Origin of the sequence: Mycobacterium szulgai, from assembly GCF_002116635.1 — a bacterium.
Classification (GTDB): domain Bacteria; phylum Actinomycetota; class Actinomycetes; order Mycobacteriales; family Mycobacteriaceae; genus Mycobacterium; species Mycobacterium szulgai.
On record NZ_LQPW01000031.1, the window covers coordinates 56,328 to 287,013 of the forward strand.

Consider the following 230,686-nt stretch of genomic DNA (forward strand, 5'->3'; position numbering starts at 1 on the left):
GCCGCGACCTTGCTGTTGGCTTGGTTGCGGGCGTAGAGCTCGGCGCCGATCAATCCGGCGAGCACGAGCGCAAACACGATGATGAGGACCAGGAAGATGGACAGCGGGTCGCGCCGCCGGCGCCGTTTTTTCTTCGCCTCCTCCGGCTCTTCCTGCGGCGTGGCCAGCGATGTCGTACGGTCAGCGGGCGGGCTGGGCGGCGGCGCCGCGGCGGCCCGGTGGGCGTCGGCGTTGGCGGCGGTCAGGGGCTGGGTCTCTTGTGGCACCTGGCTGGCCATCGTGGGATCTTGACCAGGGGCGGGGCCAGCTGACGGCTGATTCTGATGCAGTCGGCCGCCGGGGGCTTCGCCGGGTGCGGGGGGCCGGCCGAGAGGCCCTTGATTGCCAGGACGCCCCCATGTCGACGGATCGTTCGGTGGTCCTTGCGGATTCGTCACTCTCGCGATTCTGCCCTATCAACCTGAGCAAAGTTTGTGTGGTTCCGCAGCACCGCGATGTTGTCACGAGCCGTGGAGACGTTGTTCACGTCGATGTCGGCGACCAGAAGTTGCGGCTCGGCGCCGGCCGATGTGATGACCTCTCCCAATGGCGAAGCGACCAGGCTGCCGCCCACTCCGGTAGGCGCTCCTGCGCTGGAGAACGCGCCGCCGGGGTCTGCCTGACCAGCCGCGGCGATATAGCTCATCGAGTCCAGCGCCCTGGCCCGGGCCAGCAGTGTCCATTGCTCGAGTTTGCCGGGACCGGAGCCCCAGGACGCGCAGACCACGATCAGCTGGGCGCCGCGGCGGGCCAGCTCGGTGTAGAGCGCCGGAAATCGGATGTCGTAGCAAACGGTGAGCCCAACGGCGACGCCGTCGACGGAGATCACCACCGGGTCATGACCCGCTGCGACCGTGCGCGACTCTCTGAAGCCGAACGCGTCGTACAGATGAATCTTGTGGTAGTGGGCGTCGGGCTGGTTGGGAGTGCCCGGCCCGACGGCGACCAGCGTGTTCGTCACCCGTCCGTCGCCCGCGGGGGTGAACATGCCGGCGATCACGGTGATCGCGGTGTCGGTGGCGATCCGGCGGACACCATCGGCCCAGGGGCCGTCGACGGGCTCGGCGATCGGTTCCAGGGGGACGCCGAACCGGCACATGGTCGCCTCCGGGAAGACCACCAGCTTCGCCCCCGCGGCAGCGGCCCGTTCGGCGTATTCGCGCACCTGCAGCAGATTCGCGGCCGGGTCGGTACCGCTGAGAATCTGTGCCAACGCGATGCGCATGACCGCCAGCCTAGAAGCAACGCTCAGACGTTGTCGGCGATCCACAGCGTGGTGAAGCGCTGTTCTATGGCCACCAACTCGCGCAATTGGGTGCCGATCAGCCGCTCCAGCTTGCCGCCGATGATGGGGATCCGGACCTGGATGGTGAGCTGCGCCGACATCCGGGAGCCGCCGGATTCCTCCTTCGGCGAAAGCACGCCGGTGCCCCACAGGTTCACCGGCGCACCGACTATCGATCCGGCAATGGACACCGTCGCAATGCCGTCGTTAATCGGCGTCCAGATCTCCTCGCGCCGCACGGACAGATCGCCCCGATGCAATTGGGTGACCAGGGCGGGCAGGTTGTGGCTGCACACCGTCTGCACGGTGATCACCTCGATGCTGCCGTCGGCTCCGGACGCGCCACCCAGCCGCATCGACTCAATGGTGGCGATGTCCACCGGGGTTTCGGCCAGCCTGGCCGTCCAGTAATCCGCTTCGTAGAAAGCCCGATGAACGTCTTCGACGCTGCCTTCGTAATCGGCCGACATGTCGAATGAACGCGGCATAGCTGGTGAGGCTACCGTTACGGGCCGTGGTCGGTTCGTACTTTGCCGGTGCTCGCGTCAGCGAGTCGGTGCCGCTGGCCCCGTTGACCACGTTGCGGGTCGGACCGGTGGCGCGGCGCGTAATTACCTGCGACAGCACCGATCAGGCGATCGCCGTGTTGCGGGAGCTGGACGAGCGGGCCCGCGGCGGGGACCAAGGTCCGGTGTTGGTGTTTGCTGGCGGGTCCAATCTGGTGATCGGTGACGCCGTTGGTGAGCTGACCGTGGTGCGGCTGGCCAACAACGCGATCACCTTCGACGGCCACCTGGTCCGCGCGGAGGCCGGCGCGGTGTGGGACGACGTGGTCGTCAGATCCATCGAGCGCCGCCTGGGCGGGCTGGAATGCCTGTCCGGGATCCCGGGCTCGGCCGGGGCCACGCCGGTGCAGAACGTGGGAGCCTATGGCGCCGAAGTGTCCGACACCATCACCCGGGTGCGGCTGTTGGATCGCGCCAGCGGGTCGGTGCGCTGGGTGCCCGCGGCCGAGTTGCGCTTCGGCTATCGCACCAGCGTGCTGAAGAACGCTGACGGCCTCCACACGCCCGCTGTGGTCCTGGAAGTGGAGTTCGCGCTGGATCCGTCCGGACGCAGTGCGCCGTTGCGCTACGGGGAGCTGACGGCTGCGCTGGGGGCCACTGCGGACGACCGCGCCGACCCGAAGGCCGTGCGACAGGCGGTGCTGACGCTGCGCGGCCGCAAGGGCATGGTGCTCGACGCGACCGACCACGACACCTGGAGCGTGGGTTCGTTCTTCACCAACCCGGTGGTCGCGCCGGAGGTCTACGAGAGGCTGGCAAGTCGCATGGACGGGCCGGTGCCGAACTATCCGGCGCCGGGCGGGATCAAGCTGGCCGCCGGCTGGCTGGTCGAGCGGGCCGGTTTCGGTAAGGGGTATCCAGACGACCAGAACGCGCCCTGCCGACTGTCTACAAAACACGCGCTGGCCTTGACGAATCGCGGCGGTGCCACCGCTGATGACGTGATGCGGTTGGCGCGCACTGTTAGAGATGGGGTTTGTGATGTGTTTGGTATCACACTGCAACCCGAACCTGTCCTGGTCGGGTGTGTGTTGTAGCTGCTAGTTTCGTGCTCTAGAAACGTAGAAGGACCTCCGCCGCGCCGCTTTGCGGTGGGGGAGTGGGTGTTTCGCCGGGTATCTTTGACTCTCGTGAGCACCTCCAGCACCCCCAAAAGCCAGGGGCCGATCAATCGGCGCCTGGCGTTGACGGCCCTCGGGGTCGGGGTGTTGGCGCCCAACGTTTTGGCCGCTTGCGCCGGCAAAGTCATGAAGCAGGCCGAGAAGAGACCGCCACCGGCGGCACGCTTGACTTATCGGCCGAACAACGCCGCCGAAGACGTGGTGCCGATTTCGCCGATCAGCGTCGAGGTGGCCGACGGCTGGTTCCAGCGGGTCGCGCTGACCAATACGTCCGGCAAGGTGGTGGCCGGCAACTACAGCCAGGACCGAACCGTCTACACGATCACCGAGCCGCTGGGCTACGACTCGACGTACAGCTGGAGCGGTTCTGCGGTCGGCCACGACGGGAAGGCCATTCCCCTCGCGGGCAAGTTCACCACAGTGACTCCCCGGAAGAAGATCGACGGCGGATTCCAGCTGTCCGACGGCCAGACGGTCGGAATCGCTGCGCCGATCATCATCCAGTTCGATGCCCCGATCAGTGACAAAGCCGCCGTCGAGCGGGCGCTGACCGTGACCACCAACCCGCCCGTCGAGGGCAGCTGGGCCTGGCTGCCGGACGAGGCTGCGGGCGCCCGTATCCACTACCGTCCCCGCGAGTACTACCCGGCGGGTACCACCGTGGCGGTCGACGCCAAGTTGTACGGGCTGCCCTTCGGCGACGGTGCGTACGGCCTACAAGACATGTCGTTGAACATCCAGATCGGCCGGCGCCAGGTGGTCAAGGCCGAGGTCTCGTCGCACCGCATCCAGGTCGTCACCGACGCCGGGGTCATCATGGACTTTCCCTGCAGCTACGGCGAGGCCGACAAGGCGCGCAACGTCACCCGAAACGGTATCCACGTCGTCACCGAGAAATACGCCGACTTCTACATGTCCAACCCGGCCGCGGGGTACAGCAACGTGCACGAACGGTGGGCGGTGCGCATCTCCAACAACGGCGAGTTCATCCACGCGAACCCGATGAGTGCCGGTGCGCAGGGGAACTCCAACGTCACCAACGGCTGCATCAATCTGTCGACGGAAAATGCGGCGGAGTACTTCCCGACCGCGATGTACGGTGACCCGGTCGAGGTGACCGGCAGCTCGATCCAGCTGTCCTACTCCGACGGCGACATCTGGGACTGGGCCGTGGACTGGGATACCTGGGTGTCGATGTCGGCGCTGCCACGCCCGACCGGCCGGACGCCGGGAACTCAGATTCCTATCACCGCGCCCGCCACACCGTCGACGGCTCCTACCTTGTCCGGTACGCCCACGACGGCACCGGCTACGCCAGGTGGTTAGCCCTACGGGTAGCTGAGGCCTGGTCACGCGGCCGGATGATGATTTGATCCAGGTTGACGTGCGAAGGCCGGGAGGCCACGAACCCGATCACTTCCGCGACGTCTGCGGCAACCAGCGGCGTCATGCCGGCGTAGACGGCATCGGCGCGTTGCTGGTCCCCGTCGAAACGAACCAGTGAAAACTCGGTCTCGACGGCGCCCGGGGCGATTTCGGTGAGCCGGACCGGCTTGCCCAGCAATTCACCGCGCAGGGTGCGGTGCAGCGCGCCCTGGGCATGCTTGGCGGCCGTGTAGCCGGCGCCGCCGTCGTAGATCTCCAGCGCGGCGATCGAGGTGATGGTGACCACCAGTCCGTCACCGGATGCGATCAGCTTGGGCAGCAGCGCGCGGGTCACCCGCAGGGTGCCCAGCACGTTGGTCTCCCACATCCAGCGCCAATGCTCGAGATCGGCATCGGCGACCGATTCCAGTCCGCGTGCGCCGCCGGCGTTGTTCACCAGCACATCGACCCGGCCCAATGCGTCGGCCAGCGCGTCGACCGCTGCGGCATCGGTGATGTCGGTCACAACCGCCGTGCCGCCGATCTCGTCGGCCAGTGCGCTGATCCGGTCCGCCCGGCGCGCTACGGCGACTACGTGAAACCCCTGGGCCGCAAGGGTTTTGGCGGTCGCCTCGCCGATTCCGGAACTGGCGCCGGTGATTACCGCAACACGTTGGGACGCGTCGGCTGTCGTCATCGGACCAACTCTAATAAACGTGCTAAATTTTGCGTGTGCACCTCAGCGCCTTGTTCAACACGACCACCGCGTGTCTTTTCGCGGCGGGTGCGTGTTGTTGCCGCGCACTTTGCCGCGCCTGACCCCGAAACGTCAGCAGGTGTGGCCAAGGACCGGCCAATGAACTAGGACATAAGGACACCCGTGCACTCACCTACTCTCACCCCTCATTCCCCTAACCGGCCTCCTAGTCGGCGGGGTCAGCAACCGCGGTCACACCGTCAGGTCTTGCCTCCTTCGTTGCATCTGTCGGATTCCGCGGCGGCGGCGGTTTTCCGCGCCGTGCGGCTGCGCGGGCCGGTCGGCCGCGACGTCATCGCCAAGGTCACGTCGCTGAGCATCGCGACGGTGAACCGCCAAGTGATCGCGCTGCTGGAGGCGGGTCTGCTGCGGGAGCGCGCTGACTTGGCGGTCTCCGGTGCCATCGGGCGCCCCCGCGTTCCGGTGGAGGTCAACCACGAACCGTTTGTGACGCTGGGCATCCACATCGGTGCGCGGACGACGAGCATCGTGGCGACCGACTTGTTCGGCCGCACGCTCGACACGGTCGAAACGCCCACGCCGCTCAATGCCGCGGGGTCGGCCCTGACGTCGCTGGCCGACAGCGCCGGCCGGTACCTGCGGCGCTGGCATCGGCGCCGCCCATTATGGGTCGGCGTGTCGATCGGTGGCGTGGTCGACGGCACCACCGGACATGTCGACCATCCACGGCTGGGCTGGCGACAGGCGCCGGTGGGGCCCGTGCTGGCCGACGTGCTGGGCCTGCCGGTGTCGGTGGCATCCCACGTCGACGCCATGGCCGGGGCCGAATTGCTGCTCGGCATGCGGCGGTTCGCGCCCACGTCGCCGACCAGCCTGTACGTCTACGCCCGCGAAACCGTGGGTTATGCGCTGGTGATCGGTGGCCGGGTGCACTGCCCGGCCAGCGGCCCGGGCACCATTGCCGCCCTGCCGGCCCAGTCGGAGCTGCTCGGGGGTTCCGGGCAGCTGGAATCCACGGTCAGCGACGAAGCGGTGCTGGCGGCTGCCCGCCGGCTGCGGATCCTGTCCGGGGCCGCTCAAGGCATCCGCACCGGCGGCTCGACCACCGCGATCACCGACCTGTTGCGCGTGGCGCGATCGGGTAACCAGCAGGCCAGGGAGCTGCTGGCCGAGCGGGCCCGGGTGCTCGGGGAGGCGGTGGCTCTGCTGCGCGACCTGCTCAATCCCGACGAACTGGTGGTCGGCGGGCAGGCGTTCACCGAGTATCCGGAAGGGATGGAGCGGGTTGAGGCGGCTTTCGCCGCGCGCTCGGTGCTGCCGTCGCGCGATATCCGCGTCACCGTGTTCGGCAACCGAGTGCAGGAAGCCGGTGCGGGTCTGGTGTCGCTGGCCGGGCTCTACGCCGATCCGTTGGGCGCCATGCGCCGTTCAGGTGCGCTGGAGACCCGGCTACCCGATACCGAGGCTGTCGCCGAGTAGCGGTGGGCGGGTCGCTGGTGTCCTGTAAACATGGAGTGTGCGGCACGATGACTTGTCAGTAGACGGCCCGCGCCGCATTGCCCTGTTAGCGGTGCACACCTCCCCACTGGCCCAGCCCGGCACCGGCGATGCCGGCGGCATGAACGTCTACGTGCTGCAGAGCGCGCTGCACCTGGCTCGCCGGGACATCGAGGTGGAGATTTTCACCCGCGCCACCGCGTCGGCGGATCCACCGATCGTGCGGGTAGCGCCCGGCGTGCTGGTGCGCAATGTGGTAGCCGGGCCGTTTGAGGGCCTCGACAAAAACGACTTACCCACCCAGCTGTGCGCCTTCGCGGCCGGGGTGCTGCGCGCCGAAGCTTCCCACGAGCCGGGCTACTACGACATCGTGCACTCGCACTACTGGCTGTCAGGTCAGATCGGGTGGCTGGCCCGCGACCGCTGGGCGGTGCCACTGGTGCACACCGCGCACACGCTGGCCGCGGTGAAGAACGCGGCGCTGGCCGCCGGCGACACTCCAGAACCTCCGCTGCGCACCGTCGGCGAACAGCAGGTCGTCGACGAGGCGGATCGGCTCATCGTCAACACCGAAGATGAAGCCCGGCAATTGGTTTCGATTCACCACGCCGATCCGGCGCGGATCGACGTGGTGCACCCCGGGGTCGATCTCGAGGTATTCCGTCCGGGAGACCGGCGGGTAGCCCGGGCGACGCTGGGGCTGGCGCCCGACGAGCCGGTGGTGGCGTTCGTCGGACGCATCCAGCCGCTTAAGGCGCCCGACATCGTGCTGCGCGCCGCCGCGAAATTGCCGGGTGTGCGCGTCGTCGTCGCCGGCGGGCCGTCCGGTAGCGGAATGGCCGCACCCGACGGCCTGATGCGGCTTGCCGACGAACTCGGTATCGCCGCGCGGGTGACGTTCCTGCCGCCGCAGTCCCGCACCAACCTCGCCACGTTGTTCCAGGCTGCCGATTTGGTTGCGGTGCCGAGTTATTCGGAGTCGTTCGGCTTAGTCGCGGTCGAAGCGCAGGCGTGTGGCACACCGGTGGTGGCTGCCGCCGTGGGCGGGTTGCCGGTGGCGGTCCGCGACGGGATTACCGGCACGTTGGTGTCGGGGCACGGTGTCGATCAGTGGGCTGATGCCATCGGCCGGCTGCTGCGGTTACGCCAGGGTCCGCAAGGTTGGGCGATGCGGTACGCGGCTGCCAAGCATGCGGCCACCTTCTCCTGGGAAAACACCACCGACGCGCTGCTCGACAGTTACCGGCGGGCGATCACTGACTTCACCGCGTTGCGGCAGCGCAGGGTGCGCGACCGGGTGGCGGCGCGCAAGCCGCGCCGCTGGACCTCGCGCCGGGGTGTCGGGGCATGACGTCTCGGGTGGAACAAGTCATCGAGGCCGCGCTGCAGTCCAGCCAGCTGGAGTACTCCAAACACGGCGGTGCGCACGGCGGGTTGCCCGGGGTCGTGGTGGCGTTGCCCGGCGAGCGCCGGCTCAAGACCAACACCATCCTGAGCATCGGCGAGCATTCGGTGCGGGTGGAGGCGTTCGTGTGCCGTAAGCCCGACGAGAATCACGAGGGCGTCTACCGGTTTCTGCTGAAGCGCAACCGCCGGCTTTACGGCGTGGCCTACACGCTGGACAACGTCGGCGATATCTACCTGGTGGGCCGGATGTCGCTGGCCTCGGTCGACGCCGACGAAATCGACCGGGTGCTCGGGCAGGTGCTCGAGGCCGTCGATTCGGACTTTAATACCTTGCTGGAGTTGGGTTTTCGTTCCTCGATTCAAAAAGAATGGGAGTGGCGGGTTTCCCGCGGTGAGTCGCTGAAGAACCTGGAGGCCTTCGCGCACTTAATCGACGAGGACGACGCGTGAGAGACTGACCGGCATGGGTGACACTGCCACGCTGGTACTGCTGCGCCACGGCGAGAGCGACTGGAATGCCCTCAACCTATTCACGGGCTGGGTCGACGTCGGCCTGACCGAGAAGGGCCGGGCCGAGGCGGTGCGCAGCGGCGAATTGCTGGCCGAGCAAGCGCTGCTGCCCGACGTGCTTTACACCTCGCTGCTGCGGCGCGCGATTACCACCGCGCATCTGGCCTTGGACAGCGCCGACCGGCTCTGGATTCCGGTGCACCGCAGCTGGAGGCTCAACGAGCGTCACTACGGCGCACTTCAGGGCCTGGACAAGGCCGAGACGAAGGCGCGCTATGGCGAAGAGCAGTTCATGGCCTGGCGGCGCAGCTACGACACCCCGCCACCGCCGATCGAGAAGGGCAGCGAGTTCAGCCAGGACGCCGATCCCCGGTACGCCGACATCGGGGGCGGGCCGCTAACCGAGTGCCTGAAGGACGTGGTGGCCCGCTTTCTCCCGTACTTCACCGACGTGATCGTGCCTGACCTGCGGACCGGTAAGACCGTCCTGATCGTCGCGCACGGCAACTCGCTGCGTGCACTGGTCAAGCACCTGGACGGCATGTCCGACGAAGACGTCGTTGGGCTGAACATCCCCACCGGCATCCCGCTGCGGTACGACCTGGATGCTCAGCTTCGCCCGGTGGTGGAGGGCGGCACCTATCTCGACCCTGAGGCGGCCGCTGCCGGTGCCGCGGCGGTGGCCAGCCAGGGTGCGGCGAAAGCGTGATAGTTGGCGCCAATAGGCCCGTTTGACAAACATCACGTGAACAGCAGCCGAATACCTGTCGCGAAGTATGTGACTTGTCCGAATTTGGCCTTGCTTAGCTAGGGCGGCGTTCACCCAATTTGTAGGATTTGCCCTGTGACTGTGTTCTCGGCACTGTTGCTGGCCGGGGTCTTGTCCGTGCTGGGGCTGGCCGTAGGTATTGCGGCCGGGGCCCGGCTGTCGTCCAGGATCGTCGCACGCCGCCGCCGAGCGGCGACCGAGTCGACCGGAATCACGGTCGCGCAAATGCTGCAACGAATCGTTGCGCTGATGCCGCTGGGTGTGGCCGTAGTGGATGCCCATCGCGACGTCGTATATCTCAACGACCGGGCTAAAGAGCTCGGTCTGGTGCGCGACCGCCAACTCGACGACCAGGCCTGGCGGGCCGCAGAGCAGGCGCTGAGCGGTGACGACGTCGAATTCGACCTGCCACCCGGCAAGCGTTCGTCCGGGCGCTCCGGGCTTTCGGTGCACGGGCAAGCCCGGCTACTGAGCGAATCGGATCGCAGGTTCGCCGTCGTTTTCGCCCACGACCAGTCCGACTACGCCCGCATGGAGGCGACCAGGCGTGATTTCGTGGCCAACGTCAGCCACGAACTCAAGACCCCGGTGGGGGCCATGGCTTTGCTCGCCGAGGCGCTGCTGGCTTCGGCCGACGACTCCGAAACCGTTCGGCGGTTCGCCGAGAAGGTGCTCATCGAGGCCAACCGGCTGGGTGACATGGTCGCCGAGCTGATCGAGCTGTCCCGCCTGCAGGGGGCCGAGCGGCTGTCCAACGTCACTGACGTCGAGGTGGACACCGTTGTGTCCGAAGCCATTTCACGGCACAAGGTGGCCGCCGAAAACGCGAATATCGAAGTCCGCACCGATGCCCCCAGCGGTCTACACGTGCTGGGCGATCAGACCCTGCTGGTTACCGCCTTGGCCAATCTGGTGTCCAACGCGATTGCCTATTCACCGCGCGGATCACTGGTCTCGATCAGCCGTCGCCGCCGCGGCGACAATATCGAGATCGCCGTCACCGATCGGGGTATCGGGATCGCTTTGGAAGACCAGGAGCGGGTCTTCGAGCGATTCTTCCGCGGGGACAAGGCCCGGTCGCGGGCCACCGGCGGAAGCGGGTTGGGCCTGGCCATCGTCAAACACGTGGCGGCCAACCACAACGGCAGCATCGGCGTGTGGAGCAAGCCGGGAACCGGATCAACGTTCACGTTGTCGCTCCCGGCGGCAACGCCGTCGGATGAAGACGACGAAGACCATCCTGAGCAATCGCAACGGCGCGACGTGCGACCCAACCGGTCACAACGAGAGGAAGAGCTGAGTCGATGATCCGCGCTAACCATGAAGGGGAGTGGCGCAAATGACACACGCTAACGACGACGCAGAGCGCAGCGATGAGGTGGGGGCACCTCCCGCTTGCGGGGGAGAGTTGCGCAAATGACAGCCGTATTGATCGTCGAGGACGAGGAGTCATTGGCCGACCCGCTGGCGTTTCTGCTGCGCAAGGAGGGCTTTGAGGCCACGGTGGTGACCGATGGCCCGTCGGCGCTGGCCGAGTTCGACCGGGCCGGTGCCGATATCGTGCTGCTCGACCTGATGCTGCCCGGGATGTCTGGAACCGACGTGTGCAAGCAGCTGCGTGCCCGCTCCAGCGTGCCGGTGATCATGGTGACCGCCCGCGACAGCGAGATCGACAAAGTGGTCGGCCTGGAGCTGGGTGCCGACGACTATGTGACAAAGCCCTACTCGGCGCGCGAGTTGATCGCCCGGATCCGCGCGGTGCTGCGCCGTGGCGGCGACGACGACTCGGAAATCAGCGACGGCGTGCTTGAGTCCGGGCCGGTGCGGATGGATGTCGAACGCCACGTCGTCTCGGTCAACGGCGACGCCATCACGCTGCCGCTCAAGGAATTCGACCTGCTCGAATACCTGATGCGCAACAGCGGGAGGGTGCTGACGCGCGGCCAGTTGATCGACCGGGTCTGGGGCGCCGACTACGTCGGTGACACCAAGACGCTCGATGTCCACGTCAAGCGGCTACGATCCAAGATCGAGGCCGACCCGGCCAACCCGGTACACCTGGTGACCGTGCGGGGCCTGGGCTACAAGCTCGAGGGCTGACCCCGCCGCTCGGCCATCTGGTCGGCTACGGCCAGCGCCATCGCCATGATGGACAGCTGCGGATTGACCTCAGGACAGCTGGGCAGGATCGACGCATCGGCCACCCAGACACCGTCGACGCCGCGCAATCGGCCGGTCTCGTCGACGGGACAGAGCTGTTCGTCGGCGCCGGCTGCCGCTGTCCCGGTGGGGTGGAACGCGGCCAGGTGCAGACTGCGCGGGTTGGCCCGCTGTAACACCTGCTGCAGCTCGGGAAATGACGTCACCGTGGTCGCGCCGGGCAGGCCGGTAAGGACCTCCACAGCGCCCGCGGCGAACAGCAGCCGGCCAATGGCCTCCAATGCGACTCGCAGCTTGGCGAGGTCGGATTGGGCGATGTCGTAGCGCACCAGCGTCTCGCCGCGCACCGACCGCACCGAGCCGACGCCTCGATCGGCCACCATCGCACCGAATGTCGCGACCTGGGGTGCCCAGTCGAGCCAGCGCAGCAACTCCGCGCCGTAGCCGGGAAAGAGCATCGAGCCCATGCCAGGCGGTGTGGAGGTTGCTTCGATCAGCACACCGTCGGACTCGTGAAATTCGTGCACCGCGGCGCTCTGCAGCACGCCGCGCCAGGCGTAGACGTCGTCCTCGAACCGGCCCGCGAGCATCGTCGCCGGATGCAGCGCCAGATTCCGTCCCAGCCGCGGATGCCCGCCGAGGCCGCTGCGCCGCAGCAGCCCCGGCGTCTCGGTGGCACCGGCGGCGATGACCACGGTGTCGGCGAGCACGTCGATCGCGGTGCCGTCGGGCCGGCGGGCGCGCACCCCGCGAGCGCGTCCGTTCCGATGCAAGACACGTTCGACGCGCGCCTGGGAGATGATCCGGGCGCCGGCCGCGCACGCCTGCGGCAGCGCGTTGAGGTGTACGCCGTACTTGGCGTTGTGCGGACATCCGATGGCGCACTGGCAACAGCCTTCGCAGCCTGGGGCGTTGCGGGGAATGGGCGCCGCCTGCCAGCCCAGCGACTTGGCCGCATCAAGCAGCAGGTTGCCGTTGCGGCCCATGATGTTCAGCGGGACGGGCGCGACCCGCAGGGTGCGCTCCACCTCGTCGAGGCGAGCGGCGAACTGATCGGGATCGGCCAACCCGAATCCGAACTCGTCGCGCCAGCGTTGCTGTACGGCACGTGGTGGCCGGAAACAGGTGCCGGAGTTGACGACGGTGGTGCCGCCGACCGCACGGCCCACCGGCAGCGCGACCGAAGGGCGGCCGAGCGCAATCGTGGCGGCCGCGCCGCGGTACAACCCGGCGAAGCGGTCGATCGGGTGGGTGGTCCGGAATTCCTCGACCGTCCAGCGCCGTCCCTCTTCGAGCACGACGGCATCAAAGCCTGCGCGGGCCAGCGTGCGCGCGGCCATCGCGCCACCGGCGCCCGAGCCCACGACCACGACGTCTGTGGTGACGACCGACGAGCTTTCGGCCGACGGGGTGACGTTGAGCGCGGCATCCGGTCGTGCCGGGTCGTGCTCGGCGGCGCGGGACAGCAATTCCGGCGCATAGGTATCGGCGCCGTTGACCAGCAGCACCATCGCCTTCATGACATCCACGGCCGCGCCGACGTCGGGGTTGAGCGCAGCGACTCGGCGTAGCACCTGTTCGCGTTCGCCGGGATCGAGCCGCGCCATGGACCGGCCGGTGGTGAGGTAGCTGGCGGCGGCCAGCGAAGCCAGCCCGGCACGCACCGCCAGCCGGGAGGCGGCGGGTATCCGGGTGAGATACCGATCGACGCGCTCGACCAGCTCGGCCGGCGACGGGCCGCCGTATTCCTCGGGCAGCAGGGCGGTGCCGAAGGAAGCGGTCGCGCGATCGGCCAGACGGCTCATTTACCGCGTCCGAGCAGCCGGCCGAGTTTGAGGAAGAACGGGTAGGTGGCGAAGATGCCGCCGGCCGCCGCGTGCAGGGGCCACTCGGCCTGGTCGGTGTTCACGTTGAAGACGCCACTGTTCCACATGAAGTCGCGGCCATTGCGCGAGCGGAACGGCCGCCACAAAAAACCCAGGCCGGGCACGTTGTTGTAAAGGCCGAACGAGCCGGCGAAGAACACGCCGAGGACGGCGGCCTCGATCAGGTCTCGACGCTTCTTGGGGATGCGGCGCTCGATCAGTACTCCCGAGGCAAACAGCAGCGGCGGGTCGAGAGCAAAACTCATCGGGGTGTCCTTTCGTTGACGGCCGGCGCCTCGGCACCGCGCAAGCCGACTTCGGCGTGCCCGGTGCCCAGCACCGACCAATGCCGGTCGTCGATGTCGATGTGGATGTCGGCCTGCTCGGTATTGGTGCAGACCACGGTGCCGCCGTCGGGATCGGTGTAGAGCAGGCTCACGCACCGCTCCGGCGGCTGGTCGACGCGTATCAGCACGTTGCGGCCGCCGATACGCCCCTCCAGCTGCCAGTGCCGCACACCGAGTGTCGTTCGCATCCGCACCGACGGCAGAGCGCTTGTGGGCCAGTCCTTTCCGTCGATGCGCAAGCGCACGAACGCCAGCGGTGCCAGTCGGTTGAGTCCGGGTTTGTGGGAGACGGCCGCTACTGCTTCCACAACGTCGCCGTCTCCCAGATCGGCATGGATCCAACCCCAGCGCTTGGCATTGCCGTGCCCGTAGATGTGGGCGATAGCGCCGCGCCAGCCGTCGACGCAGTGAGCGGTGCCGTCGACCGTCAGCGAGCCGGTGAAATCGGCGGTGGGGGCCAGCACTACCTGGGCGCCGGGCAGCAGTTCGCGCTCCCATGCCACGCGAGGAAAGGTCCACAGCGGCGTCCCGGTGTCCTTCCAGGAGACGTCCCAGGCCAGGGATCCCGCACGACCGGTCAGCTTTTCGGGGCACGCTCGCGCGCCGGCGTGGTCGAACCAGGCTGTGCCCGACGCGGGCTGGGCCGGCACGGGTCCGAAGCGCTCGGTCAGTGGCAGACCCTCGGGGGGAAACCAGGTCGTCCAGCCGTGTGCATACGGAGCGCTGGAGGTGGGTGCGACGATTTCGTAGTGAATCCAGAGTCCGGCCCGGGTCAGCGGGTCCGACAAGGTGGCGTACCAGACTTCCAGTCGTCCGGCCTTACCCCGCCAGCGCGGGGCGACGGCCGATTGCATTTCGTCGTCCACTGCTGTTCCTTCGGAGTCCTAGGAGATGGTGTGGCCAGTCTACAATATTGGTTGAGCCAATGAACCAATCAACCCCCATACCCCCGCCCGATCGTCAGCGCGTGGACGAGCAGATCGCCACGTCCCTCGCCGACGCGATCCTGGACGGCGTTTTCCCGCCCGGCTCGGCGTTGCCTCCGGAACGCGAACTTGCCGAGCAGCTCGGCGTCAACCGCACGTCGCTGCGGCAGGGCCTGGCGCGGCTGCAACAGATGGGGTTGATCGAGGTGCGCCACGGGAGCGGCAGCGTGGTGTGCGACCCCGAAGGTCTCACTCATCCCGCGGTGGTCGAGGCGCTGGTGCGAAAGTTGGGCCCGGACTTCTTGGTCGAATTGTTCGAGATCCGGGCGGCGCTGGGTCCGTTGATCGGCCGCCTGGCGGCTGCCCGCAGCAAGCCTGAGGATGCCGAGGCGTTACGCGCCGCGCTGGCCGCCGTGGGGGAGGCGGACACCGCCGCGGCGCGTCAGGCGGCCGATGTCGCGTACTTCCGGGTGCTCATCCACAGCACCCGCAACCGCGCCCTGGGGTTGTTGTACCGCTGGGTGGAGCATGCGTTCGGCGGCCGCGAGCACGAACTGACCGGCGCATATGCGGACGCTGAGCCGGTGGTGGCAGATCTGCGGGCCATAACTGACGCGGTCCTGGCGCGCGACGCGGACACGGCCGCTGCGACGGTGGAGGCCTACCTGAACGCCAGCGCCCTGCGCATGGTGATGGCCTACACGACCGCCCGTTAGCTACTGGGCTGCCCGCGTCGCCGGGTGTACGGCGATCAGGCCCAATTTGCTGCGGCGCCGGCACATCGCCGCCAATTCGCCGTAGGCCTTCTCGCCGAGCAGCTCGGTGAGTTCGTCGGCAAGACTTTCCCATACCTGCTGGGCGCCGACGTGGGCGGCCGGATCGCCGGTGCAGTACCAATGCAGGTCAGCACCTCCCGAGCCCCAGCCGCGGCGATCGTATTCGGTGAGCGTGGTCTTGAGGATCTCGGTTCCGTCGGGCCGGGTCACCCACTCCTGGCTGCGCCGGATCGGCAACTGCCAGCAGACGTCGGGCTTCATGGTCAGCGGCGGCACGCCCAGCTTGAGGGCCTTGCTGTGCAGCGCGCACCCGACGCCACCGCGGAACCCCGGACGGTTCAGGAAGATGCAGGCGTCCTTGTGCTTGCGGGTGCGGTACTGCGGCTGGTCGTCATGCTCGTCGAGTTCCAGATATCCCTTGCGGCCCAACCCTTTTTCGCGAAATTGCCAGTCGTCGTCGGTCAGCTTCTGCACCGCGTCGTCCAACCGTGCGCGGTCGTCGTCGTCGGACAGAAACGCGCCGTGCGAGCAGCACCCGTCGTGCGGCCGCCCCGCGACGGTGCCCCGGCAGGCCGGCGTGCCGAACACACACGTCCAGTGCGACAGCAACCAGGTGAGGTCGGCCGCGATCAGATGCTCGGGATTGTCCGGGTCGTAGAACTCCACCCACTCGCGGGCGAAATCCAATTCGACTTCCTGGCCTGGCCCCTGGCGCGAATTTGCCACGGACTCAACGTTAGACCAAGATTCGGGCCCTGATCGGCGGGCGACCGCGCGGGTCGTGCAACGCGAGCTACTTGTGCCGGGCTAGTTTGTGTTCGTGCGATTGGGTGTGCTGGACGTGGGGAGCAACACGGTTCATCTACTGGTGGTAGATGCTCACCGTGGCGGGCATCCGACCCCGATGAGCTCAACGAAGGCCACATTGCGGCTTGCCGAGGCAACCGACAGCTCCGGCAGGATCACCAAGCGCGGCGCCGACAAACTGGTCTCCACCATTGACGAGTTCGCCAAGATCGCGGTGAGCTCCGGTTGCGCGGAGCTGATGGCCTTCGCCACCTCCGCAGTCCGCGACGCCGAGAATTCCGACGACGTCCTGGCCCGGGTCCGCAAAGAGGCCGGCGTCGAGTTGCAGGTGCTGCGCGGGGTCGACGAGTCGCGGTTGACGTTTCTGGCGGTGCGACGGTGGTTCGGGTGGAGTGCTGGCCGCATCATCAACCTCGACATCGGCGGCGGCTCGCTGGAGGTGTCCAGCGGTGTCGACGAGGAGCCAGAGGTCGCGTTGTCGCTGCCGCTGGGTGCGGGGCGGTTGGCCCGTGAGTGGCTGCCGGACGATCCGCCCGGGCGGCGACGGGTGGCGATGCTGCGCGATTGGCTTGATGCGGAATTGGCGGACGCCAGCGCGGCCGTCCTGGAAGCCGGTGAACCCGACCTGGCCGTCGCATCGTCGAAGACGTTCCGGTCGTTGGCGCGCCTCACCGGCGCGGCGCCATCGGCCGCCGGTCCGCGAGTGAAACGCACGCTCACGGCAAATGGCCTCAGACAACTCATATCTTTCATCTCTAGGATGACGACCGCTGACCGGGCAGAACTGGAAGGAGTGAGCGCCGAGCGCGCGCCACAGATCGTGGCAGGTGCTCTGGTGGCGGAGGCAAGCATGCGCGCGCTGTCGATAGAAACGGTGGATATCTGCCCGTGGGCGCTACGGGAAGGTCTCATCTTGCGCAAACTCGACAGCGAAGCCGACGGAACCGCTCTTGTGGAGACTTCGGTACGCGATGCTGGAGGTCAGGTAGTTGATCGGAACGCGGCCAACCGATCGAGAGGTAAACCATGACCGGACCACACTCTGAGACTGAGGACACCAAGCAAATCTCCGTGGCCGAGTTGCTGGCCAGGAATGGAACCATCGGTGCCCCGGCTCCTACGCGACGCCGCCGCCGTCGGCGCGGGGATAGCGACGCGGTAACCGTCGCAGAACTCACCGGCGAGATTCCCATCATCCGTGAGCAACCTCACGAGGAAGCCGAACCGGCCGTGCCGACCACTCCGTCGGCGCCGGCGAACGGGCAGCCCGACGTAATCGAGACGGCACCCGAACCCCAGGCGGCACCGCCAGCTGAACCGGAACCGGTCCCTGAAGTCGCGGCCAAGACCGCGTACTGGTCGGAACCCGAACCGCGTTGGCCCAAGTCCGAGCCGGTGGCCCGGCGCCCCTCCGGTCCGGAGCGCAGCGAGTACCCCCGGCCGCTACGGCACACCGAAGCCGAGCAAGCCGGGCAGGAATCCGGTGCCGAGCACATGAGCCCCGATCCGGTGGAGCACTACGGCGACACCTCGGTGGATGTGATGGACACCGAGGTGCGTGAAGCGGACTCAGCGGTCGAGGACTCCGCGTACGTGCGCTCCTACCTGCAGGCTTCGGAAGGGACGTTATTCGGCGGCCAGTCCATCGCCGATGAGGTAGCCCGGCGGCGCGGTGAGCAGGTGCCCACCCTCTTCGACGAGGACCCCGTCGACGTGGCGGCCCAGCCGGCTCGAATGTCGTCCGGCAAGCTGATCGCCTTGTGGCGCGGCACGGTGATCGTGCTCCAGTCGATCCTGGCGGTGGTGTTCGGCGCGGGACTGTTCATCGCGTTCGACCAGCTGTGGCGCTGGAACAGCATTGTGGCACTGGTGCTGTCGGTGCTGGTCATTCTTGGACTGGTCGTCGGGGTGCGGGTGGTGCGCAAGACCGAAGACATTGCCAGTACGTTGATCGCGGTTGCCGTGGGGGCGCTGATCACCCTGGGACCGCTGGCCCTGTTGCAATCGGGCTAGGCGCCGGCAGACTTGCGCCCAGCGATCAAAGTCGGCCTGTCGACGGCCTCCGTGTACCCGTTGCGGGCGGAGGCCGCGTTCGAGTACGCGGCCAGGCTCGGCTACGACGGGGTCGAGCTGATGGTCTGGGGCGAATCGGTAAGCCAGGACATCGCTGCTGTCCGCAAGCTATCGCGGCGTTATCACATGCCGGTGTTATCCGTGCACGCTCCGTGCCTGCTGATCTCGCAGCGGGTGTGGGGTGCCAATCCGATCGTGAAGCTGGACCGCAGTGTGCGCGCCGCCGAAGAGCTGGGGGCGCAGACGGTGGTGGTGCATCCGCCGTTTCGGTGGCAACGGCGTTACGCCGAGGGCTTCAGCGAGCAGGTCGCCGCGCTGGAATCGTCCAGCGACGTGCTGGTGGCCGTGGAGAACATGTTTCCGTTTCGGGCGGATCGGCTCTTCGGGGCCGACCAGTCGCGCCAGCGCATGCGCAAACGTGGTGGTGGACCGGGCGCAGCCATTTCGGCGTTTGCGCCGTCCTACGACCCGCTGGACGGCAACCACGCGCACTACACGCTGGACCTCTCGCACACCGCGACCGCAGGCACCGACGCGCTGGAAATGGCCGGGCGAATGGCCTCGGGTTTGGTCCACCTGCACCTGTGCGACGGCAGCGGACTGCCCGCCGACGAGCACATGGTGCCCGGCCGTGGCACCCAGCCCACCGCCGAGGTGTGCCAGATGCTGGCCGGCGGCGCCTTCGCCGGTCACGTGATCTTGGAGGTGTCCACCTCGAGCGCACGTTCGGCCTACGAGCGCGAATCCATGCTGGCCGAGTCGTTGCAGTTCGCCCGGACGCATCTGCTGCGCTGATGACGGCCCTATTCAGCGCCGCGATGGCGCTACGCGAACTCGAGTCCGGCCCAAACGGCCAGGTCTTTGCCGGCGAGCTGAACAAGCACTGGACCATCGGGCCCAAGGTGCACGGCGGTGCGATGGTGGCGCTGTGTGCCAACGCCGCGCGTATCGCACACGGTGAACACGAGGGAGGTGCGCTGCAGCCCGTCGCGGTCTCGGCGAATTTCCTGTGGGCCCCCGATCCCGGTGGACTGCAGGTGGTGACGTCGATCCGCAAGCGTGGGCGCCGGATCAGCGTGGTCGATGTCGAGCTCAACCAAGGCGATCGCACCGCGGTGCACGCCGTGGTCACGCTGGGCGAGCCGGAACATCAAGGGACACCCCTGCTTTCGGCGAACCCGGTGGTGGATTTGATGGCGCCGGAACCGCCCGAGGGCGTCGAACCGATCGGGCCGGGCCATCGGCTGGCCGGCCTGGTGCATCTGGGCGAAGGCTGCGATGTGCGGCCGTTGCTTACGACCATGGGCCGGGTCACAGACGGGCGCCCGCCCGTGCTGCAGATGTGGGCTCGTCCGCGCGGTGTCGCTCCGGACGCGCTGTTCGCGCTCATGTGCGGGGATTTATCGGCGCCGGTGACCTTTGCGGTGGACCGCACCGGCTGGGCGCCGACGGTTCAACTCACCGCCTTCATCCGCGCCCTGCCCGTCGATGGCTGGTTGCGCGTGGTCTGCACCTGCACGGAGATCGGGCAGGACTGGTTCGACGAGGACCACATCGTTGTCGATCAGTCGGGTCGCATTGTGGCCCAGTCGCGCCAGCTGGCCCTGGTTCCTGCCCAGCGGGGCGGATAGATCGCGGCATCTGCGATGCTTTCGGGCATGGCAAGAATTGCGATCGTCGGTGGCGGCAGCATCGGTGAGGCATTGCTGTCGGGCCTGCTGCGGGCGGGGCGGCAGGTCAAGGACTTAGTCGTGGCCGAACGGATGCCGGATCGGGCCAAGTACATATCCGAAACCTATTCCGTCTTGGTGACGTCGGTGAAAGACGCGGTCGAGAACGCCACGTTCGTAGTCGTCGCCGTCAAGCCCGCCGACGTCGAGGCAGTGGTGGACGACCTTGCCGACGCGGCGGCGGCGGCCGACAACGACAGCGTTGAGCAGGTGTTCGTCACCGTCGCGGCAGGCATCACCATCACATTCTTCGAATCCAAGCTGCCGGCCGGAACGCCGGTGATCCGAGCGATGCCCAACGCGGCGGCACTGGTCGGGGCCGGCGTCACCGCGCTGGCCAAGGGGCGCTTCGTCACCCCGCAGCAGCTCGAGGAGGCTTCGGCGCTTTTCGATGCCGTCGGCGCCGTGCTGACCGTGCCCGAGGCGCAGATGGACGCGGTGACCGCGGTATCCGGTTCAGGCCCGGCATATTTCTTTCTGCTGGTGGAGGCGTTGGTGGATGCCGGTGTCGCGGTCGGTTTGAGCCGGCAGGTGGCCACCGACTTGACCGCACAGACCATGGCCGGATCGGCGGCGATGCTGCTGGAGCGCATGAACCAGGAGCGGCGCACCGCCGATGGCGAGCCGTTGGGTTTGCGCGTGGACTCCTCGCCGGCTGAGCTGCGGGCGTCGGTGACCTCACCTGGCGGCACGACCGCGGCTGCCCTGCGGGAACTGGAACGCGGTGGATTTCGGATAACCGTCGACGCCGCGGTTCAGGCCGCCAAAACACGCTCTGAGCAGCTAAGAATTACATCTGAATAATTCAGGTTTTTTGAACTGATTGTCCCCCACCAGTACCAGTAACCCCACTAGTCCCGCTATTCTCCTCTGTGTATGCACGTGTGGGTGCCAGCGGAGGGGAAGCCGCTGGCATTGCGCGGGCCTGACACGATTGGGTTGCAATGACGTCTACCAACGGGCCGTCGGCACGGGATTCTGCAGGTAAGGGCCGGGACACCGGTTCGGTCGAAGCGCAACAGGGCCGGACGCAATTTCTCACCGTCGCCGAGGTGGCGGCGCTGATGCGGGTCTCCAAGATGACGGTGTACCGACTGGTGCACAACGGCGAACTGCCCGCGGTGCGGGTTGGGCGGTCGTTCCGGGTACATGCCAAGGCCGTCCACGACATGCTGGAGACCTCGTACTTCGACGCTGGCTAGCCCTAATTGCAGCCGTCTGACCCAGCGCCCGGTTTGGTGTTCCATGCGCCACGCCGGGTAAGGTGACCGGGTCATTTCAAGAAGTGGTCACGGGGTAGATAGCGGAGTTCATGGGTTCAGTAATCAAGAAGCGGCGCAAGCGCATGTCGAAGAAGAAGCACCGCAAGCTGCTGCGTCGCACTCGGGTGCAGCGCAGAAAACTTGGCAAGTAAGTCCAAGAGCCCTCGCTCGCGCGGACCGTCACCCTGCTGTAACGCACCCGTTTCTCCGCGCGGCTAGGCTATCGGGGTGGATTCGGCCAACGGTGGGGATGGCGGCGCGATCGGCGGCAGCGACAACGTGCACTACCCGAAGGTGGTGCTGGTCACCGGCGCTTGCCGGTTTCTGGGCGGGTATTTGACGGCGCGGCTGGCGCAGAACCCTCTGATCAACGGGGTCATCGCGGTCGATGCCATCGCGCCCAGCAAGGACATGCTGCGCCGCATGGGCCGCGCCGAATTCGTTCGAGCTGATATCCGTAATCCCTTTATCGCCAAGGTGATTCGCAACGGCGACGTCGACACCGTGGTGCACGCAGCGGCGGCCTCCTACGCGCCGCGGTCCGGCGGCAGCGCGGCGTTGAAGGAAATCAACGTGATGGGCGCGATGCAACTGTTCGCGGCCTGTCAAAAGGCTCCTTCGGTGCGCCGCGTGGTGCTGAAGTCGACGTCTGAGGTCTACGGATCCAGTGCGCACGATCCGGCGATCTTCACCGAGGACAGCAGCAGCCGCCGCCCCTTCCGGGAGGGTTTCGCCAAGGACAGCCTCGACATCGAGGGCTACGTACGCGGCCTCGGCCGGCGCCGGCCCGATATCGCGGTGACCATTCTTCGGCTGGCCAACATGATCGGTCCGGCGATGGACACCACGCTGTCGCGGTATTTGGCCGGGCCGTTCGTGCCGACGATGTTCGGTCGCGATGCACGCTTGCAGCTACTGCATGAGCAGGATGCGCTGGGTGCGCTGGAACGCGCGGCGATGGCCGGCAAGGCCGGTACGTTCAACATCGGAGCCGACGGCATCATCATGCTGTCGCAGGCGATCCGCCGCGCGGGCCGAATTCCGCTGCCGGTACCCGGTTTTGGCGTGTGGGCTCTTGATTCGCTGAGACGAGCTAATCGTTATACCGAAATCACTCGCGATCAATTTGATTATTTAAGTTACGGGCGGGTGATGGATACCACCAGAATGCGTACCGAACTGGGCTATCAGCCCAAGTGGACGACGGCCGAGGCGTTCGACGACTACGTGCGCGGCCGCAGCTTGACTCCCATTATCGACCCACATCGGGTACGCTCCTGGGAAGGTCGCGCGGTAGCCCTAGCACAGCGATGGGGCAGCCGAAATCCAATTCCATGGGGTGGGGTCAGGTAGATATCGTGGCGGGTGAAAACAGAGCGAATGTCATTCCACTGCACACGAATCGGGGTCGGGTAGCAGCGCGCAAACGTGCCGGACAACGGGCTGACGCATCCCGTCAGCACCCGTCGTTACTGTCGGATCCGAATGGCCGGGCGTCGGCCGAACAGATCGCTGCGGTCGTTCGCGAAATCGACGAGCACCGGCGCGCAGCCGGAACGACGTCGGCAGCCGAAGCACCGCTGAGTGATGTCGCGCAGCGCGTTGCTGCGGTTGCCGGATTTCTCCGTCAACGACTCACCGGCGATTACACGGTCGACGAATTCGGGTTCGACCCGCACTTCAATAGCGCCATCATTCGGCCTTTGCTGAGATTTTTCTTCAGGTCATGGTTCCGCGTCGAAGTCAGCGGGATCGAAAACATTCCGAGCGAGGGTGCCGCGCTGGTAGTGGCCAATCACGCTGGGGTCCTGCCGTTCGACGGGTTGATGCTGTCGGTGGCGGTTCACGACGAGCATCCCGCGGAACGGGATCTGCGACTTCTTGCTGCCGACATGGTGTTCGACTTGCCGGTCGTCGGCGAGGCCGCCCGCAAGGCTGGGCACACCATGGCCTGCACGACGGACGCGCACCGATTGCTCGCCTCCGGTGAACTGACCGCGGTGTTCCCTGAGGGCTACAAGGGTCTCGGTAAGCGCTTCGAGGACCGCTACCGGTTGCAGCGGTTCGGGCGCGGCGGATTCGTCTCGGCCGCACTGCGCACCAAGGCGCCGATTGTGCCGTGTTCGATCATCGGCTCCGAAGAGATCTACCCGATGCTGACCGACGTCAAGTTGTTGGCGCGATTGTTCGGCCTGCCGTACTTCCCGGTCACGCCCCTGTTCCCGCTGGCCGGCCCGGCCGGTCTGGTGCCGCTCCCGTCGAAATGGCGCATCGCGTTCGGCGAGCCGATTCAGACCGCGGACTATGCCACCACCGACGCCGAGGACCCGATGGTCACCTTCGAGTTGACCGACCAGGTGCGTGAGACGATCCAGCAGACGCTGTACCGGCTACTGGCCGGGCGTCGCAATATCTTCTTCGGCTGATCCAGGGCTCAGGCGCTCCAGCAAATAACCCCCGGCGGCGCAGCCACCGGGGGTTATCGACGGATCTATTTAACCAGCGTGAACTGGCAAACGTTCGTGTAGCCGTCGCGGAACAGATCCGAGCATCCCCGCAGGTACTTGACGAAGGTGTCATACTCCTGCTGGCCCTTGAGCTCGATGGCCTTTTCCTTGTTTGCTTCCAGGGCATCGGCCCAGGAGTTCAAGGTGGGAACGTAGTTCTTGCCGATGAAGTGGTGGCGCTCGATCTTGAAGCCCGCCTCGGTCGAGTACCGGTCGACCTGCTCGACCTGGGGCAATTTTCCGCCCGGGTAGATCTCCTTGAGGATGAAGCTGATGAAGCGCAGCAGGCTCATCGTGGTCTTCAGGCCCATCGCCTTACCCTCTTCGGCAGTGGGCACCACGATCGAGTGCAGCAACATCCGGCCGTCGTCGGGTAGCAGGCTGTAGTACTTCTTGAAGAAGGTGGCGTAGCGCTCGTATCCGGCGTCGCCCGCCCCGTCGGCGAAGTGCTCGAACGCGCCGAGCGACACGATGCGGTCGACGGGCTCGTCGAACAACTCCCAGCCCTGCAGGCGAACCTCTTTGTGCCGCGGGCTGTCCATCTCGGCAAACTTAGCCTCGCAGTGTGCCAACTGGTTTTCGCTCAGCGTCAAGCCGATGACGTTGACGTCGTAGTGCTCGACGGCGTGACGCATGGTCGAGCCCCAGCCAGAACCGATGTCGAGCAGAGTCATGCCCGGCTCGAGGTTGAGTTTGTCCAGGGCCAGTTTGCGCTTGGCGAACTGCGCCTCTTCGAGTGTTTTGGTCTGCGGCTGATCGATATTGGGATGCTCATCGAAGTAGGCGCAGCTGTAGGTCATTGAGGGATCGAGCCACAGCTTGAAGAACTCGTTTGATCGGTCGTAATGCGACTGCACGTCTTTGACCGGCGGCTTTAGTTGCGTTCCGCCTATTTCACTCGGTGACGTCATTGAGTGGACCCTACTTTCCGGCAGATATGGATGCAATTGCGGCGACGGTTTCTTCAGCGCCAGCGTCTTGGTGCGCGGCCTCACCCAGCATCGTGACGACGCTGGTGACCACGGGGTTGCCCTCAGCATCTGTGACTTCGCTGCGGATTTCAGCGAGCACGGTGCCATGGGACTCGATAACCGAGTCTAGATAAGTGTCAAAGTACAGCTTGTCGTGGGCCACGATCGGCCGGTGGAACTTGAATTTCTGGTCGCGGTGGAAGACCCGGGCGATGTTGATCGGGATGTCGAACTTGGTGAAGATCTCCAGCTGCACGCGCCGGCCCGCAACCGCCAGGAACGTCAACGGCGCCACCAGTTCGGGGTAGCCGGCTTCGGCCGCGTCCACCTCGTTGTAGTGCGACGGATGGTCGTCTTGCACCGCGATCGCGAACTCTCGCACCTTCTCGCGTCCGACCAGGAAGTAGTCCGGCGCCCGGTAGTGGCTACCGATGATTCCTTGGGTGGTTTCGGGAAGTGTCATGCCGCTGCCGCTCTCCGCTCGATTGGTTGCTAGGCGTTACTGCCCGGCTAGCTAACGGCGCAGCCTATCAGCGGGATTGCCGTCGAGACGCCAGAGCCGCCAGCGCCCCACCCGCGGCGCCCAGCGCCAGGGCCGACGGCACTCCGATCCGAGCGGCCTTGCGAGCCGTCCGAAAGTCGCGAATTTCCCATCCTCGTTCGCGCGCCAGACTGCGTAGCCGGGCGTCGGGGTTGATGGCGACAGCGGTACCCACCAGCGAGAGCATGGGCACATCGTTATAGCTGTCGGAATAGGCGGTACAGCGTTTGAGGTTGAGTCCCTCGCGGATGGCCAGCGACCGCACCGCGTGTGCCTTGCCGCTGCCGTGCAGGATCTCGCCGACCAGCCTGCCGGTGAATATCCCGTCGACCGATTCGGCGACGGTGCCCAGTGCGCCGGTCAGACCGAGCCGGCGCGCGATGGTGGCTGCCAGCTCGTAGGGCGTCGCGGTGATGAGCCACACCTGCTGACCGGCATCGAGATGCATTTGAGTGAGCTCGCGAGTGCCGGCCCAAATCTTGTCGGCAATGATCTCGTCGTAGATCTCCTCGCCCAGGGTTATCAACTGCTCGACCGACCGGCCCTCGATGAAGGCCAGCGCCTTGCGCCGGCCGGCCGCAACGTCGTCGCTGTTCTCCTTGCCCAGCAGCTGAAACTTGGCCTGGGCATAGATGAAACCCAGGACGTCGCGATAGGTGAAGTAGTCGCGAGCGGCCAGCCCGCGGCCGAAGTGAACCGCTGAGGATCCCTGTACCAGGGTGTTGTCCACGTCGAAGAACGCCGCGGCGGTCAGGTCAACCGGCGGCTGCCGCCGGTTGTCGTCGTCGGCACGGATGTCGTCCAGCGCCCGTTCGGCGCTGGCACTGCCGGCCAGCGATTCCAGGTCGATGCGGCTGGTGTGGTCGTCGTTGCCGGGGAGCCCCAAGTGATAGGAAGCCATCACACACCTCCCATATCGCTATGCCGGGCCGTGCCCACGCTGCGGCCGCTACCAAACCCTATCCGGCAAGCGCGTTACGGGCAGGAGCCGCGCCTGCCCCGCGGGCACGGTCCGATCTTGAAACCCGGACGGCCTTACGTAGCGAGGCGAGGGCGTAACAAGATGTATTCGAAATTCGAAATGCTTAGCGGTGCTTAGCGCGCCAGCGGTAGCGTCTACGCTGCTAGCTCAACATGACATCGGATGAGTACGCGGATCGGATTTTCTGGGAGGTACGGGTTCGCGCTATGGGCGCTCTAAGCTGCACCTTAGATTGGCCAAGCCAGGGCCGAAACGGGGCACGAGCGTGATTCGAATTACCAGGGCTGTGAAGCGAGGGTGGCTGCTGCTGGCTGTGATCGCGGTGGCGATTGTCGCGGGGTCCACTATCTATCGGCTGCACCGCATTTTCGGCGCTCACGAACTTCCTGTGGTGCGGATGAAGGCCGACGACGATTTCCCTCAGTTCAACCCCAAGCACGTGACGTATGAGGTCTTCGGCCCGGCACCGACGGCAAGAATCACTTACCTGGACCCAGATGCCAAGGTGCAAAAACTGGAGAACATACCGCTTCCGTGGTCCACAACCATTTCGACCACGCTGTCTTCGGTCACCGTCAACCTATTGGCGCAGAGTAACGGCGACGTGATCGGCTGCCGGATCCTTGTTAACGGCACAGTCAAGGACGAGCAGTCTGAGCACGGCCTCAAAGCCCTGACAATCTGCCAGGTATCGGCGGCATGACCAAGCTGGACCCCGCCCCAACTGCACGGCGGCCTCTCCTGCCACGGATGATCCACCGGTTTGCAATAGTGATCGTCCTGTTCTGGCTGGCGCTGACCGGCATCGTCAATCTCACCGTGCCGCAGTTGGAACAGGTCGGAAAAGCGCACTCGGTGTCTATGACCCCGCGCGACGCCGAATCGATTCAGGCAGTAAAGCACATTGGTCAGGTATTCAACGAGTTTGATTCCGATAACACGGTGACGGTTGTGCTGGAAAGCACTAATCCGCTTGGCGACGACGCGCACCGCTTTTATAGCGAGTTGATCAAGCGACTTTCCGCAGATACCCGCCACGTCGCGCACATTCAGGATTTCTGGGGCGATCCTCTGACCGCAGCCGGATCTCAGAGCGCCGACGATAAAGCCGCTTACGTCGTGATCTACCTCGTCGGCAACAACGAAACGGCGGCATACAAGTCAGTAGCGGCCGTGCGGCATATCATCGATACCACACCGGCGCCTCCGGGCCTCAAGGCCTACGTCACCGGTCCGACCGCCCTTAATGCCGACCAATCGGAGGCAGGCGACAAAAGTATCGCCAAGGTCACCTTGATAACCAGCTTGGTGATCGCGGTAATGCTGCTCATCATATACCGCTCTGTCGTCACCATGATTCTTGTCTTGGTCATCGTCGGAATTGACTTGGGTGCAATTCGCGGCGTCATAGCCTTTCTCTCGTACCACAACGTCTTCAACCTCTCCACCTTCGCGACCAACCTGCTCGTGCTCTTGGCTATTGCGGCCAGCACCGACTATGCGATATTCATGCTCGGCCGATATCACGAGGCTCGATACGCCGGCGAAGATCGAGAAACCGCCTTTTACTCAATGTTTCACGGCACGGCCCACGTAATCTTGGGTTCTGGGTTGACCATTGCCGGCGCCATGTATTGCCTGAGTTTTGCCCGTCTGCCCTATTTTCAGACGATCGGCGCTCCGTGCGCGATAGGCATGCTCGTTGCGGTCTTGGCGGCGATCAGCCTCGGTCCCGCCGTACTGGCCCTGGCCAGCTTTTTCAAGCTCCTCGATCCCAAGCACCGGATGAACACGCGGCGGTGGCGCCGCATCGGAACCGCGATTGTGCGTTGGCCCGGCCCGATTTTGGCAATGTCAATCTTGATCGCCCTGATCGGTCTGCTCGCCTTGCCGAGTTACAAGACGACCTACGACTTGCGCAGATTCATGCCGGCCAGTATGCCGTCCAATGTCGGGGATACGGCTGCGGGCCGGCACTTCTCGCAAGCTCGGCTCAACCCCGAGGTGCTCATGATCGAAAGCGATCATGACATGCGCAATGCCGTCGACATGCTGGTACTGGATAAGGTCGCCAAAGGCATCTTCCACACCCCGGGCGTCGCGCAGGTCAAGGCGATCACCCGCCCACTGGGTACCTCCATGAAGCACGCATCGCTACCGTTCGTCATCAGCATGCAGGGCGTCTCCAATAGCGAGAACATGCAATTCATGAGGGCCCGACTGGACGACATGCTGGTCCAGGTCGACGCCATGAATACGACGATTGCCACGATGCACACGATGTACCGGCTCATGGGCGAGATCATCGATACCACGGTGAACATGGATCATCTGACGCACGACATGTCGGATATCACCGACACCCTGCGCGACCGACTTGCTGACTTCGAGGATTTCTTCCGGCCCATTCGTTCCTACTTCTACTGGGAAAAGCACTGTTACGACATCCCGGTGTGTCAGTCGATACGATCAATATTCGATATGTTCGACAGTGTCGATCAATTGAGTGAAAAGCTCGAATACCTCGTCAAGAACCTGGATATCCTGATTACGCTCTTACCGCAGGTGCGGGCGCAGATCCCCATCATGATCGACACGATGACGCTCATGCGCGACCAGTTGATCGTCTGGCACAATACGCTGCAGTCGTTGTATAAGCAGTCGGACACCAGTAGCGCCAAGGACCCCGGTGCGATGGGCCGAGTCTTTGACGCCGCCCAAGTCGACGATTCGTTCTACCTGCCCCAGTCGGCTTTTGAGAATCCAGATTTCAAGCGTGGCCTGAAGATGTTCTTGTCGCCGGACGGCAAGGCTGCGCGTTTCATCATCGCGCTGGACGGTAATCCGGCGTCGCAGACGGGCATCTCTCGTGTCGTCCCGATAAAGCAGGCGGCAGTGGAGGCGATTAAAGGAACTCCTTTGCAAGGCGCTGCCATCTATATGGGTGGCACGGCCTCGACATTCAGGGATATTCAAGAGGGTGCGTTATATGACCTTCTGATCGCCGGCATTGCCGCGATCAGTCTGATTTTGATAATCATGATGATTATCACTCGAAGCATCGTCGCCGCTGCGGTCATCGTTGGAACCGTATTGCTTTCGATGGGTGCCTCTTTCGGGATCTCTGTGTTGGTTTGGGAAGATATTCTCGGCATCCAGTTATACTGGATGGTATTGGCGATGTCGGTAATTCTGCTTTTGGCAGTGGGATCCGACTATAATTTGCTGCTGATCTCTCGGCTCAAAGAAGAAATCGGTGCCGGCTTGAATACGGGAATCATCCGTGCGATGGCCGGCACCGGCGGAGTGGTGACGGCGGCGGGCATGGTTTTCGCGGTCACCATGTCACTTTTTGTGTTCAGCGATTTGCGGATCATCGGCCAGATCGGGACCACGATCGGGTTGGGCTTGCTGTTCGACACGCTGATCGTGCGTTCGTTCATGACGCCGTCCATTGCCGCCTTACTCGGGCGCTGGTTCTGGTGGCCGCAACGGGTCCGTCCGCGCCCGGCCAGCCTGATGCTGCGGTCGTCGGGCCCCCGCCGTTTGGTGCGTGCCCTGTTGCTGCCGCCCCCGAACGGTCACTCGCCGGCTCGGGGCCGGCCACCGGTCGAGGTCGGTTCGCCCGACGGCGGCACTCTCAGGCCATGACCACGAGTCAATAGGCCGCCGCAGACCTTTCATTGCTTTCGCTGGGTGCAACGGTTGGTTCAAAAGCTTCTACTAGACGCCTTGGCGCGTTGCGGGGACGCTTAACTCATGACCACACCCGCGGCCTTTGCGATCGATTCGATGCCCCGCGGCGGCCCAGACTCGTCCTGGCTGGACCGTCGGCTGCAAACCGACGTATTGGAATACACCGATCGCTACGACGTACCTGACGAAACCAAGCAGTTCGTTGTCACCGCGCTGGATGACATGGGCACGCGCAATGGCACACACGAGACGATCGCTGGTTACGTAGTCAATCTTGTCGCCGGGATCGACAAGCCCCGCATCCTCGAACTGGGCGCCGGTCATGGCCGTCTTTCCGAGCAGATTCTGCGATTGCACCCGACCGCTGAGCTCACCATTACCGACTTGGACCCGCATTCCGTGCATAACGTTGCCAGCGGGCCACTGGGTCGCAACCCGCGCGCGCGAACGAAGGTCGTTGACGCCACCAATATCGACGATCCCGACAACAGCTACGACCTGGTCGTATTCGCCTATGCCTTCCATCACCTGCCGCCGTCGGTCGCAGCCAGGGCGATCGCCGAGGCCACTCGCGTCGGCAAGACCTTCCTCATCGTCGACCTCATGCGGTGGCCATCTCTAGGCCTGTTACTGGTGCCGCTTCTTATCCTGCCCATCATCGCGGTGCGGGTGCGACCGCTCGCCGCCGCACGTGCGGTCATGCATGACGCGCTCATCAGCCATCTGCGTGCTTACAGCAAGTCGGCCTTTGCCGCCCTCGGAAAGGCGGCGGACCCACAGATGCGAGTTGAGTTCTTGCCGACGCCCAAGTTCCGCCCGCGCGCCCGGGCACTCATTTTCCGACGGGCGGTCTGACGGCGCGTTATGCGGGATGACAGGCACCCGTGGCCGTGCGGGCCGGGTTGCTCTTTAGTGCCGGGAACGCGCGGTGGTCATTGTGCCGGTGGCGGTGCCGGCATCGGCGAGGGCGAATCCGGCCGCTCGCTGATTCATGGTCATTGCTGCGGAGTCCGTGATGCTCGCGTCCTGCTCGGTGAATGCCGAATTCGCTGTGAACGATTTATGGCGCAGCCGCCTCCCAACTGCTCGGCAGCATCGGCACCGGTGTTGTGCCGCCAAACCCATCGCAACCACCGATCGTGGCCAAGCCGCCAGCTGGCGCCACGCTCCCGTGAGCCTGGGACCCGGCAAAACCTATTAGCCCAGCGGTGCGAACAACAGACACCGCCGACGCCGGCGCTGCGGACGCGCACCCAACCGTCGCCGCTGATGCCGCTGGCGCAACGGCCGCAGTCCCCGCAATCGAACCGGCAGGCGTTGCCGCGAAAGGACTTGCTACGGCCGACGCAGCGCCCAAATTAAGACCGCCACCGAGGATCCATTCAATAACCGCGTCGGCGAACAAGAAGGGATTTATCAAGACCTGGAAAGCCACACTGGCAACCAAATCCCAAAGCATGTAGACAACATGCAGCAATGCAAGTGCATCGGCAAGGTCACCGGACAAGAGTATCAGCAAAGCCTCAACGACAAGGATCGGCGAAAATATGATCGCCACCAATGAGTATCCCACCAATAGAAAAAGGTCTATCGCTTCTTGCAGCAGAAATACTAATAATGCCTGCAAAAATTGCTCAATTGGCGTGAGGGTAGCAGCGGCAGTAATGCTATGGACGATAGCGGCCGTGGATTTGATAATGATAGGTGCCGGGGCGGTATGCGGTGCTGAGGCTAGCGCAGCGGCACTGACGGCCTCATAGGCGCTCATGGTGGCGGCGGCTTGGATCCACATTCGCACGTAGTCGGCTTCATTGAGTGCGATGGGGATGGTGTTGATGCCAAAGAAGTTCGTGCCGACCAGCGCCGCGTGGGTGGCATGGTTGGCCGCCAACTCGCCCAACGTCGGCATCGCCGCGACCGCAGTGACGTAGGCCGTAGCGGCAATGTCGTGAGCGGCAGCAGTAACCGCGCTATCGGCGCCGGCCTGCATCAGCCACGCCAGATACGGCGTGTATGCCGCCTCGCAGATCTCACTGCTTGGTCCTTGCCATGCGTCGGCGGTCATCGCGGCTAGCACCGTGGTGAGTTCCTCGGCCGCCGCCGCATACTCGGCGCTCAGCGACGACCATTCCGCGGCGGCGGCCATCAGCGGTGCCGGGCCCGGACCGGCAGTAAGCAACGCCGAATGCATTTCCGGCGGCGAACCCATCCACATTCCGGCCGTCATTTCGTTTTTCCTACGAGCGCATTCGACAATAGCGCGATGACGGGGGCATGACGGCCGTGGAAAATGCTACACCTCAAATTTCACGTCGATTCCCGGGCAATATCAGATCTCCAGCCCGGAACTGCCGAACGCGTAATCATTGGCGGTGCTGATCGCGGGCATGGCAAGAGTAAGTAGTATGTCCCTACTGCTGCAACTGCTAATCAATTCGAATCTATTGTGAGGCGATAGATGTCAACTATGAACCGAACAATCTAATGCGAACCGTATTTTACGGAGACGAAGATGATGAAATCGATTCGATGGGGGACGGGCGAGTGTGTGCTATGCCGGGATGACAGGCACCCGCAGCCGTGCAGGCCGCTGTGCTCCCCAGTGCAGGGTGCAACGCGCCGGCGGGCCCGGCACGTACAGAGCCGGGAAAGCGCCGTACAGGGGATTGCGTGGGGCGAGCTGTCGGCCCGCAACCAGAAGGCGGATGCGGTCGCCGGCGTGAAAGACAGTGGCGGATGGCCCGAGCGCGACTTCGACGGGAACGATTTCGCCGGGCGAAAGGGGTTGCTGTCGTCGGAAAGTGTGTACTGGCTCGTATTCAGTGGACTGCTGCGTATTGATTTCACGCAAAGACGCGCGTTGCCATCCCGTCGCCACTCGATCGCGCCCGAAGCCATAAGATCCTTCGAACGGAATCCATTGGTCGCCAACCCATTTCTCGACTCCGACAAACAGCGTTACATCGTCGGCGCCTTCGACTGACACCCACAGGGCCAGGCTCATCGGGCCCGTGAGTTCGAGATCCGTCTCCACGGGGAAGGTGAATGCCGCCGCGCGCCGCCGGGTACGAAAGGTGACAGATCCGTCCACCGTCGGTGCCGAGGTGCCAAGGTGCCCATCTTCGGCGAGGTAGAGATCACGCCATTGCGTGCGCGCCAGCGGCCACTCCTGCTCGGTGCGCACCTCGGAAATGACGTCGCCGCGTTCACGCACCTCGAGCCGAACCCGAGGCGGCTCAGGCACATCCCGGTGTTTGAGGTAGCGCTCGAAGAAGGCGAGCTGAGCCAGGCGGGCGTCGTCGCCGTAGAAGGTGGCCCACTTTCCATCACGGTGGGTATAGACGAATTTTTCTGTTGCACCTACCTGTTCGAATGCGCGGAAGGATCCACGACTGTGCAGGTTGTTGTCCGAGAAGCTGGCGCAGACGAGCATCGGGATCTCGATCTTGCCGAGGTCGGGTATCAGCGACTGCCACCACTGGTCGTGAAGCGGGTGCGTCTTGCGTTGCACGCCAAGGTCTTCGGTGGTGCGCATGGTGTGTTTGATAGCGGCCTGCCAGATTCTGGAGAATCCGCTTTCGACGACTCCGCCCGGAGTGAATAGGTCGCGGTAGGCGTCGGTGAGACCTTCCCACGGACAAATCGCCTTCAGGCTAGGTGGGGCCAGCGCGGCCGCCTTGTACTGCGATATGGCCAGGTAGGACACGCCAAGCATGCCGACGCTGCCGCTAGACCACCGCTGAGCGCCGGCCCACTCGACTAGCTCGTAGACATCTTGGGCTTCCTGATCGGATAGGAGGGCTCCGGCGCCCTCCGAGCGGCCGGCGCCGCGCAGATCAGCGTTGACCACCGCGTATCCCTGGGCCAGCCACCAGACCGGATCAGGTGCCTCCCAACTGGTTTGGTCGGAGATGTCGAATGGGGCGGTCTGACGCATGATGCGAAACTGCGGGTTGAGGCTCCATCGGCGCCCCCTGCGTTTGGGACAATTGTCCTTCCCGTATGGGTGGGCCGCGAGGAGGACCGGGAACGGCCCCTCGCCATGAGGCCGATAGACGTTGATCCGCAGCACCACACCGTCGCGCAGGTGGACTGCTACGTCGCGCTCTACCACGAGATCGGCCGGAGCTGCCGCCACCCGCACGGGTGGACGAAGGATCTTGCGAAGACGGGCCGCCGCATACCGAGTGGCGCCGGGACGCTTCCACGGACGGTCGTAGATTGGATACTGCGACGTCATGTTAACTCCTAAATCCGCAGCCGGTTTCAGCCCGCGATGCGACGCGCGGGACCCGTAGCATCGCGTTCCGGCAACCCGCAAGACTCGATCACACTGTCGCGGAAGGCGGCTCCGGATGGAGGCAGATACCTGTTGGCCATCCAGCCGATCGCGATCGGTCGCACCAGTTGCTGATCATCGACCGCTATCTCGACGACGCCGGGAGTCGGCGCGGCTGCTTTGGGCAGCACAGCGACTCCCAGCCGCGCAGCAATCAAGCCGCGCAACGTGGTGAGGTCAGTTCCCTCGAAGGCGATCGTCGGCGTGATCGAATGGCGCATGCAAGCGTCGTCAAAGATCCTGCGTAGCGTGTGACCTCGGTCGAGGGCAACAAACTGTTGTCCAGCAAGTTCTTCGAAGCCGATCACGTCTCGGTGAGCCAGCGGATGCTGCCGGTCGACCACGGCGTAGAGCTGCTGGGTGAACAGGTTGCGCCATTTCACGCCCGGCGCCTCGTCGAACGCCATGGGATAGCTGAGGCAGACGTCGATTACGCCCTTGGTCAGGTCTTCGACAAGTGTGGGTCCGGAGCCTTGCCGCAATATGAAGCGCGACCAGGGATGGTGCTCATGATGACGGCGGATCAAGCGGGGCACGGTCGCAGCGCCGAGTGATACCAAGAATCCCAGTGCCACGGTGCCGCTGTCGACACCGGCAAGCTGGCGGACGTCGGAAACGGCCGTCTCGAGGCTGCGCTGCGCAGTTCGACTTGCCCTCAGGAACGCTTGTCCAAACCGGTTGAGTTCATTGCCCCGCCCGCACCGGGTGAATAGTTCGACCCCGATCTCGGATTCGAGCATGGCGATGGCCCGGCTGACCGTCGACTGGGACACCGCCAGCCGCTCAGCGGCATCACGCAGCGTGCCGACGTCTGCGACCGTCTGGAAATAACGCAGCTGATAAAGCTCCATACCGCCTCCAACCCTCCTTGCGCACTGGATCGGTGCCCGCTCGTCACCCATCGGATAGCTACCGTGCAGCGGTTCCCACATGCGTTTCGCCTGATTACATCGCATTAGAGTAGCACTCTAATCTATTTTAGTTCCACTAAAATCTTTTCGGGTAGGCTAGGCCGGGTGGAGAGCAAGCGGCCTCGCAATACGACCCGGTTGCGCGAAGCCGGGGCCGCCTCACGCGCCGAGACCCGCAGACTGCTACTGGAGGCCGCTGCCGAAGAATTTGCTCGAGTCGGCTATGTCGCGGCCACCGTCAACCGCATCGCCGAACGTGCCGGGGTTACTGTGCAGACGCTCTACCTGGCTTGGGGCAGCAAACGCGCGCTGCTGCGCGCATATCTGTTCAGCACCCTTACCCCAGGTGCGACGCCATCGCCGAAGTACTATGCGGCTCAATTTCATCCAGACACGCCCGCCGGCACCCTGGCTCAGATTGCGACATGGTTCTGCATCATTGCCAAGCGCTCAGCGCTGGCGTGGCAGGCCTATCGCGAAGGAGCTGCCGTCGATAAGGCGATCGCAGAAGAATGGCAGGAGCTACAGGTACTGCGCCGCGGAACATTCCAAGAGCTGCTGTCCACCATCCCCGACGAGGCGCTGCAACTTCCCCGACAACAGGCCGCGGATACCGCATGGGCACTGGCCAGCCCGGTCATCTACGAGCTGATGGTGGGCAGCGCCGGCTACACCCTTGAGCAGTTCGAGTCCTGGCTTGCCGCAAATCTGCAGGGAGCGATTCTACGAAGCGTTCCGGTGCAAGAAGCCTGAGACTTGGTCGAGTGCGTTAAAGGCGCCCGAATCGGACAAACCTAAGTTGCCGAGGCCCGATTGAGCGGCGATAGCCGAGCTGAAATCAAGGCTATAATTGCCGAAACCCGACTGGTTGAAACCCGTGTTCGCGAATCCAGAGCCCCAACGAATTCCGGTCACACCGAGGCCGACGTTACCGAATCCCGAAGATATCGCAGCCGTGTTGTTGAGGCCTGTCAGCGACTGCCCCAAGTTGTGAATTCCGGAGTTCGTAAAGTTGAAAGAGTCGAACATGGGACTTGAGTTTCCAATCCCAGAATTTCCGGTCCCGGAGTTATTGAAGCCCGAATTTCCGATGCCGGTGTTCCCGAACCCCGAGTTGGGATCTGTGCCGTCGCCCAATTTGCCAAAACCGGTGTTCAGGGCCCCTGAGTTGAAGCCGCCTGTGTTGATCTGGCCCGAGTTCCCCAACCCTGTGTTCCCGTAACCGGAATTAGAAAACCCGGTGTTGTAATCGCCTCCGTTCTGGCTGCCGGAGTTGAACAACCCCGAATTGAAGCTGCCCGTGTTGAAGTCGCCGCTGTTGAAGTTGCCTGTGTTGTAGTCCCCAGAATTCGCAAACCCGGTGTTGACGCCTCCGGAGTTTCCGAACCCGGTATTAACGACTTGAGCGTTTCCTAAACCGGTGTTGACCAGACCGGAGTTCCCGATGCCGGTGTTTATGTTGCCTGAATTCCACAGGCCGGTGTTGGTCACGCCTGAGTTCCCCACACCGAAATTGCCGTTGCCAGAGTTGAAGAACCCGACGTTGTTGGTACCCGAGTTGCCGAAGCCGATATTTCCGCTGCCCGAGTTCAGGCCGCCGAAGCCGATCTGATTATCGCCGGTGAGTCCGATGCCGATGTTGCCGTGGCCAGTGTTGCCAAAGCCGAAGTTGCCGTTTCCGGTATTTCCGAACCCGAAGTTGCTGTTGCCGATGTTTCCGAAGCCGATGTTGGCGTCGCCGGTGTTGCCACCACCGAAGTTGTTGTTACCACCGTTGCCAATACCTACGTTCGCGTTGCCAGATGAGGCCTGCAATCCTGCGTTGGGCCCGCCGTTTCCGAGGCCGACGTTCCAGTTGCCGAAGTTGCCGAAGCCGGTGTTGTGGTCGCCGAAGTTGCCGCCACCGAAGTTGGAGTTGCCGAGGTTTCCGCTCCCGACATTGAAGCTGCCCAGGGCGCCGTTGAAGCCGCCGTTTCCGTTGCCGAAGTTGTAATTGCCGGTATTACCGCTGCCCACATTGAAACTTGACGTCTGGCCGTCAACGAAAACGTTTCCGTTTCCGCTGCCCACGTTGCTGCTGCCGTAGTTTCCGTTGCCGATGTTGCTGTTTCCGGTGTTGCCGCTGCCCAGATTCTTGTCGCCGATGTTGCCGATACCCCAATTGACGCTTTGCGTGGCTTGCTGCCAGGCCGCCAGCTGCCCAACCACCGCCGAGGCGCTGGCGTGATATCCCGCCATCGCCGCCGCGTCCTGCGCCCACATTCCTTCGTAAGCGGCTTCAACGGCCGCTATCGCCGGGGCGTTCAGGCCGAATATGTTCGACATTGCCAGCGACACCAGCCGAATGCGGTTGGCGCTCACGGCACCCGGATGCACCATGGCTGACAGCGCTGCCTCGAATACGTTCGCCGCAGCACGCGCCTGTACGGCAGCCAGCTCGGCCTTTGCCCCAGTCGCACTCAGTAATTGTGCGTAGGGTTCGGCCGCGGCAGCCATCGCCACCGACGCGGGACCCTGCCAAACGCCACCGGCCAGACCCGACGTTGTCGACCTGAACGACGCAGCCGCCGCATTCAGTTCTGCAGCCAGCCCGTCCCAGCCTGCTGCCGCAGCAAAAAGCGAGTCCGAGCCCGCGCCGCCGTACATCCGCGCCGAGTTGATTTCCGGCGGCAACAACGAGTAGTTCACGAGATCGTCTTTCTTTGGCTTGGCGCCGGCGCAATTGTGCGTCGGTCAGGAGTACCCCTGAGCTTCGCAGCTGCGGTTTGGGAGATCAATTAGAGAATTTCGTATGTTGCCTTGCATCTCACGGAAGTGTGGGCTTTTCTTGCGCTTGGAAATTTGGTGCAGTTATCGGGTGAGCTGCTGAAATCGCGAGGAGCTCGACCCAGTCCGGGATCTGAAGATGATTCGTACTGGCATTCCATTGGTCAGCTTCGCGTTCAATCACTTAGTGGTGACGGTCTGGACCACCTGCTATATATGGCTTCTGGTTAGGATATGCGTAGGTGAAGGATTTAGGATTGCTCAAACTCATGTTCTGATCAACATGATTGACGCGCGTTACCCATAAGGTGGCGAGCGACTGGATCAGACGACCGATCCGGATCGCTACTTAGCGGAGAGGGGCTGTTTATTAGATCTTCAAGGTTCTACTCGAAAGAGGTCGGTCTTCCGCGCAGAAGCAGCCCAAGAAATACTCACTAGAGTGACAATACAAGCCACTTCACGTTTGCGCACCTTAACGGAGAGCTAGAATATATACAAGCAAATTCTTTATGAAGGCGTCGATTCCACAGCCACAGTGACAACGTAATGCCGGCCGGATACCGTCGCAACGGTACGAGTGTGTCCGCGCTCGGTGAGCGCGGAGCTGGGTCCCGCGCAGCTGCTGCTTTCTCAGAACGGTGGATCACCGGCGCAGGGCGGCCACTCGTTGACGTAGGTGTTACCGGGCAGGAGTGCCCCCGAAAGTCATAAGCACTAATTAGTTAATCAGGCGCTGCTTCGTAGGTGCGTCTTGCCTCAGTTGAAGTCAACGCGTCAGGCGTTATTGCGGTTCGGATTTTCATATTCAGTACCCGAGATGTCGTCCCAAAACTTTGGCGAGATCTCCGTCAGACGGTCTTCGGGGGGTACGGCGTCGACCTTTCTCTGAAAGTCGTCGAAAAGCTTTCGCGCGTGAATTAGTTCTTCTTCCGTCGGCGGTGTGACACCAGCCTCTTCAGGCGTAGAAAAAATCTTTCCAGCGATCCTCTCGCTCACCATAACTCCTATCGCGTTCGAAGAATAGTTAATTTATCTGAGCTAGCGCTCAATCATTTCAATGATTGTTCTGCCCGTCTCCGGATCTAACGTCTTGCTTGCAATATAGAATTGCGTACCTGGCGGAAATAAAATTTCTTGCTCCTCGGGATACATCGATACTGACGAGACGTCTCGTCCTGAGATGGACATAATCCTAAATTCTACGTTACCGGCAAACACTGGTGATGCCGCTACTGCAGGATTTGTTGTGGTGCTTATAAACGTCTCCTCTGTAATAATTCCCCCCGATTGATATCGCGCAAGCACGTCGGCTGGTAAATTTGTTCCTCGCACAACCAGGCCATTGTGGGGTGGCAATTTGTCCAATGCTTTCATCAGGGCACTAATGCGAGTCTGGTGAGATGATTCCAACGCACCGCTCCTCAGCGCTGTGTTTAGTTCCTGGTAACCGGATCCAGTGTAATCAGCAAGTGCGAAGAGATCTTCCGAGGTCAATCTAGTTACTGGCGATGAACATTCGCCGCCGGCGACAGGGAAGTTTGGTTCGCTTCCACCGGCCGGTGCGGCAGTCGCCGGCGGCGCCGATGCTTCGGTTGGATGGCTATTTAGTGTTCCGTTCGCGCCATTGGGTACTGGATCGGGCGGCTCAATGGGCGCGAGCCTCGAAGCCGGAGGCGGCATTTGCGACGCTGAAACTGCGCCTCCAGGCTGCGATGAGTGTGCTCCGGCAGGGGCGGATGCGGCGGGATACTCGTTAGGTGGCGTCAAAGCGGGCGGAGAGACCGTCTCGGAAGTACGGGGGGGCGGCGATGGCAAGTGTTCGTCAGCCGGAGTCCCCAATCCATGCGGCGCTGGATGCGACTCCGGCGGCGCATCCGCTGGTTTGGGCGACACGGCAGTAGGAGCCTTCGCGGCTGCCTGTGGTTTGGATTCGGTTGGGCTGTGCGGCGAAGCAGCCCCGGGTGGCGCGGGCTCCGGCTTACCAGTGGGAGCCGGAACGTCGGATTTCGGCGGTCTGGCCTCGGGCGGTTTTGCCTCGGGTGGTCTTGCCTCGGGTGGTCTTACCTCAGGCGGGCTCTCAACTGGTGGCTTGGGGGGTGCGACACCAACCTTCGGCTCCGGCAGCAGTTCCGATGGCGGCTTCCGCAGGCTTCCGACGAGTCGGCGAGACCTGTCGGCCAGTTTCGACACCGGACCGCCGGGCAGCAGCAGCGTTGCCAGATCGAACTCGGTCTCCCCAAGCGCCTTAAACGGATTGGTCTTCCACTCGTCCCAGTGGGCAACCCCTTTACCCAACTCTTTCCAGGCCTCCGACACACCTGGACCGTGCTCGCCGCCCGCCCCGACTAGCGGCAATAACCCGCTCTCCACCTGCCCCAGCGATTTGAGGTAGCCGACTGGATCGAGAAGCGCCCGCGGCTGGCTGATCTCCGCGAGTCCTTTGACCACCCCGAAGGCCTCCTCGCCGATGCCTTCTAAGCGCTGTCCCAATCCGGTGAATGCAAGGCCCCACCCCTTGGGGGCATACCCGAGCACCCTGCTCGCGGCCATGGCAGCCGCTGGTATCACCGCTGCGATCTGGGCTCGCAGCGCATCGGCCTCGGCGGCGAAGTTCTCGATGACCGTGCAGATGTCGTTGGCGATCCTCCGGATTTCGTCTTCGTCTTCGCCGGTCAGGACGTCCCACACTTCTTTGAACCCGGTCATCGGGTCGCAAATGCGTGCCAATAGATCCAGGACCGCGGCGTGCACGACGTCAAGTCGGTCCGCGTAATTGGTGAGGTGGGTCGCCAGTGTCCGACACTGTTGCACGACCGCGGTGGTGCTTGCGTAAGCGTCGGAAATGGCAGCCTCAATGGCCGGGCCCTCCGGCATCTGCTGGCCGCGAATGACCTGCATCGGAGGGCCCGTGACCTCGATTTCGGCGAGTGCGAACTCGGTGCCCGCCGCAGTCCATGCCGCGGCAGCGGCTCGCAGTCTTCCCGAATTGCCTGTGGGCCAAATCATTCCGATATACCGCGCCACACAACCCCAGCCTGGTGGCGGACCTATGGTCGTACCTACGGATGACGGCGCGTGGCCCGCCGAGAAACCCGTCGTCAGTGGCGGTGCCGCAAGGGGAGCGCCGCGACCGCTGACATCGGAGAGTGCTTCGGCCAGTGAGTAATTGTGCGCCGATACGCGCACGCCATCCCCGAGGCCGCACACTCCGTTGCGAGTCGTGACCATCGCCTCGACGAGCCTCGATGCCGAGAGGTCATAGCTGCGGCCCAACCTCGCGCCGACTGGATCGTCGCCGGCCATGCCCGCACAACCCGCCAGTGCCGCAGTCAAAGCCGAAATTACCGAACCTACACTCTCACCGGCCGAAACCACCGCGGCGCCCGCGCCGTCCAGCGCAGCGGGGTCTACTGTTAGCGGCGCCATCGGGTCATGACCACATAGCCAAATTCGTCGACATCGCGCCGGTGTAGTTGGTGTGCGCGGTCTCACCTGCTGCCCGCAACCGACTCAAAGCCGCGCGCATCATCTCCTCGCCGGCGGCCCAGTGCCGGTGCGCTTCGGCATGGGCCGCTGCGGCTTCACCGGACCACGCCGCGTGCAAATTGCTTATCAGCGAATCGATTTCGGTAATCATGCTCTCGGCGTGACGGGTGAATTCGGCCATCTGCTGCACCGCGTCGGCCAACGCTTGCGGATCTACCCGAAAGGCCTCAGACATCGGCAACTGCCCGCACAGCTTGCCGAGCGGCTGCCTCGTTCTGCTGGTAGCCGTTGCCGGCGCGGGCTAATGCCTCCGCGAGGATGGACAGCCCCAGCTGGACCTCGCCGGCCCCGCGATGCCACAGCTCCCAGGCCGAGGCGTAGGCGCTGCCCGACGCGCCATGCCATCCGGCCAGCACCGCGCTGACGTCACCGTCGAGGTCGGTCAGCCGATTCCGCAGGTCCTCGGCGGCACCGCGCAGCGCATCGGAAAAGCCGTGCATCACTTGCGGATCTACGCGCAACCCAGCAACCACAGCGGCAACGTAATGGTGGCCCAACACCGCCGCAATTCAGTCGGAATGAGAAATGCCACACTGGTGCCCATGAGCCGGCCGCAAGTGGAACTGCTGACGCGCGACGGGTGTGCGATCTGTCAGCGGGTATACGCCCAGCTGGCTGAATTGGCCGCTGAGCTGGGCTTTGACCTGTCGGAGACCGACGTCGACGCGGCAGCGGCGGCCGGCAAACCCGAAATTCGGGCCGAGTTCGGCGACCGCCTTCCCGTGATCCTGCTCAACGGCCGTGAGCACAGCTATTGGGAGGTCGACGAGGTTCGGTTGCGCGCGGATCTGGCCTGAACCGGTATTTGGTAGGCCCGCTGACTACCGTCTACCGTAGATACCAGTTCACTCAACCAAGGGAGCTGGCCAGGTGATGCTGCCGTGAGCATCCTGCTCTTCGGGGTTTCGCACCGTAGTGCGCCGGTCTCCGTCCTGGAACAACTCAGCATCGATGAGTCCGATCAGGTCAAGATCGTCGACCGGGTGCTGCAATCCCCGCTGGTAACCGAGGCCATGGTGTTGTCGACGTGCAACCGGGTCGAGGTGTATGCCGTGGTGGACGCGTTCCACGGCGGGCTGGCGGTCATTGGACAGGTGTTGTCGGAGTACTCCGGTCTGACCATGGGTGACCTGACCCAGCATGCCTACGTCCGCTACAGCGAAGCGGCCGTCGAACATCTGTTCGCGGTAGCCAGCGGTCTGGATTCCGCCGTCGTCGGCGAACAGCAGGTGCTGGGGCAGGTGCGCCGCGCCTACGCGAGCGCCGAGGCCAACCGCACCGTGGGCCGGGTGCTGCACGAGTTGGCACAGCGAGCGCTTTCCGTCGGCAAGCGGGTGCATTCGGAAACCGCCATCGACGCCGCCGGTGCCTCGGTGGTGTCCGTCGCCCTGGCAATGGCCGAGCGCAAGCTGGGCGGCCTGAGCGGTAAAACCGCGGTGATCGTCGGCGCAGGCGCAATGGGGGCCCTCTCGGCGGCACATTTGACCCGGGCCGGCATCGGACACGTCCACGTGCTCAACCGCTCGTTGTCCCGGGCCCAGCGGCTAGCGCGCAAAATCCGCGAATCCGGCACGGCCGCCGAGGCGACCACACTGGACCGCTTGGCCGACGCGTTGGCCGATGCCGATGTGGTGGTCAGCTGTACCGGGGCGGTGAGCCCGGTGGTGTCACTGGCCGACGTGCACCACGCGCTTGCCGCCGCACAGCGCAACGAAGCGATTCGCCCGCTGGTGATCTGCGACCTGGGCATGCCGCGCGACGTCGATCCGGCGGTGGCCGGGCTGCCAGGCGTGCGCGTGATCGATGTCGACCGGGTGCAACACGAACCCTCTGCCCACGCCGCGGCGGCCGACGTGGACGCCGCCCGCCACATCGTGGCCGCCGAAGTTGCTACCTACCTGGCGGGACAGCGGATGGCCGAGGTCACTCCGACTGTGACCGCACTTCGCCAGCGCGCCGCCGACGTGGTCGAAGCGGAATTGCTGCGTCTGGACAACCGGCTGCCCGGGCTGGAGAGTGCCCACCGCGAAGAGGTGGCCCGCACAGTGCGACGGGTGGTCGACAAGCTGCTGCACGCACCCACGGTGCGGATCAAGCAACTCGCCAGTGCCCCCGGCGGCGACAGCTATGCCGAGGCGCTGCGTGAACTATTCGAATTGGACCAAACTGCCATCGACTCCGTAGCCGCCGTCGCCGCCGGCGATTTACCCGTCATAGCAAGCGGATTCGACAGTCCTGAGCAGTCCGCCGAGTAACTGATTGGCCCATGTGATCCGGATAGGCACCCGGGGCAGCCTGCTTGCCACCACCCAGGCCGCGACCGTCAGAGACGCCCTCATCGCCAATGGCCACCCCGCGGAATTGGTGATCATCAGCACAGTGGGCGATCGCTCGTCGGCACCCATCGCCGACCTCGGTGTGGGCGTCTTCACAACCGCCTTGCGCGAGGCCATCGAGGACGGCCGCGTCGACGTGGCTGTGCATTCGCACAAGGATTTGCCAACAGCGGCCGACCCGAGGTTCACCATCGCGGCCATACCGCCGCGCAGCGACCCCCGCGACGCCCTTGTCGCCCGGGATGGGCTGGTACTCGGGGAGTTGCCGGTTGGTTCGCTGGTGGGAACATCCTCGCCGCGGCGGGCCGCACAGCTTAGGGCATTGGGTCTCGGTTTGGAAATCCGCCCCCTACGAGGCAACCTAGATACCAGGTTGAACAGGGTAAGCAGTGGTGATCTTGACGCCATCGTGGTGGCCCGGGCAGGTCTCGCCCGGCTGGGCCGCCTCGCGGACGTCACCGAGACGCTGGAGCCGGTGCAGATGTTGCCAGCACCGGCTCAAGGCGCGCTCGCGGTCGAATGCCGAGCCGGCGATGCCGGCCTGGCGGCAGTGTTGGCGGAGTTGGACGACGCCGACACTCGCGCGGCGGTCACTGCGGAGCGAACCCTGCTCGCCGAACTGGAGGCCGGTTGCTCGGCACCGGTGGGTGCGATCGCTGAAGTGGTCGAGTCCATCGATGAGGAGGGGCGGGTCTTTGAAGAGCTGTCGCTGCGCGGTTGCGTGGCGGCGCTGGACGGATCCGATGTGATTCGCGCGTCCGGTATCGGCACTTCCGGTCGGGCACGGGAGCTAGGGCTCTCCGTCGCCGCGGAACTGTTCGAACTGGGCGCCCGGGAGCTGATGCGGGGATCGCGACAAGACCCCGCTGCAGGAAGTGTCGAGTGAGACGTGGGAGCGACAATGATGACGCGAGGGCGTAAGCCGAGGCCGGGCCACATTACTTTCGTGGGTTCTGGTCCTGGCGACCCCGGTCTACTGACTACCCGGGCCGCCACGGTGCTGGCGAATGCTGCCCTGGTCTTTACCGACCCTGACGTGCCCGAGGCGGTCTTGGCGCTGATCGGCAAGGACCTGCCGCCGGTTTCCGGCCCAGCGCCCGCGGCGCCCCCGGCCGGCAGCGGCGACGCGGCGGCCGGTACACCGTCTGACACGGAGACCGCCTCCGCGGTGGTGTCCGGCGGCCCCGACATCCGTCCGGCGCTGGGCGATCCCGCCGAGGTCGCCAAGACGCTGACCGCTGAGGCCCGTTCCGGCGCTGACGTCGTGCGGCTGGTCGCCGGTGATCCGCTATCGGTCGACGCGGTGATCACCGAGGTGAACGCTGTAGCGCGCAGCCACATGCACATCGAGATCGTGCCCGGACTGGCCGCAACCAGCGCGGTGCCGACCTATGCGGGCTTGCCGCTGGGCTCGTCGCACACCGTTGCCGACGTGCGCGGGGAGGTGGACTGGGAGGCGCTGGCCGCCGCGCCCGGCCCGCTGATCCTGCAGGCCACCGCATCGCATCTGGCCGACGCTGCCCGCACCCTGATCGACCACGAGCTGGCCGAGACCACTCCGTGCGTGGTGACCGCGCAGGGCACTACCTGCCAGCAGCGCTCCGTCGAAACCACGCTGCAGGGACTTACCGACCCCGCCATCCTGACCAGCACCGATCCCACCCGGGAACCCCAGACCGGGTCACTGGTGGTGACCATCGGCAAGACGGTGGCCAGCCGCGCGAAGCTGAACTGGTGGGAGAGCCGGGCGCTGTACGGCTGGACCGTGCTGGTGCCGCGCACCAAGGACCAGGCCGGCGAGATGAGCGACCGGCTGACGTCCTACGGCGCGCTGCCCATCGAGGTGCCGACCATCGCCGTCGAGCCGCCGCGCAGTCCCGCGCAGATGGAACGCGCCGTCAAGGGCTTGGTGGATGGCCGTTTCCAGTGGGTGGTGTTCACCTCGACCAACGCGGTGCGCGCGGTGTGGGAGAAGTTCGGCGAGTTCGGTCTGGACGCGCGGGCCTTCTCCGGGGTGAAGATCGCCTGTGTTGGCGAGTCGACGGCGGACCGGGTCCGCGCCTTCGGGATCAGCCCCGAGCTGGTGCCGTCCGGGGAGCAGTCCTCGATGGGTCTGCTCGACGAATTCCCGCCCTATGACAGCATTTTCGACCCGGTGAACCGAGTCCTGTTGCCGCGGGCCGACATTGCCACCGAGACGCTTGCCGAGGGGTTGCGCGAGCGCGGCTGGGAGATCGAGGACGTCACCGCCTATCGGACCGTGCGGGCCGCCCCGCCGCCGGCGAGCACCCGGGAGATGATCAAGACGGGTGGCTTCGACGCGGTGTGCTTCACCTCCAGCTCCACGGTGCGCAACCTGGTCGGTATCGCCGGCAAGCCGCACGCGCGCACCATCATCGCCTGCATAGGTCCCAAGACCGCCGAAACCGCCGCCGAGTTCGGCTTGCGGGTGGACGTCCAGCCCGAGACCGCGGCGGTGGGTCCGCTGGTTGACGCGCTCGCCGAGCATGCGGCCCGGCTGCGCGCCGAGGGCGCGCTGCCGCCGCCGCGCAAGAAGAGCCGCAGGCGCTAGTGGCCGCCGGACGGGCGAGCGTGCGTGTTTGTCCGCCGACACGCCGTCGGAGCTGCCATTCCGCGCAGGCTCGCGGCGGCGAATGAGTGGGTACCCGCGGCAGCGTCCGCGCCGGCTCCGCTCGACACCTGCGATCCGCCGTTTGGTGGCCCAAACGTCATTGGAGCCAAGGCATTTGGTGCTTCCGATGTTCGTCGCCGACGGCATAGATGAACCGCGGCCAATCGCATCCATGCCGGGCGTGGTGCAACACACCCGGGATTCGTTGCGCGCCGCCGCCGCAGACGCCGTCGCCGCCGGGGTGGGCGGGTTGATGCTCTTCGGCGTGCCGCGTGAACAGGACAAGGATGCATGCGGCTCGGCCGGCACCGACCCCGACGGCATCCTCAACGTCGCCCTGCGCGACCTGGCCAAGGACCTCGGTGATGCGACGGTGCTGATGGCCGACACCTGCCTGGACGAATTCACCGATCACGGGCATTGTGGCGTCGTCGATGTCAAAGGGCGCGTCGACAACGACGCCACCCTGGCCCGGTACGTGGACCTTGCTGTGGCGCAAGCGGAATCCGGCGCACACGTGGTGGGGCCCAGCGGCATGATGGACGGCCAGGTGGGCGCGATCCGCGACGGACTGGACGAGGCCGGTCACCCCGACGTGGTGATCCTGGCCTACGCCGCGAAGTTCGCCTCGGCGTTCTACGGGCCGTTTCGCGAGGCGGTGAGCTCCAGCTTGTCCGGCGACCGGCGTACCTACCAGCAGGAGCCGGGCAATCTTGCCGAAGCACTGCGTGAGGTCGAGCTGGATCTGAACGAAGGTGCCGACATCATCATGGTCAAACCCGCACTGGGATACCTGGATGTGGTTGCTGCCGCAGCAGATATCTCGACGGTGCCGGTAGCCGCCTACCAGGTTTCCGGCGAGTACGCGATGATCTGCGCCGCAGCGGCAAACAACTGGATCGACGAGCGGGCAGCCGCGCTGGAATCATTGACCAGCATCCGGCGCGCCGGCGCCGATATCGTGCTGACCTACTGGGCCGCGGATGCGGCAAGCTGGCTTTCATGACGGAGGCTGCAATCAGAACCGAGCCGTTGTTCTATGAATCCGGCGCCAGCTGGTACTGGGTGCTGGCCGGCCCGCTGTCAGCGGTATCGCTGCTCTTCATCCAAAAGACCAGCGGCGCGCCGATATCGCTGTTGGTCCCGACGATCTTTCTGGTCCTGGTGTCGGCCTTTGTGGGAGTGCAGGTCAAGGCGGCCCGCATCCACACCTCGGTCGAACTGACCGAGGACGCACTGCGCCAGGGCACCGAGACCATCCTGGTGCGCGAAATCGTCCGGGTGTATCCGGAACCGGAGAACAACCTCGCTTCGGGCAAAGAGCTGGCGAGATGGCAATCGGCGCGCGCGCTCGGCGAACTGATCGGAGTGCCGCGCGGACGCGTCGGCATCGGTCTCAAACTCACCGAGGGCCGCACCGCGCAGGCGTGGGCGCGCAAGCATCGGCAATTGCGGGCCGTGCTGACCCCACTGATCGAAGAACGCGTCGGACCCGCGGTGGATGTCGACGATGTCGACGATGACGACGAAAAGGAGTCACCGCTGTGATCGCGCGCTACCGGGGAGTGGTTGAACTCGGCTTGGCCGTCGCCGCGCTGGTGGCCACTGGCTTCAGTTGGTTGCATACGCGTTCCGCCGTGGCCGTCGCGCCGGTAGTCGACGGCCAGCCCGTCACCTGGTCGGTGGTTTATCACCCGCAGCTGCTGGTGCTGACCCTGTTACTGGCAACGATCGCCGGGATATTCGCCGTCGTCGGAATCACCAGGCTGCGCCGGCAGCGCGCTAAGCCGTCTTCCTGATCAGCGGCAGCACCAGTTGACGGCGGCAGACGATCGCGTCGGCCAGGTTGTGCAGCGCCTCGTGCACCGAGCGGGCAATCGGAACGTCGGCCCCGTCCTCGTCACGGCCGTCGCCAAGCACGTCCAGCACGGCCGGGCTGGGAACCAGGGTCCACTGCGCCCCCGCGGCCCAGCAGTCCTCGTCGACCACCCCCAGCAGCGAGATGCCAGCCGGAGAGAAATGGCTTACGCCGGTCAGGTCGAGGACCAGGGGGTCGTTGCCCAGGACGAAACGCCGGACGTACTGGCCGACTCGGTCGACGTTCACGGCGTCGATTTCGCCTCGGATCGTCACAACAGTGGCCAGGTGGCGGTAGTGAGCCCGAATCTGGGCGCCGCTGCAGTCGAACGTGCCCAATCGATTCATCAGGTGCCTCATTCTGACGTTGGGGAGGCCGACTCGACGCCGACCGAAGTCTGCCTTCAACGAAACCGAATAAATCTAAGGAGACCGACAGCCAGGTCTAACTCTTTGCTAAAGAAGTGAAGGTTGGGGCGCTGTAATGGCGCAACCATCCGGCGTGGGGCGGGTTGGCGGCCCGAGCTGTTAGGCTGCCAAAGCTGCCGGGGTTGCCAGTCGGGGGGCTTGAGAACGGCGATATCGCCCGGTCAGCCGGACTGAGCGGCGAATGAAACAGCAGAGTCAGACGGAATGAGTACGGTGCGCACCGCGGAGATCAAGGGTGAGATCAAGGCCTTGACGGGATTGCGCATCCTCGCCGCGCTGTGGGTGGTGCTGTTCCACTTCCGGCCGATGCTGGCCGATGCGTCGCCCGACTTCCGGGAAAACCTCGCGCCGGTCCTCAACTGTGGCGCGCAGGGCGTCGACCTCTTCTTCATCCTCAGTGGCTTCGTGCTGACCTGGAACTACCTCGACCGGATGGGCCGGTACTGGTCGGTGCGCGAACACCTGCACTTTCTCTGGCTGCGGCTGGCCAGGGTGTGGCCGGTGTACCTGGTGACGTTGCACCTGGCCGCTCTGTTGGTGATCTTGACCCTGCACTTCGGTCACACGCCATTGCCCGAGGCGGGCAGGCTCACCGCGATCAGCTATGTGCGCCAGGTCCTGATGGTGCAGCTGTGGTTTCAGCCCTACTTCGACGACTCCAGTTGGGACGGACCGGCCTGGTCGATCAGTGCGGAGTGGTTGGCCTATCTGATGTTCGGCGGCCTCGTGCTGGTGATTTTCCGAATGACCCACGCCACTCGGGCGCGGACCCTGATCTTGCTGGCGTTCGCGGCATCACTGCCGCCGGTGATGATGCTGTTGGCCAGTGGCCAGTTCTACACGCCGTTTAGCTGGCTGCCGCGCATTGTCACCCAGTTCATCGCGGGTGCGCTGGCCGCCGCCGCGGTGCGCAGATTGCGGCCGACCGATCGCGCCCGCCAGGTCGCCGGATATGTGTCGGTGCTGCTGATCGCGGCAATTGTCGGAATCCTCTACTGGTATGACGCGCATCCGATCACCGGAGTCATCGACAGCAGCGGGGTGGTCGACATGCTGTTCGTTCCGGTGGTCCTGACCCTGGCGATCGGCGTGGGCAGCCTGCCGCGGCTGCTGTCCACGCGGGTGATGGTGTACGGCGGGCAGATCTCGTTCTGCCTCTACATGGTCCATGAGCTGGTCCACACGGCCTGGCGGTGGGCGGTGGTCAACTTCCGCCTCGAGCCGTGGCTGCCGGACAACCCGTGGCGATGGAATGTCTTCGGACTGCTCGCGATCGCTGTGGTTTTGTCGATGCTGCTGTATCACTTCGTCGAAGAGCCCGCCCGGCGCTGGATGCGCAGGATGGTCGACATCAGGCCGGTGCAGGCCGAGACCGAACCCGAGGAGTCGGTGGGCGGCAAGCTGCACCAGGTCGACGGCCAACTGGACGGGGTTTCGGCGCGCGCGGTGTGATCGCGTGCGCACTACGCGAATCGTGTTGTGTCCCATGTTCGCTGCGGCTTGCTCGTAAAATTTTGTTGATTGACACACGGCGATGCCCGTTCGCAGTGGAGGTAGTGGTGAGTCGTCTGGCCACGTTCGTCCTTGGCCTCACCGTGCTGGTCGCCGCGGCTCTGGGCAGCCCTGCATACACGCCGCGGAAGCGGGCCTATCACCCGCTGAGCCTGGATTACCGGCTGAACCGGGTCGCGGTGATCGGCGACTCCTACACCACCGGCACCGATGAGGGCGGCCTGGGCCCGAACGCCTGGACCGCGCTCGCGTGGCAGACGCTGGCCGCGCGTGGGGTGCGGATCGCAGCCGACGTGGCGGCCGAGGGCCGGGCCGGTTATGGCGTGCCAGGCGACCATGGCAGCGTCTTCGAGGATCTGACGGCCAGGGCGGTCAAACCCAGCGATGCGCTGGTGGTGTTCTTCGGTTCCCGCAACGATCAGGGCGTGGATCCCGAGCTGCTGGCCGAACGGGTGCACAACACGTTCGGTTTGGCGCGCCGGCTGGCGCCGTCGGCGACGTTTCTGGTGATCGGTCCGCCCTGGCCGACGGCCGATGTGCCCGCTTGGGTGCTGCAAATTCGCGACGTGCTGGGCGCCGGCGCGCGGACGGCCGGGGCTGCCTTCGTCGATCCGATCGTCGACCGGTGGTTTGTCGACCGGCCCGATCTGATCGGCCCGGACGGCGTGCACCCCACCGACGAGGGGCATGAGTACCTGGCGGACAAGATCGCGCCGATAATTCGCACGCAATTATTCAGATGAGGTCAAAGCGCCTGCCGCGCAGGGCATTTCGCGTAGCGCCTCAGTCCTCTGCGTGCCGCTCGTAATCCCAACGTTCAAGGCGCGCTTGTAATTGCATGAAACCAAGCCCGGCGAGTGGCGCGGCCGCCGTGAGGAAGGCCAACATCATCGGACTCATCTCTAACCTCCAAAACTCTTTCATTCCTAACACGTTCGGCGTCGCCCCGCGGTTCATTCGCAAATAAATTCACCTTGAAATCTCCCGGCTCATCCCGCTGACAGAGCGCGATCGGCCAGCGCGCCGATGACGGGTGCCAGCAGTTGCGCATACTCGGTCGTCAGGTGGTTGTCGTCGCGGAACACCAGGGTGTTGCCGACGATGACCGGGCAGCGATCGGTCGTGCAGAACAAGTCGGTCAGGTCCGCGTAGTGGCCCCCGCCGGCAGCGGTCGCGGCTTGCTCGGCGGCGATTCCGTCGCCGTTGACGGCAGCCGCCCGCGCCGGTGTACACGCGCCGGCATCCTCCAAGTGGGCCGACAGACAGGTGGGCACCGATGACTGCGGATCGGCGACCGGCCCCAAAACCAAAACGTTCGAACCCGTGCTGCGCAGCTGGGACACGGTGCGGGTCAGGGTATCCAGCCACGCCGGGTCATATGAGGCGAAGCTGAAGTCGGCGTGGTAGCGACGGCTCATGCTCAGCACCACCAGCTGAGGACGCTCTGCCTGTAACCGGGCCATGACCTGGCCGCGCCACTGCTCGCACTCGGTGTACCGGCGACCCAGATACGGGCTGACGATCGGCAGATCCTGCAGGGGGCAGGTCACCTTGCCCAGCGTCTCGAGGCGCCAGTGCCGCTGCTCGGCGACCTGCTGAAAAGCGGGATCCCACATGGCGGCATGCGAGTCGCCGACCAGGGCCACGGTGAACGGCGACGCGGTATCGGCCTGTGCGCATTCGCTTTGTCCCACGTCGCGCCAGGACCGCAGGCAACCGTTGACGAAGGCGGCCGCCTTGTCGCCCGGTGCGATGGCCAGCGGCGGGTTCAGGTTGGACGGCACCGCACGCAGGCCGACGGATGCGCCCACGGCGGCGCGCGCCTGTGTGAAGGCGTTCTGCACGGCGGCGTCCTGTGGGCTGAGGGCCGTGGGCGGCAGCGCTGAGACATTGGAGATCTTGGCCTCCGGGGCGGCCACACCGTGTCCCACCGGCGCGGGTACCAGCATGAGCAGCAGGACGCAGGCACAGGCGGCCACAGCGCTGGCGGCACCGGCCAAGGTCAGGCTGGCCCGCGCCGATCCCCGCAACGCCGCGGTGAACCGGCCGGGATTTTCGACCAGGTACATGGTGATCACCGCGAGCCCGGCCGAGACCGTCGTCGCCGCCAGCCGGCCCGGCAGGCCCGCTGGATCGCCCAGCAGCGGCGGCAGCAGCAACAGCACCGGCCAATGCCATAGGTACCACGAGTACGAAACCCGACCGATCGCCCGCATCGCCGGTGGGCACAGCACGCGCCCCACTCCCAGACCGCCGGTGACGCACCCGCTGCCGATCACCAGCGCGGTGCCGAGCACGGGCAGCAGCGCAGAGGTTCCGGGGTAGGGGGTGTGTGGACCGAGTTGCGTGCAGGTCAGCAGGATCAGCGCCAGACCGCCCCAGCCGGCGATCGCCGCGGGCAGTAGCGGCAACCGCCGCCATTGCTGGATCGACAGCGCGACCAGACCGCCGGCGCCCAGCTCCCAGGCACGGGTGGGCAGCGAGAAGAAGGCCCATGTGGGGGAGGTGCGGGTCCAGATCATCGCGGCCGTCAGCGACGCGGCGGTGACGACCGTTAGCAGTGCGACATAGGGGGCGGTTCGGGCACTGCGGTTGATGCGGCGCATCAGCCAGGCGGTACCGATGATCAGCGCCGGCCACAACAGATAGAACTGCTCCTCGACGCCCAGCGACCAGTAGTGCTGGAACGGCGACGGCGGCTGGTCGGACATCAGGTAATCGGTGCCCTGGCCGACGAACCGGTAGTTGCCGACATACAGCGCGCTGGCGATGCCGTCCACCAGGACGCGCCGCGCCTGCAGCGGCGGCAGCACCAATGCGGTGGCGATCGCGGTCGCCACGGCGACGGTGGCGGCGGCCGGCAGCAGCCGGCGGGCCCGGGCGGCATAGAAGCGGCCCAGCGCAATGGTGTCGGTGGTGGTCACCTCACGCCAAAGCAGCCCGGTGATGAGGAAGCCGGAGATGACGAAGAATACGTCCACACCGATGTAGCCGCCGCCGACGCCGGGGACGCCCGCGTGGTAGAGGACCACGGCTATCACCGCCACGGCGCGCAAGCCCTCGATGTCCGGGCGGAATGCGCCCCGCGCAACGCGCCGCTCCGCTGGGCGGGGCGGGCTGGCGGCATCCATGGTCAAGAGGCCATCCAGGCCAGTTCGCCGGGCAGTTGTTCGCGCCAGTAATCCACGTCGTGTCCGCCGGGGGAGAAGCTGCCGGCCGGCTTCTTTTTCAGCTGACTTACGAATTGGCTGCTGGAAAAAAAGAACCGGTCGCCGATGCCGCAGTCGACCCGGATCGGAATCGAGTTCAGTACCGGCAGACCGAACACGGTGTTGCGATTCCAGTCGTCGACACTGTCGAACGCGCCGGGCGCGGTGCCGATATAGGTCATATAGAGCGCCGGGCTGATCGCGCAGATCCCGGCGGTACGCGCCGGACCCAGCCGGGCGCCGAGCAGCAGCGCGCCGTATCCGCCCATGGACCAGCCCATGAAACCGACGCGTGAGGTGTCCATGCCCATCGAGGACAGCATCGGCAGCAGCTCTTCGAGCACCATGGTGCCGGAGTCCTCGCCGTTGGAACGACGGTGCCAGTAGCTGCTTGGGCCGCCGTCGACACCTACCACGGCGAACGGCGGTTTGCCCTCGCGGCTCAGTTGGGCCAGCGCGTCCTCGACACCGAGGTCGAGCATCATGTTGGCGTCGCCGTCCTTGCCGTGCAGTGCGATCACCGGACGCAGCATCTTGGTTTGGCCCGGCGGCATGGCGATGACCCAGTTGGTCTTGATGCCGCCGCGCGCCGCGGAGACGAACGATCCGGTCAGCTTGGTAGGCAGGGTTTTACCTGCGGTCGGAGGTTCGAACGGGGCGGGGCTTAGCGGTGCCGGCGTCGCGTGTGGCCTGCCCGGGTTCAGCAGCGCGCTCAGCGCCCACACGCCTGCGGCTCCAACGCTGGCGCCGGCGCCCATCCGGAGCACCTCGCGACGGGTCAGCAGGTCGGCCACGACCGTCAATCATGCCGCGCCGATGGGTGTTTGACGCCCCTGCCACGCCGTATCGCAAGGCACTCGTGATGACGGCGTGATGCGGATCAGTTTCCGAATACTTGCGTTTAGTAGACGCTTGTGTTCCTTGGATGGCCGAGTTAGGCTCGTCTCTTAGTGAACAAATACGTCTATTACCAAGGCAAGGGAGCGGGACGATCATGACTATCGACGCGAGTGTGAATGGTTTCGAGCCGTTGTACGGCGACGCGACGGCCGCCGACGGGCTCATCCCCTGGGACATCGGGGGGCCGCAGCCGGTCGTGCAGCAACTGGTGGCCTACGGCGCGATCCGCGGCGAGGTGCTCGACCCTGGGACGGGCCCGGGGTACCACGCGATTCACTATGCGGCGCACGGATATTCGGCAACCGGCATCGACGGTTCGCCGTCGGCGATCGAGCGGGCTAAGCGCAATGCCGAGCGGGCCGGTGTCCAGGTCGACTTTCAGGTGGCCGACGCCACCAGGCTGGACGGGTTCGAAGGCCGGTTCGACACCGTAGTGGACAGCGCGTTCTACCACGTGTTCCTGGACGACGAAGCCATCCAGACGCGGTATGCACAGGCACTGCACCGCGCCACCAAGCCCGGGGCCCGGCTGTACATGTTCGAGTTCGGCCGGCACAACGTCAACGGCATCCAGTGGCCAGGTATCCCGGCCGACAACTTCGAGCGGGTGCTCGGGGGGAGCGGCTGGCGGGTGGACTACCTGGGCACCACCACCTATCTAGCTCGCTTCCTGCCCGAGACGTTAGAAGCCATGAACAAGGTGGTCGTCTCCGGCGACCAGAATGAGGTGTCGACGCGGATGCAGCCGATGTTCGAGCAGCTCGAGACCATCGGCCCGCTGCTGCAAGACCATCGGGTCCATCTGCCGGTGTGGGCCGTGGTAGCCACGCGTCTGGACTGACGGCTTGGCGGGGCGCCCCAGTGGTGCCCCGCCCGCCGATGTGCTCTCGTTAGCGGCATGAGCGGCACTACGCAGCTGCGCCAAGGACTGTCTCAACGGCAGCTGAACATGATCGCCATCGGCGGGGTGATCGGTGCCGGGCTTTTCGTCGGGTCCGGAGTGGTGATCCACAAGGCCGGGCCCGCAGCGTTTCTCACCTACGCGCTCTGCGGGCTGCTGATCATCCTGGTGATGCGGATGCTCGGCGAAATGGCCGCCGCCAACCCCTCGACCGGATCGTTCGCCGACTATGCGGCCAAGGCCCTCGGCGGGTGGGCGGGGTTCTCGGTCGGCTGGCTCTACTGGTACTTCTGGGTGATCGTGGTGGGTTTCGAGGCCGTCGCCGGCGGCAAGGTGCTCAACTACTGGTTCCCCGCGCCGCTATGGCTCTTGTCGCTGTGCCTGATGCTGCTGATGACCGGGACGAACCTGTTCTCGGTGTCCTCCTTCGGCGAATTCGAATTCTGGTTCGCCGGGATCAAAGTCGCGGCCATCGTGGTCTTCCTTGGCGTGGGCGGGCTTTTCGTGTTCGGCTTGCTGCCGGGCCGCCACCTGGATTTCGGGAACATGCATGCCCACGGCGGGTTCTTCCCGAACGGCGTCGCGGCCGTCTTCGCCGCCATCGTGGTGGTGATCTTCTCCATGGTGGGTGCCGAAGTCGTCACCATCGCCGCCGCCGAGAGCCGCGATCCCGAACGTGCGATCAAGCGGGCGACGCGGTCGGTGGTCGCGCGCATCGTGATCTTCTTCGTCGGTTCGGTGTTCCTGCTCGCAGTGATCATGCCGTGGGATTCAGTGGAACTTGGCGCGTCGCCGTACGTCGCCGCGCTCAAGCGGATGGGTCTTGCGGGTGCGGACCAGATTATGAATGCGGTGGTGCTCACCGCGGTGCTGTCCTGTTTGAACTCGGGCCTTTACACAGCCTCGCGGATGTTGTTCGTGCTGGCGGCGCGAGGCGAGGCGCCGGCCAAGCTGGTCGAACTGAGCCGGCGCGGCGTGCCGTGGTTGGCCATCTTGTCGTCGTCGGCGGTCGGCTTCGGTTGCGTCCTGATGGCCTGGCTGGCCCCCAAAACCGTGTTTCTCTTTCTGCTCAACTCCTCGGGTGCTGTGGTGCTGTTCGTCTACCTGTTGATCGCGCTGTCACAGATCGTGCTGCGCCGGCGGACCCCGGTAGAGCGGCTGCGGATAAAGATGTGGTTCTTCCCGGTGCTGTCGATCCTGACCGTGGCCGGAATCGTCGCCGTACTGGTGCAAATGGCCTTTGACCGGTCGGCCCACACCCAGTTGTGGCTGAGCCTGTTGTCCTGGGCGGTGGTGATCATGTTGTACTTCGCGACCACGCGGTGGCGCGAGCGTGCCACCGCAGCGAAGCAATAGCACCTTTCAGCAAACCCAGCCGCTGCACATCGACCACGTATTTGTCGATCAGCGCCCCGGTGAGGGGCTGGGCGTAGGCGCTCATCAGCGGCAGCAGGGCCGCGCGGCCCATTCAGGCCCATTGCCGTTCGATCGACTTGACCAAGGCGGTCAGCGTCGCGTTCACCGGCGCTTCGACACCGACGCGCGCACCCTGGCGCGGGATCGCCCCGTTGATGACGTCGATCTCGCTGACCCGGTGCGCCTCGTGGTCGAGCAGTGCCGACGGTTTGGCATCGGGCATTGCGGCGCCGAACGTTCGTACATGCGCCACAGGATCGTCTACAGCGACGGCGATGCCGGAGGCCTGCGCCACCGTCCATGCCTCGGTTGCCGCCGCCCGGCTTACCGGGCCCATGTCCGGGTCGTCCATCACTTGGCCGACGGTCAAATGCGTCAGCGCGCACGGCGCGCTGTAGGCGACGTTGCAGATCAATTTCTCCCACTGCATGGCCGCGATGTCGGTTACGGCTGCGGCGTCGAACCCGGCATGTGCCCAGACGGCGGCGATAAATTCGACCGTCTCGTGCGGCAGGGACGCATAGGCGCCGAAGCGCATGGCGCGCATGGCGTTGTGGTGCACGTGGCCGGGCGCGACTTGCGAGGCGCCGAAGCCGCTGGCAATCCCGACCGCGAGCCGGCCCTCGCCGACGATGCCGGCAACCGTATCCGCCGAGCCCAAGCCGTTTTGAATGGTGAGCACGGAAGTGCGTTCGCCCAGCATGGAAAGGGCTTGCCGCGCACCGGTTGCCACATCGGCAGCCTTGACGGCCAGCACGATCAAATCCATCGCCTCCGCCGGCGCGGCGATCTCGGCGCGCAGCGGCACCGTCTGATCGAAGCCGGGGCCGGTGACGTGCAACCCGTGCCGGGCGATCTGCTCGATGCCGGGTCGATAGGTGTCGATGACCAGCACGTCGTTCCGCGCGGCGGCGAGTCTGGCTGCGTATACCGAACCCATTGCCCCGCAACCGATTACCGCGATCTTCATGGGTATGCTCCTAGGCCATCAATTCACTGATCAGCTCGGCCAGCCCGGCCTTCTGCTCGAGCCCGAAGCCAGGTGCGTCGGTCGGCGCGATCCGGCCCCCGCCTATTACGCAGCTCTGGGAATAGCCGCCAAAGGGTGCGAACACACCGGGATAGGATTCACAGCCGCCCAGGCCCAGAGCCGTCGCGATGTGCAGGTTCACCAGGTGGCCGCCGTGTGGGAAGGCGAATCGGCGATCAAAACCATGAGCCTCGAGGACCCCAACCATCCGCGCGTATTCGGTTAATCCGTAGCTGAGGCCGGCGTCCATCTGGAAGATGTCACGACCGGCTCGCATACCGCCATACCGGATCAGGTTGGTCACATCGGGCACCGAGAACAGGTTTTCGCCGGTGGCGAGTGTGCCGTCGTAGCAGTCAGCCACCGCGCGGTTCAGCTCGAAATCCAATGGGTCCCCGGGCTCTTCGTACCAGCGCAGGCCGTACGGCGTTACCGCCGCCGCCCACTGAGTTGCGGTGGCGCGGTCGAACCGGCCGTTTGCATCGACCGCCACTCGCCCGCCGCCGCCCACAACGTCGATGACCGCCTCGATGCGCGCCAGGTCGTCGCCCCGGGCCGCGCCGCCGATTTTCATCTTGACCGCCTCATAGCCCAGATCGAGGTATCCGCGCATCTCGTCGCGCAGGGAGTCGATGCCGCGGTCGGGGTAGTAGTAGCCGCCCGCGGCATATACCGGGACGCTGGGGGTTGGTTGCCGCCCGTAGCGGCGGGCGATCGTCGCGTAGGCGGGTTCGTCGTTGAGTTTGGCGGCCAGGTCCCAGCATGCGAGTTCCAGGGCGGCGGCGGCCCCGGCCCGGTCGCCGTGCCCGCCCGGCTTCTCGTCGCGCAGGGCGCAGTCCAGGACTGCGGCCGGGTCGATCAGCCCCGAGTCGTCCAGCAGGGTGTCGGGTGGCGCGGCGAGCACCCGCGGGATCATCCGGTCGCGCAGGATGCCGGTTTGGGCGAACCGGCCGATCGAGTTGAAGGCCACCCCGGCGACGTGTTTTCCGTTCTGGACGGCGATCAGTGCCACCAAGGAGACGGTGTGGTTGCTGAAGTTGACGACGGCATTGGCCGGGCCGCCATGTAGCCGAACCGGCCGCTGCAGGATTGCGGTGATCCGCATTACGCCTTGGTGAGCAATACTGCCTGCTCGAAGGGCAGCCTCGCGAAGATCGGCCGCAACCCGCGGGCCACGTGCGTTGCCGCTTCGCCCTTGGTCATCACTTGCGGGTCGGTGACGCCGAAGGTTTTGCCGTAGCGCTGCATCCGGCCGCCACCGGCCGCCGTGAGATTCTTCAGCCAGTCGCGGTTCGGGCCGTAGGTCAGCAGGATCGCTACCGCCGGCCGGCCCTCGACCTCGGCCGTGAACACGATCAGCGGCGTGCGGTACGGCTTGCCAGAGCGGCGCCCGACGTGCAACAGAATGCCGTGCAGGGGGATCCAGCCCGCCCACAGCCGCTGGATGGGGTTGGTGACGTACCGGTTGAACCGGGCCAGCCATTGCGGCAGCTGCATGCCCCACTTTTACACCCTGTAGTTGAAGAGGCCGCAGCGGCTGGGACACTGGTCGGCATGGGTAGTACTGACCAGGCGGGCGCCGTGCGGGTCTCGGCGAAGCTGTTCGAGGACGCCTGCACGGTCATTCCCGGCGGGGTGAACTCCCCGGTGCGGGCATTTTCGGCCGTCGGCGGCATCCCGCGCTTCATTACCGAAGCGCAGGGCTGCCGGCTCACCGATGCCGACGGCAACCGCTACGTGGACCTGGTCTGCTCCTGGGGCCCGATGATCCTGGGCCACGCGCACCCGGCCGTCGTCGATGCCGTCGCCAAGGCCGCCGCCAACGGCCTGTCATTCGGCGCGCCGACTCCGGCCGAGACCGAACTGGCCGCCGAGATCGTCAGCCGGGTGGCGCCCGTGGAGCGAATCCGGCTGGTGAACTCCGGCACCGAGGCCACCATGAGCGCGATACGGCTGGCCCGCGGGTTCACCGGCCGGCCCAAGATCGTCAAGTTCTCCGGCTGCTACCACGGGCATGTGGACGCGCTGCTCGCCGATGCCGGTTCGGGCGTGGCCACGCTGGGGCTGCCGTCCTCGCCCGGCGTCACCGGTGCCGTCGCCGCCGACACAATCGTGTTGCCCTACAACGACATTGATGCCGTGCTGCTGACTTTCGACAGGTTCGGCGAGCAGATCGCCGCGGTGATCACCGAGGCCAGCCCCGGCAATATGGGAGTCGTCCCGCCCGCGCCCGGCTACAACGCGGCGCTGCGCGCCATCACCGCCGAGCACGGGTCGCTCCTGATCGTCGACGAGGTGATGACGGGCTTTCGGGTCAGCCGAAGTGGTTGGTATGGAATCGATCCCGTGGCCGCGGATCTGTTCACCTTCGGCAAGGTGATGAGTGGTGGCCTGCCGGCGGCTGCATTCGGCGGACGGGCCGAGGTGATGGAACGGCTGGCGCCGCTGGGGCCGGTGTATCAAGCCGGCACGCTGTCGGGCAATCCGGTGGCCATGGCCGCCGGGCTGGCGACACTGCGCGCCGCAGACGACGCGGTGTACTCCGCTTTGGACGCCAACGCCGACCGGCTGGCCGCTCTGTTCGCCGAGGCGCTCACGAGTGCCGGTGTGCCGCACCAGGTTCCGCGCGCCGGCAATATGCTCAGCGTGTTCTTCGCCGAAGCCCCCGTCGCCGATTTCGCGGCCGCGCGTGCCAGCGAAACCTGGCGCTACCCAGCGTTCTTTCACGCTTTGCTGGATGCGGGTGTGTACCCGCCGTGCAGCGCCTTCGAAGCATGGTTCGTCTCGGCGGCACTGGACGACAGCGCGTTCGAGCGGATCGCAGCGGCGTTACCTGCTGCAGCCGCAGCCGCAGCCCGGGAGGAAAAACCCTGATGGCCGAAGAAACCCGCGTCCACGTGGTGCGCCACGGCGAGGTGCACAACCCCACCGGCATCCTGTACGGGCGACTGTCGGGCTTCCGCTTGTCGGACGCCGGTCAGGCACAGGCGGCGGCCGTCGGCGACTTCCTGGCCGACCGCGACATCGTCGCCGTCATCGCCTCGCCGCTGCAGCGGGCCCAGGAGACCGCTGCGCCCATCGCCGCCCGGCACAACCTGCCGGTCGACACCGACCCCTACCTGATCGAATCGGCCAACTTCTTCGAAGGCCGGCGCGTCAGCCCCGGCGACGGCGCCTGGCGCGACCCACGGGTGTGGTGGCAGCTGCGCAACCCGTTCACCCCGTCCTGGGGCGAGCCCTACAGCCAGATCGCGGAGCGGATGGTGACCGCAGTGGAAAAGGCACGGGCCCGGGCCGCCGGCCACGAGGTGGTGTGCGTCAGCCACCAGCTGCCGGTGTGGACGCTGCGGCTGCACCTGACCGGCAAGCGGCTCTGGCACGACCCGCGCCGGCGTGAGTGCGGCCTGGCCTCGGTGACCTCGTTGGTGTACGACGGCGACCGCCTGATCGACGTGGTCTATTCGCAGCCGGCGCCTTAGCCATGCGCCGACTCCTGATCGCGGCGGTACTGCTGGCAGGGTTGCTCGCGGGCTGCTCCGGGCGCGACGCCGTGGCCCAAGGTGGCACCTTCGAGTTCGTCTCGCCCGGCGGTAAGACCGACATCTTCTACGATCCACCGGCCAGCCGCGGCCACCCCGGCCCCCTCTCCGGGCCGAGCCTGACCGACCCGGCGCGCACGGTGTCGCTGGACGACTTTGCTGGCCGGGTTGTCGTCATCAATGTGTGGGGGCAGTGGTGCGGGCCGTGCCGTGCCGAAATCACCCAGCTGCAGCGGGTGTATGACGCCACCCGTGATTCCGGGGTCTCGTTTCTGGGAATCGACGTCCGCGACAACAGCCGCGACGCGGCCCAGGACTTCGTCAACGACCGCCATGTCACGTTCCCGTCGATCTATGACCCGGCCATGCGCACACTGATCGCGTTCGGCGGCAAGTATCCGACCACCGTCATTCCGTCCACGCTGGTGCTCGACCGCCAGCACCGGGTCGCGGCGATATTTCTGCGTGAGTTGCTGGCCGAGGATCTACAGCCGGTTGTGCAGCGGGTGGCCGCAGAGGGTTCGGGCGCGGCACCGACGCCGCAGGGACGGCAATGACGGGCTTCGCCCAGATCGCAGCCGCGGGACCATTGCTGGCGGCGATCGGGGTGTGCCTGCTGGCCGGGATGGTGTCGTTCGCCTCGCCCTGCGTGGTGCCGCTGGTGCCGGGCTACCTGTCGTATCTGGCCTCCATCGTGGGAGTGGTTGGGGACGAGGAGCACTCGGGCGCCGTTAAAGCCCCGCCGGCCGCGCGATGGCGGGTCGCCGGATCGGCGGTGCTGTTCGTGGCCGGGTTCACCGCGGTGTTCGTCCTGGGCACCGTGGTCGTTCTGGGCATGACCACCACGTTGATCACCAACCAGGTGCTATTGCAGCGGATTGGGGGAGTGCTGACCATCGCCATGGGCCTGGTGTTCGTCGGCCTTGTGCCGGCGTTGCAACGTCAGGTCCGGTTCAGCCCACGGCAATTGACGACGGTTGCGGGGGCGCCGCTGTTGGGTGCGGTGTTCGCGCTGGGCTGGACGCCGTGCCTGGGCCCGACGCTGACCGGGGTGATCACCGTGGCCTCGGCCACCGAAGGTGCCAACGTGGCACGCGGAATCGTGCTGGTGGTCGCCTACTGCCTGGGGCTGGGAATCCCGTTCATCGCGCTGGCGTTCGGTTCGGCGGGTGCGGTGACGGGTCTGGCCTGGCTGCGACGGCATACCCGGGCGATCCAGGTCTTCGGCGGTACTTTGCTGATCGTCGTGGGCGTGGCGCTGGTCACCGGGGTGTGGAATGACTTCGTCTCCTGGCTGCGCGACGCGTTCGTCTCCGACGTGAGGCTGCCGATCTGATGCTGCGTCTGCTCGCGCAGAAGGCGCGCAATACCTGGCGGTCGCTGACGTCGATGGGCACCGCGCTGGTGCTGCTGTTCCTACTGGCGCTCGGCGCGATACCCGGCGCACTGCTGCCGCAGCGCAGCCTCAACGCCGGCAAGGTCGACGAATACCTGAAAGCCCATCCCACGGTCGGCCCCTGGCTCAACGAGCTGCAGGCCTTCGACGTGTTCTCCAGCTTCTGGTTCACCGCCATCTACGTGCTGCTGTTCGTATCGCTGGTCGGGTGCCTGACCCCGCGGATGATCGAGCACGCCCGCAGCCTGCGGGCCAAGCCGGTGGCCGCCCCACGCAATCTGGCCCGGCTGCCCAAGCACACCAGCGCGCAGCTGGCGGCCGAGTCGGCAGAGCTCAACGCGGTGGCTAACAAGATCGCCCGACGGTTGCGCGGCTGGCGCACCGCCATCCGGCACCACGACGAAACCGCCCCCGAAACCGTGGAAGTCGCCGCGGAGAAGGGCTACCTGCGCGAATTCGGCAATATCGTGTTCCACTTCTCGCTGCTGGGACTGCTGGTCGCGGTGGCTGCCGGCAAACTGTTCGGCTACGAGGGCAATGTGATCGTGATCGCCGACGGCGGCCCCGGATTCTGCTCGGCGTCACCTGCTGCGTTCGACTCGTTCCGGGCCGGCAACACCGTCGACGGCACCTCCCTGCACCCAATTTGCATCAAGGTCAACGACTTTCAGGCGCACTACCTGGCCTCGGGACAGGCCACCTCGTTCGCCGCCGACATCGACTATCAGGCCGGTAAAGACCTCGCCGCCAACACCTGGCGGCCCTACCGGCTAGAGGTCAACCACCCGTTGCGGATCGGCGGCGACCGGGTTTACCTGCAGGGTCATGGCTACGCACCCACCTTCACCGTGACCTTCCCGGACGGGCAAACCCGCACCTCCACCGTGCAATGGCGACCCGACAACCCGCAGACCCTGCTCTCCTCGGGCGTGCTGCGCATCGATCCGCCGGCCGGCAGCTATCCCAGCGCCGAGGAGCGTCGCAAACACCAGATCGCGATCCAGGGCCTGCTGGCCCCGACCGAGCAGCTCGACGGCACCCTGTTGTCGTCGCGCTTCCCGGCGCTGGACGCGCCGGCGGTGGCCGTCGACATCTACCGCGGCGACACCGGTCTGGACACCGGACGGCCGCAGTCGCTGTTCACCCTGGACCACCGGCTCATCGAGCAGGGCCGGCTGACCAAGGAGAAGCGGGTCAACCTGCGCGTGGGTGAGCAGGTGCGGATCGACCAGGGGCCCGGGGCCGGCACCGTCATCCGCTTCGATGGCGCCGTGCCCTTCGTCAACCTGCAGGTCTCCCACGACCCCGGCCAGATCTGGGTGCTGGTCTTCGCCATCACGATGATGGCCGGACTGCTGGTATCGCTGCTGGTGCGCCGCCGTCGCGTATGGGTTCGGCTAGCGCCCATGCCCCAAGCTCCAGGTACGGTAAGCGTCGAGCTGGGCGGTCTGGCGCGCACCGACAATTCCGGATGGGGCGACGAGTTCGAGCGGCTGACCGAGCGACTATTGGCCGGGCTTGCCGAAGCAACACAGGCGCCGAGAAGGAGCCCACAGGACGTCAGATGAACACCACACACATCAATATCGGCCTTGCCCGATACTCCGACTGGGCATTCACCTCGGCCGTGGTCGCGCTGGTCGTCGCGCTACTGCTGCTGGCCTTCGAGCTGGCCTACGTGCGCAGCCGCCAGGTCACCGAGCGGGAACTGGTGGCGGCAGGCTCGGTGAGCACCGACAGCTCCAAACCCGGGATCGTGGTGGACGACCCGCAGCGGCCGTTCGACGAACGTGTCGGGCGGGCCGGGCTGGCGGTTCTCTACCTGGGTATCGGCCTGCTGCTGGCCTGCATAGTGCTGCGCGGGCTGGCCACCATGCGGGTGCCGTGGGGCAACATGTACGAATTCATCAACTTGACCTGCATGTCCGGGCTCATCGCCGGAGCGGTCGTACTACGTCGCCCGCAGTACCGTCCGCTGTGGGTCTTCCTGCTGCTGCCGGTGCTGATCCTGCTCACCGTGTCCGGGCGCTGGCTGTACGCCAATGCCGCGCCGGTGATGCCCGCCCTGCAGTCCTACTGGCTGCCCATCCACGTGTCGGTGGTCAGCCTGGGGTCGGGGGTTTTCCTGGTCGCCGGCATTTCCAGCATTCTGTTTCTGCTGCGCACGTCCCGGCTGGGCGAACCAGATGCCGAGGGCACGCTGGCCCGGATGGTGCAGCGCTTCCCCGACGCCCAGACTTTGGACCGGATCGCCTACCGAACCACCATCTTCGCCTTCCCGGTGTTCGGGTTCGGGGTGATTTTCGGTGCCATCTGGGCCGAGGAAGCCTGGGGACGGTACTGGGGCTGGGATCCCAAAGAGACGGTTTCGTTTGTTGCGTGGGTGGTATACGCGGCCTACCTACATGCGCGGTCAACGGCAGGTTGGCGGGACAGAAAGGCGGCGTGGATCAACGTCGCCGGCTTCGTGGCAATGGTCTTCAATCTGTTCTTCGTTAACCTGGTGACCGTGGGCCTGCACTCCTACGCGGGCGTGGGCTGAACAAGGAAGCTTAGGAATCCGACAGCTATTTCCGACAGGGGGAAAGTCGCGTGTCAGAGCACCCAACAGCGGGCGTGGGGGCGCCTCAGCAGAGCGATCCACCCACCGAAGCCGGCGCGGAGGCTCCGACGCACGCCTTCGCCGGCTTCCGCACCGAGCGGCGCACGGCCGAGGCGGCCCCGCCGGCCGAGTTGGCGCACTGGGACCCCGCGCCGGACACCGGACCCTTGACCGGCATTCCGCGGGTGGACCCGACCGCGTACGGCGCCTACTACGCCGACGACAGACCGGCTGAGCGGCCCCAATACCGGCCCGAGCCGTTGCCGCACACGCCCTACCCGGAGTTGTCCAGCAGGATGCTGCTGCGGCCGGTCAAACCGCCACCGTCGGAAGGCTGGCGCCGGTTGCTTTACGTGGCGTCCGGTCAGCTGATCAACGTGGGGGAGGGGCCCCGCGCCACCCGCTACAACAACATGGTCGCGCAGGTGAACCGGCCGCTGCGCGGTTGCTACCGGATCGCGCTGTTGTCGCTGAAGGGCGGTGTGGGCAAGACGACCATCACCGCCACGCTGGGGTCCACTTTCGCCTCGGTGCGCGGCGACCGGGTAATCGCCGTCGACGCCAATCCCGATCGCGGCACGCTGAGCCAGAAGGTGCCATTGGAGACGCCGGCCACGGTGCGCCACCTGCTGCGCGACGCCGAAAGCATCGAACGCTACAGCGACGTCCGCGCCTACACCTCGCAGGGCATCAGTGGGCTGGAGGTGCTGGCCTCCGACAGTGACCCGGCCGTGTCGGACGAGTTCAGCGCCGACGACTACACCCGCACCCTGGACATCCTGGAGAAGTACTACGGCCTGGTGCTCACCGACTGCGGCACTGGGCTGCTGCATTCTGCGATGTCAGCGATCTTGGCCAAGTCCGACGTGCTGATCGTGGTCAGCTCCGGATCCATTGACGGCGCCGTCAGCGCATCGGCGACATTGGACTGGCTGGAGGCACATGGCCACGAAGAGCTGGTACGCAACTCGATCGCGGTGATCAACGGGGTGCGGCCAGGCTCCGGCAAGGTCGACATGAGCAAGGTGGTCGATCACTTCTCCCGGCGTTGCCGAGGGGTACTCCTGGTGCCGTTCGACCCGCATCTGGAAGAAGGTGCGGAGATCTCCCTGGACCGGCTGAAGCGTGAGACGCGCGAAGCGCTCACCGAGTTGGCGGCGATGGTGGCCGACAGCTTTCCCGGGGACCAGCGGCGGTCCAACCCGAACTTCGTCTAGCGATTCAGGCGCGGTTTTTACCGGGGCTTATCGCCGTGGCCCAGTCGACGCAGGAAGTCTGGATCGTCATCGGGTCCGATAACGCGCGTTTTCGGCCGGCTCGTTTGAGCCCGCGCCGCGCGCCAGCCAATGTAGATCAGCGTCCCCAGAACAAGGACGACGAGCAGGTAAAGCACTCGACACCTCCTTTAGGTGAATATACCCGCGCCGTAGGCTCAGCCTGTGTCAGAAGCACCTAGCGACAAGACCACTGGGACCCGCGGCCTGGTGGACGTGCTGCTCTACGCGGTGGCCCGGTTGCTCTTGGTGGCCGTGCTCACTGCAGTCATCTATGGGGTGGCCCACCTGGTCGGCGTGACCGAATTCCCGCTCGTGGTGGCACTGCTTTTTGCTTTGATCATCGCGATGCCATTGGGCATCTGGGTGTTCACCCCGCTGCGCCGGCGCGCGACAACGGCACTGGCCGTCGCCGGTCAGCGCCGGCGCCGCGAACGTGACCAGCTGCGGGCACGGCTGCAAGGTGAGCCCGGCGCGGGCCCGGACGAGTCTTAGCCCGGCGGCATCCGCACGACCTGCGCCGCATAGGTCAGGCCGGCGCCGTAGCCGATCAGCAGCGCCAGATCGCCGGCCTTGGCCGCGCCGGTCGCCAGCAGCTCGTCCATGGCCAGCGGAATGGAGGCCGCCGACGTGTTGCCGGTGTGCTCGATGTCGTTGGCGATGATGGCGTCCGGCCGCAGCTGAAGGTTCTTGGTCAGCAGTTCGTTGATGCGGCTATTGGCCTGATGGGGAATGAATACGTCGATGTCGTCGGGCTGGACGCCGGCCGCATCCAAGGCCTGCTGCCCGACCTTGCCCATCTCGAATGCTGCCCAGCGGAAGACGGCGGTGCCCTCCATCCGCAGGAACGGGCGGGGGCCGTCCGGGTTCTCGGCGTGGGTGATCCAGTCGATGTCCTGGCGGATGGCGGTGGCCTGTTCGCCGTCGCTGCCCCACACCGCCGGTCCAATGCCCTGAACCGGTGTTTCTCCGACTACGACCGCGGCCGCGCCGTCGGCGAAGATGAAGCAGTTGCTGCGGTCGTACATGTCGACCGTGGGAGACAGTTTCTCGGTGCCGATCACCAGTATGGTGCGGGCGCTGCCGCCGCGGATCATGTCGGCGGCGACCCCCACCGCGTACCCGAAGCCGGCGCATCCGGCGGAGATGTCGAAGGCGGGCACACCCTGGGTGCCCAGCCCCGCGGCGACGATCGGGGCGCAGGCCGGGGTCTGCAGAAAGTGGGTGCTGGTGGCGACGATGACACCGTCGATATCGGATGCATCGAGTGCCGCGCGGGCAATCGCCTGGCGGCTCGCCTCGATCGCCATGGAAGCCGCGGATTCCTCGTCGGCGGCGAACCGGCGCGTCTTGATCCCGGTCCGGCTGTAGATCCATTCATCCGACGAATCGATCTTTTCGCAGATCTCGTCGTTGGTGACCACACGGTCGGGGCGATAGGCCCCGACACTGAGCAGTCCGACGCTCTTGGCCCCACTGGTTGTGGCGATCTTGGTCATACCCGTCCTATCTATTCACGTCGAGTGTGCACCCCCAGCGACGACACGTCACGCGGCCAGCGCTGGGGCCAGCGTCAGTGCTGCAGCCACCGCGATAGACCACACCGCCATCGTCAGCCCGGTGTCACGTAACACCGGGATCAGCTCCGGCCCGCCCCGGCGGGCCCGGACGGGTTCCGCGGCGCGCAGCGCCAACGGTGTGGCTAGCAACCCCACGGCGCACCACGGCGTTGCCAACATCAGCACGATAGTCAAAATCCCCGCGCTGGCCAGCAGCAGCTGATAGAGCACCCGCGTTCGAGCGTCGCCCAAGCGCACCGCGAGCGTGATCTTGCCGGATTGCGAGTCGGTCGGGATGTCGCGCAGGTTATTGGCCACCAGTACCGCAGACGACAGCGCGCCGGTCGCAACCGCGAGGACCAGGCCCACCCAGTCCACCCGCAATGCCTGGGTGAACTGCGTCCCGAGCACCGCGATCAGGCCGAAGAAGACGAACACCGCGACCTCGCCGAAGCCCGCGTAGCCATAGGGTTTCCTCCCGCCGGTGTACAGCCAGGCTCCAATGACACAGACGATGCCGACCGCGATCAGCCACGGCGCACTGACCAATGCCAGCACCAGCCCGGCCAGCGAACCGAGGAACAGGCTCACCAGGGCCGCAATCAGCACGGCCCGCGGGGTCGCCACCCGGGAACCCACCAACCGCATCGGACCGGCCCGATCGTCATCGGTGCCGCGGATGCCGTCGGAGTAATCGTTGGCGTAGTTGACGCCGACGATCATCCCGACCGCGACAAGCAGCGCCAGCAGCGCCTTCCACCACACGGCCGCGTGCAGCCAGGCCGCCGCGCCAGTGCCCGCGATGACGGGTGCCACCGCGTTCGGCAGCGTTCGTGGACGGGCACCGGCGATCCACTGCGCGAAACTGGCCACCAACGCATCCTGCCCTATGCACAACAATGGGCTCATGATCGGAGTGATCGGCGGCAGCGGCTTCTACACGTTCCTCGGCTCCGACGAACGGACCGTCAACCCGGACACTCCCTACGGCGAGCCGAGCGCGCCGATCACGATCGGCTTCATGGATCGGCACGAGGTCGCGTTCCTGCCCCGGCACGGAACTAACCACCGCTACTCCGGACACACCGTGCCGTATCGGGCCAACATGTGGGCGCTGCGCGCGCTCGGGGTGCGGCGCGTCTTCGCGCCGTGCGCGGTCGGCAGCCTGAACCCCGGCCTGGGGCCGGGCGCCATCGTGGTGCCCGACCAGCTGGTCGACCGGACCCAGGGCCGGGCCGACACCTATTTCGACACCGGCGGGGTGCACGCCAGCTTCGCTGACCCGTACTGCCCGACGCTGCGCACCGCGGTCACCGGCCTGCCCGACGTGGTCGACGGAGGCACCATGGTGGTGATTCAGGGCCCGCGGTTTTCCACCCGCGCCGAAAGTCAGTGGTACGCCGGCGCCGGGTTCAGTCTGGTCAACATGACCGGCTACCCGGAGGCGATACTCGCCCGCGAACTCGAATTATGCTATGCCACAATAGCTTTGGTGACAGATGTGGACGCTGGAGTGGCTGCGGGCGAAGGTGTCAAAGCCGCGGATGTGTACGCCGGATTCGGGGAGAACATCGAGTTGCTCAAGCAAGTGGTGAGAGCGGCGATCGGCCGGGTCGCCGATGACCGCACCTGTATCCATTGTCGGCACCACGCCGGTGTCCCGCTGCCCTTCGAGCTGCCGTGAGGGTGCTGCTGACCGGCGCGGCCGGCTTCATCGGGTCGCGGGTGGCTGCGGCGCTGCGGGCCGAGGGGCACGAGGTGATCGGTGTTGACGTGTTGCTGCCCGCCGCGCACGGCCCAAACCCATTGCTGCCGGAGGGGTGTCACCGCGTCGACGTCCGCGACGCCGACGCCCTGGCCCCGCTGCTGGCCGGCGTCGACGCGGTGTGTCATCAGGCCGCGATGGTGGGGGCCGGGGTAGATGCCGCTGACGCGCCGCAGTACGGCGCCCACAACGACTTCGCCACGACGGTGTTGCTCGCGCAGATGTTCGCCGCCGGGGTTCGCCGACTGGTGCTGGCGTCATCGATGGTGGTATACGGGCAGGGCCATTACGCCTGCCCCGAACACGGATTGGTCGACCCGCTGCCGCGGCGGCGCGCCGATCTCGACGCCGGGATCTTCGAGCACCGCTGCCCGGCGTGCGGGGAGCCGGTCACCTGGCGGCTGGTCGACGAGGATGCCGCACTGCGGCCGCAAAGCCTCTATGCCGCCAGCAAGACGGCGCAGGAGCACTACGCGCTGGCGTGGTCGGATGCGACGGGCGGCTCGGTGGTCGCGCTGCGCTACCACAACGTCTACGGTCCCGGCATGCCGCGCGACACACCGTATTCCGGAGTGGCGGCCATCTTCCGCTCGTCGATCGAAAGGGGTGAGCCGCCAAGGGTTTTCGAAGACGGAGCGCAGATGCGCGATTTCGTCCACGTCGACGATGTCGCGGCCGCCAACCTGGCCGCCATGACTACGGATCGAGAAGGCTTCACCGCGGCCAACGTCTGCTCCGGGCGGCCGATTTCGATTCTGCAAGTTGCCGCCGCGCTGTGCGATGCCCGCGGCGACTCACTGGTACCGGTAATCACCGGTCAGTACCGCAGCGGCGACGTGCGCCACATCGTCGCCGACCCGGCACGCGCCGCCGAGGTGCTCGGCTTCCGTGCGGCCGTCGAACCGCTGGACGGCCTGCGCGAATTCGCGTTCGCGCCGCTGCGCTAGCCGGCGTTAGGAAGGGCGCCGGAAGATCTTCGGCCGGGACGGGGGCGCGGATTCCCCGGGCCGGAAGATGCGCGGTGACGCGGCCGGCCTGGACAGGTCGGTGGTAGGCGGGTCGTCGTCGTCGACGGCGGTGGCCGTCATCGAGGGTACGGGCGCACCGAACTTGGTCGTCTGCGCCTCGGAGGGAAGCGCTGCGCCGGAATGGATTTGGCCGCCAGCCGGAGCGGGACGCCCCGGGCGGGGCCGGCGCGGGTGCCGCGGTCCCTGCGCGCGCCGGGGCCGGCGGATGCGTCCGGCGACGATGACCGCGGCGACGATGCACAGTGCCATCCCACACAGGACGACGTCGAAGGTGCTGGTGATCTGTTGGGCGAGATTGTTTCCGTAGACCGGGTTGGCGGATCCGCCCGGATTGTCCTGGAACCGCGGCGCCAACATCACCCCGAGGATGACCCGACAGATGGTGAGGCTGAACAACAGTCCGCACAACAACGAGACGAGTCTGGGCCGCAGTGCCTCATTGGTCAGGTTGAAGTAGAGCCACAGCGCCAAAACTGCGGTCGCCAGATCGAACGCGGCCAATGTCATGCTGTCGTAGCGCGAGAACGGGTAATCCAGCACCACCGCGACCAGCAGATCGGTGATCCGCATCAGCACCGAGCTGAACGCCCATATGACGATGAGCAGCAATCCCTTTCGAATCGCCGTGCGCCAAACGTCTTTATCGAAGCGGGTATTCGCGGAGCTGAACAGGGTCAGCGGCGCGAACAGCGCCGCACCGGCCGCCCACGCCAGATACCCCTCGTATCCCACACCGGCCGTCGACGTGTTCTGCGCGATGCCGTGGAAGGCGTCGACCTCGCGGCCGATCGGAAGTAGCCACACAATGACCCCGGCAACCAGGGTCGAGGCTCCGAGCGCCAACGCCGCGAGACGGGAAGGCTTGTCGCCGCGCATAATCCAGCGCGACGCCACCAGGACCGCGGCCAGTGCCACCGCCCCGTACACCACCGCGGTCACCAGGACAGCGATGTTTTGTTTGCCGAAACCAACCGAATTGTCGGAGCCCTGCAGAGCGAACCGCACCCGCCAGCACAGGTTGAAGCCAGAGCTGAGCGCCGCACCGAACATCGACGCGTAGCCGATCAGCCGGGCGCTTCGCAGCCGGCGGTGGGAGTAATCGTCAGCGTCGGCGATCGGCGCAGCGAACACCGGTTGCGCACTCAACAGCGACCCGGCCACACCCAGCCAAGCACCCGGCCCCACGCCACCGGGCACATGGACAGTGCCACCGGACCGGATCGTCTGGAACGCGTCGTAAGCGATGAACGCCCAGATCAGCAATTGATACGGAATGTTGAGCCACAGCCGCAGCCGCCCGGCCGATGCCGGATCTGCGCGCAGCCGCGTCACGACCAATGCCGCCAGCGAGAGCAGCGTGACCACCAGCAGCACCACCCAGATCCCCACGTTGCTGCCGGGTATGCGCAAACCGAAATACAGGTTCCATGGGAACGCCAGCGCCAGCACCAGCAGCACGCCGGCGGTGGCATCGCGAATGCTGTTCTGCTTTCGGATCGGTTCGGGTACCGGACCGGCGGGTGCCTGCCGCGCCTGCGCGCCCGCGATGGGGCCGGTAGGCGTTTCGTCGCTGCTCAGGCTCACGGTGTCCCCCAAGGATTCAAGGTCGGGTACTGCTGGCGCAGATTCGGTCTTGCGGCGAGGGAACCCCCTGCCGGGGCCGCTGCGTTGTTCGGTTGCGAACATATTCTCCATTCGGACGACGCGACAGTGGCTGTGAGCAGGTTATGAACACGCGGTGACTGTTTCCGCTGGTTGGGAATCCAGTTACGCTGCGCTCATAGGGGAGCCTTTGTCGCCCGAATGACGAATATTGCCGACGGTATCGAAGTCTAATGATGCCGGGACATTGCTGGTTGCGGGGTGGCCAGCCGAAGGAGAGCCGTTAATGGACGTCGTGTTGGGGGTGGCGGTCACGGGTCAGGTCGCGCGCCTGGCCCTGCTCGAGCCGGCCGCTCGCGGTGAGGGCGTCATCGACCAGTACTCGGTCGATGTCGGTGACAATCCGGTCGCTGTGCTGACCGAAACCGTGGTGGGCACGCACCGGCTGCTGGACGATGACCACCACCGGCTCGTCGCCACCCGGCTGTGCTGGTCGGATCAGGACCAGGCCTACCGGCTGCAGCAGGCGCTCACCGATTCCGGTGTCCTCAACGTCGAGGTGCTGTCCGAATCGCAGGCTGCGACGGCATTGCTGGGCGCCGGGCGGTCGGGCGCTGCGGTGCTGCTGGTCGGCGACGAGACGGCGAGCCTGTCGATGCTGGGCTCCGATGACGCGCCGCCCACCCTGCTGGCGGCCGCGCCCACCGCGGACGCCGAGGCCACCGGCATGTTCGACACGATGGTGGCCCGGCTCGGCGACCAAGCGGGCGCCTCGGGCGACGTCTTCGTGCTGGGCACCGATTCCGACCACACCACAGCTATAGCCGACCAGGTTCGGGCCGCCTCCACGATGAGCGTGCAGGTTCCCGACGACCCCACATTCGCACTGGCCCAGGGAGCTGCAATGGCCGGCGCGGCGAGCGCGACGATGGCTGCGCCTGCGCTGTCGCCCGATGCGACGATGGCGGCGCCGGCCGTAGGCGCCGACGCGACGATGGCCGTGCCGGTGCCCGGGGACGCGACGATGGTCGCGCCCTATGCCTCCGCCGGCGATGCAGGCCAGCCCGGCGCAGAGGATGACCAGCTGGCCTACTCGCAGTCCGGCGAGCACGACATCCTTCCCGTCGATATGGACGGTTACGACGAATATGGCGAGGGCTACGACGACGAGTTCGAGCCGGAGGAGGATCGTCCGGAGCGGCTGAATCGCCGGGCGTTGCTGATCGGCAACGCTGTCGTGGCGTTCGCGGTCATCGGGTTTGCTTCGCTGGCCGTCGCGGTGGCGGTCGCTGTGCGGCCGACCGCGGCGTCGCAGCCGGTTGAGGGACATCAGAACGCCCAGCCGGGCAAGTTCATGCCGCTGTTGCCGACTCAGCAGCAGGCGCCGGTGCCGCCGCCTCCGATCGATATGCCCACCGCGGGTTTCCAGGGCGGCACCATTCCTCCGGTTGAGGCCGCCGTACCGCGGCAGGTGCCCGCGCAGGTGCCCGTTGCGCCGGCGCCGGTTCCCGGTGTGGTGCCCGCGCCGGTGCCGATCCCGGTCCCGATCATCGTTCCGTATCCGGGCTGGCAGCCGGGCATGCCGACGTACCCGACCTGGTCACCGCCCACCACCACACCGCCGACGACACCGCCCACCACACCGCCGACGACACCGCCCACCACACCGCCCACCACACCGCCCACCACACCGCCCACCACACCGCCGACCACACCACCGACCACAGTGGCGCCGCCGACCACCACCGTCGCCCCGACGACGGTGGCGCCCACCACTGTCGCGCCGACGACGGTGGCTCCGACTACCGTCGCGCCGGAGCCGACCGAGGCACCCACGCAGGCGCCCACCCAGGCACCGACCCAGGCGCCCACCCAGCAGACGGTGGCCCCGGCGCCGACCCAGCAGCAGACCGTGGCTCCTGCGCCGACCCAGCAGCAGACCGTGGCGCCGCAGGCGCCGCAGACCGTGGCTCCGGCCCCGCAGCCGCCGACAGGTGGCGGTAGTAGCGGCGGTAGCGGCGGGAGTAGCGGAGGCAGTGGTGGCAGCAGCGGCGGTGGTAGCGGCGGCGGCCACTCCGGCAGCGGCGGTGGCAGCAGCGGTGGCAGCAGCGGTGGCAGCAGCGGCGGCCACTCCGGCTCGGGCCACTGATTCAGGGGATTCCGATCACGGAGGCGGCTTCACCTAAGGTCGGTTCCCATGGCCGACGACGCGGTGACGGTGGTACTGCCCTGCCTCAACGAGGAGGAGTCGCTACCGGCGGTGCTGGCCGCGATTCCGGCCGGCTATCGAGCGCTGGTGGTGGACAACAACTCCACCGATGACACTGCGGCCGTCGCCACCCGCCATGGCGCGCAGGTGGTTGCCGAACCGCGGCCAGGATACGGCTCGGCGGTACACGCCGGCGTGGTGGCCGCAACCACGCCCATCGTGGCGGTGATCGACGCGGACGGCTCGATGGACGCCGGTGATCTACCCAGGCTGGTGGCTGAACTAGAGCGCGGCGCCGACCTGGTGACCGGCCGGCGGCGACCGGTGCACGGGCTGCACTGGCCCTGGGTCGCGCGGGTGGGCACGGTGGTGATGAGCTGGCGGCTGCGCACCAGGCATGGCCTGCCGGTGCACGACATCGCCCCGATGCGGGTAGCGCGGCGAGCGGCCCTGCTGAAGTTGGGCGTCGCCGATCGGCGGTCGGGATATCCGCTGGAACTGCTGGTGCGTGCCGCGGCCGCGGGCTGGCGGGTGGTCGAACTCGATGTCAGCTACGGTCCCCGGACCGGCGGCAAATCAAAGGTGAGCGGTTCGCTGCGGGGCAGCATCACCGCGATCGTCGACTTCTGGAAAGTGATCTCGTGAACGCGCTGCCAGTCACGGTGTTAGTGGTCGCCAAGGCGCCGGAGCCCGGCCGGGCCAAGACCCGGCTGGCCGCCACGGTGGGCGATCAGGTGGCTGCCGGCATTGCCGCGGCCGCACTGCTCGACACCCTGGATGCGGTGGCTGCCGCACCGGTGGCCAAGCGCGTGGTGGCGCTCACCGGAGACCTCGACAGCGCCGCCGAGGGTAGCCAGATCAGGCAGCGGCTTGACTCCTTCACCGTGATCGGGCAACGCGGCGACGACTTCGCCGAGCGGTTGGCCAACGCGCACGCCGACACCGCGGCTTACGGATACCCCGTGCTGCAGATCGGTATGGACACCCCGCAGGTGAGCGCCGAGCTACTCGCCGATTGCGCACAGCGATTGCTCGACGGGCCTTCGGCGCTGCTCGGGTTTGCCTTCGACGGCGGCTGGTGGTTGCTCGGGCTGCGCACACCAACCGTTGCTGGATGCCTGCGGGCGGTTCCGATGTCGCAGTCCGACACCGGCGAGTTGACGTGGAAGGCGTTGCAACGCAACGGGATAGATGCTGTGGAGGTGCAGCGACTGGCCGACTTCGATGTCGTCGACGACGTCGCGGTGGTTCGCGACGGGTGCGCGGCGGGAAGTCGCTTCGCGCGGGTCACTCGCGCCGCTGGGCTCTGAGGCCCTTTGTAATCGAGTGTGCGGTCTGGGCTTTCGCTGTGCGTCCAGGGCGGTGTAAGCGCCGGATCCCCGCCATGCGTGCACACCCGAAGCCGTCAGTTCACGCTCGATGCGCGCACGGCAATAGCGCGCCCGCCGACCCCGAAAGCAAACACTCCCAGCCCGACTACCACCGATTGCCACGGCAACGTGGCGACCAGGATCAGGCAACCGGCAACTCCGCAGACGTCCCTGATCCGCGAGCCGCGAGGCTGCGCGGGCAGGGTGTACGCGGCGGCGTTGGCGATCGCGTAGTAGATCAACACCCCGAACGACGAGAAACCGATCACCCCGCGCAGGTCCACGGTGGCCACCAGCACACAGACCACGGCCGCAACGGCTATTTCGGCATGGTGGGGTACCTGGTAGCGCGGATGGACGGCGGCCAGCCAGGCGGGAAGATCGCGATGACGCGCCATCGCCAGCACCGTGCGGCCCAGACCGGCGATCAGGGCCAGCAGTGCGCCGACACTGGCCAGCACGCCACCGACCGCTACGACGGGTATCAGCCATGCCACGCCGGCGGCGCGCACCGCCTCGGTCAGTGGCGCGGCGGCATGGGCCAGCCGGTCCGGGCCTGCGGCCAGCAATGCCGCCACCCCGACGACGAGATAGATGCCCACCGCGATGGCCAGCGCGAGCTTGATCGCTTTCGGGATGGTGCGCGCCGGATCACGGACCTCTTCACCCATGGTCGCGATTCGTGCGTAACCGGCGAACGCGAAAAACAGCAGACCGGCTGACTGCAGCACCCCGTACACGGTGAACCCCGACCATGCTCCGGTCAGCGAATGCGACTGCCCGGGATGAGCTGTGGCCAACCCGAGGAAAATCCCGATCACCACCGCCGCCAGCGCAATCACCGTGCAGGCCACCAGTATTCGGGCCAGCATCGCAGTCTTGGTGATGCCGCGGTAATTCAGTGCGGCTAAAGCGATGACGACGGCGACGCCGAGCGCTCGCTGGGCCCACGCCGGTGTCCCCGACGCGCCGAGGGTATAGGCGGCCACCGTCAGCGCCATCGCCGCACACGAGGCCGTCTTGCCGATCACGAATCCCCAGCCGGCCAGAAACCCCCACCACGGGCCCAGGCGTTCCCGTCCGTAGATGTAGGTGCCACCCGAAGTGGGATACACCGCGGCCAGCTGGGCCGACGCGGAGGCGTTGCAGTATGCGATCGCGGCGGCCAGCACCAATCCGATCAACAGACCGAAACCTGCCGCGCGGGCTGCCGGACCGAACGCCGAGAACACTCCGGCGCCAATCATCGAGCCAAGCCCGATCACCACCGCATCGGTGGTACCGAGCCGACGCGCCAACGGAGCCTGTTCTGCCATACCCGCCTACCAGTTCGTGAAGATGATGCTGTTGAGCACCAAGGCTCCGCCGGCGTTGAGGGTCAGGGCAATTCGGTGCCACCGGGGCGGCAGCAATGCCGGCGCCGCGGTCAGCCAGATGGTGAACGGCAGCCAGATGCGTTCGGTCTCGGCCTTGCTCAGCATGCTCAGGTCGGCGCACACGATGGCGGCAACCATGGCCAGCAGCAGCAGGTAGAAGCCGGACCGGTCGCGAATGGCCGCCCGGTCGAATAGTCGGCCGACACCTGCGACGCTGCCCAGGCCGACAGCGCACACCGCGCATGCCAGATTCGCCCAACCCCAATACTGGAACGGGCGGTCCTTGGCCACTCCCTGCCAATATCGTTGCTGCACAAGGGTATACCCATCGAACCAGTAAAACCCGGCAACCGCGAAGGCCACCGCGACCGCCAGCGCGGCCAGCACGGCCGGACCCAGGACCCGCAGCGCGGCCCGCCAGTCGGCAGCGGAAAGCAGCACCGCCAAGGCGGGCAATCCCATCAGCATCAGGCCGTAGTTGACGAACACTCCCCAGCCCAGCAGTAAGCCCGCCGCGGCAGCTATCAGTGCCGGGAAGCTAGCCGGCCGGTGCACGGCCACCGCCAGCAACGCGATGCCCCACGCCGCGACACCCGCGTAGTACCCGTCGGCCGAGACCGCGACCCAGATCGCCGTCGGCGCCACCGCCACGAAGGGTGCGGCGCGCCGGGCAAGCTGCTCATCGGCCAGCGCCCGCGTGGCAATCAGCACGGCCGCTGTCGCACTCGAACCGACCAGCAGACACCACAAGCCGGCCCAGGCGCCACCGTGCAGCCCCAGCCGATCCAGCCACACGAACGTCAGCAGTGCGCCCGGCGGATGCCCGGAGACGTGCGTGACCCAGGAATTGGGCTGGAAGTCGACGATGCGGCTGGCGAACGTCCCCAAAGTGGCTGGGATGTCGGTTACGCCGGGGACCTCCCGTAGATACTCGTCGCTGGTGGTCAACCGGCCGGCGAAGCCGCGCTGCCAGCCGTCGATCATCGCCAGGGAAAACGCCCAGGCGCAGGCCGTGGCCCAGGTTCCCAGTGTCAGCCCACGCCACGAAATCCGTTGTGCCACAGCAGGACCCCACACCACCGCGGCTAAGCCGATCAGGAGTGCGGGCACCGTGCCCCAGCCGACGTGAGCGTCCCAGTAGCCGAAGATCGGTGCGGCCCCGGCATGCCAGTCGAACCGCTCCAAGCCGATGTCCGAACGCGGCTTGACGCCAAAATTCATTCGGGGCAGGACGACTGCCGCCGTCACCAGGGTGACGCCGACGACAAGCGCCCACAGTTCCCGGCGACCGATCCTCACGAGAGACCAGCCTATTGGCTGGGTCCGGCGAACCGGCGCACCAGCGCCGTCCGGTCGAGCTTGCCGATCCCGCGTCGCGGCAGCTCGTCGACGATATGCAGTTCGCGCGGCGCCGCGCTGAGGTCGAGGGTGGCTGCCAGGTGTGCGCGCAGCGCGTCCAGTGTCGGCGCCGGTGACCCGTCGCTGACCACCACCGCAGCGGCCACCCGCTGGCCCAGCCGGTCGTCGGGCACGCCGAAGACAGCGCAGTCGCTTACCGCGGGATGGCCGCCCAGCGCGGCCTCGACGAGCTGCGGCAGCACGGTCAGGCCGCCCGTGCTGATCGCGTCGTCGGTGCGGCCCAGCACGCTCAGCACCCCCGAATCATCGACGGCGCCAATGTCATCGGTGTAAAACCAGCCCGGCTCGGCGAACGGATCGGGCTCGACCGCGTTGCGATAGCCCTTGGCCAGGGTCGCCCCGCCCAGCACGATGCGTCCGTCGGCTTCGAGGCGCAGCCGCACCCCCTCGAGTGGAACACCGTTGTAGACACACCCTCCCGCGGTTTCGCTCATCCCGTAGGTGCGGACCACCGTGATGCCGGCCGCGTTGGCGGCGTCCAGCACCCGCCGCGGCGCCGGTCCGCCACCGATCAGCACGGCGTCCAGCTCGGCCAGGGCGGCCGTCGCCGCGGGGTCGGTGAGCGCCTTGGCCAGCTGCGTGGCGACCAGCGACGTATAGCGCCGTCCGGAAGCCAATTTGCTTACCGCACGAGGTAATTCGGTGATATCGAAGCCGCCGGAGACGTCCAGCGCGACCGGCGCCGAGCCGGCCAGCACGCTGCGCACCAGCACTTGCAGACCCGCGATGTGATAGGGCGGCACGGCCAGCAGCCAGCTGCCCGCTCCGCCCAGACGATCATGCGTGGCGTGCGCGCTGGCGCGAAGTGCGGCAGCGGTCAGCAACGCACCCTTGGGTGCACCCGTGGTTCCCGACGTCGTCACCACCAGGGCTACGTCGTCGTCGATCACTTCACCCACTCGCAGGTCGGGCAGCGCAGCGTGCTCGGGCACTACCACCATCGCGGGGTCGCGGCCTTGCAGAACCCGCTCGAGTGCGGGCAACAGCGACGAGGTGGCCGACCCCGGGGAAACGCTCAGCGCGCGCAAGACGGCTATGCGTGGTCCTCGCTGTCGCGGATGTTATCCAGCGGCCATCCCTTGGCGGCTAATCGCTTGCGCACTCGCTCGATGTCGTCGGGCGATGGCAGATCGTCGGTGAATTGGGTGATGACCACACCGATGTCGATCTGGTCGAACTCGCCGCGCTGCATCAACTCGTTGGCAACCGCCTGAACCTCGTCGTTGGTCAAGCGGCGGGCTAGCAGGGCGAGCACCGCGAACGAGTCGGTTGGCGGCACGCCTTCGGGGTATCCCGCGCGCAGCCACGACACGATCGAGGTGAGAAAATTGTTCACGCGATACAACTTCCCGTTGAGGCCGTGGTCAAACCCTATGCCACGGATACGAGACTACTTCGGTTTGGCTCCGAGGAACGCCCAACCTGTGTGATGCGCGATGAAGTCGCGGGCGATGTAGAGCACGCCGATGACGATCACCGCGAGGACCACTGCGTAGATCAGCCAGGCGAGCGCAGTCAGAACCGGGTTGCGGTGCGGCGCGGAGCCATTGGTGGTGATGTCTCCGGCACCGGCGGCCTGCAAACGCACTCCCACCGCGAATAGACCGGGCAGCGCCGCACCGGCCAGCAGGCTGAAAATCAGGATCTTCAGTGTGGCTTCGTAGTTGAACCAGTTGTTCATGACGCGTTCCCCGCGGTAACCGTGTCGTCGTCGGAATCGAATCGGGGCACCGGGGCCCCGATATTAGGGCCCGCAGGCGGCGGTTTGACGTCGTCGGACCCTTCGAGGCCCGCGGTCAAGTTGCCTTCCCACTGGGCGTTGACATTCTTGTGGTCGACCTTCACCTTGCGCGACCGCAGGTAGATGGTGGCAGACACCGCGACCAACAGCGAGAAGCCGACGATTGCGCCGGGGTACCCGCCAATGAGGTGCACGATCCAGTAGGTGAGCGCCCCGACCAGGCCGGCCAGTGGAAGGGTGACCAGCCACGCGGTCGCCATCCGGCCGGCCACGCCCCAGCGCACCTCGCCGCCCGGCTTGCCCAGGCCGCTGCCCAGCACCGACCCGGTGCAGACCTGGGTGGTGGACAATGCGTAGCCGAAGTGGGCCGAGAGCAGAATGACTGCGGCCGAGGATGATTCGGCCGCCATGCCCTGCGGTGGGTTTATTTCCACCAGCCCCTTGCCCAGGGTTCGGATGATCCGCCAGCCGCCCAGGTAGGTGCCCAGCGCCATCGCGATGGCGCAACTCACGATGACCCACAGCGGGGGCATCACGGCGGTCTTGCTCACCGCGCCGTAGGACATCAGCGCCAGGAAGATCACGCCCATCGTCTTCTGTGCGTCGTTGGTTCCGTGTGCCAGTGACACCAGCGACGCCGAGCCGATCTGGCCGCGCCGGAATCCGTTGGCGGTGCGGTTTTCCGAGACCCCGCGGGTGATCCAGTACACCAGCCAGGTGGCCGCCGCCCCGACGACTACGGCCAGCAGCGCGGCGATGATGGCCGGGATTATCACCTTGGACACCACGCCGTGCCAGATCACCCCGCGGCTGCCGACGGCGGCGATGGTGGCGCCGACGATGCCGCCGATCAACGCGTGCGACGAACTTGACGGGATCCCCAGCAGCCAGGTCAGCAAATTCCACACAATGCCGCCGACCAAGCCGGCGAACACCAGTTCCAGGGTCACCAGGTTGGCATCGATGAGGCCCTTGGCGATGGTGGCCGCGACGGCCGTCGACAGGAACGCACCGAGCAGGTTCAGCGCCGCGGACAGCACCACCGCCGCCTTGGGCGCCAGCGCGCCGCTGGCGATGGAAGTCGCCATGGCGTTGCCGGTGTCGTGGAACCCGTTGGTGAAGTCGAAAGCCAATGCTGTGATCACGACGATGATCAAGAGGAACAAATCGATGTTCACAGGCCCTGATTCTGGTGGTAGGGGTATTCCGTTGTCGAACAAACGACTAGGCGAAATGCGGGTGTACTGCGACTCGTCGCCAGATGTTACCTATTCGTTCACCTTGGGTTCGTCCGCGTTCACTGCCGGGTGTCCTGACGCAGCGGATGGCCCCTGGGGACCTCGATGAAAATCAGTGTGACGCCGTCCGGATCGGTCACGTGCATTTCGTGCAGACCCCACGATTCGCGGCGCGCTTCGCGGGCAATCGGCACCCCGCGGCTGCGCAACTCGGCCTGGGTGGCCTCGAGGTCGCGGACCTGTAGCCACAGCGCACCGGGAAACGGTCCCCGGGAGTGGTCGGGTTCGCCGAAGCCGGCCAGTTCGAGCAGCGACTGGCCGGCGAAAAACACTGTGCCGGCTCCATATTCACGGGCGATGGCCAGCCCGATCTCATCTCGGTAGAAGCTCAGTGATCGTTCATAGTCTGCCGGCCGAAGCAGCATGCGGCTGGCCAGGATCTCCATGTTGTCGTGTCTATCACGCGCAGCGGTTACGCAGGGTCGGCACGCCGGGTCCGCGGAGGTCCCCGCAGGCGGCGCCCCGCCCGGTCATGGCCAGCAGCAACGACAGCAGAGGTCCCTCGACCAGCTCACCATGCCCGTGCTGCCAGTCGTCATCGGTCGCGTGCAGCGCCAGTCCGGCCACCCGCTTCTTGGCGCCACTGAGCAAATTCGAGCCCTTGTAGAAGTCGATCACCTGACGGACGGCGTCAGTCGGGTATGAGTGCGGGATGCCCAGCGGGCGACGGATGTCGGCGCCGTGGATCACCACCTCGCCGAGCCAGGAGACCTTGGGCCCCGGCGGTGCCGAGGTGGAATCCTGCAGGCTGCGGAACTCACCGAGCGTGGCTGCCGGGTCAGGGCCCCGGTGTTTGGCCAGCTGGCCGTTGGCGAACTTGTCGAAGTTGAATCCCGCCTTGAGCATCCCGCCGAAGAACTTTGGCGGATTGAGTGCGGCGGTCGCCGACAAGTGGGCGACGACATCGCGGACCGTCCAGCCGGCGCACAGCGACTGCACGTCCCACTGCCCGGGCGTCAGATCGGTGAGGTCGTCGGCGAGCGCTTTGCGCTCGGCGGCGATGGTGGTCCAGATGTCAGTCATCGTTGATCCGCCTTCCCATCAGGGTGTCGACCCAGCGCGGGCCGACGGTGTTCATCGCCTTCATCGCCAGCGCGATTCGCGGCGCTATTCGCACCGGCCGGGTGCGTGCGGCAGTGACCATCCATTCGCCGGCCTCGCGTGGTGTCAGTGCGGGCAGGCCCCGGTATTCCTTTGTCGGCTCGATCATCGGCGTGGCCACCAGCGGGTAGTACAGGGTGGTCGAGTGCACGCCTTTTCGTCCCCATTCGGTTTCGACGATCCGGCTCACCGCTGACAGCGCGGCCTTCGAAGCGTTGTAGACGGAGAACAGCGGCGACGATTCCGAAAGCACGCCCCAGGTTGCGACGTTGATGATGTGGCCGTCGCCGCGCTGCAGCATCCCGGGGGCCAGGCCGCGGATCAGCCGCAGCGGCGCGTAGTAGTTGAGCACCATGGTCCGCTCGACGTCGTGCCAGCGCTGCAGCGATTCGGCCAACGGCCGGCGGATGGACCGGCCGGCGTTGTTGATCAGAATGTCGATGCCGCCGATCCGCTTCTCGACGTCGGCGACGACGGCATCGATGGCGTCCATGTCCGAGAGGTCGCAGGGGACCGACATGGCCACGCCGCCAGAGGTTGTGATCCGGTCGGCCAGGTCATCCAGCAAGTCCTGACGACGTGCGACGGCAACCACCGTGGCACCCCGCCTCGCGAATTGTTCGGCCGCCGCCTCGCCGATGCCCGACGACGCACCCGTCAGCATCACGCGCTTGCCGTCCAGGTCGATTGGTTTGATCGCGGGCCGGTTGAAGAACAGCTGCGGCGCGGCCGGTGGCCGCATGCCGGCGAGGGTGATGTGTTCGGCCAGCCGGCGCAGCGGACTCTTGCTCACGTGGGGAGTCTAGGCGCGGGTCCTAGAAGTACCGCGGGAACGGGCTCCAGTCCGGCGGACGCTTCTGCAGGAACGCGTCGCGGCCCTCGACGGCCTCGTCGGTCATGTAGGCAAGCCGGGTGGCCTCGCCGGCGAACAGTTGCTGGCCCACCAGCCCGTCATCGAGCAGATTGAACGCGAACTTCAGCATCCGTTGCGCCTGAGGCGATTTGGCGTTGATCTCGGACGCCCACTGGATGCCGACCGTTTCCAGCTGGGCGTGGTCGACGACTTCGTTGACCGCACCCATGTGGTGCATCTGTTCGGCGGTGTACGCGCGGCCGAGGAAGAAGATCTCGCGGGCGAACTTCTGGCCGACCTGGCGGGCCAGATATGCACTGCCGTAACCACCGTCGAAGCTGCCGACGTCGGCGTCGGTTTGCTTGAACCGCGCGTGCTCGCGGCTGGCCAGGGTGAGGTCGCAAACCACGTGCAGGCTGTGCCCACCGCCGGCGGCCCAGCCATTGACCAGGCAGATGACCACCTTGGGCATGAACCGGATCAGCCGCTGCACCTCGAGGATGTGCAACCGGCCGGCGCGCGCGATGTCAACGGTGTCCGCGGTCTCGCCGGAGGCGTACTGATAACCGCTGCGCCCGCGGATGCGCTGATCGCCGCCGGAGCAGAAGGCCCAGCCGCCGTCTTTCGGGGATGGTCCGTTGCCGGTCAACAGCACCACGCCGACGTCGGGGGACATCCGCGCGTGATCGAGTACCCGGTACAGCTCGTCGACGGTGTGCGGCCGAAACGCGTTGCGCACCTCGGGACGGTCGAACGCCACCCGCACTGTGGCGTCCTGGATGTGACGGTGGTAGGTGATGTCGGTCAGATCACCGAACCCGTCGACATCTTGCCACTGTTTGGCGTCAAAGGGGTTGTCGCTCAAGGCTGTTGAACTCCATCCTGGTCGATGGTGAGATTGCCGCAGCTGATCGTCTGTGCCGATGTCACCGCCGGGTCTTGCGCCGAAGTTGCGGTCAGGGTATCCGACCGCCCGATGCTCGCCCGGTTTCCGTCCAGGTCGATCTCGGTGCGGCGGATCGTCCACCGGTCGGTGCTTACCGGCAGCGCTTGCAGGCCGACCAAGTGGCGGCCGTCGCCCAGATCGCTACACCCGATTCCGGTGCCGTTGCCGGCCCGGTTCTGCAGGTCGAACAGGAACGGCCTGCCGTAGTGGCTGTCGACGACGGTCTGCAGCCGGCAGCCGGCGAACACGTAGAGCTGCGCGCTGCGGCCGTCGCTGACAATGACCTGGTATTCGCCGTTGTCCTGGGCATCAATTGCCAAAGCGCGCAATGGAATTGGGCTTGCCGATGAGATCTCGGCATCGGCGTTGGCTCCGCTTGCGGTGCTGACGCCGACGACTCGGGTCATGGCGCCGCTGGCCGCTGCGAAGCTGCCGATCCACAACGCATCCGGCAGTCCGTCGCCGTCGACGTCCCCGATCTGGCGTTGGACGGCGCCCGGCGGCGGAGGTGATCCGCCCGGCGGGCAACCCGGTGCCGCTGATGCGGTTGGCGCAGTGATGCCGATCGCCAATAGCGGCACGGCGAACAGAAAGCGACGCAGCATGGGCTAGATCGGATCGAACCGGAAGACGGCGCAGCGCCCGGCCAGCGCCTCGAACTCGTCGGGCCGTCCCTCCTCGACGAGTCCGGATCGCTTCATGAAACCGACGCCGGTGGGTACCTCGGTCGGAAAGGCCCGCAGCAGCGGCCTGGCTTGCTCGGCGGACATCTCAACCATTTTGACGCGCTCCTTGGAACGGCCGCGGGTCAGCGTGACTTCGCCTGCGGCCCTTACGTTCTGCACCCAGTCGGCGCCCGGAAAGCCGCCAACGACATACCGCTTGCCGGCCACCGTCATCGGTGTCACCGGCGTCGACCGCGGGGTTCCGGATTTGCGCCCTGGGACCGTCAGCACCACCGGGCTTTCGCCGCCGAAACTCATACCCAGCTTCGACATCTGGATGAACACCTTGTTGGCCGGCTTGAGCCACCAGGGCGGTTTGATGCGCTCGCTCATACCAGCCACAGTAGTCATCGCCGCCGAGCGTGACGCCACAGTTACGCTGGGCCGCGTACGTGACTGCAGCGTCACGTTCGGCGCCAGGTCAGCCCACGGCGCGGCCGGCGCCTTCCCAGAACCGCGCGCGCACTGCTTTCTTGTCCGGCTTGCCCAGTCCGGTCAACGGCAGCGAGTCGACCACCACCACCCGCTTGGGTGACTGCACGGAGCCCTTGCGGTCCTTGACCGCGGCCTGGATCTCGGCGGTCATCGCGGCGACGGCGGCGTCGTCGCGCGCGGCATCGGCACGCAAGACCACCACGGCCGTGACGGCCTCGCCCCACTTCTCGTCCGGCGCGCCGACCACACACACCTGGGCAACCGCAGCGTGCTCGGCGACGACGTCCTCGACCTCGCGCGGGAACACGTTGAAACCGCCGGTAACGATCATGTCCTTGACCCGGTCGACGATGTAGTAGAAACCGTCCTCGTCCTCACGGGCCATGTCCCCGGTGTGCAGCCAGCCGTCCTTGAATGTGTCGGCAGTGGCTTCCGGCAAATTCCAGTAGCCGCCGGCCAAAAGCGGCCCGCTGACACAGATTTCGCCCGGCTCGCCCTGCGGCACCGGTTTGCCGTCCTCACCGAGCAGCGCCACCCGCGCGAACAGCGTCGGGCGCCCGCACGACGTCAGCCGCTTCTCGTCGTGATCTGCCTTGGGCAGATAGGTGATCACCATCGGCGCCTCGGACTGCCCGTAGTACTGGGCGAAGATCGGGCCGAATCGCCGGATCGCCTCGGCCAGGCGCACCGGGTTGATCGCCGAAGCGCCGTAGTACACCGTCTCCAGCGACGACAGGTCGCGGGTATGCGAATCCGGGTGGTCCATTAAGGCGTACAGCATCGACGGCACCAGCATGGTAGCCGTAATGCGTTGCTCCTCAATGATTCTCAATACCTCGCCTGGGTCGAACTTGGCCAGCACGATCATCTCGCCGCCCTTGATCAGGGTGGGAGTGAAGAACGCCGCGCCGGCATGCGAGAGCGGGGTACACATCAGGAACCGCGGGTTGGCCGGCCATTCCCATTCGGCGAGCTGGATCGAGGTCATGGTCGAAATCGACTGGGCGGTACCCATCACCCCCTTGGGTTTTCCGGTGGTGCCGCCGGTGTAGGTCAGGCCGATCACCTGGTTCGGCGGCAGATCGGCGGCCACCAGCGGCTGCGGCTGGTATTTGGCCGCCTCGGCGGACAGATCAATCGCCACGTCTTTCAAAGCATCCGGCACCGGCCCGATGGTCAGGATCTGCTTGAGCGAGTCCACCTTCTCCAGCAGCCCCAGCGCCCGCTCGACGAACATCGGGTTGGGGTCGATGATCAGCGAGCTGATACCGGCGTCGGAAAGCACATAGGCATGGTCGTCCAGCGAGCCAAGCGGGTGCAGGGCGGTGCGCCGATAACCCCGCGCCTGGCCCGCGCCGATGATCATCAGCACCTCGGGACGGTTGAGTGACAGCAGGCCGACCGCGACCCCCGTGCCGGCGCCCAGTGCCTCGAAGGCCTGGATGTATTGGCTGATCCGCTCGGCCAGCTGACCTCCCGTCAAGGTGGTATCGCCCAGGAACAGCACCGGCTTGTTCTTGTGGCGTTTGAGCGCGCCCACCAGCAGGTGTCCGTTGTGGGTCGGGTTGCGCAGCAGCTCGTCACTCATAGCCCAAGACTAGAACGTGTTGCAGTTTGCGTCAGCAACCCCCTTGACCACCCCAAGCCACGTGCCCTCGAATTGTGGCGACCCGCTTCGTCCGGCTCCGCCGCCCTCGCGATCGCCACGTGCCTGAATTGTGGCGACCCGCTTCGTCCGGCTCCGCCGCCCTCGCGATCGCCACTAGGATGCCTGGCCATGGCTAATGCTGATCTCGTCATCACCGGAACCGTCCTGACCGTCGATGATGCGCGGCCAACAGCCGAGGCGATCGCGATCGCCGACGGGCGGATCATCGCCGTCGGCGACCGCTCCGACGTCGCCGCATACGTCGGCCCCGGCACCCGGACCATCGACCTGGGATCGGGCTGCGTCATGCCGGGTTTCGTTGAGGCGCACGGGCATCCGCTGATGGAGGCCGTCGCGCTGTCGGATCGGATCGTCGACATCCGTCCCGTCACCGTCCGCAACCCCGACAAGGTCGTCGACGTGATCCGGCGGGAGGCTGCTCGCCGCGGGCCGGCGGGTGCCTATCTCAACGGGTGGGACGCGCTGCTGCAGTCCGGGCTGCCCGAGCCGACGCTGGCCTGGCTCGACGACATCGCGCCCGACGGGCCGTTGGTGATCATCCACAACTCCGGGCACAAGGCCTACTTCAACAGCCACGCCGCCCGGCTCAACGGCCTGACCAGGGACACTCCCAACCCCAAGGGTGCCAGCTACGGCCGCGACGCCGACGGGAATCTCGACGGCACCGCCGAGGAGATCGGCGCGGTGTTCCCACTGCTGGCCGCCGCCATCGAGCCCAGCGACTACCCGGGGATGCTGCGCGAAGAGTGCGCCCGGCTCAACCGTGCCGGGCTGACGACCTGTTCGGAGATGGCTTTCGATCCCGCGTTCCGTTCGATTGTGGACCAGCTGCACGAGGAGCTGACGGTTCGGCTGCGCACCTACGAGATCTCCAATGCGCAGATGTCCACCGACGCCACCCCCGGCCAGGGCGATGACATGCTGCGCCAGGTCGGCATCAAGATCTGGGTAGACGGCTCGCCATGGATCGGCAACATCGCACTGTCGTTTCCTTATCTGGACACCACGGCCACCCGCGCCGCCGGTATCACGCCCGGCTCCTGCGGCTGCGCCAACTACACCCGCGAACAGCTGACCGAAATCGTGGGCGCCTACTTCCCATTGGGCTGGCCGATCGCCTGTCACGTGCAGGGCGATGCCGGCGTCGACACCATTCTCGACGTGTACGAGCAAGCGCTGCAAGACAATCCGCGCGACGACCACCGGCTGCGGCTCGAACACGTCGGTGCGATTCGGCCCGACCAACTCAAGCGTGCCGTCGAACTCGGAGTCACCTGCAGCATCTTCGTCGACCAGATCCACTACTGGGGTGATGTGATCGTCGACGGGTTATTCGGCGAAGAGCGTGGGTCGCGCTGGATGCCGGCCGGGTCCGCGGTGGCCGCCGGTATGCGGATCTCGCTGCACAACGATCCGCCGGTCACCCCCGAAGAGCCGCTGCGCAACATCAGCGTGGCCGCGACGCGTATGGCCCCGAGCGGGCGCGTGCTCGCACCGGAAGAGCGCTTGACCGTCGAACAGGCCATTCGCGCGCAGACCATCGATGCGGCCTGGCAGTTGTTCGCCGACGACGTGGTCGGCTCGCTTGAGGTCGGCAAGTACGCGGACCTGGTGGTGCTGTCGGCCGATCCGCGGGCGGTGCCGCCCGAGGAGATCGCCGATCTGGAGATTCGCGCGACCTTCTTGGCAGGGCGCCAGGTTTACCGGCAATGACACGCCCCCCGCTGGCCGAGCTACTGGACCGGCTGCACGTCGTGGCACTGCCGATGCGGGTGCGCTTCCGCGGCATCACCACCCGCGAAGTCGCGTTGATCCAGGGCCCGGCCGGCTGGGGCGAGTTCGGTGCGTTCGAGGAGTATGAGCCCGCAGAAGCCGCGCACTGGCTCGCCTCAGGCATCGAGGCCGCCTACACCCAGCCACCGCCGCTGCGGCGCGACCGCATCCCGGTCAACGCCACGGTCCCCGCCGTGAGCGCCGCCCAGGTACCTGAGGTGCTCGCCCGATTTCCCGGAGCCCGCACCGCCAAGGTCAAAGTCGCCGAGCCTGGGCAGACTCTGGCCGACGACGTCGACCGCGTCAACGCCGTGCGCGCACACGTGCAGACCGTACGGGTGGACGCGAATGGGGGCTGGGACCTGGACGAGGCAGTGCAGGCCGCCGTCGCTTTGACCGCCGACGGCCCGCTCGAGTACCTCGAACAGCCCTGCGCCACCGTCGGCGAACTCGCCGAACTCCGGCGGCGGATCGACGTGCCGATCGCTGCGGACGAAAGCATCCGCAAGGCCGACGACCCGTTGGCCGTCGTGCGTGCCGGGGCCGCCGATATAGCGGTGCTGAAAGTGGCGCCGCTGGGCGGGGTTGGTGCGCTGCTGGGCATCGCGGCGCAGATCGACATCCCGGTGGTGGTCTCCAGTGCACTCGACTCGGCCGTCGGCATCAGCGCCGGGCTCACCGCCGCCGCGGCCCTGCCGGAACTCCACCACGCGTGTGGCCTGGGCACCGGCCGGTTGTTCGTCGAAGACGTCGTCCCGGCCGTGGTGCCCGTCGGCGGCAGCCTGCCGGTCGGGCCGGTGGCACCCGATCCCGCGCGGGTGCAGACGCTGGCCGCGCCGCCGGACCGTCGGCAGTGGTGGATCGATCGGGTCAGGGCGTGCTATCGGCTGCTGTAGCGTCTCTCGGGTGATCAACCTGGCTTACGAAGACCGTGGCAGCGGGGACCCAGTGCTCTTCATCTCGGGCCACGGCGGCCCCGGACGCACCTGGCATCCACACCAACTCCCGGCATTCCTGGCGGCCGGATATCGCGTCATCACCTTCGACAACCGCGGCATCGGCGCAACCGAAAACGCCGAGGGCTTCACCACCCAAACCATGGTCAACGACACGGCGGCGATCATCGAATCACTCGGCATCGCCCCGGTGCGCATCGTCGGGGTCTCGATGGGTTCGTTCATCGCGCAGGAACTCATGGTGGTGCGTCCCGAGTTGGTCCACTCCGCGGTGCTGATGGCCACCCGCGGCCGGCTGGACCGCAGCCGCCAGTTCTTCCGCAAGGCCGAGGAAGACCTCTATGCCGCCGGTCTTTCGCTGCCCGACTCGTTCGACGCGAAAGTTCGTATGATGGAGAACTTTTCACCCAAGACGTTGAACGATGACAACGCCGCCGCGGACTGGATCGCGATGTTCACCATGTGGCCGACCAAATACACCCCGGGCTTTTATGCCCAGCTGGAAGTGTCGCCGACCACCAACCGGCTGCCGGCCTACCGCAACATCGCCGCACCGGTGCTGGTGATCGGCTTCGCTGACGACATGGTGACCCCGCCCTATTTGGGACGTGAGGTCGCCGACGCCCTGCCCAACGGGCGCTACCTGCAGATACCCGACGCAGGCCACCTCGGCTTCTTCGAACGGCCGGAGCCCGTCAACGCCGCCATGCTGAAGTTCTTCAGCCTCGCCAATACGCAGTGATCGGGCGCTGTGCCACCCTGTACTGATGAACCCGTCGACGACTCAAGCGCGCGTCGTCGTTGACGAGCTGATCCGCGGCGGCGTCCGCGACGTGGTGTTATGCCCCGGTTCGCGGAACGCGCCGCTGGCCTTCGCGCTGCAGGACGCCGACCGGGCCGGCCGAATCCGGTTGCACGTGCGCATCGATGAACGTACCGCCGGCTACCTGGCCATCGGTCTGGCCATCGGGGCACCCAACAAATCTGCGCCGGTGTGTATCGCGATGACGTCGGGCACCGCGGTGGCCAACCTGGGCCCGGCGGTGGTGGAAGCCAACTACGCCCGGGTTCCGCTGATCGTGCTTTCGGCCAACCGGCCCTACGAACTGCTAGGCACCGGGGCCAACCAGACCATGGAGCAATTGGGTTATTTCGGCTCGCAGGTGCGCGCCACCATCAGCCTGGGTCTGGCCGAGAATGCGCCCGAGCGGCTGGCTGCCCACAACGCGACCTGGCGCTCGGCCACCTGCCGAGTCTTGGCCGCTGCCACCGGTTCTCGCACCGCGAACGCCGGCCCGGTGCACTTCGACATCCCGTTGCGCGAACCGCTGGTGCCCGACCCCGAACCGCACGGCGCCGGCACGCCCGACGGCCGGCCCAGCGGTAGGCCGTGGACTTATACGCCGCCGGTCACCTTCGATCAGCCGCTGGACATCGACCTGTCCGCGGACACAGTCGTCATCGCCGGGCATGGCGCGGGCGTACATCCCAACCTGGCGGAATTACCGACCGTCGCCGAGCCGACGGCACCCGCTGGTGCGAATCCGCTGCATCCGCTGGCGCTGCCTCTGTTGCGCCCTCAGCAGGTGATCATGCTGGGCCGGCCGACGCTGCACCGACCGGTATCGGCCCTGCTGGCCGATCCCAAAGTGCCGGTGTATGCGCTGACCACCGGGCCGCGCTGGCCGGATGTCTCGGGCAACTCACAAGCCACCGGTACGCGGGCGGTTACCACCGGGAAACCCGAACAGGCTTGGCTGCACCGCTGCGCGGAGGTGAACGAGCATGCGCTGCGCGCGGTGCGCTCCCAGCTCGCGGCGCATCCGCTGACCACCGGCCTGCACGTGGCCGCGGCCGTGGCGGACGCGCTGCGCCCGGGCGACCAGCTGGTGCTCGGCGCGTCGAACCCGGTTCGCGATGCGGCACTGGTGGGGCTGGACACGCACGGTATCCAGGTGCGGTCCAATCGCGGCGTGGCCGGTATCGACGGCACAGTGTCGACCGCCATCGGGGCGGCCCTGGCTCATCAGGGGCGCACGATCGCGCTGATCGGCGACCTGACTTTCGTCCACGACAGCTCCGGGCTGCTGATCGGTCCCACCGAGCCGACGCCGCGACAGCTCACCATCGTGGTCTCCAACGACAACGGCGGCGGCATCTTCGAACTGCTCGAGCAGGGCGACCCGCGGTTCTCCGACGTCTCGTCGCGGGTTTTCGGCACCCCGCACGACGTCGATGTGGGGGCACTGTGTCGCGCTTACCACGTGGAGAGCCGGCAGATCGAAGCCGACGAGCTGGCCACCGCGCTGGCCGAACCCGGTGCCGGCATGCGGGTGCTGGAGGTCAAAGCCGACCGGTCCTCCCTGCGTCAGCTGCATGCCGCTATCAAAGCGGCCCTATGATTTCGCCGAAACGGTTGCTGCGCATCCTGATTCACGGCACTAATGCAGATTTTCCGGACACCCGGGCCCGGATCGTGGTGAGGTGGGTGCGAATCGCGATTCTGGTGGTGACGGCGCTGGTGACGCTGCAGTCGGTGTTGCTGGTGGCCGGTGCCTGGCGCGATGACCTGGCGATCGAGAGCAATATGGGCGTCGCGCAGGCTGAGGTGCTCAGTGCCGGGCCGCGGCGCTCGACCATCGAGTTCGTCACTCCCGAGCGGGTCACCTACCGGCCCGAACTCGGTGTGTTGTATCCGTCCGAGCTGGCCACCGGCATGCGGATCTATGTCGAATACAACAAGAAGGACCCCAACCTGGTGCGGGTGCAGCACCGCAACGCCGGGCTGGCGATCATTCCCGCGGGGTCCATCGCGGTGGTTGCGTGGCTGGCCGCCACGGTCGCGCTGGTCGGGTTGGCGTTGCTGGACAAACGGCTCAATCACTAGATTTCGCGTCGCGTACGCCCGCCGGCAACCTTTGCGACAGTCGCCGCTGACACTGTGGTGGCGTGCGCGTGGCGATCGTCGCAGAGTCGTTCCTGCCCAACGTCAACGGTGTCAGCAACTCGGTGGTGCGGATACTCGAGCATCTACGCCGCACCGGTCACGAGGCCCTCGTCATCGCGCCGGATGCCCCGCCGGGGCAACCCCGTGCCGAACGACTGCACGACGGCGTCCGGGTGCACCGGGCGCCGTCGCGGATGTTCCCCAAAGTCACCACACTGCCGCTGGGGGTACCGACTCCGCGGCTGCTTCGGGTGCTGCGCGGATTCGATCCCGACGTAGTGCATTTGGCATCCCCGGCGTTGCTCGGCTACGGCGGCGTGCGCGCCGCGCGCCGCCTCGGCGTCCCCACTGTCGCCGTATATCAAACGGACGTACCGGGTTTCGCGGCCAGCTACGGAATTCCGATGACCGAGCGGGCCGCGTGGGCCTGGTTCCGGCATCTGCACGGTCTGGCCGACCGTACCCTGGCCCCGTCCACCTCGACCATGGAAACGCTTGTTAACCAAGGGATTCCGCGATTGCACCGGTGGGCGCGTGGGGTCGACCTGATCCGGTTCGCGCCGTCGGCACGCGACGAGGCGTTGCGGCGGCGGTGGTCGCCGTACGGCAAGCCGATCGTGGGGTTCGTCGGCCGGCTGGCGCCCGAGAAGCATGTCGATCGGCTCGCGGTGCTCGCCGCGACGGGCGCGCTGCAGCTGGTCATCGTCGGCGACGGAATCGACCAGCGCAAGCTGCAATCATTGATGCCCACAGCGGTTTTCACGGGTGCGCTGTATGGCGTTGAGCTCGCCACGGCGTACGCCAGCATGGACGTTTTCGTGCATCCCGGTGAGCACGAGACGTTTTGTCAGGTCGTGCAGGAAGCGCTGGCGTCGGGGCTGCCGGTGATCGCCCCCGACGCCGGCGGCCCGCGCGATCTGGTCGCCCCGCAGCGCACCGGGTTGCTGTTGCCCGTCTCGCAGTTCGAAGCATTGCTGCCGGCAGCGGTCGCGCACTTGATCGACGAGCGCGACCGGTACTCGCCGGCGGCCCGGCGTAGTGTGCTGGGCCGCGGCTGGACGGTGATCTGCGACGAGCTGATGGGCCACTACGAAGCGGTCATGTCCGACCCCGGTCGGGCCGGGACGTCCTGGCCCAGATACGCCTGAACCGAACACCTCGGCGGGCATGCCATTCCCGGTTCCGCTAGCGTCGTCGTGGTGAGCCGCGCGGCCCTGGACAAGGACCCCCGAGACGTCGCCTCGATGTTCGACGGCGTCGCCCGCCGTTACGACTTGACCAACACCGTGCTGTCGTTCGGCCAGGACCGGCACTGGCGGCGTGCCACCCGATCGGCGTTGAGCATCGGGCCCGGGAAGAAGGTGCTGGATCTGGCGGCCGGGACCGCCGTATCGACGGTGGAGTTGGCCAAGTCCGGGGCGTGGTGTGTGGCAGCCGATTTCTCCGTCGGGATGCTGGCCGCCGGCGCTGCCCGCAACGTGCCCAAGGTTGCCGGTGACGCTACCCGGCTGCCGTTTGCCGACGGGGTCTTCGATGCGGTCACCATCAGTTTCGGTCTGCGTAACGTGGTCGACCAGCAAGCCGCGCTACGCGAGATGGCCCGCGTCACCGCGCCCGGCGGGCGTTTGGTGGTGTGCGAATTCTCCACGCCCACCAATGCGCTGTTCGCGACCGCCTACAAGGAGTACCTGATGCAGGCGTTACCGAGGGTGGCGCAAACCGTATCCAGCAATCCCGAGGCGTACGTCTACCTCGCCGAGTCGATCAGGGCGTGGCCGGACCAGGAGACGCTGGCGCACCAGATTTCACAGGCCGGTTGGGCCGGGGTGCGCTGGCGGAATCTGACCGGCGGCATTGTGGCGTTGCACGCAGGCTACAAGCCGCTCTAGCTGTTTCCCGCTTGCTGCAGGAAGCCCACGTGCTCGGGGCAGTAGTGGTCGATCGCGGCGCCCAGGAACTGGAACGCCTGACCCTGTGTGGTGCCGCGCGGGAGGTTGTTCTGGATGAACGTCGCCGACTTGTAGGCATTGCCGTCCACGCCGCGGCTGATTCGCTCACAACTGATCTTGCCCAGCCATGCGTCGTAGTCCTGCGGCCCATAGATGCCGAAGCCGTGAATGGTGTTCATAAATGGGGCGTCGTAGTCGTCGGCCTGCGCCGGCCCGGCCAGCGCGATAGCACCTGCCAACATCGGTGTCGCCATGCCGATGACCTTGGCCAGCTTCTTGCCGTTCATTAGGTGGACTATACGCCGGGCCCGGCCTCGTCGTCTTGGGCACGTTGTCCTGAAATCCGCGCGGATGCGCCAACAACTGCCCTGGGGCGCGCTCAGCTGAACGGCGGCCGTCGGTCGATGAGGCGCGACGCCCGCCCGCAGCTGCGCCATACCCGGGCCACCCAGTCGGCGTCCTCGTCGACGACCAGATTGGCCATCACGCGCACCGCGATGGTCATCAGTGTGGTGGAGCGCACGGTGAGGGGTCCGACGGCTGGCAGGAACCGCTGGAAGGTCAGCAGCAGTGCGAGCCTGCGTGCCAGCGAGAACTCGCGGCTGTAGTGGTCGTGCAGCAGCGACGGCCAGAGCCGCGACAGATCGCGCGAGTCCAGCAGTTCGGCGGCCAGGCGCCCCGTCTCCAGCCCATAGTCGATGCCTTCGCCGTTGAGCGGGTTGACGCAGGCCGCGGCGTCACCGATGAGCATCCAGTTGGGTCCGGCCACGCCCGAGACCGCGCCGCCCATCGGCAGCAAAGCCGAGGCCACCGCGCGCGGCTCACCGGTGAAGCCCCACTCTTCGCGGCGCAGGTCGGTGTAATACGAGATGAGCGGGCGCAGCGGCAGGTCGGCCGGCCGTTTGGCCGTCGACAGCGCGCCCACGCCGATGTTCACCTCGCCGTTGCCCAGCGGAAAAATCCAGCCGTAGCCGGGCAGCACCACGCCATCGGGGGAGCGCAGTTCCAGGTGCGAGGTGAGCCAGGGTTCGTCGCCGCGCGCGCTGGTTAGGTACCCACGCGCGGCGGTCCCGTACACCGTCTCCTTATGCCAGCGCCTGCCGAGTTTGCGGCCCAGTGCGGAGCGGGCTCCGTCGGCAACGATCAGTTGCCCACACTTCACCTCGGTGTGGTCGGCCAGTATCACCGACATCACCCGTCGCGATGAGTCATGATGAGCGCCAACAACTTTCGTCCCCAGCAGCATGCAGGCACCGGAATCCTCGGCGACCTTGCGGATCCGATCGTCGAGCTCTATCCGGGCCACCGCGGTGCTGTAGGACGGAAAGGACGGCCCCGGCCACTCCACTTCCACGTCGCCGCCGTACCCGCTCATCCGCAGCCCGCGATGACGGATGTGCCCGTCCAGCCACTCGCCCAGCCCCAGCCGGCGTAGCTCGGCCACGGCGCGGGGCGTCAGCCCGTCGCCGCAGGGCTTGTCCCGCGGGAAACTGGCCGAGTCGATGACGAGCACGTCGCGGCCCGCGCGCGCCGCCCATGCGGCCGCCGCGGAGCCGGCCGGTCCGGCGCCCACGACTACCACGTCTGCCTTGGCGGCGGTGCTGTTCACGCCCACCAGTATGTTGGTCGGGTGAGTACTCCGGCGACTGTGGTGGCGGGCGTTGACTTCGGCGACGCCGCATTCGCCGCCACCGTGCGTGCGGGTGTCGCCCGGATCGAGCAGCTCATGGACGACGAGCTGCGCGGTGCCCATGAGGTGATGACCGATTCGCTGCTACACCTCTTCTTGGCCGGCGGCAAACGCTTCCGCCCGCTGTTCACCGTGCTGGCGGCCCAGACGGGGCCGAAACCCGACGCCGCAGAGGTCACGACAGCAGGGGCGGTCGTCGAGTTGATTCACCTGGCGACGCTGTACCACGACGACGTGATGGACGAGGCCGCGGTGCGCCGTGGCGCCCCCAGCGCCAATGCGCGCTGGGGCAACAATGTCGCGATTCTGGCCGGCGACTATCTGTTGGCGACGGCCTCGCGGTTGGTGTCCTGGCTGGGACCGGAGGCGGTCCGTATCGTCGCCGACACGTTCGCCGAGCTCGTCACGGGTCAGATGCGCGAGACGCGCGGCGCCCCGGAGGGCGCCGACATGATCGAGCAGTACTTGAAGGTGGTGCACGAGAAGACGGGCAGCCTGATCGCGGCGGCGGGCCGGTTCGGCGCCATGTTCTCCGGTGCCGATGAAGACCAGGTCGAGCGGCTGAGCCGGCTCGGCAACATCGTGGGCACCGCGTTCCAGATCGCCGACGACATCATCGACATCGACAGCGAATCCCAGGAGTCGGGCAAGGTGCCGGGCACCGATATCCGCGAAGGGGTGCACACGCTGCCGATGCTCTACGCACTCCGCGAGACCGGACCCGACAGTGTGCGGCTGCGGGAGTTGCTGGCCGGACCGGTGCGCGACGACGACGAGGTGCTCGAAGCCCTGACGCTGCTGCGGGCGTCGCCGGGCATGGCCAAGGCCAAAGACGTGCTGGCGCAGTACGCCGCGCAGGCGCGTCATGAGCTGGATCTGCTGCCCGACGTTCCGGGCCGGCACGCGCTGGCCGCACTGGTCGACTACACCATCAGCCGGCACGGTTAGGCGGCTTTTTAGGAACCCAACGAGCCATGATGGCGTTGGGTTAGCTAGAAGCTCCTAGGAGGACCACCAATGACCTGGCATCCCCATGCCAACAGGCTGAAGACCTTCGTTCTGTTGGCCGGTATGTCCGCACTGATCGTGTTCGTCGGTGCGTTGTTCGGCAGGACGGCGCTGATCCTGGCCACCCTGTTCGCGGTCGGGATCAACGTCTACACCTACTACAACAGCGACAAGCTGGCGTTGCGGGCGATGCACGCCCAGCCGGTCTCCGAGCTGCAGGCGCCGGCGATGTACCGGATCGTGCGCGAGCTGGCCACCGCTGCCCATCAGCCGATGCCGCGGCTGTACATCAGTGACACCAGTGCGCCCAATGCGTTCGCCACCGGACGCAACCCACGCAACGCCGCGGTGTGCTGCACCACCGGAATCCTGCAGATCCTCAATGAGCGCGAGTTGCGTGCGGTGCTGGGGCATGAGCTGTCGCACGTCTACAACCGCGACATCCTGATTTCGTGCGTGGCGGGCGCGCTCGCATCGGTGATCACCGCGCTGGCCAACATGGCAATGTGGTTCGGAGCTTTTGGCGGCGACCGCGAGCAAGGCGCGAACCCCTTTGCACTGCTGCTGGTTTCGCTACTGGGGCCCATCGCGGCGACGGTGGTCCGGCTCGCCGTGTCCCGGTCGCGGGAGTATCAGGCCGACGAGTCGGGCGCTGTGCTGACCGGGGACCCGTTGGCGTTGGCGTCGGCGCTGCGCAAGATTTCCGGCGGTGTGCAGATGGCGCCGTTGCCGCCGGAGCCGCAGCTGGCCAGCCAGGCGCACCTGATGATCGCCAACCCGTTCCGTGCGGGTGAGCGGATCGGGTCGCTGTTTTCGACCCACCCGCCGATCGAGGACCGCATCCGCCGGCTGGAGGCGATGGCGCGCGGGTGACTGCCGCGTCGACGTCACCTGTGCTATCAAATCCGCGTGAACCGGTACACCTTTCGCGTGCAGTGGTCGCGCGAGGAACGCCAATACGTCGGTAGGTGCGTCGAGTTGCCGTTCTTGTCGCGACCGGCGCCGACCGCGCGAGAGGCCCTGGCCGCGACTTCGGACGCCGTCGACGAGCATTTGCGTGCCTTGCGGGACAGCGACCAAGAGCCGCCCGAACCGTTGACCGAACGTCGGTATAGCGGGAGATTCATCGTGCGAACCTCACCCGCATTGCATGAGCGGTTGGCTATCGAAGCTGCCGAGGAGCGGATCTCGATGAACCAGTTGGTGGTTCAGAAGCTCGCCGGGCGTCCGCTTGGCAGCGGCCTCGGGGCGATCCTCTTCGAATAGAGCTCGCTCGATGCATTTCGAATTGTGATATCGCCTGTGATATCGCATTTTGACAGGCACTGTGGCCCCGGAGCGCCGGTCTAAACCATCAGTGCCTTTTGAATGCGATATCGCAGGCGATATCGCTCTAGCCGCTAGGCGGCGGCTTCGGGACGTTTCCCTTCGGCCGGCCCGTGCACGCGAGCCGAATGCCCTCTTTCCAGCACACCCCGAATGCGAACCTTGCCGCCGGTGGCACGGTGCTGGCGCTGCCAGTCCGTAATCGCCTGGTGTGCAGCGTGATCGAGGTAGCTGACCGCGATGTGAAGCGTCACCGTGGCGCGTTCGGGCACCGAGGCAAGCTCGCGAGTAAGCCGGGGCAGCGAGAGGAAGGTGCACGCGCCTTCGACGATCACCCGCCATTCGTCGCCCACGGGCTGGACATCCACCTTGGCTCGTATCACACGCCATCCGGTCATCGCGATGGCCAGCGCCAGCCCGATCACGACGCCGTGCAGCAGATTCAGGAAGACGACCGCGACGATGGTCACCAGGTAGATGGCCAAATCGCCGGTCTTCAAAGCGGTTTCGATGTGTGCCGGTTGCAGCAACTGAATCCCGATGACAATGAGCAGCCCGGCCAGCGCCGCAGTAGGGATCTGCTCGATGAGGCCGGCAAACGGAAGTGTGAACAGCAGGATCCAAAAACCATGCAGGATGGTCGATGCGCTGGTTTTCGCCCCCGCCTTGATATTGGCCGAGCTGCGTACGATCACACCCGCGATGGGCAGCCCACCGATCCCGCCCGACACGATGTTGGACGCACCCTGACCGATCAGCTCGCGGTTGAGTTCGGTGCGCGGTCCGTTGTGCATTCGGTCGGTGGCGACTGCGGTGAGCAGACTTTGGACGCTGGTGATCAGCGTGACGGTGATAACCCCCAGGACGACGGCCGCCCAATTGCCGTGGGGCAGTGCCGGCAGCTGCAGCGCTTCCAGGACCGACCCGTCCAGCGTGATCCGGGATACCTGGAACGGAAACACCACTGAGATCGTCGTCACCACCACGATCGCCACCAACGGCCCGGGAACAGCGGCCAGCTTGGCCGGCGCCCAGCGCCAGGCAACCATGATGGCGATCACCAGCATGCCGAGGATGAGTCCGGGCCGGTGCGCGCCCAGAATCTGCGCCGGCAACCCAATTACGTTGTCCCAGGCCGAACTATGGGACTCCCCACCGAGCAACACGTGGGTTTGCTGAAGCGCGATGGTGATTCCGATGCCGGCCAGCATCGCGTGCACCACCACCGGTGAGATAGCAAGGGCCGCACGCGCGACACGGCTCAGGCCCAACAGCACTTGCATGGCGCCGGCGGCGACCGTGATGAAACAGGTTATGCCCCAGCCAAACTCGGCGATCAAATCGGCCACCACCACGGTAAGGCCCGCCGCAGGTCCGCTGACCTGCAGCGGCGATCCGCCCAGTGCGCCGCCAACGATCCCGCCGACGATCGCGGCGATGAGTCCGGCCAGAACCGGCGCATCCGAGGCGATCGCAATGCCCAGTGACAAGGGCAGCGCCACAAGGAAAACCACCAGCGAGGCAGGCAAGTCGTGTTGCGTGATTGATCGCAATCGATCGATTTGCGATGGCTGGTAAAGCTTTTCGATTTGTTGCATCGGTCCGATGCCCCCGCCCATATACGTCGTATCACGTACTCGTAATATTCTGGCGCACAGGCGAATACAATTATTCGCCGAGAATGTCCTGGAACGCCTTTGTTCTGGATCTTGAACGCCTAGTGCCTTGTTCGAAGGTATTGGCGCGGGCGCACCTCGGCAACCGGACGCGCAAGGTGCATAGCGAACGCAAATCTTTACTGTGACTGGCGTGACGTTTAAAAACCCGAGCCGTGAACTTCGTGTCCCGGTACCTCGGCGATCAGCCCCTCGTAGGCCTGCTCCACCGACGAGCCGTGGTTGATGACGGCGTCAACCTCGCGGGCGATCGGCATGTTCAGTCCGAATTCATTGGCGAATTCCATGATCACGCTGGCCGCCTTGACGCCTTCGGCAACCTGATTCATCGATGCGATGATCTCGTCGATCGGTTTGCCCGCGCCGAGCTGTTCGCCGACATGGCGGTTGCGGCTGCGCTGACTGGTGCACGTGACGATCAAGTCGCCAAGACCGGCCAGTCCCGGGAACGTCTCGCTCTTGCCGCCCAGCGCCACACCCATCTTCGTCATCTCGCGCAGTGCGCGAGCGATGACCAGAGCCCGGGTGTTTTCGCCGATGCCCAGTGAGTAGCCCATCCCCACCGCGATGGCGAAGACGTTCTTGAGGGCGCCCGCCGTCTCGACACCGATGACATCGTCGGTGGTGTACACGCGGAAACGCCGGGTGCGAAACAGCGCCGACAGCCGCGTCGCCAAATGCTGGTCGGGCATGGCCAGCACTGCGGCGGCGGCATAGCCCTCAGCCACCTCACGGGCGATGTTCGGCCCGGCCAGAATGCCGGCCGGATGACCGGGCAGGATCTCCTCGACGATCTGCGACATCCGCATATTGGTGCCCTGCTCGAGCCCTTTGACCAGGGAGACTACCGGCACCCAGGGTCGCAGTTCCTTGCTCAGCTCGGTGAGCACGCCGCGAAAGCCGTGCGAGGGCACGCCCATGACGACGACATCGGCGCAATTGGCGGCCTCGGCGAAATCGGTAGTGGCCCGCAGCGTCTCGCTGAGTAGAACTTCGTTGCCCAGATAGCGGCTGTTGCGGTGCTTTTCGTTGATGTCGGTGGCGGTCTCCTCCGAGCGCACCCATTGCAGCGTCGGGCCGCGGCGCGCGCAAATGGACGCAACGGTGGTGCCCCAGGAACCGCCACCGAGGACAACGACGTTGGGTTCACGCATCTGAGCTGCCATGGGGTTCAGCGTAAACCCAGAATTACCCGGCTAAAGGTGCCCGGTCTGCAGCGCGGCCGAACAGCATGGCCTCCTCGATGCGGTCGAACCGGTAGTCGATGGCGTCGGCGAAGTAGTTCTGCCGGACATTCCACGGTCGCTTGGTGCCCGACTTGGGTAGGGCGTGCAGCGCCCGTCGCACGTAGCCGGCCTGAATGTCCCACGCCGGCTTCTCGGCCATCGGCTGGTCACCCAGGTGCGGAGTGGCGTGGGTGTAGCCGTGAGCTGCCATGAACTCCAGCAGTTTTGCCGTCGCCCGTGCGGTCATGTCGGCGCGCAGCGTCCAGGACGCGTTCGTGTAGCCGACGCACCAGAACAGATTCGGCACGTCCTCGAGCATGTGCGCCTTGTAGACGAAGCGGTCCCGGGGATTGATCTCGACTCCGTCGATGCTGATCGTGGCGCCGCCGAGGGCCTGCAACTGCAGGCCGGTGGCGGTCACGATGATGTCGGCATCCAAGTGGTTGCCCGACTTCAGCGCGATTCCGGTGGCATCGAAATGCTCGATGTTGTCGGTGACGACGTCGGCGTGGCCGTCGGCGATGGCGTTGTACAGATCGGCGTCGGGAATCAGGCACAGCCGCTGGTCCCAGGGGTTGTACCGGGGCTTGAAATGGGTGTCGACGTCGTAGCCCTTGGGCAGGCTGTTGATCGCCTTGCGCCGCAGCATCCACTTGATCATCCCCGGTAACTTGCGCGACAAGAACCAGAGCACCGCTTCCATCAAGGCGTTGTAGGTGCGGATTACCAAGTGAGCAGGCCTGCGCGGCAACAGTTTACGGCTGACCGCGGCAACCTTGCTGTATTTGGACGCCGAGATGAGATAGGTCGGCGAGCGTTGCAGCATGGTCACCTTTGCGGCGCGTTCTGCCATCGATGGGATCAGCGTGACCGCGGTTGCTCCGCTGCCGATCACCACGACCTTCTTGCCCGTGTAGTCCAATTCCTCCGGCCAGTGCTGCGGATGGATGACGGTCCCGCCGAACTGCTCGATGCCAGGGAATTCGGGTGTGTAGCCCTCGTCGTAGTTGTAGTAGCCGCTGGCGAAGAACACGAACCGGCCGCGGTACTGCTTTTGGGTATTCCCGCCGTCTTGCTCGACGCTGACCGTCCAGGTGTCGGTCGACGAATCCCAGTTGGCTGCGCGGACGTAGGTGTTGAACCGGATGTGGTCGTCGATCCCGTACTTGTGGGCGGTATTGGTCAGGTACTCGCGGATGTGATCGCCGTCGGCGACCCCTTCCTCGCGCGTCCACGGCTCGAACGGAAAGCTGAGCGTGAAGATGCTGCTGTCCGATCGCACACCGGGATAGCGGAACAGATCCCAGGTGCCACCGATCTGCGCCCGCCGCTCCAGGATGACGTAGCTCAGCCGGGGGTTGCGCTCGGTGAGCCGATAAGCGGCGCCGAGGCCGGAGATGCCGGCGCCGACGATGATGACGTCGACGTCGGTTGCCTGATGGGGGGTCACGGTCATCGCGAGCCCCGCTATCGGTAGTTCACGAACTGCAGCGCTACGTCGAGGTCGGCCTGTCGCAGCAGCGCCTGAACGGCCTGCAGGTCGTCGCGCTTCTTGCTGGTGACGCGAACCTCGTCGCCCTGGATCTGGGTTTTGACGGTCTTAGGGCCCTCGTCGCGGATGAGTTTGGTGATCTTCTTGGCGTTCTCGCTGCTGATGCCCTGCTTGAGGGTTCCGGTGACCTTGTAGGTCTTGCCCGAGGCCTGTGGGTCGCCGGCGTCAAAGGCCTTCATCGAGATGTCGCGGCGGATCAGCTTCTCCTTAAACACGTCCACGGCGGCCTTGACGCGCTCCTCGGTGGACGAGACGAGCTCGACGGCCTCCTCGCCCTTCCAGGCGATCGTCGTGTCGGTGCCGCGGAAGTCGAACCGTGTCGAGAGTTCCTTGGCGGCCTGGTTCAGCGCGTTGTCAACCTCCTGGCGGTCGATCTTGCTGACGATGTCGAACGATGAGTCCGCCATGCGATAGCCCCTCCTCCATTGGTGCTAGCCGTTTGTGAACTGTCTACCCGTTCGTTGTAACCTGCTAGGCGGCAGGTTGCCCGAGCGGCCAATGGGAGCGGACTGTAAATCCGTCGCGAAAGCTTCACAGGTTCGAATCCTGTACCTGCCACCACCATTGCTACAGGGGATAGAGCGGCTCAGCGGCCGGCGAGCACAACGTCAGGGTGCGCCGGCGCCGCCGCCCCCGCCGCTGCCGCCGGCGCCGCCGTTGGCGCCGCCGGCGCTCATGCCGGTGTTGCCAGGGGCCCCATCGCTACCGTCGCCGTTTGCGGTGTCGCCGCCGGTGCCGCCCTGGCCTCCGGTCCCGCCGTGGCCACCGATGCCGTTGTCGCCCGCGCCGTTGCCGCCGCTGCCGCCGGTTCCCCCGGTGCCACCAGTGCCGCCGCTGCCGCCCTGGACGCCATTGGAGTAGCTGGAGGCGCCGGTGCCGCCCATGCCGCCGGTACCGCCGGCGCCGCCGACGCCATCGAAGTTCCTGGACGCACCGCCGTTGCCGCCGTTGCCGCCGGCCCCGCCCGGGCCGTTGGTCCCGGGAAAGCCGCTTGTGCTTACCCCGCCCTGGCCACCTTGCCCTCCGGCGCCACCGGCACCCCCTGTCTCGCTACCGTTGCCGCCGGTGCCGCCACTGCCGCCGTTGCCCCCACCGGTGGGGCCGTTGCTACCCAGCCAGCTCGCCGCGGAGCCGCCGCCGTTGCCGCCGCCGCCGCCGGCGCCACCTTTACCGGCTGGGCCGAGGCCGGTGCCGCCGGCGCCGCCGTTCCCGCCGGTGCCGGGAGAACCAACAGACAGGTCGCTGCCGCCGTTGCCGCCGGTCCCGCCGTTGCCGCCGGTGACGTACCCAGCGCCGCCAGCGCCGCCGTTGCCGCCGTTGCCACCGGGAGCGAGGGTCTGGGTGGGAAGAGGGCCAGTGAAGCCGCCGGAGCCGCCGTCGCCACCGGTTCCGCCGTCGCCACCGGTTCCGCCAAAGCCGGCGGCGTCACCACCGCTACCGCCGGTGCCGCCCGCGCCGCCACCACTTGGGCCGTTGCCAAACGGTATCGCTGGGCCATAGCCGCCGTTTCCGCCAGTGCCCCCGGTGCCCCCGTTGCCGCTGTTGCCGTTGCTGCCGCCATTGCCTCCGGTACCGCCGGCTCCGGCGCTGCCGCCATTGCCTCCGTTGCCGCCGCCGCCGCCACCACCGAAGCCCTGCAGTTTGTTGCCGTCGCCGCCGTTGCCGCCGCTGCCCAGGCCCGTACTGGGGCCGTTGCTGCCACCGTTGCCGCCGTTTCCGCCGTTGCCGCCGGTTCCGCCGATACCGGCATTGCCCCCGTCGCCACCGGCCCCGGCGTTGCCGCCGTTGCCGCCGTTAGTGCCGTTGTTGTCGCCGCCCGTGATGCCGTTGCCGCCATTGCCGCCGCCGCCGCCGGTGCCGCCGACACCGCCGCTGCCGTTAGTGCCGCCGGCATCTGTGTTGCCGCCGGCACCGCCTTGCCCGCCTTGCCCGCCAGTCCCGCCGGCCAAGCCGGTGTCGCCGTTTCCGCCGTTGCCGCCATTACCGCCGCTGCCGCCGGCGCCGCCGGCGCCCGGGGTGCCGCCGCTGCCACCGGAGCCGACGTGACCGCCGGCGCCGCCGGCGCCGCCGGTCCCGCCGGTCCCACCATCGCTGCCGGGGTTGTGGTTCACGTTCCCGTTGGCGCCGTCGACGCCGGTTCCGCCGGTGCCGCCGGCACCGCCCGCGCCGCCGCTGCCATTGGTGCCGCCGACGCCGGCGTTGCCGCCGTCGCCGCCGACGCCGCCCGTTCCGCCGCTGCCGCCGGCTGAGCCGAACCCGGCGATGGCGTCGCCGCCGGTGCCGCCGGCACCGCCGGTGCCGCCGCGGCCGCCGGTACCACCGGCATCGGCGTTACCGCCGGCACCGCCTTGCCCACCGCTGCCGCCGGCATAGCTGGCATAAGCGGCGCCGCCGGCGCCGCCGGTCCCGCCCGCCCCGCCAATGCCTGCCCGGGCGGCCGAACTGCCGCCGCCGTCGAGACCGCCTGCTCCGGCGCTGCCGCCTGCCCCGCCGTTTCCGCCGTTTCCGCCGCTGAAGTATCCAGGCAATGGTCCGTCGGCGCCACGGGAGCCGGTGCCGCCCGAACCGCCGTCGCCGCCAATGCCACCGCTGCCGGTACCAAAACCGTTGCCACCGGATCCTCCGGTCCCGCCTGCCCCGCCGTCCAGGCCGGTGTGCCCGTCGGCCGCTAGGCCCGTGGAGTCGCCGCCGGCACCGCCGCTGCCGGCGGCCCCGCCGTCGCCGCCAGCGCCATTGACCCCGTTAGCCGTAACACCGGCGCCGCCGGCACCGCCCTGGCCGCCGAGGCCGCCGGAGCCACCGGTGCCGAACAGCAGCCCTCCTTTACCGCCGGCCCCGCCGTTGCCGCCGCTTCCACCGGCCTGCCCCGCATCGCCTGGCGTGCCAACGCCGCCGGCCCCGCCGTTGCCGCCGTGCCCGAACAACCCGGCCGCCCCGCCGTTGCCGCCGTTTTGGCCGATCCCGCCGGAGCCGCCATTGCCGCCGTTGCCGAACAACCACCCGCCGTCTTGCCCGTTGGCGCCGGTACCGGCGGCACCGTTGGCGCCGTTGCCGATCAGCGGGCGTCCGCCGACGACCGCTGCGTACCGCGCATTGAGCTGGGCGAATGGGTCCTGCCCATTTTGCAGCGCGAGCACGAAGTTGTTCAGGCCCTCGGAAAGCTCGTAGAGGTTCGAACCGAGGGCGACAGTGCGGGCGAACTGTTCGTTGAAGGTTGCCGCAGTGGTGCTGAGGTCTTGGTATTGCTGACCCCAGCCGCTGAACAACGCCGCGATCTGGGCAGACACTTCGTCGCCGGCCGCGGGCAGCAACTGCGTGGTGGCCGCGGCCGCCGCGAGGTTGGCCACGGAGATGGCTGAGCCGATGCCGGTGATGTCGGTGGCTGCTGCCGTCATCAGCTGCGGCGAAGCGAAAACGTACGACAACGCAGTTCTCCTGTCTCTGTCGCAATGGCGCGAAGGTCGACTGATCCTGTGCGCCCCGCGATGAGCAATCGCTGGAGAAAACTTGAACGCGCTGGTGCGCGCGGGTCAGATCCGCTGGATCGGCGGATGGTCAGCCGACCACGGCTGGGCCGACTCCAGTTGCGCCGCAAGGCGAATGAGAACGTCCTCGCGGCCGTAGCCGGCGGCGAGCTGAATGCCGATTGGCAGTCCCTCGGCATTGCGGTGCAACGGCAGGCTGATCGCCGGCTGACCGCTCATGTTGAACGGGGGAGTGAACGCGGCGAATTGCCCGCCGCGGCGCATCGGCGCCGTTGGGTGCTGCGGATCGTTCTCGAATTCGCTGAGCAGTAGTGGTGGTTCGGTGAGCGTTGGCGTGAGCAGCACGTCCCAGCCGTCGGCCCACCACTGCTGCAGTGCCCGCCGGAATGCATAGATGGCGGCCTGGGCTGCCGCGTAGTCGATGGCGCTCAACCGCTGCGCACGCTCGATGAGCACCCAGTTCACCGGCTCGATGTCGTCGGCGGTCACCTCGCGCCCGAGGGTCTGGCTGTACTCGCGCGCCGCCATCGCCAGCTGGGTGCACCACAGTGCCATGAACTTCTGGGTCAACGTGGTGTCGGCGAGAGCTGCCGGCCACGCCGGCTCGACAATGTGACCGAGCCCGTCGAGCAACGCAGCCGCCGCCCGTACCGCCAAAATGCAGTCCTCGTGCAGGAATTCGCCGCGCGGATGCACGTCGAGGAGTCCGATGCGCAATCGGCCGGGTGCTGCGCCCACCTCGTCGACATACGGTCGCTGCGGCGCCGGCGCGATGACGCTGTCGCCCACCCCCGGGCCGCGCAGGGCGTCCAGCAGTCCCGCGGTGTCACGCACGGTGCGGCTCACGCACAGCTCCACTCCCAGCCCCGTCTCGGCGCGCGCGGGCCCGAGCGTGATACGGCCCTGGCTCGGTTTGAGGCCCACCAGCCCGCAGCACGAAGCGGGAATGCGAATGCTGCCGCCGCCGTCCGAGGCGTTGGCAAACGGGACCATTCCCGCAGCAACGGCCGCGGCGGCGCCGCCGCTGGATCCGCCCGGCGTGCGGTCGGGCGCCCACGGATTGCGGGTCGGTCCCCAGGCCAGTGGCTGGGTGGTCGGCAGACTGCCCATCTCCGGGCTGTTCGTCCGCCCGGCGATCACCAGCCCGGCCGCCTTGCAGCGGGCCACCAGCGTCGTGTCGGTGGTATCGATCTTGCCCGCCGCCTTCAACGCGGCATTGCCGTTGGACAGCGTCTGCCCGGCGAAGCTGGTGTAGAGGTCCTTGAGCAGAAAGGGCACGCCGCGGAATGGGCCGGCGGGCAGACCGGGGTCCGCCGCGATTTCGCGGGCGTGCTCGAACCATTCGATGACCACGGCATTCAACGCGGGGTTGGCCTGCTCAATCCGGTAGATCGCCGCCTCCAGCAATTCGCTGGCGGTGACCTGGCCGGTGGCGACCAGTCGCGCCTGATCCGTGGCGTCCAGCCACCGGGTCTGCTCGGCGAGTTCAGTCATGGTTCGCCTCAGTGGATTCGGGCGCTGCCGCCCAAGCCGATCTCCAGCACACTGCCGGTGATGACGCCCGGGTCTGCGACCAGGTAGAGCACTCCGCGACTGACGTCCTCGGGTTGCAGCCACGGTTTCGGTATCGGGTTGGCCTTCATCATCCGGCGGACCAGATCGTCGGGAACATCGTCACCGCCCGGCGGCTGCACCATCGGCGTCTGCGTCGTGGTCGGGCAGACCACGTTGACCGTGATGCCCTCTTTGGCGACTTCCAGGGCGACGGACTTGGCCAGCCCGATCACCCCCCACTTCGTGGCGTTGTAGGCAGCGAGCTCGGGGATGCCCATGCGGCCCCCCATCGACGAAGTGACCACGATCCGGCCGTACTGTTGCCGCCGCATCACCGGTATGGCCGCGCGCAGGGTATGAAACGCACCGGTCAGGTTGGTGTCGACCAGTTGCTGCCAAACTCGGTCGCTGACCCCTTCCAGTGGTCCGGTGCTGACGATGCCGGCGTTGGCCACCACGATGTCGAGCCTGCCGAGATCCTTGACCGTTTGTTCGACCGCTGCGTCAACCTGAGCCGAGTCGCGCACGTCAACCGCGATCGGCACGCAGCGCCTGCCCAGCTCCGCGACGAGTTTGGCGGTGTCGTGCAGGTCGTCCTCGGTGCCCAGTGGGTAGGTCAGGTCCGACATGGGGCCCGGCGCATCGGCGGCGACGATATCCGCGCCCTCGGCGGCCAGAGCCAGCGCATGCGCGCGCCCCTGGCCGCGCGCCCCCCCGGTGATCAACGCGACCCGTCCATCCAAGGCACCCACAGACCGCTACGTTAGGACACGCGAATACCACGATCGACGCCGGCGCCGCCAGTGTGGCGGTGAACTTCTCGCCCTTCGCGATTTCTATGCGACACACGTCAGTACCGCGTCGATCCTGCCGCTATGACGCGGGCAAACAGCGCATCACCGCGGGCATGCCTAACCGACCCCGCTGCGCACGCTTTCGCCGATCGCAAAGCGCGGGTGCAGTACGGTTCGCAGTGAGGAAGGGGTGTGCATGGACGACGGCGTGCAGGCCACAATGCGTTCCCTGGATGAAGCTTTCCCGGCCGTCGCGACCCGCGACGCCATAGTGATCGGCGCGGGGTTCGCCGGGCTCTACGCCGTGCACCGGGCGGTCGAGGCGGGTTTTTCGGTGCTCGGTATCGAGGCCGCGCCCGGGGTGGGCGGCACGTGGTATTGGAACCGGTATCCCGGCGCGCGCTGCGACGTCGAAAGTGTCGACTACTCCTACTCTTTCGACGAGGAGCTACAGGCGGCCTGGACGTGGACGGAGCGGTTCGCGGCGCAACCCGAGATCCTGGCGTACCTGGAGCATGTCGCGGATCGGTTCGACCTGCGACGTCACTACCGGTTCGGCACCGAGGTGGTCGGGGCGCGCTTCGACGAGGCCCGCGGGGAATGGGTGGTGGACGCGTCGTCCGGCGACACTTTCCGGGCGCGCTTCCTGCTCTGTGCCACCGGGTGTCTGTCGAGGCTGAACCGCCCCGATATTCCCGGCATGTCCGACTACACCGGCCAGGTGTACTTCACCGCGGCCTGGCCCCGCGACGATCCGGACTTGCGGGACAAGCGAATTGGGGTCATCGGCACTGGGTCCTCGGGCATCCAGATCATTCCGATCCTTGCCGCGCAAGCCAAGTCGCTGGTGGTGCTCCAGCGGTCTCCGAATTACACCATCCCGATGCCCAATCACCCGTGGTCGCAAGAGGATCTGCAACGGATCCGGCAGGAATATCCCGAGCGACGGCGGCGCTCGGCATATGCGGCGTCCGGAACACCGCACGGCACGTATCACCAGAACGCGGTCGACACCGATCCCGCGGAACGCGATGAGGCGCTGTGGCGGCGCTGGCGCGAGGGGGGTGTGTTGTTCGCCAAAACCTTTCCCGACCAGACCAGTGATTTGGCCGCCAACGACATCGCACGCCGGTTCGCCGAGGACCGCATCCGCGAGATCGTGACCGACCCCGCGGTGGCCGCGGATTTGATACCGGTCGACCATCCGATCGGGACCAAGCGCATCTGCACCGACGCCGGCTACTACGCGACGTTCAACCGGGAAAACGTGCGGCTGGTGAACCTGCGCCGCGAGCCCATCGAAGCCATTACCGCCGACGGGGTGCGCACCAGCACGGCCACCTACCGCTGCGAAGTACTAGTGCTGGCAACCGGTTTCGACGCGTTGACGGGCGCGCTGACCAGAATCGACCCGGTTGGCCGCGGCGGTCAGCGACTGACCGATATCTGGGCCGAGGGGCCGCTCACCTTCCTCGGCGTGATGGTGCCGGGCTTGCCGAACCTGTTCAGCTTCAGCGGCCCGGGCAGCCCGTCGGTGCTGGCCAACATGGTGTTGCACGCCGAGGTGCAGGTGGACTGGGCGGTCCAGCTGCTGCGGGCGGCACGAGCAGGCGGTATCACCGAAGTCGAGCCGCACCGTGACGCCGCCGTCGAGTGGACCGCGCGTGTTGCGCAGGCGGCCGAGCGGACGCTGTTTCCCAAGGCGCAATCGTCGTGGTACTTGGGCGCCAACATCGAAGGAAAGAAGCGGATCTTCATGCCCTATGCCGGAGGTTTCGGTGCCTACCGAAAGTTCTGCGACGACGTCGCGCGCCGCGACTATGCCGGGCTGGTGCTGACCACCGCCGGAAACGCCCGGTAGGCAAGTCCTCAACGCCGCCGGCGGACGCAGACACCTCGTACGCACCAAATGAACCCGCGGCGATGCATAGGCGTCGTGACCCGAGGCGGCTGCCGGCATCCGTCGTCCTGGCTGGGCGCGGAGCCTTCGCCGTCGCCGAGGTATTGGGCCGGCGCCGGCAACGGCGGATCTGCGTGGGCCACCGGAGACGCCGGTCACCCCGACCAGCATCTTGAGCACACAGCCGATCGTCTCGGATGTGCGCATCGCCACGTTCGGGGTGCGATAACGATTTGATCTGCACATGGTGCTGCGATGCACGGTTGATTAACGTCGCCGTCGCAGGTGCGAACATCACCTAGCGACAGCGGGGATCTCACCGCCACCCCCTCGAGATGAGATCCCCGCTGCACTTCCCGCGATGCACCCGACGGCCACTTAGAACCACGGCCCTGGATAGTGGCCGTCCTCGTCGCGCACCAACAGGATTTCCCGGCATTCTCCACCCGAGGATGCCGACGTCTCACCCCGACAAACCAGCGTCCAACCCGATATCCGCCCGAACGGTCGCACGGCCCAGCTCGAGGTGACTGGTTCGGTCGCAGGCAACGCGATCGCCGAGAACTTGCCGGCAGCGTTGGTGATGTAGAGGTGGCCGTCGAAGTACGCCAGTTTGGCGATCGACGATTTGTTGACCTCGTCGCGATTCTTCAGGAAATCCCAGTGCTGGGTCCGCAAATTCCAGACACCGAAACCGAACTGTGAAGTCGGGGAAGCATGACCGTCGATGAACAATTGCCCGTCGGCCAGCGTCGTCGTCAGTCCGGCGCCGGAAACCCGTTCGGAGTCACCGATTTTGACGATCGTTCGGGCGTTCAGGTCGAAAAACGTCGTCGACAGGACAGAGCCGTCCGAGCGGGTTATCTGCACCAGCCGCTCAGGTCCGTCGAACAGTTCGCCATCCACCGTCAGCACGTCGTTGTCCTGATAAATGGGCTCGCCCGTCGGCAGCCGCAGCTGGACACCCGATGTCCGGCCGGCCTCGGTGTTGCGCTGCAACGAAAGAACGTCCTGCCAGGCTCGGGCGGGCTGCGGATCGTCCCACATGGCCGACAGATCGGCATTCGAAAGCATCACGGTCCGGGGCGGTTTCAGGCTGTGCCCATCGGAAAAGGCGTTCGTCCAGGCCACCCCGGACGTGGTGCCGGCCAGCCCCCAGTTCTTGGCCGTGGTCAGTTGCAGGTCCGGCGCCGGCGGCGGTAGCTCGCGCGTTGCCGACGGCCGGCTCGATCCGAGATCGAACACGTATGCCGTTGCTACGGTCGTTTCGGGTTGCAGCGGCTGTGCGTGGCGCGCCGTCGCCACCAGATACGCAACCTTCGGTTCGGCCGCCGTGCCCGAAAGCGCGCACGCGGCACCTAGTACGTCAACGCCGGCGCCCACCGCCGGTATGGCAGGTGTTACCAGTTGTCCGGTTTTCGTGTCGAATACCTTGGGTCGGATCTTGTCCAGTGCTGTCTTGCCGAGGGTGAAGTCGTCGGGGCATCCGTAGTAGACCGTTCCGCCGTAGCTCTTCCAATCTTTGGCCAGAACGCTGGCGCGCCCGGGCGGCGGCGGCGCGACCGGACTGACGGCCGGTTTCGCAGTGGAGGGAACCGGGGCGGCGGCAGGCGGGGCGGCCGGCCCGGAACACGAAGAAACCCCCAGGCACACGGCCGCCGCGAACGCCGCGACTCCGCGCCGGGACACAGGTATCCCCGATAGCAGACTCATTAGCGAATTCCCCCCGCTAAGTCCTCTCCCGACCGAGCCTAAGGCGGCTGGCGGCATCTCGCGACTCGAGCGAGCCTCCCGGCCCGCTTAGGGTGGACAGATGAGCGCCGGCGAACAGCGCGCGGGGGTCGACCTGACGAACCTCGATCAGCCGCTGAGTCCGGATGCCGCGGCCACCAAGCGCGATCTGGTCGACTACCTGGATGCGGTGGCCGACGCGATGTTGCCCGGCCTGGCCGGTCGGCCGCTAACCGTGCTGAGGGTGCTGCGCGGGCGGGCACCGTTCATGCAGAAGAATGTGCCGAAATACACCCCGGATTGGGTGCGCACTGTTGCGATATGGGCAGAGGCGTCCCACCGCGAGGTGCATTACCCCATCTGCGACGACAGACGCACGCTGCTCTGGCTGGCCAATCAGCGCGCCGTCGAGTATCACCCGACACTGGGCCTGGCCGACAACATCTACCGGCCCACCCATCTCGTACTCGACCTCGACCCGCCCGCCGGCGGCGACTTCGCCGCGGTGGTCAACGTCGCATATCTGGTCCGGCAGGCGCTGGCGGACTGCGGTCTTGCCGGCGCGGTGAAAACCAGTGGCGCCAAGGGAATTCACATCTTTGTGCCGGTCGACGACCACGCGCCGGTGGACGACGTCGCGGCGGCCACCCGCGCGCTGGCAGCTCGTGCGGAAAAACTCGATCCTTCCTTGGCGACAACGGCTTTCATCGTGGAGGACCGCGCGGGCAAGGTGTTCGTCGACTCCACCCGCGCCGGCGGCGCGACCGTCGCGGCCGCCTATAGCCCCCGCTTGCGCCCCGGCACACCGGTGTCGTTTCCCGTCGACTGGTCAGAGCTGGACCGCATCAACCCCGCCGACTTCACCGTGCACACCGCCATCCATGCGCTGTGCGGACGCGACCCGTGGGCCGAATCGATGCCCGAACCTCAATGTCTGCCAAGCGATCTCATCGAACACGGACGAACCATCCCCGTCGCCCGGGTGGCGGCCATGCACGAAGGGAAGCGACGTGCCCGGGCGCGACGCGCCAACGACCACCCGTGAGAATGACCAGTCCCGCGATATGCTGCCGTCGAAACCGTGTGAGGGGAGATCGAGTTGTCCACCTTCAAGCGGTACCTCGGCTTTCAGCTGATGATGTTCGTATTCGGCATCGTCGGGCCGATCTTCTTGATCATGTTCTTCGCCACCCAGCCCGACCCGGCCATGAAGTGGGCGTATTGGGCGGGGCTTTTCGTCACCTACTTCGACATAGTGATCGCACTCGGGCTCACCAAGTCGACCGGCAATATCTCCTGACCAGCTAATTGGTCAATTTGCCTCCATTTCGGGGCCGGTTACTGGGCGTCGTGGCCGTGGCCCGGCCGGACACCTCTCATTAGGCTCACCGCCCAACCGAATTGAGGCGATGACCATGTCCCACGAACTGCTGTTCAAGCGAGAAGCAGACGGTGTACGCGGCCGTTTACGGCTTCTTCGGCGACGACGTCGTCGAGTGAGCAGCCAACCCCGGCTGAGTAGACAAAAGGAGGTGATAATGCTCCACGAGCTGCTGTTTTGCGAGAAGGCGACTGTGTACGGAGCGCAGTTCAGTTTCTGCGGTGACGACGTCGTCGAATGAGCGGATCCGCGCGACCAGCCGCGCGTGTGCAAACTGCCCCCCTGCGGCGCCCGGTCAGTGGGCGAAACGCCCATGGCAGCTGGGCAGATGCCCGTTTAAGCTCGCCCTGCGCGAAAGTGCGCGGCATCTCGGCGAATCCTATGCGGTACATGACGGCATGCGAAGGAAGCGAGGAGGTGACCATGTCCCACGAGCTGCTGTTCAGCGAGAAGCAGACGGTGTACGGAGCCTATTTGGCTTTCTGCGGCGACGACGTTGTCGAGTGAGCAGATAACCACCGATCTGAACGTCCGCGGAATCCCGTCGTCGCGTCGAGACGGGATTCCGCGGCACCCCTGGTGATCTCCAAGCAGGGAGGAGGTGAACCACATGTCACACGAACTCCTGTTCTGCGAGAAGGAATCCGCGCACTCGTCTTCTTTCATGTTCTGCGGCGATGACGCCATCGAGTGAGCGCCACATCGATCCGAACACCGTGGGTCCCGTCGTCTCATCGAGACGGAACCCCGCTATGTCCCCGCTATCTCAAAAGCACGATCCACAGAAAGAAACGCGATGTCCGAAGCGGCAGCCGTAGCCGTCGACATGCTGACTGGGCCGGACTGGTCGCACTGGCCGAAGCGGGTATTGGGTTCCGGCGACCCGACGACGATCGGGCATCGGGACGGGACGTACCGCGTCGTCAGCCCCGATGAGACCTGGCTGGCCGTGCAACCCCTGCTCGAAACTGCCGGCATCACCCGAGTTGCCGATCTGACCTGGCTGGACGAAATCGGCATTCCCACTGTCCAAGCCGTGCGGCCCGCCTCTGTGACGTTGTCGGTGAGCCAGGGCAAGGCCCGCACCTACCGCGCTGCTCAAGTCTCGGCGGTGATGGAATCCCTGGAGACTTGGCACGTCGAGAACGTCACCCCTGACCTATTCCACACGGCGGCAACCGAACTCGCTGCAGACCTGACCTACGATCCCGCGCAACTGCGCCGGCCGTACGGCGGCCTTTACCACCCCGACGCGAAGCTGGACTGGATGATCGCCACGACATTGCTGACCGGCCGCCGAACCTGGGTCCCGTGGGGCGCCGTCGCGGTGACCGTGGCAATCAGTGACTGCTGGGCCGCGCCGATGTTCGCGATGGACACCAACGGATTGGCATCGGGCAACAGCTATCACGAGGCCACCCTGCACGCGCTGTATGAGCTCATGGAACGGCACAGCCTGGCCAAGGGCGTCGCGGGCTCCACCATGTTTGAGGTGCCCATCGACGATGTCGCCGGCTCGGATTCCGCCGGTCTGGTTGAGATGATCTACCAAGCCGGCAACGAACTGTACCTGGCGCGAATCGACACCTGGGACGGCTATCACTGCTTTGCCGCCGACCTGGTCTCACCGATGACCGAAATTCCGTTCTGCGGCTTCGGATTACACCACGACCCCAACGTAGCGTTGTCGCGGGCCATCACCGAAGCCGCGCAGTCGCGGCTCACCGCGATCAGCGGAGCCCGCGAGGACCTGCCGTCGGCGATTTACCAGCGTTTCGCCAAGGTGCACAACTTTGCCCCGGCCGGCCACACCATAAAATCGATGCCCCGCGCCGAGCCGATCCGGTGGCAGAGTCGCACAACCGACTCGCTGTCGGAACTGGTGGCCTCGGCGGCCACGGCGGTGGCGCAACGCAGTGGCACCGAACCGCTGGCGGTCGTGTGCGACATCGCCGACAGCAGCGTACCGGTCGTGAAGGTCGTCGCCCCGGGACTGGAGGCCACCGACTCATCGCCGATCCGGACCCCGCTGGAGGAGTCGGAATGACACCTGCAGTGACGCGCGCGGCGACGGGCCCGGAAAGAATCGTCGTCACCGCCGGACCCACGATCGGCGCCGGCGAAATCCGCGCTGTCGTGCCCAATGCCGAAGTGGTACAACCGATTGCGTTCGGTGACGCGTTCCGCTACGGATTGGGTGCGGGCGACACGCTGCTCATCGTCGACGGGCTGTTCTACCAGCAGGCCTCTGTTCGGCACAAAGAGCTGCTGACCTTGATGGACGACGGCGTCCGGGTGGTCGGGTCCTCCAGCATGGGGGCGCTGCGCGCTGCCGAACTCCACCCGTTCGGCATGGAAGGTTACGGCTGGGTCTTCGAGGGGTACCGGGACGGCCTTCTGGAAGCCGACGATGAGGTGGGGATGGTGCACGGCGATCCCGATGACGGTTATCCGGTCTTCGTCGATGCGCTGGTCAACATCCGCCACACCGTGGCGCGCGCCGTCGAATCCGGTTTGTTACCAGATTCATTGGCGAACCAGCTCATCGAAACAGCGCGCAACACCCCCTTCACCATGCGCACCTGGAATCGGCTGCTGGATGCGGTCGGGGTGCGTGAAAACCGGATTCTGGCACGGCAATTGCAATCGTTGCGGGTGGACATCAAGCATGCCGACGCCGTCCTCGCGCTGCGTCAGCTCGCCAGCGAGCCGAAGTTCGCCGCTGTCCGGCCGGGCCCGCCGCCGACCGCATGGTCGGAGCGCTGGCGGCAGCGGTGGGCGCCACCGACGCCCGTCTCGGTCGCAGCCGCCGACGGCGACCCGTCGGTTGTCGAGGTCACCGACGCCGACGTGCTCTCGCTGCTGAGCGTGTGCGCGACCGACCGGTGGGCCTACCTGCCGGCCCTGGAGCAGGTGGCGGCCTGGTACTGGACTTTGACCCATCCTGACCAGCCCGGCAGTGTGCGGGAACGGGCGAATCGTGCCGTCGCCGAAGCGCCGGCCACCGGTTACCGGGACGCCCTGGAAGCGGTGGCCCATCGTTACGCACGGGCCAGGGGCGTCATCGACGAGTCCGGCTTTCCCGAGCCCGTCAAATTGCAATGGCTGACCGCGGAGGAGAACGAAAGCCTGTGCCACGACCCGGCCGGCGTCTCGGGGCGGGTGATCACTCGCACGCTGTTCTTCGCCCGATCCCTACCAGCCGAACAGCACTACCTTGAGCTGCTGCGGGAAGATCCGAGGCTGCCGAAATGGCGGGCCATGACGGCCCGGGCCCTGGCGATGCGGGACAGCCTGGCGCGCCAAAAGCCGCATCTCAATCTGCGCCGGCCAGACCCGACGCTGCTGAAGACGCTGTTCAGTGCCCGGTGGGGCGCCCCGGTGGACCGCATCGAATTGGCCAGTCGCGGCTTGCTGAGCGACGGCGCGTTCTACACCGCCGCGACCATATTCGCCGTGGCGGCCGCCGATGGCCAACTGCCAACCATCGAGGTCGGCAGATTGGGTGTGGCAGAACAGTTTTCGCTCACGAAGCCGGCACGCTAGGGCCGTCGCAAAGCCGGCCGTAGAATGGCGCTGATGCCAAAAAGCGCCACGACCGCCGCCGACAAGTCTCCCAGGTTTCCACCCGGACGCCGGCTCCCGCGATGGATGCAGGCGGCGTTCATGTTCGGCCACGGGCCGCATTTCATTGCCGCCTGCCATCGCCGCTACGGCGACGTCTTCACGTTGCGCATCACCTCGCTGGGCACCCTGGTGTACCTGGCCAACCCGGCCCACATCAAGACGGTGTTCGCCGGCGATCCGGCGGTTTTTCATGCCGGCGAAGCGAACTCGATGTTGCGCGGCATGCTGGGCGACAGTTCGCTGCTGGTGATCGACGACGATGTGCACCGGGACCGGCGCCGGCTGATGATGCCGCCGTTCCACCGCGACGCCGTGGCACGCCAGGCCGGCCTGATGGCCGAGATCGCCGCGGCCAACATCGCCGGGTGGCCGGTGGGCGAACCGTTCGCGGTCGCGCCCAGAATGGCTGAGATCACCCTCGAGGTGATCTTGCGGACGGTCATCGGCGCCACCGACCCCGCGCGGCTGGCCGCGCTGCGCGAGGTGATGCCGCAGCTACTCCGCGTGGGAGTCTGGGAGACCCTCGCGATCGCCAATCCGGAACTGATCGGACAGCGGCCGTGGCGGGGGCTGCGGCGGCGCATTCAGGAAGCCGACCGGCTGCTCTACGCCGAAATCGCCGACCGGCGAGCAGATCCCGATCTGGACACACGCACCGACACCCTGGCGATGCTGGTGCGGGCCGGGGACACGATGACCGACCGGGAATTGCGTGACCAGCTGATGACGCTGCTGGTGGCCGGTCACGACACGACGGCGACCGCGCTGTCCTGGGCGCTGGAGCGTCTCACCCGTCATCCGGTCATCCTGGCCAACGCGGTGCGCGCCGCCCAGGCAGGCGCCTCGGGCGATCCGGCCGGAGACGAGTACCTCGACGCGGTGGCCAAGGAGACGCTGCGGATCCGTCCGGTGGTGTCGGATGTGGGGCGGTTGTTGACCGAGCCGGTCGAGGTGGCCGGATATCTGCTGCCCGCCGGCGCGATGGTCGTCCCGTCGATAGCGCTGGTCCACGCGAACGACTCGATATACCCCGATGCGGATCGGTTCGACCCGGATCGCATGCTCGGCGCCGCGCTGACGCCGACCACCTGGTTGCCGTTCGGCGGCGGCAACCGGCGCTGCCTCGGCGCCACTTTCGCGATGACCGAAATGCGGGTAGTGCTCCGAGAAGTGTTGCGCCGCACCGAGTTAGACACGACCGATGGGCCCGGCGAACGGCCCAAGCTCAAGCACGTCATCCAGGTACCGCGCGACGGCGCCCGTATCCGCGTCAGCGCTTTCAGGGACGTCCCGAAACCGAGCTTGGCAGTTTGAGTCCGGCGTCGGCGCCCAAATGGGTGGCGGCGGTGACGACGGCCCGTTCGATGCGGCGCAGCGAGTGCAAGGCGCTGAGCAGCCGTCGCGCATTGTCCTCCAGCTCGGCGCGGCCAGACGGGTCGTCCTGCTGCCTGGTCAGGGTCTCGGCGGTGTCGAGGAAGTCCGACGCCCCGACGATGGTCACTTCGTGGGCTCCCTCGAGCGCGGAAACCAGCGCTTCGATGTTGCGCTGAATCTGGTTCGCCGCGCTGGTGACGGCGTCGGACAACTCGTCGCTGCAGTGCGGGTCGTGGTACTGCTCGCTGCGGCGAGCCAGATTTCGTCCGTAGCGGTCACAGGCGGTGAACAGCCGCAAGCTTTTCTGAATGGTGCGCCGTCCGGCGAAGCCGGCCACCCCGGCCAGCAGCGGCTTGGCGGTTTCCCGGAACTTCTGCATGTCGCGGTCGAGCTGACGGGCTTGCTCGGTTGGGCTCGTGGTCTCGTCGTCGTCGAACATGGTCGCGACCGACGCCTGGATGAGAGCGGACAACGACGTCAAGAAGGACCGGGTGTCATTGCGGATGGTCGTCCGAATGTTGGTGGGCAACACCAGGATTGCGACCGTGACGCCGATGACGGCGCCGATCGCGGTCTCTTCGATGCGCAGCATCAGCACCCCGAAGCTGAATTTGCCCAGTAGTCCGTACAACAGCGCCAGCATGGTGGTGATCCAGAAGGTCATCAGACTGTAGGTGACCTTCATGAAATAGAAAGCGCAGAACAGGCATACGAAGATCAGCGCCAGCGACTCGACCTTGTTGCCGGCCACCAGCGTGGCGATGAGCATGCCACTGGGTACGCCCAGCACTGTGCCGAGCAGACGCTGCCAGCCCTTGGTCAGGGTTTCGCCCCACGAGTTGGTGCCGGCGAAGATGACGAACGCTGCGATCACCGCCCAATACCAGCGCGCCGGCGACACCAACTCGCCGGTGATGATTGCAAGTGCGGCGGCAATGGAAACCTGGATGGCCTGCCGAGTCGTCGGCAACAACCCGCTGGGGGATTGATCATCGGAGTCCACCGCATGCGGCTGTGGCGCGGGACGGGCGGATTCGGCGGGTTCGCCGTGTCCGGCGTGCTCGGCGTGCTCGACCAGGGCCCGGACTTCGGCGGTGGCATTGGCCGCCGAGACGATCGCCAGGGCAAGGCGGCGAACGAGGGCGCTTTCGTCGTTTTGAGTGGCTGAGGTCGGACTGGGTTGGTTGTCCAGCACCTCTTGAGCTCGGCTGGCTGCCCCCCGCAGGCCCTGGGGTTCGGGCACCCGGATGGCCCAGGCCAACTGGGTTAGAGCGCCGGCCAGTTCGATGCGCGTGTCCGCCGGAACTCGCGCGCCGTTCAGTGCGACCCGCTGTCCGGCGATCGCCACCCATTCGACGGCGAGTTCGGCGTCGAACAGCCACGGCGCCAGATGCTCGCCGCTCACCCCAGGCCACAGCGTGGCCGGGTTGTACTTGTCCTCGATCTGGCTTTGCACCATCAGCGCGGTCGAGTTCAGTCGGGCGATCCGCGTGTGCATGCGGCGACGCCGCCGTTGGTCAAGACGGCCAGCCCGGATCGCCTCGGCGGTGGTGTCGACGACGATGGCCATTCGCGCCCGCAGTGAGCGGATTGTCGCCCGCAGGACGCGTTCTGGCCGATCGGGCAGCACGTAAGTGCTCATCACGAAGGTGCACAGCGTGCCCACCAGCACAGCGCCGATCATCCACGGCAGCTCGGCCGGGCCGGCCCGCAGGTACAAGGTGAAGAAGTACGCCATGAACGCGACCATGCCCAGCGCCCGGCCGCGGGCATCGAAACGGCGGATATAGACCGCGACGAACACGATCACCACGAACACGAGGTCGGCGGCGACTTGGTGGCGGGCCAGCAGCGCAGCGGCGGTGATGGAAAGCGCGGCCGGCAACGGCAGCAGGGCCATCGTTATCCGTTGCTGACGGGGGTCGGGTTCGGTGACCGAACGTGCGGCGATCATGGTGATGACGACGCCGAGCAGCGCAACGGTCAGCGGCTGCCCGGTTGCGCGGGTCAACAAGTACAGCGCCACTAGGGAGCAGGCCAGTGCGGCCGTCGTGCGGCTGGCCATCCGCAGCCGCAGCAGTCCCGGATCGGAACCGACCGTCCAGATACGCGCCCGCTGATACAACGCGGCCAGCCAGGCGAAAGGCGTTGCAGCCGAATTAGTTTCGGTAGTGCGAAGCGGAATGGGTGAAGCTTCGTTCATCACGGCCGGGTGCTCAGGGAAGGCTGAACTTCGGCACGTTGGCGTATGCGAGACAGGACTGATCGACGTCGCGACCGGGGTTGTTGAGGTAGGCCGTCATGATGGTCTGGGCGCAGGTGGACGTTGGCAACACTCCGTGGCCCACCCCAGGAACCCGCAACGCCACGGCGTTGCTGAGCCCGGGCGTGATCTCCCTGACCCACTGCGGGGCGGTGCTGGAGTCGAATGAGCCCGAAAGAATCAGGGTCGGAACCTTGCTCAGCGCCGGAAGGGTGTCCGCGGTGTCTGATCTGCCCAGGTTCCATGCTTGGCACTCGCGGAAGATCCAGCTGCCGGTCGGGGTAACCCGCAGCACCGAATCCGGCAGTCCCGGCATCGCCAACCGGGCCTGGGCCAGAGCCTGATCCGGCGTGGTCCAGTTCGCCATCTCCTGGCAGTACGCGCCCAATGCCAGGCCGGCGCCCAACAGCCCGCGCTGTGGCGCCGCCGGGACACCAGCGGCGATCCCCGCGCCCGCCAGGCTGCCGTCCCCTTTGGACAGCGCGAAGATCATCCGCGGAATGTCGACGACTTTGGCGGGATCGGCGCTCCAGTCGAGCACCAGCGGCACCACCTTGGAGCCGTCGATGGTGACCTGGACCGCGTCACCGGCCGGGCCGGAGGTGGTGACCTGCAGCGGCGTCTGGCTCAACTTGTTGACGGTATCGAGGAACACCTTCGCCAGGTTGGGGTAGGCGGCCGCGCAGGGTGGCTGGTCGGCACACGCCTGAAAGACCCCCGCCAGGCCGCTCGCGGGAGCCTCCCACCAACGATCGACAAGGTTCATCTGGGGCGGCACCACCGAATCCAGGACCATCGACCGGATGCCCTTGGGGTGGTCGCGCAGCAGTTGCAGGGCCAGATCGGTGCCGTAAGAGACGCCGTAGACATTCCATTGATCGATGCCCAGTTTCACGCGCAGATCGGCGATATCGGCCGCATTCTCCCGGGTGCTGTAGGCCGCGAAATCGACGCCGCTGGGGGCCAGACGATTTCGGCAGGCGGCGACGGCGGCCGCGTCCAGATCCGCGGTTGATGAAGATTCGAACACCAAATTCACTGCGCGCGCGGTGAAGTCGTCCATCTCCGGGCAGCTCAGGTGCGGATCGCTGTGTACCGTGCCGCGCTGGTTGACGAAGATGACGTCGCGGTCGGTGTTCATGCCGCCGGCCACCACCCCAGGGGCGCTGAGCGTGCCCGCGCCCCCGGGGCCGCCGGCCAAGAAGACGATGGGGTCGGGCTTAGGTGTAGCGCTGGCCGCCTTCACCCGGGCGACCAGGATCCGGATGGTGCGGCTCTTGGGATTGTCCCGGCTTTCTGGCACCGTCAGATAGCCGCAGCTGTAGTTGGGACCCAAATCGGCTTGCGGCATGCCCGGGAAGTTCGGCGTCGGACATGGCACGCCCACGTAGGAGGTCCGGTCAGCCGGCCCGCGCGAACAGGCAACGAGCAGACTCACGACCATGACCGCGGCTAACAGGTAAGCGATGCGTGCGCGTGATGGAGTTGCGATGATCGCGACCGTTACTTCCCTGAAGTCAATCGCACCGCCGCCAGCTTCAGCCGGTCGATCGCCTCGGCGAACTCGTCGCGCGTCGGCGTGCGGTTGTCGCGGAATTTCAGTCCCATCATGCGCTGTGCGCGCTTGACGTCATAGGACTGCGCACAGCGCAGGTACAGATCGGGAAGGACAGCGGGGTCGGTGATGAGTTCACCGCGCATCGCCGATGTCTTGCCGTCGTAGACGACCTGTGCGTCGCCGCCGCCGCGGAAGTTGGCCTTCCACACCGCACCGGTCAATGCATAGAGATCGCCGTCAATCACATGGGCGCTCAGCGGAATTGAGAACTCGCGCCCCGACTTTCGGCCGGTGAATTTCAGCACCATCAGCTGCTTGCGCATCGGCCCGGCCAGGGGAGTGCCCAGCAGGAAGCCCAGGGCCGGATTGATCACACGAAGGAGGGCCGAGGGTGGATGCCCGACGTCTACCGCATACGACTGTTCTGTCATGACAACACCGTAAGACACCGTAAGACCAATCGGCAGCGCCGCCGAGCGGGTTGTGCTCCGCGGCGCTGCCGGTGTTTACGAGCTCAGGGCGCGATGGTCGTTTGGTCGTCGATGACGTTGGTGGCGTCCATCAAGACGGCCTGCTCACTGTCCAGCGAGTCGGCATCGAGTTGCAGCACGAACAGACCGCTCGGGCTGGTGATCACGACCGTCTTCTGTGCGACGGCGCGCTTCTTGCCGTTCTTGGTGTAGGAGCCACCGAGCTGCCAGGCCTGGAAGCCGCCGAGCGTGGATGCGCTGCCGTCGCCGCTGCCCTCGTACCCGGGCAGGTTCTTCAGCTCGCCGGGAGCGTATTGGATGATCTTGGCCGGGTCGACGTCACCGGTGAGTTTGGAGACCAGCGCCACGATCGTCGGTGGGTCGTTTGGGTCGGATGGCTTGCTGTACACGATGCCGCCATATGGGGCGCCAGAGCCCTCGGGGATCAGAGTCCATCCCTCGGGCACCGGCAGGTTGATGGTCGGGGAGCCCGGGTCGCCGTGGTGAACGGGGGTCTCGGTGATGTGGTTCTCGATGATGTAGTCGGCGATGGTCTTGTTGGCCTGCTGACCTGGGGCCGTGCTGGTTGACGTGGTGGTCGAGGTGGTGGTCGAGGTGGACGTCGACGTGCTCGTGGACGTCGACGTCTTGGTGTTGCTCTTGTTGTCAGAGCCGCAACCAACCAGCGCCAGGCCCAACGCCACAGCCGCGATTGCGGCAGTGCAGTTCTTCATGTATTCGCATCTCCCGAAAAATGGGCCGGTACCTGCGACCGGCAACGTCGGACTGAGACTAGCCGAAATGGCGGCTAACGGTCGGTACAAGATATTGGCGCATTTTGGCCAAGTTAAAGATCTGACTGAGTAGATCTGCGAAACACCCGCGAGAACGTGCGCCTTGCAGTAAGAGAAGCTATGCGATCACGCCGTGTACTCATCGCGCTCCTGGCAGCGGGAGTGCTTTTCGTGGCGTTCGTGGCCGCGCTTTCGCCCATCACTTACGACGGTGAGCCCGGGCTGGTTACCAATCCAGTGGAATATGTCGACACGCTCAACGGCACCGGCACCGGTGGCCAAGAGGTAGGAGAAATCAACAATTTCCCGGGCCCCTCGGTGCCTTTCGGGATGGTGCAGTACTCGCCGGACACTCTCGACGATTACGCCGGATACGACTACGACAACCCCCGCTCGACCGGATTCAGCATGACCCACGCCTCGGTCGGTTGCGCGGCTTTCGGCGACATTTCCATGCTGCCGACCACTACGCCGATCGGCGCCTACCCCTGGATGGCCTGGGAACGGATTTCCCACAAACACCATGAGCGCGGTGTGCCCGGTTACTACACGGTGCGGTTTCCGGGCACCGGAGTGCTCGCCGAACTCACGGCTACCACCCGCACCGGTGTCGGCCGCTTCAGCTATCCGCATAATGGCCGGCCGGCGCTGTTCCACGTGCGCTCCGGCGCTTCGTTAGCGGGCAATTCGGCGGCAAGCCTGCAGATTGTCGACGACACCACAATCACCGGATCGGCAACCAGCGGGCGCTTCTGTGGCAAGAACAACACCTACACGGTGTACTTCGCGATGAAGTTCAGCATGCCGTTCACCTCTTACGGCGCCTGGGACGGTCACGTGGTGTATGCCGGTGCCAACAGCGTGAATTCGCGTCGCAGCGGGGCATATGTGGAATTTCCGGCCGGCTCGGTACTCGAGGTGCGGACAGCCATCTCCTACGTGAGTGTCGAGGGGGCCCGCGCGAATCTGACGGCCGAGGGCGGAACGACTTTCGACGAGATCCGTACCGCTGCAACCAACGAATGGAACACCGCACTGTCGCACATCGCGGTGGCCGGCCGGGACCGCAACCAGCTGGAGACCTTTTACAGCAGCTTGTACCGATCCTTGCTGCACCCCAACACATTCAACGATGCGGACGGGCGCTATATCGGGTTCGACGGCACCGTCCATACCGTGACGCAGGGACGCACTCAGTACGCCAACTTCTCCGACTGGGACACCTATCGGGGCCTCGCGGCCTTGCAGGGATTGCTGTTTCCCAGGCAGGCCGGCGATATGGCCCAATCGCTGGTCAACGATGCCGAGCAGAGCGGGTCGTATCCCCGCTGGGCGCTTGCGAATTCGGCGACCGGCGAGATGAGTGGCGACAATGTGGTGCCGCTCATCGTGAATATGTACACCTTCGGCGCAACGGATTTCGATGTCAAGACGGCACTGCGATACATGGTCGACGGGGCGACCCGCGGCGGTGTCGGGCTCAACGGCTACGTGGAACGGCCCGGAATCGCAACCTATTTGCAACTCGGGTACGCCCCGCAGACCCAGGAGTTTCGCACCGACGGCCGGATCGCGGGTGCATCGATCACGCTGGAGTGGTCAGTCGACGACTTCGCCATCTCCCGGTTCGCCGAGTCGCTCGGCGACAGCGCAATCGCCGCCGAATTTCAAAATCGCGCCCAGTACTGGCAGAACCTGTTCAATCCCAGCACCGGTTACATCTCACCGCGCAGCTCAACCGGGTTCTTCCGCAACGGTCCCGGTTTCGCCAAGTCCCCCTTCGGTTTCGGTCAGGACGGATATGACGAGGGCAACGCCGAACAGTACGTGTGGTGGGTGCCGCATAACGTCGCCGGCCTGGTGACCGCCCTCGGTGGCCGCGCCGCAGCGGCCGAGCGGCTGGACCGATTCACCAAGAAGCTGAACGTGGGTCCCAACGAACCCTATCTTTGGGCCGGCAACGAGCCCGGGTTCGGCGTGCCCTGGCTGTACAACTACCTCGGTCAACCGTGGAAAACTCAGCGCACCGTCGACCGGGTGCGAGGGTTGTTCGGCCCCTACCCGGACGGGGAGCCGGGCAACGATGACCTCGGCGCGCTGTCCAGCTGGTACGTCTGGGCCGCCCTCGGCATGTATCCGATCATCCCGGGCACACCGGTATTGTCGGTCAACACACCACTTTTCGAGCGCGCTGTCATCACCCTCCCGGGTGCCAGATCCATCCGGATATCCGCGCCGGGCGCGTCTGCGCCCATTCGGATGAAGTACATCAAGTCCCTCAGTGTCGACGGCCGGCCGACCGATCAAACGTTTCTTCCGGAGTCAATCATCCGAACCGGCGGCGACCTAAGTTATGTGCTTTCCGGCCGTCCGAACAAGGACTGGGGCAGTGCGCAGTCGTCCGCGCCGCCCTCGTTCGGGGCAGGCAGTTCGGCTGTGACCGTGAATGTTTCGCAGCCCATCGTGACCATCGCGCCGGGCGGCAACGGCACGGTGACCCTCGATGCGCAACGAATGATCGACGGCGCCGGCGACTACACGATCACCGGCGTGGGCTCGCACGAGGGGATCACCGCCGCAGCCAAGTCCGGGCGCTTCTCGGACCGGGGTTCGGCCAAGGTCGCGATACCGATTACGGTGGCGCACTCGGTGCCCGACGAGTACTACCTGGTCTATCTGACGACCACTGTCGGCAATAGCAGCAGGCGCTCGATGGTACTCGTCGTGGTCTCCGATCTGGCCGAGGAATAGCGGCGTTCGGCCGGCTGGCGTCAGATCATTTCGCTCTTGGTGAGCCAGCGCATGACCTGCCAGCCGGCGAAGACCGGCAGCCAGCAGGTCAGCACCCGATACAGCAGTACCGAGGGGACGCCGATGGCAGCGGGCACACCGAAGGCGGCCAGCCCACCGATCAGCGCCGCCTCGACCGCACCCACCCCGCCGGGGGTCGGTGCCGCCGAGGCCAGGGTTCCGCCGACCATGGTCACCACGGTGACGGTCACGAAGGTGGTGCCCCCGCCGAATGCCTCGATGCTGGCCCACAGCGCCAGAGCGGCGCCGAGAGTTGTTCCGGCGCAGCCGAGCAGGATGAGTGCGAGTCGTTTGGGTTCGCGGGCCAGCTCGATGAGGTCGCTGGTTACCTCCTTGAGTCTGGGCCGCACGGCAGTGGCAAGCCAGCGCCGCAGATTGGGCACCAGCAAGACGGTGCCGACGATGCCCAGTGCCGCTCCTGCGATCAAATACAGCACCGTGGCGTTCGGGACGAAGTGCGACAGGTCGGTCGATGTGCCGGCAACGGCGCTGAAGAAAATCAGCAGCGCGATATGCACGATCACCTGCACGGTTTGCTGCAGCGCCACCGCCGCGGTGGCTCGCAACGGGCTCAGCCCCGCCTTCTGCAGGAAGCGCGTGCTGAGTGCGAGACCGCCGACGCCGGCCGGGGTGGTCGTTGCCGCGAAGGTATTGGCCACCTGCATGAGTGACAGCTTCCAAAAGCGCACCAGCCCGTCGGCGCAAGCCCACAACGCCGCTGCCGCACCGACATATGTCAGCGCCGATACCGTCAGACCCAGCAGCGCCCACCACCAGTTCGCGGTGCGCAGTTCGGAGAAGAAGGTCGGCACCGTGCTGATGAAGGGGTACGCGACATAGACGAGCGCGCCGATCAGCACCAGTTGAACGACCTGGCTTCGGCTGAACCGGGTGATCGTCTGGGTCTCGATCTCGTCGGCGCCCGTTTGCCGCTTCACCTCCGCACGGGCACCGGCGATGACGTCTGGCGCATTGGCCACCGATGCGCGAATACGTTTGGGCACAGCAGATTTGGTGAGCCGACGGGAGGCGCTCAGGATGGTGTCCTTGCCGAACGCGTCGATCGCCGCGCCTACCGCGGATTCGGCGTCGTACAGGGCGGTCGTGGTGACCAGCAATTGGGCGATGTCGGATTGCAGCTGGGCGTCGGTGGCGCCGTATTCGGCATTGCCGAAGCCGCCGAAAAGCACGGTCCCATCGGCGACCGTGATCTCGTGGCTGCGCAGGTTGCCGTGCGAGATCTGATGGCCGTGCAGGACTCTCAGCGATTCCCAGACCTTGGTGACCGGTGTCTTGCTTGCGCATTCGTCGAGCGGAATGCCGCGAACTGGCTCGTGCGCGTACAGCGTCCAGCCCCGGTCCAGCGCGGCGAAGGCGATCGAGGACGTGTTGGCCACCCCCGCGCCGCCGATCGCGATGGTCATCAGGGCGCGATGCTCTACGGCGCGGCGCATGGAGGTTTGTAAGGGTGCGGTTTCCGAGCCGCGCAGCCGCAGCTTCCACCAGAGCTGGCGCAACGCGCCGCCACTGCGCTGGTGTGGGCCGTACAGCTCGACGGCGGCTCTGGACTCGTGATCGGTTGATACGGCGGCCAATACGAGTGGCCCGGGTCCGCCCGGCCGGACCACGGCCAGCATCGATACCACGAATCCGCGTCTGGCCAGGGCGCGGACCGCGGCTTCCAGCGGGACCTCGAGCGCTGGTGTCCCGACAACCAGGACGACGAAGGCGCCGATCAGCCAGCCCACCGCGAGTCCCACCAACGAGCGGGCCGGGACGATGGCACTGATGACCAGGTGGATCGGCACGAAAGCCAGCAGCAGCGCCCACCACCAGCGTCTCCAGCGTGCGGGCAGCCACGGACCCGACACGGTCAGTACCGCCGCCAGCATGGCGATCCACCGTGGGTCGTCGAGGAACTGCGCGGGCAGCGTGGTGAGCTTGTCAGAGAGGTCGAAGTGCCAGCGCGGCGCGGCGATGCGGTTGCTGTTGATGGACAGCAGCAGAACGGCCGTCAGCCCTGCGGCGGCATATGCGCCCAACAACTTCCATTGCCGGGACAGGATCAGACCGATCAGTATCACGAACGGCAGGGCCAGGATAGCGATGCCGTAGGCCAGATAAACCAGATCGGACTGGGTGGGCGTGAGCACCCCGACGATCTGGGAGACGGACTTTTCCAGCGCCACCCAGCGCGGCCGGGTAATCAGTGAACTCGTGACGACCAGCACCAGGAAAAGCGAGGCCAGGAAGAGCCGGATGATGTCGTTGGTGCGCCGCATCAGTGGTTGCAGCAAGTCGCCGGAAACGGTGATGTCGCGCCCGTCAACTCGCATGTCGCAAACTTAACCCGCGGCTTGCCCCGGATTTGCTCGCATCCGGCTCACGTAGGGTCGGCTTATGGTGCGAAGCGATAACGACAGCTGGGAAATCACCGAGAGTGTGGGCGCGACGGCCTTGGGTGTGGCCGCGGCCCGGGCCGCGGAAGCAGAGAGTGAGAATCCGCTGGTCAGCGACCCTTACGCGCGGATTTTTCTGGACGCAGCCGGTGACGGGGTATGGAGCTGGTGGGCCGCTCCCGACCTGCCGCAGGAGGTTCTGGACGCCGAACCCCTGCTCCCGGTGCAGATGCGGTCGATGGTCGGATATATCGCGTCGAGGACGGCGTTTTTCGACACGTTTTTTCTGGATGCGGCCCGGGCCGGGGTGCACCAGGCGGTGATCCTGGCCGCCGGCCTGGACGCGCGGGCGTGGCGGCTGCCGTGGCCCGCTGGCACCACCGTTTATGAGCTCGATCAGCCCAGGGTGCTGGACTTCAAGTGGTCGACGCTGTCGCAGCGCGGGGCCGAGCCCAGCTGCGACAGGGTCGCCGTTGCCGTAGATCTGCGCCACGATTGGCCGGAGGCGTTGCGCCAGGCCGGATTTGACGCTTCGGCGCCGAGCGCGTGGTCCGTCGAGGGGCTGCTGCCCTATCTGCCCGCGGCGGCCCAGGAGTTGCTGTTCGACCGCATTCAGCGCCTCAGTGCGCCCGGTAGCCGGGTCGCTGTGGAAGCCAACGGACCGGACTGGCTTGATGAGGCCGTCCGGGAGCAGCGGCGGCAGCGGATGGAACGGATTCGCGCGCTGATGACCAAGGTTGCCCCGCAACGGGAGATGCCGCGCACCGACGAGCTGTGGTATCTCGAGGAACGCGAAGACGTCGGCGACTGGTTGCGACGTCACGGCTGGGACGCGACGGTGACCCCGTCGCCGGTGTTGATGTCCCGTTATGGCCGCGGGGTACCCGAGGGGGTCGAGGACACTTCGCCGCGCACCCTGTTCGTATCCGCGGTGCGAGTTTAGCGGTCGCGTGGCGTGGAATTCCGTTGCAGCACCGTCTAATTAAAGGCCTACAGTCGATTAGTTGGCGTCAGCGCCCGGTGCTGGGCCCAGCATTTCCTTCCATCCGTCGTCTCCCATCCTGACCGAGTTGTCGACGGAATATTTCACCCCGTCGGGTCCGATGAGCTCCCCGCTCTGGGGAAGGTAAACGGCGGCGGCCAGTCCGCCCGGCTTGTAGACACAGGGGTTGGGTTGTTGTCCGTCGCACTGGACGCTGCCCGAATTGGGTCGTTGCAGTGGGTTGCTCAGCGGTGGGGGAGACCCACCCGGTGGCAGCGTGTCGGCCGGCGCCGGGTTCGTGCCGTTGTTCACCGACGGGCCGGGGATCACCTGACCCGGCTTCACCGGCTGATCGCAACGCGCGCCCGGCGCCGGGCAGGTGAGGATCTGGTTCGGATCGCCGAACCATGGGTTGGTGCCCGCGGGAACGTAGGGCTTGGGATCGCGACATTCTCGTGGGCTGGCCGCTCGCTTCCCCGGCACGTCGACACAGGGGATGTTCCGCGAACCGCGGACATTGTTGGCGGGGGTGTCCATCGGAATCTTGCAATAGTTTCCGCTGGGCACCGGAATCACGCTGGTGTCCGCCGGCGAGCGCCACTCCGATGGCGGAATGAAGCCACTCAGACACGGCGGCGGCTGATTGATCGACAGGGCGATGTCGAGTGCGGCTTGGTCGGGAAACGGCGTGGCGATCGTCTGGTCGATCGAAGCGCCCTGCGGCATGTAGACCAGATACTGCTCAACGCCCTTGTGATAGCGCTTGAACAAGTCCAGCACGACTTCGATATTCGCCAGGGTCTGGGGCAGTGTGTCGCCCACTTCGGTGAACACAGACTTCACCTGATCGGCCGTGGGAGCTGTTTGGGAGAGAACGCTTTTCAGGTTGTGGTCGCGCTGTGCCGCTTGTGCTGCCAGCAAGTCGAGGTTGTGCGCCCACCGCTCGATCGCGGCCGCCGAGCCGACCTGACTGTCCAGGATGGGTCCTGAACGCTCGATGATGTCGTCGATGTCGGTGAGTTGCACGTGAAAATCGCGGGCGGTTGCCTGGGTCGAATCGACCAGCCGTTGCAGCGCCGGGCCCAAACCCCCGACCGACTGCGCCGTCTCATCGAGCAGCGAACCGATCTTGTCGGTGGGCAACGCCGTAAGCTCCCGGTTGGCGTTGTCCAGGGCCGGCCCGATCTCACTGGGCACGGTGGTTTTGGTGATGGTCTGCCCCGGCTGGAAGAACCTGCCCGGGTTACCAGTCGAAACGAGGTCCAGGTATTGCTCACCGACCGCCGACATCGAGTGCACGTTGGCTGTTGCGTCGATCGGGATCTGGTAGCGCGTGTCGATGCTCATCGTCACCCGGACGCCGTCCGGCGTTGGCTCAACGTCGGTGACTTTGCCGATTGTGATGCCCCGGTAGGTGACGTTGGCCGTCGGGTACAGGCCCCCTGAGACGGGAAGTTCCGCGGTGAGTGGATAGCGGTCGACACCGAACATGCTTGGGATCTCTAGGTAATACACGCCCAGCACCAGCAAAGCGACCACGGTCAGTACGGCGAACACGACCAGCTGGCGTATCTCGAACCGGGTTATAACCATCTGTCGGCTCAATCCCTTCCGCCGGGCCCTTGCTCGGGGTCGCCACACTGTCGGAAAGACCGGCCCCCGAGATTGAACAAGCCGCCGGCAGCGATCTCAAGTGAGAGAGCTTGCTGTGGTGCACTTTTGGCGAAACTGTGTGCGATTTGGACAGCGCTATGTCAACTTGCTCGACATGCCGAGCGCTACTGGACAACGCCTTTCACCAGGCGGCCGTCCTTGATGATGGCGGCGAAGGCGTCGTCAGGCCGGGCGATGAGGGAGATGTCGGCTACCGGGTCACCCTCGACGAGGATCAGGTCGGCCAAGGCTCCTTCGGCCACCACACCCAAGCGTCCGGGGTAGGGGTTGCGGGGGCCGGACAAGGCCAGCAGCTCGGCGTTACGGAATGTCGCTTGCTGCAACACTTCTGCCGGTGTGAACCAGCGGGTGAGCTTGGCCAGCATCGCGCCCTGCCGGCTGGCGAGGCCGGGCGCGAACAGGATGTCGGTGCCGAATGCGATCTTGACTTGATGTTTGATCGCGAGCCGGTACGCGGTGTCGGTGCCGGCGGTCATCTCCTGCAACTTGGCTTGGTTCTCCGGCGGCAGCGCAACGGTGTCCTCGTCGCCCAGGAACGGTTGCAGTGACCACCAGATGTCTTTCTCGGCGAGCAGCGCGGCGGTGTCTTCGTCGATGAGCTGGCCATGCTCGATGCACCGGACACCGGCGGCCACCGCGGTGCGGATCGCACGCGGCGTATAGGCGTGCACCGTGACGTAGGTGCCCCAATTTTCGGCGGCCTCCACAGCTGCTCGCATCTCGGCCAGGGTGAACTGGGAGACGTCGAGCGGGTCATAGCTTGAGGTCACGCCGCCACCGGCCATCAGCTTGAGCTGTGCTGCGCCGCGGCGCAGCATCTCCCGCGCGCCGCGCAGCACCTCGGCCTCACCGTCGGCGATCACTGCGGCACCGATGATTTCGGTGTAGCTCAGGTGGCCGCAGATACCTCGCGGCACCTCGTTGGGCATCCGGAAGTCGCCGTGCCCGCCGGTCTGGGAGATGAAGCCGCCCGCGGGGTAAATGCGCGGACCCCGGACCAGACCTTCGTCGATGGCCTGCTTCATCCCGAATACCGGCCCGCCGAGGTCGCGTACCGTGGTGAAGCCGCGCAACAGCGTTTCCCCGGCGCTGACGATCGCGCGGGCGAAGACATAGCCGATGTCGCTGGTCTGTGCCACCAGGGCGGGGATGGTGGTGAACATCGCGTGCCAATGAGCGTCGATCAATCCCGGCATCAGCGTCTTGCCGGTGCCGTCGATGGTTGGCCCGGTGCGGTCCCTCGTCCCCGCGGGGGTGAGCGATGCGATGAGGTTGTCCCGAACGGTAACGTCCATCGGCCCGATGATCCGGGCTTCGACGCTGTCGAACACCTTCACGTTCGAGATCCGCATTTCATGTGTTTCCACGACGGCTCCTCGCTCAGACTGCACGAACGTAACGTTTGTTGCCGGTCGAAGTCCAGCGGCGTTGGCGTTTAGTACTTCAGGAGCGTCATCGAAGCGGAAAACCTGGGAGCACAACGTGCTTCGTGGCGAATCCGCGAACCCCGTAGTCAGGCGCCGGTCGGCTCAGCCATAGCGCCGAGAATCGTTCTGACGATCAACTGGCGGCGATGCGCTGCAGAGTACGTCGACCGATCTCACTCATCGACGGATTGCTTTGCACGTAGTACCAGACGACACCCATCGCCTGTTCGAATGCCCACGCCTTTCCGCGTTCCCACTCCAGGTCATCGCACTTCAGAGCGCTACGCAGCGCCTGGCGCGCCGGCTTGTCGAACAGATGCCAGGCACACACCAGGTCGAGCGCGGGATCGGCGGGTCCCAGTCCACCGACGTCGATGACACCGACAAGTCGGCCCAAGCCGACGAGGACATTGCCGGGAATCAGATCACCATGGGTCATGCTGTCGGCCGACTCTCGCGGTAACGTCCGCAGATCAGCCCAGAGTCGACGAAAGGGCGCAACGTCAAAGAGTCGAGCGCTCTGGGCAAGACACCGCCCGATCCAATCGTCGTGCGATGACAGATCACCACCGCGGCCAACCCCATCGAAGATCTTGCCTCCGGTGCCGATAGCGCGCACACCGGTGATGAATTCGGCCAAGTCTCGGGCCAGGTCGTCCGAACTGCCGCGGTCAACGCCGCTGGCCACCACGCCGGGGACCCAGGTCTGCACCGCCCAGGGAAGCGGATACCCAGCGCTGGGAGCACCCAGTGCGATCGGCTCTGGTGTGTTAAACCGCGTTCGACCCAAAAGCATACGAGCCGCATCAGCCTCAGACTGCAAGCGGTGTCGGACAGAAGTGGTATTCCCCGGCTCCAACGGAAATCGAGCTGAAAGCCGCTCACCAATCCGGAACAGCGCATTGACGGTGCCGGCGGAAGCTACGGGCTCAATCTTCAGCCCCCGCCAGTCGGAAAACTGCTCGTCCACCAGAGCGCGCACCATATCCACGGTGACCACCAACTGGTCTGGATGCATGTCCACACCTTCCATTTTCCGGAAGTGTAGTGGCGGTGGAGGCGTCGTCAATTCACGCCGGGCGGTTCACCGTCACCCCTGCAGCCGCATCCGTAATCCCGTCGCGCGCAAGGCCCGTCGCTCGACCGCGTCCCGAACTTGCTGCTCGGATCCGAACACCCGTACCTTGTTCTTCGCCCGGGTAACCGCGGTGTAGAACAGCTCTCGCGTCAGCAACCGCGAATCCAGCTGTGGCATGAGAACTGTCACCTCATCGGCCTGGCTGCCCTGGCTCTTGTGGATCGTCATGGCATGCATGGTCTCGACGTCGGAGAGCCGCCCGGTCGCGAAGTCGAGCCGCTCGGTCGCGCCGGCGATGACGGCTCGCAGCCCCTCGGGGCCCACCACCGCGATGCCGGTGTCGCCGTTGTACACCCGCAGCCCATAGTCGTTGGCGGTCACCAGCAGCGGCCGACCGGCATACCACTGTGACCACGGTGGCTGACCTGTCTCCTCGGCAAGCCAGTTCTCCACTTGCCGATTCCAGTGCTGCACACCGAACGGCCCGCGCCGGTGCGCGCACAGCAGGCGATGTTCGTCCAACGTAGCCAGCGCGACTTCGACCGCACCCAGCAGCGCCGCCTCGCGCAGCCGCAGCGCATGCGGCAGCAGAATCGCGCGCAGTCGCGCACCAGGGTCCTCGTCTTCGACGAACTCGATGTGATCGTCACCCGACCGGAGCAGGGCGATAGCCCGATCTCCATCGCCTAACCGGATCGCTTCGGCCAGTGCTCCAATCGATTTCCCGAACCGGTGTGACGTGCGCAGCGCCGCCACTCGCACGTCGTTGCGTGCCGACAGGCCATCCACCAGATCCGCCAGCACCGCACCCGCTTCCACCGACGCCAGCTGGTCGGCGTCGCCGACGAGGATGAGCCGGGCGCCCGGACGCACGGCTTCCAGCAACCGCGCCATCAACGTCAGGGAAACCATCGAGGTCTCGTCGACGACAATCACGTCATGCGGCAACCGATTCGACCGATCGTGCCGGAACCGGGCCGACGTGTCCGGTTTGCGGCCCAGCAGACGGTGCAGCGTCACCGCCTGCAACGGGCCAAGTCGCGCTTGATCGGCGGCATGCAGTCCGGAAACTTCGTGCTGCACCGCCTCGGCCAGCCGCGCCGCCGCCTTACCCGTCGGCGCTGCCAGCGCGACCCGGGGCCGCGCCCGTCCGGCGAGCTCCGCCTGCTCGGCGACCAGGGCCAGCAGGCGGGCAACCGTCGTGGTCTTTCCGGTTCCGGGACCGCCGGTGAGGACGGTAACGCCTTGGGAGAGTGCGGTTTCGGCCGCTGCGCGCTGTTCCTCGTAGCCAGCCGGGAAGAGTCGCTCAGAGGCGGGCATTTGAGTGGTTGGTCTAAAGGACAGCAACGCCAGCAGGTCGTCGCACAGCTGCTTTTCCTCGCGCCAGTACCGGTCGAGGTACAGCAGTCGGTCGTCATACAGGTGCAGCACCGGTGGGGTGCCGCACAGTGGGCTCGCCCGCACCGCCGAGAGCCACGGCCCAAACGCAGGCCACGGCAGCTCGGCCCCCGCCTCGGCGACCGTGGAAAGATCAACGCACACCGAGCCGGCCCGCAATGCGCGCACGGCCAACGCAACCGCCAGCGCCACCGGCTCGTCGGTCTCCCGGCCCAATGCGCAAAGCCGCTGCGCCACGTGAACATCCGCCAGATCCAACACCTCGGCCTGGTTGAAAAGCTGCAACAAGCCGGTGGCCGCAACGGCCACTTCGACCTCGGTAACCGTCATGGCCCCCCCGCGTCGAGCAGATCCGATACGGCCACCACCAACTGCGCCGGCGGAAACCAGCTGAACACACCGGCCGGATGCCCGTCGGTGACCGGCGTCTGGGCACCGCACATACCCCGCACAAAGAGATACAGCACCCCACCGACATGACGCGCCGGCTCATAACCAGGCTGACGCCAGCGCAGAAAACGGTGCAGCACAACCGTATACAGCAATGCCTGCAGCGGATAATCCGAATGCAGCATCGCCTCGGCCAGCCGCGGGAAACTGTAATCCGCGGCGGTGGGACCCAGGTTGTTGGTCTTGTAGTCCACCACCAGGTACTGCTGGCCGGGCAGCCGCAACACCACGTCGATGGACCCCGCCAGGTAGCCGCGCAGCGACTGGCGGCCCAGCGCTGCCGAACTCAGTCGATCGGCGTAGGAGAACAGCGGGTCATCGGCAGGCAGGTGCAACCGCAGCAGCGAACCAACGTCGGCCAGTGAAACGTCGGGAACCTGGCCGCGCAGATCGCCACCGGCCAGCGGTATCTCGAAATCCAACTCCCGCAACCGGTCTCGCTTCCCGATCTCACGCAAGGTCAACCCTGCGGCCAATGGGCCCAGTGAAGTGTCCTGCATCGGCACCAGCGCGGCACCGAGCACGGGGGCCGGGTCTGGGGTGCCGGTATCGATAGGCCACCACCCGATATGTTGCCGCACCTGCTCCGAAAGTTCGCCGGTCAGATCGGGAGCATGCGGATCCGCGGTTTCCAGCACCGCATGTACCAGCGAGCCGAATGTCGCGCCCGACGGCATGTCGGCCAGCGGCGAGACGATGTCGGCGCCCGCGCGCGGCGCGGTCACCACGGTCGCCTCTACTTCGTCGTCACGGACTTCGACCTCGGGTTCGCTGACGACGTCGACGGCCTGGGCGTCGCGCACCAACGCCGAGTATGACGTGCGCCGCCAAGCGGTATCGATCGTCCGGTGGAAGTGCCGCACCGCCAACCCTGCTGCCGGCGCGACCGCGTACGGCGCGGCTGAGGGCACGATCGTCGACACTTCCACCGCCGGCCCACCCCCGGCTTCCCACTGCGCGAAGACGGCGCCGGCCTCTTCGTCGCTGATGCGCGGGTCGCAGCCGTCGGGTACCTGCGGATCACCGATGCCACGGCCGCGTAACAGCCGCGACAAGCCGCCGTTGACTTCGTCTTTGGTCGGTGCCCACCATGCCACCAGCTGTGACTGGGCCCGGGTTAGCGCGACATAGGTCAGCCGGATGTTGTCGCGTGCCGCCTCGATGCGATTCAGTTCCTCGACCTCTCTGCGGGCCGGACTGCGTCGTGAGCCGCCGATATACAGACAGCGGGTGTCGGTCTGGTCGTGGTACAGCAGGATGTCGTCGCTGCGCACGTGCCGATTGAACATGAACGGCAAGTACACGATAGGGAACTGCAGACCCTTGGCCACGAACACCGTCATGATCTGCACCGCAGCGGCGTCGCTGTCCAGCCGGCGATTGTGCTCTATTGCACCGCTGCGGCCGTCGCACTGCTTGCGCAGCCAATCACGCAGTGCCGGAAGCCCATAACGCTGCCGATGCGCGATCTCGTGCAGCAGCTGGGCGATATGCGCCAGGTCGGTCATATGACGCTCACCGCCGCGTTGCGCCAACACACGGCGTCCCATGCCCGCCAGCTGAGCCGCTTCGAACACCGCCGCAACTCCGCGCTGACGCGCCTGGTCGGTCCATTGGCGCAGTGTGCCGGCCACGCGGTCGGTAAGGGTATCGCCTTGAGCAGCAAGAGTTTCGGCGGTCTCGCCGAAGAACATGGTGCAGGCCGCCGCACGGACCAGCCCACTGCGCTGCGGCGCGTCGAACGCCTCCAACAGACACAGCCAGTCCCTGGCCGCCTGCGATGCGAACACATCTGTGTCACCGGTGTAGATCGCCGGGATCCCCGCTGCGGCCAGGGCATCCCGGCAGGCCCGTGCGTCTCGGTGGTGCTCGACGATCACCGCGATGTGCCCGGCCGCAACCGGCTTCCCGTCAAACGTGGCGCCGCTGGCCAACAGCGCTGCGATATCGACGGCCAGGTCGGTGGGAATGTGGCGCCGCAGTACATCGATCGGGACATTGGCGGTGCCCTCATAGCCGACCGTCGGCCGCGTCACGATGCGCAGCCGAAAAGGCTGCTGATGTGGCGCTCCGGCCAGACGGTGCCCGCTGTGGCGGGCGTCGACGTCGTGAACGACGATCTCGGGATGACCCAGGGTGGCACCGCGCAACACGGACTGCAGGCTCTGGACGAGTACCTCGTCGCTGCGCCAGTTGACGCCCAGTGTGTAGCGAGCATCGGCGGACCGGGCGGCCTTGAGGTAGGTGTGGATATCTCCGCCGCGAAACCCGTAGATGGCCTGCTTCGGGTCGCCGATCAGAATCAGCGCCGAATGGCCGTGGAACGCGCATTCGAGTACCCGCCACTGAATGGGGTCGGTGTCCTGAAACTCGTCGACCAATACGATCCGCCAGCGTCTGCGCATCCGCTCGCGCGCCGGAGAATCCTCTGCCTCGAGGGCCTTGGCCAACCGGGTGAGCAGGTCGTCGTAGCCCAGGATGCGCAATCGGCGCTTGCGCTGTTCCAGCTCGTCGACCACTTCGGTGGCAAAGCGAAGCCGCACCGCGGCTTCGCTGTCGGGTTCGGGGTCCAGCGGGCGCAGCTGTGCGCACGGGTCGTTCACCACCTCGCGGGCCAGGCTGAGGGCTTGGCCGTAGGACAGTACCGGTTCGTCTTCGTTGCGGCCGAAGTGTGCCAGGTAGCGGTCGTCGACGATCTCGGTGACCAGATCGTCGAGGTCCTCGAGCAGGGTGAGGCCGGTGTCGGTATCGCCGGCCACGCCAAGTGATTTCAGCACCGAACCGCAGAACTCGTGGGTTGTGGCAATGGTGGCCGCGTCGAAATTCGCCAGCGCGTCGCGCAGCCGGGCACGCCTTGTGGCAAGTTCGGGGCCGCTGCCGCGCACCAGATGCTCCACCAGATCGCTGGCCGGGGGCAGTCGACCATCGAGGGCGGCCACCGTCGCCACGATTTGGTCGCGAACGCGTTCCCGAAGTTCACGGCTGGCCGCGCGGTTGAAAGTGATGAGCAGCATCTCGTCGAGGGTGACGCCGGTTTCGGCGAGATAGCGGGTCACCAGTCCGGCCAGCGCGAATGTCTTTCCGGTGCCGGCACTGGCTTCCAGCACTGTGGTGGAACCGATTTCGGGCAGCGCACCCTGGAGATCGAAGCGTTCCATCACCCAGGCTCCCGTTCCGAGCACAACATCGGCTGCCACAACCGCATCGCCAGCGAGCCCAGCCGGGTGTTTTCGCCGGGCATCTCTTCGCCGGCCCGCGGTGGTCCCAGCAGCGCATCAAGTCTGGGTCGCTCGCCCCAGACCCGCGCGTGTGCGGGTTCGCTGTCGTCGCCGGGGCGATAGTTGTTGGACTGCCAAGTTTGCAGCGCGGCCGCGTACGGGTCGTCATCGTCGCGGCGCGCCTCGGCCCAGGCGCAGGACGTCTTCAGCGGCAGCGGCAGCGGCTCACGACGGCCCGCGTCGTACAGCGACACCAGGTCTCGTAGCACGGCCAGCGGATCGGGCGGCGGCGCGAACAGCCGCTGGGCGATGCGGTTTCGGCTCTTGCCGCGCCCGATGCACAGTGCGGTCCATTGCCGGCCTGGGGACTGTGCCGCCAAGGCGACCAACGCGATCCAGGCGGCCAGCACATGCTTGGGCGCCAGTTTCGAGTAGGTCACCGCCACCGTGTGGGAGCCGAACACCGGCGCGACCGTTCCGGTGAGCCGGCGTCCGCTGCCGAGGTCGACGTCGAGGTCGTACGCATCGCCGTCGCCCGCGCGATGCCGCAGCGCGACCAGCGCGAGATCGCGTGCCAGATCCCGGATTTCGGTTGCCTTGCGCATGCCGAGACGTCCGGGTGGCAGCGTGCCACGACGCCACTCGGCGTGGGCGGCGGTATCGGGATGCATGCCGCCCAGCATGTCGCGCAGCATCCGATCGCCGACGGTCCACGCCTGAAGGGCGTCGATCTCAACGGGCATCGCGTCCTCGACGGTGTCGACGTCCCAGGGCAGGGTGTAGTCGAGCGTCCGGAAGAATCCCTTGACCGGGTCCTTGAAGAAGTCGAGCAGATCCGCCAGGGTCACGTCCTGCGGTGGTGCCGCCGGCAGCAGATCGGTGATGAATGCCGTTGGGGTGCAACGCAGCCCGTTCACCGACTCGGCGGCGGCCAGCGCGGCGGGGTCGAAGGTGAACGGCTTGCCGGGCACCAGCGCGCCCGGTGCGACGTTCTTGCGGTCGAACGGCTGCAGCGGGTGGTGGGTGACGACGTGCTCGCGAGCCGGCACCTCAGTGGGCTCAGTGGTGGCATCCAGCGCGTCGAGCAACTCGGTCAGCGGGACCGACGGCGGGCGCGACTGACCGCTGTGCTCGTCGGCGCCGGTATAGGTGATCACCAGCGTCTCGGTGGCAGCACCGATGGCGTCGAGCAGCAATTGGCGGTCCTCAGCGCGGATGTCACGCTCACCGGTCATCGGTTCCAGCGCCAATACGTCGTCACCGTCAGAGACACTGTGCCGCGGGAAGCGCCCGTCATCCAGCCCGACCAGGCACACTACCCGGTGCGGGACCGAGCGCATCGGCACCATGGTGCAGACCGTCAGCGTTCCGGTGCGGAAGTTGGCGCGCGTCGGGCGCCCGGCCAGATGGCCGTCCAGCAATGCGGACACATCGGACAGGCGCAGTTGCGCCGACGCGCGGGGGCCGGCCTGGGCGACGACGGCGGCGAACTCACGCTGCAACTGTGCGCGCGGCCAATCCTCATCGGCGCGGGCCAGCAGGCTCACACCGTCGGTCAAGGCATCGAGCCATTCGGTCAATGGCTTAGTGCCGCTGAGGGTTTCGGTAATCAGCCGTAGTCGCTCGACGTATTCGGCCAGCCGGCCCGCCAACTGCACCCGATTGCTGCCGACATCGTCGAGCGGCAGTGCGGTGTCCAGCCAGGCCCGCGAATCATCGGACATCGCCACCCCGGTCAGGATGCGGTCGAGGCCGAATCGCCAGGTGTTGTGCACGAAATGGTCCAGCCCGTAGGGCAAGCGATGACGCGAGTCGAAACCCCACCGGACGTTCGACTGGCGCACCCAGTCGGTGATCGCGTCCAGGTCGTCGTCGGTGAACCCGAAGCGGGCCCGCACCGGCGCGGCCTGGGCGAGGTTGAGGACCTGGCTGGCGGTGGCGCGGGTGCCGGCGACGGCGAGCAGTTCCGCGGCGACACCGAGCAACGGATTGGTCTGGATGAGTGCCCGGTCGGCGAGCTTGACCCGCAACCGGTGCGCGGGGTGGCTCTCGCCGCCGACGTCGCCGAGTCCGAAGCCGGCGACGATCAGCGGCGCATAGGTTTCGATGTCGGGACACATCACCACGATGTCGCGAGGTTGCAACGTCGGGTCGTCCTCGAGGAGACCGAGCAGTACTTCGCGCAGCACATCGATCTGCCGGGCCGGGCCGTGACAGGCGTGCACCTGCACCGTTCTGTCGCTGACGGCCAGCACCCGTCCGTCCGGACGCACGGCATTGGCGGCGATGTCGGACTGCAGCCAGCCGAGCAGTGTATCGGGTTTCGTTGTGCCACCGATGAATTCGTCAGTGACGGGGGAGGCGGGCAGGGCGCGCTGCAGCTCGCGCAGGTCGCGGCCCAGCGTCTCGAGCAGCGGATGCCGGGCGGCTTGCCGGCTGGTGTCCACGCGTCGCGCAACCGCGCCGTGCAAGCCGGTGAGTGCCCGCCACATTTCATCGCTGGGGTGTGGCAACCACAGGTGCAGATCGTGGTGGGTGGCCAGCGCGTCGAGCAACTCGATGTCGGTGACCGGCAGCCGGGTGTGGCCGAACAGCGACAGCCGGGAGGGCAGGTCGGCGGGCGAGGCGCGCAGCCGGGCCACGGTGTCGGCGTGGCGGACATGCGGCGGATCGGCCGATACCTGCGCGACCAGTGACCGCCACAGCGACGCCTGCCAGGCCAAATCGCCATCCAGGTCGCCCAGCTCTCCGTCCAGCCAGTCGACGAGCAGCCCGGGCCGCTGCCGGGCATAGGAGGCGAACAAACCGGCAAGCCGGCGGGCCACCGCGTAGCGACGGCCGCTGCGCAACCGCGCCTCGGCCCCGGTGTCGAAGTGTCCCAGGTGTTTTGCCAGCGGGCGGCACCACGGCTCATCCAGGCCGGCGTCGATCACTTCCAGCAGCGGCCACGTCATCGCTTCCGGCGACCACGGGTCGTCGTCGACCGTGCCGGTGATCTCGGCGATAAGCGACGCGGGACTGCGAAACGTCACGCCCGCGCATACGCCGTCACCATAGCCACTGCCATGCGCTGCCCCCAAGACGTGCGAAAGCCGCTGACTGAGCCAGCGCTCGACCCCGCGCGCCGGCACCAGCACCAGTTCCTCGTCGAACGGGTCGGCCGGGGGTTGCGCCAGCAGCGCGCCGAGCCCATCGGCAAGTAGGTCGGTGCGCTCGGCACGGTGGAGATGAAGCGCCATCGGGCGCCACCATAGACCGCCCCACCGACGCCGGTGGCACGATGGTCAAGACGAGGGAGGGGTGCGATGGAGACGTGGGACGCGATCTGCGCTCGGCGCAATGTCCGGCAGTACCGGTCCGAACAGGTTTCAGCGGCCGATCTGAATCGGATTGCCGAAGCCGGGTGGCGGGCGCCGTCGGCGAAGAACCGCCAGCCGTGGGACTTCGTCATCGTCACCGATCGCGATCAGCTGCAAGAACTCTCGACGGTCTGGATAGGTGCCGGTCACATCGCCTCGGCGGCGGCCGCCATTGCGTTGGTGGTGCCGGTTCCGCCGGACGAGCGCCGCAAGCTCACCGACCAGTACGACGTCGGCCAGGCCACGATGGCGATGATGATCGCGGCCACCGATCTGGGCATCGGCACCGGACATTCGGCGGTGGGGGACCAGGACAAAGCGCGCGCCATCCTGGGTGTTCCGGACGATCACCTGGTCGCCTACATGCTCGGCATCGGATATCCGGCCGATCGCCCACTGCGACCGATCCGCAAACCGAACCGGCGGCCCTTCGATGAGGTTGTCCACCACGGGCGCTGGTGAACGATGGTGCGTCAGCCCAACGGCTATTACGGCTACGGCGAACCGTGGTTTTCCACGCGGCTGGTCACCGCCACGAAACCGCGGTGATAAGTGAGTGTGTCCTATGGGGTCTTCATGGGTCTGAAAATCGGCCGTTAGCGGGCATGCTGGGGTCATGAACAGAAACGAGATCACCGAACGGATCGTCGTTGCCCGCCTGACCAAGGGGCTGAGCTGGCAGCAACTGGCCGACGCCATCGGCAAGCCGGTCTTGTGGACCACTTCGGCGCTACTCGGGCAACATCCGATACCCCCCGAGCTCGGCAAGGTCCTGCTCGAGATGTTGGGTCTCGATGATTCGGCGGTGCCCGTCCTGGCGGCGCCACCAATGCGCGGCGGCCTGCCCACCGCAATTCCCACCGACCCCACCATCTACCGCTTCTACGAGGCGCTTCAGGTCTACGGCGGCGCGATCAAGGAGTTGATTCATGAAAAGTTCGGCGACGGCATCATGAGCGCCATCAACTTCAGCGTCGACATGCAGAAGAAGCCGCACGAATCCGGTGATCGCGTGGTGGTGACATTCGACGGCAAATTCCTTCCTTACCAATGGGTTTCGGTGGACAGCTGAGAGGGCGGTCCATGGCATATCAGCGTTCCCCGCGGCCCAAGCCGGTGGATTTTGTCCTCTCGGGTGGCGGCGTCAAGGGCGTTGGCCTGGTCGGTGCTGTTGTCGCGGTCCTGGACGCCGGATACTCGGTCAAGCGGGTGTCCGGCGTCTCGGCCGGTTCCCTGGTCGGGTCGATCCTGGCGGCCGCGTCCAACGGCGATCAGCTGACCACCGCGGACATCAAAGAAATCGCGCTCACGTTGCCGTACGAGAAGTTTCGCGACGCCGGCCCCATCGGTCGGCTGCCAGTCGTGGGTCAGACCTGGGGACTGTTGCGTGACAACGGAATCTACCGCGGTGACTTCGCTCACGAATGGGTCCGCGGCGAGCTGAAGAACCTGGGCGTGAGTACTTTCGGCGATCTAGCCCTGACCGACAAGCAGATTCGCCCGGAGCGCCGCTACCGTTTGGCGGTCACCGTCACCGACGTCACCACCGGCCAGTTGGTCCGGCTGCCCTGGGACTATCAGCGCGTATACGGACTCGATCCCGACGAGCAATCGGTTGCCGACGCGGTTCGGGCGTCGATGTCGATTCCGTTCTACTTCCGGCCGGTCACGCTGACCAGCGCCGCCGGGCTCACCTCCACCCTGGTCGACGGTGGAGTGCTGTCGAATTTCCCGATCGACTCGTTCGACCGGCCCGACGGAAAACCGCCGCGCTGGCCGACTTTCGGTGTCACCGTGCTGCCGAACCTGCCCGAGGGAAACGACCAGCTGATCCCGGGCGTGGGTGCGCTGCGTCTGCTGGGCCCGCCCTCGGTGCTGCTCGAACAGCTGATCACCACTATGTTCGTCGGGCGTGACCAGACCCATCTGAACCAGCCATGGGTCAGCGCGCGCGCGATCCGGGTCGACTCAACCGCGGTCAACTTCCTCGATTTCGGCATTTCGCGAAAAGACGCCGAAGCGCTCTACCGCAAGGGCTACGACGCGGGGCAGGAGTTTCTCTCGACCTGGAACTGGGTCGAATACCTCGAACGGTTCCGCCAGTACCATTAGCGGCGCTGCGTTAACTCGTCAACACCTGCGGCGAGAGCTCCTTGAGCATCGCATTGGACCAGCGCATTTGGCGCAGCGTCTCGGGATGACACCGTGCCGTCAGCGCGACGAGCTCCTGGTCTTTGGCGGCCTGCGCGGCTTGCCCCAGCAGTTCCCAATCCAGCGACACGCCCGCAGCCAGCCGGTGCGTCCGCCGCAAATCGGCGAGCAACAGCAGCGCCGGTTCCGGGCGGTTGCGCAACAACCCACTCGTTCGCGACCACACAGTCCGGGCCGCGGCCCCCGTACGCGGGTTCTCCGACAGCCGCAGCCCGTAGTTGCTGCCGTGGTCGGCCAGTTCAGACAGGTGGCGCTGCGACCACTGCGCCAAGTCGTGTGCGATGTGGCAGATGTCCTGGTCGCTGCGATGCCGGGCGGCGATGACGTTGAGGCGGTGGGCGAGTTTGCGTTCGGAGCGATGAAGTTCGCGGATCGCCAATTTGAGCTTCATCGCGGGCCCTCCGCCCGCACGCGTGCGGCGGCCGTCTTGAAGATCGGCTGCTTGGACACCGGATCCCAATCGGTCAGGGTCAACTCGTTGCCCGCCCGGTGGTGACCACCATTGTCGCCGGTGTCCCAATAGCCATAGTGGAACGGCACGAACAGCACGCCGTCGCGGATGCCGTTGATGCGCACGGCGCAGATGATGCTGCCCCGCGGTGTACTTACGCTGACGGAATCACCTTCGGCTATCCCCAGTCGACGGGCATCGCCCTTCGACATCTCCACCCACACCTGCGGAGCGGCCTTCTGGAGTTGTGGCGCCCGAGCGGTTTTGGTGCGGGTATGGAAGTGATACACGGTACGCCCGGTGATCAACACGAACGGGTAGTCGGTGGACGGCTGTTCGTGTGGCGGGACGTACTCGGCAGCCTTGATGATCGCCTTGCCGTACGGATTCATTGCGCGGTACTCGGTGGGCTCCAGCGGTGCGCCGGTGATCAGGTCCTTGCCGTACGCCTCGCAGTAGTCGGGGGCCGACCAGAACTTCCCGTCCGCGTAAAGCCGCTCGGTTCCGTCGGGATGCTCTGCGTTGCAAGGCCATTGGATTCCACTGCCGCGCAGTTTCGCATAGCTCAGGCCGGTGTAGTCGCACGGCCGGCCGGCGCTGCATTGCTGCCATGCCTTGAACGCCGATTCGGCATCGGTCCACGGTGGCAGCGGCCGGCCGTCCTTGTCGCGGAAGTCCATTCGCCGCGCATAGTCGAGGAAGATATCAATGTCGGCTCGCGCCGAACCCGGTGGCTCAACTGCCTTTTCGGACAGATGCACGGTCCGGTCGGCGTTGGTGAAGGTGCCGGTTTTCTCACCCCACGCGGCCGCGGGCAACACCACATCCGCCAGTTCCGCGGTCTCGGTGAGGAAGATGTCCTGGACGACGAGGAACAGCCGTGGCTGGGCGAGAATGTCGCGGATCCGGGACAGCTCGGGAAGTGATACCGCCGGGTTGGTTGCAGTCACCCACAACATCTTCAGGCTTCCCTCTTCGGCGAAGCGGAACATCTGCATCGCATGCGTCGGTGGTGCGTAGTGTGGAATCTGTTGCACCTCAAGGTTCCACAGCTTGGCGAGCTCGGCGACATGGTCGTCATTGGCCCAGTTGCGGAAGCCGGACAAGTCGCCGTCCGCGCCGCACTCGCGGGTGTTCTCCGCGGTGGGTTGCCCATTCATCTGCAACAGGCCGCAGCCCGGCTTGCCGAGCATGCCGCGCAGCAGATGAATGTTGTTCACCTGCACACTGGCCGCCGTCGCCTGGTGTGACTGGTAGAACCCCTGCAATACCGTGGACAACAGCCGCTCAGCCGTCCCGAGAAGCCTTGCAGCACGCCGGATCTCGTCGGCGTCGACACCGCAGATCTGCGCCGAGCGCTCCGGTGGAAACTTCGCGACGCGGCTGCGCAGTTCGTCGAACCCCACGGTGTGCTTGTCCACATAGTCGTGATCGACCCAGTCGTTGGCGATGATCTCGTGCAGTAACCCGTTCATCAAGGCGACGTTGGTCCCCGGCAGTGGCGCCAGGTGAACGGTCGCGTGCTGGGCCACCGGCGTCAGGCGCGGGTCGACACACACGATGGCCGGCGGCTGGTCACCGGCCAACCGGTCCAGCATCCGCATCCACAACACCGTTTGCGTCTCGGCGACGTTGTGCCCGAAAAGCGCGATGACGTCGGCGTGGTCGACGTCGGCATAGGAGCCTGGCTGCCCGTCGCTGCCGAACGTTTCCTTCAGCGCCTCAGCCGCGGTGGCCGTGCACAGCCGGGTGTTGCCGTCAACATGGTTGGTCCCGATCGCGCCGTGGGCGATGACAGCCTGGGTGTAGTACTCCTCTAAGAACAGCTGCCCCGAGGTGTAGAAGCCGATCGAGTTCGGGCCGTCACTACCCAGTAATTGCTTGCTGTGCGTGACGATTCGCTCCATGGCGGTGTCCCAGTCGCACGGCCGCAATTCGCCGCGTACGCGAATCAGCGGCGAGGTGAGTCGGTCCTTGGCGGCGTTGGCCTGCCAGCCGAACATGTCCTTAGGGTCGAGCCGGCCCCGGTTGATTCGGTCGACGCTGCGCCCGCGAACCCCGACTATGCGATCGTCTTTGACCGCGATGTCCAAGCCGTCGCCATTGGAATGCAGTACCGCCGCCGACTGAACCCACCGATCGACCGCCTCGGGCTTGATACCGTCGGCCAGGAACATGTCGACGCGCTCGGGCCACGGCTTGTCGGGCCCGTACGGAGTCCGCGTTCCCCATGGCTCGGCGATGCGATCTATCGCCACCATGTGAGCTGCGTACCCGGGGCCCGCCGGGCGAAACGTTTACAGACCGAACTCGGCTTCTATGCCGTCGATCCCGGCGCGGATCGCCTTGAGCGCGTCGGCGCGGGCACGCAACTTGGTCGCGGCATGGGCCTGCTGATGAAGGTTGGCGAATTCATGCGCAGCTTCCTCGGCGCGGCTGACCAGTACGTCGGGCAGCGCGATCTCGTCGACAAACCCTGCCGCGATGGCGGTTTCGCCGAAGAACGTCTTGGCTAACCCGGCTGCTTGCTGATAGGCCGACTGGGTCAGCCGCAACTTCAAGATCTCCATAGCCGCCCACGGAATGGTCATGCCGATCGCGACCTCGTTGGCCTGAATGTTGTACGCGTGAGCCGCAATTCGGTGGTCGCCGGAGCACAACAGAAATGCTCCCATTGCGATGGCGGGCCCGGTGCAGGCGATCACCACCGGCTTGGGGTAGGACAGCAGGCGGTAAGACAGCTCGAAGCCGCCGCGCAGCATGTCGATCGCGGGCTGTGCCTCGCCAGAGGTCAGGATCTTCAGGTCGAAGCCGCCGCTGAACACCCGGTTGTTCCCACTGATCACCAGCGCTCCGACGTTGTCGCGGTCGGCGTTGTCGATCGCCTCGTTGAGTGCCTGCTGCATGGTCGGCCCCAGCGCGTTCACTTTGCCGTCGTCCATTCGGATGACCGCGATGTGCTCGTCGCGGGTATAGGTGACCGGACCGCTCATTGCTTAGTTCCCTTCGATAGTCAGACGCGCTGGCTGCGATGTTTGCCTAGGTCGGCTTCGCCGTCACCCCAGCGCAGGCTGACGTCGGTGGGTTCATCCAGCTGCCGGGTGCGCCATCTGTCCTGTGTTTCGGTCACGGCGCGGTTGATTCGGTCGATCTCGGCGCGAAACACGTCAGGTCGTGTTTCCTTGCTGGCGTAGTGGAAGTAGGTCAGCAGGCTGCGCAGCAGCTCCAGCTTTTGCTTCTCTCGTTTTGCCAGGTCATGGGTTGTCATCAGCTCGATTCGCTGAACCGGCGGCAGGGCGTCCCAATCCAGCACCACTTTGGTCTCCAGCGGACGCCGGTCGCGCTGCCAGAACCGCCAGCCCCGGGGCTGCGCGGGCCGATCGAAGTAGGTCACCGTCCCCTCGAAGCGGGATTCCACGCTGCGTCCGATTTCAGCGCGATCGAGTGCCGAATCCCACACCATCCGCCATTCCTGCCCGGGCGCCAGCGTCGGCAGCTCACGGGGTAGTTGCAGTTCGACGACGTCGGCGTAGCCCTCGGACGCATTCTCGTATTCGGCCACCGTCGGCGGATTCGGGAAAAAGAACCGGACGTCGTAGGCCGCGGTGCGGCCGAAATTGCGGACGACCAGCTCGATCACATGCCAATCGGCGACATGCGGCTCCATCAGCATGCCGACGTAGGGGCGGACCTGTTCGGCGGCCAGTTGCCGGTTGCGCTGAATCTGCCGATTAGTCACGACGAGCGCGACGACACCCAGTGCAATTGCCGCCCATGCCGCCCACGCTAGCCAGGTGCTGGACTCGACGCCGGTGACCCCATTCCAGCTGCCTTGGACCCACCCCATCGAATCCACCCTCCGCTTATACCACAGTGGTTGTGAATGACCTCGGACCCGAACTTAGCCCCTCAGCCGCCCATCAGCATTCGCCACTGATCGAGATTGGCGGCTCGATACACGTAATTGGAACGTTTCACCTCAGAAAGAGCGGCGCTGGGTTCGGCCGAATACCAGTGCCCCGGATACACCGTCGGATCACCGGGCAGCGCGGCCAGCTGCTGCAGGCTCCGGTAGATCTCGTCGGAATCGCCACCGGGGAAATCGGTGCGTCCGCAACCTTCCAGGAACAGCGTGTCCCCGGCCACCAGCCGGCCGTCGAGCAGAAAGCACTGACTGCCCGGAGTATGGCCCGGGGTGTGCAGCAGCTCTATCTCGATATCGCCGATGCTGACCTTGTCGCGGTGCTCGTGGGTGGTCAAGTCCCCGATGGGGATGCCGGTGATCCGCGAAACCCACAGGGCCTCATGGACATTCACGTGTACCGGCACGGTTTTGCGTTCCAGCAACTCGGCTAGCCCTTTGAGTTCGAAACCCATCATCGACCCGCCGACGTGGTCGGGGTGATGGTGGGTCACCAGGACTCCGGACAGGTGCATGCCGTCGGCCTCGAGTGCGTCCATGAGGTCTCCGGCGGCATAGGCCGGATCGACCACCACGGCGTCCCCGGTTTGGCGGTCACCGATCAGGTAGGCGAAATTGCGCATTTGCGCCGCGATCATGTCGTCGGCGGCGAAATCGCGGCCGGAAAGCAGTTGGCGGAAGTACAGCCGGTCCGAATCTGACACGTCACCAGAGTATGGCGCGGCCAGATCCGTCCCAATCTGGCCTACGATCTTGCGCGCCGAGGGGTTACCGGGGGAAAACCTCGCGTATCGTTCGCACCTTTTTTGGGTGCTCGGTATTGTTGGCCCATGCTCAAGAGGGTCGAGCTCCTCGTCGACAATGACCTGCTCCAAGCGGTCATTCGTCGGTACCACCTGGCTGACGCGCGCGAGGCGGTCCACCTTGCTCTCAAAGCGCTCCTCGACGATGTCGATGGCGGCGGAGACGGGTCAGAAGAGGAAGAGTACGACGAGTTCAGCGATCCCAGCGCCTGGCTGCCCCGCCGCAGCAACAGTGACACCGGGTGACACGACGACATTCAGTGAAGCGAGTGGTTTTGTGACGCTGCGGGGCACGCTGTAACCTCTTTTAGGCCCTTAAGAGCGCACCTGCACGACTGGTCGCTACGGGTGAACGGCCCCCTTAGCTCAGTCGGTAGAGCGTTTCCATGGTAAGGAAAAGGTCAACGGTTCGATTCCGTTAGGGGGCTCGGGCGGACGCCGAGCAGGCGGACGGCCCCGCTCCGCAAGGGGTGGGCCAGAGGCGATGTAGCTCAGTCGGTTAGAGCGAACGACTCATAATCGTTAGGTCGCCGGTTCGAGTCCGGCCATCGCTACAACACAACAACGAGACGTATAGAGAGACGGGCATGGCTTCCAGTACCGACGTGCGGCCGAAGATCACTTTGGCATGCGAGGTGTGCAAGCACCGTAACTACATCACCAAGAAGAACCGCCGCAACGATCCCGACCGGCTGGAACTGAAGAAATTCTGCCGCAATTGCGGCAAGCACCAGGCGCACCGCGAAACGAGGTAGGTCTAGACAGTGGCGTTGACCGAAAAAATCGTCGGGATGCATTACCGCTACCCGGACCATTACGAGGTAGAACGCGAGAAGATCCGCGAGTACGCGGTAGCTGTGCAAAACGACGACCCTATTTTTTTCACAGAGGACGCGTCGGCTGAATTGGGCTACGAGGCCCTGGCGGCCCCGCTGACATTCATCAGCGTGTTCGGGTACAAGGCGCAATCGGCGTTCTTTCAGAATGCCAATATCGCGATCCAGGACGCGCAGATCGTCCAGGTTGACCAGACGCTGAGATTTATGCGGCCCATCATTGCCGGTGACAAACTCTACTGCGACGTATACGTGGATTCGGTGCGTGCGGCGCACGGCACCGAGATCATCGTGACCAAGAACATCATCACCAACCAAGCCGGCGAGCTTGTGCAGGAGAGCTACACGACCCTCGCGGGGCGCGCCGGCGACGACGGAGAAGAGGGATTTTCTGATGGCTCTGCGTGAGTTCAGCTCAGTGCAGGTGGGTGACCAGCTTCCGGAGCGGACGTACCCACTGACTCGCCAGGATCTGGTCAACTACGCGGGGGTGTCGGGTGACCTGAACCCGATTCACTGGGACGACGAGATCGCCAAGGTTGTCGGGCTGGACACTGCGATCGCGCATGGGATGCTGACCATGGGTATCGGCGGGGGCTACGTCACTTCGTGGGTGGGTGACCCAGGTGCGGTCACCGAATACAACGTGCGGTTCACCGCGGTGGTACCGGTGCCCAACGACGGCAAGGGCGCCGAGCTGGTTTTCAATGGCCGGGTCAAGTCGGTTGATCCGGCCAGCAAATCGGTGACGATCGCCCTCACTGCCACCACAGGCGGCAAGAAGATCTTCGGCCGGGCCGTCGCGTCGGCGAAGTTGGCTTAGCGGATGGCCCTCAAAATCGATATTCGCGGGATGTCGTGGCGTTATCCCGACTATTTCGAGGTGAGTCGCGAGCAGGTTCGCCAATTCGCGCGGTCGGTCAAATGCGATGATCCGGCCTGTTTCGACGAAGCCGCGGCCGCCGAATTGGGCTATGACAACCTCGTCGCACCCATAACCTTCGTGTCGATCTTCGCCAAACTCGTCCAAGACGATTTCTTTCGGAACGTCGATGTGGGCATGGAAACCATGCAGATCGTCCAGGTCGACCAGAAGTTCGTATACAACAAACCGATGCGTGTCGGCGACAAGCTCTTTGGTCTCATGGAGATCCAGTCGGTAAACGAGCGTTTCGGTGCCGACATCGTCGTCACCAAGAACACCTGCACTAACGAGGATGGCGAGACGATCCTGGTCGCTTACACCACGCTAATGGGCCACGAGGGGGACAATTCCATCCAGCTCAAGTGGGACAAGGAAACCGGCCAGGTCGTCCGAACCGCGTAATTAGTATCTGGCTCCTGCGCCCATGTACACTCGGGCCTCGGGGTTTTCCCAACATCAGCGCGCTTTCCGGGAGTCGAACGAGCGGAGCCGGCGACGGGAGTGAGACGACCGAATCGTCTCGCGTCGGTTCGCGATGCCGAACGGAGAGCGCGTGTGTTGTGTAAGCCGCGAAACGAGAGGGTTGGCCTGCCAACCGCGAAGGGGCGTAGCTCAACTGGCAGAGCAGCGGTCTCCAAAACCGCAGGTTGCAGGTTCAAGTCCTGTCGCCCCTGCTGTAAGGCGCAACGGTATCGTGCCATGGTGGACACTGGGAGTGTTCCCCATCACAGCGGGACGGCTCGCGGGATAGCTAGCGAACAAAGGAGCATGCGGTGAGCGACGAGGGCGACGCTGCCGACGACGCTGCCGCCGGCGGCGGCGACACGCAGGACGACCGCAACAGCGGTGGTCGTACCGCCCTGGTGACCAAGGCGGCGCGGCCGCAACGGCCGTCCGGCAAGCGTTCCCGGCAACGTGCACGCAGCGCCGACGACGACGAGTCGTCGACGGACGAATCGTCGGCCGAAGCCGAGGTAGTCAAGAAAGACTCGGCCAAGAAGGGCACCTCGAAATCAGCCAAAGACAAGGCAGCCGCCAAGTCGAAGAAGGCCGGCAAGCCCGGCACCCGCAGCGTCAACCCGATCGCATTCGTCTACAACTACCTCAAGCAAGTCGTAAGCGAAATGCGGAAGGTGATCTGGCCGTCCCGCAAGCAGATGCTCACCTACACCTCGGTGGTGCTGGTATTCCTGGCCTTCATGGTGGCGCTGGTCGGCGGCACCGATCTGGGCCTGAGCAAGCTCGTGCTGCTGGTGTTCGGCTGAGGTTTACAGAGTTACAGAGAGGACTGAAAACCGTGACTACCTTCGACGGTGACACGTCCGCGGGTGAGGCGGTCGACTTGCAAGATGCGAGTCCCGCCCCGGAGGCAGCGGCCCCGGCCGAAGAGGTCGACCCCGCCGCGGCGCTCAAGGCAGAGCTGCGCAGCAAGCCGGGCGACTGGTATGTCATCCACTCCTACGCGGGCTACGAGAACAAGGTGAAAGCCAACCTCGAGACCCGGGTGCAGAACTTGGATGTCGGCGACTACATCTTCCAGGTGGAAGTACCCACCGAAGAGGTCACCGAGATCAAGAACGGCCAGCGTAAGCAGGTCAACCGCAAGGTGCTGCCGGGCTACATCCTGGTGCGGATGGATCTGACGGACGACTCGTGGGCTGCGGTGCGCAACACTCCCGGCGTGACCGGATTCGTCGGTGCGACCTCGCGCCCGTCGGCGCTCTCGCTCGATGACGTGGTCAAGTTCCTGCTCCCACCGGGCGCAACGAAGAAGGCCGCCAAGGGAACGGCCGCTACCGCTGCGGCCGCCGAGACGGGTGGTCTGGAACGTCCGGTTGTCGAGGTCGACTACGAGGTCGGCGAATCAGTCACGGTCATGGACGGACCGTTTGCCACGTTGCCGGCCACGATCAACGAGGTCAACGGCGAACAGCAGAAGCTCAAGGTGCTGGTCTCCATCTTCGGCCGCGAAACTCCGGTGGAACTGACCTTCAGCCAGGTCTCCAAGATTTAGCCCGCTGGGCACTCAAAAGCAGGAAGGAACATAGACATCTCATGGCCCCGAAGAAGAAGAAAGTCGTTGGGCTGATCAAGCTGCAGATCACGGCGGGCCAGGCCAACCCGGCGCCGCCGGTTGGCCCCGCGCTCGGACAGCACGGCGTCAACATCATGGAGTTCTGCAAGGCGTACAACGCCGCGACGGAAAACCAGCGTGGCAACGTCATCCCGGTGGAGATCACGGTCTATGAGGACCGCAGCTTCACCTTCGCGCTGAAGACTCCGCCGGCCGCCAAGCTGCTGCTCAAGGCCGCCGGCGTGGCCAAGGGCTCGGCCGAGCCGCACAAGACCAAGGTCGCCAAGGTCAGCTGGGATCAGGTCCGCGAGATCGCCGAGACCAAGAAGACCGACCTCAACGCAAACGACATCGACGCCGCAGCCAAGATCATCGCCGGGACCGCTCGGTCGATGGGCATCACGGTCGAATAGCTCGACAGATCAGCAGTGGGAGGGCCAGCTTCGGCCCGTTGCTAACCACGAACCCAACACAGATTGGATATTTCAATGAGCAAAAACAGCAAGGCCTACCGCGCCGCCGCCGAGAAGGTGGACCGGACCAACCTCTACACCCCGTTGCAAGCGGCCAAGCTCGCCAAAGAGACGTCCTCGACCAAGCAGGACGCGACCGTCGAGGTGGCGATCCGGCTCGGAGTGGACCCGCGCAAGGCCGACCAGATGGTCCGCGGCACGGTCAACCTGCCGCACGGCACCGGCAAGACCGCCCGGGTGGCGGTGTTCGCGGTGGGGGAGAAAGCCGATGCTGCCGTCGCTGCGGGAGCCGATATCGTCGGCAGCGATGATCTGATCGAGAAGATCCAGGGCGGGTTCTTGGACTTCGACGCCGCGATCGCCACCCCCGACCAGATGGCCAAGGTAGGCCGCATCGCTCGCGTGCTGGGTCCCCGCGGCCTGATGCCCAACCCCAAGACCGGCACGGTCACCCCCGACGTCGCCAAGGCCATTACCGACATCAAGGGCGGCAAGATCAACTTCCGCGTCGACAAGCAGGCCAACCTGCACTTCGTCATCGGCAAGGCCTCCTTCGACGAGAAGGCGCTGGCCGAGAACTACGGCGCGGCGATCGACGAGGTGCTGCGGCTCAAGCCGTCGGCGTCTAAGGGCCGCTACCTGAAGAAGATCACCGTTTCCACGACGATGGGCCCGGGTATTCCGGTCGATCCTTCGGTCACCCGCAACTTCGCTGCGGGGGAGTGATTTGTGCTCCGCTAATTGAGGGAGAGCGATTAGTCCATCAGCCCCTCCAATTGGCGGAGCGAGATCCATCCATCACATAGGTAGATTCGTCGGCTAACGGCAGCGACGGGCGCCGGAGTTTTCGACCCTAATTTTCGGCTTGGATGGAACTTGCGCTGCGATGACGCAACTTGACGAAGCACTCGAACGATCCGCGGTTCTGGGCTATGGTCCGCATTTGCGCAGCCATATCGAGGCCGCCGCCGACCACTTGCGCAACGATTCGGAAGAGATGCGCAAGTGCTCGCCGGAACAGCTGCTGTACCACGAGTACGTGGAGGCCGGCGCACCGCACGGGCCGGCGCTGTATGCCGTCAAGGGCGAACACTGGAACGGCGTCAGCCCAAAGTTCCTCGAGTTCGTGAATGCCTTCCAGTTCGACCGCGCCACCATGGGGTACGCCGAGTCGGGCTACGGCATCCAGCGCCATCGCAATTTCCTGCGCGCTCTAATCGTCAGAGAGCATGACCTGACCGGACGCGAGCCTGCCGCGGGCCTGGACATCGACGTTGGTTGCCTGGCAATGACGACCCGGATGGCCATGTATGACATGGCGAAAGTGGCGATCCGCCAAGCAAAGGAGAACTTTCCCGGCAAGACTCCGGTGGCGTTGGTGCCGACGCCCGGATGGGACTACCGTGGCATCTTCAAGGATGTCGGCTTCGAAGTAGTGTTTCTGCCGCTGACACCGAAGAACGGCTGGCTGCCCGACCTCGAGGCGTGGGACGCGATCGTGCGTGACACCATCGCCGACGGTACTCGTCATGTCGCCATGGCGGTGACCAACCCGCAGCACAATCCGACCGGCATGCAGTGGCCGGTCACGGTGACGCAATACCTGCTCGAACTGGCCGCACACCACGGCGGCTTCCTGCTGCTCGATGACGCTTACTACTGCGTGCACGACCCCCGCGTGCCTCGGGTGAACCACTTGAAGGCGGTGCTCGATGCATTCGACCGCAACGACGAAGACAACGAGCTCGTCGCTACTGGCATGTTCGATCGCTGGGTGGCCACCCGTCCGTTCGGCAAGCAGTTCTCGTGCAACACGATGGGCGTGGCCGCCATCACTACGTCGCCGAGAATGCTCCGCCAACTCAGCCGCGAATCGTGGATCAACCGGTACCACACGAATACTCACAACGCCGAACTGATGTGCGCATGGCTGGCTACATCCGAGGCGGCCGCCTGGACGATCGAGACCGGCCTCTTCTACACCCGCCAAAAGGAATTGGTGCGGACCCGCCTGAAGGACCGCATGGGCTGGCCGGATGCTGGGCTGTGCGTCGGTCCATCGACTTCCTACATGCTGATCGAAATCCCGAAGGTGTACCAGCGCGCCGAGGGTGGCATCGACTGCTTCCGAGACGACCTGTTCTTTGCGACCGGAACACTGGTGTCGGCGTCGCTGTTCAACCAGACGGCGCCGGTGCCGTTTGTGCGCCTGCATCTCGGCAGCCATCCGAACGTGATCGAGGAATTCCTGCGCCGCTGGCAAGCCGCCGGTCTGCATTACGACATGCCAAAACCGTTCGGCCGCAACTGACGGCCCGGCTGAGCGCGCCGAGCGTGACGCGACAGTCACGTTCGGCGCCGAATACGACTGCAACGTCACGTTCGAGACAGCGAGGAGACGTTCGTGAGGCACGTTGACCGCGGCCTCTGAGCCAGTGCTACCCGCGGCTATCCGCCGCACTCGGCGATGCGCCGCCGCAGAAAGTCGCGGCCCGGCTCGGAGCCGTTGGACTCCAAGGCAATTCGGTACCAGTGGACGGCCTCGGACCGGCGTCCGGCGCGCCGTAGCAGGTCCGCGCGCAGCGACGCCACCAGGTTCGACCGGGACAGCCGAGGATCGTCGGCGACTCCGTCCAGTGCGGTCAGGCCGGCGTCGTATCCATCGCGGAAACCGACCGCCAGCGCGCGATTGGCCAGCACCACCGGCGAGTCCGTCAGCTGCAGCAGCCGGTCATAGGCGGCGCAAATGGTGGTCCAGTCGGTCTGCTCCCACGACGGCGCCGTGGCATGCACTGCGGCGATCACCGCCTGCGGCAGGTACGGGCCGGCCGATCCCTCTGCCTGCCTTAGCCGGTCCAGGCCCCGGGCGATGCGGCCGCGATCCCACCGGCTGCGCTCCTGCTCGTCCAGCGGCACCAACGAACCGGCATCGTCAACGCGGGTCGCTCGCCGCGAATCATGCAGCAACACAAGGGCAGTTAAAGCTTGGGCCTCGAGCTCGTGCGGCATCAGGATGCACAGTTCCCCGGCGAGCCTGACTCCCTCATCGCAGAGTTCGTCCCGGATCGCCGACGGGCCCGCCGTCGACCAGTAACCCTCGGTGAAAACCGAGTAGATACAGCCCAGCACGTGCGGTGTGCGCTCGGGTAACAGCTCGGCCGGCGGTACCCGCAGCGGGATATTGGCATGGCGAATCTTGTTCTTGGCTCGCGTGATTCGCTGACCAACCGCTACCTCGGTCTGTAGCAGTGAACGGGCGATCTCGGCCACGGTCAAACCGGACACCAGCCGCAGGGTAAGTGCCAATTGCGACTGCCGGTCCAGTGCCGGATGCGCGCAGGTGAACATCATTCGCAGTTCGTCGTCGCGGACCGGATGCGGGTCGGTGTGATCGGTACGCGCCCGGATGTCGTCCAGCACGGCGGCTAATTCCCTTCCAGGACGCACGGATTCGCGGCGTAGCCGATCCCGGGCGCGGTTGCGCGCGACCGTTATCAGCCACCCGCCGGGGTGGTCGGGCACCCCGTCACGCGGCCAGCTGCGCAGCGCCTCGGCGCAGGCTTCCTGGACGGCATCCTCGGCGACGGTCAGGTCGCCGGACCACCGCGCGATGGCGGCAACGGCGGGTCCCCACTCTCGGCGAAAGATGCCGTCCAGGTTGGTCATTGGCCCCGACTACAGCCCGGACACCCCAGCCAGTTGCCGCAGCTCCACGGCTGATGCGGGAATCATCGCGGCGATCTTGACGGCCTCGTCGCGGTCGCCCGCCGCCAATAGGTAGAAGCCGCTGGCTACTTCCGCGCCTTCCACGTACGGACCGTCGGTGACGATCGCTTCGCCGTTGCGTACCCGCACCGTGGTAGCCGCGGACCGCTCGTGCAGGGCGGCGCCGCCGATCACGTGGTTGCCCGCGTCGGCCATGAACTCACCGTGGCGCGCCGCCATCGCTTCCCATTCCGGCGTGCCCGGTGTGTGGGCGGATTCGGCTGGTTCCAACAGCAGCGCGAGCCAGTCGTTGCCGGTGAGCTGGCGCGACGGTTCAAACGAGTGGACCGCCGGCCAGATCTCCACGGCACCGTAGCCGGCAACCGGGATGTCACGCGCCAATGCCAATGCCTCGTCGAGGTTTTCGGCTTCGAACACGTAGTAACCGCAGGCCACCTCGGCCGACTCGGCGAAGGGGCCATCGGTGAGTATCGGCGCATCCGGACCGCCGGTGATGCGCACCTCGGTCGCCGTCGGGCTCAGGGCATCACCGGCCCGGATCGCCGAGGCGGCCTTGGCGTGAAAACTCTCGAACGCCGCCATCACCGAACCCCGCTGGTCGGGCGTGAGGTCGTCTTCCTTGCTGATCAGCAGGGCGAAGTACTGCATTGTCGTCACCTCCGGTAGTGAGCGAAACCCCGTGTTCCACTCTCTACCTATCCGACGAACGGCGCGTCCACAATCCGACAGGGGCCGCGAAATATCTAGGCGGCAGCACCCGGTTTGAGGTACGTCACCAGGCTGACGTCGAGCATCTCGTCGGTGAAGTAGTGCTCGCAGCCACGCAGGTACTTCATGTACCGGTCGTAGACCTCTTCGGAGGTGATCTCGATGGCCTTGTCCTTATTGGACTCCAGCGTGTCCCCCCAGATGTGCAAGGTCTTGATGTAGTGCGGCCGCAGCGAAAGGGGTTCGGGGACAATGAAACCGGCCTTTTCGCCGTGTTCGACCATCATCTCCGTCGACGGCAGCCGGCCACCCGGAAAGATCTCGGTGACGATGAACTTGATGAAACGCACCGTGTCGAAGGTGATCCTCTTACCGCGCGCCGCCATTTCATAGGGGTGGTAGCTGACGCTGCTCTGGACGGTCATGCGGCCGTCCTCGGGCATGATGTTGAAACACCTCTTGAAGAAGTCGTCGTAGTTCTCGTGCCCGAAGTGTTCGAATGCCTCGATGGACACGATCCGGTCGACGGGTTCGTTGAAATCTTCCCAGCCGTGCAGCAGCACCCGGCGTGAACGATCGGTGTCGAGTGACTCCAGCACCTGTTGTGATCGCGCGAACTGGTTCTTGGACAGGGTGAGCCCGACGACGTTGACGTCATACTTCTCGACGGCGCGCTTCATGGTGGTGCCCCACCCGCAGCCGATGTCGAGCAGGGTCATGCCCGGCTTGAGATCCAGCTGGTCCAGGTTCAGATCGATCTTGGCGATCTGGGCTTCCTCGAGCGTGAGATCGGGCGGCTCGAAGTAGGCGCAGCTGTAGGTCCGGGTCGGGTCCTGGAACAATGCGAAGAAATCATCGGAGACGTCGTAATGTGCCTGGATGTCTTCGAAGCGCGTCCGCGTCGGCGTGGTGCCGATCGGTTTTTCGACCATAATTGTTGTGTTCTCCTGATGATGTGCGCTAATTAGTCGCACGCGTGACTGCGCCTGGTACCCGTCAGTGACATCGAAAGTCTACTTCTGCAGCGTGAACTGGTGGCAGCCGACGTAGCCGACCCGGAATGATTTGGCGCATCCGGTCAAGTACTTCATGTACCGCTCGTAGACCTCTTCGGATTGAATCGCGATGGCCTCTTCCTTATGCGCCTCCAAGGCCTCGGCCCAAAAGTCGAGTGTTCTGGCGAAGTTCAGCTGCAGCGGATGAACGCGTGCCACGGTGAAACCCGCCTTGGTCGCGTGGTCTTCGACCTTCTCAATCGACGGCAACCGGCCGCCGGGGAAGATCTCGGTGATGATGAACTTGATGAAGCGAGCCATCTCGAACGTCACCGGCATGCCCCGTTCGACGATCTGACCGCCGGTCAAGCCGGTGATCGTGTGCAGCATCCAGACTCCGTCCGGCGGCAAGATGTTGTAGGCCCATTTGAAGAACTCGTCGTAGCGCTGAAATCCGAAATGCTCCAACGCTTCGATGGTGATGATCCGGTCCACCGGCTCGGTGAAGTCCGCCCAGTCGCTCAGCAGGACGCGGTATGAACGGTTCGTGTCCACGTCGGCAAGCAGCTGCTGGCAGTAGGAGTGCTGGTTCTGCGACAGCGTCAGCCCGATGACGTTTACGTCGTACTTCTCCAGGGCGCGTTTCATGGTCGAACCCCAGCCGCAGCCCACGTCGAGCAGGGTCATCCCCGGCTCAAGCCCCAGTTTGCCCAGCGACAGGTCCAACTTGGCGATTTGGGCCTGCTCGAGCGTCATATCCTCGCGTTCGAAGTACGCACAGCTGTAGGTCCGAGTCGGGTCCGTGAACAGCTCGAAGAATTCGTTGGAGATGTCATAGTGCGCTTGGACATCGTCGTACTTCTTGCGCGTGTCCGTTGCGCCCGATGAGTTCTCAGACATATGTCCTCCCAATGGGACAGCACCCCCACGGGGCAACCATCTCCGGCACCCTACACGGACCAGGCCGCAACCCTGGCATTTGCGCTCGGTAGATCCGCACTTTCTGGACCGCCACTCACCTGGTGCGCCCTGGAAGCCGCGCAGCCACTACTTTTCCAGCGTGAACTGGTTGACGTCGATGTAACCGGTGCGGAACGAGTTGGCGCAGCCGGTCAGATACTTCATGTAGCGCTCGTAGACCTCTTCGGACTGGATCTCGATGGCCTCGTCCTTGTGCGCCTCCAGCGCCTCAGCCCACAGGTCGAGCGTCCTGGCGTAATGCGGCTGCAGCGATTGGCGGCGGGTCAGCGTGAAGCCCGCCGTTGCCGAATGCTCTTCGACCATCTCGATCGTCGGCAACCGGCCGCCCGGGAAGATCTCGGTCACGATGAACTTGATGAACCGGGCCATCTCGAAGGTCATCGGCATACCGCGTTCGGCGATCTGCGGACCGGTCAAGCCGGTGATCGTATGCAGCAGCATCACGCCGTCGGCAGGCAGGATGTCGAAGGCGAACTTGAAGAAGTCGTCGTAGCGATCATGGCCGAAGTGTTCGAACGCGCCGATCGACACGATCCGGTCGACCGGCTCGTTGAATTCTTCCCACCCGTTCAGCAGCACCCGCTTGTTCCGGGGGCTCTCCATCTCGTCGAAGGCCTTCTGGACATGAGCCGCCTGGTTCTTGGAAAGGGTCAGCCCGACGACGTTGACGTCATACTTCTCGATCGCCCGCCGCATCGGGGCCCCCCAGCCGCAGCCGACGTCGAGCAACGTCATGCCCGGCTGCAGGCCCAGCTTGCCCAGCGCCAGGTCGATCTTGGCGATCTGGGCCTCCTCCAGCGTCATGTCGTCGCGCTCGAAGTAGGCGCAACTGTAAGTCTGGGTCGGGTCCAGGAACAGGCGGAAGAAGTCGTCAGATAAGTCGTAATGCGCCTGCACATCGTCGAAGTGCGGTGTCAATCCCTGAGCCACGAGGTTGTATTGCCTTTCTGGACCTAGCGGCCCCACAGTGCATGCAACATATAGTCAAGTCCCCCCGCATGCACGTTGCATGCTAGCCGACCTGGCGGCGCATCTCTAAATTGCAAGTCGATTCGCGCAGGTCAGAAGCGGTGCGCTGGAACGGCAGGCTATTTGATGAGGGTGTACTGCGCGACGTTGGACAGACCCTTGCGAAAGAGTCCCGCGCAGCCGGTCAAATAGCGCATGAAGCGGTCGTACACCTCTTCGGACTGAATGGCGATGGCGCTGTCCCGGTTGGCTTGCAAATTGTCCGCCCAGATGTCCAAAGTGCGCGCGTAGTGCGGCCGCAGATATTGGATTTCGTCGACTGAGAACCCGCTGGCCTTCGCGTTGTCGACGATGTCTGATTCGCCGCACATCCCGCCGCCGGGGAAGATCTCGGTCGCAAGGAAGCGAAAGAACCGCAGATCGCTCATCGTCACGGTGATCCCATGGTCGCGCCAGTAGGTCTGCGGATGCGTGAAGATGCTGTGCAGCAGCATCCGGCCGTCGTCGGGAAGAATGTCGTGGGTGCGCTCGAAGAACGTGGCGTACCGCTCTTTTTTGAAGGCGTCGAAAGCCTCGAAGCTGACGATCCGGTCGACCTTCTCGTCGAACTCTTCCCAGCCCTGCAGCCGGGCCTCGGTGTGTCGGCTGGTCGGGATCGCCTCCAGTCGGGCTTTGCTGCGTTGGTAGTGGTTCTTGCTCAGGGTGATGCCGATGACGTTGACGTCGTATTTCTCCACCGCTCGGACCACCGCTCCGCCCCACCCGCACCCGACGTCAAGCACCGTCATTCCGGGCTCGAGGTTCAGCTTGTCGAGGGCAAGGTCCAACTTCGCGATTTGTGCCTCTTCGAGGGTCATGTCGTCGTTCTTGAAGTAGGCGCAGGTGTAAACCATATTCGGGTCCAGGAACAGCGCGAAGAATTCGTCGGAAATGTCGTAGGTCGCCTGTGATTCTTCGTAAAACGGTCTCAGTTCGGCCATTTTCGACAACCTCCTCGCGTCGTGCCGGTCATTCAAGTCCTAGGCTCGCCGAGCGGCCGCTCAGCCGGCCGCGGCGAAATTGGTTTTCAGCTCGCCGATCACTCGATCCCACAGCTGCCTGGGCAGGTCATGGCCCATACCGTCGACCAGCACCAATCGAGCACCGTCGATGGCGCGAGCGACGGCGCGGCCGCCGAACGGCCGCATCAGCTTGTCGGCCCGCCCGTGAATTACCACAGTCGGGGCGACGATTTGACGATCGTAGTGCAGCAGGCTGCCACTGCCCAAAATTGCGCTGAACTGTCGGGCCATGCCCCACGGGTGGAAATTGCGGTCATAGCACTCGGCGGCATCGGCGCGAACCTGCTCGTCGGGTACGCGGTACTGCGGACTGCCGATGATCCTGCTGACGCGTACCGCGTTGTCGAGGATGACGTCTCGCGGTGAATCCGGGGCCGGGCCACTGATGAGCGCAAGCAGGGCACGCGGCGCCGGCGGCGGCAGGAACCTGTGATTGTTGCTGGAGAAGATGACTCCCAGGGTTTTCGTCCGCTCGGCGAATTGAGCCGCGAAGATCTGGGCGATCATGCCGCCCATCGACGCCCCGACGACATGGGCGTGCTCGATCTCGAGATGATCGAGCACGGCCGCGGCGTCGCCGGCCATGTCTTCCAGTGTGTAGGCCGCCTTGCTGGGCAGGCCGAGCCAGGACCGGGCCAATCGGGTGACCAGCGGCTGGGCATCGCGAGTGGGCGGGGTCTTGCTGGACAGTCCGACATCTCGGTTGTCGTAGCGGATGACGCGCAGGCCGTGCCCGACCAGTCGCTCGCAGAAGTCCGTGCGCCAGAGCAGCATCTGGGCGCCCAAGCCCATGATCAGCAGGACGGGCGGGTCATCGAGGTTACCCATGTCCTCGTAGTGCAGCTTGACGTCGCCAGATACTGCTCGGGATATGGCAAAGCCGCTACGAACGTCCAACTAGGCCCCCTTACACCTCAATATCAGATTGATGCTCGCGACTGACTTCGACCATAAAGTTGGCGAAGTATCCGGTCAGTTGCGGGTCGGACATCATCTGCCATTTCGGTGCCAGCAGCTTCATATACCGCTCGACGTAGAGGAACTGCTTGCCGATGAGCACCAGCTCGCGGGGCAGCTTGACGTCGTACGCGTCGGCCAGCGTCGACAGCTGGCGGCCGATGTCGGCATACGACATATCGCCCAGTGTCTGCATGGTCAGCGGCGTGGCGAACTTCTCCAGGTCCTTGGCGGCCTGGGCCTCGGGCTTCATGGTTCCCACGGCGCCCATCAGTACGACGATCTTGCCTGCGGCGGCGTGGTCCTTCTTGACCAGCAGCGCGTACACCAGCTCGCGCAACAGCCAGCGGGTGCGCGGGTCGATGCGGCCCATGATCCCGAAGTCGAAGAACACGATGCGGCCCTGGTCGTCGACGTAGAGATTGCCCGCATGCAGGTCGCCGTGGAACAGCCCGTGCCGCAGACCACCTTCGAAGACCGAGAACAACAGCGCCTTTACCAGCTCGGTACCGTCGAACCCCGCTTTGCGGATGGCAGCGACATTGTCGATGCGGATGCCGTGCACCCGTTCCATCGTCAGCACCCGCTCGCCGGTGAAGTCCCAGTGCACATGCGGCACCCGGATGTTCTTACCCAGCGGCGAAGAATGCAGGTGCGAGACCCAGGCTTCCATGGACTGCGCCTCTAGCCGGAAGTCCAGCTCCTCGGCCAGGTTATCGGAGAAATCGGCCACCACATCTTGGGCCGAAAGCCGGCGGCCGACTTTGGCCAGCTCGACGGCCTGCGCGAAACGCTGCAGGATCTGCAGATCGGCGGCCACCCGGCGGCGGATGCCCGGCCGCTGGATCTTGACGACGACTTCCTCGCCGGTCTTGAGTGTCGCGTAGTGGACCTGGGCGATGGACGCCGAGGCAAACGGTTCCTCGTCGAAGCTGGCGAACAGGTTGGCCGGCTCGTCGCCGAGTTCCTCGATGAATAGTTTGTGGACTTCGTCGGTGTCGGCGGGTGGCACCCGGTCGAGCAGGCCGCGGAATTCGCGCGACAGCGATTCGCCGAATGCCCCGGGACTGGACGCGATGATCTGTCCGAATTTGACGTACGTCGGCCCCAGGTCGGCGAAGGTCTGCGGGATCTCCTTGATCACTTTCTGCTGCCACGGGCCTTTGCCCGGGAGGTTGGTGACGACGCGGGCCGCCGTGCGGGTGACCTGCCATCCGGTGACGGCTACCCGGGCCGCTTCGACCGGTAACGGCACCCGATCCAGCTTGGCCACCTCGCGGTGTCTGGTGGAACTCATTCCAGCAGTGTGCCAAATCCGGGCAGCCAATTCCCAATTCGCGTGAGCCCGCTCACGCCGGAAATTCCAGCCGATAACCCCGTCGGATTAGCTTTTCTTCCAGGGCGTAAGCCACGGCTGCGGTGCCCAATTCTCCAGGCCCGCGATCAATTCGTACATGGTGGCGCCGTCGATGGTTTCCCGGACGATGTCGGCGTGCCCGGCGTGGCGGGCAAGTTCATTGATCACATGCAGGATTACCCAGCGCACCGACCAGGCATCGAGGTCCTTCGGGAACCACGGAATGTGGTGTGGGACCGGAACCGGGGCATCTAAGTCCGCCGTCTCCACCAGTCGCAGCGACTGCGCATTCTGGTCTTCGAACGCGCGCAGCAGACCGTCGAGTGTCTCGTCGGCCCGCATCACGTGCTCGTCTTCGCGCGACTTGGCGATCTCTTCGAACGACCGGCTGTCCCTGGGTGGCTCGGCGGGGGCGGCGGCGACGCGCGCCATCCAGTTGCTTTGCATGCCGGTGGCGTGCTTGATCAATCCGCCGATCGACAATGCGCTGGCCGATGGAGCCGACCGGGCCTGCTCATCGGTGAGGCCGTAGGACACGGCGAAATAGGCGCTTTGGTGATAGGCCAGAAACTCGCGTAGCGCACTGCGTTCGTCGGCCACGGGCGGGGCAAGGGCGGGCATGGTCAATCCTTTCGTTGATGTAGGTACAGGTCCCGAAGGCAGGCGATTTCGGCGCCGTGGTGGATCGCTTCGCGATTGATGTGCAGGATCAGTTCGCTCAGCGAGTGCTCGGCGTAGGGACCTTCGGCCGGGCCGCACGGGCGGCCCAGATCGGCCGTCGACAATGACCGCACGCCGGCAATCCACGTCGCGTAGCTCTCGTCGAGCTGCTGCAGCGCGGTCGCCGCGTCGGTGGCGTACTGCCAATTCTGATAGTCGGCGGGCGGTCCCGCGAAATGGTTGTGGTTGCGCATGGCGAACACGCCGACGATGACGTGCGCCAGCCGCCAGGCGATGGTGGTGAACGGCACCGGGCTGGGTGGTGGGAATGCGAAGTCGATCGAGCTGTCGCGATGGATGGTCCAGCAGTTGGGCACCGGCTGCCAGAAGTACTCGGCATCGGTGAGCCCGTCCAGGCGGGGGCGCAGTTGCGCGCGCCAGTGCCAATCGAGCTGGTCGGCCAGTTGGGTGGTCAAATCCGCCATAACCCGAGCGTAAGGTGCTGGCATGCAGGTGGTTTCGGCCGAGTCGACCGAACTCTTCGTTGGTCCGCCCCAGGCTCCGGTGCAGCTGGCGCGGGTGACGATCACCGACTGCACCGAGCCGGCAGCTATCCGCATCGAAGGTGATGGTCTGCGTGGCGAGGCGGTCGCCGCGCCCGGGGCAGCGGTCGTCGAGGTCGCCGTCATCGTCGAGCAACCCCTCGTCGGCCAGCGGCGGGCCGCGGTCGTGCACGCGGGCGGCAACAGCACTGAAACCATCCCGTTCGAGTTCACCGTGGCCGAGCCGGGGTGGACGATGTTCATGGTCAGCCACTTCCACTACGACCCGGTGTGGTGGAACACCCAGGGCGCCTACACCAGCGAGTGGACCGAAGAACCGCCGGGCCGCGCCCGCCAGACCAACGGCTTCGAGCTGGTGCACGCGCATCTGGAGATGGCGCGGCGCGAACCGGAGTACAAATTCGTGCTGGCCGAGGTCGACTATCTCAAGCCGTACTGGGACACCCGGCCCGAAGACCGCGCCGACCTGCGCCGGTTCCTGGCAGAAGGCCGCGTCGAAGTCATGGGCGGCACCTACAACGAACCCAACACCAACCTGACCAGCCCGGAGACGACGATCCGGAACCTGGTACACGGCATCGGGTTTCAGCGAGACGTGCTGGGCGCCGACCCGGCCACCGCCTGGCAGCTCGACGTGTTCGGCCACGACCCGCAGTTCCCCGGCCTGGCCGCCGACGCCGGGCTGACCTCGAGTTCGTGGGCCCGCGGGCCGCACCACCAATGGGGGCCCGGACAGGGCGGCGATATCGACCGCATGCAGTTCTCCAGCGAGTTCGAGTGGATATCGCCGTCCGGGCGGGGCCTGCTCACCCACTACATGCCGGCGCACTATTCGGCGGGCTGGTGGATGGACTCCGCAGCCTCGCTGACGGCGGCCGAACAAGCCACCTTCGAGCTGTTCTGCCAGCTCAAGCGGGTCGCGCTGACCCGAAATGTGTTGTTGCCGGTGGGTACCGACTACACCCCGCCGAACAAGTGGGTCACCGCTATCCACCGCGACTGGGCGGCGCGCTACACCTGGCCTCGTTTCGTGTGCGGGCTACCGAAAGAGTTCTTCGCGGCGGTGCGCGCCGGGTTGGCGCAGCGCGGTCAGCAGCCGTCGCCGCAGACGCGGGACATGAACCCGATCTACACCGGCAAGGACGTGTCCTTCATCGACACCAAGCAAGCCAACCGGGCCGCCGAGAACGCGGTACTGGACGCCGAGCGCTTCGCCGTGTTCGCCGGGCTGATCGCGGGAACCGAGTACCCGCAGGCGGCGTTGGCCAAGGCCTGGGTACAGCTGGCCTACGGCGCCCACCACGACGCCATCACCGGCTCGGAGTCCGACCAGGTCTACCTCGACCTGCTGACCGGCTGGCGCGACGCGTGGCAGCTCGGGTGCGCCGCCCGCGACAACGCGCTGCAGCTGCTGTCCGGCGCGGTAGCCGGCCCGCATGACTCGGTCGTCGTGTTCAACCCGCTGACTCATCAGCGCACCGATATCGTCACCCTCCGGCTCGACCCGCCGCTGCAGACGGGGTTGCGGGTGATCGATGCCGACGGCACCGAGGCGCCCGCGCTGGCCGAGTACGACGGGCGGTCGATCACCTGGCTGGCGCATGAGGTGCCATCGCTGGGCTGGCGGGCATACCGCCTGGTCCCGGCCGATAGGGGACCGGGCTGGGCACCGGCAGCGGGATTCGAGATCGCCAACGAGCACTATCGGCTGGTTGTCGACCCGGCACGCGGTGGGGCGGTGGAGTCGTGGACTCAGGGCGAACGCCAGCTGATCGCCGAAGGTCGGGTGGGCAACGAGCTTGCGGTCTACGAGGAATACCCGGCGCACCCGACGCAGGGAGAGGGACCGTGGCATCTGTTGCCTAAGGGACCGGTGGTCGGTTCCTCGGAATCGCCGGCCCGGGCGCAGGCTTATCACAGCCCGCTCGGTCAGCGGCTCGTCGTACAGGGCCGGATCGGCGACGTGCTGCGCTACACCCAGACCCTCACCCTGTGGCGCGGCGTCGCGCGGGTCGATTGCCGAACCACTATCGACGGGTTCGCCGGGCAAGACCGTTTGTTGCGAGTGCGCTGGCCGTGCCCGGTGCCCGGCGCGATGCCGGTCAGCGAGGTAGGCGACGCCGTCGTCGGCCGAGGTTTTGCCCTGCTGCACGACGGCGAGCGTTCGGTGGACACCGCCCAGCACCTGTGGACACTGGACAATCCGGCCTACGGCTGGTTCGGGTTGTCCAGCGCGGCGCGCGTGCGCGCCGGAGACGCTTGGCGCGCAGTTTCAGTGACCGAGGTGGTCACACCCGGCGAGGCGGTGTCCGGCCCAATGGCGCGCGACCTGATGGTCGCGCTGGTGCGGGCGGGGGTGACGGCCACCTGCAGCGGCGCGGACAAGCCACGCTACGGCCACCTCGACGTCGACTCGAACCTGCCGGACGCGCGGATCGCGCTGGGTGGACCCGACCGCAATACCTTTACGAAAGCCGTACTGGCACAAGCTGATCCGGTGTATACCGCGGAACTGGAGCGTCAGCTGGCCGCAAAGGGCCGGGCCAGGGTATGGGTGCCGGCGGGTAGGTCGCTGGCGGCGGTCTGGCAGCCGGGTGCCGACCTGCGTGCGGCGCTCGCGCTGCCGGTACTGGTGATCGACGGCCGCGACGACAGGACTCTGGCGGCCGCGATCGCCGCGGTGGTCGATGATCTGGGCGACGCCGAAATCCACCTGGACCAACGGGTGCCAGCCGCTATGGAACCATTCGAAGCGCGCACGGTCGCGCTGCTCAACCGCGGCGTGCCGAGCTTCGCGGTCGACTCCGAGGGAACCCTGCATACCGCGCTGCTGCGGTCGTGCACCGGCTGGCCGTCGGGTACCTGGATCGACGAACCGCGCCGCACTGCACCCGACGGCTCGAACTTTCAACTCCAGCACTGGACACACGATTTCGACTACGCGCTGATCAGCGACGAAGGCGACTGGCGAGCGGCCGGCATTCCGGTCCGCAGCGCGCAGTTCTCCCATCCGCTGCTCGCGGTGACTCCGCGGCAGCGACAGGCAAAGCTGCCGCGGATCGGCTCGCTGTTGCGGATCGAGCCGGCCGACCGCGTGCACTTGGGCGCGCTGAAGGCGGCCGGCAACCCACTCACGAAAGGCAGCGCCGCGCCCGTCGACCCGGGCGCGGTGGCACTGCGCCTGGTGGAAACGACCGGCGCAGCAACTCGCGTCACCGTCACCTCCGACCTGGGCAAGGTCGCCGCAATCCGGTCAGCTGACCTGTTGGAACAGCCTCAGCACCGCAAGAAGGCCATCGACCTGCACGGCTACCAGGTCGCCACCGTGCTGGCCCGGCTCGACGTTCCCGAAGTGCTTGCCGCTGATGGCGCTGCTCTTGCGCCGCAATCCGAGCCGGCCCAGCCCCTGTACGCGCGTTATTGGCTGCACAACCGCGGCCCCGCGCCGCTGGGTGGTCTGCCGGCGGTTGCTCATCTGCAGCCCCATCAGGTCAGCGCCCAGCCGGGTGGCGATCTGGTGCTGCGCCTGACCGCGGCCAGTGACTGCACAGATACCCCGTTGAGCGGCGCGGTAGCGGTCGTGTGTCCAGAGGGCTGGTCGCTGGCGCCCACCGAATGGCCGTTCACGCTGCGCGCCGGAGAATACCTGGAAACCGATGTGGTGCTGGGGGTTCCGGCCCGCGCCCGGCCGGGGCTGTACCCGGTTCGGGCGCAGCTGCGGATCACCGGCGAGGGCCTACCGGCCGCGTGGCGACAGACCGTCGAGGATGTCTGCGTGGTGGCAATCGGCGTGGACCACGCCGCACTCGTCTACCTCGTCGACGGGCCTGCCGACGTCGAGGTAGACGCTGGCCGCCCGGCGCGTCTGGCCGTCACAGTGGGCAACCATGCCGGCGCCGACTTGGCCGTGGAGGCGCACCTGATCAGTCCCTGGGGTACCTGGGAGTGGATCGGTCCGGCCGCAGTCGGCGCCATTGTGCCGGCGCACGGGATGGCCGAACTCGTCTTCGACGTGAGCCCGCCGGCCTGGCAGCGGCCCGGCCAGTGGTGGGCCCTGATTCGGGTGGCCGGTGCGGGCCGGCTGGTCTATTCGCCGGCAGTAAGGGTGAGCGTGAGGTGAGTAGTCATTTGGTCGCCACCGTTGCCGGCACCCCGATCGCTGTCGGGGAAGTCGACGCGCGGGAGGCGCGACTGCGTGCCGGCCCGCGGGCCGCTGCCCTGCCGGCCAGCGGAACCAGCGAAGGCAGGCAATTGCGGCGCTGGCTGACGCAACTCATCGTGACCGAGCGCGTGGTCGCCACCGAGGCGGCCGCGCGCGGGCTGACCGCGGCGGACGCACCGGCCGAGGCCGAACTGTTGCCCGACCTCACGGCCCGGCTGGAGATCGGCAGCGTAGCCGCGGCGGTCCTGGCGGACCCGTTGGCGCGCGCGCTGTTCGTCGACGTCACCACCGAAGTGGCGGTGTCCGACGCCGACGTGTGGAACTACCACACCCGCAACCCGATGCGGTTCGCCGCGGCGCGTCCCGGCGGCCACGGTTGGCGCACCGCGCCGCTCGCCGCGCCGCCACTGGACCAGGTGCGTGTGGTCATAACCGAGCACCTGCGCGGCGCCGCGTGCCGCCGCGACTTCCGGACCTGGCTGGACGCCCGGCGAGCCGTGCTGGTGCAATTGGCTCCTGGCTACGAGCACCCCGGCGATCCCCGTCAACCCGACAACACCCACCGACACTGATGCTGACCCTCTGCCTCGACATCGGCGGCACCAAGATTGCCGCCGGCCTCACCGATGCCGAGGGCGCGCTCATCCACAACGCCACCTGTCCCACTCCGGCCGGCGGCGAAGCCGAACAAGTCTGGGCCGCCGTCGCAGCCATGATCACTGACGCCCTGCGCGCGGCCCACGGTGTTGTCGCCGGCGTGGGTATCGCCTCGGCCGGGCCGGTCCATCTGGACAGCGGAACGGTCAGTCCGATCAACGTCAAATGCTGGCGCGGCTTTCCGCTGCGGGACAGGGTCGCGGCCGCGGTGCCCGGAGTGCCGGTGCGCCTGGGTGGCGACGGCGTGTGCATGGCACTCGGCGAGCACTGGCGCGGGGCCGGACGCGGTGCGCGATTCATGCTGGGCATGGTGGTGTCCACCGGCGTCGGCGGCGGGTTGGTGCTCGACGGCGCTCCATACGACGGGCGCACCGGCAACGCCGGCCATGTCGGCCATGTGGTGGTCGAACCGGGCGGCGAACGATGCGCGTGCGGTGGCCGCGGCTGCGTCGAGACCGTGGCGTCCGGGCCGTCGATGGTGCGCTGGGCGCGGGCCAGCGGCTGGGCCGCGCCGCCGGGCGCGGGCGCCAAGGAGCTGGCCGAATCCGCCGGGGCCGGGGATGCGGCGGCGCTGGCCGCTTTTCGCCGCGGCACTACCGCGCTGGCGGCAATGATCGCGTCGGTGGCCGCTGTGTGCGACCTCGACCTCGTGGTCATCGGCGGAGGAGTGGCCAAGTCGGGAGCCCTGCTTTTCGGCCCGCTGCGCACGGCACTGGCCGACTACGCCGGACTGGACTTCTTGACCGGGCTGCGGGTGGTGCCGGCCGGGCTCGGCGGCGACGCGGGTTTGATCGGCGCTGCCAGGCTCGTGCACAGTGCGCCCCGTTTTGGCTGATCGCGGCGGCCACGCTATTGTGATTGCCGATCCACCGAAGACCGTCGGTCACCGAGCAATCGGTTGAAGGTCCGGGAACATCCCGGCGGCCCACGCAGGAGGACGAGGCAGTAATGCCGGCGTACCCGCCGGCCCATATTTACGCCCCGGCCATTCCTGCGCCGGGGCGTTCGTCGTTCTCAGGCGTTCTCACACTTTTCAGGAGGCATGCATGGCCAGGTCTGACAAGGCCACCGCCGTTGCAGACATCACCGAGCACTTCAAGGCCTCGACCGCGACCGTCATCACCGAATACCGGGGCCTGTCGGTTGCCAACCTGGCCGAGTTGCGCCGGTCGCTGGGGGAGTCGGCCACCTACGCGGTAGCCAAGAACACCCTCATCAAGCGAGCGGCCTCAGAAGCCGGTATCGAGGGGCTCGATGAGCTGTTCGCCGGGCCCACGGCGATCGCGTTCGTCACCGGAGAGCCGGTCGACGCGGCCAAAGCCCTCAAGACCTTCGCCAAAGAACACAAGGCGCTGGTCATCAAGGGCGGCTACATGGACGGTCACCCATTGACCGTCGCCGAGGTCGAGCGCATCGCCGACCTGGAATCCCGCGAGGTGCTGCTGGCCAAGCTGGCCGGCGCGATGAAGGGCAACCTCGCCAAGGCCGCGGGGCTGTTCAACGCGCCCGCATCGCAGATGGCCCGGCTGTTGGCCGCCCTGCAGGAAAAGAAGGAATCAGAGCCAGCCGCAGCAGCACCGGCAGTCGAGACGCCGGCCCCCGAAGCACCGGCTGCAGAACCAGCATCAGCCGAATAACCCGTAAGAACCAGGAAGGACCCACACCATGCCCAAGCTCTCCAGCGACGAACTGCTTGACGCCTTCAAGGAAATGACCCTGTTGGAACTCTCCGACTTCGTCAAGAAGTTCGAGGAGACCTTCGAGGTCACCGCGGCCGCTCCGGTCGCCGTCGCCGCCGCGGGTGCCGCACCGGCCGGCGGCGCCGCCGAGGCCGCCGAGGAGCAGTCCGAGTTCGACGTGATCCTCGAGGCCGCCGGCGACAAGAAGATCGGCGTCATCAAGGTGGTCCGTGAGATCGTCTCCGGTCTGGGCCTCAAGGAGGCCAAGGACCTGGTCGACAGCGCTCCCAAGCCGCTACTGGAGAAGGTCGCCAAGGAAGCCGCCGACGAGGCCAAGGCCAAGCTCGAGGCCGCCGGCGCCACCGTCAGCGTCAAGTAAGTCAACTACACGAAAGCCCCCGGGGGCCCCGGGGGCTTTCGTGTGCCCGGGTTTCACCCAGAGCCGAACGCCCCCCGCAGCGACTGCTTTGCCTGCTCGGGTGAATCGCCCAGGGCGACAAGCAGGTTCGTGACCATCGAGCCGAGCACCGATGCGACGGCCGCTCCCTCGTCGCCGATGAAACCGGCCAGTTCCAGCATCACGAAGCCGTGCATCGTTGCCCAGAACTGGCAGGCCGTGGCCACCACCGCTGCATCGGACTCGGGCTGGGTTATGCGGCCCGCCAGCATCGACCGGTGCACCCCGCGCACCACGTGCGCGAAACTGGGGTGGTGCTCCTCGATCTCAGTGAGGGGCAGGGTCAGCACGTTGCGAGTCGGTGCGTTGATGCCGTGCGCGCTGGTGCTGCCGAACATCAGGCGGTACATGTGCGGCCGCTCGATGGCATAGCGCCGGTAGGCGGCACCGGTGGCCACTAGGTCGGCGACCGGATCATCGGTCTGGGGCAGGCTGAGCGCGGCGTCGAATTGCCGTAAACCCTCCTCGGCGACCTCGGCGATCAGCTCGCGCATTCCGCCGAAATGGGTGTATACCGCCATCGTGGAGGTGCCGGCGGCGCCGGCTATCTTGCGGGTTTGCAGCGCGTCGGGCCCGTGTTCGTGCAGCAGGCGGACCGCGGCGTGCAGCATCTCCTCGCGAACGCTGCGTGGCGTTAGCGAAGTCATCTCCCCGGTAGTCGCTTCAGCCGCCTCTCTAGACATCTCTCCAGACATCTCTCTCGACATATTGCCATCTTCTCATCGGCGGCGTACCGTGCCATAACAGCGTAATAACAATGTTATAGGAGCTCAGCCATGACGGCCATGCAGACCGCTGAATCCGCGAACCCCTATCTCGACGGCTTCCTGGCGCCGGTCAGTACCGAAGTAACCGCTACCGATCTGCCGGTCACTGGGCACCTTCCGGACCATCTAGACGGACGCTATCTGCGCAACGGTCCCAACCCGGCCGCCGAGGTCGACCGGGCCACCTATCACTGGTTCAGCGGCGACGGAATGGTGCACGGGGTCGCGCTGCAGGGCGGTCAGGCGCGCTGGTACCGCAACCGCTGGGTGCGCAGCCAGCCCGTCTGCGCCGCACTCGGCGAGCCGGCGCCCGCACGGCTCAACCCGCGCGCGGGCATGCTGTCCCTGGGGGCAAACACCAATGTGCTGACGCACGCCGGACGAACTCTGGCGCTCGTCGAGGGCGGCGTCGCCAACTACGAACTCACCGATGAGCTCGACACCGTGGGAACCTGCGACTTCGACGGCACCCTCACCGGCGGCTACACCGCCCACCCGCACCGCGACCCCCGTACGGGCGAGCTGCACGCCGTGTCCTACTCGTTCGCCCGCGGGAAAAGCGTGCAGTACTCGGTGATCGACACCCGGGGGCGCGCGCGTCGCACGGTGGACATAGAGGTGAGCGGGTCGCCGATGATGCACGACTTCTCGCTGACCGACAAATATGTGGTGATCTACGACCTGCCGGTGACATTCGACCCGGTGCAGCTGCTGCCGGTGAAGGTGCCGCGCTGGCTGGGGCTGGCGGGCCAGCTGGCGATGCAGTCACTGGTCGGACGCGTGCGCGTACCCGACCCGATCGCCGCGAGGGTCAACCGCAACATCAAGCCGTCCGACCGCATGCCCTACGCCTGGAATTCCGACTATCCGGCACGGATCGGGGTCATGCCGCGCGAGGGTGGCAACCGGGACATGCGCTGGTTCGACATCGAGCCCTGTTACGTCTACCACCCGCTCAATGCTTACTCCGAGGTGCGTGACGGCTCTCAAGGAAGCGCTGAGGTGCTGGTCCTCGACGTCGTTCGTTATGCGCGGATGTTCGACCGCGACCGGCGCGGCCCCGGCGACACCCAGCCGTCGCTGGACCGCTGGACCATCAATCTGGACACCGGCGCGGTGAGTACGCAATGCCATGACGACCGGTCGCAGGAATTCCCGCGGATCAACGAGACGCTGTTGGGCGGCAAACACCGGTTCGGCTATGTGCTGGGCTTCAACGGCGGCTACCTGTCCGGCGGTGCATCCGAGATGTCCACCTCGCTGTACAAGTACGACTACGCGACTGGATCCAGCCAAACCGCCGCGCTCGACCCCGCCCTGCTGCTCGGCGAGATGTCATTCGTGCCGAATCCGGAGAGCAAGGCCGAAGACGACGGCATCCTCATGGGCTACGGCTATCACCGTCAGCAAGACGAAGGCCAGTTGCTGTTGCTGGATGCCCAGACTTTGGAGCCGGTTGCTACGGTGCATCTGCCACAACGAGTCCCGATGGGCTTCCACGGCAACTGGGCGCCCGCGGGCTAACGGACCAACAGATCGTTACCTCGGCAACCCTGATGTCGGGCGCCACCCGTGCGCTACAGTGACTCAAGCCACAAAAAGGGGCAGGTGGCGGATACGCGCGACGGCGGAAGGATTTCCCATGGGCGTCAGCATCGAGGTCAACGGACTCACGAAGTCGTTCGGATCCTCGAGGATCTGGGAAGACGTCACGCTCGAGATCCCCGCCGGGGAGGTTAGCGTGTTGCTGGGCCCCTCGGGTACCGGCAAGTCGGTGTTCCTCAAGTCCCTCATCGGTCTGCTGCGACCGGAGCGCGGTTCGATCATCATCGACGGCACCGACATCATCGAATGCTCGGCCAAGGAACTGTACGAGATCCGCACGCTGTTCGGTGTGCTGTTCCAGGACGGCGCGCTGTTCGGTTCGATGAACCTCTACGACAACACCGCCTTCCCGTTGCGTGAGCACACCAAGAAGAAGGAAAAAGAAATCCGTGACATCGTCATGGAGAAGCTGACCATGGTGGGTCTTGGTGGCGACGAGAAGAAGTTCCCCGGCGAGATTTCCGGCGGTATGCGCAAGCGTGCCGGTCTGGCCCGCGCCCTGGTGCTCGACCCGCAGATCATCCTTTGTGACGAGCCCGACTCGGGTCTGGACCCGGTGCGTACGGCCTACCTGAGCCAGCTGATCATGGACATCAATGCCCAGATCGACGCGACCATCCTGATCGTGACGCACAACATCAACATCGCCCGCACGGTGCCCGACAACATGGGCATGTTGTTCCGCAAGCACCTGGTCATGTTCGGGCCCCGCGAAGTGCTGCTGACCAGCGATGAACCGGTGGTTCGGCAATTCCTCAATGGCCGACGCATCGGGCCGATCGGTATGTCCGAAGAAAAGGACGAGGCCACCATGGCCGAAGAGCAGGCCGCGCTCGACGCCGGTCAGCACGCCGGCGGTGTGGAGGAAATCGAAGGCGTGCCGCCGCAGATCGTCGCCTCGCCCGGTATGCCGGAGCGCAAGGCGGTCGCCCGCCGCCAGGCCCGCGTCCGCGCGATGCTGCACACGCTGCCCAAAGACGCCCAGGCGGCGATCCTCGACGACCTCGAGGGCACTCACAAGTACCAGTCGCACGAGTTCTAAAGCACTTCGCTCAGCGTGATTGCGTGGGGTTCCCGACGTTTCAGCGCGCCGGTCACCAGATGATTTTCCGAATAACTCGCAATAACTTGGTGTAACTCGCCGCCCCTCCTCTTGACGCCGGAGCCTAAACGGGTCAATCTGTTGGGCAGCATGTATCGCACGTGTCCGGGGCGATTCGAGATCGCCAGCCAGCGCCGGTCCCCGAGCACGGCTACCTGTCGTGGGTATTTGAGGAATACGCGCGTCTGCGCTATTGTTGGACGTTGCGCTGGCTACTTCCTGCCCACCTCACCCGCCACTTGACACCGTGGTCCTAGCCTGAGCCCATTTTCAGGCTCAGCTATCGGTTGCGTGCGTGAGATCCGGACAGTTCGTCCGCCGGCCGAACCGATAAATTACCTGCGGCGAACAGGCCCGGCGGGCACCGGCTCCTCATAGGGCTCCCGTTAGTCGCACGAGGTGCTGGAAGGACGCATCTTGGCTGATTTCCGCCAGAGCAAGACAGACGCTAGCCCCCCGCAAAGTTCTTCAAACAGCTCCGTACCGGGAGCGCCCAACCGAGTTTCCTTCGCCAAGCTCCGCGAACCGCTTGAGGTTCCGGGGCTGCTTGACGTTCAGACCGATTCGTTCGAGTGGCTGATCGGCTCGCAGCGCTGGCGCGAATCCGCCGCTCGACGCGGCGACGTGAAGCCGGTCGGCGGCCTCGAAGAGGTGCTGTACGAGTTGTCGCCGATCGAGGACTTCTCCGGGTCGATGTCGCTGTCTTTCTCCGACCCCCGTTTTGACGAAGTCAAGGCACCGGTCGACGAGTGCAAAGACAAGGACATGACGTACGCGGCCCCGCTGTTCGTCACGGCCGAGTTCATCAACAACAACACCGGCGAGATCAAGAGCCAGACGGTGTTCATGGGCGACTTCCCGATGATGACCGAGAAGGGCACCTTCATCATCAACGGGACCGAGCGTGTTGTGGTCAGCCAGCTGGTCCGTTCGCCCGGCGTCTACTTCGACGAGACCATCGACAAGTCCACCGAGAAGATGCTGCACAGCGTCAAGGTGATCCCGAGCCGCGGCGCGTGGCTGGAGTTCGACGTCGACAAGCGCGACACCGTTGGTGTGCGTATCGACCGCAAGCGTCGCCAGCCCGTGACCGTGCTGCTCAAGGCGCTGGGCTGGACGAGCGAACAGATCACCGAGCGGTTCGGCTTCTCCGAGATCATGATGTCGACGCTGGAGAAGGACAACACCGTCGGCACCGACGAGGCACTGCTGGACATCTACCGCAAGCTGCGTCCGGGCGAGCCGCCGACCAAGGAGTCCGCGCAGACCCTGCTGGAGAATCTGTTCTTCAAGGAGAAGCGCTACGACCTGGCTCGCGTCGGCCGTTACAAGGTCAACAAAAAGCTCGGTCTGAACGTCGGCGAGCCGATCACCAGTTCGACGCTGACCGAAGAGGATGTCGTCGCCACCATCGAGTACCTGGTTCGGCTGCACGAGGGCCAGACCACGATGACCGTTCCCGGCGGCACCGAGGTGCCGGTGGAGACCGACGACATCGACCACTTCGGCAACCGCCGGTTGCGCACCGTGGGCGAGTTGATTCAGAACCAGATCCGGGTCGGCATGTCCCGGATGGAGCGCGTCGTGCGCGAGCGGATGACCACCCAGGACGTCGAGGCGATCACGCCGCAGACCCTGATCAACATCCGGCCCGTCGTCGCCGCGATCAAGGAGTTCTTCGGCACCAGCCAGCTCTCGCAGTTCATGGACCAGAACAACCCGCTCTCCGGTCTGACGCACAAGCGGCGTCTGTCCGCTTTGGGGCCGGGCGGTCTGTCCCGTGAGCGGGCCGGGCTGGAGGTCCGTGACGTGCACCCGTCGCACTACGGCCGGATGTGCCCGATCGAGACCCCGGAGGGTCCGAATATCGGTCTGATCGGGTCGCTGTCGGTGTACGCACGGGTCAACCCGTTCGGGTTCATCGAGACGCCGTATAGACGCGTCGTCAGCGGAGTTGTCACGGATGAGATCCACTACCTGACCGCCGACGAGGAGGACCGCCACGTCGTGGCGCAGGCCAACTCGCCGATCGACGCCGACGGACGGTTCGTCGAGGGACGTGTCCTGGTCCGCCGCAAGGCGGGCGAGGTCGAGTACGTGCCCTCCTCCGAGGTGGACTACATGGACGTGTCGCCGCGCCAGATGGTGTCGGTGGCCACCGCGATGATTCCGTTCCTCGAGCACGACGACGCCAACCGCGCCCTGATGGGTGCCAACATGCAGCGCCAGGCGGTTCCGCTGGTGCGCAGCGAGGCACCGCTGGTGGGTACCGGTATGGAGTTGCGCGCGGCCATCGATGCCGGCGACGTCGTCGTCGCAGAGGAGGCGGGCGTCATCGAGGAGGTGTCGGCCGACTACATCACCGTCATGCACGACGCCGGCACCCGGCGCACCTACCGGATGCGCAAGTTCGCCCGGTCCAACCACGGCACCTGCGCCAACCAGTCGCCGATCGTGGATGCCGGCGAGCGCGTCGAGGCCGGCCAGGTGATCGCCGACGGTCCCTGCACCGAGAACGGCGAAATGGCGCTGGGCAAGAACCTGCTCGTCGCCATCATGCCGTGGGAAGGCCACAACTACGAGGACGCCATCATCCTCTCCAACCGGCTGGTTGAAGAGGACGTGCTCACCTCGATCCACATCGAAGAGCATGAGATCGACGCCCGCGACACCAAGCTGGGCGCCGAGGAGATCACCCGGGACATCCCGAACGTGTCCGACGAGGTGCTGGCCGACTTGGACGAGCGTGGCATCGTGCGCATCGGCGCCGAGGTTCGCGACGGTGACATCCTGGTCGGCAAGGTGACCCCCAAGGGTGAGACCGAGCTGACCCCGGAGGAGCGGTTGCTGCGTGCCATCTTCGGTGAGAAGGCCCGCGAGGTCCGCGACACCTCACTGAAGGTGCCGCACGGTGAATCCGGCAAGGTGATCGGCATTCGCGTGTTCTCCCGCGAGGACGACGACGAACTGCCTGCCGGCGTCAACGAGCTGGTCCGCGTCTACGTGGCCCAGAAGCGCAAGATCTCCGACGGTGACAAGCTGGCCGGCCGGCACGGTAACAAGGGCGTTATCGGCAAGATCTTGCCCGTCGAGGACATGCCGTTCCTGCCGGACGGCACCCCGGTGGACATCATCCTGAACACCCACGGTGTGCCGCGACGTATGAACATCGGCCAGATCCTGGAAACCCACCTGGGGTGGGTGGCCAAGGCCGGCTGGAACATCGAAGGTGCTCCGGAGTGGGCGGTCAACCTCCCCGAGGAGCTGCGGCACGCTCAGCCGAACCAGATCGTGTCGACTCCGGTGTTCGATGGCGCCAAGGAAGAGGAGCTGCAGGGCCTACTGTCCTGCACGCTGCCCAACCGCGACGACGATGTGATGGTCGACGCCGACGGCAAGGCCGTGCTGTTCGACGGCCGCAGCGGTGAGCCGTTCCCGTACCCGGTGACGGTTGGCTACATGTACATCATGAAGCTGCACCACCTGGTGGACGACAAGATCCACGCTCGCTCGACCGGTCCGTACTCGATGATCACCCAGCAGCCGTTGGGTGGTAAGGCCCAGTTCGGTGGCCAGCGGTTCGGTGAAATGGAGTGCTGGGCCATGCAGGCCTACGGCGCCGCGTACACGCTGCAGGAGCTGCTGACCATCAAGTCCGACGACACCGTCGGCCGGGTCAAGGTCTACGAGGCGATCGTCAAGGGCGAGAACATCCCGGAGCCGGGCATTCCGGAGTCGTTCAAGGTGCTGCTCAAGGAGCTGCAATCGCTGTGCCTCAACGTCGAGGTGTTGTCGTCCGACGGCGCAGCGATCGAGCTGCGTGAGGGCGAGGACGAAGACCTGGAGCGGGCCGCGGCCAACCTGGGAATCAACCTGTCGCGCAACGAATCAGCCTCTGTCGAGGATCTCGCTTAAGTATTTGGTCACTAAACCCGTTAGGGGAAAGGGAGTTACGTGCTAGACGTCAACTTCTTCGATGAACTCCGTATTGGCCTGGCTACTGCGGAGGACATCAGGCAATGGTCCTACGGCGAGGTCAAGAAGCCGGAGACCATCAACTACCGCACGCTCAAGCCAGAGAAGGACGGCCTGTTCTGCGAGAAGATCTTCGGACCTACTCGCGACTGGGAGTGCTACTGCGGCAAGTACAAGCGGGTTCGTTTCAAGGGCATCATCTGTGAGCGCTGTGGCGTCGAGGTGACCCGCGCCAAGGTGCGTCGTGAGCGGATGGGCCACATCGAGCTGGCCGCACCGGTCACCCACATCTGGTACTTCAAGGGTGTGCCGTCGCGGCTGGGATATCTGCTCGACCTGGCGCCCAAGGACCTGGAAAAGATCATCTACTTCGCGGCGTATGTGATCACCGCGGTCGATGACGAGATGCGGCATAACGAACTGTCCACGCTCGAAGCCGAAATGGTGGTGGAGCGCAAGGGCGTTGAGGACCAGCGTGACGCTGACCTCGAGGCCCGGGCCCAGAAGCTGGAAGCCGACCTGGCCGAGCTGGAGGCAGAGGGCGCCAAGGCCGACGCCAAGCGCAAGGTTCGCGACGGCGGCGAGCGCGAGATGCGTCAGCTCCGCGACCGTGCCCAGCGTGAGCTGGACCGGCTGGAGGACATCTGGACCACCTTCACCAAGCTGGCGCCCAAGCAGCTGATCGTGGACGAGAACCTCTACCGCGAGCTGCAGGACCGCTACGGCGAGTACTTCACCGGCGCAATGGGTGCGGAGTCGATTCAGAAGCTGATCGAGAACTTCGACATCGACGCCGAGGCAGAGAATCTGCGTGAGGTCATCCGAAGTGGCAAGGGGCAGAAGAAGCTTCGTGCCCTCAAGCGCCTCAAGGTGGTCGCGGCCTTCCAGCAGTCGGGTAATTCGCCGATGGGCATGGTGCTCGACGCGGTGCCGGTCATCCCGCCGGAACTGCGCCCAATGGTGCAGCTCGATGGTGGCCGTTTTGCCACCTCCGACCTCAACGACCTGTACCGCCGCGTGATCAACCGCAACAACCGGCTCAAGAGGCTGATCGACCTCGGCGCGCCCGAGATCATCGTCAACAACGAGAAGCGGATGTTGCAGGAGTCGGTGGACGCGCTGTTCGACAACGGACGTCGCGGCCGCCCCGTCACCGGGCCGGGCAACCGTCCGCTGAAGTCGCTGTCGGATCTGCTCAAGGGCAAGCAGGGCCGGTTCCGGCAGAACCTGCTAGGTAAGCGCGTCGACTACTCGGGCCGTTCGGTCATCGTGGTCGGCCCGCAGCTCAAGCTGCACCAGTGCGGTCTGCCCAAGCTGATGGCGCTGGAGCTGTTCAAGCCGTTCGTGATGAAGCGGCTGGTTGACCTCAACCACGCGCAGAACATCAAGAGCGCCAAGCGGATGGTGGAGCGTCAGCGTCCGCAGGTGTGGGACGTGCTCGAGGAAGTCATCGCCGAGCACCCGGTGCTGCTGAACCGGGCACCCACCCTGCACCGGCTGGGCATCCAGGCTTTCGAGCCAATGCTGGTGGAAGGCAAGGCAATTCAGCTGCACCCGTTGGTGTGTGAGGCGTTCAACGCCGACTTCGACGGTGACCAGATGGCTGTGCACCTGCCGCTGTCCGCGGAGGCGCAGGCCGAGGCTCGCATCTTGATGCTGTCGTCTAACAACATCCTGTCGCCGGCATCCGGCCGGCCGCTGGCCATGCCCCGACTGGACATGGTGACCGGGCTGTACTTCCTGACCACCGAGGTCGCCGGCGACAAGGGCGAATACCACCCGGCCGGTAAGGACAGCCCCGAGGCAGGTGTGTATTCCTCGCCGGCCGAAGCGATCATGGCCTCCGACCGAGGTGTGTTGTCGGTGCGCGCCAAGATCAAGGTGCGGCTGACTCAGCTGCGTCCGCCGGCTGAGATCGAGGCCGAGCTGTTCGGCGCCAACGGCTGGCAGCCGGGCGATGCCTGGGTGGCCGAGACCACGCTGGGCCGGGTGCTCTTCAACGAGCTGCTGCCGCTGGGCTATCCGTTCGTGAACAAGCAGATGCACAAGAAGGTGCAGGCCGCGATCATCAACGACCTGGCCGAGCGCTACCCGATGATCGTCGTCGCACAGACCGTCGACAAGCTGAAGGACGCCGGTTTCTACTGGGCGACCCGTAGTGGTGTCACGGTCTCCATGGCCGACGTGCTGGTGCCGCCTCGTAAGAAGGAGATCCTCGACCACTACGAGGAGCGGGCCGACAAGGTCGAGAAGCAGTTCCAGCGTGGCGCTTTGAACCATGACGAGCGCAACGAGGCACTGGTGGAGATCTGGAAGGAAGCCACCGACGAGGTCGGTCAGGCGCTGCGGGAGCACTACCCCGCCGACAACCCGATCATCACGATCGTCGACTCGGGGGCCACGGGTAACTTCACCCAGACGCGAACGCTGGCCGGCATGAAGGGTTTGGTGACCAACCCCAAGGGTGAGTTCATCCCGCGTCCGGTCAAGTCCTCCTTCCGTGAGGGCCTGACCGTGCTGGAGTACTTCATCAACACCCACGGTGCACGAAAGGGCTTGGCGGACACGGCATTGCGTACCGCAGACTCGGGCTACCTGACCCGTCGTCTGGTGGACGTGTCCCAGGACGTGATCGTGCGCGAGCACGACTGCCAGACCGAGCGCGGCATCGTCGTCGAGCTGGCCGAGCGTCAGCCGGACGGCACTCTGATCCGCGACCCGTACATCGAAACCTCGGCGTACGCACGGACTTTGGGTGCCGACGCGGTCGACGAGGCGGGCAACGTCGTCGTCGCACGTGGCGAGGACCTGGGCGACCCGTCGATCGAAGCCCTACTGGCTGCGGGTATCACGCAGATCAAGGTGCGTTCGGTGCTCACCTGCACCACCGGCACCGGCGTCTGCGCGACCTGCTACGGGCGGTCGATGGCCACCGGCAAGCTGGTCGACATCGGCGAGGCCGTCGGCATCGTCGCAGCCCAGTCCATCGGCGAGCCCGGCACGCAGCTGACCATGCGTACCTTCCACCAGGGTGGTGTGGGTGAGGACATCACCGGCGGTCTGCCGCGTGTCCAGGAGCTGTTCGAGGCCCGGGTTCCGCGCGGTAAGGCGCCGATTGCCGATGTCACCGGACGGGTGCGGCTCGAGGATGGTGAGCGCTTCTACAAGATCACCATCGTTCCCGACGACGGCGGCGAGGAAGTGGTCTACGACAAGCTGTCCAAGCGCCAGCGGCTGCGGGTGTTCAAGCACGAGGACGGTTCCGAGCGAGTGCTGTCCGACGGCGACCACGTCGAGGTCGGTCAGCAGCTGATGGAAGGCTCTGCCGACCCGCACGAGGTGCTGCGTGTCCAGGGCCCGCGCGAGGTGCAGATCCACTTGGTCCGCGAGGTCCAGGAGGTCTACCGGGCTCAGGGTGTGTCGATCCACGACAAGCACATCGAGGTGATCGTGCGCCAGATGCTGCGCCGCGTCACCATCATCGACTCGGGTTCGACGGAGTTCCTGCCCGGCTCGCTGATCGACCGTGCGGAGTTCGAGGCGGAGAACCGTCGGGTGGTGGCTGAGGGCGGCGAGCCCGCGGCCGGCCGGCCGGTGCTGATGGGTATCACCAAGGCGTCGCTGGCCACCGACTCGTGGTTGAGTGCGGCGTCGTTCCAGGAGACCACGCGGGTGCTGACCGATGCGGCGATCAACTGCCGCAGCGACAAGCTCAACGGTCTGAAGGAGAACGTGATCATCGGCAAGCTGATCCCGGCCGGTACCGGTATCAACCGTTACCGCAACATCCAGGTTCAGCCCACCGAGGAGGCCCGCGCCGCGGCGTACACGATCCCGTCCTACGAGGATCAGTACTACAGCCCGGACTTCGGCCAGGCCACTGGTGCCGCGGTTCCACTGGACGACTACGGCTACAGCGACTACCGCTAGTCAGCTCACGAGAAAGCCCCGGGCCAACCAAAGCGGCCCGGGGTTTTTCATGTGCCTGGATCGTCTGTCGCCTTCGCGCCGCCAGCTTCACGTTCGTGACCCAACTTGCGGCTAGCTTCACGTACGCGCGGGGTGAACGGCAAGCCCACGATCATGACCCGCCAAGCGCGCCCGGATCTGCTCACGCAGCGCCTCGTCGTAGGTGATGGTCACCGTTCGACCATAGGCCGGACGCCGTCGATCGAAGTGTCTGTCCGCTTGCTATCCCAACGGGCGGGTGGCAGCTACGTTGCGACGTGGGAGGGCCGCGCCGCCCCGTCTCCGACCGGGTCTAGGCCACGGGTTGACGGTGTCGTCGGTCGGCGGTTCCGTCGGCGGTTCCACCACCATCGGTCCGCGCGGCGGAGAATGCCGAACGGGATGGGATCGCGAAACTGAATCTCCCACGGCGAGCTGGCGCCTGGAACTGCGCAGCTCGCGACCTCTTGTGCGGCCAAATATCCGGAGCTGGCGGCCTTCTCCATCGTGGGAACAAAGAACGTGAGGTCCGGCGAATAGGTCGCTTCACCGGCAAGAAAAAGGTTGGGCACCTCGGTGTGAACACGCGGCGAATGGCGCTGGGCGCCCGGCATCAGAATCGTCAATGGCGAAAGATTCACCATGCGCCTCCCGCCCGCAGGGGCGTACACAAGATGCGGAGGAAGTTCGCCCGACGTGCTTTCGTAGTCCGCCTCGCCCACATACTTGAGCTCGTAATCGATCTGCCAGCCGATTATCTCGGGCCGATCGAGACCGCACTGCGCCAAGCATTCGGTCAAAATTTCGTCCGGGCTACATTCGCTCAATGGCCGGTGGAAAACCCGTCCGGGCTTATCCACATCGCTCCAGGTCATTGATAGAACGTACTTGGTCCCCGCGGGGAGGCGGACATCTTTCCAAAAGCCTTCTCCCTGGACAACAGAAACCAGTGACCATTCGCTTTCCAAATAACTGGCGGGAACTCCGGGTCGCATGTGCGCCGGCCACGTCCAGGGGATTTCGGGCAGGAAGCATTGGATTCCGTTCGACGACTCGAGCGAAATCGCATGCGTACCAGTGAGGTGCGGTAGGTGTTGCCTGACGTGGTCCTTGTTCGCCAGCTGCCGCAGCGTCAAGTAGGGCAGGGCGAGAATTGCGTAGTCGCAGGCGAGTCTGCGGCCGTCGCATGTAATTACTGCGGTGATACGGCCGTGCTCGAACTCGATATCATCAATGCGCGTGTCGAAAAGTATGTCGACGCCGCGGCTCTGGAGGTGACGAATCCAAGGGTCGATCATTCGTTCACTTGTCGGGCCGTTCATCATCATGACCGATGGCAACTTTAGGTTATCCAGAGCGGCGGGGTTGCTCGTCAAATGAAACAGAGCCTTGAGGATGATAGGGGCTATTGCTGCTGCTTCGGCGTTGGGGCGGGCCGCCACGAAAATCTGCGGCAACGCGGCGAAGAACGCTTGCGCCCGCGCTGACCTGCGGTGGAGTTGCAGGAAGTCCGCATATGAAATATCGCCCAGCTCAGCGAAAAATCGCTCCCGGCACATCCACATCAGCCGCAGATGAGCCCGCAAATAGTGGATGGTGTCGGCCGGTGGCACTCCCATTCGCCCCAGCCCGATAACGACCATGATGCTGCGCGCTAAGATCCGGGCGAGTTGCCGAATCGGTTTGTGGACCGTCGCGAAGAATCGCAAGGATGCGCGGTGCCGACGCTGCAGCGCAGAAGGCACGGCCGGGCGTCCAATGACTCCCTTTTCGGTAATTCTGATGGCACTGACGCCGACCAAATTGTCCAGGATGGTTTCGCCGTTATCGTTGGGAATGCGCGACAACAGCGTCAACAGCGTTTGGTAATAATCTAGATAGATTCGCATGCTGTGTTCGATCGGATGACCGTCGGCTCGGCGAAGACTCTTGGCCTTTCCCCCGGCTTCGGATGCTGCTTCGCACAAGGTAACTAGTACGCCTGCCTCGGCCAAAGTGGTCGCAGCGGTCATACCCGCGATTCCGGCGCCGACAATAACAACGTGATTATCGGCAGGCGTCGATGCGTTCATCTGCTTTCTCAGGTCTCCCTTTCGCGCCGAGTAGACCTCGCCCAAATCCGAATCGGCTGGCAATCACTGCCCATCTGTCGGCTCACCAACGAAAAGTGAAGGCATCGTACGGCTTGGGTAGCGGACGCAACAGGTATGCCGTACATTACGCGATCGTACACCTAGGCAATAGTATCACATACATAGTTTTGGAGCCTGCGATTTCCGTCCATTCCGTCTCCGCCCCCAGCCAGTCCGCGGTTGCACCTACGCTTGAGCGGCCGCGTCATCGCGGGGGCCCCCCGCCGCTTGCACGCCGCCGCCAGCCCTCGTCGACAGTCGTATTGCTCGTCGCGGCTTTTGGCGCCTTCCTTGCTTTCCTGGACTCGACGATCGTGAACGTCGCGTTTCCGGACATCCAGAGGTATTTCCATAGCAACCTCAGCAGCCTGTCGTGGGTGCTCAACGGTTACAACATCGTCTTCGCGGCGTTCCTGGTGGCCGCGGGCCGGCTTGCCGACCTGCTTGGACGCAAGCGGATGTTCGTCAATGGCGTGCTGTTGTTCACGGTCGCATCAGCACTGTGCGCTGCCGCCGACAGCAGCGGGCAGCTGATCGCGTTCCGCTTGTTGCAGGGCGTCGGCGCGGCGATCCTGGTCCCGGCATCGCTTGGGCTGGTCGTCGAGGGCTTCGAACTCAGCCGGCGCGCGCATGGAGTAGCCCTGTGGGGCGCGGCTGGAGCCATCGCGGCCGGGCTGGGCCCGCCCATCGGCGGTGCGCTCGTCGAGGCGGCCAACTGGCGGTGGGTGTTCCTGGTGAACGTTCCGCTGGGAATTTTGGCTGTGTTTGCAGCTCGCCGCTCGCTGGTGGAGAGCCGGGCCGCGGGCCGGCGGCGCGTCCCCGATTTGCGCGGAGCGGTGTTGCTCGCGGTCGCGTTGGGGCTGCTGACCCTCGGCCTGATCAAAGGCCCCGACTGGGGGTGGGACAGCGCATCGACGATCGGGACGCTGATCGCCGCGGCAGTCTCGATGGCCGGATTTGTGCTCAGCTCCCGATACCATCCGGCTCCGCTGATCGAGCCCGCCCTGCTGCGCATCCGGTCCTTCGCCGTCGGCACTGGATTGACCGCAATCGCCGCCGCCGGTTTCTACGCCTATCTGCTAACCCACGTGTTGTTCCTCAACTACGTGTGGGGCTACACGCTGCTGCAGGCTGGACTCGCGGTCGCCCCTTCCGCGCTAGTCGCGGCCTTCGTCGCAGCAGTGCTGGGACGCGTCGCTGACCGGCACGGTTATCGCGTCATCATCGGCATCGGGGCGTTGATCTGGGCCAGCAGTCTGTTGTGGTACCTGAAATGCGTCGGCTCCACCCCTGATTTCCTCGGCGAATGGTTGCCCGGGCAGCTATTGCAAGGCATTGGGGTTGGCGCAACGTTTCCGCTGCTCGGCAGCGCCGCCTTATCGGGGCTGGCCGCGGGTGGCAGCTACGCGACCGCGTCCGCGGTAACCGGCACTATCCGTCAAGTCGGCGCCGTGCTGGGTGTGGTGCTGCTGGTGATCTTGGTCGGTACGCCGACACCGGCCGCGGCCGAAGAGGCGTTGCGCCGCGGCTGGGTGCTGGCAGCTGTATGTTTCGTGGCGGTCGCGACGGGCGCGGTGTTGTTGGGCCGCGCCCGCCACGCCGCGCCCAAATTGGTCGAGTCTGTGGCCGCACCGGGCGGCCAGCCAAGGCCGCAGGCTCCGGAACCGCCCGCACCGGTGTTTCCCGCTCGCCGCGACGTCACCGGACAGGCAGATCCGCTGCCCTCGACCGGGCTAGACGAAGTCACCCTGGCCGAAATTGCCAGCCGCGGCGAACAGGTCGAGATATCGGCTGGGTCGTACTTGTACCACGCAGGCGATACGTCGGATGCGCTCTATGTGGTGCAAGCGGGCCGACTGCAAGTCCTCGACGCGGAGGGCCTCGTCGCCGAGCTGGGTCGCGGCGAGCTGGTCGGCGAGCGCGGATTGCTGATCGGCGCGCCCCGCTGGGCCTCGGTTCGGGCGGTGCGAGACTCGCTGCTGACCCGCCTTACCAACACCGAGTTCGACAAGCTGACCGCGGCTGAATTCGAGAAGGCCGCCGATGCCCGCATCCTCGGGGCGATCGTTCGGGTACTGGCCCATCGGGAGCACCAAACGCCGCGGGTGGCGTTCCGGACAACGCAGGAGGCGGTGGTAACTGTCATCGGTGCGGACGCCAACGCGCCGGTAGCAATGGTGGCGGCCGGATTGTGTGCGGCTCTGTCGCCTCGGCTACGGGCGGTCGCACCCGGCCCGGTTGACCGCGACGGGCTGGAGCGCGCAGAGCGCGCCGCGGACCGGGTGGTGTTGCACGCGGGAGTTGATGACCCGGAGTGGCGGGACTTCTGTTTGCGTGTCGCAGATCGTGTCGTATTGGTCGTGGGTGACCCGGCCCCGCCGCAGCGGCCGCTGCCCTTGCGAGCCACGGACGCTGATCTGGTGCTGGTGGGACCGTACGCTGACCCTGAGCAACTGCGCGCGTGGGAGCAATTGGTTACGCCACGATCGGTGCACACGGTCCGTCCGGACCGAGGTGACGAGGATCTGCGCCCGCTGGCAGCGCGTATCGCGGGCAAATCCGTAGGGTTGGTCCTCAGCGGTGGCAGCGCCCGGGCACTTGCCCACCTCGGCGTCCTCGACGAGCTGGAGGCAGCCGGAATCACCGTCGACCGGTTCGCCGGCACCAGCATGGGCGCGGTCATCGCCGCCCTGGCTGCCAGCGGCCTGGACGCCGCCGGTATCGACGCGCGGATTTATGAGGACTTCGTGCGCAAGAGCCACGGCGACTACACGTTGCCGAGCAAGGGACTCATCCGTGGGCATCGCACCGTGGCCACGCTGCGGCACGCTTTCGGCGAGCAATCGGTGGAAGAGTTGCCAAAAGAATTCCGCTGCGTCAGCGTCGACTTACTGGCGAGGCGCCTCGTAGTGCACCGTCGCGGTCGGCTCGCCGACGTCCTCGCCTGTTCGCTGCGGCTGCCCGTGTTATATGCGCCAATGGTCTATAACGGTGCGCTGCACGTCGATGGTGGAGTGCTGGACAACGTTCCGGTCGATGCGCTGGCCGGGCAAGACGGTCCCCTGGTCGCGGTGAGCGTCGCCTCTGGCGGCAGCCCGGGTCCCGCCGCCGGCGTGAGGCATAGGCGCGGCCCACGGGTACCCGGCATGGTCGACACCCTGATGCGCACGATGACCATCAGTAGCGCGATGTCATCGACGGCGGCGCTGGCCCAGGCCGATGTCGTGATCAAGCCCAACCCGGTTGACGTTGGGTTGATGGAGTACTACCAGATCGATCGCGCCCGCGAAGCCGGCCAGATCGCGGCCAGGGAGGCCCTGCCACAAATCATGGCGCTGCTGCGCCGCTGATGACTCTGTAGCACACTGCTACGTTTGTAACATCATGCTACAAGTGGGCAGCCGTGGCTGAGGCTGCCGATCGAGTCACCCGTGTCGCCGCAGATCTGTTGGACAGCGCCGCCTTTGAAGGCAGGCGGCAGAGCCGATCCGCCAAGCAGCAGCTCGATCACTGGGCCAGGGTGGGACGTGCGGTGTCCAGTCAGCACAGCGCCGCGCGCCAGCGGGTCGAAGCCGCTCTGGCCGGCCGGCTCGGATTGCGCGAGCTAACCGTCGAGGAGGGTGTAGTGTTCAACGCCGAGATTTCAGCGGCCATCCAGGAGAGCCTGGCGCACTCGAATTACGGTCAGGCCCTTGCCCAGCGCGGCACCACCACCGTCGCCCTCAACGACGCCGGTGAACTCGTCGAATACCAACCCGACGGCACTTCGACCGTCGTGACCTCAAAGCGCCGGGCCGCCCGGCGTCGCGCATGCTCCACCCGTGGCTGCTCCGGCATGGCAAGCAGTCTTTGGGATTGCCCCGCAGCAAAAGTCACTCAAACTGGCCTTAAACTCGGCTACGTGCCTACCTGTTCGTACAGCGACCAAGACGATCCCCTGGCGGCCGCTCAGGCGGACGGCGAACAGCAGCAACAGGCGATACGCCACTTGTTGCTCGCCGCTCCGCCGCTTGAGGCGGTCGTCGATCGTGTTGCGCTGCAACGCTATCGGGATGTCGCAGTAGTGACGCTGAGTCATCCGCAGGCGCAGAACGCGCTGAACTTGGCGGGCTGGCGCCGGCTCAAGCTGGTATTCGACGGTCTCTCGGCCGAATCGGGGCTGCGGGCCGTAGTGGTTCGGGGCGCGGGTGACAAGGCGTTCGCCGCCGGCGCCGACATCAAGGAGTTTCCGGACACCCGGATGACCGCGGCCGATGCCACCCACTACAACGAGAGCGTGGCCGCCTGTCTGAGGGCGGTCGCCGCGGTGCCGGTTCCGGTGATTGCGGCGATCCGCGGGCTGGCCGTCGGCGGCGGTTGCGAGCTAATCACCGCTTGCGATGTTCGCATCGCGACCGAGGATGCCCGATTCGGCATCCCGATCGGCAAGCTCGGGGTGATCCTCGGGTTCACTGAGGCCGACTCCGTCGCACGACTCATTGGTCCGGCGGCTCTGAAGTACCTGTTGTTCAGTGGGGAACTGGTCGGTGTAGCCGACGCCGCGCGCTGGGGGCTGGTGCAAAAGGTCGTCGCCTCAGCGGATTTGGCGGACGCAACGGCGCGGTTGGTGTGCCAGATCTGCCGCCAGTCCGCGGTGACCATGCGCGCCTCCAAAGCGGTTGCCGACATGCACGGGCGAGCGCTTACCCCGGCCGATACGGACGCCCTGCTGCGGTTCAATGTCGAAGCCTATGAGGGTGCGGACCTCCGCGAAGGCGTGGCGGCGTTCAGTCAGGGCCGTCCACCCATGTTCGAGGGCAGCGTCTGACATGGCGGCGCTGGAGGGCGTGCGCGTGCTGGACCTGACTCGGTACTTGTCTGGTCCCACGCTCACGATGCTGCTAGCGGACCTGGGTGCGGATGTCATCAAGGTGGAGGCACTGCCGGCCGGCGATCCGGCTCGCGAGTCTGGGCCATTCCACGGCACCGAGAGCGTCTTCTTCCTCGCGTCCAACCGAAACAAGCGCAGCGTAGCTCTGGATCTGCACACCGCCGAAGGTATGTCGGCCTGCCGGGCGTTGATTCGCGACGCCGATGTGTTCGTGCACAACTTCAAGCCCGGCACGGCTGAAGCCATGGGCTTGGGCGCAGAAACGTTGCGGGGGTTGTATCCGCGGCTGGTGTACGTCTCGGTGAGCGGGTTCGGTCAGCGTCCACCAGGGTCGGCACTGCCCGGATTCGATCAGACAGCCCAGGCGATGTCGGGCTTGATGAGCATTACCGGCACGGCCGAAACCGGGCCGCTGCGGGCCGGGATTGCCGTCACGGATTCGGCGACCGGCGTGTTCGGTGCCATGGGAGTCCTTGCCGCCCTTTATGAACGGGAGCGCACCGGTGTCGGCGCGGTCGTCGAAGCATCGCTGATGCAGTCGATGCTCACCATGCTGTCCTATCAAGCGCAGAAGTACCTCAGTATCGGCGTCGTGCCCGGGCAGGACGGTAACGATCATCCGATTCTGTTCCCACAGGGCACGTTCAAAACCCGCGATGGCGCAATGACTTTGGCATGCGGCAGCGACAAGATGTGGCAGCGGCTGTGCGCCGCGTTGGGAACGCAGGCGTGGGCGAAGGACGAGCGCTTCTTCGACAACACTGCGCGGATGCAACACCGCGGCGAGCTACGCCGACTTATTGAAGGCGTGCTGGCGTCCAAGACGACCAGCGAATGGCTTGAGATCGTTGGCCCGCACGGCGTTCCGTGCGGACCGGTACTCACCGTTGACCAGGCCCTGGAGCATCCGATAACCGCGGGTCTCGATATGGTCGCCACTGCTCAGCACAGCTCGCTGGGCACACTGAAACTGCTTGGCCAGTCCATCAATATCGGCGGAGGAGACGAAGGATGGTTGCGATATCCGCCGCCGATGCTTGGCGAGCACACGTCTGAGGTCCTTCGAGAGGCGGGCTATGACGATTCGGATATCGATGCGCTGATCGCTAATAACCAAGCGGTGCAATGGGATTCGACGAAGTAGCCGACCCGTCGCAAGACCAGGACGAAATCTGGAAGTTCGAGCTAACAGAACTCGCCGGACTTATTCGTACCCGGCAACTCACCTCGGAAGAGGTGACGGACTCGACTCTGCGGCGGATCGATTCATGCGATTTTCGGCTCAAGAGCTACGCGTTCGTCGCCGCGGAACCCGCCTTGCGGGCCGCGCGGGCGGCGGACGCAGAGATCGCCGACGGCCGCTATCGCGGTGTCTTACATGGTGTGCCTATCGGTGTGAAAGATCTCTGCTACACGGTCGACGCTCCGACCGCGGCGGGCACCACCATCTTTCGTGATTTTCGGCCCCATTACGACGCGACGGTTGTCGCGCGGCTGCGCGCGGCGGGCGCGGTGATCATCGGCAAACTGGCCATGACAGAGGGCGCATACCTTGGCTATCACCCCGATCTCCCGGTGCCGGTGAACCCGTGGGACCCGCAGACTTGGGCGGGGGTGTCGTCCAGCGGTTGCGGCGTGGCTACTGCGGCGGGATTGTGCTTCGGTTCGGTCGGGTCAGACACCGGGGGATCGATCCGATTCCCGGCGAGCATGTGTGGTGTGACGGGTATTAAACCGACGTGGGGCCGGGTCAGTCGGCACGGAATCGTGGAATTGGCAGCCACTTTCGACCATGTCGGGCCTATCGCCCGAAGTGCCCGGGATGCCGGAGCATTGCTGAATGTCATGGCCGGGTCCGACGTCAACGATCCGACCGCGTCGCTGGATCCGGTGCCGGACTACACGGCCGACCTCGCCTTGCTGCGGGCGCCGCGCGTGGGCGTTGACTGGGCCCAGCTGACCGCCTTTGACGCGGATACGAAATCCATGATGGATCAAGTGGTTACGACGCTCGAGGCTCTCGGTTGGCCAGTCGTCGAAGTGACGCTGCCCGTGCTCGCTCCGATCGTGGCCGTGTTCGGGAAGTTACGCGCGGTCGAGACGGCCGTCGCGCACGCCCGTACCTATCCGGCGCGTGCCGAGGAGTACGGACCGACGCTGCGCGCGATCATTGAAATCGGCCGTGGGCTGAGCGCTGTGGAGTATCAGACGCTGGTCAGGCAGCGCCTCGACTTCACCGGACGGCTGCGGCGGGTGTTCGAAGACGTGGACATTGTGCTAATGCCCAGCTCCGGAATCGGTTCTCCGACAGTGCAAACCATGCTGAAGCTGGGGCAGGACGCGCAGCTGACCGCCATGTTGGCGGCACCGACGGCGCCGTTCAACGTCAGTGGCCACCCCGCGATATGCCTGCCCGCCGGAGTCACGCCGCGCGGAACGCCGCTTGGGGTTCAGTTCATCGGCCGAGAATTTGCCGAGCAGTTGCTCATTCGCGCCGGCCACGCATTCCAGCAGAGCACCGCGTTCCACCGTCGGAGGCCACCGCTGGCTTCTGATCACTAGACGGAGCCGCGATGCTCGTTGGCAGGTGACCCAGAGTTGAAGGGGAGGAGGTGCGGTCCCGGCCGAGTGTGCCGCTAGCCGCACGTTCGCGGCCGAACGGGCGGCTAGCTTCACCCACGTGCACAGCGAACGTCTGCGACCCGACGCCTATCAGCCATGCTTGGCCGTCGTGATTAGCCAGACATACGTGCCGCCCAGCGGCCGGCTGATTCCGTTAAGTGTTCGGTGGGCCGGGCCAACAATTCCGAGAGGCCCGGAAACCCGGCAACCGCTGACACCGTTACCCGCCGACGACCGGGTGGGCGAGACGGCCCAGCTCCTCGGCAGAATGAGCATCATTCGCAACATAGCCAATATCGGCTTCGGCCGCGCCAGTTGCGTGGGTGCCGATCCGCCCAGCCGGCGCTGCTGTAAAAGCAGTGATGTCGCAGCGGGCAGCAGCGACTGCAGCCGCACTGGCCCGGCTCGGCGACCCGAGCTGCGCCGAACCCGATGCCGCAGGTAACTCGCCTGCCGAAGCACGCCAACGCCGCGCCATCCCCCGTACACCAGCGTTGTCAATACGCAGTTCTGGCTGCATGGGGCGGAAGTGCTAGTTGGACTGTCAGCCAGCGAAAGTCACTCAGCGCGCAGCCTGCGTCGGCGCCACTTACTAAACTGGCTGACGTGCTCATCGGTTCGCATGTCCACCAGGACGATCCCCTGGCCGCCGCCCAAGCAGACGGCGCCGACGTGGTGCAGTTCTTCCTCGGCAACCCGCAGAGCTGGAAGAAACCCAAGCCGCGGGACGACGCCGACAGGCTGAAGGCGTCCACCGTGCCGCTGTACGTCCACGCGCCATATCTCATCAACGTCGCGTCGGCCAACAACCGCATCCGCATTCCATCGCGAAAGATCCTGCAGGACACCTGTGATGCTGCCGCGGAAATCAACGCGACGGCCGTCATCGTGCACGGCGGACACGCCGACGACGATGACATGGAAGCCGGCTTCGAGCGGTGGGTCAAGGCGCTGCAGTATCTCGAAACCGACGTGCAGGTCTACCTGGAAAACACCGCCGGCGGCGAGCACGCGATGGCCCGTTACTTCGACACCATCGGCCGGCTGTGGGATCACATCGGCGATACCGGCATCGGCTTCTGTCTGGACACCTGCCACGCCTGGGCGGCAGGGGAGCAGCTGATTGACGCCGTCGACCGCATCCGGGCGCTAACCGGACGTATCGATCTGGTGCACTGCAACGACTCCAGAGACGCGGCGGGATCCGGTGCGGACCGGCACGCCAACTTCGGCACCGGTCAGATCGATCCGGAGCTGTTGCTGGCCGTCGTCACCGCCGCCGACGCGCCGGTGATCTGCGAAACCGCCGACGAGGGCCGCAAGGATGACATCGCGTTTCTGCGCGAAGGAACAAGCGGCTGATTTTAAGGCGTGTTCAACCGGGGCCTCGCAGCCTACGGTTAACGCATGCTTCATCGGGTCTTCACCTTCTTGGGCGTTGTACTCGTGCTCGTGGGCTGCGCACACCGGAGCGCGCTGCCACCGGCGGGTTTCGGGACCGGCACCAGCTTCCACACGATTAATGTCGGCGGCGTCGAACGCACCTACCGGCTCTATAAACCCGCTGGCTTGCCCGCGTCGGCGCCGCTGGTCGTCATGCTTCATGGTGGTTTTGGCAGTGCCAAGCAAGCCGAAAGGTCTTACGACTGGGACGAATTGGCCGAGTCGGAGAAATTCGCCGTGGTGTATCCGAATGGCTTCCACCGCGCCTGGAACGCCAACGGCGGCGGTTGCTGCGGCAGGTCCGCCCGCGACGGTGTCGATGACGTCGCATTCATCAGCGCGACCGTCGCAGAGATCGCTAAGAACGTCCGCATCGATACCGCCAGGATCTATGCCACCGGGATGAGCAACGGCGCCATCATGTCCTACACGCTGGCGTGCAACACCCAGATTTTCGCCGCGATCGGCCCTGTTTCAGGAACGCAGCTGGATCCGTGCCGGACCCCGCATCCGACGTCCGTCATGCACATACACGGCACCGGGGATCCCCTTGTCCGATACACCGGCGGCCCCGGCGCGGGTATGGCCCATATCAACGGGCCATCTGTTCAGCAGCTGAATGCCTTCTGGCGCAACGTCGACCAGTGCGACGCTCCGTGGGGCAGTACCAACGGTCTGGTCACCACATCGACCGCGGCATGCCCGAACAACCGCAGCGTCGTGCTCGTCACCGTCGACGACGGAGGCCACGAATGGCCCGCGGTGGCCACCCAGATGTTGTGGAAGTTCTTCGCCGCCCATCCGCGGTAGTATTACAGCGCTTGTGCAGTTGTAGAAAAAATGTAACATTGGTGTCATGCCGGATACCCATGTCGTGACCAACCAGGTGCCTCCGTTAGAGGACCACAATCCCGCATCATCGGCGGTGCTCATCGAGGCGCTGATCCGCGAAGGCGGGCTGTGGGGCCTGGACGAGGTGAACGCGCTCGGGGCGATCTCGGGCAGCCGGGAGGCGCAACGCTGGGGCGAGCTGGCCGACCGCAATCGGCCCATTCTGCATACCCACGACCGCACCGGCCATCGCGTGGACGAGGTCGAATACGACCCGGCGTACCACGAGCTGATGCGCACCGCGATCGAGCACGGCCTGCACGCCGCGCCGTGGGCCGACGAGCGGCCGGGGGCTCACGTGGTGCGGGCTGCCAAGACATCGGTATGGACTGTCGAACCCGGCCACATCTGCCCGATCTCGATGACATATGCCGTCGTCCCCGCATTGCGTTACAACCCCGAACTTGCAACCGTCTATGAGCCGTTGCTGACCAGCCGCGTCTACGACCCCGAGCTGAAACTGGCCGCGACGAAACCCGGTATCACGGCAGGCATGTCGATGACCGAGAAGCAGGGCGGTTCCGATGTGCGCGCCGGAACCACGGAGGCGACCCCTAACGCAGCCGGCACGTACAGCCTGACCGGTCACAAGTGGTTCACCTCGGCGCCCATGTGCGACATCTTCCTGGTGCTTGCGCAGGCTCCAAAAGGGTTGTCCTGCTTCATGCTGCCCCGCATACTGCCCGACGGCACCCGCAACCGGATGTTCCTGCAGCGGCTAAAAGACAAGCTCGGCAATCACGCCAACGCTTCCAGTGAGGTCGAGTACGACGGCGCCACCGCCTGGCTCGTCGGCGAGGAAGGCCGCGGCGTCCCCACCATCATCGAGATGGTGAACCTCACCAGGCTGGACTGCACGCTGGGCAGCGCCACCAGCATGCGCACCGGCCTGACCCGCGCCGTCTATCACGCTCAGCACCGAAAGGCGTTTGGCGCCTACCTCATTGACCAACCGCTGATGCGCAATGTGCTGGCCGACCTGGCTGTGGAGGCCGAGGCCGCCACGATTGTGGCGATGCGGATGGCCGGTGCCACCGACAAGGCGGTGCGCGGCGATCAGACCGAGGGGCTGTTGCGCCGCATCGGTCTGGCTGCCAGTAAGTACTGGGTGTGCAAGCGTTCGACGCCACACGCGGCCGAAGCGCTGGAGTGCCTGGGCGGCAACGGGTATGTCGAAGACTCCGGTATGCCGCGGCTCTACCGTGAGGCGCCGCTGATGGGTATCTGGGAGGGTTCGGGCAACGTCAGCGCGCTGGACACGTTGCGCGCCATGGCAACTCGGCCCGAATGCGTCGAGGTGCTGTTCGACGAGCTCGCGCACAGCGCCGGTCAAGACGCCCGCCTGGACAGCCACGTCGAAAATTTGCGGGCCCAGCTGACCGATCTGGACACTATCACCTACCGCGCCCGCAAGATCGCCGAGGACATCTGCCTGGCGTTGCAGGGGTCCTTGCTGGTGCGGCACGGGCATCCCGCGGTCGCCGAGGCGTTCCTGGCCACCCGCATCGGCGGGCAGTGGGGCGGGGCATTCGGCACCATGCCCGCTGGGCTGGATCTGGCGCCAATCCTCGAGCGTGCTCTAGTTAAGGGATGACGCACTCGATCAGGCCGGTCGATTTCGACAACCTGAAGACGATGACCTACGAGGTAACCGATCGGGTTGCCCGGATCACCTTCAATCGGCCGGAGAAAGGCAACGCGATCGTCGCCGACACTCCACTGGAGCTGTCGGCGTTGGTGGAGCGGGCCGACCTCGATCCCGAGGTCCACGTCATCCTGGTGTCCGGTCGCGGCGAAGGTTTCTGCGCCGGCTTCGACCTTTCCGCCTATGCCGAGCAGTCGTCGTCGGCCGGCGGCGACGGCGGTTACCGGGGGACGGTGCTGGACGGCAAGACCCAGGCCGTCAACCACCTGCCCAATCAGCCGTGGGACCCGATGATCGACTACCAGATGATGAGCCGCTTCGTGCGCGGCTTCTCCAGCCTGATGCATTGCGACAAGCCGACGGTGGTCAAGATCCACGGCTACTGCGTGGCCGGCGGTACCGATATCGCGCTGCACGCCGATCAGGTGATCGCCGCCGCCGACGCGAAGATCGGCTACCCGCCGACGCGGGTTTGGGGTGTACCGGCCGCGGGACTGTGGGCGCACCGGCTCGGCGATCAGCGCGCCAAACGCCTACTGCTGACCGGGGACTGCATTACCGGCGCTCAAGCCGCCGAATGGGGGCTCGCGGTTGAGGCGCCGGATCCCAAAGACCTCGACGAGCGCACCGAACGCCTGGTCCAACGGATCGCCGCGATGCCGGTCAACCAGCTGATAATGATCAAGCTCACGCTCAATTCCGCTCTGCTGCAACAGGGTGTGGCCACCAGCAGAATGGTCAGCACGGTGTTCGACGGCGTTGCTCGGCACACCCCCGAGGGGCACGCGTTCGTCGCCGACGCGGTCGAGCACGGCTTCCGCGATGCGGTCAAGCATCGCGAGGAGCCGTTCGGCGACTACGGCCGGCGGGCTTCGCAGGTTTGAGCCGAGTCTAACCATGCCGAGCATGACAGCCCGCTCAGTCGTTCTCAGCGTGCTGCTCGGTGCCCATCCCGCGTGGGCCAGTGCCAGCGAATTGATCCGCCTGACAGCCGATTTCGGCATCAAGGAGACGACGCTTCGGGTCGCGCTGACCCGCATGGTCAGCGCGGGCGACCTGGTCCGGTCCGCCGACGGCTACCGGCTTTCGGATCGGTTGCTGGCCCGTCAGCGCCGACAGGACGACGCCATGCGCCCGCGGACCCGGGCCTGGAGCGGACACTGGCACCTACTCGTGGTCACCAGCGTCGGCACGGACGCCCGCACCCGCGCGGCATTGCGAACCACCATGCACCACAAGCGTTTCGGTGAGCTCCGCGAAGGGGTGTGGATGCGGCCGGACAACCTCGACCTCGAATTGGGCGCCGACGTCGAAGCCCGGGTGCGGCTCCTCAATGCGCGCGATGACGACCCCGCGCAGCTGGCCGCGCAGCTGTGGGATCTGCCCGGATGGGCAAGCGCCGGATACCGCTTGCTCGACGAAATGGCGCAAGCTACGGGGGTTCCCGAGCGATTCGTGGTGGCGGCGGCCATCGTGCGGCACCTGCTCACCGATCCCGTGCTACCCGACGAATTGCTGCCCGCCGACTGGCCCGGCGCGCGGCTGCGGGTGGCCTACCACGACTTCGCCACCGAACTGGCGGAGCGCCGCGACTTGGCGCAACAAGACGGGACCCAACTCCTGGAGGCGACATGAGTGACCTGGTGCGTGTGGAGCGCAATGGCCCGGTGACCACGGTGGTCATCAACCGGCCGGCGGCACGCAACGCGGTCAACGGCCCAACGGCCGCCGCGTTGTATACGGCCTTCGAGCAATTCGACCGCGATGACGCCGCTGCGGTCGCCGTGCTGTGCGGAGCAGGCGAAACTTTTTGCGCCGGAGCCGATTTGAAGGCGATGGGCACACCGGAGTCCAATGCCGTGCACCGCACCGGACCGGGTCCGATGGGCCCGTCGCGAATGGTGCTGTCCAAACCGGTGATCGCCGCCGTCAGCGGTTATGCCGTCGCCGGCGGTTTGGAATTGGCGTTGTGGTGCGATCTGCGGGTGGCCGAGGAGGACGCGGTGTTCGGTGTCTTCTGTCGCCGGTGGGGGGTACCGCTCATCGACGGGGGCACGGTGCGGCTACCTCGGCTGATCGGACACAGCCGGGCGATGGACATGATCCTCACCGGCCGCGCGGTCAAGGCTGACGAGGCGCTGCAAATGGGCTTGGCCAATCGGGTCGTTCCCAAAGGCCAGGCCCGGCAAGCGGCCGAGGAGTTGGCAGCGGAACTGGCAGGGCTACCGCAGCAGTGCCTGCGATCGGATCGGCTATCGGCGTTGCATCAGTGGGGTCTGCCCGAATCCGCTGCGATTGACCTCGAGTTCGCCAGCATCTTCCGGGTCGCCGGCGAGGCCCTGGAAGGTGCCGGACGGTTCGCCGCCGGGGCCGGCCGGCACGGCGCCCCGACGAGTTAGCGGCTTAGCCGCCCTTCTTGATCTCGTTGCCCGAACCGAGGTTGTCGATGGTGGGGTCGCCGTTCTTGTAGGTGATGGTGTTGTTGAGCCCCACCACGCTCAGGCGCTGGTCGATCTTGTCGAAGGTGATCTTGTTGTTCGCTCCGCCGATGGTCACCGATTGGCAGGTGCCGTTGACCGTCAGGGTGTTATCCGAACCGGCCACATTCAGTGACTTGCCATCGGCGCAGTCAAGTGTCGCCGTCGTTCCCAGCGAGCCATAGGTCAGCATGTTGCCGATCTCGATGGAAGCGGTTGTGGTTATCCCACCCGAGGATGTGGGCGCCGCGGTTCCGCTGCTCGACGTCGTAGTCGAGGGCTTGGTGGAGGTGGTGCTCGAGCCTCCGGGCGGGCTGGCGGTCGAGCTGCACGCGGCCACTCCGACGGCTGTCAGGGCGGCGGCCAGGCCGGCGACGAGCCCGGCCGGGCGGGCTGTAGTGGCGGACAGGCAGAAGCGCATGTTTCCTCGATTCAGGTTCGGGTGGCTCACGGGCCTACTCGTTGGATCCGGTTGGTCATGCCTAGTTCGCGGCCTCGATCCCAGATGGCCGGATCGCCGTTTTTGAAGAACACCGTTCCGTCCCAGCCGTAGACGGTGATGTCGTTGATGACGGTGTCGGCGATGACGGTGTTCGACGAGCCCATCATCGTCACCGCCCAGCAGGTGCCCTTGGCGGTGATGATGTTGGCCGTGCCGTTGACGATCAGGGTGGACTCGTTGCAGTCCAGCGTCTGCTCGAGGCCCTGCCCGGTGATGTGCGTGTCGCCGTTTTTGGCGTAAGCGGCCTGCGGCGGGGCTGCGAGTGTGCCAGCGATGGTGATCGCACAGGTAGCCAGCGTTCCGGCAACGGTTGTCCACCTCACTGCGGGTCCCCTTTGTTGGCAGGTGATCTGCTCACTCGAACCTGGTTCGAACCAGGTTCGAACCAGGTTTGAGATTACGTGCATTCACCTGAGCGGCGACAGACCCAAGTTCAACTAGAGTCATTAGTTGATCCCGCAACCGAAGGGCGAATCGCCATGCCAGCTCAGCCGGAACCAACGTCGGCGGGCAGCCGCCCGCGCAGCGGGAAAACGGCGAAGTCGATGGCCCGCCCGGGCAAATTGAGCCGCGAGGGCATCGTCGAAGGGGCCCTGACCTTCCTGGATCGCGAGGGCTGGGACTCGCTGACCATCAATGCGCTGGCCACCCAGCTCGGGACCAAAGGGCCGTCGCTGTACAACCACGTGGACAGCTTGGAGGATCTGCGCCGCGCGGTGCGGATCCGGGTTATCGACGACATCATCACGATGCTGAACCGGGTCGGCGAGGGCCGCGCCCGCGACGACGCGGTGTTGGTCATGGCGGGCGCCTATCGCAGCTATGCCCACCACCATCCGGGCCGGTACTCGGCGTTCACCCGGATGCCGCTGGGCGGCGACGACCCCGAATACACGGCAGCGACCCGCGGCGCGGCCGGGCCGGTGATCGCGGTGCTGCTGTCCTATGGACTTGACGGCGAGGAGGCGTTCTACGCGGCCCTGGAATTCTGGTCGGCGTTGCACGGCTTCGTGCTGCTGGAAATGACCGGGGTCATGGACGACATTGATACCGACGCCGTGTTCACCGACATGGTATTGCGACTGGCGGCCGGTATGGAGTTGCGCACCACCAACGGCAAAACGTAACCGCTTTGACCTGCCAGACCGCCGACGGGTATTGTGGTACCTCGTGCCTGGCGGCTTGGGGCGCCTGAAGTAAGGGCGTGAATGCCGGGCCAATTCGCATGTCCACGATGCAACTGATGAGGTCGCGGGGTGCATGCATGCGACACGCCCGGCCGTGGGGTGACCCGGCTGAGCAAAACCGCAGTACAAGAAGACTTCACGAGGAACAAAAGAGAAAGCCGGTAGATGCCAACCATTCAGCAGCTGGTCCGCAAGGGTCGTCGGGACAAGATCGGCAAGGTCAAGACCGCGGCTCTTAAGGGCAGCCCGCAGCGCCGTGGCGTATGCACCCGCGTGTACACCACCACCCCGAAGAAGCCCAACTCGGCGCTTCGGAAGGTCGCTCGTGTGAAGCTGACGAGTCAGGTTGAGGTCACCGCCTACATCCCGGGTGAGGGCCACAACCTGCAGGAACACTCGATGGTGCTGGTGCGTGGTGGCCGGGTGAAGGACTTGCCCGGTGTGCGCTACAAGATCATCCGCGGTTCGCTCGACACCCAGGGTGTGAAGAACCGCAAGCAGGCTCGCAGCCGTTACGGCGCCAAGAAGGAGAAGAGCTGATGCCGCGCAAGGGGCCCGCACCCAAGCGTCCGCTGGTCAATGACCCCGTCTACGGGTCCCAGCTGGTCACCCAATTGGTGAACAAGGTTCTGCTGAAGGGGAAGAAATCGCTGGCCGAGCGCATTGTTTATGGAGCGCTCGAACAGGCCCGCGACAAGACCGGCACCGATCCCGTGATCACCCTCAAGCGGGCTCTCGACAACGTCAAGCCCGCCCTGGAGGTGCGTAGCCGCCGCGTCGGCGGTGCCACCTATCAGGTGCCCGTCGAGGTGCGGCCGGACCGGTCGACCACGCTGGCGCTGCGCTGGCTGGTCAGCTTCTCGCGGCAGCGCCGGGAGAAGACAATGGTCGAGCGTCTGGCAAACGAGATCCTGGATGCCAGCAATGGCCTGGGCGCCTCCGTCAAGCGGCGTGAGGACACCCACAAGATGGCCGAGGCCAACCGCGCCTTTGCGCACTATCGCTGGTGACTAGCGCGCCGGTGATTTCGCCGAGGCGCGTGCAAAAGCGAACTAACTAAGCAACGAAAGAGTGGGAAGACTTCTGTGGCACAGAAGGACGTGCTGACTGACCTGACGAAGGTCCGCAACATCGGCATCATGGCGCACATCGACGCGGGTAAGACCACGACGACCGAGCGCATCCTCTACTACACCGGCATCAGCTACAAAATCGGTGAGGTACACGACGGCGCCGCCACCATGGACTGGATGGAGCAGGAACAGGAACGCGGCATCACCATCACCTCCGCGGCCACCACCTGCTTCTGGAATGACAACCAGATCAACATCATCGACACGCCTGGCCACGTCGATTTCACCGTCGAGGTCGAGCGCAGCCTGCGCGTGCTGGACGGCGCTGTCGCGGTATTCGACGGCAAGGAAGGTGTCGAGCCGCAGTCCGAGCAGGTCTGGCGGCAGGCCGACAAATACGACGTCCCGCGCATCTGCTTCGTCAACAAGATGGACAAGATCGGCGCGGACTTCTACTTCTCGGTGCGCACGATGGAGGAGCGCCTCGGCGCCAACGTCATTCCGATCCAGCTGCCGGTCGGCTCCGAGGGCGACTTCGAAGGCGTCGTCGACCTGGTCGAGATGAAGGCCAAGGTATGGCGCGGCGAGACGAAGCTGGGCGAAACCTACGACACCATCGACATTCCCGAAGAGCTCGCTGAGAAGGCCGACGAGTACCGCACCAAGCTGCTCGAGGCGGTCGCCGAGACCGACGAGGCGTTGCTGGAAAAGTACTTCGGAGGCGAGGAACTGTCGGTCGAGGAGATCAAGGGCGCGCTGCGCAAGCTCACCATCAACTCCGAGGCTTACCTGGTGCTGTGCGGCAGCGCGTTCAAGAACAAGGGCGTGCAGCCGATGCTGGACGCCGTCATCGATTACCTGCCCTCGCCGCTGGACGTGCCACCGGCCGTCGGCCACGCACCGGGCAAGGAGGACGAGGAGGTCGTGCGCAAGCCCTCGACCGACGAGCCGTTCTCCGCGCTGGCGTTCAAGGTCGCCACGCACCCGTTCTTCGGCAAGCTCACCTACGTCCGGGTTTACTCGGGCAAGGTCGATTCTGGCAGCCAGGTCATCAACGCCACCAAGGGCAAAAAGGAACGTCTGGGCAAGCTCTTCCAGATGCACTCCAACAAGGAAAATCCAGTGGAGACGGCAAGCGCCGGTCACATCTATGCGGTGATCGGCCTGAAGGACACCACCACCGGTGACACCCTGAGCGACCCGAACCAGCAGATCGTGCTCGAGTCGATGACCTTCCCGGACCCGGTCATCGAGGTGGCCATCGAGCCCAAGACCAAGAGCGACCAGGAAAAGCTGAGCCTGTCGATCCAAAAGCTTGCCGAAGAGGACCCGACCTTCAAGGTGCACCTGGACCAGGAGACCGGCCAAACCGTGATCGGCGGCATGGGGGAGCTGCACCTCGACATCCTGGTAGACCGCATGCGGCGGGAATTCAAGGTCGAGGCCAACGTCGGCAAGCCGCAGGTCGCCTACAAGGAGACCATCAAGCGGCTCGTGGAAAAGGTCGAGTACACCCACAAGAAGCAGACCGGCGGCTCTGGCCAGTTCGCGAAGGTGCTGATCAACATCGAGCCGTTCCACGGCGAGGACGGCGCCACTTACGAGTTCGAGAGCAAGGTCACCGGTGGGCGCATCCCGCGCGAGTACATCCCGTCGGTGGACGCCGGCGCCCAGGACGCCATGCAGTACGGCGTGCTGGCCGGCTACCCCCTGGTGAACCTGAAGGTCACCTTGCTCGATGGTGCCTTCCACGAGGTCGACTCGTCGGAAATGGCGTTCAAGATCGCCGGTTCCATGGTGCTGAAAAAGGCTGCGCAGCAAGCGCAACCGGTGATCCTGGAACCGATCATGGCCGTCGAGGTCACCACGCCCGAGGACTACATGGGCGATGTGATCGGCGACCTGAACTCCCGCCGTGGCCAGATCCAGGCCATGGAGGAGCGGGCGGGTGCGCGCGTCGTCAAGGCGCACGTGCCGCTGTCGGAGATGTTCGGCTACGTCGGGGACCTGAGGTCCAAGACTCAGGGCCGGGCGAACTACTCCATGGTGTTCGACAACTACGCCGAAGTACCGGCGAACGTGTCGAAGGAAATCATCGCGAAGGCGACCGGGGAATAAACCGAAAAGCCTACGAGTAAGCTGGCCCGGTTAGCACCGCGGCAAAACCGAAAATCATCAACACTGCTTTTTTAAGCACCAACAGTCCAGGAGGACACAGAAGTGGCGAAGGCGAAGTTCCAGCGGACCAAGCCCCACGTCAACATCGGGACCATCGGTCACGTTGACCACGGCAAGACCACCCTGACCGCGGCTATCACCAAGGTCCTGCACGACAAGTTTCCGGACCTGAACGAGTCCAAGGCGTTCGACCAGATCGACAACGCTCCCGAGGAGCGTCAGCGCGGTATCACGATCAACATCGCGCACGTCGAGTACCAGACCGACAAGCGGCACTACGCCCACGTCGACGCCCCTGGCCACGCCGACTACATCAAGAACATGATCACCGGTGCCGCCCAGATGGACGGCGCGATCCTGGTCGTGGCCGCCACCGACGGCCCCATGCCGCAGACCCGTGAGCACGTGCTGCTCGCGCGTCAGGTCGGTGTGCCTTACATCCTGGTCGCGCTGAACAAGGCCGACGCGGTGGACGACGAGGAGCTGCTCGAGCTCGTCGAGATGGAGGTCCGCGAACTGCTGGCCGCCCAGGAGTTCGACGAGGACGCTCCGGTGGTTCGGGTATCTGCGCTCAAGGCGCTCGAGGGCGACGCGACCTGGGTCAAGTCGGTTGAGGACCTGATGGACGCGGTCGACGAGTCGATTCCGGACCCGGTCCGCGAGACCGAGAAGCCGTTCCTGATGCCCGTCGAGGACGTTTTCACCATCACCGGCCGTGGCACCGTGGTGACCGGTCGTGTGGAGCGCGGCGTGGTCAACGTGAACGAGGAAGTCGAGATCGTCGGCATCCGTCCCACCACCACCAAGACCACCGTCACCGGTGTGGAGATGTTCCGCAAGCTGCTCGACCAGGGACAGGCCGGTGACAACGTCGGTCTGCTGCTGCGTGGTGTCAAGCGTGAGGACGTCGAGCGCGGCCAGGTTGTCATCAAGCCCGGCACCACCACGCCGCACACCGAGTTCGAGGGCCAGGTCTACATCCTGTCCAAGGACGAGGGCGGCCGGCACACGCCGTTCTTCAACAACTACCGTCCGCAGTTCTACTTCCGCACCACCGACGTGACCGGTGTGGTGACGCTGCCGGAGGGCACCGAAATGGTGATGCCCGGCGACAACACCAACATCTCGGTGAAGCTGATCCAGCCCGTCGCCATGGACGAGGGCCTGCGGTTCGCGATCCGTGAGGGTGGCCGCACCGTCGGCGCCGGCCGGGTCGTCAAGATCATCAAGTAATTCTGCACAGCACAAAGCCCGGATTGCCGATTTCGGCGGTCCGGGTTTTGTGTTTGTTGTGATCGGTAAACGCCAGTTGCTGGCGCTAATCTGACACGAGCAATCCAGCCCCAAAACCAGCAAACTAAGGAGCAGGCCCGTGTTGGCGCGCTATATCAAGATGCAGTTGCTTGTGCTGTTGTGCGGTGGCCTGGTCGGCCCGATCTTCTTGATCGTCTACTTCACCCTCGGGATGGGCAGCCTGATGGCGTGGATGTTCTATGCCGGCCTCATCGTCACCGTGGCTGATGTGCTCGTTGCGCTCGCGCTGACCAACTGGGGGGCCAAGACCGCCGCCAAGACGGCTGAACTCGAGCAGAACGGGGTGCTGGCACTCGCGCAGATCACCGGGCTCACCGAGACCGGCACGCGGATCAACGAGCAACCGGTCGTCAAGGTCCATCTGCACATCTCGGGCCCCGGAATCATGCCGTTCGACAGCGAAGACCGGGTGATCGCCAGCGTGACCCGGCTGGGCAACCTGACCGCGCGCAAACTGGTCGTGCTGGTCAACCCCACCACGCAGCAATATCTGATCGACTGGGAGCGAAGCGCCTTGGTCAACGGTCTGGTGCCCGCCCAGTTCACCCTCGCCGAGGACAACCGGAGCTACGACCTGAGTGGCCAGGCTGGCCCGTTGATGGAAATCCTGCAGATCCTCAAGGCCAACGGCATCCCGCTCAACCGCATGGTCGACATCCGGTCGAACCCGGCGTTGCGTCAGCAGGTCCAGGCCGTGGTTCGCCGGGCGGCCGAACAGCAGGCCGGGCCGGGCGCTCAGCCCGCCGCACCGCAGGCGTCGATCTCCGACCGGCTGCAGGAGCTGGAGTCGTTGCGAGCCACCGGCGCGTTGAACGACCAGGAATACGCCAGCCGGCGCGCTCAGATCATCGCCGAAATCTGACCAGCCGCACGGCATCGGCGAGCGTAAGGCCATTGCGAGCAATCAACCCGAATATCGCAGTGGCGTTGCGCTGACGGGCTCCGGCGATACCCGCCGCCCGAGGCCAACTAGAACACGTTTCAGTTTCGCTGCTAGCCTAGGCCGATGGCATCACTGCAAGGACGGGTCGCGTTCATCACCGGCGCCGCCCGTGCCCAGGGCCGCTCGCACGCGGTGCGGCTGGCCCGCGAAGGGGCCGACATCATAGCGTCGGATATCTGTGCGCCGGCGTCCGAGACCATCACCTATCCGGCGGCGACGCCTGAGGACCTCAGTGAGACCGTGCGCGCAGTCGAAGCCGAGGGCCGCAAGGTGCTCGCTCGCGAGGTCGACATTCGCGACGACGCCGCGCTGCGGCAACTGGTGGCTGACGGCGTCGAACAGTTCGGCCGGCTCGACATCGTCGTCGCCAACGCCGGAGTGCTGGGCTGGGGCCGGCTCTGGGAACTCACCGACGAGCAATGGGACATCGTCATCGATGTCAACCTGACCGGCACCTGGCGAACCCTGCGTGCCACCGTGCCCGCGATGATCGACGCCGGCAACGGCGGCTCCATCGTGATCGTCAGCTCGTCGGCGGGCCTGAAGGCCACTCCGGGTAACGGCCACTACTCGGCTAGCAAGCACGGACTCACGGCGCTGACCAACACCCTGGCGATCGAGGTCGGCGAGTACGGCATCCGCGTTAATTCCATCCATCCCTACTCGGTCGACACCCCGATGATCGAGCCGGAAGCGATGATGCAGATCTTCGCCAAGCATCCCCGCTTCGTGCATAGCTTCCCGCCAATGCCGTTGCAGTACAAGGGCTTTATGACGGCTGACGAGGTGTCCGATGTCGTGGTGTGGCTCGCTGGTGATGGGTCGGGCACACTGTCCGGACAGCAGATCCACGTGGACAAGGGCGCGTTGAAGTACTGATTGTCGACCGTGCTATGAACTCCACGTGAGCAAAGACGGAATCGTGATCGTCGGTGGCGGCCTGGCCGCGGCCAGAACCGCCGAGCAACTGCGCCGGGCGGGCTACGAAGGCCTGCTCACGATCGTCAGCGACGAGGTGCATCTGCCCTACGACCGGCCGCCGCTGTCCAAAGAGGTGCTGCGCAGCGAGGTCGACGATACGGCCCTCAAACCGCGTGAATGGTATGACGAGAAGAACATCACCCTGCGCCTCGGCGCGGCAGCCACCGGGATCGACACCGCGGCCCAGACTGTGTCACTGGCCGACGGAACGGTCCTGGGATACGACGAACTCGTGATCGCAACCGGTTTGGTGCCACGCCGCATTCCCAGCTTCGCGGACCTCGAGGGCATTCGGGTGCTGCGGTCGTTCGACGAATGCATGGCGCTGCGCACCCATGCGTCGTCAGCCAAGCATGCTGTGGTCGTCGGCGCCGGCTTCATCGGCTGCGAAGTCGCGGCCAGCCTGCGCGGGCTTGGGGTGGACGTGGTGCTGGTCGAGCCGCAGCCGCAGCCGTTGGCGTCGGTGCTGGGCGAGCAGATCGGCGCGCTGGTGGCGCGGCTGCATCGGGAAGAGGGCGTCGATGTGCGCACCGGCCTCGGGGTGGCCGAGGTCAAGGGCCAAGGGCGCGTCGACACCGTGGTGCTGACGGACGGTGCCGAGCTGCCCGCCGACCTGGTGGTGGTGGGCATCGGGTCCAAACCGGCGACCGATTGGCTCGACGGCAGCGGCATCGCGGTCGATAACGGCGTGATCTGCGACGAAGCCGGACGCACCAGCGCGCCCAATGTGTGGGCGCTCGGCGACGTCGCCTCGTGGCGCGACGCCACCGGACACCAAGCGCGCGTGGAACATTGGAGCAATGTCGCCGACCAGGCCAGGGTCGTGGTGCCGGCCATGCTGGGCAGCGACGTACCGTCCAACGTGGTGGTGCCGTACTTCTGGAGCGATCAATACGACATCAAAATCCAGTGTTTGGGGGAGCCGGAGGCCACCGACATCGTGCACTTGGTCGAGGACGACGGCCGCAAGTTCCTGGCCTACTACGAGCGCGACGGTGTGCTGGTCGGCGTGGTCGGCGGCGGGTTGCCCGGCAAGGTCATGAAGGTGCGCGGCAAGATCGCCGCGGGCGCACCGATCTCGGAAATGCTGGAATCGACTTAGAACTCGCCCAGGTAAAACCGTGCGCCCTGATCGTCGGCGCACTCGGCGCTCACCCCATACGGCTGACGGGTCGGCTCCTGCAACACCGTGCCGCCGGCTTCGCGCACCCGCGCGACCGCGACCTCGATATCGGCGACCGTCCACATCGGCACGGTGACCGGACCGGCGCTGCCGCCCGCGGCACCCGCCATCGGATGGGTGGCCTGCACCTGCCAGCCGTCCGCGATGCGCCCGGGTTCGAACGTCCAGCCCAGCACCCGACCGTAGAAGTCGCGAAACGCCGCGGAATCTTGCACCTCGTAGGTGACATACGACAGCTCGCCCGGTCCGGATCCGTTGAGTTCCGGACGTTTTCGCCCGACGGCGGGTACGAAGACGGCGAATGCGGCGCCCTGGTTGTCGGTGGCGTCCAGCACCGTGCCGAACTCGAATTCGCGGGATTCGCCGGGAATGCCGCCGGCCGCGGTGATCGCTGCGCTGGCGATCGCTAGGTCGGTGACCGCATAGCAGCAGAACAGGGTAGGTGGCGCCGCGACGCCGAAGATGCCGGTCGGAAGATCGGTGTTGGTCACCTGATGCGTCGCCGGGTCATATGCCCAGCCCAACACGTGCCCGTAGAACTTGGCCGCGCGATCGGCGTCGGGCACCCACACCGAGACGTAACCGATATCGCCGCGCTCGATGGGCGCCTTGATCGGCCCACTGAGCATCCAGCGATGGCCGAACGGATCGATGACGGTCGCGCCGCGCGATCCGTAATTCTCGTAGATCTCGCGCACCACGGTGGCGCCGTGCTCGCGGGCCCGTTTCAACGCTGCGTCGGTGTCGGCCACCTGCAGCATCAAGCTGACCGAAACAGCCTGCGGTGCAGGAGCTTTCAATCCCAGTTCGGGATACTCGTCGGCCAGGTACAGCACCCCGCCGGCCAGCTCGAGCTCGGCGTGGCCAATTCGGCCGTCCTCCATCACTATTGGGTCCTCCATCACGGCGGCACCGAAAGCGTCGGCGTACCACGCGATGGCCGCGCGAGCGTCGCCGACACACAGGTAGGGCAGTGCGGCCGGACGCGGGATGGTGTCGGTTGCTTCGGTCACGAGAATTCCTTCCGGCAGGGACAATGCGGATTCCAGGCGGCGGCGCAGTCGGGCGGCGAACGCCGGATCGGGTTGAGCCGGAAGGTCTTCGGTGTGCAGCACGCGCAATGGGTCGTTCATGACGTGCCTCCTTCCGGATACTGCTGTCTGAACGCTTTGCGGGCCCGGACCAGCAGCGCCTCGGTGGCATGCACGGTGCGCCCGATCAGCTCGGCGCACTCGCCGACCGTGCAGTCGTCCATGTAGCGCAACACCAGTACGGTGCGATGTGAGTCGCTCAGCCGGGCCAGCACGCTTTCGGCGACCATGCGATCGAGCTCGGCGTCCCACTCGTCGAGGGTGTCCACCGGCTCTGGCACTTCGCCGATCGGGGTGGGGCTGCGACGCCGATAGTGGTCGGCCAGCTTGTGCCGCGCCACACCGAGCAACCAGGGAACCGCGACCGGTGGCGGGTCGGTCCTGCGCACCGCATCGCATGCGGCCAGAAAGGTCTCTGAGGTCAGATCCTCTGCGGTGCCGCGATCACCGCAACGCCGGACGAAATATCCGTAGACCACCGGCAGTGCTTCGTCGTATAGCGCTAGCAGCGCGTGGGCGGGTTGGGCGCTCACATAGTTATCGTCGCGGTTGCGAGCCAAATTCCGACGGGGGGAAGGACGAAAAAACTATTGCCAGCGCACCGGCGGCCCGTGCGGATGGCACTCGCCCAGGACCCGGACCTGGCCACCCGGCCAGCAGGCGGCGCGCACCAGGAACCTGATCGGGGTGCCCGGCCCATTGCGCGCGGGCTCCAGGGTCAGGTGCGCGAACGGCGATCGCGCATCGGCTCGTTTGATCAAACCGTTGACCGCATCGCGGATTCCGGCTCGCTCGCCGGCGGACAGGTATTGCCACGTGATCGAATGCCACAGCACCGTGAGCGCGCCCTGCGCCAGCGTCAGCTCCGCGACCGCGTCGGCCGCCGACCGCTGCTCGAGGCGAGCCGGAACATCGCGGGCCACCGCAATGGCGCCGCACAACCGGTTCAGCCGGGCAGCCTGGTCCGGCCAGACGTAGCTCAATACGCTCAGCTCGCCGTCGGCGCCGGTGACGTCGATTGGCGCGATGTCATACCCGTGCCGTTCGACGATCTGCAGCACACCAGGCGGCGGCGTATCACCGTGCCACGCGTCGTCGATCGTCACCGGCGAATCCGGCGGTCCCCACTTGCCGCCGGTGTAGCGGTAGTGGTAGCGGTCTGCGCGCAGGTTCAGGCCGGCGCTGGATCCGATCTCGAAAAGCCTTATGGGAAAATCGAATTCGCGATTAACACGCAACAAGCCGCCGATCAGCGCAGCGGACCGGCCCACCTCGTTGGTCTGTGGCGGCTGTTCGAGTGCGACGCGCAGCGCGTCGGCATGGGCGGTAGCGGTGGCCAGAATTTCGGGCCAGGCGGCTGCGGCGTCCCAACGGCCGCCGGTGCTGGGATACCAACGGCGCAGGGCCGGCGCCCGGCCGTCGAGCACCAGCCGGTGCAACCCGCCGAGCAGCCGCAGCGGCACCGCTTGGCGCGCCGGCGCATCCTCCTGACCCGACAGAATTCTCGCGAACACGCCGCCCGCCTCGATGTCGCGGGCCACCAGCTCGAACAGCTCTCCGTACATTGGCGAACCGGACGAGGCGCAGAACCGCCCCTGCGCTCGCAGGGTGTGCAGCAGGTGCTCGGCGTTCATGCTTCGAGCCGGTCCAGTCCAGAGCTGACGACGTCGAATGCGTCGCCCAGTGCCTGTTCCAACGGCACACCTTCGTCGCTGAGCCAGTGTTCGTAAGCGCTGAGGGCGACCCCGAGCAACGTCCACCCGACCGTCTGCGGAATCACGTCGGTGGTCTTGGCGCCGGTTCTGCGCGCCACGAACTCGGCGATCACCTCCCGCCAGCCGGCATACATTGTCATCGAATAGGCCTGCAGCTCAGGGGTTTGCAGGATGACCCGCATGCGCTGGCGGTGGCGGATGGTCTCGCATGCATCGAAGGTGTTGAACGCCAGCAGTGCGTCGCGTAGCGCCTCGCTCAGCGCAACCTGCGGGTCGACCTGGTTCAGCAACTCCCGCAAATGGGTCAGGTGGGTGTCGAAGTCACCCCACGGGATGGCGTTCTTGGAGGCGTAGTAGCGGAACAAGGTGCGCCGGGCGATGCCGGCGGCCTGGGCGACATCGTCGGCGCTGACCTCGTCGAACCCCCGGGCGGCGAACAAGTCGATGGCAACGTTGCTGATGTGGTGCGGTGTGGTCGAGCGCCGCCGGCCCACCCGCGACTCGTGCAGCATCGGACCCGCCCTTCCATTTCGGCACTGGATGCCATATTCTGACGACGATTGTGACCGGAACCACCCTTCATTGTCGAGACCCCGTCACGAAAGGCAATCCACATGGACCGCGAGAACGAGACCGACACCGAACTCGTCACCCAAACCCTGGTCGAGGAAGTCTCCATCGATGGCATGTGCGGGGTCTACTGAGCCGGTGTTCGACGCAGATCGCGGCTGGCGGTTGCACACCCAGGTGGCGGTTCGGCCGGAGCCGTTCGGGGCGCTGCTCTATCACTTCGGCACCCGCAAGCTGTCGTTCTTGAAGAACCGCACCATCCTCACGGTGGTGCAGTCGTTGGCCGATCACCCCGACGTCCGGTCCGCATGCCGGGCCGCCGGGGTGAACGACTCCGATCAGGACCCGTATCTGCACGCCCTGGGTGTGCTGGCCGATTCCAAGATGCTGGTGCCCAAGGAGGCTTCGTGACGGTACCCCGGCTCATCGAGCAGTTCGAACGCGGTTTGGACGCCCCCATCTGCCTAACCTGGGAACTGACCTACGCCTGCAACCTGGCGTGTGTGCATTGCCTGTCGTCGTCGGGCAAACGTGATCCGCGTGAGCTGTCCACCCGGCAGTGTAAGGACATTATCGACGAGCTGGAACGCATGCAGGTGTTCTATGTGAACATCGGTGGCGGCGAACCGACTGTGCGCCCGGACTTTTGGGAGCTGGTGGACTATGCGACGCAGCACCGCGTCGGGGTGAAGTTCTCCACCAACGGTGTGCGGATCACTCCCGAGGTGGCTGCGCGGTTGGCCGCCAGTGACTACGTGGACGTTCAGATCTCCCTCGACGGCGCCACCGCAGAGGTCAATGACGCGGTTCGCGGACCCGGGTCGTTCGCCATGGCGGTGCGGGCGCTGGAAAACCTCGCCGCGGCCGGGTTCCGTGATGCCAAGATTTCGGTGGTAGTAACCCGCCACAACGTCGACCAGCTGGATGAATTCGCCGCGCTGGCAAGCCGTTACGGTGCCACCCTGCGGATCACCCGGCTGCGTCCGTCCGGGCGGGGTGCCGATGTCTGGGATGAGTTACATCCCACCGCGGCCCAGCAGGTCCAGCTTTACGACTGGCTGGTCGCCAAGGGGGAGCGGGTGCTGACCGGCGATTCCTTCTTCCACCTGGCGCCGCTGGGCCCATCCGGTGCGCTGGCCGGCCTGAACATGTGTGGGGCCGGGCGGGTGGTCTGCTTGATCGACCCGGTGGGCGATGTGTACGCGTGCCCCTTCGCCATTCATGATCGGTTCCTGGCCGGAAACGTGTTGTCCGACGGCGGATTTGACCATGTCTGGAAAAACGCTCCGCTGTTCCGCGAACTCCGCGAGCCCCAGTCTGCGGGTGCTTGTGGCAGCTGCGGGCACTACGACAGCTGCCGGGGTGGTTGCATGGCGGCCAAATTCTTTACCGGCCTGCCCCTCGACGGTCCGGACCCCGAGTGTGTACAAGGCCACGGTGCGCCGGCATTGACGCGGGAACGGGACACCCCCCGGCCTCGCGTCGACCACTCCCGCGGCCGGCCGGTATCGCTGACCCTGTCGATGAAACCGCCGGCGCGGCTGTGTGACGAAAGTCCGGTGTAGTTGTGGCCGAAGAATGGTTTGAAACGGTCGCCATAGCGCAGCAACGCGCGAAGCGCCGGCTGCCGAAATCGGTGTATTCGTCTTTGATTTCAGCAAGCGAAAAGGGAATCACGGTCGCCGATAATGTCGCAGCGTTCAGCGAACTCGGCTTCGCCCCCCATGTCGTCGGCGCGACGGAAAAGCGTGACTTGTCGACCACCGTTATGGGACAAGATATTTCATTACCGGTACTCATTTCGCCGACCGGTGTGCAGGCGGTCGATCCCGATGGCGAAGTCGCCGTCGCCCGGGCTGCGGCCGCACGCGGCACGGCGATGGGGTTGTCCTCGTTCGCCAGCAAGCCGATCGAGGAGGTGATCGCCGCCAATCCCAAGCTCTTCTTCCAGGTCTACTGGCTGGGCGGCCGCGATGCGATCGCGCAGCGGGTCGAGCGGGCGCGGCAGGCCGGCGCCGTCGGGCTGATCGTCACCACCGACTGGTCCTTTTCGCACGGGCGGGACTGGGGCAGTCCCAAGATCCCGGAAGAGATGAACCTGCGGACCATGCTGCGGATGTCGCCAGAAGCGGTCACCAAGCCGCGATGGCTGTGGAAGTTCGGCAAGACGCTGCGCCCGCCGGACCTGCGGGTGCCCAACCAGGGCGGGCGTGGCGAACCGGGGCCACCCTTCTTCGCCGCCTATGGCGAGTGGATGGGCACGCCTCCGCCCACCTGGGAAGACATCGCGTGGCTGTGCGAGCTGTGGGGCGGACCGTTCATGCTCAAGGGCGTGATGCGGGTTGACGATGCCAAACGAGCTGTGGACGCCGGTGTTTCGGCGATCTCGGTGTCCAACCACGGCGGCAACAATCTGGATGGCACACCGGCCTCGATTCGTGCGCTGCCCGCGGTGGCGGCGGCCGTCGGTGACCAGATCGAGGTTCTGCTCGACGGCGGCATCCGGCGGGGGAGCGACGTGGTCAAAGCCGTCGCGCTGGGAGCGCGGGCGGTGATGATCGGCCGGGCTTACCTATGGGGCCTGGCCGCGGCCGGCCAGGCCGGCGTCGAGAACGTGCTCGACATCCTGCGCGGCGGGATCGACTCGGCGCTGATGGGCCTCGGCCACGCCTCGATCCATGACCTGGCGCCAAGCGACATTCTGATTCCGGACGGTTTCGCCCGCGAGTTGGGCGCCTAATACCACAGAGTCGCTCGCGCTGGAATGACGTTTTTGAAAACACTGATACGGGCGTGGCACCCGTGGCGGACGAGCAGAGTTTTCCCCCGCGGATCAACGGTGTGGAAAAAAATTTCGGTAGATAGGGCAACAATCGGTGCACACCAGGTGAATTCGTCCTACCATCGGCGAGTGCCCGTACTCGGCGAACTGGGGAGTGCGACGTCGAGGCAATTAGAGATTTTCACCTCGCCGTCAATAATGATTCCGCTGGGGTCTACCGAACAACATGGTCCCCACCTCCCGCTCGATACCGATACCCGGATCGCGACCGCAGTCGCCCGGGCGGTGTCCGCGCGCCTTGACTGGCCGGTGGCACCCGCCATCGCCTACGGCGCCAGCGGCGAGCACCAAAGTTTCGCCGGAACGATCTCGATCGGCACCGAAGCCCTGACGACGCTACTGGTGGAGTACGGCCGGTCGGCCGCCTGCTGGGCCGAGCGCCTGGTGTTCGTCAACGGTCACGGCGGTAACGTCGCCGCACTGAGCCGCGCGGTCGCCCTGCTGCGGTCTGAGGGCCGCGACGCCGGATGGTGCCCCTGCACGTCGGCGGGCGCGGACGCCCACGCCGGACATACCGAAACATCACTGCTGCTGCATCTTTCGCCGGCCCACGTGCACACCGACCGATCATTGCCGGGTAACGGCGCGCCACTGTCGGATTTGCTGCCGTCGATGCGCCGCGGGGGAGTCGCGGCCGTCAGCCCGATCGGAGTTCTGGGCGACCCGACCACCGCGACCGCCGCCGAGGGCCAACGGATATTTGCGGAGATGGTCGACGATTGTGTACGTCGAGTCGCCCGGTGGATGCCCGGGCCCGACGGGATCCTGACGTGACCCGCGCCGGCGACGATTCAGAGCGAAGCGATGAGGAGGAGCGGCGCTCATGACGGTGACCCGGCTTCCGGACGGGTTCGCGGTGCAGGTCGACCGTCGCGTGCGAGTGCTCGGCGATGGGTCTGCGCTGCTCGGTGGCTCTCCGACGCGGCTGCTTCGGCTGGCCCCAGCCGCCCAGGGCATGATCTGCGACGGCCGCCTCAAAGTCCGCGATGAAGTCAGCGCCGCGCTGGCGCGCACCCTGCTGGATGCCACCGTCGCTCATCCACGGCCGGCCAGTGGCCCGTCCCATCGTGACGTGACCGTCGTTATACCGGTCCGCGACAACGCATCTGGACTACGCCGCTTGGTGACGTCACTGCGCGGACTCCGCGTCATCGTGGTCGACGACGGTTCGGTGCGCCCAGTCGAGTTGGACGACTTCGCCGGCGCGCACTGTGACATCGAGGTGTTGCACCACCCCCGCAGTAAGGGGCCGGCCGCGGCGCGCAACACGGGGCTGGCGGCCTGCACCACCGACTTCGTGGCGTTCCTGGATTCCGACGTGGCGCCGCGGCGCGGTTGGCTGGAAGCGCTGCTGGGCCACTTCTGCGATCCCACCGTCGCCCTCGTCGCACCCCGCATCGTCGGCCTGTCCCAGGGCGAGAATGTGGTAGCTCGCTATGAGGCGGTGCATTCGTCACTCGACCTCGGCCAGCGGGAAGCGCCGGTGCTGCCGCACAGCACGGTGTCCTACGTCCCCAGCGCGGCGATCATTTGCCGCAGCTCGGCCATTCGCGATGTTGGCGGCTTCGACGAAACGCTGCATTCCGGTGAAGACGTCGATTTGTGCTGGCGGCTCATCGAGGCCGGGGCCCGATTGCGCTATGAGCCGATCGCGCTGGTCGCTCACGATCACCGCACCGAATTGCGCGACTGGCTCGCCCGCAAGGCGTTTTACGGTGGCTCGGCGGCTCCGCTGTCGGTGCGCCACCCGGACAAGACGGCTCCGGTGGTGATTTCCGGCTGGGCCTTGATGGCGTGGATACTCATGTCCCTCGGTACCGGTCTGGCGCGGGTGGCATCGGTGGTCATTGCGGTACTGACGGGTCGGCGGATCGCCAGGGCCATGCGCAATACCGAGACGTCGTTGTGCGATGTGCTCGTGGTCGCCACCCGCGGGTTGTGGGCGGCGGCGCTGCAACTGGCATCGGCGCTGTGCCGGCACTATTGGCCGCTGGCGCTACTCGCGGCGATTCTGTCCCGCCACTGCCGACGGGTCGTGTTGATCGCGGCTGTCGTGGACGGGGTGGTGGACTGGCTGCGCCGCCGGGATGCCAGCGACGGCGACACCGAACCGATCGGGCTGCTGACCTTCCTGTTGCTCAAGCGCGTAGACGACCTGGCCTATGGCATCGGCCTGTGGTACGGGGTGCTGCGCGAACGCAATGTCGGTGCGCTCAAACCGCAGATCCGGACGTAACCGCCACCTTGACCGCAGCCATCCGGCACAGCGATGTCCTGATCGTTGGTGCGGGAAGCGCTGGTTCAGTTGTTGCCGAGCGTCTTTCGGTCGATCCCGATTGCGCGGTGACGGTACTCGAGGCGGGCCCCGGATTGACCGATCCGGAGTTGCTGGCACTGACCACCAATGGGCTGCAGCTGCCGATCGGCATCGGCAGCCCGCTGGTGCAGCGTTTCCGTACTCAACTCACTGATCGACCGGTGCGCCGGTTGCCGATCGTGCGCGGCGCAACGTTCGGTGGTTCCGGGGCAATCAATGGTGGTTACTTCTGCCGGGCGCTGCCGCGCGATTTTGATCATTATTCGGTCCCCGGCTGGGAATGGTCCGACGTGTTGCCACACTTCCGGGCAATCGAGACCGACCTGGATTTCGACGGACCGGCCCACGGCGACAGCGGCCCCATACCGGTTCGCCGGACAGGGGAGATGACCGGGACCACAGAACGGTTCATCGCCGCAGCACAGCGAGCCGGCTTTCCCTGGGTCGCAGATCTCAATGGCCTTGGACCGGAGCCGGTTTCAGGCTTGGGTCCCGTTCCGCTCAATATCGTCGACGGTGTGCGCAGGGGCGCCGGTGCCGGCTATCTCATGCCTGCGGTGGGGCGCCCCAATCTGGCACTGCACGCACAGCGGACGGTGGTGCGCCTGCGGTTCTCCGGCAGCGCCGCGGTGGGCGTCGACACGGTTGGCCCGGGAGGCCCGGAAGCCTTTACCGCCGATCGAATCGTGCTGTGTGCGGGCGCGATACAAACCGCCCACCTGCTGATGCTCTCCGGTATCGGCGACGCCACAGTACTTCGGGCTGCCGGAGTGCCGGTGGTTTCGTCACTGCCGGTAGGGCGCGCCTGCAGCGATCATCCCGAGTGGGTGCTGCCTACCAAGTGGCCGGTGGCCCCGGGCCGGCCGGTGCTCGAGGTGGTGCTGTCCACCGATGAAGTCGAGATACGGCCATACACCGGGGGTTTCGTCGCGATGACCGGCGATGGCGCCGCGGGACATCCTGACTGGCCGCATATCGGAGTGGCGCTCATGGCGCCGCGTGCGCGTGGCCGCATCACACTGGTCTCGGCTGATCCCGGCGTACCGCCGCATATCGAGCACCGCTATGACAGTGCGCCCGAGGATGTGTCGGCGCTGCGTCGCGGAACGGAATTGGCCCGCGAATTAGTAGACGTGACAACCGATATCGGCGAGCACGCGTGGTCGACATCCCAGCACTTGTGCGGTAGTGCCCCGATGGGCGCCGACGGCGACCCGCGCGCCGTCGTCGACCACCGGTGCCGGGTGCTCGGGGTCGACAACCTGTGGGTGATCGACGGGTCGATCCTGCCCGTGGTCCCCAGCCGCGGTCCGCACGCCACCATTGTGATGCTGGGCCACCGTGCCGCGGAATTCGTTGGGTGACAGTGACCTATCTGTTCTTGCCGACGGCGGAACGCACTACGGCAAGCTGACGGCCGTCGCGTCCCGGCGCCCATAGGCCAATCACGACCGCGGCGAGAGCCGAGATCACCGCCATAGCGGTGGTTGATGAGTGCATCGCCGTCAAAAACGCCGTCTTGCTGATCGCCGCCAGCTGCTTTCCCTGCGGCCCGAGTTTGTCGGCGATCTGGACCGCCTTGGCCAGCGAATCGGAGGCGGGACCACGCACCGGTGCGGGGAATTCGTTAAGCCTGGGCGCCAACTCATGGGTGTAGCGCCCAGCCAGTATCGAGCCGGCCACGGCGATGCCCAGTGCGCCACCCATCTCTCGGGTGGTGTCGTTGACGGCTGAGGCCACCCCCTGTTTCTGGTCGGGCACCGCGCCCATGATGGCCGAAGTCGTTGGCGCAGTGCAGAACCCGATGCCCGTGGCGAGAATCAGCGTGGGCCACGCCAGGTCAAGATATGTCGAATGCACGTCCAGCCATTGCATGCACAAAAAGCCGACCGCCGTCAGGGCCGTGCCCAGCGACAGCACGACTCGCAATCCCAATTTCGGCACATACCAGAAGGACAACGCCGAGAAGATGCCCAACGGCACCATGAACGGTCCGAAGGCCACCGCCGTCATCAACGGCGAATAGCCCATGATCTGCTGCACATACTGCATGCCGAGGTAGAAGAATCCGAAGGTGCCGCCGAACATCACGACAATCGTCGTAACTCCGGTCGCGAACGCCGGGTCATTGAATAACCGCACGTCCAAAAGCGGTTGCCGCTTGCGGAATTCGACCACCCCGAAGATCGCGGCGATAATCGTGCCGACGACGAGTCCGCCCCAGACCACATAGTCGCTCCAGCCGCGGTGGGGGGCTTCCAAGATGGCAAACACCGCAATCGCAACCGCCGCGCCGATCAATGCCGCGCCGAGCCAATCGACTTGGGGTGCGTCGGTGTCCCGGGACGGGGCGACGGTGCAGGCCATGGCGAAGATCACCAGCCCGCAGGCGCCCAGCGACCAGAAGATGGAATGCCAATCCCAAAAGTGCAGCAGCAAGCCAGAACCCAGCATGCCCAACACCCCACCCGAGCCGGCGACGCCGGCCCAGATGCCGACGGCTTTGAGTCTTTGGGTTTTCGGGTAGGCCACGGTGAGCAACGACAGCGTCGCGGGCATGACAAACGCGGCGCCGACGCCTGCCACGGCACGACCGGCGATGATGTGCGTCGGGTTGTGCAAAAGTGCCGGGGCGATGGAGCCCAGCGCGAAGATCAGCAGGCCGGTCAGCAGCGCACCCCGGCGCCCATAGCGGTCGCCGATCGCCCCCGCGGGAAGCAACAGGCACGCCAGCGCCACGGTGTAGCCGTCGACGACCCACGTCAGCTGCGTCTGTGTGGCCGAGGTAGCCACGGCTAGGTCGCCCAGCGCCGTGTTCAGTGCCGTCATCGACCCGACAACCAACCCGACGGCCATGCAGGCCACGGCCAGGGTCCAGGTGCGTGCCGCGCGCCTGTCGTCCGTCAGACCGGCACGCTGGTCAGGCCGATCAAGAAGATGGACCATTAGTGCTGCGCCTCCTCCCCGGGGCGTCTTAATTTCCGAGACTAACAGTCTCGTACATAGACCAATAGTCTTGTTCTGAAACCAGGAGGTGGCTCACAATTACCGACGCGAACGCCGATCCGCGTCCCGCACGGTCGCGTGCTCGTTTGCTCGAAGCCGCCGCAGCATTGCTACTGGAGGGAGGGCCGGGCGCGGTGACCGTGGACGCGGTCACCCGTACCGCCAAGGTAGCCCGGGCCACCCTGTACCGCCACTTCCCAAGCGGAAATGATCTGTTGGCGGCAACCTTCAATAGTTTGATACCGCCGGCCCCCATGCCGCCTGATCGCGGCTCCCTGCGGGACAGGTTGCTCGCGCTCGTGCTGGCCCAGGGCGAGTTCATCGCCGAAGCGCCCGCCGTGATGACCGCGATGTCCTGGCTGGCCCTGGGGCCGGACCTGCAAGAGTTGCCGGAACCACGCCACGATCGCGGCGCCGACAGTGCGATCAACACGCTGCGGGAGCGCATCGCCCAGCAGTACGCGGCGCCCTTCGATGCGCTCTTCGACAGCGCCTCGGCGGCCGAGCTGGGTGAGGTGGACCGGCCCCGGGCGATTGCCCTGCTGATCGGCCCGCTCGTACTGGGGCGGCTGAGCACCCTGCCGAACTTCGACTACCGGGAATGCGCACGCGCGGCTGTCGACGGCTTCCTCTTTGTTCAGCGCGGACTCAGCGCAGCGAGTATCGAATCGGCAGGTGCTTGAGTCCACCGACGAATGTGGTGGCGATGAGTTCGGGTTCGCCGCTGAGTTCAATGGATTTCAGCCGCGGCAACAATTCGGTGAAGAAGCTGCTGACCTCCATGCGGGCCAGTGCTGCCCCCAGGCAGAAGTGCACGCCGAAGCCGAATGCCAAGTGTTTGTTCGGGTTTCGTCCGACGTCGAAGCGGAACGGATCGTCGAACACCTCCTCGTCCCGGTTGGCCGAGACGTAGGACAGGTATACCGATTCACCTTTGGCAATGGGCACCCCGCGCACCGTGGTGTCCTCGGCGGCGGTGCGCATGAACTCCTTGACCGGTGTCACCCAGCGGATCATCTCGTCGGTGGCCAGCGGCATCAGGTCCAGGTTTCCGGTCAGCCGAGTGAGCTGGTCGGGGTTCTCGATCAGCGCTTGCAGCCCGCCGGCGATCGTCGCGCTGGTGGTGTCGTGCCCGGCGGTGGCGATGATCACGTAATAGGAAGCAGTGTCGATGTCGGAGAGCGGCTGCCCGTCCACCCGGGCGTTGGCGATCGCCGATGCCAGGTCCTCGGTGGGGTTTGCCCGACGGGATGCGGTCAGATCATTGAAGTAGCTGAAGAATTCGAGCAGGACCGGCAGTTGTTCTTCCGGTGTGGTGCCGCGCTGGAACTCGGTGTCGTCACCGCCGAACAGCTCCTGGGTGAGGCTGAGCATCCGGGGAAAGTCCGATTCCGGCAGGCCGAGCAACGACATGATGACGAAGAGCGGGAAATTCTTGGCTACCTCGGCAACGAAGTCGCACTCGGTCCCCGCCTCGAGCATCTTGTCGACATGTATCTTGGCCAACTCGTCGACGCGGACCTTCAGCGCCCGCATCGCCTTGGGCCGAAACCAGTCCGCTCCGATGGCACGCACCACCCGGTGCTCGGGGTCGTCCATGTGAACCAGCGTGCGCAACCCCATACCGGCGTCGAGCAGGGATTGCGACAGATCGTCGGCCTCGGCGGGGGCCAGCAGCGGCCGCGGGGCGCTGAGAAACAGGTCGTTGGCCCGCTCGATCTCCATAACGTCGGCGTGTTTGGTGATCGCCCAGAACGGCCGGAACGGGGGACGGTCCACCCACGAAACCGGCGCGTGTGCGCGCAGGTGCGTCAGCGCGTTGTGCAGCCGTGGCTCGTCGGTGTACGCAGCGGGTATTGCAAAGACTTTCGCTGCCGGATCCACGATCGGTGTGCTCACTGTGCTCCTAGGGCCCGGGCCGAGCCTACGGCGCCGGTGTGGTCACGTCAGCGGGTTCGCCTGAGATTTGGCCCAAGCGGTGATCTGAGGCATACTGTTCAGGTTGTCCTGCGCCGGGTTTGCGCCTGGCAGGGCATACGACCAGCGCCCAAACGGGCGCGTCCGGTCCCAACCTTGGAGAGCGACCAAATTTCGGCCGCGACCAAGGCTGCGTGCGGGTGACACGCCCGAGCGCGGGGGTCGGTGGACCACGACTAGTAAACAGCGGCGCAGTAACCGGCGCGACGCTACTCGGCCCGGAAACGGGACCGGGGCGACCGGCGCGCTGGGGGCACCAGGCCCAGATGGGCCTCAAGTGGAGATGAGGTAGGAAAAGCGTGGCGGGACAGAAGATCCGCATCAGGCTGAAGGCCTACGACCATGAGGCTATTGACGCTTCGGCGCGCAAGATCGTCGAAACCGTCGTCCGCACGGGTGCCAGCGTCGTAGGTCCGGTGCCGCTGCCGACCGAGAAGAACGTGTATTGCGTCATCCGCTCCCCGCATAAGTACAAGGACTCGCGGGAGCACTTCGAGATGCGTACCCACAAGCGATTGATCGACATCCTCGATCCGACGCCGAAGACCGTTGACGCCCTGATGCGTATCGATCTTCCGGCCAGTGTCGACGTCAACATCCAGTAGGAGCTCGGCGAGCAATGGCAAGAAAAGGCATTCTGGGCACCAAGCTGGGCATGACGCAGGTGTTCGACGAGAACAACCGAGTTGTCCCGGTGACGGTGGTCAAGGCGGGGCCGAATGTGGTGACCCGCATCCGCACCCCCGAACGCGACGGATACAGCGCCGTGCAACTCGCCTACGGCGAGATCAGTCCCCGCAAAGTCAACAAGCCGGTGACCGGTCAGTACAGTGCCGCCGGTGTGAACCCGCGGCGCCACCTGGCCGAGCTGCGGCTGGACGACGCGGACGGGGTCGCTGAATACGAGGTCGGCCAGGAGTTGACGGCGGAGATCTTCGCCGACGGCACCTACGTCGACGTGACGGGCACTTCCAAGGGCAAGGGCTACGCCGGCACCATGAAGCGGCACGGCTTCCGCGGTCAGGGCGCCAGCCACGGTGCCCAGGCGGTGCACCGCCGTCCGGGTTCGATCGGCGGCTGCGCCACTCCGGCCCGGGTGTTCAAGGGCACCCGGATGTCTGGCCGGATGGGCAATGACCGGGTGACCGTGCAAAACCTGTTGGTGCACAAGGTCGATGCCGAAAAGGGCGTCCTGCTCATCAAGGGCGCGGTTCCGGGCCGCACCGGCGGACTCGTGGTGGTCCGCAGCGCCATTAAGCGAGGTGAGAAGTAATGGCCAACAGCCTCAAGATTGACGTCAAGACGCCCGCCGGCAAGGTGGACGGCTCCATCGAGCTGCCGGCTGAGCTGTTCGATGTCCCGGCAAACATCGCGCTGATGCACCAGGTGGTTACCGCGCAGCGCGCGGCGGCTCGCCAGGGTACGCACGCGACGAAGACGCGCGGCGATGTCAGCGGCGGTGGCCGTAAGCCCTACCGGCAGAAGGGAACCGGTCGCGCCCGGCAGGGCTCGACCCGGGCACCGCAGTTCACCGGCGGTGGCGTGGTGCACGGTCCCCAGCCGCGCGACTACAGCCAGCGCACGCCCAAGAAGATGATCGCCGCGGCGTTGCGCGGGGCGCTGTCCGACCGGGCACGCAACGGGCGCATCCACGCAGTCACCGAGCTGGTTGAGGGCCAAACGCCTTCCACCAAGAGCGCCAAGGCTTTTCTGAGCACCATCACCGACCGCAAGCAGGTGCTGGTGGTCATCGGGCGGGCCGACGAGGCCGGCGCCAAGAGCGTGCGCAACCTGCCCGGTGTGCACATCCTGGCACCCGACCAGCTGAACACTTACGACGTGCTGCGTGCCGACGACGTGGTGTTCAGTGTGGAGGCGCTCAACGCCTACATCACGGCGAACACAGCTAGCACCGAGGAGGTAACGGCGTAGATGGCGACCATCGCTGACCCCCGCGACATCATCCTGGCCCCGGTCATCTCGGAGAAGTCCTACGGCCTGCTCGATGAGAATGTGTACACCTTTGTGGTGCACCCCGATTCGAACAAGACGCAGATCAAGATCGCTGTCGAGAAGATCTTCTCGGTCAAGGTCGCATCGGTGAACACCGCGAATAGGCAGGGCAAGCGCAAGCGCACCCGCACCGGATTCGGCAAGCGCAAGAGCACCAAGCGCGCCATCGTCACTCTGGCCCCGGGCAGCAAGCCGATCGACCTGTTCGGAGCACCGGCCTAGCCCGCGGGCCTGACCGGGCGCGAGAGAGAGATCTGATTAGACATGGCAATTCGTAAGTACAAGCCGACGACCCCGGGTCGCCGCGGCGCCAGCGTGTCCGATTTCGCCGAGATCACGCGGTCGACTCCGGAGAAGTCGTTGGTGCGGCCGTTGCACGGTCACGGTGGGCGCAATGCGCACGGCCGGATCACCACTCGTCACAAGGGTGGCGGCCACAAGCGCGCTTACCGGGTGATCGACTTCCGCCGCAACGACAAGGACGGCGTCAACGCCAAGGTCGCCCACATCGAGTACGACCCGAACCGCACCGCGCGGATTGCGCTGCTGCATTTTCTGGACGGCGAAAAGCGGTACATCATTGCGCCGAACGGACTTTCGCAGGGCGACATCGTAGAGTCGGGGGCCAACGCCGACATCAAGCCCGGCAACAACCTGCCGCTGCGCAACATCCCGGCCGGTACCTTGGTGCACGCCGTCGAGTTGCGCCCCGGCGGTGGGGCCAAGCTCGCGCGCTCGGCGGGCTCCAGCATCCAGTTGCTCGGCAAGGAAGCCAGCTACGCCTCGCTACGTATGCCCAGCGGCGAGATCCGCCGGGTCGACGTTCGTTGCCGTGCAACGGTCGGCGAGGTAGGCAATGCCGAGCAGGCGAACATCAACTGGGGCAAGGCCGGCCGGATGCGGTGGAAGGGCAAGCGCCCCTCCGTCCGTGGCGTGGTGATGAACCCGGTGGACCACCCGCACGGCGGTGGTGAGGGTAAGACCTCCGGTGGCCGTCACCCGGTGAGCCCGTGGGGTAAGCCCGAGGGCCGCACCCGCAATCCGAACAAAGCCAGCAACAAGATGATCGTCCGACGCCGTCGTACCGGCAAGAAGCACGGGCGCTAGGAAGTCTGGGGAGTAGCCAACCATGCCACGCAGCCTGAAGAAGGGCCCGTTCGTCGACGACCATCTGCTCAAGAAGGTCGACGTGCAGAACGAGAAGAACAGCAAGCAGGTCATCAAGACCTGGTCGCGGCGTTCGACCATCATTCCGGACTTCATCGGTCACACCTTCGCCGTGCACGACGGCCGCAAGCACGTCCCGGTGTTCGTCACCGAGTCGATGGTCGGCCACAAGCTCGGTGAGTTCGCGCCGACGCGCACCTTCAAGGGGCACATCAAGGACGACCGGAAGGCGAAACGGCGATGAGCACCACCACTGAGTTTCCGTCGGCGACGGCCAAGGCCCGCTTTGTGCGGGTGTCGCCGAGAAAAGCGCGCCGGGTCATCGACCTGGTGCGGGGCCGTTCGGTTTCCGACGCTCTCGACATCCTGCGCTGGGCGCCCCAGGCCGCCAGCGAGCCGGTGGCCAAGGTGATCGCCAGCGCGGCGGCCAACGCGCAGAACAACAACGGGCTGGACCCGGCCACACTCGTGGTTGCCACTGTCTACGCCGACGAGGGGCCGACGGCCAAGCGCATCCGTCCGCGGGCCCAGGGCCGTGCGTTCCGGATCCGCCGGCGCACCAGCCACATCACGGTGATCGTGGAGAGCCGGCCGAGCAAGGACCAGCGGTCGTCGGCGTCCTCGCGGGCCCGCCGCGCCGAGGGCAGCAAGGCGGCTGCGAAGGCACCCGCGAAGAAGGCGGCCACCAAGGCGCCCGCAAAGAAGGCTGCCGCGAAGGCTCCCGCAAACAAAGCGCCGGCAAAGAAAGCACCCGCGAAGACTTCTGAGGCTTCTGAAGCGAAGGGAGGCTCAGACTAGTGGGCCAGAAGATCAATCCGCACGGCTTCCGGCTTGGCATCACCACCGACTGGAAGTCGCGCTGGTATGCCGACAAGCAGTACGCCGAGTACGTCAAGGAAGACGTCGCGATCCGCCGGCTGCTGTCCAGTGGTCTGGAGCGCGCCGGTATCGCCGACGTCGAGATCGAGCGGACCCGCGACCGCGTCCGGGTGGACATCCACACCGCGCGCCCCGGCATCGTCATCGGCCGCCGTGGCACCGAGGCCGACCGGATTCGCGCCGACCTGGAAAAGCTGACCAAGAAGCAGGTTCAGCTGAACATCCTCGAGGTGAAAAACCCTGAGTCCCAAGCACAATTGGTGGCCCAAGGCGTCGCCGAGCAGTTGAGCAACCGCGTGGCCTTCCGCCGTGCCATGCGCAAGGCCATCCAGTCGGCCATGCGTCAGCCCAACGTCAAGGGCATCCGGGTGCAGTGCTCGGGCCGCCTCGGCGGCGCGGAGATGAGCCGCTCGGAGTTCTACCGCGAGGGCCGCGTCCCGCTGCACACCCTGCGGGCAGACATCGACTACGGTCTGTACGAAGCCAAGACCACCTTCGGCCGGATCGGCGTGAAGGTGTGGATCTACAAGGGCGACATCGTCGGTGGCAAGCGGGAGTTGGCCGCAGCCGCGCCGGCAGGTGCCGAGCGTCCGCGCCGCGAGCGCCCGTCGGGCACCCGCCCGCGCCGCAGCGGTGCTTCGGGCACCACGGCCACCGGCACCGACGCGGGCCGCGCCGCCGGCGGCGAAGAAGCAGCGGCGCCAGAAGCAGCCGCACCCGCTGAAACACAGAGTGCAGCGCAGAGCACGGAGAGCTGAATCATGTTGATTCCCCGCAAGGTTAAACACCGCAAGCAGCACCATCCCCGCCAGCGTGGCATCGCCAGCGGCGGTACGACGGTGAACTTCGGCGACTACGGCATCCAGGCTCTCGAGCATGCCTACGTCACCAACCGGCAGATCGAGTCTGCTCGTATCGCCATCAACCGGCACATCAAGCGTGGCGGCAAGGTCTGGATCAATATCTTCCCGGACCGCCCGCTGACCAAGAAGCCCGCCGAGACCCGGATGGGTTCGGGTAAGGGCTCGCCGGAGTGGTGGGTGGTCAACGTCAAGCCGGGCCGGGTGTTGTTCGAGCTGAGCTACCCCAATGAGCAGACCGCCCGGGCCGCACTGACCCGTGCGATCCATAAGTTGCCGATCAAGGCACGCATCGTTACCCGAGAGGATCAGTTCTGATGGCAGTGGGAATTTCGCCTGGCGAACTGCGTGAGCTCACCGACGAGGAGTTGAACGAGCGCGTACGCGAGTCCAAGGAAGAGCTGTTCAACCTGCGCTTCCAGATGGCTACCGGGCAGCTCACCAACAACCGCCGGCTCCGCACGGTGCGTCAAGAAATCGCGCGCGTCTACACGGTGCTGCGCGAACGAGAACTGGGTCTGGCTGCTGGGCCCGACGGTTCCGACGAGAAGGATGCGTGATGGCAGAGGCGAAGACTCCCGCCAAGAAAGCGGCTGCCAAGGCGGCTCCTAAGTCGGCCGCTGCGAAGGAGGCTGCGGCAAAAGACAAGGGCCCCAAGCACACTCCGGCCAACCCGAAGACCCGTGGCCGTCGTAAGACGCGCATCGGGTACGTGGTGAGCGACAAGATGCAGAAGACCATTGTGGTCGAGCTGGAAGACCGTATGCGGCACCCGCTGTACGGCAAGATCATTCGGACCACCAAGAAGGTCAAGGCGCACGACGAGGAAAGCGCCGCCGGCATTGGCGACCGCGTGGCGCTGATGGAGACTCGTCCGCTGTCGGCGACCAAGCGCTGGCGGCTCGTCGAGATCCTGGAGAAGGCCAAGTAGCCGGCCTTCGGGCCGCTCAAAACCCCAGCAGCCGTTCGGCGTTGCCGTGAGCGATCTGCTCGCGGTCCTGCGGGCTCACCGGAATCCCGGCAAGGAAGGCCGTTGCTTCGGGCATCGGTGAATACGGGTAGTCGGTGGCGAACATGATTCGGTCAACGCCCACCTGCAGCAGCAACGCCAAAAACTGTGGGGTCCAGTTGAATCCGGCGAATGTGTAGTACACGTTGTGGCGCAGATAATGCGATGGAGCGTAATTGAGGTTTGTCGCAGCGGTGGTCAGCACAACATCCAGTCTCGGAAGCATGGCCGGCAGCGCCTCACCCATATGACCGATGATGACCTGCAGCCGCGGGAACCGATCGAACGCGCCACTGAGGATCAGCCGTAACAGGTGCGTCGCGGTTTCGAT

212 protein-coding genes, 4 tRNA genes and 1 pseudogene (2 of these 217 only partly in view) are annotated in these 230,686 nt (G+C 65.8%); 128 read left to right on the forward strand and 89 right to left on the reverse strand.

Features of this window, described 5'->3' with window-relative positions; all coding sequences use genetic code 11:
• The 3 genes in view from AWC27_RS07365 to AWC27_RS07375 are tightly spaced (at most 23 nt apart) and all read right to left on the reverse strand, a layout consistent with a single transcriptional unit that may run on beyond the window.
• Positions 1 to 437, reverse strand: the 5' portion of a protein-coding gene (locus AWC27_RS07365; protein WP_211281582.1) for an LmeA family phospholipid-binding protein. Its footprint begins 613 nt before the window's first position; the window shows 437 of its 1,050 coding nt (coding positions 1-437); it begins with the start codon at positions 435 to 437; the stop codon falls past the left edge of the window.
• The gene (locus AWC27_RS07370) at positions 434 to 1,264 is read right to left on the reverse strand and encodes a carbon-nitrogen hydrolase family protein (protein ID WP_085669877.1); all 831 of its coding nucleotides are present in this window, start codon (positions 1,262 to 1,264) and stop codon (positions 434 to 436) included. Before AWC27_RS07370 ends, AWC27_RS07365 begins: the two co-directional genes overlap by 4 nt.
• Positions 1,265 to 1,287: 23 nt before the next feature.
• Positions 1,288 to 1,812, reverse strand: coding sequence for a DUF2505 domain-containing protein (locus AWC27_RS07375; RefSeq protein WP_085669878.1), 525 nt, complete (start codon positions 1,810 to 1,812; stop codon positions 1,288 to 1,290).
• A 5-nt stretch (positions 1,813 to 1,817) separates the two neighbouring features.
• Between AWC27_RS07375 and AWC27_RS07380 the strand changes: the two genes are divergently transcribed.
• Positions 1,818 to 2,927, forward strand: a complete 1,110-nt coding sequence (locus AWC27_RS07380; RefSeq protein ID WP_139836820.1) for a UDP-N-acetylmuramate dehydrogenase — start codon at positions 1,818 to 1,820, stop codon at positions 2,925 to 2,927.
• Positions 2,928 to 2,981: 54 nt separating this feature from the next.
• Entirely contained in the window at positions 2,982 to 4,337 is a 1,356-nt protein-coding gene (locus tag AWC27_RS07385) for a L,D-transpeptidase (RefSeq protein ID WP_211281583.1), read from the forward strand.
• Here AWC27_RS07385 and AWC27_RS07390 read toward each other — a convergent pair.
• Positions 4,321 to 5,073, reverse strand: coding sequence for an SDR family NAD(P)-dependent oxidoreductase (locus tag AWC27_RS07390; RefSeq protein ID WP_085669883.1), 753 nt, complete (start codon positions 5,071 to 5,073; stop codon positions 4,321 to 4,323). The two genes, AWC27_RS07385 and AWC27_RS07390, sit on opposite strands and share 17 nt — an antisense overlap.
• Before the next feature lie 183 nt (positions 5,074 to 5,256).
• Here AWC27_RS07390 and AWC27_RS07395 point away from each other — a divergent pair, with 183 nt between their 5' ends.
• From AWC27_RS07395 to regX, 6 genes are all read left to right on the forward strand, one after another.
• Entirely contained in the window at positions 5,257 to 6,573 is a 1,317-nt protein-coding gene (locus tag AWC27_RS07395) for an ROK family protein (RefSeq protein ID WP_085669884.1), read from the forward strand.
• A gap of 37 nt (positions 6,574 to 6,610) precedes the next feature.
• Positions 6,611 to 7,942, forward strand: coding sequence for a D-inositol-3-phosphate glycosyltransferase (gene mshA / locus AWC27_RS07400; protein WP_085669885.1), 1,332 nt, complete (start codon positions 6,611 to 6,613; stop codon positions 7,940 to 7,942).
• Complete coding sequence (locus AWC27_RS07405; protein ID WP_085669886.1) at positions 7,939 to 8,448, forward strand: type III secretion system chaperone family protein; 510 nt, start codon at positions 7,939 to 7,941, stop codon at positions 8,446 to 8,448. The genes mshA and AWC27_RS07405 overlap by 4 nt, the downstream gene beginning before the upstream one ends.
• 13 nt (positions 8,449 to 8,461) lie before the next feature.
• Positions 8,462 to 9,217 carry a phosphoglyceromutase gene (locus AWC27_RS07410; RefSeq protein ID WP_085669887.1) on the forward strand — a complete coding sequence of 252 codons (756 nt, stop codon included), beginning with the start codon at positions 8,462 to 8,464 and terminating at the stop codon, positions 9,215 to 9,217.
• Between the two features lie 135 nt (positions 9,218 to 9,352).
• Entirely contained in the window at positions 9,353 to 10,585 is a 1,233-nt protein-coding gene (locus AWC27_RS07415; protein ID WP_139836821.1) for a sensor histidine kinase, read from the forward strand.
• Between the two features lie 108 nt (positions 10,586 to 10,693).
• Entirely contained in the window at positions 10,694 to 11,377 is a 684-nt protein-coding gene (gene regX, locus AWC27_RS07420; protein WP_085669888.1) for a two-component sensory transduction protein RegX, read from the forward strand.
• Here regX and AWC27_RS07425 read toward each other — a convergent pair.
• The 3 genes from AWC27_RS07425 to AWC27_RS07435 are packed head-to-tail and all read right to left on the reverse strand — an operon-like array spanning position 11,359 to position 14,515.
• Positions 11,359 to 13,242 carry a GMC family oxidoreductase N-terminal domain-containing protein gene (locus AWC27_RS07425; RefSeq protein ID WP_085669889.1) on the reverse strand — a complete coding sequence of 628 codons (1,884 nt, stop codon included), beginning with the start codon at positions 13,240 to 13,242 and terminating at the stop codon, positions 11,359 to 11,361. The two genes, regX and AWC27_RS07425, sit on opposite strands and share 19 nt — an antisense overlap.
• Complete coding sequence (locus AWC27_RS07430; RefSeq protein ID WP_085669890.1) at positions 13,239 to 13,568, reverse strand: hypothetical protein; 330 nt, start codon at positions 13,566 to 13,568, stop codon at positions 13,239 to 13,241. Before AWC27_RS07430 ends, AWC27_RS07425 begins: the two co-directional genes overlap by 4 nt.
• Positions 13,565 to 14,515, reverse strand: a complete 951-nt coding sequence (locus AWC27_RS07435; protein WP_085669891.1) for a hypothetical protein — start codon at positions 14,513 to 14,515, stop codon at positions 13,565 to 13,567. The genes AWC27_RS07430 and AWC27_RS07435 overlap by 4 nt, the downstream gene beginning before the upstream one ends.
• A 59-nt stretch (positions 14,516 to 14,574) precedes the next feature.
• Between AWC27_RS07435 and AWC27_RS07440 the strand changes: the two genes are divergently transcribed.
• On the forward strand, positions 14,575 to 15,291 hold the full coding sequence (locus AWC27_RS07440) for a FadR/GntR family transcriptional regulator (protein WP_085669892.1): 717 nt from the start codon (positions 14,575 to 14,577) through the stop codon (positions 15,289 to 15,291).
• Here AWC27_RS07440 and AWC27_RS07445 read toward each other — a convergent pair whose 3' ends face one another.
• Positions 15,292 to 16,077, reverse strand: a complete 786-nt coding sequence (locus AWC27_RS07445; protein WP_085669893.1) for a DUF3109 family protein — start codon at positions 16,075 to 16,077, stop codon at positions 15,292 to 15,294.
• A 94-nt stretch (positions 16,078 to 16,171) separates the two neighbouring features.
• Between AWC27_RS07445 and AWC27_RS07450 the strand changes: the two genes are divergently transcribed.
• From AWC27_RS07450 to AWC27_RS07490, 9 genes are all read left to right on the forward strand, one after another.
• Positions 16,172 to 17,188, forward strand: a complete 1,017-nt coding sequence (locus AWC27_RS07450; protein WP_085670059.1) for a Ppx/GppA family phosphatase — start codon at positions 16,172 to 16,174, stop codon at positions 17,186 to 17,188.
• A complete protein-coding gene (locus AWC27_RS07455) occupies positions 17,185 to 18,171 on the forward strand; it encodes a hypothetical protein (protein WP_085669894.1) in 987 nt (328 codons plus the stop codon). The genes AWC27_RS07450 and AWC27_RS07455 overlap by 4 nt, the downstream gene beginning before the upstream one ends.
• Positions 18,172 to 18,183: 12 nt before the next feature.
• Complete coding sequence (locus AWC27_RS07460) at positions 18,184 to 19,026, forward strand: sugar phosphate isomerase/epimerase family protein (RefSeq protein ID WP_085669895.1); 843 nt, start codon at positions 18,184 to 18,186, stop codon at positions 19,024 to 19,026.
• Positions 19,026 to 19,862, forward strand: coding sequence for a thioesterase family protein (locus AWC27_RS07465; RefSeq protein WP_085669896.1), 837 nt, complete (start codon positions 19,026 to 19,028; stop codon positions 19,860 to 19,862). The genes AWC27_RS07460 and AWC27_RS07465 overlap by 1 nt, the downstream gene beginning before the upstream one ends.
• A gap of 27 nt (positions 19,863 to 19,889) precedes the next feature.
• A complete protein-coding gene (gene proC, locus AWC27_RS07470; protein ID WP_211281584.1) occupies positions 19,890 to 20,765 on the forward strand; it encodes a pyrroline-5-carboxylate reductase in 876 nt (291 codons plus the stop codon).
• Positions 20,766 to 20,905: 140 nt separating this feature from the next.
• Complete coding sequence (locus tag AWC27_RS07475) at positions 20,906 to 21,163, forward strand: cell division/environmental response transcriptional regulator (protein WP_085669898.1); 258 nt, start codon at positions 20,906 to 20,908, stop codon at positions 21,161 to 21,163.
• A gap of 110 nt (positions 21,164 to 21,273) precedes the next feature.
• Positions 21,274 to 21,375 (forward strand): 30S ribosomal protein bS22, encoded by a 102-nt coding sequence (locus AWC27_RS07480; RefSeq protein ID WP_003402602.1) that lies wholly within the window; start codon positions 21,274 to 21,276, stop codon positions 21,373 to 21,375.
• A gap of 76 nt (positions 21,376 to 21,451) precedes the next feature.
• Positions 21,452 to 22,576 carry an SDR family oxidoreductase gene (locus AWC27_RS07485; protein ID WP_085669899.1) on the forward strand — a complete coding sequence of 375 codons (1,125 nt, stop codon included), beginning with the start codon at positions 21,452 to 21,454 and terminating at the stop codon, positions 22,574 to 22,576.
• A complete protein-coding gene (locus AWC27_RS07490) occupies positions 22,558 to 23,649 on the forward strand; it encodes a lysophospholipid acyltransferase family protein (RefSeq protein WP_139836823.1) in 1,092 nt (363 codons plus the stop codon). Before AWC27_RS07485 ends, AWC27_RS07490 begins: the two co-directional genes overlap by 19 nt.
• Positions 23,650 to 23,714: 65 nt before the next feature.
• Here AWC27_RS07490 and AWC27_RS07495 read toward each other — a convergent pair whose 3' ends face one another.
• The 3 genes from AWC27_RS07495 to AWC27_RS07505 all read right to left on the reverse strand — a co-directional run bounded on the left by AWC27_RS07495 (position 23,715) and on the right by AWC27_RS07505 (position 26,143).
• The gene (locus AWC27_RS07495) at positions 23,715 to 24,641 is read right to left on the reverse strand and encodes a cyclopropane mycolic acid synthase family methyltransferase (RefSeq protein WP_085669900.1); all 927 of its coding nucleotides are present in this window, start codon (positions 24,639 to 24,641) and stop codon (positions 23,715 to 23,717) included.
• 10 nt (positions 24,642 to 24,651) lie between these two features.
• On the reverse strand, positions 24,652 to 25,164 hold the full coding sequence (locus AWC27_RS07500; protein WP_085669901.1) for an FAS1-like dehydratase domain-containing protein: 513 nt from the start codon (positions 25,162 to 25,164) through the stop codon (positions 24,652 to 24,654).
• Positions 25,165 to 25,231: 67 nt separating this feature from the next.
• The gene (locus AWC27_RS07505; RefSeq protein WP_085669902.1) at positions 25,232 to 26,143 is read right to left on the reverse strand and encodes an HAD family hydrolase; all 912 of its coding nucleotides are present in this window, start codon (positions 26,141 to 26,143) and stop codon (positions 25,232 to 25,234) included.
• A gap of 346 nt (positions 26,144 to 26,489) precedes the next feature.
• Between AWC27_RS07505 and AWC27_RS07510 the strand changes: the two genes are divergently transcribed.
• The 3 genes from AWC27_RS07510 (at position 26,490) to AWC27_RS07520 (ending at position 30,775) form a co-directional block, all read left to right on the forward strand.
• Entirely contained in the window at positions 26,490 to 26,927 is a 438-nt protein-coding gene (locus AWC27_RS07510) for an MmpS family transport accessory protein (protein WP_085669903.1), read from the forward strand.
• Entirely contained in the window at positions 26,924 to 29,875 is a 2,952-nt protein-coding gene (locus tag AWC27_RS07515) for an MMPL/RND family transporter (RefSeq protein ID WP_085669904.1), read from the forward strand. The genes AWC27_RS07510 and AWC27_RS07515 overlap by 4 nt, the downstream gene beginning before the upstream one ends.
• 108 nt (positions 29,876 to 29,983) lie before the next feature.
• The gene (locus AWC27_RS07520; RefSeq protein ID WP_085669905.1) at positions 29,984 to 30,775 is read left to right on the forward strand and encodes a class I SAM-dependent methyltransferase; all 792 of its coding nucleotides are present in this window, start codon (positions 29,984 to 29,986) and stop codon (positions 30,773 to 30,775) included.
• Positions 30,776 to 30,980: 205 nt separating this feature from the next.
• Here the strand turns inward: AWC27_RS07520 and AWC27_RS32640 are convergent, their stop codons facing one another.
• The 3 genes from AWC27_RS32640 to AWC27_RS07535 form a co-directional block, all read right to left on the reverse strand.
• On the reverse strand, positions 30,981 to 32,147 hold the full coding sequence (locus AWC27_RS32640) for a PPE family protein (protein WP_085669906.1): 1,167 nt from the start codon (positions 32,145 to 32,147) through the stop codon (positions 30,981 to 30,983).
• Positions 32,148 to 32,471: 324 nt separating this feature from the next.
• Positions 32,472 to 34,160, reverse strand: coding sequence for a CocE/NonD family hydrolase (locus tag AWC27_RS07530; protein WP_085669907.1), 1,689 nt, complete (start codon positions 34,158 to 34,160; stop codon positions 32,472 to 32,474).
• Between the two features lie 26 nt (positions 34,161 to 34,186).
• Positions 34,187 to 35,110 carry a LysR family transcriptional regulator gene (locus AWC27_RS07535; RefSeq protein WP_085669908.1) on the reverse strand — a complete coding sequence of 308 codons (924 nt, stop codon included), beginning with the start codon at positions 35,108 to 35,110 and terminating at the stop codon, positions 34,187 to 34,189.
• 165 nt (positions 35,111 to 35,275) lie between these two features.
• Here AWC27_RS07535 and AWC27_RS07540 point away from each other — a divergent pair, with 165 nt between their 5' ends.
• Positions 35,276 to 35,923 carry a TetR/AcrR family transcriptional regulator gene (locus tag AWC27_RS07540; RefSeq protein ID WP_085669909.1) on the forward strand — a complete coding sequence of 216 codons (648 nt, stop codon included), beginning with the start codon at positions 35,276 to 35,278 and terminating at the stop codon, positions 35,921 to 35,923.
• On the opposite strand, the gene AWC27_RS07545 is transcribed toward AWC27_RS07540, so the two are convergent.
• From AWC27_RS07545 to AWC27_RS07565, 5 genes are all read right to left on the reverse strand, one after another.
• Positions 35,894 to 37,816 (reverse strand): PPE family protein, encoded by a 1,923-nt coding sequence (locus AWC27_RS07545; RefSeq protein WP_085670061.1) that lies wholly within the window; start codon positions 37,814 to 37,816, stop codon positions 35,894 to 35,896. The two genes, AWC27_RS07540 and AWC27_RS07545, sit on opposite strands and share 30 nt — an antisense overlap.
• Positions 37,817 to 38,713: 897 nt before the next feature.
• Positions 38,714 to 38,935 carry a hypothetical protein gene (locus AWC27_RS07550; RefSeq protein ID WP_085670062.1) on the reverse strand — a complete coding sequence of 74 codons (222 nt, stop codon included), beginning with the start codon at positions 38,933 to 38,935 and terminating at the stop codon, positions 38,714 to 38,716.
• A gap of 42 nt (positions 38,936 to 38,977) precedes the next feature.
• On the reverse strand, positions 38,978 to 41,365 hold the full coding sequence (locus AWC27_RS07555; protein WP_085669910.1) for an ADP-ribosyltransferase: 2,388 nt from the start codon (positions 41,363 to 41,365) through the stop codon (positions 38,978 to 38,980).
• Between the two features lie 4 nt (positions 41,366 to 41,369).
• Positions 41,370 to 41,660 carry a WXG100 family type VII secretion target gene (locus AWC27_RS07560; RefSeq protein WP_085669911.1) on the reverse strand — a complete coding sequence of 97 codons (291 nt, stop codon included), beginning with the start codon at positions 41,658 to 41,660 and terminating at the stop codon, positions 41,370 to 41,372.
• Positions 41,653 to 41,958 (reverse strand): WXG100 family type VII secretion target, encoded by a 306-nt coding sequence (locus tag AWC27_RS07565; protein WP_085670063.1) that lies wholly within the window; start codon positions 41,956 to 41,958, stop codon positions 41,653 to 41,655. Before AWC27_RS07565 ends, AWC27_RS07560 begins: the two co-directional genes overlap by 8 nt.
• Before the next feature lie 69 nt (positions 41,959 to 42,027).
• Between AWC27_RS07565 and AWC27_RS07570 the strand changes: the two genes are divergently transcribed.
• The 7 genes from AWC27_RS07570 to AWC27_RS07600 all read left to right on the forward strand — a co-directional run bounded on the left by AWC27_RS07570 (position 42,028) and on the right by AWC27_RS07600 (position 48,252).
• Positions 42,028 to 42,282, forward strand: coding sequence for a glutaredoxin family protein (locus AWC27_RS07570; protein WP_372516827.1), 255 nt, complete (start codon positions 42,028 to 42,030; stop codon positions 42,280 to 42,282).
• Between the two features lie 84 nt (positions 42,283 to 42,366).
• A complete protein-coding gene (locus AWC27_RS07575; protein ID WP_085669913.1) occupies positions 42,367 to 43,740 on the forward strand; it encodes a glutamyl-tRNA reductase in 1,374 nt (457 codons plus the stop codon).
• Between the two features lie 13 nt (positions 43,741 to 43,753).
• The gene (gene hemC, locus AWC27_RS07580; protein WP_085669914.1) at positions 43,754 to 44,707 is read left to right on the forward strand and encodes a hydroxymethylbilane synthase; all 954 of its coding nucleotides are present in this window, start codon (positions 43,754 to 43,756) and stop codon (positions 44,705 to 44,707) included.
• 18 nt (positions 44,708 to 44,725) lie between these two features.
• Positions 44,726 to 46,393 (forward strand): bifunctional uroporphyrinogen-III C-methyltransferase/uroporphyrinogen-III synthase, encoded by a 1,668-nt coding sequence (locus tag AWC27_RS07585; protein WP_139836824.1) that lies wholly within the window; start codon positions 44,726 to 44,728, stop codon positions 46,391 to 46,393.
• An 82-nt stretch (positions 46,394 to 46,475) separates the two neighbouring features.
• The gene (gene hemB / locus AWC27_RS07590; RefSeq protein ID WP_085669916.1) at positions 46,476 to 47,459 is read left to right on the forward strand and encodes a porphobilinogen synthase; all 984 of its coding nucleotides are present in this window, start codon (positions 46,476 to 46,478) and stop codon (positions 47,457 to 47,459) included.
• Positions 47,456 to 48,001, forward strand: a complete 546-nt coding sequence (locus AWC27_RS07595; RefSeq protein ID WP_085669917.1) for a DUF3093 domain-containing protein — start codon at positions 47,456 to 47,458, stop codon at positions 47,999 to 48,001. Before hemB ends, AWC27_RS07595 begins: the two co-directional genes overlap by 4 nt.
• On the forward strand, positions 47,998 to 48,252 hold the full coding sequence (locus AWC27_RS07600; RefSeq protein WP_085669918.1) for a hypothetical protein: 255 nt from the start codon (positions 47,998 to 48,000) through the stop codon (positions 48,250 to 48,252). Before AWC27_RS07595 ends, AWC27_RS07600 begins: the two co-directional genes overlap by 4 nt.
• Here the strand turns inward: AWC27_RS07600 and AWC27_RS07605 are convergent.
• Positions 48,236 to 48,658, reverse strand: coding sequence for an STAS domain-containing protein (locus AWC27_RS07605; protein WP_245846919.1), 423 nt, complete (start codon positions 48,656 to 48,658; stop codon positions 48,236 to 48,238). The two genes, AWC27_RS07600 and AWC27_RS07605, sit on opposite strands and share 17 nt — an antisense overlap.
• 285 nt (positions 48,659 to 48,943) lie before the next feature.
• Between AWC27_RS07605 and AWC27_RS07610 the strand changes: the two genes are divergently transcribed.
• Together AWC27_RS07610 and AWC27_RS07615 are read left to right on the forward strand one after the other, a co-directional pair.
• Positions 48,944 to 50,191 carry an acyltransferase family protein gene (locus tag AWC27_RS07610; RefSeq protein WP_139836825.1) on the forward strand — a complete coding sequence of 416 codons (1,248 nt, stop codon included), beginning with the start codon at positions 48,944 to 48,946 and terminating at the stop codon, positions 50,189 to 50,191.
• 107 nt (positions 50,192 to 50,298) lie between these two features.
• Positions 50,299 to 50,994: an Rv0518 family GDSL lipase gene (locus AWC27_RS07615; RefSeq protein WP_085670065.1), complete on the forward strand. Its 696-nt coding sequence runs from the start codon at positions 50,299 to 50,301 to the stop codon at positions 50,992 to 50,994.
• Positions 50,995 to 51,240: 246 nt separating this feature from the next.
• Here AWC27_RS07615 and AWC27_RS07620 read toward each other — a convergent pair whose 3' ends face one another.
• Positions 51,241 to 53,382, reverse strand: a complete 2,142-nt coding sequence (locus tag AWC27_RS07620) for an acyltransferase family protein (RefSeq protein WP_085669920.1) — start codon at positions 53,380 to 53,382, stop codon at positions 51,241 to 51,243.
• 2 nt (positions 53,383 to 53,384) lie between these two features.
• Positions 53,385 to 54,218: an alpha/beta hydrolase gene (locus AWC27_RS07625; RefSeq protein WP_083113176.1), complete on the reverse strand. Its 834-nt coding sequence runs from the start codon at positions 54,216 to 54,218 to the stop codon at positions 53,385 to 53,387.
• 236 nt (positions 54,219 to 54,454) lie between these two features.
• Between AWC27_RS07625 and AWC27_RS07630 the strand changes: the two genes are divergently transcribed.
• Both AWC27_RS07630 and AWC27_RS07635 read left to right on the forward strand, forming a co-directional pair.
• Complete coding sequence (locus AWC27_RS07630; RefSeq protein ID WP_139836826.1) at positions 54,455 to 55,201, forward strand: class I SAM-dependent methyltransferase; 747 nt, start codon at positions 54,455 to 54,457, stop codon at positions 55,199 to 55,201.
• 57 nt (positions 55,202 to 55,258) lie between these two features.
• Positions 55,259 to 56,617 (forward strand): amino acid permease, encoded by a 1,359-nt coding sequence (locus tag AWC27_RS07635; protein ID WP_085669921.1) that lies wholly within the window; start codon positions 55,259 to 55,261, stop codon positions 56,615 to 56,617.
• 112 nt (positions 56,618 to 56,729) lie between these two features.
• On the opposite strand, the gene AWC27_RS07640 is transcribed toward AWC27_RS07635, so the two are convergent.
• The 3 genes from AWC27_RS07640 to AWC27_RS07650 are packed head-to-tail and all read right to left on the reverse strand — an operon-like array spanning position 56,730 to position 59,204.
• A complete protein-coding gene (locus tag AWC27_RS07640; RefSeq protein WP_085669922.1) occupies positions 56,730 to 57,647 on the reverse strand; it encodes a ketopantoate reductase family protein in 918 nt (305 codons plus the stop codon).
• A gap of 10 nt (positions 57,648 to 57,657) precedes the next feature.
• Complete coding sequence (locus AWC27_RS07645; protein ID WP_085669923.1) at positions 57,658 to 58,812, reverse strand: enolase C-terminal domain-like protein; 1,155 nt, start codon at positions 58,810 to 58,812, stop codon at positions 57,658 to 57,660.
• Positions 58,812 to 59,204, reverse strand: a complete 393-nt coding sequence (locus AWC27_RS07650) for a nitroreductase family deazaflavin-dependent oxidoreductase (protein ID WP_085669924.1) — start codon at positions 59,202 to 59,204, stop codon at positions 58,812 to 58,814. Before AWC27_RS07650 ends, AWC27_RS07645 begins: the two co-directional genes overlap by 1 nt.
• A 57-nt stretch (positions 59,205 to 59,261) precedes the next feature.
• On the opposite strand from AWC27_RS07650, the gene hemL reads away from it, so the two are divergent.
• The 7 genes from hemL to AWC27_RS07685 are packed head-to-tail and all read left to right on the forward strand — an operon-like array spanning position 59,262 to position 66,461.
• Positions 59,262 to 60,581, forward strand: coding sequence for a glutamate-1-semialdehyde 2,1-aminomutase (hemL, locus tag AWC27_RS07655; RefSeq protein ID WP_085669925.1), 1,320 nt, complete (start codon positions 59,262 to 59,264; stop codon positions 60,579 to 60,581).
• Positions 60,581 to 61,186 (forward strand): histidine phosphatase family protein, encoded by a 606-nt coding sequence (locus tag AWC27_RS07660; RefSeq protein ID WP_085669926.1) that lies wholly within the window; start codon positions 60,581 to 60,583, stop codon positions 61,184 to 61,186. Before hemL ends, AWC27_RS07660 begins: the two co-directional genes overlap by 1 nt.
• Positions 61,187 to 61,188: 2 nt before the next feature.
• Positions 61,189 to 61,803 carry a TlpA disulfide reductase family protein gene (locus tag AWC27_RS07665; protein ID WP_085669927.1) on the forward strand — a complete coding sequence of 205 codons (615 nt, stop codon included), beginning with the start codon at positions 61,189 to 61,191 and terminating at the stop codon, positions 61,801 to 61,803.
• On the forward strand, positions 61,800 to 62,582 hold the full coding sequence (locus AWC27_RS07670) for a cytochrome c biogenesis CcdA family protein (RefSeq protein ID WP_085669928.1): 783 nt from the start codon (positions 61,800 to 61,802) through the stop codon (positions 62,580 to 62,582). The genes AWC27_RS07665 and AWC27_RS07670 overlap by 4 nt, the downstream gene beginning before the upstream one ends.
• Positions 62,582 to 64,210, forward strand: coding sequence for a cytochrome c biogenesis protein ResB (gene resB / locus AWC27_RS07675; protein ID WP_211281587.1), 1,629 nt, complete (start codon positions 62,582 to 62,584; stop codon positions 64,208 to 64,210). The genes AWC27_RS07670 and resB overlap by 1 nt, the downstream gene beginning before the upstream one ends.
• The gene (ccsB, locus tag AWC27_RS07680; RefSeq protein ID WP_085669929.1) at positions 64,207 to 65,184 is read left to right on the forward strand and encodes a c-type cytochrome biogenesis protein CcsB; all 978 of its coding nucleotides are present in this window, start codon (positions 64,207 to 64,209) and stop codon (positions 65,182 to 65,184) included. Before resB ends, ccsB begins: the two co-directional genes overlap by 4 nt.
• Before the next feature lie 50 nt (positions 65,185 to 65,234).
• Complete coding sequence (locus tag AWC27_RS07685; protein WP_085669930.1) at positions 65,235 to 66,461, forward strand: MinD/ParA family ATP-binding protein; 1,227 nt, start codon at positions 65,235 to 65,237, stop codon at positions 66,459 to 66,461.
• 17 nt (positions 66,462 to 66,478) lie between these two features.
• Here AWC27_RS07685 and AWC27_RS29965 read toward each other — a convergent pair whose 3' ends face one another.
• A complete protein-coding gene (locus tag AWC27_RS29965; protein ID WP_139836827.1) occupies positions 66,479 to 66,637 on the reverse strand; it encodes a hypothetical protein in 159 nt (52 codons plus the stop codon).
• A gap of 46 nt (positions 66,638 to 66,683) precedes the next feature.
• On the opposite strand from AWC27_RS29965, the gene AWC27_RS07690 reads away from it, so the two are divergent.
• Complete coding sequence (locus tag AWC27_RS07690) at positions 66,684 to 67,013, forward strand: DUF4229 domain-containing protein (RefSeq protein WP_085669931.1); 330 nt, start codon at positions 66,684 to 66,686, stop codon at positions 67,011 to 67,013.
• Here the strand turns inward: AWC27_RS07690 and AWC27_RS07695 are convergent.
• Positions 67,010 to 68,017: a beta-ketoacyl-ACP synthase III gene (locus tag AWC27_RS07695; RefSeq protein WP_085669932.1), complete on the reverse strand. Its 1,008-nt coding sequence runs from the start codon at positions 68,015 to 68,017 to the stop codon at positions 67,010 to 67,012. The genes AWC27_RS07690 and AWC27_RS07695 overlap by 4 nt on opposite strands.
• Before the next feature lie 48 nt (positions 68,018 to 68,065).
• Positions 68,066 to 68,950 (reverse strand): 1,4-dihydroxy-2-naphthoate polyprenyltransferase, encoded by an 885-nt coding sequence (locus AWC27_RS07700; protein ID WP_085669933.1) that lies wholly within the window; start codon positions 68,948 to 68,950, stop codon positions 68,066 to 68,068.
• 34 nt (positions 68,951 to 68,984) lie between these two features.
• Here AWC27_RS07700 and AWC27_RS07705 point away from each other — a divergent pair, with 34 nt between their 5' ends.
• Positions 68,985 to 69,761, forward strand: a complete 777-nt coding sequence (locus AWC27_RS07705) for an S-methyl-5'-thioadenosine phosphorylase (RefSeq protein WP_245846922.1) — start codon at positions 68,985 to 68,987, stop codon at positions 69,759 to 69,761.
• A complete protein-coding gene (locus AWC27_RS07710; protein ID WP_085669935.1) occupies positions 69,758 to 70,789 on the forward strand; it encodes an NAD-dependent epimerase/dehydratase family protein in 1,032 nt (343 codons plus the stop codon). Before AWC27_RS07705 ends, AWC27_RS07710 begins: the two co-directional genes overlap by 4 nt.
• Positions 70,790 to 70,795: 6 nt before the next feature.
• On the opposite strand, the gene AWC27_RS07715 is transcribed toward AWC27_RS07710, so the two are convergent.
• A complete protein-coding gene (locus tag AWC27_RS07715; RefSeq protein ID WP_139836840.1) occupies positions 70,796 to 72,418 on the reverse strand; it encodes a DUF7937 domain-containing protein in 1,623 nt (540 codons plus the stop codon).
• Between the two features lie 340 nt (positions 72,419 to 72,758).
• Here AWC27_RS07715 and AWC27_RS07720 point away from each other — a divergent pair, with 340 nt between their 5' ends.
• The 3 genes from AWC27_RS07720 to AWC27_RS07730 are packed head-to-tail and all read left to right on the forward strand — an operon-like array spanning position 72,759 to position 75,991.
• A complete protein-coding gene (locus AWC27_RS07720) occupies positions 72,759 to 74,621 on the forward strand; it encodes a DUF7159 family protein (protein ID WP_085669936.1) in 1,863 nt (620 codons plus the stop codon).
• Positions 74,622 to 74,669: 48 nt separating this feature from the next.
• Positions 74,670 to 75,326 (forward strand): glycosyltransferase family 2 protein, encoded by a 657-nt coding sequence (locus tag AWC27_RS07725; RefSeq protein ID WP_085669937.1) that lies wholly within the window; start codon positions 74,670 to 74,672, stop codon positions 75,324 to 75,326.
• Positions 75,323 to 75,991 carry a TIGR04282 family arsenosugar biosynthesis glycosyltransferase gene (locus AWC27_RS07730; protein WP_085669938.1) on the forward strand — a complete coding sequence of 223 codons (669 nt, stop codon included), beginning with the start codon at positions 75,323 to 75,325 and terminating at the stop codon, positions 75,989 to 75,991. The genes AWC27_RS07725 and AWC27_RS07730 overlap by 4 nt, the downstream gene beginning before the upstream one ends.
• 95 nt (positions 75,992 to 76,086) lie before the next feature.
• On the opposite strand, the gene AWC27_RS07735 is transcribed toward AWC27_RS07730, so the two are convergent.
• From AWC27_RS07735 to fadD8, 13 genes are all read right to left on the reverse strand, one after another.
• Entirely contained in the window at positions 76,087 to 77,367 is a 1,281-nt protein-coding gene (locus AWC27_RS07735) for an APC family permease (protein ID WP_085669939.1), read from the reverse strand.
• A 6-nt stretch (positions 77,368 to 77,373) separates the two neighbouring features.
• On the reverse strand, positions 77,374 to 78,726 hold the full coding sequence (locus AWC27_RS07740; protein WP_085669940.1) for a hypothetical protein: 1,353 nt from the start codon (positions 78,724 to 78,726) through the stop codon (positions 77,374 to 77,376).
• Between the two features lie 11 nt (positions 78,727 to 78,737).
• On the reverse strand, positions 78,738 to 79,787 hold the full coding sequence (gene menE / locus AWC27_RS07745; RefSeq protein WP_245846934.1) for an o-succinylbenzoate--CoA ligase: 1,050 nt from the start codon (positions 79,785 to 79,787) through the stop codon (positions 78,738 to 78,740).
• Positions 79,788 to 79,879: 92 nt separating this feature from the next.
• Complete coding sequence (locus AWC27_RS07750; protein ID WP_083115681.1) at positions 79,880 to 80,182, reverse strand: DUF3349 domain-containing protein; 303 nt, start codon at positions 80,180 to 80,182, stop codon at positions 79,880 to 79,882.
• 54 nt (positions 80,183 to 80,236) lie between these two features.
• Positions 80,237 to 80,527, reverse strand: coding sequence for a hypothetical protein (locus tag AWC27_RS07755; RefSeq protein ID WP_085669942.1), 291 nt, complete (start codon positions 80,525 to 80,527; stop codon positions 80,237 to 80,239).
• A complete protein-coding gene (locus AWC27_RS07760) occupies positions 80,524 to 81,765 on the reverse strand; it encodes an inorganic phosphate transporter (protein ID WP_085669943.1) in 1,242 nt (413 codons plus the stop codon). Before AWC27_RS07760 ends, AWC27_RS07755 begins: the two co-directional genes overlap by 4 nt.
• Before the next feature lie 119 nt (positions 81,766 to 81,884).
• Positions 81,885 to 82,271, reverse strand: a complete 387-nt coding sequence (locus AWC27_RS07765; protein ID WP_085669944.1) for a VOC family protein — start codon at positions 82,269 to 82,271, stop codon at positions 81,885 to 81,887.
• A gap of 13 nt (positions 82,272 to 82,284) precedes the next feature.
• Positions 82,285 to 82,908, reverse strand: coding sequence for a maleylpyruvate isomerase family mycothiol-dependent enzyme (locus AWC27_RS07770; RefSeq protein ID WP_085669945.1), 624 nt, complete (start codon positions 82,906 to 82,908; stop codon positions 82,285 to 82,287).
• Positions 82,901 to 83,779: an SDR family oxidoreductase gene (locus AWC27_RS07775; RefSeq protein WP_085669946.1), complete on the reverse strand. Its 879-nt coding sequence runs from the start codon at positions 83,777 to 83,779 to the stop codon at positions 82,901 to 82,903. The genes AWC27_RS07770 and AWC27_RS07775 overlap by 8 nt, the downstream gene beginning before the upstream one ends.
• 22 nt (positions 83,780 to 83,801) lie before the next feature.
• Positions 83,802 to 84,704 (reverse strand): 1,4-dihydroxy-2-naphthoyl-CoA synthase, encoded by a 903-nt coding sequence (locus AWC27_RS07780; protein WP_085669947.1) that lies wholly within the window; start codon positions 84,702 to 84,704, stop codon positions 83,802 to 83,804.
• Positions 84,701 to 85,390, reverse strand: coding sequence for a hypothetical protein (locus AWC27_RS07785; protein ID WP_085669948.1), 690 nt, complete (start codon positions 85,388 to 85,390; stop codon positions 84,701 to 84,703). Before AWC27_RS07785 ends, AWC27_RS07780 begins: the two co-directional genes overlap by 4 nt.
• Before the next feature lie 3 nt (positions 85,391 to 85,393).
• Complete coding sequence (locus tag AWC27_RS07790) at positions 85,394 to 85,843, reverse strand: nitroreductase family deazaflavin-dependent oxidoreductase (protein ID WP_139836828.1); 450 nt, start codon at positions 85,841 to 85,843, stop codon at positions 85,394 to 85,396.
• Positions 85,844 to 85,931: 88 nt separating this feature from the next.
• A complete protein-coding gene (gene fadD8 / locus AWC27_RS07795) occupies positions 85,932 to 87,533 on the reverse strand; it encodes a fatty-acid--CoA ligase FadD8 (RefSeq protein WP_085669950.1) in 1,602 nt (533 codons plus the stop codon).
• 189 nt (positions 87,534 to 87,722) lie between these two features.
• Between fadD8 and AWC27_RS07800 the strand changes: the two genes are divergently transcribed.
• The 7 genes from AWC27_RS07800 to AWC27_RS07830 all read left to right on the forward strand — a co-directional run bounded on the left by AWC27_RS07800 (position 87,723) and on the right by AWC27_RS07830 (position 95,179).
• Positions 87,723 to 89,327: an amidohydrolase gene (locus AWC27_RS07800; RefSeq protein WP_085669951.1), complete on the forward strand. Its 1,605-nt coding sequence runs from the start codon at positions 87,723 to 87,725 to the stop codon at positions 89,325 to 89,327.
• A complete protein-coding gene (locus AWC27_RS07805) occupies positions 89,324 to 90,283 on the forward strand; it encodes an o-succinylbenzoate synthase (protein ID WP_085669952.1) in 960 nt (319 codons plus the stop codon). Before AWC27_RS07800 ends, AWC27_RS07805 begins: the two co-directional genes overlap by 4 nt.
• Positions 90,284 to 90,293: 10 nt before the next feature.
• Positions 90,294 to 91,085 (forward strand): alpha/beta fold hydrolase, encoded by a 792-nt coding sequence (locus AWC27_RS07810; protein WP_085669953.1) that lies wholly within the window; start codon positions 90,294 to 90,296, stop codon positions 91,083 to 91,085.
• A gap of 25 nt (positions 91,086 to 91,110) precedes the next feature.
• Positions 91,111 to 92,745 carry a 2-succinyl-5-enolpyruvyl-6-hydroxy-3-cyclohexene-1-carboxylic-acid synthase gene (gene menD / locus AWC27_RS07815; protein ID WP_085669954.1) on the forward strand — a complete coding sequence of 545 codons (1,635 nt, stop codon included), beginning with the start codon at positions 91,111 to 91,113 and terminating at the stop codon, positions 92,743 to 92,745.
• Positions 92,742 to 93,230 (forward strand): DUF3592 domain-containing protein, encoded by a 489-nt coding sequence (locus tag AWC27_RS07820; protein ID WP_085669955.1) that lies wholly within the window; start codon positions 92,742 to 92,744, stop codon positions 93,228 to 93,230. Before menD ends, AWC27_RS07820 begins: the two co-directional genes overlap by 4 nt.
• Positions 93,231 to 93,292: 62 nt before the next feature.
• Entirely contained in the window at positions 93,293 to 94,438 is a 1,146-nt protein-coding gene (locus AWC27_RS07825; RefSeq protein WP_085669956.1) for a glycosyltransferase family 4 protein, read from the forward strand.
• A 51-nt stretch (positions 94,439 to 94,489) separates the two neighbouring features.
• Positions 94,490 to 95,179, forward strand: a complete 690-nt coding sequence (locus AWC27_RS07830) for a demethylmenaquinone methyltransferase (RefSeq protein WP_085670069.1) — start codon at positions 94,490 to 94,492, stop codon at positions 95,177 to 95,179.
• Here AWC27_RS07830 and AWC27_RS07835 read toward each other — a convergent pair.
• The gene (locus AWC27_RS07835; RefSeq protein ID WP_085669957.1) at positions 95,176 to 95,526 is read right to left on the reverse strand and encodes a DUF732 domain-containing protein; all 351 of its coding nucleotides are present in this window, start codon (positions 95,524 to 95,526) and stop codon (positions 95,176 to 95,178) included. The two genes, AWC27_RS07830 and AWC27_RS07835, sit on opposite strands and share 4 nt — an antisense overlap.
• A 92-nt stretch (positions 95,527 to 95,618) precedes the next feature.
• Positions 95,619 to 96,848, reverse strand: coding sequence for a menaquinone reductase (menJ, locus tag AWC27_RS07840; protein WP_245846923.1), 1,230 nt, complete (start codon positions 96,846 to 96,848; stop codon positions 95,619 to 95,621).
• A gap of 21 nt (positions 96,849 to 96,869) precedes the next feature.
• Between menJ and grcC1 the strand changes: the two genes are divergently transcribed.
• From grcC1 to AWC27_RS07855, 3 genes are all read left to right on the forward strand, one after another.
• Positions 96,870 to 97,877, forward strand: a complete 1,008-nt coding sequence (gene grcC1 / locus AWC27_RS07845; protein WP_245846924.1) for a nonaprenyl/(2E,6E)-farnesyl/geranylgeranyl diphosphat synthase — start codon at positions 96,870 to 96,872, stop codon at positions 97,875 to 97,877.
• Positions 97,878 to 97,946: 69 nt separating this feature from the next.
• Positions 97,947 to 98,810 (forward strand): zinc metalloprotease HtpX, encoded by an 864-nt coding sequence (gene htpX / locus AWC27_RS07850; RefSeq protein ID WP_085669959.1) that lies wholly within the window; start codon positions 97,947 to 97,949, stop codon positions 98,808 to 98,810.
• Between the two features lie 36 nt (positions 98,811 to 98,846).
• Positions 98,847 to 99,203: a type II toxin-antitoxin system HicB family antitoxin gene (locus tag AWC27_RS07855; RefSeq protein WP_085669960.1), complete on the forward strand. Its 357-nt coding sequence runs from the start codon at positions 98,847 to 98,849 to the stop codon at positions 99,201 to 99,203.
• Between the two features lie 134 nt (positions 99,204 to 99,337).
• Here AWC27_RS07855 and AWC27_RS07860 read toward each other — a convergent pair whose 3' ends face one another.
• From AWC27_RS07860 to AWC27_RS07875, 4 genes are all read right to left on the reverse strand, one after another.
• Positions 99,338 to 100,861: a SulP family inorganic anion transporter gene (locus AWC27_RS07860; RefSeq protein ID WP_085670071.1), complete on the reverse strand. Its 1,524-nt coding sequence runs from the start codon at positions 100,859 to 100,861 to the stop codon at positions 99,338 to 99,340.
• A 218-nt stretch (positions 100,862 to 101,079) separates the two neighbouring features.
• Entirely contained in the window at positions 101,080 to 102,105 is a 1,026-nt protein-coding gene (locus AWC27_RS07865) for an NAD(P)H-dependent glycerol-3-phosphate dehydrogenase (RefSeq protein ID WP_085669961.1), read from the reverse strand.
• Between the two features lie 22 nt (positions 102,106 to 102,127).
• Complete coding sequence (locus tag AWC27_RS07870) at positions 102,128 to 103,621, reverse strand: flavin-containing monooxygenase (protein ID WP_085669962.1); 1,494 nt, start codon at positions 103,619 to 103,621, stop codon at positions 102,128 to 102,130.
• Between the two features lie 11 nt (positions 103,622 to 103,632).
• Entirely contained in the window at positions 103,633 to 104,124 is a 492-nt protein-coding gene (locus AWC27_RS07875) for a YajQ family cyclic di-GMP-binding protein (RefSeq protein ID WP_085669963.1), read from the reverse strand.
• A 70-nt stretch (positions 104,125 to 104,194) separates the two neighbouring features.
• On the opposite strand from AWC27_RS07875, the gene AWC27_RS07880 reads away from it, so the two are divergent.
• Positions 104,195 to 104,278 (forward strand) — tRNA-Tyr (locus AWC27_RS07880).
• 47 nt (positions 104,279 to 104,325) lie between these two features.
• Here AWC27_RS07880 and AWC27_RS07885 read toward each other — a convergent pair.
• From AWC27_RS07885 to AWC27_RS07895, 3 genes are all read right to left on the reverse strand, one after another.
• On the reverse strand, positions 104,326 to 107,142 hold the full coding sequence (locus tag AWC27_RS07885; RefSeq protein WP_085669964.1) for a PE family protein: 2,817 nt from the start codon (positions 107,140 to 107,142) through the stop codon (positions 104,326 to 104,328).
• Positions 107,143 to 107,247: 105 nt separating this feature from the next.
• A complete protein-coding gene (locus AWC27_RS07890; protein ID WP_085669965.1) occupies positions 107,248 to 108,696 on the reverse strand; it encodes an amidase in 1,449 nt (482 codons plus the stop codon).
• 8 nt (positions 108,697 to 108,704) lie between these two features.
• On the reverse strand, positions 108,705 to 109,508 hold the full coding sequence (locus tag AWC27_RS07895; RefSeq protein ID WP_085669966.1) for a mycofactocin-coupled SDR family oxidoreductase: 804 nt from the start codon (positions 109,506 to 109,508) through the stop codon (positions 108,705 to 108,707).
• 262 nt (positions 109,509 to 109,770) lie between these two features.
• Between AWC27_RS07895 and AWC27_RS07900 the strand changes: the two genes are divergently transcribed.
• A complete protein-coding gene (locus AWC27_RS07900; RefSeq protein WP_085670072.1) occupies positions 109,771 to 111,411 on the forward strand; it encodes a flavin-containing monooxygenase in 1,641 nt (546 codons plus the stop codon).
• A gap of 417 nt (positions 111,412 to 111,828) precedes the next feature.
• On the opposite strand, the gene AWC27_RS07905 is transcribed toward AWC27_RS07900, so the two are convergent.
• On the reverse strand, positions 111,829 to 113,163 hold the full coding sequence (locus AWC27_RS07905; protein ID WP_085669967.1) for a hypothetical protein: 1,335 nt from the start codon (positions 113,161 to 113,163) through the stop codon (positions 111,829 to 111,831).
• A gap of 100 nt (positions 113,164 to 113,263) precedes the next feature.
• Here AWC27_RS07905 and AWC27_RS07910 point away from each other — a divergent pair, with 100 nt between their 5' ends.
• The 5 genes from AWC27_RS07910 to AWC27_RS07930 all read left to right on the forward strand — a co-directional run bounded on the left by AWC27_RS07910 (position 113,264) and on the right by AWC27_RS07930 (position 119,503).
• Positions 113,264 to 114,226: a DNA polymerase domain-containing protein gene (locus tag AWC27_RS07910; protein WP_085669968.1), complete on the forward strand. Its 963-nt coding sequence runs from the start codon at positions 113,264 to 113,266 to the stop codon at positions 114,224 to 114,226.
• Positions 114,227 to 114,280: 54 nt separating this feature from the next.
• Positions 114,281 to 114,481 carry a hypothetical protein gene (locus tag AWC27_RS07915; RefSeq protein WP_085669969.1) on the forward strand — a complete coding sequence of 67 codons (201 nt, stop codon included), beginning with the start codon at positions 114,281 to 114,283 and terminating at the stop codon, positions 114,479 to 114,481.
• A 907-nt stretch (positions 114,482 to 115,388) separates the two neighbouring features.
• Complete coding sequence (locus tag AWC27_RS07920; protein ID WP_085670073.1) at positions 115,389 to 116,609, forward strand: YcaO-like family protein; 1,221 nt, start codon at positions 115,389 to 115,391, stop codon at positions 116,607 to 116,609.
• The gene (locus AWC27_RS07925; RefSeq protein WP_245846925.1) at positions 116,606 to 118,108 is read left to right on the forward strand and encodes a TfuA-like protein; all 1,503 of its coding nucleotides are present in this window, start codon (positions 116,606 to 116,608) and stop codon (positions 118,106 to 118,108) included. The genes AWC27_RS07920 and AWC27_RS07925 overlap by 4 nt, the downstream gene beginning before the upstream one ends.
• 33 nt (positions 118,109 to 118,141) lie before the next feature.
• Positions 118,142 to 119,503 (forward strand): cytochrome P450, encoded by a 1,362-nt coding sequence (locus AWC27_RS07930; RefSeq protein WP_085670075.1) that lies wholly within the window; start codon positions 118,142 to 118,144, stop codon positions 119,501 to 119,503.
• On the opposite strand, the gene AWC27_RS07935 is transcribed toward AWC27_RS07930, so the two are convergent.
• The 4 genes from AWC27_RS07935 to lpqN form a co-directional block, all read right to left on the reverse strand.
• On the reverse strand, positions 119,469 to 121,628 hold the full coding sequence (locus AWC27_RS07935) for an FUSC family protein (protein ID WP_245846936.1): 2,160 nt from the start codon (positions 121,626 to 121,628) through the stop codon (positions 119,469 to 119,471). The two genes, AWC27_RS07930 and AWC27_RS07935, sit on opposite strands and share 35 nt — an antisense overlap.
• Before the next feature lie 151 nt (positions 121,629 to 121,779).
• Positions 121,780 to 123,177 (reverse strand): alpha/beta fold hydrolase, encoded by a 1,398-nt coding sequence (locus AWC27_RS07940; RefSeq protein WP_245846926.1) that lies wholly within the window; start codon positions 123,175 to 123,177, stop codon positions 121,780 to 121,782.
• Positions 123,178 to 123,329: 152 nt separating this feature from the next.
• Entirely contained in the window at positions 123,330 to 123,815 is a 486-nt protein-coding gene (locus AWC27_RS07945; RefSeq protein WP_085669972.1) for a hypothetical protein, read from the reverse strand.
• Between the two features lie 83 nt (positions 123,816 to 123,898).
• Positions 123,899 to 124,588: an envelope biogenesis lipoprotein LpqN gene (lpqN, locus tag AWC27_RS07950; RefSeq protein ID WP_085669973.1), complete on the reverse strand. Its 690-nt coding sequence runs from the start codon at positions 124,586 to 124,588 to the stop codon at positions 123,899 to 123,901.
• Positions 124,589 to 124,768: 180 nt separating this feature from the next.
• On the opposite strand from lpqN, the gene AWC27_RS07955 reads away from it, so the two are divergent.
• Positions 124,769 to 127,399 carry a GH92 family glycosyl hydrolase gene (locus tag AWC27_RS07955; RefSeq protein ID WP_085669974.1) on the forward strand — a complete coding sequence of 877 codons (2,631 nt, stop codon included), beginning with the start codon at positions 124,769 to 124,771 and terminating at the stop codon, positions 127,397 to 127,399.
• Between the two features lie 20 nt (positions 127,400 to 127,419).
• Here the strand turns inward: AWC27_RS07955 and AWC27_RS07960 are convergent, their stop codons facing one another.
• Positions 127,420 to 129,795, reverse strand: coding sequence for a lysylphosphatidylglycerol synthase transmembrane domain-containing protein (locus AWC27_RS07960; RefSeq protein ID WP_085669975.1), 2,376 nt, complete (start codon positions 129,793 to 129,795; stop codon positions 127,420 to 127,422).
• Positions 129,796 to 129,859: 64 nt separating this feature from the next.
• Here AWC27_RS07960 and AWC27_RS07965 point away from each other — a divergent pair, with 64 nt between their 5' ends.
• Entirely contained in the window at positions 129,860 to 130,801 is a 942-nt protein-coding gene (locus tag AWC27_RS07965; RefSeq protein ID WP_085669976.1) for a class I SAM-dependent methyltransferase, read from the forward strand.
• Positions 130,802 to 130,858: 57 nt separating this feature from the next.
• Here AWC27_RS07965 and AWC27_RS07970 read toward each other — a convergent pair whose 3' ends face one another.
• The 6 genes from AWC27_RS07970 to recC form a co-directional block, all read right to left on the reverse strand.
• Positions 130,859 to 132,433, reverse strand: coding sequence for an MCE family protein (locus AWC27_RS07970; protein WP_085669977.1), 1,575 nt, complete (start codon positions 132,431 to 132,433; stop codon positions 130,859 to 130,861).
• 185 nt (positions 132,434 to 132,618) lie between these two features.
• Complete coding sequence (locus AWC27_RS07975; protein WP_085669978.1) at positions 132,619 to 133,881, reverse strand: metal-dependent hydrolase family protein; 1,263 nt, start codon at positions 133,879 to 133,881, stop codon at positions 132,619 to 132,621.
• 193 nt (positions 133,882 to 134,074) lie between these two features.
• The gene (locus AWC27_RS07980) at positions 134,075 to 134,959 is read right to left on the reverse strand and encodes an aminoglycoside phosphotransferase family protein (protein WP_085670076.1); all 885 of its coding nucleotides are present in this window, start codon (positions 134,957 to 134,959) and stop codon (positions 134,075 to 134,077) included.
• A 72-nt stretch (positions 134,960 to 135,031) separates the two neighbouring features.
• Positions 135,032 to 136,747, reverse strand: a complete 1,716-nt coding sequence (recD, locus tag AWC27_RS07985) for an exodeoxyribonuclease V subunit alpha (protein ID WP_085669979.1) — start codon at positions 136,745 to 136,747, stop codon at positions 135,032 to 135,034.
• Positions 136,744 to 140,025, reverse strand: a complete 3,282-nt coding sequence (gene recB, locus AWC27_RS07990; RefSeq protein ID WP_085669980.1) for an exodeoxyribonuclease V subunit beta — start codon at positions 140,023 to 140,025, stop codon at positions 136,744 to 136,746. The genes recD and recB overlap by 4 nt, the downstream gene beginning before the upstream one ends.
• A complete protein-coding gene (recC, locus tag AWC27_RS07995; RefSeq protein ID WP_085669981.1) occupies positions 140,025 to 143,324 on the reverse strand; it encodes an exodeoxyribonuclease V subunit gamma in 3,300 nt (1,099 codons plus the stop codon). The genes recB and recC overlap by 1 nt, the downstream gene beginning before the upstream one ends.
• Positions 143,325 to 143,390: 66 nt before the next feature.
• Here recC and AWC27_RS08000 point away from each other — a divergent pair, with 66 nt between their 5' ends.
• The 3 genes from AWC27_RS08000 (at position 143,391) to AWC27_RS08010 (ending at position 145,556) form a co-directional block, all read left to right on the forward strand.
• The gene (locus AWC27_RS08000) at positions 143,391 to 143,906 is read left to right on the forward strand and encodes a nitroreductase family protein (RefSeq protein WP_085669982.1); all 516 of its coding nucleotides are present in this window, start codon (positions 143,391 to 143,393) and stop codon (positions 143,904 to 143,906) included.
• Positions 143,907 to 144,060: 154 nt separating this feature from the next.
• Positions 144,061 to 144,516, forward strand: coding sequence for a cyanase (cynS, locus tag AWC27_RS08005; RefSeq protein WP_085669983.1), 456 nt, complete (start codon positions 144,061 to 144,063; stop codon positions 144,514 to 144,516).
• A gap of 11 nt (positions 144,517 to 144,527) precedes the next feature.
• A complete protein-coding gene (locus AWC27_RS08010; RefSeq protein ID WP_085669984.1) occupies positions 144,528 to 145,556 on the forward strand; it encodes a patatin-like phospholipase family protein in 1,029 nt (342 codons plus the stop codon).
• A 10-nt stretch (positions 145,557 to 145,566) separates the two neighbouring features.
• Here AWC27_RS08010 and AWC27_RS08015 read toward each other — a convergent pair whose 3' ends face one another.
• From AWC27_RS08015 to AWC27_RS08035, 5 genes are all read right to left on the reverse strand, one after another.
• Positions 145,567 to 146,046, reverse strand: a complete 480-nt coding sequence (locus tag AWC27_RS08015; RefSeq protein ID WP_085669985.1) for a hypothetical protein — start codon at positions 146,044 to 146,046, stop codon at positions 145,567 to 145,569.
• Positions 146,043 to 148,364 (reverse strand): molybdopterin oxidoreductase family protein, encoded by a 2,322-nt coding sequence (locus AWC27_RS08020; RefSeq protein ID WP_085670077.1) that lies wholly within the window; start codon positions 148,362 to 148,364, stop codon positions 146,043 to 146,045. Before AWC27_RS08020 ends, AWC27_RS08015 begins: the two co-directional genes overlap by 4 nt.
• A 39-nt stretch (positions 148,365 to 148,403) precedes the next feature.
• Positions 148,404 to 149,099 carry a crotonase/enoyl-CoA hydratase family protein gene (locus AWC27_RS08025; RefSeq protein ID WP_085669986.1) on the reverse strand — a complete coding sequence of 232 codons (696 nt, stop codon included), beginning with the start codon at positions 149,097 to 149,099 and terminating at the stop codon, positions 148,404 to 148,406.
• A 20-nt stretch (positions 149,100 to 149,119) separates the two neighbouring features.
• Positions 149,120 to 149,953, reverse strand: coding sequence for a hypothetical protein (locus AWC27_RS08030; protein WP_085670078.1), 834 nt, complete (start codon positions 149,951 to 149,953; stop codon positions 149,120 to 149,122).
• A 62-nt stretch (positions 149,954 to 150,015) separates the two neighbouring features.
• The gene (locus AWC27_RS08035) at positions 150,016 to 150,732 is read right to left on the reverse strand and encodes an MBL fold metallo-hydrolase (protein WP_085669987.1); all 717 of its coding nucleotides are present in this window, start codon (positions 150,730 to 150,732) and stop codon (positions 150,016 to 150,018) included.
• 126 nt (positions 150,733 to 150,858) lie between these two features.
• On the opposite strand from AWC27_RS08035, the gene AWC27_RS08040 reads away from it, so the two are divergent.
• The 13 genes from AWC27_RS08040 (at position 150,859) to AWC27_RS08100 (ending at position 157,450) form a co-directional block, all read left to right on the forward strand.
• The gene (locus AWC27_RS08040) at positions 150,859 to 151,077 is read left to right on the forward strand and encodes a type II toxin-antitoxin system VapB family antitoxin (protein ID WP_085669988.1); all 219 of its coding nucleotides are present in this window, start codon (positions 150,859 to 150,861) and stop codon (positions 151,075 to 151,077) included.
• Between the two features lie 109 nt (positions 151,078 to 151,186).
• Positions 151,187 to 151,259, forward strand: a tRNA-Thr gene (locus tag AWC27_RS08045).
• Between the two features lie 52 nt (positions 151,260 to 151,311).
• Positions 151,312 to 151,385, forward strand: a tRNA-Met gene (locus AWC27_RS08050).
• A 33-nt stretch (positions 151,386 to 151,418) separates the two neighbouring features.
• A complete protein-coding gene (rpmG, locus tag AWC27_RS08055; protein WP_083112891.1) occupies positions 151,419 to 151,586 on the forward strand; it encodes a 50S ribosomal protein L33 in 168 nt (55 codons plus the stop codon).
• A 9-nt stretch (positions 151,587 to 151,595) separates the two neighbouring features.
• The gene (hadA, locus tag AWC27_RS08060; protein ID WP_085669989.1) at positions 151,596 to 152,075 is read left to right on the forward strand and encodes a (3R)-hydroxyacyl-ACP dehydratase subunit HadA; all 480 of its coding nucleotides are present in this window, start codon (positions 151,596 to 151,598) and stop codon (positions 152,073 to 152,075) included.
• A complete protein-coding gene (gene hadB, locus AWC27_RS08065) occupies positions 152,062 to 152,490 on the forward strand; it encodes a (3R)-hydroxyacyl-ACP dehydratase subunit HadB (protein ID WP_085669990.1) in 429 nt (142 codons plus the stop codon). Before hadA ends, hadB begins: the two co-directional genes overlap by 14 nt.
• 3 nt (positions 152,491 to 152,493) lie before the next feature.
• On the forward strand, positions 152,494 to 152,994 hold the full coding sequence (gene hadC / locus AWC27_RS08070; RefSeq protein WP_085669991.1) for a (3R)-hydroxyacyl-ACP dehydratase subunit HadC: 501 nt from the start codon (positions 152,494 to 152,496) through the stop codon (positions 152,992 to 152,994).
• A 199-nt stretch (positions 152,995 to 153,193) separates the two neighbouring features.
• A tRNA-Trp gene (locus AWC27_RS08075) sits at positions 153,194 to 153,266 on the forward strand.
• A gap of 99 nt (positions 153,267 to 153,365) precedes the next feature.
• On the forward strand, positions 153,366 to 153,857 hold the full coding sequence (secE, locus tag AWC27_RS08080; RefSeq protein ID WP_085669992.1) for a preprotein translocase subunit SecE: 492 nt from the start codon (positions 153,366 to 153,368) through the stop codon (positions 153,855 to 153,857).
• 32 nt (positions 153,858 to 153,889) lie between these two features.
• The gene (gene nusG, locus AWC27_RS08085; RefSeq protein WP_085669993.1) at positions 153,890 to 154,606 is read left to right on the forward strand and encodes a transcription termination/antitermination protein NusG; all 717 of its coding nucleotides are present in this window, start codon (positions 153,890 to 153,892) and stop codon (positions 154,604 to 154,606) included.
• Positions 154,607 to 154,647: 41 nt separating this feature from the next.
• Positions 154,648 to 155,079 (forward strand): 50S ribosomal protein L11, encoded by a 432-nt coding sequence (gene rplK, locus AWC27_RS08090; RefSeq protein ID WP_085669994.1) that lies wholly within the window; start codon positions 154,648 to 154,650, stop codon positions 155,077 to 155,079.
• A 75-nt stretch (positions 155,080 to 155,154) separates the two neighbouring features.
• On the forward strand, positions 155,155 to 155,865 hold the full coding sequence (gene rplA / locus AWC27_RS08095; RefSeq protein ID WP_083112884.1) for a 50S ribosomal protein L1: 711 nt from the start codon (positions 155,155 to 155,157) through the stop codon (positions 155,863 to 155,865).
• Between the two features lie 160 nt (positions 155,866 to 156,025).
• Positions 156,026 to 157,450, forward strand: a complete 1,425-nt coding sequence (locus AWC27_RS08100; RefSeq protein WP_085669995.1) for a pyridoxal phosphate-dependent aminotransferase — start codon at positions 156,026 to 156,028, stop codon at positions 157,448 to 157,450.
• A 137-nt stretch (positions 157,451 to 157,587) separates the two neighbouring features.
• On the opposite strand, the gene AWC27_RS08105 is transcribed toward AWC27_RS08100, so the two are convergent.
• The 10 genes from AWC27_RS08105 to AWC27_RS08150 form a co-directional block, all read right to left on the reverse strand.
• Entirely contained in the window at positions 157,588 to 158,805 is a 1,218-nt protein-coding gene (locus AWC27_RS08105; RefSeq protein ID WP_085669996.1) for an RNA polymerase sigma factor, read from the reverse strand.
• Between the two features lie 9 nt (positions 158,806 to 158,814).
• Positions 158,815 to 159,513: a YciI family protein gene (locus AWC27_RS08110; protein ID WP_085669997.1), complete on the reverse strand. Its 699-nt coding sequence runs from the start codon at positions 159,511 to 159,513 to the stop codon at positions 158,815 to 158,817.
• 95 nt (positions 159,514 to 159,608) lie between these two features.
• On the reverse strand, positions 159,609 to 160,505 hold the full coding sequence (mmaA4, locus tag AWC27_RS08115) for a hydroxymycolate synthase MmaA4 (RefSeq protein WP_085669998.1): 897 nt from the start codon (positions 160,503 to 160,505) through the stop codon (positions 159,609 to 159,611).
• Positions 160,506 to 160,586: 81 nt separating this feature from the next.
• The gene (locus AWC27_RS08120) at positions 160,587 to 161,468 is read right to left on the reverse strand and encodes a cyclopropane mycolic acid synthase family methyltransferase (RefSeq protein ID WP_085669999.1); all 882 of its coding nucleotides are present in this window, start codon (positions 161,466 to 161,468) and stop codon (positions 160,587 to 160,589) included.
• A 147-nt stretch (positions 161,469 to 161,615) separates the two neighbouring features.
• Complete coding sequence (mmaA2, locus tag AWC27_RS08125) at positions 161,616 to 162,479, reverse strand: cyclopropane mycolic acid synthase MmaA2 (RefSeq protein WP_085670000.1); 864 nt, start codon at positions 162,477 to 162,479, stop codon at positions 161,616 to 161,618.
• A gap of 158 nt (positions 162,480 to 162,637) precedes the next feature.
• On the reverse strand, positions 162,638 to 163,498 hold the full coding sequence (locus AWC27_RS08130; protein ID WP_085670001.1) for a cyclopropane mycolic acid synthase family methyltransferase: 861 nt from the start codon (positions 163,496 to 163,498) through the stop codon (positions 162,638 to 162,640).
• A 60-nt stretch (positions 163,499 to 163,558) separates the two neighbouring features.
• The gene (locus AWC27_RS08135; RefSeq protein ID WP_085670002.1) at positions 163,559 to 164,476 is read right to left on the reverse strand and encodes an alpha/beta fold hydrolase; all 918 of its coding nucleotides are present in this window, start codon (positions 164,474 to 164,476) and stop codon (positions 163,559 to 163,561) included.
• A gap of 10 nt (positions 164,477 to 164,486) precedes the next feature.
• Positions 164,487 to 165,833 carry an ABC1 kinase family protein gene (locus AWC27_RS08140; protein WP_085670003.1) on the reverse strand — a complete coding sequence of 449 codons (1,347 nt, stop codon included), beginning with the start codon at positions 165,831 to 165,833 and terminating at the stop codon, positions 164,487 to 164,489.
• 87 nt (positions 165,834 to 165,920) lie between these two features.
• The gene (locus AWC27_RS08145; RefSeq protein ID WP_085670079.1) at positions 165,921 to 166,493 is read right to left on the reverse strand and encodes a DinB family protein; all 573 of its coding nucleotides are present in this window, start codon (positions 166,491 to 166,493) and stop codon (positions 165,921 to 165,923) included.
• Positions 166,494 to 166,516: 23 nt separating this feature from the next.
• Positions 166,517 to 167,038, reverse strand: a complete 522-nt coding sequence (locus AWC27_RS08150; protein ID WP_085670004.1) for a DinB family protein — start codon at positions 167,036 to 167,038, stop codon at positions 166,517 to 166,519.
• Positions 167,039 to 167,060: 22 nt separating this feature from the next.
• Here AWC27_RS08150 and AWC27_RS08155 point away from each other — a divergent pair, with 22 nt between their 5' ends.
• From AWC27_RS08155 to rplL, 5 genes are all read left to right on the forward strand, one after another.
• Positions 167,061 to 171,236: a glycoside hydrolase family 38 N-terminal domain-containing protein gene (locus AWC27_RS08155; protein ID WP_085670005.1), complete on the forward strand. Its 4,176-nt coding sequence runs from the start codon at positions 167,061 to 167,063 to the stop codon at positions 171,234 to 171,236.
• Positions 171,233 to 171,850 (forward strand): DUF7158 domain-containing protein, encoded by a 618-nt coding sequence (locus tag AWC27_RS08160; protein WP_085670006.1) that lies wholly within the window; start codon positions 171,233 to 171,235, stop codon positions 171,848 to 171,850. Before AWC27_RS08155 ends, AWC27_RS08160 begins: the two co-directional genes overlap by 4 nt.
• Positions 171,850 to 172,770, forward strand: coding sequence for an ROK family protein (locus tag AWC27_RS08165; protein WP_085670007.1), 921 nt, complete (start codon positions 171,850 to 171,852; stop codon positions 172,768 to 172,770). The genes AWC27_RS08160 and AWC27_RS08165 overlap by 1 nt, the downstream gene beginning before the upstream one ends.
• A 211-nt stretch (positions 172,771 to 172,981) precedes the next feature.
• On the forward strand, positions 172,982 to 173,572 hold the full coding sequence (gene rplJ / locus AWC27_RS08170) for a 50S ribosomal protein L10 (RefSeq protein ID WP_085670008.1): 591 nt from the start codon (positions 172,982 to 172,984) through the stop codon (positions 173,570 to 173,572).
• 28 nt (positions 173,573 to 173,600) lie between these two features.
• On the forward strand, positions 173,601 to 173,993 hold the full coding sequence (gene rplL / locus AWC27_RS08175) for a 50S ribosomal protein L7/L12 (RefSeq protein WP_083112869.1): 393 nt from the start codon (positions 173,601 to 173,603) through the stop codon (positions 173,991 to 173,993).
• Positions 173,994 to 174,046: 53 nt separating this feature from the next.
• On the opposite strand, the gene AWC27_RS08180 is transcribed toward rplL, so the two are convergent.
• On the reverse strand, positions 174,047 to 174,718 hold the full coding sequence (locus AWC27_RS08180; RefSeq protein ID WP_085670009.1) for a TetR/AcrR family transcriptional regulator: 672 nt from the start codon (positions 174,716 to 174,718) through the stop codon (positions 174,047 to 174,049).
• Positions 174,719 to 174,847: 129 nt separating this feature from the next.
• Between AWC27_RS08180 and AWC27_RS08185 the strand changes: the two genes are divergently transcribed.
• From AWC27_RS08185 to AWC27_RS08200, 4 genes are all read left to right on the forward strand, one after another.
• Positions 174,848 to 176,362, forward strand: coding sequence for a carotenoid oxygenase family protein (locus AWC27_RS08185; protein ID WP_085670010.1), 1,515 nt, complete (start codon positions 174,848 to 174,850; stop codon positions 176,360 to 176,362).
• A gap of 118 nt (positions 176,363 to 176,480) precedes the next feature.
• Entirely contained in the window at positions 176,481 to 177,485 is a 1,005-nt protein-coding gene (locus AWC27_RS08190; protein ID WP_083112867.1) for an ABC transporter ATP-binding protein, read from the forward strand.
• Positions 177,486 to 177,962: 477 nt separating this feature from the next.
• Positions 177,963 to 181,460, forward strand: a complete 3,498-nt coding sequence (gene rpoB, locus AWC27_RS08195) for a DNA-directed RNA polymerase subunit beta (protein ID WP_139836832.1) — start codon at positions 177,963 to 177,965, stop codon at positions 181,458 to 181,460.
• 39 nt (positions 181,461 to 181,499) lie between these two features.
• Entirely contained in the window at positions 181,500 to 185,450 is a 3,951-nt protein-coding gene (locus AWC27_RS08200) for a DNA-directed RNA polymerase subunit beta' (protein WP_085670012.1), read from the forward strand.
• Positions 185,451 to 185,734: 284 nt separating this feature from the next.
• On the opposite strand, the gene AWC27_RS08205 is transcribed toward AWC27_RS08200, so the two are convergent.
• Positions 185,735 to 187,540, reverse strand: a complete 1,806-nt coding sequence (locus AWC27_RS08205; RefSeq protein ID WP_085670013.1) for a hydroxysqualene dehydroxylase — start codon at positions 187,538 to 187,540, stop codon at positions 185,735 to 185,737.
• A 323-nt stretch (positions 187,541 to 187,863) separates the two neighbouring features.
• On the opposite strand from AWC27_RS08205, the gene AWC27_RS08210 reads away from it, so the two are divergent.
• The 11 genes and pseudogenes from AWC27_RS08210 to AWC27_RS08265 all read left to right on the forward strand — a co-directional run bounded on the left by AWC27_RS08210 (position 187,864) and on the right by AWC27_RS08265 (position 201,470).
• Positions 187,864 to 190,950, forward strand: coding sequence for an MFS transporter (locus AWC27_RS08210; RefSeq protein ID WP_245846927.1), 3,087 nt, complete (start codon positions 187,864 to 187,866; stop codon positions 190,948 to 190,950).
• Between the two features lie 53 nt (positions 190,951 to 191,003).
• Positions 191,004 to 191,390: pseudogene (locus AWC27_RS08215) on the forward strand (TA system antitoxin ParD family protein); the annotation flags it as partial.
• Positions 191,391 to 191,435: 45 nt separating this feature from the next.
• Positions 191,436 to 192,407, forward strand: a complete 972-nt coding sequence (locus AWC27_RS08220) for an enoyl-CoA hydratase/isomerase family protein (RefSeq protein WP_085670080.1) — start codon at positions 191,436 to 191,438, stop codon at positions 192,405 to 192,407.
• Position 192,408: 1 nt separating this feature from the next.
• Positions 192,409 to 193,614 carry a CaiB/BaiF CoA transferase family protein gene (locus AWC27_RS08225; RefSeq protein WP_085670015.1) on the forward strand — a complete coding sequence of 402 codons (1,206 nt, stop codon included), beginning with the start codon at positions 192,409 to 192,411 and terminating at the stop codon, positions 193,612 to 193,614.
• Complete coding sequence (locus tag AWC27_RS08230; protein ID WP_085670016.1) at positions 193,596 to 195,032, forward strand: amidase; 1,437 nt, start codon at positions 193,596 to 193,598, stop codon at positions 195,030 to 195,032. The genes AWC27_RS08225 and AWC27_RS08230 overlap by 19 nt, the downstream gene beginning before the upstream one ends.
• 666 nt (positions 195,033 to 195,698) lie before the next feature.
• On the forward strand, positions 195,699 to 196,454 hold the full coding sequence (locus tag AWC27_RS08240) for a deoxyribonuclease IV (protein WP_083112859.1): 756 nt from the start codon (positions 195,699 to 195,701) through the stop codon (positions 196,452 to 196,454).
• Between the two features lie 45 nt (positions 196,455 to 196,499).
• The gene (locus AWC27_RS08245; protein ID WP_085670018.1) at positions 196,500 to 197,345 is read left to right on the forward strand and encodes an extracellular catalytic domain type 1 short-chain-length polyhydroxyalkanoate depolymerase; all 846 of its coding nucleotides are present in this window, start codon (positions 196,500 to 196,502) and stop codon (positions 197,343 to 197,345) included.
• A gap of 46 nt (positions 197,346 to 197,391) precedes the next feature.
• Positions 197,392 to 199,020, forward strand: a complete 1,629-nt coding sequence (locus AWC27_RS08250; RefSeq protein WP_085670019.1) for an acyl-CoA dehydrogenase family protein — start codon at positions 197,392 to 197,394, stop codon at positions 199,018 to 199,020.
• On the forward strand, positions 199,017 to 199,955 hold the full coding sequence (locus AWC27_RS08255; RefSeq protein ID WP_085670020.1) for a crotonase/enoyl-CoA hydratase family protein: 939 nt from the start codon (positions 199,017 to 199,019) through the stop codon (positions 199,953 to 199,955). The genes AWC27_RS08250 and AWC27_RS08255 overlap by 4 nt, the downstream gene beginning before the upstream one ends.
• Positions 199,956 to 199,968: 13 nt before the next feature.
• Positions 199,969 to 200,706 carry a PaaX family transcriptional regulator C-terminal domain-containing protein gene (locus AWC27_RS08260; RefSeq protein ID WP_085670021.1) on the forward strand — a complete coding sequence of 246 codons (738 nt, stop codon included), beginning with the start codon at positions 199,969 to 199,971 and terminating at the stop codon, positions 200,704 to 200,706.
• Positions 200,703 to 201,470, forward strand: a complete 768-nt coding sequence (locus tag AWC27_RS08265; RefSeq protein WP_085670022.1) for a crotonase/enoyl-CoA hydratase family protein — start codon at positions 200,703 to 200,705, stop codon at positions 201,468 to 201,470. The genes AWC27_RS08260 and AWC27_RS08265 overlap by 4 nt, the downstream gene beginning before the upstream one ends.
• A gap of 4 nt (positions 201,471 to 201,474) precedes the next feature.
• Here the strand turns inward: AWC27_RS08265 and AWC27_RS08270 are convergent, their stop codons facing one another.
• Positions 201,475 to 201,969: a DUF3060 domain-containing protein gene (locus AWC27_RS08270; protein ID WP_083112853.1), complete on the reverse strand. Its 495-nt coding sequence runs from the start codon at positions 201,967 to 201,969 to the stop codon at positions 201,475 to 201,477.
• Between the two features lie 26 nt (positions 201,970 to 201,995).
• On the reverse strand, positions 201,996 to 202,373 hold the full coding sequence (locus AWC27_RS08275) for a DUF3060 domain-containing protein (protein ID WP_085670023.1): 378 nt from the start codon (positions 202,371 to 202,373) through the stop codon (positions 201,996 to 201,998).
• Between the two features lie 222 nt (positions 202,374 to 202,595).
• On the opposite strand from AWC27_RS08275, the gene AWC27_RS08280 reads away from it, so the two are divergent.
• The 8 genes from AWC27_RS08280 to AWC27_RS08320 all read left to right on the forward strand — a co-directional run bounded on the left by AWC27_RS08280 (position 202,596) and on the right by AWC27_RS08320 (position 210,828).
• Entirely contained in the window at positions 202,596 to 203,177 is a 582-nt protein-coding gene (locus tag AWC27_RS08280) for a TetR/AcrR family transcriptional regulator (protein WP_139836843.1), read from the forward strand.
• A 225-nt stretch (positions 203,178 to 203,402) separates the two neighbouring features.
• On the forward strand, positions 203,403 to 203,777 hold the full coding sequence (rpsL, locus tag AWC27_RS08290; RefSeq protein ID WP_003879423.1) for a 30S ribosomal protein S12: 375 nt from the start codon (positions 203,403 to 203,405) through the stop codon (positions 203,775 to 203,777).
• The gene (gene rpsG / locus AWC27_RS08295; protein WP_036352615.1) at positions 203,777 to 204,247 is read left to right on the forward strand and encodes a 30S ribosomal protein S7; all 471 of its coding nucleotides are present in this window, start codon (positions 203,777 to 203,779) and stop codon (positions 204,245 to 204,247) included. Before rpsL ends, rpsG begins: the two co-directional genes overlap by 1 nt.
• A gap of 75 nt (positions 204,248 to 204,322) precedes the next feature.
• On the forward strand, positions 204,323 to 206,428 hold the full coding sequence (fusA, locus tag AWC27_RS08300; protein WP_085670025.1) for an elongation factor G: 2,106 nt from the start codon (positions 204,323 to 204,325) through the stop codon (positions 206,426 to 206,428).
• Positions 206,429 to 206,530: 102 nt separating this feature from the next.
• Positions 206,531 to 207,721, forward strand: a complete 1,191-nt coding sequence (gene tuf / locus AWC27_RS08305) for an elongation factor Tu (protein WP_083112849.1) — start codon at positions 206,531 to 206,533, stop codon at positions 207,719 to 207,721.
• A 139-nt stretch (positions 207,722 to 207,860) separates the two neighbouring features.
• A complete protein-coding gene (locus tag AWC27_RS08310; RefSeq protein ID WP_085670026.1) occupies positions 207,861 to 208,664 on the forward strand; it encodes an SHOCT domain-containing protein in 804 nt (267 codons plus the stop codon).
• A 144-nt stretch (positions 208,665 to 208,808) separates the two neighbouring features.
• On the forward strand, positions 208,809 to 209,624 hold the full coding sequence (locus AWC27_RS08315; RefSeq protein WP_085670027.1) for a mycofactocin-coupled SDR family oxidoreductase: 816 nt from the start codon (positions 208,809 to 208,811) through the stop codon (positions 209,622 to 209,624).
• A 25-nt stretch (positions 209,625 to 209,649) separates the two neighbouring features.
• Entirely contained in the window at positions 209,650 to 210,828 is a 1,179-nt protein-coding gene (locus AWC27_RS08320; RefSeq protein WP_085670028.1) for an NAD(P)/FAD-dependent oxidoreductase, read from the forward strand.
• Here the strand turns inward: AWC27_RS08320 and AWC27_RS08325 are convergent.
• Genes AWC27_RS08325 through mftR form a run of 4 tightly spaced genes read right to left on the reverse strand, consistent with a single transcriptional unit; the run spans position 210,825 to position 214,227 of the window.
• Positions 210,825 to 212,042 carry a VOC family protein gene (locus AWC27_RS08325; protein ID WP_085670029.1) on the reverse strand — a complete coding sequence of 406 codons (1,218 nt, stop codon included), beginning with the start codon at positions 212,040 to 212,042 and terminating at the stop codon, positions 210,825 to 210,827. The genes AWC27_RS08320 and AWC27_RS08325 overlap by 4 nt on opposite strands.
• Positions 212,039 to 212,533: an RNA polymerase sigma factor gene (locus tag AWC27_RS08330; RefSeq protein WP_085670082.1), complete on the reverse strand. Its 495-nt coding sequence runs from the start codon at positions 212,531 to 212,533 to the stop codon at positions 212,039 to 212,041. Before AWC27_RS08330 ends, AWC27_RS08325 begins: the two co-directional genes overlap by 4 nt.
• A 54-nt stretch (positions 212,534 to 212,587) precedes the next feature.
• On the reverse strand, positions 212,588 to 213,634 hold the full coding sequence (locus tag AWC27_RS08335; protein WP_085670030.1) for a DUF2332 domain-containing protein: 1,047 nt from the start codon (positions 213,632 to 213,634) through the stop codon (positions 212,588 to 212,590).
• On the reverse strand, positions 213,631 to 214,227 hold the full coding sequence (mftR, locus tag AWC27_RS08340) for a mycofactocin system transcriptional regulator (protein WP_085670031.1): 597 nt from the start codon (positions 214,225 to 214,227) through the stop codon (positions 213,631 to 213,633). Before mftR ends, AWC27_RS08335 begins: the two co-directional genes overlap by 4 nt.
• 102 nt (positions 214,228 to 214,329) lie before the next feature.
• Between mftR and mftA the strand changes: the two genes are divergently transcribed.
• The 7 genes from mftA to mftG all read left to right on the forward strand — a co-directional run bounded on the left by mftA (position 214,330) and on the right by mftG (position 220,808).
• Entirely contained in the window at positions 214,330 to 214,419 is a 90-nt protein-coding gene (gene mftA / locus AWC27_RS08345; RefSeq protein ID WP_085670032.1) for a mycofactocin precursor MftA, read from the forward strand.
• Entirely contained in the window at positions 214,397 to 214,696 is a 300-nt protein-coding gene (gene mftB, locus AWC27_RS08350; protein ID WP_085670033.1) for a mycofactocin biosynthesis chaperone MftB, read from the forward strand. The genes mftA and mftB overlap by 23 nt, the downstream gene beginning before the upstream one ends.
• The gene (gene mftC / locus AWC27_RS08355; protein ID WP_085670034.1) at positions 214,693 to 215,850 is read left to right on the forward strand and encodes a mycofactocin radical SAM maturase; all 1,158 of its coding nucleotides are present in this window, start codon (positions 214,693 to 214,695) and stop codon (positions 215,848 to 215,850) included. The genes mftB and mftC overlap by 4 nt, the downstream gene beginning before the upstream one ends.
• Positions 215,851 to 215,852: 2 nt before the next feature.
• Entirely contained in the window at positions 215,853 to 217,025 is a 1,173-nt protein-coding gene (gene mftD / locus AWC27_RS08360; protein ID WP_085670035.1) for a pre-mycofactocin synthase MftD, read from the forward strand.
• A gap of 147 nt (positions 217,026 to 217,172) precedes the next feature.
• Positions 217,173 to 217,901 carry a mycofactocin biosynthesis peptidyl-dipeptidase MftE gene (mftE, locus tag AWC27_RS08365; protein ID WP_085670036.1) on the forward strand — a complete coding sequence of 243 codons (729 nt, stop codon included), beginning with the start codon at positions 217,173 to 217,175 and terminating at the stop codon, positions 217,899 to 217,901.
• Positions 217,902 to 217,950: 49 nt separating this feature from the next.
• Positions 217,951 to 219,363, forward strand: coding sequence for a mycofactocin biosynthesis glycosyltransferase MftF (mftF, locus tag AWC27_RS08370; protein WP_085670037.1), 1,413 nt, complete (start codon positions 217,951 to 217,953; stop codon positions 219,361 to 219,363).
• Between the two features lie 8 nt (positions 219,364 to 219,371).
• Positions 219,372 to 220,808, forward strand: a complete 1,437-nt coding sequence (gene mftG / locus AWC27_RS08375; RefSeq protein ID WP_085670038.1) for a mycofactocin dehydrogenase MftG — start codon at positions 219,372 to 219,374, stop codon at positions 220,806 to 220,808.
• A gap of 7 nt (positions 220,809 to 220,815) precedes the next feature.
• On the opposite strand, the gene AWC27_RS08380 is transcribed toward mftG, so the two are convergent.
• The gene (locus AWC27_RS08380) at positions 220,816 to 222,390 is read right to left on the reverse strand and encodes an MFS transporter (protein WP_085670039.1); all 1,575 of its coding nucleotides are present in this window, start codon (positions 222,388 to 222,390) and stop codon (positions 220,816 to 220,818) included.
• 146 nt (positions 222,391 to 222,536) lie between these two features.
• Here AWC27_RS08380 and AWC27_RS08385 point away from each other — a divergent pair, with 146 nt between their 5' ends.
• Positions 222,537 to 223,133, forward strand: a complete 597-nt coding sequence (locus tag AWC27_RS08385; protein ID WP_264078675.1) for a TetR/AcrR family transcriptional regulator — start codon at positions 222,537 to 222,539, stop codon at positions 223,131 to 223,133.
• Here AWC27_RS08385 and AWC27_RS08390 read toward each other — a convergent pair.
• A complete protein-coding gene (locus tag AWC27_RS08390; protein WP_085670083.1) occupies positions 223,099 to 224,334 on the reverse strand; it encodes a cytochrome P450 in 1,236 nt (411 codons plus the stop codon). The two genes, AWC27_RS08385 and AWC27_RS08390, sit on opposite strands and share 35 nt — an antisense overlap.
• A gap of 392 nt (positions 224,335 to 224,726) precedes the next feature.
• Between AWC27_RS08390 and rpsJ the strand changes: the two genes are divergently transcribed.
• Genes rpsJ through rpsQ form a run of 11 tightly spaced genes read left to right on the forward strand, consistent with a single transcriptional unit; the run spans position 224,727 to position 230,277 of the window.
• A complete protein-coding gene (rpsJ, locus tag AWC27_RS08400) occupies positions 224,727 to 225,032 on the forward strand; it encodes a 30S ribosomal protein S10 (RefSeq protein WP_003873519.1) in 306 nt (101 codons plus the stop codon).
• Between the two features lie 14 nt (positions 225,033 to 225,046).
• Positions 225,047 to 225,700: a 50S ribosomal protein L3 gene (rplC, locus tag AWC27_RS08405; protein ID WP_085670042.1), complete on the forward strand. Its 654-nt coding sequence runs from the start codon at positions 225,047 to 225,049 to the stop codon at positions 225,698 to 225,700.
• Entirely contained in the window at positions 225,700 to 226,359 is a 660-nt protein-coding gene (gene rplD / locus AWC27_RS08410; RefSeq protein WP_085670043.1) for a 50S ribosomal protein L4, read from the forward strand. The genes rplC and rplD overlap by 1 nt, the downstream gene beginning before the upstream one ends.
• Complete coding sequence (rplW, locus tag AWC27_RS08415) at positions 226,360 to 226,662, forward strand: 50S ribosomal protein L23 (RefSeq protein ID WP_085670044.1); 303 nt, start codon at positions 226,360 to 226,362, stop codon at positions 226,660 to 226,662.
• Between the two features lie 42 nt (positions 226,663 to 226,704).
• Entirely contained in the window at positions 226,705 to 227,547 is an 843-nt protein-coding gene (rplB, locus tag AWC27_RS08420) for a 50S ribosomal protein L2 (RefSeq protein WP_083112829.1), read from the forward strand.
• A gap of 22 nt (positions 227,548 to 227,569) precedes the next feature.
• A complete protein-coding gene (rpsS, locus tag AWC27_RS08425) occupies positions 227,570 to 227,851 on the forward strand; it encodes a 30S ribosomal protein S19 (RefSeq protein ID WP_019514048.1) in 282 nt (93 codons plus the stop codon).
• Complete coding sequence (gene rplV / locus AWC27_RS08430; RefSeq protein WP_085670045.1) at positions 227,848 to 228,405, forward strand: 50S ribosomal protein L22; 558 nt, start codon at positions 227,848 to 227,850, stop codon at positions 228,403 to 228,405. The genes rpsS and rplV overlap by 4 nt, the downstream gene beginning before the upstream one ends.
• Positions 228,405 to 229,244: a 30S ribosomal protein S3 gene (gene rpsC, locus AWC27_RS08435; protein WP_085670046.1), complete on the forward strand. Its 840-nt coding sequence runs from the start codon at positions 228,405 to 228,407 to the stop codon at positions 229,242 to 229,244. The genes rplV and rpsC overlap by 1 nt, the downstream gene beginning before the upstream one ends.
• 3 nt (positions 229,245 to 229,247) lie before the next feature.
• Positions 229,248 to 229,664, forward strand: a complete 417-nt coding sequence (gene rplP, locus AWC27_RS08440) for a 50S ribosomal protein L16 (protein ID WP_083112826.1) — start codon at positions 229,248 to 229,250, stop codon at positions 229,662 to 229,664.
• Complete coding sequence (gene rpmC, locus AWC27_RS08445) at positions 229,664 to 229,906, forward strand: 50S ribosomal protein L29 (protein WP_083112825.1); 243 nt, start codon at positions 229,664 to 229,666, stop codon at positions 229,904 to 229,906. Before rplP ends, rpmC begins: the two co-directional genes overlap by 1 nt.
• Positions 229,903 to 230,277: a 30S ribosomal protein S17 gene (gene rpsQ, locus AWC27_RS08450; protein WP_139836833.1), complete on the forward strand. Its 375-nt coding sequence runs from the start codon at positions 229,903 to 229,905 to the stop codon at positions 230,275 to 230,277. The genes rpmC and rpsQ overlap by 4 nt, the downstream gene beginning before the upstream one ends.
• Positions 230,278 to 230,293: 16 nt before the next feature.
• On the opposite strand, the gene AWC27_RS08455 is transcribed toward rpsQ, so the two are convergent.
• Positions 230,294 to 230,686, reverse strand: partial view of an amidohydrolase family protein gene (locus AWC27_RS08455; protein ID WP_085670048.1) — the 3' portion only. 600 nt of this gene lie beyond the right edge of the window; only the last 393 of its 993 coding nucleotides appear in the window; its start codon lies off the right edge, out of view; it ends in the stop codon at positions 230,294 to 230,296.

Bases quoted from the DNA above. Each gene is read 5' to 3' on its own strand.
- AWC27_RS07480 (WP_003402602.1), top strand. From the start codon at position 21,274: ATGGGTTCAGTAATCAAGAAGCGGCGCAAGCGCATGTCGAAGAAGAAG.
- recB (WP_085669980.1), bottom strand. From the start codon at position 140,025: ATGGAACGCTTCGATCTCCAGGGTGCGCTGCCCGAAATCGGTTCCACC.
- menE (WP_245846934.1), bottom strand. From the start codon at position 79,787: ATGGTGGTAGTGCCCGAGCACGCTGCGCTGCCCGACCTGCGAGTGGGT.
- AWC27_RS07980 (WP_085670076.1), bottom strand. From the start codon at position 134,959: ATGCATCCAGACCAGTTGGTGGTCACCGTGGATATGGTGCGCGCTCTG.
- AWC27_RS07940 (WP_245846926.1), bottom strand. From the start codon at position 123,177: ATGCCGCAAGCCGATTTGGGTCCCAACTACAGCTGCGGCTATCTGACG.
- AWC27_RS08100 (WP_085669995.1), top strand. From the start codon at position 156,026: ATGACGCAACTTGACGAAGCACTCGAACGATCCGCGGTTCTGGGCTAT.
- AWC27_RS07955 (WP_085669974.1), top strand. From the start codon at position 124,769: ATGCGATCACGCCGTGTACTCATCGCGCTCCTGGCAGCGGGAGTGCTT.
- AWC27_RS08265 (WP_085670022.1), top strand. From the start codon at position 200,703: ATGAGTGACCTGGTGCGTGTGGAGCGCAATGGCCCGGTGACCACGGTG.
- rpsL (WP_003879423.1), top strand. From the start codon at position 203,403: ATGCCAACCATTCAGCAGCTGGTCCGCAAGGGTCGTCGGGACAAGATC.
- AWC27_RS08040 (WP_085669988.1), top strand. From the start codon at position 150,859: ATGCTCAAGAGGGTCGAGCTCCTCGTCGACAATGACCTGCTCCAAGCG.
- AWC27_RS07660 (WP_085669926.1), top strand. From the start codon at position 60,581: ATGGCCGAAGAAACCCGCGTCCACGTGGTGCGCCACGGCGAGGTGCAC.
- AWC27_RS07390 (WP_085669883.1), bottom strand. From the start codon at position 5,073: ATGACGACAGCCGACGCGTCCCAACGTGTTGCGGTAATCACCGGCGCC.
- lpqN (WP_085669973.1), bottom strand. From the start codon at position 124,588: ATGAAGAACTGCACTGCCGCAATCGCGGCTGTGGCGTTGGGCCTGGCG.
- AWC27_RS08335 (WP_085670030.1), bottom strand. From the start codon at position 213,634: ATGAACGCCGAGCACCTGCTGCACACCCTGCGAGCGCAGGGGCGGTTC.
- AWC27_RS07430 (WP_085669890.1), bottom strand. From the start codon at position 13,568: ATGAGTTTTGCTCTCGACCCGCCGCTGCTGTTTGCCTCGGGAGTACTG.
- AWC27_RS07720 (WP_085669936.1), top strand. From the start codon at position 72,759: ATGGACGTCGTGTTGGGGGTGGCGGTCACGGGTCAGGTCGCGCGCCTG.
- AWC27_RS08025 (WP_085669986.1), bottom strand. From the start codon at position 149,099: ATGAGCGGTCCGGTCACCTATACCCGCGACGAGCACATCGCGGTCATC.
- AWC27_RS07640 (WP_085669922.1), bottom strand. From the start codon at position 57,647: ATGAAGATCGCGGTAATCGGTTGCGGGGCAATGGGTTCGGTATACGCA.
- rplA (WP_083112884.1), top strand. From the start codon at position 155,155: ATGAGCAAAAACAGCAAGGCCTACCGCGCCGCCGCCGAGAAGGTGGAC.
- AWC27_RS07605 (WP_245846919.1), bottom strand. From the start codon at position 48,658: ATGAATCGATTGGGCACGTTCGACTGCAGCGGCGCCCAGATTCGGGCT.
- AWC27_RS08030 (WP_085670078.1), bottom strand. From the start codon at position 149,953: ATGGGGTGGGTCCAAGGCAGCTGGAATGGGGTCACCGGCGTCGAGTCC.
- AWC27_RS07375 (WP_085669878.1), bottom strand. From the start codon at position 1,812: ATGCCGCGTTCATTCGACATGTCGGCCGATTACGAAGGCAGCGTCGAA.
- AWC27_RS07370 (WP_085669877.1), bottom strand. From the start codon at position 1,264: ATGCGCATCGCGTTGGCACAGATTCTCAGCGGTACCGACCCGGCCGCG.
- AWC27_RS07570 (WP_372516827.1), top strand. From the start codon at position 42,028: ATGAGCCGGCCGCAAGTGGAACTGCTGACGCGCGACGGGTGTGCGATC.
- rplC (WP_085670042.1), top strand. From the start codon at position 225,047: ATGGCAAGAAAAGGCATTCTGGGCACCAAGCTGGGCATGACGCAGGTG.
- AWC27_RS07405 (WP_085669886.1), top strand. From the start codon at position 7,939: ATGACGTCTCGGGTGGAACAAGTCATCGAGGCCGCGCTGCAGTCCAGC.
- AWC27_RS07410 (WP_085669887.1), top strand. From the start codon at position 8,462: ATGGGTGACACTGCCACGCTGGTACTGCTGCGCCACGGCGAGAGCGAC.
- proC (WP_211281584.1), top strand. From the start codon at position 19,890: ATGGCAAGAATTGCGATCGTCGGTGGCGGCAGCATCGGTGAGGCATTG.
- AWC27_RS07560 (WP_085669911.1), bottom strand. From the start codon at position 41,660: ATGTCTGAGGCCTTTCGGGTAGATCCGCAAGCGTTGGCCGACGCGGTG.
- AWC27_RS07770 (WP_085669945.1), bottom strand. From the start codon at position 82,908: ATGACTGACATCTGGACCACCATCGCCGCCGAGCGCAAAGCGCTCGCC.
- AWC27_RS08230 (WP_085670016.1), top strand. From the start codon at position 193,596: ATGGGATTCGACGAAGTAGCCGACCCGTCGCAAGACCAGGACGAAATC.
- AWC27_RS07865 (WP_085669961.1), bottom strand. From the start codon at position 102,105: ATGGCAGCTCAGATGCGTGAACCCAACGTCGTTGTCCTCGGTGGCGGT.
- AWC27_RS07935 (WP_245846936.1), bottom strand. From the start codon at position 121,628: ATGGCCAGCCGCACGACGGCCGCACTGGCCTGCTCCCTAGTGGCGCTG.
- rplJ (WP_085670008.1), top strand. From the start codon at position 172,982: ATGGCCAGGTCTGACAAGGCCACCGCCGTTGCAGACATCACCGAGCAC.
- AWC27_RS08185 (WP_085670010.1), top strand. From the start codon at position 174,848: ATGACGGCCATGCAGACCGCTGAATCCGCGAACCCCTATCTCGACGGC.
- rpsS (WP_019514048.1), top strand. From the start codon at position 227,570: ATGCCACGCAGCCTGAAGAAGGGCCCGTTCGTCGACGACCATCTGCTC.
- AWC27_RS07440 (WP_085669892.1), top strand. From the start codon at position 14,575: ATGAACCAATCAACCCCCATACCCCCGCCCGATCGTCAGCGCGTGGAC.
- AWC27_RS07800 (WP_085669951.1), top strand. From the start codon at position 87,723: ATGGCTAATGCTGATCTCGTCATCACCGGAACCGTCCTGACCGTCGAT.
- AWC27_RS08260 (WP_085670021.1), top strand. From the start codon at position 199,969: ATGCCGAGCATGACAGCCCGCTCAGTCGTTCTCAGCGTGCTGCTCGGT.
- regX (WP_085669888.1), top strand. From the start codon at position 10,694: ATGACAGCCGTATTGATCGTCGAGGACGAGGAGTCATTGGCCGACCCG.
- AWC27_RS07805 (WP_085669952.1), top strand. From the start codon at position 89,324: ATGACACGCCCCCCGCTGGCCGAGCTACTGGACCGGCTGCACGTCGTG.
- AWC27_RS08010 (WP_085669984.1), top strand. From the start codon at position 144,528: ATGGCATATCAGCGTTCCCCGCGGCCCAAGCCGGTGGATTTTGTCCTC.
- menD (WP_085669954.1), top strand. From the start codon at position 91,111: ATGAACCCGTCGACGACTCAAGCGCGCGTCGTCGTTGACGAGCTGATC.
- AWC27_RS08110 (WP_085669997.1), bottom strand. From the start codon at position 159,513: ATGCAGTACTTCGCCCTGCTGATCAGCAAGGAAGACGACCTCACGCCC.
- AWC27_RS07705 (WP_245846922.1), top strand. From the start codon at position 68,985: ATGATCGGAGTGATCGGCGGCAGCGGCTTCTACACGTTCCTCGGCTCC.
- rplL (WP_083112869.1), top strand. From the start codon at position 173,601: ATGCCCAAGCTCTCCAGCGACGAACTGCTTGACGCCTTCAAGGAAATG.
- AWC27_RS07530 (WP_085669907.1), bottom strand. From the start codon at position 34,160: ATGACGTCGCAGTATCCAATCTACGACCGTCCGTGGAAGCGTCCCGGC.
- AWC27_RS07900 (WP_085670072.1), top strand. From the start codon at position 109,771: ATGCGTTCCCTGGATGAAGCTTTCCCGGCCGTCGCGACCCGCGACGCC.
- AWC27_RS07930 (WP_085670075.1), top strand. From the start codon at position 118,142: ATGCCAAAAAGCGCCACGACCGCCGCCGACAAGTCTCCCAGGTTTCCA.
- fadD8 (WP_085669950.1), bottom strand. From the start codon at position 87,533: ATGAGTGACGAGCTGCTGCGCAACCCGACCCACAACGGACACCTGCTG.
- AWC27_RS08270 (WP_083112853.1), bottom strand. From the start codon at position 201,969: ATGCGCTTCTGCCTGTCCGCCACTACAGCCCGCCCGGCCGGGCTCGTC.
- AWC27_RS08205 (WP_085670013.1), bottom strand. From the start codon at position 187,540: ATGAACGCATCGACGCCTGCCGATAATCACGTTGTTATTGTCGGCGCC.
- AWC27_RS07665 (WP_085669927.1), top strand. From the start codon at position 61,189: ATGCGCCGACTCCTGATCGCGGCGGTACTGCTGGCAGGGTTGCTCGCG.
- rplV (WP_085670045.1), top strand. From the start codon at position 227,848: ATGAGCACCACCACTGAGTTTCCGTCGGCGACGGCCAAGGCCCGCTTT.
- AWC27_RS07725 (WP_085669937.1), top strand. From the start codon at position 74,670: ATGGCCGACGACGCGGTGACGGTGGTACTGCCCTGCCTCAACGAGGAG.
- AWC27_RS07785 (WP_085669948.1), bottom strand. From the start codon at position 85,390: ATGCTGCGTCGCTTTCTGTTCGCCGTGCCGCTATTGGCGATCGGCATC.
- AWC27_RS07635 (WP_085669921.1), top strand. From the start codon at position 55,259: ATGAGCGGCACTACGCAGCTGCGCCAAGGACTGTCTCAACGGCAGCTG.
- mmaA4 (WP_085669998.1), bottom strand. From the start codon at position 160,505: ATGGTCGAAAAACCGATCGGCACCACGCCGACGCGGACGCGCTTCGAA.
- AWC27_RS07650 (WP_085669924.1), bottom strand. From the start codon at position 59,204: ATGCAGCTGCCGCAATGGCTGGCCCGGTTCAACCGGTACGTCACCAAC.
- AWC27_RS07890 (WP_085669965.1), bottom strand. From the start codon at position 108,696: ATGACTGAACTCGCCGAGCAGACCCGGTGGCTGGACGCCACGGATCAG.
- AWC27_RS07490 (WP_139836823.1), top strand. From the start codon at position 22,558: ATGGGGTGGGGTCAGGTAGATATCGTGGCGGGTGAAAACAGAGCGAAT.
- AWC27_RS07905 (WP_085669967.1), bottom strand. From the start codon at position 113,163: ATGAGTCTGCTATCGGGGATACCTGTGTCCCGGCGCGGAGTCGCGGCG.
- AWC27_RS07860 (WP_085670071.1), bottom strand. From the start codon at position 100,861: ATGCAACAAATCGAAAAGCTTTACCAGCCATCGCAAATCGATCGATTG.
- AWC27_RS07515 (WP_085669904.1), top strand. From the start codon at position 26,924: ATGACCAAGCTGGACCCCGCCCCAACTGCACGGCGGCCTCTCCTGCCA.
- AWC27_RS07670 (WP_085669928.1), top strand. From the start codon at position 61,800: ATGACGGGCTTCGCCCAGATCGCAGCCGCGGGACCATTGCTGGCGGCG.
- AWC27_RS08105 (WP_085669996.1), bottom strand. From the start codon at position 158,805: ATGACCAACCTGGACGGCATCTTTCGCCGAGAGTGGGGACCCGCCGTT.
- AWC27_RS07910 (WP_085669968.1), top strand. From the start codon at position 113,264: ATGAGCGCCGGCGAACAGCGCGCGGGGGTCGACCTGACGAACCTCGAT.
- AWC27_RS07945 (WP_085669972.1), bottom strand. From the start codon at position 123,815: ATGACAGAACAGTCGTATGCGGTAGACGTCGGGCATCCACCCTCGGCC.
- AWC27_RS07965 (WP_085669976.1), top strand. From the start codon at position 129,860: ATGGTGCGAAGCGATAACGACAGCTGGGAAATCACCGAGAGTGTGGGC.
- rplD (WP_085670043.1), top strand. From the start codon at position 225,700: ATGGCCAACAGCCTCAAGATTGACGTCAAGACGCCCGCCGGCAAGGTG.
- AWC27_RS07585 (WP_139836824.1), top strand. From the start codon at position 44,726: ATGACGCGAGGGCGTAAGCCGAGGCCGGGCCACATTACTTTCGTGGGT.
- AWC27_RS07620 (WP_085669920.1), bottom strand. From the start codon at position 53,382: ATGGATGCCGCCAGCCCGCCCCGCCCAGCGGAGCGGCGCGTTGCGCGG.
- AWC27_RS08155 (WP_085670005.1), top strand. From the start codon at position 167,061: ATGCAGGTGGTTTCGGCCGAGTCGACCGAACTCTTCGTTGGTCCGCCC.
- AWC27_RS08220 (WP_085670080.1), top strand. From the start codon at position 191,436: ATGGCAAGCAGTCTTTGGGATTGCCCCGCAGCAAAAGTCACTCAAACT.
- rplB (WP_083112829.1), top strand. From the start codon at position 226,705: ATGGCAATTCGTAAGTACAAGCCGACGACCCCGGGTCGCCGCGGCGCC.
- AWC27_RS08140 (WP_085670003.1), bottom strand. From the start codon at position 165,833: ATGAGTTCCACCAGACACCGCGAGGTGGCCAAGCTGGATCGGGTGCCG.
- AWC27_RS07555 (WP_085669910.1), bottom strand. From the start codon at position 41,365: ATGGCGCCGCTAACAGTAGACCCCGCTGCGCTGGACGGCGCGGGCGCC.
- AWC27_RS07735 (WP_085669939.1), bottom strand. From the start codon at position 77,367: ATGGCAGAACAGGCTCCGTTGGCGCGTCGGCTCGGTACCACCGATGCG.
- ccsB (WP_085669929.1), top strand. From the start codon at position 64,207: ATGAACACCACACACATCAATATCGGCCTTGCCCGATACTCCGACTGG.
- AWC27_RS07500 (WP_085669901.1), bottom strand. From the start codon at position 25,164: ATGACACTTCCCGAAACCACCCAAGGAATCATCGGTAGCCACTACCGG.
- AWC27_RS08015 (WP_085669985.1), bottom strand. From the start codon at position 146,046: ATGAAGCTCAAATTGGCGATCCGCGAACTTCATCGCTCCGAACGCAAA.
- AWC27_RS07465 (WP_085669896.1), top strand. From the start codon at position 19,026: ATGACGGCCCTATTCAGCGCCGCGATGGCGCTACGCGAACTCGAGTCC.
- AWC27_RS07870 (WP_085669962.1), bottom strand. From the start codon at position 103,621: ATGACCGTGACCCCCCATCAGGCAACCGACGTCGACGTCATCATCGTC.
- AWC27_RS07425 (WP_085669889.1), bottom strand. From the start codon at position 13,242: ATGAGCCGTCTGGCCGATCGCGCGACCGCTTCCTTCGGCACCGCCCTG.
- rpsG (WP_036352615.1), top strand. From the start codon at position 203,777: ATGCCGCGCAAGGGGCCCGCACCCAAGCGTCCGCTGGTCAATGACCCC.
- AWC27_RS07630 (WP_139836826.1), top strand. From the start codon at position 54,455: ATGACTATCGACGCGAGTGTGAATGGTTTCGAGCCGTTGTACGGCGAC.
- AWC27_RS07610 (WP_139836825.1), top strand. From the start codon at position 48,944: ATGAGTACGGTGCGCACCGCGGAGATCAAGGGTGAGATCAAGGCCTTG.
- AWC27_RS07645 (WP_085669923.1), bottom strand. From the start codon at position 58,812: ATGCGGATCACCGCAATCCTGCAGCGGCCGGTTCGGCTACATGGCGGC.
- mftA (WP_085670032.1), top strand. From the start codon at position 214,330: ATGGACCGCGAGAACGAGACCGACACCGAACTCGTCACCCAAACCCTG.
- AWC27_RS07545 (WP_085670061.1), bottom strand. From the start codon at position 37,816: ATGTACGGCGGCGCGGGCTCGGACTCGCTTTTTGCTGCGGCAGCAGGC.
- recC (WP_085669981.1), bottom strand. From the start codon at position 143,324: ATGGCGCTTCATCTCCACCGTGCCGAGCGCACCGACCTACTTGCCGAT.
- AWC27_RS32640 (WP_085669906.1), bottom strand. From the start codon at position 32,147: ATGACGGCCGGAATGTGGATGGGTTCGCCGCCGGAAATGCATTCGGCG.
- AWC27_RS07875 (WP_085669963.1), bottom strand. From the start codon at position 104,124: ATGGCGGACTCATCGTTCGACATCGTCAGCAAGATCGACCGCCAGGAG.
- hadB (WP_085669990.1), top strand. From the start codon at position 152,062: ATGGCTCTGCGTGAGTTCAGCTCAGTGCAGGTGGGTGACCAGCTTCCG.
- AWC27_RS07535 (WP_085669908.1), bottom strand. From the start codon at position 35,110: ATGGAGCTTTATCAGCTGCGTTATTTCCAGACGGTCGCAGACGTCGGC.
- AWC27_RS07970 (WP_085669977.1), bottom strand. From the start codon at position 132,433: ATGGTTATAACCCGGTTCGAGATACGCCAGCTGGTCGTGTTCGCCGTA.
- recD (WP_085669979.1), bottom strand. From the start codon at position 136,747: ATGACGGTTACCGAGGTCGAAGTGGCCGTTGCGGCCACCGGCTTGTTG.
- AWC27_RS08280 (WP_139836843.1), top strand. From the start codon at position 202,596: ATGGCCCGCCCGGGCAAATTGAGCCGCGAGGGCATCGTCGAAGGGGCC.
- AWC27_RS07695 (WP_085669932.1), bottom strand. From the start codon at position 68,017: ATGACCAAGATCGCCACAACCAGTGGGGCCAAGAGCGTCGGACTGCTC.
- AWC27_RS07455 (WP_085669894.1), top strand. From the start codon at position 17,185: ATGACCGGACCACACTCTGAGACTGAGGACACCAAGCAAATCTCCGTG.
- AWC27_RS07495 (WP_085669900.1), bottom strand. From the start codon at position 24,641: ATGACGTCACCGAGTGAAATAGGCGGAACGCAACTAAAGCCGCCGGTC.
- hadC (WP_085669991.1), top strand. From the start codon at position 152,494: ATGGCCCTCAAAATCGATATTCGCGGGATGTCGTGGCGTTATCCCGAC.
- AWC27_RS07920 (WP_085670073.1), top strand. From the start codon at position 115,389: ATGCTGACTGGGCCGGACTGGTCGCACTGGCCGAAGCGGGTATTGGGT.
- AWC27_RS07505 (WP_085669902.1), bottom strand. From the start codon at position 26,143: ATGGCTTCCTATCACTTGGGGCTCCCCGGCAACGACGACCACACCAGC.
- AWC27_RS08225 (WP_085670015.1), top strand. From the start codon at position 192,409: ATGGCGGCGCTGGAGGGCGTGCGCGTGCTGGACCTGACTCGGTACTTG.
- rplP (WP_083112826.1), top strand. From the start codon at position 229,248: ATGTTGATTCCCCGCAAGGTTAAACACCGCAAGCAGCACCATCCCCGC.
- AWC27_RS07755 (WP_085669942.1), bottom strand. From the start codon at position 80,527: ATGAACAACTGGTTCAACTACGAAGCCACACTGAAGATCCTGATTTTC.
- rpmG (WP_083112891.1), top strand. From the start codon at position 151,419: ATGGCTTCCAGTACCGACGTGCGGCCGAAGATCACTTTGGCATGCGAG.
- AWC27_RS07820 (WP_085669955.1), top strand. From the start codon at position 92,742: ATGATTTCGCCGAAACGGTTGCTGCGCATCCTGATTCACGGCACTAAT.
- mftB (WP_085670033.1), top strand. From the start codon at position 214,397: ATGGCATGTGCGGGGTCTACTGAGCCGGTGTTCGACGCAGATCGCGGC.
- AWC27_RS08180 (WP_085670009.1), bottom strand. From the start codon at position 174,718: ATGACTTCGCTAACGCCACGCAGCGTTCGCGAGGAGATGCTGCACGCC.
- AWC27_RS08150 (WP_085670004.1), bottom strand. From the start codon at position 167,038: ATGGCGGATTTGACCACCCAACTGGCCGACCAGCTCGATTGGCACTGG.
- AWC27_RS08315 (WP_085670027.1), top strand. From the start codon at position 208,809: ATGGCATCACTGCAAGGACGGGTCGCGTTCATCACCGGCGCCGCCCGT.
- hemB (WP_085669916.1), top strand. From the start codon at position 46,476: ATGAGTGGGTACCCGCGGCAGCGTCCGCGCCGGCTCCGCTCGACACCT.
- AWC27_RS07960 (WP_085669975.1), bottom strand. From the start codon at position 129,795: ATGCGAGTTGACGGGCGCGACATCACCGTTTCCGGCGACTTGCTGCAA.
- AWC27_RS07595 (WP_085669917.1), top strand. From the start codon at position 47,456: ATGACGGAGGCTGCAATCAGAACCGAGCCGTTGTTCTATGAATCCGGC.
- AWC27_RS07925 (WP_245846925.1), top strand. From the start codon at position 116,606: ATGACACCTGCAGTGACGCGCGCGGCGACGGGCCCGGAAAGAATCGTC.
- AWC27_RS07625 (WP_083113176.1), bottom strand. From the start codon at position 54,218: ATGGGCGCCGGCGCCAGCGTTGGAGCCGCAGGCGTGTGGGCGCTGAGC.
- rplW (WP_085670044.1), top strand. From the start codon at position 226,360: ATGGCGACCATCGCTGACCCCCGCGACATCATCCTGGCCCCGGTCATC.
- AWC27_RS08165 (WP_085670007.1), top strand. From the start codon at position 171,850: ATGCTGACCCTCTGCCTCGACATCGGCGGCACCAAGATTGCCGCCGGC.
- AWC27_RS08250 (WP_085670019.1), top strand. From the start codon at position 197,392: ATGCCGGATACCCATGTCGTGACCAACCAGGTGCCTCCGTTAGAGGAC.
- hemL (WP_085669925.1), top strand. From the start codon at position 59,262: ATGGGTAGTACTGACCAGGCGGGCGCCGTGCGGGTCTCGGCGAAGCTG.
- AWC27_RS07475 (WP_085669898.1), top strand. From the start codon at position 20,906: ATGACGTCTACCAACGGGCCGTCGGCACGGGATTCTGCAGGTAAGGGC.
- rplK (WP_085669994.1), top strand. From the start codon at position 154,648: ATGGCCCCGAAGAAGAAGAAAGTCGTTGGGCTGATCAAGCTGCAGATC.
- AWC27_RS07765 (WP_085669944.1), bottom strand. From the start codon at position 82,271: ATGGAGATCCTGGCCAGCCGCATGCTGCTTCGGCCGGCAGACTATGAA.
- AWC27_RS08255 (WP_085670020.1), top strand. From the start codon at position 199,017: ATGACGCACTCGATCAGGCCGGTCGATTTCGACAACCTGAAGACGATG.
- AWC27_RS08000 (WP_085669982.1), top strand. From the start codon at position 143,391: ATGGAGACGTGGGACGCGATCTGCGCTCGGCGCAATGTCCGGCAGTAC.
- mftF (WP_085670037.1), top strand. From the start codon at position 217,951: ATGACGGTGACCCGGCTTCCGGACGGGTTCGCGGTGCAGGTCGACCGT.
- rpmC (WP_083112825.1), top strand. From the start codon at position 229,664: ATGGCAGTGGGAATTTCGCCTGGCGAACTGCGTGAGCTCACCGACGAG.
- AWC27_RS08190 (WP_083112867.1), top strand. From the start codon at position 176,481: ATGGGCGTCAGCATCGAGGTCAACGGACTCACGAAGTCGTTCGGATCC.
- mftR (WP_085670031.1), bottom strand. From the start codon at position 214,227: ATGCTGCACGAGTCGCGGGTGGGCCGGCGGCGCTCGACCACACCGCAC.
- cynS (WP_085669983.1), top strand. From the start codon at position 144,061: ATGAACAGAAACGAGATCACCGAACGGATCGTCGTTGCCCGCCTGACC.
- AWC27_RS07835 (WP_085669957.1), bottom strand. From the start codon at position 95,526: ATGAACGGCAAGAAGCTGGCCAAGGTCATCGGCATGGCGACACCGATG.
- AWC27_RS08245 (WP_085670018.1), top strand. From the start codon at position 196,500: ATGCTTCATCGGGTCTTCACCTTCTTGGGCGTTGTACTCGTGCTCGTG.
- AWC27_RS08325 (WP_085670029.1), bottom strand. From the start codon at position 212,042: ATGAACGACCCATTGCGCGTGCTGCACACCGAAGACCTTCCGGCTCAA.
- resB (WP_211281587.1), top strand. From the start codon at position 62,582: ATGCTGCGTCTGCTCGCGCAGAAGGCGCGCAATACCTGGCGGTCGCTG.
- AWC27_RS07520 (WP_085669905.1), top strand. From the start codon at position 29,984: ATGACCACACCCGCGGCCTTTGCGATCGATTCGATGCCCCGCGGCGGC.
- AWC27_RS07790 (WP_139836828.1), bottom strand. From the start codon at position 85,843: ATGAGCGAGCGCATCAAACCGCCCTGGTGGCTCAAGCCGGCCAACAAG.
- AWC27_RS08380 (WP_085670039.1), bottom strand. From the start codon at position 222,390: ATGGTCCATCTTCTTGATCGGCCTGACCAGCGTGCCGGTCTGACGGAC.
- AWC27_RS08120 (WP_085669999.1), bottom strand. From the start codon at position 161,468: ATGTCTGAGAACTCATCGGGCGCAACGGACACGCGCAAGAAGTACGAC.
- htpX (WP_085669959.1), top strand. From the start codon at position 97,947: ATGACCTGGCATCCCCATGCCAACAGGCTGAAGACCTTCGTTCTGTTG.
- AWC27_RS08130 (WP_085670001.1), bottom strand. From the start codon at position 163,498: ATGGCCGAACTGAGACCGTTTTACGAAGAATCACAGGCGACCTACGAC.